Genomic DNA, 227,107 nt, shown 5'->3' on the forward strand with positions numbered 1-227,107 from the left:
TATTCGGTGATCGCTGCGGCGTGCCTTGCACGACAACTGTCGCACACACTACGGTGGATCAAGATAGCCACTGAGCTGCACAAACTCCTATCTGGAGTCGGCCTCAGGCATCGCGAGCCCCAGAGAAACTCCCGCGCCTACCTCACGGCGTGGCTCGAGATCGTGCGCGCCCGCCAGCGTACCCGCTTCTACGCCTACACCAAAGAAGTCGCCGCGTTCCGAGATCTGGTCGAGCCGAACCCGCCACGGAACTTCTGGTGGGTCTACTCCTACGGCGGAACCCAAGACTCCGCGCTGGACCCGGCCGTCGATCGAGTCGCCGACGTCTTTCCCGACGAACAATCCATCACCGCCGCCGGCTGGTACTCGCAAGAAGAGTCCGACCTGCTGGCCGTGCTCGGGCCGACGCCGGTCGGGATCCCGGCAAACAACATCGCGCACTTCAAGGCCCGCCAAGCCGGGCGCCGGTGGAGCCGCTGGCAGGCCGGTGTCGAGGCCGCACGCGCCGCTCGCCGCACCGGCACCCAGCCAACCACAGCAGCCGGCGACCGGTCGGGCGCGTCCGGCGACCCACGGTAGCGCCGACCGGGGCCACGGCGGCCGCTCGCTGCTCGGCAGTGCGGCCCAGGTGCAACGCCGCCGTGGCCCCGGTCCGCGCTGTCACCGGCTCCACGACGTGCCCATCCGGGACGCCCGCCCGCCGCGACCACGGCACCGGCACCGGCACCGGCACCGGCAACCGGATCGGCACACCCTGCGATCGGAAGGAACCCCAGGAGATGTCGGACGACTTGATGTCGTATCTGCGTGCGGTCGCGGAGGTTCTCGGCGAGCCGTGGCGCGCCGTCACCTCCCGCCGTGTCGGTGAGGACGCCGCGCTCATCGGCCCCGACGGCGGGTGGATCAGCGTGACCGTCTCCTACCGCGCGGAACGGACCCGCCTGGTGCTGGAAGCATGGCTGGACTCCGAGCTCAGTCCCCATCAGCCCACCGGAATGGTCCGGCCGTCGGTGACCGTGGCGCGGGCCCGGCCCGCCGCCGCGGTCGGCAAGGACCTGGCCCGGCGGCTGATCCCGGACGTGGTCGAGCTGATCGCGGCGGCCCGGGACCTGGCGCACCGGCGCGCGAGCGACGCCGCCGACCTCTCCAGCGTTCTCGCCGCGGTCGGGGCGGGATTCGGCACCACCCCGGCGGCCGGAGCGAACACCGTGTCGGTCGGTGCCTACGGTCAGCCGTTGTTCGCGACGGCGCAGGTGCTGCAGCCGTTCTGGCGTGACCGTCAGCGGCGGGTGCGGTTCAGCATCGACGCCACCGTCGAGAACGCGCTCGCCTTGGCCGCGCTCGTCGGTGAACGCGCCGCCGCCGGCCACACCGCGCCCGCCGCGCCCGGCAGCTGCCGCTGACCTTCGGCGCTGCAGCCGCCGCACACACCCCGACTCCGGCGCCCTACCCGGCGCCGGAGTCCTCTTCTTCTCTCTGGAAGGACGATGCCATGGACGCTCTTACCCGTGTGGTCACCCTCGACGACTCCCAGGCCCGGATCGTCGACATCCGCGCCGACGTCAGCGTCGGTGACGCCACGCTGTGCGTGCACGGCCTCTGCCCGGCGGTCTCGCGCGAGACCCGCGACCGGGTGCGCGCGGCCATCCGCAACAGCGGCCTGACGTGGCCCGACGGTGTCGTGCACCTGACCGCCTCCGCCGCGCACCCGCGTTCCGACGTCGATCTCGCCGCCGCGGCCGCGGCGCTGGTGGTCACCGAGGCCGTGCCAGCCCGGCGGCTGACCGCGACGGCACTGATCGGCGAACTCGGTCTCGACGGCACCGCCCGGCCGGTCCCCGACGTGCGGACGCGGGCTATCGCGGCCGCCGCGGCCGGGTTCACCCACCTGGTCGTGCCCGCCGCCAACGCTGCCGAAGCCCGCGACGTCCCCGGCCTCACCATCGTTCCCCTCGCCTGTGTGAACGACCTGGTCAGCTGGCTGCGCGGCGAACCCAACCAGACTCAGCGGCCCGAGTCGCGCGACGGAGCATCGCCTACCGCACCGTGGACGCCTGAAGCGTGGGCCCGGCTGTCGCCCACGGCGGTCCGGGCCGCCGCAGTCGCCGCCGCCGGCGGTCACCACACCCTGCACGTCGCGGCCCCCAGCACCCCGGTCCTCCTGCTGCCACGGTTGATCCGGGCGCTGATGGCCGACCTCACCGACACCGAGGCACTCGAGGTCAGCATGTGGCACGTCCTGGCCGAGCACCCCTGGCCCGGCAACGAAGCGCCCACCCGGCCACCTGCCGCTGCCCTGCGCCCAGACGACACCATCGCCGCAGTAGCCGGGTCCCTGAGCCGGCCGGGACTGCTGACGCTGGCCCATCGCGGTGTCCTGACCGTCGAGGATCTGCCCGAGTTCTCCGCCCGCATCGTCGAGGTGCTGCGTCCGGCGCTGGAGAACGGCACGATCGGCATCACCGCCGCGGCAGGTGCCGAAACGCACCCGGCCGGGGCCCGCATGGTGTTCACCGCCCGCGACTGCGCCTCCGGCTGCGTCCGGATCGAAGAGTGCCGCTGCACCCCGGCGCAGCGTGCGCGCTACCTCGCCCGGATCCCGCTGTGGTTGCTCGATCGCGTCGACCTGTTCCTGCGGGAGGTCACCGTCGCCGAGCCCGATCCGTCGCTGCCGTCACTGGAGTCGCTGCGGGATAGCGTCGCCCGAGCGCGGGAACGCGCATGCGACCGGTGGGGTGCTGCGCCGGAACCCGGCGCCGAGATCGACTACACGAAAGCCGTCGCCGGCCTTCCCGCCAACGCGGTACGGGAGCTGGACGACACAATCCGGCAGGGCCGGATTACTTTCCGGACCGCTGCGCGGTGCCTGCGGCTGGCCTGGACGCGTGCCGATCTGGACGGCCGGGCGCACCCGGACATCGCCGATATCTGGCTGACGCTCTCGCACCGCAGCGGGATGCTGGGCCTGCTGCGGAATCCGGCTCCGAGGTGAGCTGCAACGGGAGGTGAGTTGTGGGGAAAGAGCCCGTTGGCGGCAAGCCGGTGCAATGGTTTAGGCAGAAGATGAGGAAAGTGTTGCTGCGGTGTGGAAAGCGGGTGCGGGTGTTCCGGTCGGGCCGACGCACTCTAGCGGAGCCTGGCGTCGGCGGAAGCCCGCCCGATCACGATCTGTGCTTTCGGTCGTGCGGTCGGGGCGGGCTTGCCGCCGACGCGGGCGGCCCCGCTTGGGCGAGTGCGTCCCGACCGGGACGCCCGCACTCCCCTTCTTCTCCACCGCGACGCGGTGATGGAGAAGGAGGTGGTGCGGGGTTCGTGGCCGGTCACCGGATTAATTTCCGGTGACCGGCCGGCCCGTGTGAAGGAGCGCCTTCGTGACCAGCACGATGGATCTGCCGACCCAGCGCGACCCCGACCTCCCCACGACCGACCTCCCCACCAACGACCTGGGCGGTGTCGTCACCGTCGACACCGCCCCCGACGGCGACACGTCCTCGACCGGCGTCGAGGAGACCCCGCTCGACGAGCTGTCCGACACGGAACGCGTTGCGCTGCACGCGCAGTGGGACGCCGAGATCGACACCATCGTCCGGGCCGACCCGGACAAGGTGCTGCTCGCCGAGAACGTCCGCACTGACAACGCCGAGGCTGACGAGGACACCACGGCGAACTTCAAGACCCACGGCGTCAAGACCGCGGTCAACGGCTACCGCGACTACGACACCGGCGCCATCGTGGTCACCGAAGGGCAGCGCCGCGTCCTCAACGCCCGCGAAGCCGGCTGCACGGTGCCGGTGTGGATGAAGACCCCGCCGCCGGCCGACGAGCGCAAGGCCACCATCGAGCGGATCGTCAACCAGTTCATCGAGAACGACCCCGCCTTCCGCAGGTCCCTGACGCTGGCGGACACCGCACGGGCTCTGGAGCAGCTCGCCGCGTTCAACCTCAAGCCCGCCGGGATCGCCCGCAAGCTGGCGCTGGGCAGGAAGGGCAAGTCCTACGTCGAGAACGTCCTGCAGGCCGGGCAGAGCGAGCTGGCGCTCAAGGCCAGCGAACGCTACGACCTGGATCTGCTGCAGGCCGCGGTCATCGCCGAATTCGACGAAGCCGGCGACACCGACACGGCCAAGGAACTCATTCTCACCGCGCGGACGGCGCCGAACAACTTCGCCCAGCTCGCCGAGCGCAAGCGCGCCGAACGCGCGGACAAGCAGCGGCTCGCGGCCCTGACCGAGGACCTCACCGAGGAACTGACGGCTGCCGGCGTCACGATCTTCGACGAGAGCCTGCCCGGGGACGAGAGCCTGCCCGGGCACGACGGGGACGCGCGCTCGCTGGACCGGCTGCGCCCCACCCCCGAGGATGAGCCCCACACGGAGCTGACCGCGGAGGACCACGCGTCCTGCCCGGGACACGGCGCCTGGATCGAGACCGACCACCACGACGAGCAGGGCAGCCAGATCCCGGTGGCCGTCTACGGCTGCGCCGACTTCCTCGCCCACGGTCACGCCCTCAGCTACGCCCCGGCCGGCCGCGCGGACTTCAACCCCGTGCCCACCAGCGTCGGCACATCCGTCGACCACGAATCCTCCGACGACGAGGACGCAGCCGAGCAGGCCGATGAGGTCGATGCCGCGCGCGCCGCCCAGGCCGCCGCCGAACTCGAGCGCCGGAAGGCGGCGATCATCCGCAAGTGGGTGATCCAGAACAACAAGGACTGGGACGCCTCCGCAGCACCGCGCCGGGAATGGCTGGCCGGGCTGGTGCAGCGCAAGACCGCGCCGCAGGGCGCGCAGCTGTTCCTCGCCCTGCAGAAGGCCCACGGCGGCTACGAGCTGCGGCGCGCGTTCGAGCGCAACCACCCGCTGGCCATGACGCTGTTCGGTCTGCGGGACGGGGCCACGCTCGCCGACCTGACCGCCAAGGTCGCCAAGGCCCCCACGGCGGGGAAAGCCACCCTCTACGACCTGTTCCTCACCCTCTGCGCGATCGAGGCGGACCTCTCCCGCAACACCTGGCGCAGCCCATGGAGCTCCGCCCAGGCGTACATGGCCGCGATCATCGGCTGGGGCTACCCCGCCTCCGACGTCGAGCGGAAGGTGATCGACCCGGAAACCGAGCAGGAGGTCATCGCCGCGCAGCTCGGCGACCTCACGACCGGCCCCACCAGCGACCGCGGCACGACCACCGAGGGTGACGAGGCCGACGGTGCCGAGGCCACGGGCGACGACGGTTTCGACCACACGGCGGTCGAGGACCCCGTCCACGACTCCACCGCCGGGGGCGACGACGTCGACGCCCCGGGCACGGACGACCACAGCGACACGGCGACCGACCACACCGACGCCAGCACCGATCAGGAGCCGGTCGAGCAGAACACCGAGGCCGAGGCGGAGCTGATCGGCGCCGCGAGCTAGCCGCTCGGATCGTCGCCGCACCCGGTTCCTCTCCAGGGGCGGGCCCGCGCACTACAGCCGGGCCCGCCCCGGCTTCCTGCCCCGTCCCGTCGTCCTTGCCTCCCGCCGGGCTCGCCGCCAGCCCCGCGCGTGAACGGAGTTCCTTCGATGCATCCGCACCTTCCTCCGGTCTTCGACAACGTCCACCGCACCAGCACCTACGCCGCCGGGCACCACCCCGTCTGGCCCTACGCCCCGCTGCCGCCCGGCCCGTGCTGGACCCACGCGACCTGCCGCTGCGGCTGGACGGAGATCGCCGAATCCCACAGCGACGCCCGCGCTCTGGCCCGCCACCACCGCCGCTACGCCGCCGAGCATCCCACCTACCTGCCCGGCACGGCTCTACGCATCGGTGGCCGCAGCCACCAAGCCGACGCCACCGGCACCCACATGTCCATCACCGGCGCCCGCCACGGCTGGGCCCTGGCCGACGGCATCGGCGACACCACCTCAGCCGCCTACGCCGCCGGCAGCACGGCGGCGCTCGCCAGCTGCGTCGCCTCCGACCGCGGCGCGGTCGGAGGTCTGCTCGCCGCTACCGGCATCCTCGCCGGCGGCCTCACCGGCGACACCGTCATGGTCGTCGCCACCCCACTCCCGCCCGCGCACGGCGATGGCTGGGACATCGCGTGGGTCGGGGACTGCCGCGCCTACGAATACGATCCCGACACCGACATCCTCACCCAGCTGACGGTCGACCACACCTACGGCCAGCAGCTGCGCGACACCCTCGCCGAGCGCTACCGCGACCGGCCACAGGTCCTCGAGGACCTGGCCGCCGGGCAGGACCACGTCGTCACCAGCTCCGTCGCCACCGCCACCCTCGCCGACATCGGCCACGTCACCACCACCGGCCCGCGCCGCCGGTTGCTGCTGACCAGCGACGGCGTCCACCAGTACGTTCCCCACGCCTCTCTCGCCCGCGCGGTCCGGACGTTCAGCGACCCAGCTGCGTGCGCGAACCGGCTGACACTCGCCGCGCGGTACTTCGGCGGTACCGACAACGCCGCAGCCATGGTCATCCATCCCGTTCCGGCCCCGATCGCGGCCGAGCTGGTGCCATGACCACCACGACTGCGCCGGCGTCGGCGCTCGTCCCCGCCACCAACGGACTGCTGGCAGCCGCGTTGGGCGCCGCCGGGCGCGGGTGGCCGGTGTTCCCGCTCGCCCCGGGCAGCAAGCGGCCCGCCATTCCCAACTGGCAGCAGCGCGCCACCTGCGATCCCGACCGCATCCGCCGCTGGTGGCGCCGCCACCCGAGGCACAACCTGTTGACCGGACTAAGGAGCGACACTCCGAAGTGGACGCTGAGTTGGATGCCATCGACATGTAGGACTTCGGCAACGTCCAGTTTGGGAGGTTGCGTGGGAGTCCTCAGCGGAGCTGACAGCAGGGATATCAGCTCGATCATCATTCCCCGATGGGGTCGTGTCACAGCCGCGAAGGGCGTGGTGCCGTGGCTGGTGGTCGACCCGGCCGATGTCCCGGTCGAGCCGATTCGGAGATTCCTCTCTGACTTCCTCGCCCGAGACAACAGCCCAGGATCAGTGCGCAGCTACGCCTACGGCCTGTTGCGATGGTGGCGATGGCTGCAGGCGGTGGAAGTGGAGTGGGACCAGGCCACGTCGGCGGAGACCCGAGACTTGGTGTTGTGGTTGGGGCAGGCCTCCAAGATCCGCCGATCCGTGCGGACGAAGTCGGCGGAGACCGCGGGCACGGTCAACCCGATCACCCGCAAGCAGTACCTCGACGACCACTACAAGCCACGGACGGTGCGGCACTCCAACGCGGTCGTGCGTTCCTTCTACGAATTCTGGATCGACATCGGTGAGGGACCATTGGTCAATCCGGTGCCGCGAGGCCGCGGCAGAGACCGCCGTCCGAACCAGCACCACAATCCGCTGGAGCCGTTCCGGTCCGAGGGACGTATCCGCTACAACCCGAAAGTTCCCAAACGCAGGCCCCGGGAGATGCCCGAGGACCGGTGGAGGGACTTGTTCGCGGCGCTGCGGTCCAATCGCGACCGTGCCATCCTGTCCGCTGCTGTCAGCAGTGGCGCGCGGGCCTCGGAGCTGCTGGGTGTCCGTTCGGCAGACCTGGGCTGGGGTGACCAGCTGATTCGGGTCGTCCGCAAGGGAACCCACGCTGAACAGTGGCTGCCGGCCAGCCCGGAGGCATTCGTCTGGCTGCGTCTCTACTTGGCTGACCTGGGCCGTCCCTTGGAGCCGGGCGAGTCCGTCTGGCAGACGCTGCGACGCCGTGATCGCGGGAACGGCCTCGCGCGGCAGCCCATGAACTATGAAGCGTTGCGGGCGGTGTTCCGGCGGATCAACGCGCTCCTGGGCACCAACTGGTCGATGCACGACCTTCGCCACACCGCGGCGATCAGGATGAGCCGGGACGAGCGACTGTCGATGCGCGACGTGCAGGCAATCCTCGGCCACGCCCACCTGTCCACCACCGCCGACGTCTACTTGGTCGAGGACGACGCCGAAGTCATCCGCCGGGTCCACCAGCACCTTGCGGACAGAGAGTCCCAGCCGCCTGCCCCAGCTCCTGCCGCGGTCGGCTACGACGACCAGGACCTCGCCGTCTTGTTCGGAGGGAGCCTGCGATGACAACCACCGCAACGGATCGCAAGCAAGCAGCTCTCCTCGCTGCCCGACCGGGGCAGGTGTGCTCCGGGCACGGCGTCAGCACGGCCGACGGGCTCCCGGCCGATGACGTTCTCCGGTTGCTTGAGGACCTGCCCTCGTGGTCGGACTGGGAGGGGACCTCTCCCGGACGGCGGCTCAGGGGCGCGGCGCGGGTGCTGGCCTGGCTGCAGACCTCGCCCGGCACCGGCTGGCAGGAGCGATGGGTCACAGCGGGCGGTGACCAGGGAATGGGCTGGATCGACCAGCTCGCCGCCGAGGACTCACGGACCCGTGACATCAACCTCGTGGAGCTGCGGGCAGGGCTGAACTGGTTGTTCCTGGCGCGTGTGCTGCGCCCGGGCTATGGCTATTTCGCCCACACCAAAGCGGCTTTCCTGTTCGAGCACGCCCCCGGCGTCATCAGCCCTGAGCTGTTCGAGCGCATCCGCCGGGACGCCGCGGCGTCGGTGACCACCACAGCCAGGGAGCACACTCAGGCCCGCCGGGCGCTGGTCAAGCTCGCGCTGCACACCGGCAAGAGCCTCGAGGACCTCGACCCGGCTGATTTCTTCGAGTTCCGGGACTGGATGACTCCACGCCGCAAGGCCAATAAGGGTCTGGGCACCGCCTGGGAACTGCTGCGCCGGGCCGGGATCCTGACCGTGTGCGAGTCCCTGCGCTCCACCACGATGCGGCGCGGACAACAGTCGCCCAGCGAGCTCGTCGACTTCTATCGCATCCAGAGCTCGACCGCCCGGCAGGCACTGATCCGCTACCTCGAGGAACGCAGCCCCAGCCTGGACTACAACTCACTGCGGTCGCTTGCCAGCCATCTCGCCGGCAGGTTCTGGGCCGACATCGAGGCCCATCACCCAGGGATCGACAGCCTCGAAGTGCCCGAGGACGTCGCGCACGCGTGGAAGCAGCGTCTTCGCTTGGTGCACATGGGGAATGGACGAACCCGACCCCGCACAACATGGCTGGACACGCTGACCAAAGTCCGCGCCTTCTACCTCGATATCCAGGAATGGGCGCACACCGACCCGTCTTGGGTCGCCTTCGCGGTCTCCAGCCCGGTGCGCCGGGGCGACACTGACGGGATCGTCAAAGCCCGACAGCAAGCCACCGCCCGGATGCACCAACGCGTCCGCGAACGCCTGCCCCAGCTGGCAATCCTCGTCGACACAGCCGAGCGGCACCGCGACCGCCAACGCGCGTTGCTGGACGCGGCAACCGCGACTCCCGACGACGGCTTGTTCGCCCACGACGGCCAGCGCTATCGCCGGATCGTCGCCAACGGCAAGGACCAGCCCGGCGGCGAACGATACCGAGGCTCGGACGCCGTGGTCGCCGAGAACGTCGACACCGGCACCAGGATCGACCTCACCCGCGCCGAAGACGAGGCGTTCTGGGCTTGGGCGGTGATCGAGACCCTCCGGCACACCGGTGTCCGCATCGAGGAACTGCTGGAGATCACGCATCTCGCGCTGACCTCCTACACACTGCCCAAGACAGGCGAACTGGTCCCGCTGCTGCAAATCGTGCCGTCCAAGAGCAACGAGGAACGGCTGCTGCTCATCAGTCCGGAACTCGCCAGCGTCCTGGCCACCATCATCAGCAGGCTTCGCCGCGCCAACGCCGGCGCCGTCCCTCTGGCCGAACGCTACGACATGCACGAGAAACTCACCGGCCCGCCCCTCCCGCACCTGTTCCAGCGCCGCAACACCCACCGCTGGGACGTGATCAGCTACACGGTCGTCCGCAAACTCCTCAACGACACAGTCGCCCGGACCGGGCTGCGCGACGCGTCAGGCGACACCTTGACCTATACCGCCCACGACTTCCGGAGAATCTTCGCCACCGATGCGGTCACCGGAGGCCTCCCGGTCCACATCGCAGCACGATTACTCGGACACCACTCCCTGACTACCACGCAGTCCTACCTGGCCGTGTTCCAAGAAGACCTCGTCCGCGCCTACCGGTCCTTCCTCGACGGACGGCGCGCGGTCCGACCAGAGGTCGAGTACCGCGAGCCGACCGAGCAGGAATGGCAGGAGTTCCAACAACATTTCCAGACACGCAAACTCGAACTGGGCGACTGCGGCCGCCCCTACGGCACACCCTGCCAGCACGAACACAGTTGCCTACGTTGCCCCATGTTGAGGGTTTCGCCCACCCAACGACCCCGCCTGGTCGAGATCATCCGCAACCTCCACGACCGCATCACCGAAGCCAAGATGAACGGCTGGCTCGGCGAAGTCCAAGGACTCGAATACAGCCTCACCAAAGGAAAAGAGAAGCTCGCCAATCTCGACAAGACCATACGCAACTCCGCTGGCACCTTGACCGACCTTGGACTGCCAACGCTGCGCACAGCAAGCCAACAGTCCATCGAACCGGCAACTCCGAACGGAGGCTGACGATGAACCCTACCCACTTCCAGGACGCGGCGCTGGCAGCCGCGCGCCGAGGATGGCCCGTCTTCCCCCTCCACCCCAACTCAAAAATGCCAGCGATCAAACAGTGGCAAAAGCGCGCCACCACCGACGAAACCCAGATTCGCCAGTGGTGGCCCCGCTACTCCAGGAAAAACGCGGGCGTCGCCTGCGGCCCCGCCGGGCTGGTCGTGCTCGACCTGGACACCGCGCACGACGCCCCGCCCGAGGACTGGGCGGCGCTGGCCCCGCGGCACGGCCGGGACGTGCTGCGAATTCTCGCCGAGCGCGCCGGCGAACCCGACCCGATCGACACCTACACCGTGGCCACACCCGGAGACGAAGACGACGCCGGCGAGCACCGGTACTTCCAAGCACCGCCCGGCATCGAGCTGCGCAACACGATCGGCGCGAACGGCCGTGGCCTGGGCCCCTACCTGGACGTTCGCGCCCACGGCGGCAATATCATCGTCGCCGGGTCGGTCCGCCGCGTCAGCGGTAAGTACCGCCTCTACCGGGTGACCCGTGACGTCCCGGTCGCGCCGCTGCCGCCCTTCCTGGTTACCGCGCTGACCCCGCCGCCGCCACCGGTGCGGGTACCCGTCCAGCTCTCCACCAGCGCCGGATACGGCGCATACCTCAAGACGCCGTTGACCGCGGAGCCCGACCGTGTCCGCCACGCCCCGCAGGGCGAGCGCGCCGACATCACGTTCAAGGCCGCCGCCAAGCTCGGCGAGCTGGTCGGCGGCGGCTACCTCGACGAAGCTGTCGCCCTGGACGTGCTGCTCGACGCGGCCAGCGCGCACAACGGCGTCGGCGGCTGGAACGAAGCCGAGGCGCTGCACCACATCCGCAACGGCATCGCCCGCGGCCGCCAGAACCCTCGGAGGATCGAGCTGGCCGACTGATCTCCGCCCCAGGCCTCACGGCCCGGGCTTCCCGGGCGGCACCCGTCAAGCCTCGCGGCGGCTGTCGCCCCACCGCCGGGTGTGCCGCAGAGCGCGGCACACCCGGCGACGTGTTTCCCGGGGCCTGTTCCGCGCCGGCATCACCGCGATGTCGCCGCGCGCCGATGCCCCGCTCAGGTGCCGCGGTCGCCGCCGCCGAGCCGCTCGTCACCTCCGGGCCCGGGCGCCCACCGGCACCACCAGGCCGGAGCGCCCGTGGATCGCCCGGAGGTCAGCACACCGGGCGGGGGCGAGCGTCCAAGTCCTCCGGCCCGGCCGGTCGAGATGAACCGCGCCGTCCTGTCGCGGTGTTCGCCGGCGGCCGGGTGCAGCGCGGTCCACGTCGACCGGCCGAGCCTGCGGACTTGGCCGTCCGCGCGAGCGCGGACCCCCACCCGGCGCGCTGAGGCAGAGCCGCGCCCCACAGACACCCCAGCCCCAGGAGGCACCGATGGACACCCAGCCCCTCACCGGCACCGGCAACTGGCGCGAGTTCACCGACCGCGACGCCCACCAGGACCGCATCGCCGCCGACCTGGCCGCTGACAACGGCGAATGGTGAGGAGCCTGCGATGCCACTGCGCTACCAATTCCTCGTCTACGCCGGCCTCACCATCCTGATCAAGCTGACCGCGTTCCTGTGCGGCGGCACCATGCCGTGGTGGCTTGCCGCGATCATCGCCCTGGTCGTCGGTGCAGCCATCGCGCTGATCACCGAAGACTTCTGGCTTGCCCGCGACGCGGCACACGAACACGGCGACGACGACGCCTGACGGTTCCCACCCTTCCCCGGCCCGACGCGAACGCGCCGGGCCGTTCTTCTACCTCGGAGGTTTCCGTGACCCTGATCGACCTCGTGATCTGGGCAGTCGTCGGCACCGTCGTGCTGAAGGAACTGGTCGAGGTCCGCTCCTGGTGGCTCTCCGCGCTGCTCTCCACCGCGTTCGTCGGCGCGGTGTGGGTCTCCGCGCTGATCGGCGTCCTGCCCGGTCTGGAGTGACCGCCCAACCGCCTACACCGAAACACCCACTCTCCGGGTCCGCCGATCGGCGGACCCGGTTTTCGTTCCGGCCCTCGCGCCCGAAGGAGCCCGAAATGCCCCTGCGCTACCAGTTCCTGCTCTCCGGCCTGCTGACCCTCCTGCTCAAGCTTGGCGCCTTCCTGGCCGAACGAACCCTCGCTTGGTGGCTAGCCGCCGTCATCTCCCTGGTCCTCGTTTTCGGCGGCGACCTGCTCTGGGAGCTGGCACTCGACGGCGACAACGGCTCGGGGGACTGATGACCAAGACCGAGAAGCAGCGAATCGCCCGCCGCGCCCGCCGATACGGCTACTCCCGCAGCGACACCGACCTGTCCGTGAACTGCCCCGAGTGCCACGAAAAGGTCTCCACCCGGTTCTCCCGTGACGCCGGGACCATCATCCGCCAGCTCGACGCGGCGATGTTCGTCCACTTGGACCTCACCTGCGTCGTGCACAACCCCGACGCCTCCCAGGAGATCGGCGGCAGCTGAACCTCACCGGTCCGGCCGGGCCTGCTAGCCCGGCCGGACCGGTCCGTCACCACGCCCACACGATGGAAGGACCGCGATGTCCCGCACGACACCCGACCTGCTCGACAACTTCCTCAACGAGGCCGACACCCGGCGCCGTCGCGTCGATCGCCAGCTGTACCCGGTGCGGCTGCTGGACATCACCAGGCAGGTGCGCGCCGCGGTGCCTGACGCGAACGCACTGCTGCTGGACCTCAGCACCCGCTGGGAGAGGCCGCTCGGCCCGACGCTCACCTCCATTCGCTCGACCGCCACGTTCTCGGCGATGTCCCCGCCGCAGTGGCTGCGGGACTGGCGCAGTCCGCAAGGGCTCGAATGGACGTCGGTGGTCGCCAGGGTCGAGCAGCCCCTTGCCCTCGCCCTGGGCCTCGGTGAGCCGGATGACCTCGGCTGGCACCACCTCGACAACGACGACGAGGAAGACGAGTGGCGGTTGGACCTGCTCGACCCGCTCGCCGTGAACGCTCTGGACACGTTCCAGCAGTCGCTGTTCGCCGACCTCGGCACCGAAAGCCAGTGGATCTACCTGGACTTCTTCAGCGCCGAGGACGGCGCGCGCCACTTCGCCCGCCGCGCTGCCCAGCGTGCGAAGGCGGCGGCCTGGTCGAGATCACCCCGACGCTGCCTCACGGCGGTGACACAGACACCTGCCGTTGCGTGCGCCGCCTGAACGCCTGACCTCGGCGCGGTGCGGAGCCGGACCGCGCGCCGGCTCCGCACCCCGGTGACCCGTGCAAAAACAAGCGCCAGGCGGAATTTAGGATCGCGATTTCTGATAGGTGTCAGTTTCGGTTTATCTACGGAATGAAGGCTGTTCCTTATTGATCGGACGGCTTGGTAATACCATTGCGTATTGTGTCCGGTCTCTGTTGTGGTGGTGGCAACCGGGGCGCTCGCCGCCCCCGGACCCCCGGCAGGCCTCTGGAATGGATCGGGAAGGGAGGAAGCTGCGGTTCCGTGGTGGACCAAGGCGATTCATTCCGTCAACCAGGCCAAAGAGCTATCGCGGGCCGTCAAGGGGGTCAACACCAGGAAAAAGCGCCCTGGTGTTGACCCCCTTGACGCCCCGCGATGGCCGCTCAGCCAGGTTGACGGAATGAATCGCCAAGGCCCCCCACTTTGTGGGTGAGATTTTCGACGACCTAACGGTCATCGAAATAAAAAAGTGACCCGGAATTTGCGGAAAACTCTTCCGTAAGGTTAGTAAGGTTGGTAAGGTAGACATTATCAAGGGGAACACGGAAAGCCCCGCCGGGGCCGCCAAACTCCGGTCACCACAAAAACCGAAGGAAGCGAAATGACCACCAGCACCATCACCCACAAGGTCCGTTCCCGCCGCACCCCGTTCGCCGCCAACCCGAACCGGTTCTGCAACGTGTGCCTCGTCGAACGTTCCGTGATGGAGCAGAACAACCCCGCCCTCAAAGGCCGGTGCACCGACCACGCCGAGAGCGACGCCGCCCCGCTGATCGAATTCCCCGACCCGGTCTTCGAAGCCGAAGCCGCCGCGCTTCGCTCGCTGGACCCGCGCCTAAAGCTGATCTCGCTCGGCGACCCCGACGCAGCCAACGACACCCCCGAACAGGACGCCGCGCGGCGAACTGACCTGCTGACCAAGATGGGTTACCACAAGCCCGCCGCCGAAGTCGTCGAGGAGACCGCCGCGCGGCTGACTTCGCTCGGCCTGGACCCCGAGACCGGCGACATCCGCCGGTGCAGGACCTGCGACGCGAACGTGTCCCACGTCCCGGGCGCGGAATACTGCTCCCGCCCGTGCCAGGCCGACGCCGCCGCCGAGGAGCAGGCCAAGAAGGCCGCCCCGGTTGCCAAGACCGCCGAGCCGAAGCCGCTTCCCAGCGACGTCCGCCTGGCCGTCCGTTTCCTGATCAGCGACACGCTCACCGACCACGAAATCCGCGTCGGACTCAACAGCGCGTGGAGGCTGCGCCAGGGTCACCGCTTCCCCCCGGCCGCCGTCGCCGCCGCCGCCCGCGTGTGGTTCGAGGACTACAACCGCGAGACCTACAGGCGCGGCACGCGCAACACCAACGTTCTTCGCGCCCTGAACGCGGTCCGCGACGTGATGTAGAAGCAACGGCCACCGGCCGCCGGGTGCGACAGCGCGCCCGGCGGCCGGTCCCGCCAACCGATGCGACCGCACAGCCTGAAGGAGTTCCGCGATGAGCGCCCGCCCAAGCATCAGCCGACGACCCCACCAGCCCGCCCGCCCTGACTGCGCCGTGTGCAGCGAGGCGCTCACCCCCGAGGACCACGACCCCGCGCGCCACGACGGCATGTGTGCGCCGTGCCGCGCCCACGCACACACGATATGGGCCGCCGACGGTGCCGCCGAATTCGCAGACTGCCGCTGCGCCGCGTGTCTCGCCCACAGCGCGGGGTTCGCCATCGCCGTGGACCTGAACGCCTCACGTGATGTCGACCCGTGGGCAGCGTCGGTCAACTCCTGCCCCTGAACCCCGAGGCCGCCGGGTGCGACACCGTGCCCGGCCGCCGGTTCGCGAAGCATCGGCCTGACCGGCATCGAGCCGGCCACGCCGATACGAGGGGGCTCGCGCCCCCTCGTGCTCCCCAGCGCCCACCCGCCCACCCGGCCCGCCTGCCGGCGGGCACTGAATCGGGCTCCGGCGCCAGGGCGCCTCCGCCCTGATGCTGCGCATCTGGCGGGGCCGGCGCCTGGCGGCACCGTCCCCGCGTGCTCCGCGCCTGGCGGCGCTCCACAAACACCACCCGCCACGGAATCCGGGTGGAGGCGCCCTGGCGCCGGAGCCCGGATTCCCCGCCTTTTTTGTCGTGGTGCCCGGTGCCGTCAGGCGCCGGGCACCACGACGGCGTTCCGCGCCTGGCGGCGCTCCACACGCTATCCCGATGCCCGGCAACGACGCCCCGGACCGCCCACTCCAAACTTCACCGTGCTCCCGTCCCGAACGCCACGCCGTCACCGGCGAGGACCGGCAGCGCCGCGCCCACCGCGCCGACGGCCGCCCGCAGTACTCAACACCAGCCCCCGCGGTCCGGGGCGCTCATGGAACGCCCGAGGGCAGCACCGCCCGGGAGGGGCACGCGCCGATGAACCTGCCCACCCGGGCAGGCGACGGTCCTCGCTGCGCTGCGGGCCACCCGCCCGGGCGAGCAGAACCCCCGCCGTCCTGCGGACCCCTCCCGCGCCGCGCTGGGCACCGCCGCGTTCCACCAGCACCCAGCCCAGGAGGCGCAACCGTGTCCGAGTACCCCGACCTGAACGCCACGCCGACGACGAAGCACCTGCGCGACTACACCGCCCGGCTCGCCGAGTCCGGCACCGCGGTGCTCGCCCAGCTCGACCACATCGGCGCGCAACTCGGATGCAAGCGCGTGAGCTGGTCGTGGAGTGCCGACTACGACTACCGCAACCCGGCGCCGCGGCTGCCGGTCCTCAACGGACTCGTCGACGGCCGCCCCATTGCCGCCCGGCAAGCCGCGCGGCAATGGGCGAACGTGCTGGGCCTGACCGAGGCCCGCAAACCGAGCCCGGGGACCATCACCTACGAAGGCGAGATCGACGGCATCAAGGTCCAGATATGGGCCGTCGTCGACAACGTCGCGTTCGGCGGGAAGTTCGCCAACTTCAAGACCTACGCGCCCGACGCGATCCTGACCGCGATGCTCGCGTTCTCCACCATCGCCGCCGGCGTGCTGCTCGCCCGGCACAACAAGCTGGCCAAAGCCCTCGCCCGGTAGCCGCGGAGCCGGCCCCGGCCAGACGGCCGGGGCCGTGGCGGCGAAGCCACCGCCGAAGCACCACCCGGGCACCCTGGTCGCTCGGCGCTCTCCTCCGAATGCACCGACCACCACGGCCAGCAGGCCGCGCTGCGGCCTGTCCCCTGCAGCGTTCGCCTCCGGCTCACGCCGACGTCGTCGCGCTGTCAGCCCACTCCTCCCAGCGAACCGCGCCGCCCACGCGCCGAACCGGTGGAGGACACCGGCCGCCGCCGTGCACCTCGCCGCGCGTCCCGCGCACTCCGCCGCGGGCACCGGTGCAGCCCGCACGCTCGGACCGGGAGCGGCCCGGAGCCTCACGGGCGTCCCCTCGCGCCAGCGGACCGCGAGCTGACACCACAGGTCAGCACACCACGCAGGGGCTTCGCGGCAAGCCGTCCACGCCCGTCCGGGCGGGTGAGACCAGCCTCGCTGCGCTCGGTCGCTGCGCGATCCCACCCGCCCGGACGAGCGCTTCCCGCTTGCCGTCCTGCGGACCCCTGCCCGGCGCGCTGAAGCCACGGCCCGTCAGCTCACCGACCCGCAGCACGGGAGGCACCAACCGATGACCAGGCACCACCTCACCCCGAAAAACCCGGCGACCGCCGACACCATCGTGATCGGCTACGACCGGCCGCTGCGGACCTTCTTCGCCCAGGTCTACAAGGACCGCGACGACGCCGAGCCCACCTTCCTGCTGCTCGCCGGATACCAGACCGGCGAGCACCCGTACGCGCACACGATCATCGACCTGGTCAGTGAGTACGCGCACACCCCGGACGCCCTCTACGACGCGCTCGACGACGACCGGGCCTGCGCCCCGTTCCGGACGATCCAGGAAGTCAACGCGGTCAGCCACTGGTCCGAGCACGGCCTCGCCGAACCCGTCCCCGCGACCTGACCGAACCCGGCGGCGCGGCCACCAACGGCCGCGCCGCCGGACGCCCCTCGACACCGTGGAGGCACCCTGACGATCCGCGTCAGCGGGTCCCTGCTCTACGGCTTCGAGCTGGGAGACCTGGCCTGCGTTCGTGCTCGCGGCGAACAGCACGATCGCGTACTACGACTCGCCCGAAGAAAGTCGACCTGCTCGACCTGGAACGCAGGAGGCTGGCCGGACGCTGGAACGAACGGCTCACCGCCGCGCTGCGACACCTCGGCATCACCCCGCACGCACCACAGCCGAGGTGGCTGCTGACCGCCGCCGAGTAACCAGCGGAAAGTCCGTGTCGTGATCGAGCCCGCCACCCTGGGGGGAGGGGCGACGGGCTCGATACCGGACAAGTCGCGGTCTCCACCGGCACCGTTACGACCCGATTCCCGGCACCGCCGTCGCCCGACAAGCGCGCTGCCGCGGCCGCCCGCCCGGTCACCACGACCTGCGGCCGCACTACAGCAGCGGGTCTCGCCGCGCGGCCCGCCGTCCGGTCGCCGGGCCGTGCGCCGAGCACCCGCGCCCGGGCGCCCGAAGTGGTGCCGGATGCCGAGCACACCATCCCTGCGAGCCCTACCGACCGCCGTTCCGCCACCTCGACGCCGCACGCTTCAAGCCGCTCACCAAATTCCGGTCCGACACCACCGCGCTGGTCATGCCGCACTTCTCCCTTGACGCGCCTGCTTGCGGAAAAGCCTCGCCCCCGGTCGCAACCGGGTCGAGATCGCCGACCACCCGCGCACCGCCCCCGATCACGGCTGATCCCTCGCGCCCGGAGCCAGTGAAACGCCCGAAGGTCAGCAGACCGCGGAAGGGCACGGCGCCGATGAACCGGCCCGCACCGACCGGGTGAGACAAGCCCCTTCGGGGTCGCGCACGCGCGATCCCACACCGCTCGGCGGAGCCGAACCCCCGCCGCTCCTCGCTACCGCTCGGACCCCTCCGCCGCCCGCTGAGGCAAGCCGCGTTCCACCGACACCGAGCACCAAGGGGAGCCAGACCATGAACGAGATCAGCTTCACCGGCAACGTCAGCAAGATCCACGAGACCCGCCACAAGGGCAACGGTGAGACGATCTTCAGCTTCGACCTGGCCGTCGAGAACGGCTACTGGGACAAGACCCGCGAAAAGTGGATCTCGCGGACCCGCTTCCAGCCCGTCGTGACCTTCCGCGAGCTGGCCGTCAACGTGGCGCAGACCCTCAAGGTCGGCATGGCGGTCACCGTGACCGGCCTGCTGCTCGACGACTCCTTCACCCCGAACGGCGCCCAGTACGCGGTCCGCCGGGACAAGCTGGAAGCCACCGACGTCGCGATCAGCCTGCGCCGCGCGACCGCCGTCGTCACCAAGACCGGCAAGTCCCGCGAAGAGGAAGGCCGGGAGCACAACCGCCAGCAGCTGACCACCGCCGCCTGACCCTCGCAGCGCCGGCACCGGGACCCCGGTGCCGGCGCTTTTCCTCGTCCAGTTTCAGCAGCCAGTCCGGAGACACTCGTGAACCGCACCTACGTCGTCCGCTACGCCTACCCAGACCAGTACCCGCCCGGCACCGACCTCCGCGACGCCGCCTGGGACTCGCTCCTGCGCTACGCCCGCCACTTCGAGCTCACGTTCGACCGGCGCGAGGTCTGGACGATGTCCGGCTACCGCTGGCGGTCCCACGCGCCCGGCGAGCCCTTCTACATGACCGATGTGCCCGGCGTCCGCGTCGACGTCCACATGCAGGAGAAGCCGTGACCGAACCGCACGGCCTCGTCATCACCGAGCACGCCAAGTTGATGAGCGGCGGCTCGATGAACGTCTTCCCCGACGACCCGGAAACCGAAGCCGACTACCCGATGGACAAGCGGATCCGCGCGCACCAGCGCTTCGGCGGCAAGGTCTACTGGCGACGCATCATCGTCGTGGACGACTGGGAAGAGGTGCCGCGGGCGTAACACCACCGGACCTCGCGGCGTTCGCCCGTCCCGGCGCGGGCGAACGTCGCGAAAATATCGGTGCGGCGACCTACGCTCGATCAGGTGACGACCGCGCCACCCGCACAGCCGGCCGGGCGCAAACGCCGCCCGCCGCTGCTCGAACTCGTCGTCGATCCCGACCGGGACGGCGAAGAAATCGCGCGGTTCCAAGCCAAGGTCGTCACCCCGCCCACGGCCGCGAACAACACCCCGAGCCCGATGTGCTCCCTGTGGCGCGGCGCCGTCGCCGATGACGGCTACGGCCGCTTCGCCATCGTCCGCGGCGGCGTGCCCTACACGGTCAAGCCACACCGCTACGCGGTCGCGTGGAAACTCGGCCTGGCCGTCGCCTACGGCCAAGTCATCGAGCATGTCGACTGCGACAACCCGCTGTGCTGCTACGCCGACCCCGACCCAACGCGCGGCCACATCTGGCCCAGCACCCAAGCCGACAACCTGCGCCGCATGGCCCACAAGGGCCGCGGCGGAGGCAGCGGCTGGTGGCGCCGCAAATGGTCCGGCCTCAACCGGCTCGAACGCGCCGAACGCTCCCGCCAGCTGCGCGACGCAGTCAAGGACGGCTGGAACGAACCGCAGGTACGCGCCGTCCTGATGCGCATCGACCCCGCCCAGACAGTCCTGTTCTAGCCGGCAGTCGCCTCGACCTCGTCGTCAGAACCGCCGCGGCTCTCAGCAGGCTCCGGCGCGACCACCGCGTAGCCCGACGCCGGACGCGGCGCCCGCTCGGGCTCGACCGCCCTCCCAGCCGCAGTCGGTGTCTCCACTTCCGGTTCGCCGCCGGACTGCCTGGCCACCTGCGCCCAACGGCGCAGGTCCTCCACCTTCTGCTCGGTGAACTCGGCCAGCTCCGCCTGCGTCCACTTCAGCGCGATGGCAACGTTCACCGCCCGCCCGGCCGCAGCTTCCGCCTCGGCCACCTGCGCGCTCTCGCCCAGCGCCGCCTCGAACGCCTCTCGCAGCTTGCGGGACCGCTCCGCGTCCCCGTCGCGGGTCTTCAACGCGGCCTCGAACGCCTCGCGTAACGCGGCCTCGTGCTCAGCGCGCGCCTTGACCGCACCGCCGGCGGCGTCTGCGACCGCCAGCACAGCGGCCTCACGGCGCTTGCGCTTGTCGTCATCCTGCTTCCGTACCTTGGCTCGGATCTCGCGTGCGGATGGCACCGTGACGTCCCCCGATGTCGAGTTTCTCCCCTGACAAACCTCACGCTAGATCACCGGTATACCGCCGTGCATCCGATTGCCGCAGCACACGGCGGGTGCAGGAGCGACGCGCCACCCCGGGGCAGTCACCGCGAGGCCGCCCCTGACGGTTTCCACCGATCCGCTGATCACCGACCATCCACGTCGTGACGAACGCTCGACGCGATCTGGACGGGCGAAGACCGCAGCCCGGCCGACCTTCGTCGACGAGACACCACCTGACGGTTACCGCCTTGAACGGACGGCCTGACGGCCGGCTGATTCCTCGTCGGCGCGACGCGCCGACGACGCGCTCGCAGGGCGAGCGCGGACGGCCGCCGGAGCGGCCGCACCTCGCCGTTGGCGAGGTGAAAGACAACGGACGGCCTGACGGCCGACCGTGTTCTGCCCGCTTCGCGGGCCTTGTGGGCGTGAGAAACCGCCCACAAGATCAACAACTTTGAGCTAAGGTATCGCTACGCGATACGAGGGAAAATGATCTTAGGGGGATTGTTTTCCCAGCTCACCTTGGGGGAGGTGACTGGATGGCGTGGGTTACGCCAATCGGGTCCGACCCGGCTCAGGTCGACTACCGCCTCGGCCTCGGACACGGCTGCGTAGCCGAGGGAATCAACGACGCGCAGCTGGACTACCACACCGACATGCGCGAGCGCCCGCTCGTGTGGGCCGGCAAGGGGCTGGACGACCTCGGAATCGAGGCCGGAACCGAGCTCACACCCGAGGATTTCGACAAGGCCCGCGCCCTGGTCAACGGCTACCACCCGACCACCGGTGAGCAGCTGGTCGCGCACAAGAAGGGCGTCCCGCGCGAGGCGAAACTCGCGCTCGCCCCGCTCGTGCGCAAGATCGAGGGCATCGCCCGCGAAGCCGACGTCCCCGTCGAGCAGGTCCTCACCAGCAACCGGATGCGCGCGATGTACGGCCGCGCTCAGCGCGCCGTCGAGCGCCAAGGCGAGGCCGCGGTGCTGCGTGCCGACTACGCCGGCCAGCTCGCCGACGCCGCGGGCCTCACGGTCGAGGAGGTGTGGGGCGAGGACGTTTTCACCGCCGCTGTCTCCCGGCTTACCAAGACCATCACCCATCCCGACGGCACCCAGGAACAGGTCGACAACCGCGTCACCGTCGGCAACCTCGCCTACGACGTCACCCTAACCCTCGATGGCGACTTCCGGGCCGCCTACGGCCTCGTCGACGACGAGACCCGCGCCGAGCTCGATGGCATCTTCACCGACCAGGCGATGGAGACGTTCAACTGGCTGGAGAATGTCGCCGCGTACGGGATGCGCGGCCACCACGGCGACGGCAAGACAGCCGAGGTCACCGCCGGAAACGGGTTCGCCGGCTGGGCGATGTTCCACCGCACCGCCCGCCCGGTCGACGGCGCAGCCATCGGCGACCCGCACTGGCACGTCCACTACACGCTGGCCAACATGACCAAGGGCGAAGACGGGAAGTGGTCCACGATCGCCGCCGGCGGTCGCGACCTGATGCGCCACGCCCCGGTCGTCGACCGGCTGCTGCAGGCCGCCGTCCGCGACGTGCTCACCCGCCGCTACGGCGTGCAGTACCGTCGCAACGACAGCACCGGCCGGTGGGAGATCGCCACCATCCCCGACGAGGCCATCCGCTTGTTCTCCAAACGAGGCCAGGGCATCGAAGCGGCGCTGGTCGAGATGGGTCTCAGCCCCGAGGAAGCCACCAGCGCGGTCCGCCGCGTCGCCGCGTCGATGACCCGCGAACGCAAGAGCGAAAACACCACCGCCTCCGATGAAACCCTGGCCGGCCATTGGCGGCAGGAAGCCATTGACGCCGGGCTCGACCCCGACCAGATCACCCACGACACCTTCCGCCGCGACCTCGCCCACAGCGCCGTCGCGCAACCGCGGCCGAGCCTGGACGAACTCGCCACCCTGCTCCAGGACGTCGAATCCGGGCTCACCGCACATACCCGCCGCTTCTCCCGCATCGACGCGATGGCCGCGGTCGCCGACGCGCTCCCGGTCGGCGGCAAGCACGCCGAGATCGAGCAGCTGACCGACCAGGTCCTCGAGCACGCCGGGTTCGTCAAACTCGCCAAGACCGCCGGGCCCGCCAACGCGCCAGAGCCGACCAACGGCGAACGCCGCCAGCTCGGCGCCGAGCACATGGCCAACGCCACCCTCTACACCACCCGCGACGTCGTCGACGCCGAAAAGGTCATCGTCGCCAAAGCCGAGGCCAGCACCCCGGACAAGACCCGCATCTGCGTCAGCCGCGCCACCGCCGAGATGGCAGCCAGCGCCATCGAAGCCGCCGGCGGCTTCGAGCTCTCAGCCGAACAGCGCCGCGAACTGCTGCGGATCACCACCTCCGGCGCCGGACTGGACTCGCTCGTCGGGCCGCCCGGCAGCGGCAAGACCACGCTGATGGACGCCGTGCGCGCGGCGTATCAAGCCGAAGGACTCGTCATCGCCGGCACGGCCACCCAGGGCGTGACCGCGCAGACCCTGCAGGCCGAATCCGGCATCCCCAGCCGCACCATCGCGCAGTGGCTCTGGCGCATCGACAACGGGCCGGGCCTGCGCGGCGTCGACGTCCTCGTGCTCGACGAAGCGGGCATGATCGACGACCGCGCCCGCGCCCGCCTCTACACCGCCGCCGACGCCGCCGGCGTCAAGATCCTCGAGATCGGTGACCCCAAGCAGCTACGCGGCGTCGGCGTCGGCAGCTCCTTCGGCGTGGTGCACGCGCTCGTGCACGGCGGCGAACTGGAACAGAACCGACGGCAGTCCGAAGCCGACGAACGCGCCGCCATCGCCGCATGGCGACGCGGGAACTACAGCGAAGCGCTCACCTCATGGGCCGACCGCGACCGGCTGGTAGTCACCGAAACCGGGCAGGAAGCCACCGCCGCGATGCTCGCCTCCTGGATCGACCAGCGCCAGGGCGCGCCGGACGCGTTCACCGAGCAGCGCGGCCTGCTCATGGTCGCGGCCACCAACGAGATGGTCGACCGGCTCAACGACGGCGCCCAGGCGCTGCGGGCCGTCGCCGGGGAACTCGGCCAGGACCGCACCTACGACCTTTCCGGCGGCCGGACCGTCACCTTCTACGAGGGCGACTACGTCATGGTCCGAGTCAACGAACGGCAGAAAGGCGAGCCGGACGTCCTCAACGGCTACCGCGGCGTCATCGACGCCATCCACGACGACGGCAGCCTCACCGTCCGGTGGGAACGCGCCACCCGAGCAGGCCGCATCGTCGAATCCCGGGTGCTCGGCCCGGAGTTCGTCGCCAAGGGCGGCTTAAGCAAGGGCTACGCCCTCACCATCCACAAGTCCCAAGGCCTGACCATCGGGGCTGACGGTGCCACCTGGACCGGGGACGACGGCCAACGCCGTGGCGGCGCCGTGCTGTTCAGCGTTGCCGGAGCCGACAACCCCGGCAGCTTCGTCGCCGCCAGCCGGCACAAGCTGGCGATGTGGATGTTCCTCGCCCGCCAGGACGTCGAAGGCTCCCAGGACGAATATCTGCTCGGCCTGCCGCGCACCGCGGGAGAGCGCACCCGACGCGTGATCACCAAGCTGGTCGACCGCGCGAAAGCGACCGAGATTAACCGCAACGACACCCCGGTGCTGGTCGACCTCGGCCTCCTCGAGGACCCCAACGCGCCAGCCCGCAACACTGCTCCGCCACAACAACCGGGGCGGCGGGGCCTGTCCCCGGAGGAGATCGAGCAACGCCGCGCGTTCCGCGCCCAGCGGCACGCTTCCGACGTGGTGCGCCGAGCCAAGGCCGAAGCGATGCTGCGCGAGGAATGGGGCGAGCACCCCGCCGTCGACCGCGTCACCCACGGCGCCGCGTTCCGGTCCCTCGCCACCGTGCTCGACCGCGTCGACAAGGCCGGCGGCGACCCCCGCGACCTGCTGCGCGCCCTCGACCCGGACGACATGATCGCCCCGAACGTACGCGACGCCAGCCGCTTGACCACCGCACTGGTCAAGGAGGCCGCGCTCGCCGACCCGGCGACTGCCCGCCCGCGGCACCGACCGCTGACCAAGGCCCAGCGCGAGGCCCGCGCCGAAGCCGCCGAGCAAGCCCAGCGCACGGCGACCGCCAGCCTGTTGCGCGAGGAATGGGGCGAGCACCCGGCAGTCGAGCGCGTCATCTCCGGACCGGCGTTCGGCGCTGTCGGCCAGAACCTTGCTGCCGCGGCGGCGGCCGGCCATGACCCACGCGTCGTCCTACGCGCAATCGACCCGGATCTGCTGGTGCGGGCCCGGATAGAGAACCCCAGCGCGTTCGCCGCCGCCCGGATCCGCGCCGCCGCGTCCCGGCCCGAGCCCGTCGGTTCGCCCGCCCGCGGGCCTCAACAGACGCAGGAGTCGCAGCCGCCTCCGCCCGAGGCTCCCGCCCGGCTCGACGTCCTGGTGCCCTCCTACGAACGTTCCCTCGCCCAGCTGGCCACCCGCCCGACGCCGGCTCCCGCCACCGTCCCGGCCACCCCCGCGCCCGCGCAGCCAGCACCGGCCGCTGCGCGCCGCCGCGACGCGATGTGGCCCAGCTGGCTGCCGACCCCGCCCGCACCGGAAGCGCTGGCCGGACGCGACCGCGCGGTGGCCGCCGCCACCGCCGCCGACGCGCGGCGAATCCGCGCCCGCGTCGTCGAGCTCGGCCGGTACGCCACCCGCGACCGACCCGACTGGGTCGAACAGCTCGGTCCCGCCCCCGACGGCGCCGCGCCGCGCGCCCGCTATCTCGCCGCGGTGACCACGATCGCCGCCTACCGGGAACAACACGGCGTCACCGGACCGGACCCGCTCGGGCCGCCGCCCTCCGACGGGCAGCTCCAGCACGCCTACCAGGCCGCAGCCCAGGCCCGCGCCCACCTGGAACGCGAGGCCGCTCACATTGCCCCGCAGCCCGCGTCCACCCCGAACGCCCAGCAGAACCCCAGCCAATCGAAGGCCGTCCCGACACCACCGGCCGACACAAGCAGGAAGCCAAGTGCAGCCACCGACGCCCGGCAGCGCGCTGAACGGATCGTCGAACAGCAGCGCCGCGCACAGCAGCAGCCCCGCCCCGACCACGATCCGCGCCGCCCCGGGCCCGGTCAGGGGCCGCGCCCCGGCTACTGACTCTGCCCCGACCTGCTGAACGCCTGGCACAGCAACGCCCTCAACCAAAGCAGCTGGGACTGCGACATCGAGGAGCCCCGCCGCGGGACCGCCGAGGCACTCACGCTCGGGCGGGCAGTGCCGGTGCACGAAGCCGCGATGGCGATGCTGGAGACACAGCTGTCCGCCGCCCACTAGCGAAGTCCGCGTCGCCGACGGTGCACCTGGTCGCCGGCCGCAGACCTCATCGACGCCGAGCTGCACAAGGTCGCGGCGATAGCCGCCTGGCAAGAGTCCTGGACCTTCGTCGACCAGACCCGGCTCCGCACGACATTGCGTGAGCAGATCCGCCTCGCCGACGACACTGCCGCCACGACCGGCTGACGGTCTCGTGCTCAGCGGCTGCCCCCGGTGCCTTCGCGCGACACCCGGGGGGCAGTCGGGTCAATTCTCGTCGTGGTCAGCTGATGGCGGCCAGCAGCGCCTCGCGCTGCTTCTGCCCGAGACCACCGAGACGTCGGTTCTCGGCGACCTCGGCCTGCTCGAGCAGCTGCCGCGCCCGCACCTCGCCGATGCCGGGCAGCGCCTTCACCGTGGCGAGCACCCTGGTCTTGCGCACGATCTCCTCGCCGTCGTCGACTCGCTGCAGCACGGCGCTGAGAGTGATCCGGCCGTTCTTGAGCTGCGCGAGCATCATGGACCGGGATTTGCGGGCTTCCGCGGCCTTCGCCAGCGCGGCCTGGCGCTGTTCGGCGGTCAGGGTGGGCAGTGCCATCCGGGGTGTCCTCTCGGTTGATGGTGATATTCCCGCTGACGTCCCCGGTCAGCGGGGATGACGGCAGTTCACGTTCGCCGGCGGCCGCGTCGCGCCAACGTGGTGCAAACGTCGCCAACTGGCAGGTAGCCTCATCGGCACGTGGTCGTTTCCCACGTTAGTGGGGATCGCGATCTTCGCTGCGGCGGACTGCATTGCAGGACAACACAACCACGTTCGGGGGAGGCCGCAGGTCTCACCCGAGGGAACCCAGTTCGTCACCCCCGGTTCCCCCCCCCCGCCGGAGGTGACGAGCAACCAGCCGGACCGCGCCCTCAGCGCGCGGCGAGGGCCGGCACCGCCGGGTGCGGCCAGCCTTGCAGGCCGAACGGCTCACCACGACGGAACAGTTCCACCCCGGCATGGGTGTAGGGCACGGTGTCGGCCGGGAGCTGGTCCTTCGGGAACCACGCGATCTGCGAGCACTTGTGCGGCTCGGCGTTGCGCGGCTCTCCTCGCCAGCGACGGGCTCGGAAGAAGAAGCCGACGCGGGCCTGGCCTTCAGGGTTGAGGTAGTGGACGGTGGTGACCATCTCCAGGTCGTCGCGTTCAACCACGACGCCGAGCTCCTCGTGGGCTTCGCGGATGATGGCTGCGATCATGTCCTCGCCGGCTTCGAGCTTGCCGGAGGGCAGGTTCCACTGGCCGTCGGCGTAGCCGGTGCCTGCGCGCTGGGCGAGCAGGACCTGCTCCCCACGCTCCAGGATGATCAGGACGTCAACGAAACTGGTGTAGGGCACGTCGGATCTTCCTGGGCTGTTCGGCGGCGTGGAAGGCCACAGGCTATCCGGCGACAACCAGATCGGCCTCGGCGACGCGCTGGACGATCCACTCGACTCGCTGCTCGGTCTCGAGACCCGCAGGGACGTCGAGCACGGCGACACCGAGCCGGTCGTAGAGTTCGCGCAGCGTGGCGGCAGCAGTGTCCTGCAGGTCGGCAACCTTGGCGCGGAATCCGTCACTGGGCTGGCTGTAGCGGTCATGGGTGAAGAACACGACGTCGTAGGTGGGCGCCCAGGACCGGCAGAAGTGTTCCATCGCGTCGAGCACCGCGGCGTCGAGGCTGCCGGGGACGACGTCGAGCAGCATCCGGGCATAGGCGAGCACGTTGACGATCGTCTTGTCGGCGATGAGGAGCTGGTGGTTGCGCGCGGTCCGCAGTTGGTCCTGCAGGTGTGCGGCAAACACATCGACTTCCGCGGCGAGATCGAAGGTGCCCCGGCCGTGGATGACGATTTCCTCCATGAACGGGCTGGACCGGGCGGGCTCGCCCATCGCGGCGACGTTGACGCCTTGGCGCCGGAAGTGGGCGGTCAGGGCGTGGAGCAGGGTTGTCTTGCCCGAGGCGTGCGTGCCGTCGATGGCGACGACCCGGCACTCGCGAATCGGCATGGTTCCTCTCACAACAGGTCAGTGAAGATGGGGTGGCGGAGCCAGGAGAAGGCGCCGTCGAGCCCGACGGCGAGCAGCCGGTTGACGTTGAGGGTGTCGCTCCACTGAGCCTGGCCGGTGGCACGCAGCGCCACGAGCGCGGTGGAGAGGCTGTGCCGGAGGTTGAGCACGCTGACGCGCTCGCGCGCCTCGTCGGAGCCCTTGCCGAGGTAGTCGCGGTGCAGGGCGGTCATCGAGGTGCCGCGCAGTTCGGGCTGGGTGACGTCGAGGTCCAGTTCGGCACAGACGTCGACCAGGCGGCGGGACTTGCAGGCCAGGACGTGGTCGGTGTCGTAGCGGGTGTCGACGACGCGGCGTTCGGCCAGTTCGTCGGCGCGGCGGCCCCGCCAGCTTTCCCGTGCCGCGGCGACGGCGGGAAGCGGCTCGGCGCTGGCGTTGGCGAGGACGCTGAGGTCGCTGGTGAACTGGTGGCCAGTGACGCGGTCGGCGGAGGCGAACGCCGTGCGCACCGCGGCGTTGGCCGAAGCCAGCAGCTCGGTGGTCTCGCCGGGGTCTTCGATGTACACGCTGGTGTAGGTGAAGGGCAGCTCGGCCAGGTCGGTGGCCGCCCCCGAACTGGGAACTGCGGTGTAGACCACGGAGTAGCAGAACGGCTTATTTCCGTTCTTGATCCGGTAGTTCTTCGTCCACTCGACGTCGATGGACGCCCACAACGTCGTCCCGGTGGGGCGGCGCGGGGCCCGGCCTCGCTTGCCGGAGATGTTGGTGCTGACGATCATGTCCGCTCCTTCGGAAGGTCAGGATGGTGGCCCGGTCATCTTGCTGCCGGGCCACCATCGGTGGCCGGTCAGGGGCGGTCAGGTGGCGGTGACCTCGGGAAGTTCTCCGGCGAGCTGCTCAAGGCGGTCCCAGGCCGCGTTGGAGACGAGCTCGTCGAGGTCCACGGGAACGGTCCAGTCGTACCTGCCGGAGGCACGGGCGGCGACCAGCGCGATCGCCAGGGTCCGGGTCAGTGCTTGCCGGACCGTTGCGGCTGCGGTGGCGCTGCCGTCCGGGTCGGCGACCGTGGCTGCCTTGAGCGCGACGCGCTCGCACACGCCGGCCAGGTCGGTCTCCTGAGGTTGGCCGAGGTCATGAGCGGTGTCGAGCATGCGCGCCATGCCGCGGCCCTTGGTCGTCCGGTCCACCCACTGCTGACGAACCGTGTTGACGCCGGGAAGGCGTCGTCCTTCGGTCGCGAAGCTGGCGAGCCTCGCCAGGTCGGGGTCCAGGTTGTGCCCGGCGAGGATCTTGGCCTGGCGCCGGCAGGCCACCAGGATGTTGTCCAGCCGCTGCACCATCACGGTCGGTGACTCCGGTTCCAGCCCGCTCAGCACCTCGAATCCGAAGTTGAGCTGCAGGCCGTCCAAGACCAGAGTGCGGGTGCTGACCGTGGTCAGGTAGACCGCGCAGGCCCAGGTCGGCCGATGGACGTAGCCGGCCCAGCCCACGGCGACGGTCGCGAGGATCGGCCGGTCCTTGCCGAACGGCCGTTGCCCGGCACCGAACGGCGTCGTCGGCCACAACAGGTTGCTGGTACTACGCATGGCTGCCGCCACCGCGCGGAGTGGTGTGGATGCTGGCGCCGAGGTATTTCGCGACGTGGTTGCGCTTGAACCGGTAGCGGCTCCAGATCTCGCTGACCGGCTCTTCCAGCACGTTGCCCAGGGGCTCGAACAGGTCGGGCGCGTCGTATACCGGCCAGGCGTTGGCCCTACCGGTCGGCTCGATGCAGATCATGTGGCCTTCGGTTTCCGGCGTCCACGCGGTCAGACGCAGCGCCGGTCGCCAGGCGAAGGTCGAAGCGAGGCTGACCAGCTCGTTGAACTTCGCCTGGGCCTCGGTGTTGCTGATGAATTCGTGTTCAGCGAGGTCGAGGGCGTTGCCCTTGCGCAGCGGCATGATCAGTTTGAGCTTGCCCGCGTCGAGGGTGTCGGCGATCTGGTAGGTGAAGGGCAGGCCGTGCAGATCCGAGCGCAGCACCACACACGAGAGCGACAGCGGCAGGCCGTGCTCCTGGAAAACACGGATACCGGCCATGACCTTGTCGTAGTCGCCGCGGAGTCGTTGGGTGAGTGCCCGTGGGCCTTCCAGGCCGACGTTGACGTAGGCGACCTTGCCGACCAGTCGCTCAGCGTGCTGCAGCGCCCTGGTCGCGTTCGTCGGGATGCCGAGGATGAAGTTCTCGGAGTACATGTCGACGATGTCGCCGAAGTCCCGGCGCATCAACGGTTCCCCGCCGGAGAGGAACACGCGCTTCACCCCGGCCAGGTTGGTACGCATGGTGTCGAGCTGGTCGAGCGTGGGATCGGGGAGTTGCAAGGTCTCTGAGCACATGACGCAGTCGAAGTCGCAGCGCTTGGTGACCTGGAGAATGGTCGAGAGCGGGGCGGTGAGCTGGCCGGCCAGCTCGTCGACGGACGTCTCGCCGTTCAGTCGGAAGTGGTGTCCTTCGGTGAAGACGACCGGTCCGGACTGCGACGTGGCCGGGGTCCGAGCGGAGGGCAAGGTGGGCATACCGAGGTCGGTCACGGAAACCTCTTTCTCGTACCAGAGACGGAACGAGCGGGGGTTGTCCGCCACGGTTCGGGTTCCGGCGAACTTCCCACGCAGAACAAGTAAACGTTACTAAGTAACGTTTACTTGTTCAATACGGCGTTTGGGGCCTGTTCCTGCCGAGTCGGATGAACCATCCGACGTGACCCGGCTCTTGCGTGCCCGGAGGTGTGCCAGGTCAGGCATTCTCGGCCCAGTCCACCAGCCGGCGTACCGCGTCCCCGTACGGGAGCTGGAGAGCCTGCCCGGTCACCGCAGCCAGCTCATCCCAGCTCGCCGGTGATGGGAACGTCAGCGGAGGAGCGGAGCGGGGGAACACCTGAGTCGCCGCGTTCTGCTGTTCGTATTCGCGGACGGCCGAAGCCAGGTCGCCTTCGGTCGGCCATTGCCGGGCACGCTCTGACTTCAGCGGGTGAGTCGCGACGGTCGGCGCGACCGGAGTGACGGGTTCGAACCAGCTCATTGGCGGCAGCTCAGGCGGACGTGCCGCCGTTGGAGGAGGCTGGCTGCCACGGGTTTCGATGCCGCGCCCGGCGGCGCCGGGTTCTGGCCGGTACGCTTGGCGAGGAAGGTGCGTCCCATGTTGTCGCCGTGGCAGCGGCTGGTTCATCGAGCTACGCCGGTATTCCGGCGTTGAGGTCGCCCAGCTGCACGAGGTGCTTCCGGCAACGTGCGCAATCGTCGAGGTGCTTGGCGATCTTTGCTCGCGCACGCATACCGAGACCGTCGCGGAGGAATGCAGCGAGTGACTGGGCGGTCGAACGGCAGCGATCGCTGACGAAAGAGCTGAGTTGTGCCTGGACGTAGGCGGTCCGCAAGCCAGCGCGCGCCCGGTAGGCCAGTGCGGAGGTCGCGCTGGCCGACAGCCCAATCCTCAGCGCGACCTCAGAGACGGGGAGTTCTTCAACTTCGGTCATCCACAGCACGACCTGCCATCGGGCGGGCAGCAGTGCGATGGCCTTGGCCGCCGCCGATCGCTCGAGTTCAGCGATCGCGGTGTCGATGGCTGGCGCCGAGACCAGGTCCGGAGGAACGGCAGCCGGATCGGCGAAGTTCTCGACAAGCTCGAGCTTTCGGGTCCGGCGGATGCGGTTGTAGGCGACGTGCCGCAGCGTTGTAAGCAGATAGGCGCGGAACGCGGTGGCCGGTCCTTTGCCGTCGAGTAGTGCCCACAGCACTTTCGTAAACGCATCGGACATCAGGTCGTCGGCGTCGGCCTGGCAGCGGGACAGGTGGCGAGCGAGGGTCGCGGCGGCCGCCCGGTGTCGCGCGAACAGCGTGCCGAACGCAGATTGCCTGCCGCTTCGGATTGCCTCGATCAGCTCAGCGTCCGTGCGGACGTCATCTAGCGCGCGCACGCGCTCATCGGTTCCATCGGGTTCTGCGCCTGCAGTGGACTCTCCCACGACCTGGCCCCCGTCCGTCGGTGCAACGAGATGATCAGTAACGGTTACAATGTAACGTTACTACATCCTGTTTCCGAAGGTCAGGAGTGCTCATTCGCTCGATCGGACCAACGACCTGGCCGCCGCGGGACTAGCGGTCCCTGCAGCTTGTAGGCCAAAGATGGAACCTCCCCGTTGCTCACCGCCGGGGTGATCGACAAACATGGGACGCGATGCAGCGTCGCTTCCGCTGAAACTCCGAGCGGAATAGCTGTCGGCGAAGGGGGACACATGTTCGGCCCAGACGAGGACTACCTCACCACGCAGTCGCGAGCTCTGCTGCGGGCAATTCAGGACGAGGTCGCCGCGGCAGACGCCGGCCACGTTGATGAAAACGGGCTGAGTTTGCGTTTGGCTGAACACTTGGCGGCTGAGGGTGGTGTTCGACGGCACGACATCCTGGCAGCGCGTGAGCTGCTCTTGGCGACCAGCGCATGGTTCCGCGGCAACGAGGATGTAGCAGACCTCTTTGCCGCCAGAATGCACCGATTCGATCCGAGTTCGCGGGAGCTGCTGTGTCACCTGATGCTGCTCGAAACCGGATGTGACCTCGGGTGGCTCCCGCTCCAAGAGCACCAGAAACTGCTGGGGTACGCACGAGCTGTGGGCCGGACCGACATTGAGCTCCGTGCCGGGAAGATCACTCCGCTGGTTGTGCATCCGCCCTGGCCGAGGCGGTGCCACCCCTAGCCGATCCCTTCTTTCCTGCTGGCTTCCTCGTCGGCCACGGCATGACCTGAGCGCGTGCCCCGGGGCGGTTCGCGATGTCGGCCTGGACGAACCTGTCGAACTCGTCGTCGGTCAGGTCCTGCCGCGCACTGGGTTCGACGTGCCTTCGGGTCTCCTTGCACTCCCGCCAGTTCGCGTACGTCGCGAGCCGGTTGAGCGCTGGCCACAGCCAGCGGTCGCGCCACGCGGTCATCGCCGTGGACGGCCGACTGCTGGAGCAGTAGGCCTCACGCCAGGCCGCGTAGAGGTCAGAGAGTTCATCGACGGCGACGGTGTGCCGGTACCAGCAGGGCGGAATGCTGACCTCGCTGACCAGCGGATAACGGCGGGTCAGGTAGTCGACGAACCACCGGGTCTCCCGCCAGAGCTGCGCAGTCTCGTCTTGAGTGAGGAACTCCCACGCCCATCGGGAAGGCCGCGCCAGGTTGACACGCTCGATCAGGCTTTCCTCGAGCGCCTGGAGCGCTTCGTCCAATGACTCGACCCGGGTGGCCAGGACGCCCAGCTGGACGCCCTGCTTGTCGCTGGTGGCGACCAGGTCGGTGACGACCTCGGGCAACATCGACTCGTCGAGCAGCGGGACGTCCTCCGGGTCGTCCAGCGGCCCTCCCAGAACCTCGGCCACGGCCTGGGCGGCCGCCTCCTCGATCGCGCCGTCATCGACTGCGCCGTGCTCGTCCGGCGTCCGCTGCTTAGGCACGGGGCACACCGCCCGATCCGGCCCAGCCGCTATCGCCATCGTCGGGTTCGGACTCCGGCGGCTCGATCGGCATCACCCCACCGGTCGCTGCGACCAGCTGTCGGGTCTGTGCGCGAGAACGCTGGACCCGATCGGCCAGGCCTGGGGTTTGCCACCAGCCGGGCAGGTCGACGAGGGTTGCCGGCATATTGCGGTAGAACAGCAGGCCTTGGCCGTCGACCAGTTCTCTGATCTGGTTGATCGGCAGTGCGCTGCGGTACCGCTGCGAGACCTGTACCTGCGACCGTCCCGGACCGGTCGACACGCTGGTCTGATCAATCGCCCGCTCCTGCAGCAGCCGCGACATCGCCTCGAGGTCACGGTAGTTGGACAAGCCACCCAGGATCAGCTTCACCGACGCGTTGTCCCAGATTTCGATCGCCTGTTCCGGTCCCCAACGCTGCCTCAGCTGGCTGAAACTCTGCACGAAGACGTACAACTCAATGCCGCGACCTCCCGAGTCGGCGAGCCGCATGCTCAAGTCTTCCTGGGGGCTCACGTTCGCGGCCTCGTCCATGACAACCCTCAGTGGAGGGTCGAGTCGAAGATCCCCTTCGGCAAAGGCCGGAGACGTCAACTGCTCGTCGGTCTGGAACTGGGACAGAATTTCCGCGCGGTGCAGTACCTCCGACATCAAGGCGTTGACGATTGGTGCTGCGCTGTTCTTGCGGCCCCGGCTGACCAAGTACAGCGTGTCCCGGCCGGACCGGACGAGGGCATCGATGTCCAGCTGCGGCTCGCCGGCGCGAGGTGTGCAGGCGTCGCGGGTTTTGGGCGAGGCCAGGGGTCGCAGGAGCAGCGCGAGCGTCGAGTAGATCGCCCCACCGCCGCTGGAGTCGTTGTTGCTGGCGGCGCTGTCGAGGATGCCGCGCAGCTCCGCGGCCACGCCGAACGCCGCGGCGGGGTGGGTGTCGAGGATCTGTTCCGGGCGCCGCGACTTCGTGGTGGTCCACAGCCGCAGCTCGTCGACACCGGCGCCCGAGAGCGCGGCCGCATGCAGCAGCGCGGCCAGGACACCTTCTGCGCTGCCGCCGAAGTAGCCGCCGCCCTTGGTGTCGCCCAGCGGCCGAGCCGAGCAGATCGCGATTGCTCGCCGCAGCGCGGTGTCGTAGTCCTCGCACCCGGCGATCGGTGACCAGCGAAGTTTCGACGGCCACGGAGTGCGGCTTTCCGGATCGAACACCATGACGGCGCCCATCCGCTGGCGTTCCATGATCGTGAGCTCGAGCAAGTCGAAGCGTGTGCTCGTGGCCACGATGGAGCCGGGCGCAAGCATGATGTCCTGGACCGCCTGGCGGCCGGTCTTGCCCATCCGGACCGGCGCGACCACGAGCTTGCTGTCCTCGTGGGTGGCGAACAGCGGGTGCCCGGTCTCGCGTTGCACCGCGAACCGCGCTCCGGCCTGGTCAGGGTCCGGGTGCTCCTGCGCTGCCAGCGACGGCCGCAGCCGTCGCGCGGAACGGATCACGGCCTCGGCGCCCAGCCGCTCGTCCAGCACATCAGGCTTTGCCAGGCCGTCCTTGGACGGCTGGCGCTGCTCACGTCGCTGTCGGCGGCGACGTAACCACCGCAGCGCCGCAACCACCGCCACGACCTCTCCGCCGAGCGCGACTGCCATCAGCAGGTAGGTCGGCACCGACGGCGGCCACGCCGGCACGCCGAACAGCGCGTGCGCGAGCAGCGTGCTGTACAGGACGTCGCAGACGAGCAGGAACAGCCCGGTCAGCAGACTGCCGGTGAACACCCCGACCATCGGTTGCGCAGTGGGCAGCTCGCCCGGCTCGTAGGGATCAGGCTGCATCGCGAAGGACTCCGGTCAGCGACCCGTCGGTGTCGGTCAGCGCGACCTCGCGTGGGGACCGCTCATGCCGCAGCAAGATCGGGTCGTACACGCCGACTTTCATCAAGCATGTGCCCTGCTCCAGCGACATGATCGTCTCGGCTGTTCCTACGGGAAGGTTGTACAGCTCGACGCACGCTTCCGCGTCGTCGAGTGACCCCTGCCCGTAGATGAACACCGTCTCGGCCTCCTGCAGCAGACTGCGGGCGGGGGAGTCCACAGGCATGTCGGAGAGATGGTGAAAGCCGCCGATGTTGGCCAGGCCGAGACCCCGGCTGAGCTTGGTGTTGCGTCGGTAGATCGTGCCCACGTTGCCTTCGGTGACGTGCCAGCCCTCTTCGATCACGTTCACCGTCTGCAGCTGCCGTTCCGATCGACGGGCCAGCATGTTGGTCTGCCAGGTGTTGATCAGGGTCATCACCACGCGCAGCGCGGGGCCGTCGAGTGGGAGCCCGGAGATGTCGAAGTGGGTGAAGCCGCTGGGGTGATCGAGGTGCACCTCCGGGCTGGTCTCGGCATCGACCAGCCCGGCCAGGTCTTCCTCGATCATGCGCTCGAGCGCGAACGCCGGATCGAGACCCCAGTCCTGCAGCTCGTCGACGGTGCGGTTGAGCGCCTCGGCGTCGCCGGCGGCGGGGTGCAGCAGATGGTGGACGATGTCGCCGATCACCGGCACGCGGGCGCGCTCGCGGGCGCCGCGCGTCGCGGCGACCAGCGCCTGCCGCAGAGCCTTGCCTTCCCGCTCGGCTACAGGCCGGCCGAGCGCTTCGCCCAGTACCGCGCGCAGCAGCATCATCTGCCCGGTCGGGCGGGACAACGCCGACCCGGACTCGGCGTCATCAAGCTGGTCGTCGCCGAGCGCGATGACCGGATCGAGCAGGTTCAGCCGCGACCCGCGACCGTCGACGGTGAACCTGATGGAGGGCGCGCCGAGGAACCGGGCGAGCCTGGTGTACTCACCAACGCCGGATTGCAGCTTCTTGTCCACGACGACGACGCGGCGATCGTCGAGGAGCAGCTGCCGGATGCAGCCCCAGGTCTTGAGCAGCGACGACTTGCCCTTGCCGACGTCGCCGATGACGGCGGCGTTCACGCTGGAGATCCGCTTGTCCTCGTAGGCGACGAACAGATCGTGCGTGACCAGCTGTCCGGTGAGCAGGTCGGTGCCGACGATGAGCCCGCGATACGACGTCGGCGGCGAGCTCAGCGCGAGATTGAGTGCCTCGGCCTGGCGGGTGGTCGAGTGCATCGGCTCGACGCGCGGCTCGTACCAGCCCCACCGATCCAGCCATCGCCGCCGACGCGGTGGCGGCAAGATACGCGGAACGTGGTGTTCGGGCGCCGACCGCGGCGGTTGCCATCCGACAGGTGCCGCAGTTTTTCCCTTTGGCGCAGCTTGAGCGCGAGGCGCCGTCACGCTGCATCCCGTTCCGCTGCCAGCTGCTCGCGCCGAAGCCGCCGGATGATCTGATAGTCCGGCTGGGCGATCCCGCCCCAGGAGCCGTAGACCTCGTCGCGCATCAGAGCCGCGGCCAAGCACTCGCGGCGCACGGGGCAGCCGCGGCAGAGCCCGTCGACGCGAGCACGTTCGGCGTCCAGCTCTTCGCGCCGCAGGAATCGGGTGCCGTCAGGCAGGAAGAACTGCTCGGGATCACCGCCGCGGCATCGGCGGCCGTCGGCGTTCTCCACACCGAGTTGCAGCTCACGAGGATCGGCGGTGAGGAGATCCTCCACCGAGGCCAGGCGCTGGTGGTGAAACGCTGTGGGGCCGCGCATCACGCCACCGCCATTCCCCGTGCGAGCGGATAGGTGGACAGGACTGCGAGGTCGTGTGCCGCGTCTTGCCACACCAGGTCGGTAATCGCGGAGCCTGCGGCCTCGTTGGCGACCCGCATGCACGCGCGGCGCAGCTCGGCCGGGTCGGCGGCGGTCACGGAGATCGCCATCGACCAGTCGACCCCCTGGTGCCCGGAACCCGGCGCCAGATCGCGGAGGCGTCGCTGCGACGCGGAGAGCAGGACCGAGTCGGTGCCGTCGTCGATGCTGCCGGACTTCGCATCACCCAACATCGACGCCGAGTCCTGCGTGACGTCCTTGACCGCGCGAGCCCGCGCGGTCTTGTCGGGCACGAACTCCATCCGTACCGACAAGGTGCGGATCACCGACGGGCTGACACTGGTCAGCAGCGGTGCGAGCCATCGCGGACCGAGCGGGGCCGGCGCGATGCCATCGCGTGGCAACACCGCGGTGCGGGTGTACCAGCGGCCGTTGACCAACAGCTGCTCGGCCTCGGTGACGTAGGACTGCCAGCAGTTGTCCCACCGGGCGCCTTCATGCCGGTCGATGGGCCAGGACGGGTCCTGCAGGGACCGCAGCACTGCGCAGGTGCGCTGCTCGCCGAGCACCAGCGGCCGGCTCAGCTCCGCGCGGGACGCCAGGTCCGCCAGCCGGGCGAGCTCTTCGCGCACCAACCCGGCCCAGCCGACGACACCAGTCCCGAACGGCCGTGCTTCCTCGAAGAACTCGAGGGTGAGCGGGAACCGGGCGACCAGGTAGTTGCGGTGCTGCTCGGCGACCAGCGCGGTGCCTTCAACAAGGTCCTCGTAGGACTCGACCAGCGCTGACAGCCCCGGCCGGGTCGAGACCCGGCTCGCGACGAAGGCACGGTGCAGGGCCGGGTCATGCGGCAAGATCCGGTTGATCTGCTGCAGCCCGCGGATGAACGACCCCTGTTTCCCCAGCTGCGCCAGCAACACGCCATAGCGGATGCTCGTCGTGTCGTAGGAGTGCTCCGATCGCAGACCTGCGGCTTGTCCCTGCACCTCCAGAACGACCGACAGGTACGGGCGTTCACCGGGGTTGTGGTGGTGCAGCACGAACAAGTCGTCGTATCCGGTGTCCTTCAGCGGCAGTGGTTCCACCCGTCCGAGCGGGACCGGTAGTTCCCACAGTGGTCCCGTCGCGTCTCCGTCGGGCATCGCGCGGGCGCCGGTGGCGACGTACGTTGTATGCCCCGCTCGAAGGCGAAGCGTCCACCGAAGCGTCCACAGCCAGTTCTCGACGAGGGATCGACGGCCTGACCACGGATGCACGAGAGCCCAGGTGCCACCGAACAACACGACCCCGGCGACTCCGCCACCGACGCCGCGTACGCCGATCCAGAACACGAACGCGCCCGCAGCAGCGACACCGAGCGCGACGTAGGCCGGTTTGCTCAATGAACCGAGGAAGCTACGGCGGCGAACCTCACCGCCCAGTACCGCGATACGCATCATTCATCAACTCCTCTGTGCGGGATCGACGTCGAGGTCGGCGCCGTGCCGGCTATGCGCCGCGGTCCGCAGACGGTTGAACGCCGCGACGCCCGCGTTCGCAGCGACCCCCCACGGGCCGCTGGCCATCCCCGTGAGTGCGCCGAGCGCGCCCGCGTTCGCGGGCGTGCGGGCGAGGCCGGAAGCGGACCGCGCGGCGGCGGCGAGAAAGCCGCTGGGCTGCTCGCCGCCAGAGCTCTGGCTGAACGGGCCGTCGCCGGTTGACGTCGCTGCCGACGTGGCAGCTGCGGCGGTGCGGTTCCACAGCGCCTGAACGGCCGCGGGACCCCCGCGCATGACCTGCGCGCCGGCAGCGCGCGGTGTCGGTCCCGCGCCGTGTAGCCGTGCAGCTGCCGATCCCGCGGGGGCGCCCGGCGCAGCGGACACCCGCGAGGCTTCGGCCCCGCCGCGAGCCATCCCGGCGGTCTTGCCAGCCTCGCGGCCGAAGCCCAGCAGCCGGCTGGCGGCGTTGCCCACCGTCGCGGTCGAGGCGGCCTGCGCGGCGCCGCGTGAGGTCGGAGAGGACGTCGGCGCCTTGGGACGCGGTGCGTTCAGCCGCGCTCCGGCAGTTCCGGGCGGCGGTTGAGGAGCGGACGGCTTCGATGGGGTCTTCGACCCCGACTCGTAGGTCTGGGCGATGGATCGGGGGCCACTGTCCGGCGACGAGGCGTTGTTGGTGCGGTGCCGGTCTGCGAGCGCGCCGACTGTGGCACCCACCGTCGAGGCCGTTCCGAAGCCGGAAGACGGCTGCGAATCCATGCTGTCGGCGGCTGTCGGCAGCAGCGGGAAGTACTTCAGCAACGAGAACGGCGCAAGTCCCATGATCAGCAAGATCACGATGATGAAGACCAGCTGCGTCAGCAGCGGGATGCCGCCAGATTTCAACGCCGGGATGGAGGCGTTCCCGTCGATCGCTTTGAAGCCGAACCCGATCAGCAGGAACGTCGCGGGCTTCGCCAGCAACACCCCGCAGTAGGTCATGGGGACCCGCAGCGCCTTCTTGCGCTGTTTCGGGTGTACCCACATCCCCCAAGCGATGCCAGCGACGAAACCGGAGAACGGGAGCGCCACCGACTGCATGGCCAGGCCGACGAACATGCTGAACGATCCGATGACCATCAGCAGGAAGATGACGATTCCGATGATGACGCCGCCGGGGACAGCGGCGGCCGTGACCGTGCCGATCAACGCGAGCTTAGCGACTGCGGAGTTGAGTGACCCGGCTTGCCAGGTGGCGATGCCGTCGGTCAACGCGTCGGTGAACTGCCCGAGCAAGGTCGCGATGCCCGGCGCGAACACCGCGAGGAACAGGCCCAGCGGCAAGTTTTTGAACAGCGATTCCTGCAGTTCCTCGCGGCCGCCGCTGCCGCGGGCGGCGCGGATGATCATCAGAACTGCGCACAACGCCATCACGACGATGCCGATCCCGGCCGACGCTGCGTACGCCTGGAGGAACCATGCGGCCGAGGGATCGAACTTACTCGAGGCGGCCAGTCCCTGCAGCACCTTCGCTGTCAGGTCGGTCGCCGAGTTGTGCAGCGCGTTGGCGAGGTCGTCGACCGCGCCGGCGGGGTTGACCACGAATTTCGCGATCTCCACAGCGATGCTGAGGATGCCCATGAAGGCGTCTACGAGGACCTTGCCGCCGATGATCTCTGCGGTGCCCACCGCTCCGAAGAATTGGCCGATCTTGTCGAGCCAGCTGGTGTGTTGGTCGATGTAGTGGGCGATGCCGGCGAAGAGGTTCGCCACGTCGGTGTTCCAGGCGACGCAGCGTTTCAGGACGTCCTGATTGGACAACGTCTTGCCGCAGTCGACGAAGAACGCTTTCTGGCAGAACGGTGATCCGGCGCTCTCGCACGGTTTCGCCATCCGACGGATCAGGGCGTCTGGGTCGTCGGCGTTGGCGGCGTAGGGCTTCATCGCCTCGAGCGAGTCTGGGTCCGGGCCGGGCGCCCAGATGAATCCCCATGCGTTGTCAGCTGGGGTAGTCCAGCTGCGCAGGTCGTCGGCGCAGTAGTTCTCGCTGAGGTGGTAGGCGTCGCGGTCCGCGGAGCTGGCGGGGAATGTCCGGGGCAGGTCGGCTGGTTCCTTGTTCGGATCACCGGCCGCCATCAGCAGGCGGGCCTCAGGTGGCGCGGACCAGTACAGCAGACGCGGCTCGTCCTTCATCACCGCGTTGATGTACATGCCGACGTTGCCGCCTTTGTTCACGCAGTCCGGGTCGTGAAACCAGGGCCCGTCCTTGAACTCCGGTGTTCCGCCGACGAACTTCTTCAGGTCAGCGGGGAAGCCCTGAGGGACTTCACCGGCCGGACTTGGCTGCGCTGGCTGCGCGAGGGCAGTGGGCGCGCTGAACGTCAGCAGCGCGGCCACGGCGATCAGCAGCGCGGTCAGGCGCTGGATCATGCTCCCCCCAAACGTTCATGTCAGTTGATGAAGACGGTGTAGAGGCCGTTGGTCAGCGGCGGGACCGACGCGCCGGTGCTGGACTGCCCGTCGCCCGGCTGCGGGCCGTTCTTCGTGCGGAAAGAGACGACCTTCCAGTCGCCTTTCTCCCAGGTCAGCGCGTAGGTCTGGGTGGACCAGTCTTGCGACGTCGTGACGCCGCCGCCGATGCCTGCCGACGAGCCGACCGCGACGATCCACACCTCGACCGTGGCGGCCGAGCCGGTGAAGCTTGTGACCCGGGTCGTCACGGGCGTCTTGGAGGTCTGGTCGTCGCCCGGTGCGCCGGTGGCGGCCGACAACGCGGCGCGGGCGTGCGCGTCGGCGGCCGCGGCGATCCAGGTTGATGCGGTCTCGGCACCGTCGGCGTTGCCGTGGGCGACAGCCGTCTGCACCTGCACGGCGTTCACCGCCGCGTTCGCCGCGCCGGCCTGGTCCTGGGTGTAGCCCGACGGCACCCCGTTGCGGATCACCTTCGGACCGTGCGGCGCCCCGAGGCCACCGGCCGACGACGTCGGCGCGCCCCCGCCAGGCCCGCTGTCCGAGTTGCTCCCCGCTGGGCTGATCAGCCAGCCGGCGACGCCGCCGATCAACAGGGCAACGACGATGGCGGCGGTGATGACCGGCCAAAGCCGGCGGGGTCGGGCACCCGTGGGACGGGCGGGCTGAGGTGCGTACGTCGTCATCTGCGTGCTCCAAGGTCAGAAGAGGGCGATCACTGCACCGAAGATGATGCCGATTCCGGCCAGGGCAGCGAGCGCAATTCCGGAGCGTTTCGCGGATTCGCTGTGTTCCAGCACTGATCCGGGATGCCCACCGCGGCGGGCCGACTGCAGTTCGACGACGGCACGGATCGCGCCGAAGGCGATGATCACGAACCCGATGCCCCAGGCCCCGGCCAGCAGTTTCTTCCACGCAGAGTTGAACTTCATCCCGAAGAACGAGAAGTCCGGCGTGACACCGTTGAACGGATTTGGCGGCCCGCCGCCGGTCGGATCCGCGGGTACGGACGGTGCCTGGGTGAGGAACTGCACACCCAAGTCCAGGTAGTGGTGGATCATGCTTGCGCCCTTCTGAACGGCAGCGCCGTGACCGACGCGCCGAGTCCGTGTGAGTCCTGAGACGCCGGCCGGGGTGCGCCCCGCGCCGGCGGGTGCGCGCGGGTGACGTCGCCGCGCTGGTCGGGACGCTCGCGCCGGACGGCGGCGAGCTGATCGGCGACTGCGGCAGCGACCATCACCCAGGCGCGGCGCGTCGCAGGCCCGAGCCGGGTGAACACCAACGGCACGCCAGCCGCCAACTGCGGATCGTGCGGAACCTCGAGGACCACCCCGCAGCGCGCGTGGAAGTGCTCAAGGATCCGCAGGCGGGTGGCGTCCGGGGGAGTCGTCATGCCCGGGCGCACCAGCACGACTGCACCCGCGACCAGGCTTGATCGTCCGCTGGCGAGCAGCGTGTCGAGCATCCAGGAGGCCGCCTGCGCGACGTCGATGTCGAGCGTGATGGGAACGACCAGGCAGTCTGCCGCGGCCGCCGCCCACCTCCACCTGGCGGAGTGGACGTCGTTGCCACTGTCGATCACGGTCAGCCGGACGTGTCGTTCCAGCAGTGCGGCGATCCGTCCGCACTCGGCGGGCCCGACCGGATGCGGCGACGTCGGGTCGGTGTCGGCGGCCAGGACTTCGGCTCCGGAGGGCTGGCTGCGCAGGTAGTAGGTCATGTCCCCGGCGGTGGTCGCGGAGGTCACGAGATGTTCGGCGGCGGCGAGCAGATGTGACACCGACGTGGCCGGGGTTCGCACCTCGGCGCGGTCGCCGAGGTTGCCGCGGGCGTCGGTGTTGTCCCACGCGACGACGCTGCCTCTGCGGACGACGGCCAGTGTGTGGGCGAGCAGCAGCGTCGCGGTCGTGGTGCCTGCGCCGCCCTTCGGGCTGGCGACCATCAGCACCCGCGACCCTCCGAGGTGCTGGCGAGCAGCGGCTTCGGCGAGCCGGTACCGCTCTTCGGCCTTGCCGGGCTTCGGTGTGATCAGCCCTCCGCTGAATCGGCGGAGACGACCGCGCCATCCCCACTGGGGGGGTGCGCTGGTCGCCGACGGTGAGGGCGCTTCCAGGGGCTGCTCAGCGGCGCCCGGCGGCTTCTCCCCCTGACTGTCGTTCGCACGCTCTGCGGCCGGGCCAGCCGACCGGCTGAGGTCCACCGGCGGTTCGGCGCCGTATCCTCGAGTGTCTTCGCTGCGCATTTCTATTCACCTCCTGGAATGGGGCGGGCGGCGACGTTGCGGAAATCTCCGCCGAGTCGCACGTTCGAGACCTTGACCACGTCGCCACTTTGCGGGGCCTCCAACATCACGTGCCTGCCTGCGGCGACGCCGAGGTACATGGCGACGTGGTGCTGCCCCCAGAACAGCAAGTCGCCCGGCTGCGCTTGGGAAAACGGGACGACGACCTTCGCGTTGGTGAGCTGTGTCCGGGACGGTTTTGTCAACGTCACGCCGGCTTGCGCATACGAGTAGAACGTCAACCCGGCGCAGTCGAAACCGACCTTGTTGTAGTCCCCGTGCTCGTCGGCGACCCCGCCGTCGTGGATCCCGCGGGTCGGCCCGTTCGCGTCGCCGCCGCCCCAGGCGTACGGGGTTCCGAGCCACGACAGCCCGGCCGCGATCGCCTTCGCGATCTGCGGAGACGCCGCGGTGACGTCGCCTTCGACGCCGGCCTCCGGCGGCAGCGTCACGACGTTCCCGCCTCGGATGTGGACCTGAATTTTTCCCTTCAGCGATTGGTCTTCGCACTTGAGCGGGCCGCCGGCGGCGCCGTCGAACAGCGCGGAGACCAGCGCCTTGGCCAGCGGTTCCCACTTGGCGTACCGCTCGCCGTGCCCGCTGGCCTCGACCAGCTCGGCGAGTTCGGCGTTCGTGCGGGGGTCGGCGTTGTAGCCGGGGGCTCGTTTTGTGAGCACCGTGAAGAACCCGCGAGTCGCCGGTCCGGGGGAGCCTTTCGGGTTGTAGCCGACGTAGGCGTTGTACGGTCCCGGCTGGATTTGCTGGAACAGCCCGAGGGCGTTGCCGTTCTGGGCGTCGGGGTTCAGCGTCGATTCCTGCATCGCCGCCTGGAGCGCGATCGTGGTGCCCCGTGCGGTGATGTTCAGGCCCTTGGCCGTGCTGACGATCGTCTGCGCTGCGGAGATCTGCGGCGGGGACAGCGTGATCCCGCCGAAGATGCTTCCGCCGGTCGGTGGCTGCGGCGGGTCTCCCGGTGCCGCGATCGGTGCGGGCGCGCTGCAGGTCGGGGGTGGCCCGACGGCTTCGGCGCGGTCGTCGTTGCCGAGGACGAGCACCGTCGCCAAGGCGGCGACCACCGCGAGCGCTGGGACTGCGAGCAGAGCCTTCATCAGCCGGCGTCCACAGCGACGTCGACCAGCCAGCGCCCGTTGCTCTGCCGGACCACGGCCCGGGTGCTGGATTCGGGCGCGGTCTGGAACGGGCGGCCGTCGGCCAGCCGGGTGCGGTTCGCCGTGACGATCACGAAGACGCGGTTCTGCCCCGCTGGCGCCTCCGGGTCCACCTCGGCGGCGACGTGGTCGCAGGCGCTGCTGACCTTCATGTCCTGCATCTGCCGGTAGGCCGCCTCGGAGTCGCCGGCTGCGAGGTCGGCGGCTGCAGCGAACGAGGTTTGCAGCGCGGCGGCCCGCTGAACGTTCGCGTTGCGCGGCTGCTGCCAGTCGGTGCTGCACCACTGGGTCATCCAGGCCGTGGCCACCGAGACCGGGGAGGCGTAGACGTCGGCGGTGAACGGCGGCGACGGTGCCGGTGCCGGCACTCCGGTCGGAGGGTTTGCCGTGGTCGTCGCGGGGAGGCTTGCTGTGACGGGCGGCAACGCGACCGACGGGCTGGTCGCCGGTGCCGGTGCGCTGGCTGTGGCATCCGCTGGCGGAGCAGGCGAGCTGGTCGAGCATCCCGCGGCGAGAGCGGCGGCTGCGGCCAGGAATGCTGCGGCGGCGGTCCGCGTGCGGGTGCTCATGAGGCACCGCGTGTGTCGCCGGCTCGCAGCACAGTGGTGAGCCACTGGCTGGCGAAGTCGGTGAACTCGCCGCCGTCCGCGGCCAGGGCGAGGCAATGTCCCGATCGGGGCTGCACGTAGGTCGTCAGCGGCGTCGAGAAGTACGGCTGCTCCGCCGCGCGCAGAGCCTGCGGACTGGTGCAGTCGACCGCGGTGCACGCCCACGAGTCCCGGCCGCCGTTCGCTAACAGCACCGGGACCGTGATCGAGCGGGACGTGGCTCGGGCCATGCCGACGAGGACCGCGTCGGGCAGCTCCGTCGCGCTGGAGGCGTCTTTGGTCGCCTCGTCGGCGGCGACCACGGCGGGGTCAACGTCGTCGGAGGCGTGGAAGAGTCCGGCCCGGACGCCGGGACGGGTGGTGAGGTAGCCCGGATCCAGCGGCCGGCCTTCCAGGGCCGCCGGATACATCGACGTCAGCGAGGTGAGCAGCTGGTCGCCGGAGATGAGGTGGCTGTAGCCGGTGAGGATCAGGGCGCCGAGGTCGCCGGGATAGCGCGCTGCTGCGATGACGGCTGCCATGCTGCCCAGCGAGTGGCCGACCAGCGCCACAAGGCTGTGGCGGTGCCCGTCCAGGGTGCCGGTTCGGGCGCGCGTGATCAGCTGGTGCACGGCGTCGGCCTGAACTCCGGCCGTGACCAGCGCGCTGAGTGGATGACTGCTGTCACCGGTGCCGATCCGGTCCACCGCGAGTGTGTCGAATCCGGCGGCATTCGCCCGGCGGGTGTAGGAGTAGGCGTCGAGACCCAGCCCGGCCCAGTACGTCCGGTTGTAGGTGCCGCCCGAGACGAGGACCTGCAGAGGAGCGTCGCCTTGCCCGGCGGCGGTCGAGCAGAGCGTCGCGTGCATGGTGGCGGCGAGCAGTCCGGAGTGGACCGGTTCATCCAGTTCTGCGCACGTCGTTTGGCTCGCGGCCGACGCCGGCAGGGCCATCCCGGCGGCGATCGTTGCGACGAGCAGAACCAACGTCGGCAACACCGTCCCCCAACTGCCACCACGCACCCGGTGCCGACCTCGGTAGGCGCGGCTACCGCGCAGCCGCAGATCCGACGGACCGGTCCGGCGAGTGTGTCGTCCTTTCATTTCTTCCCCCTGATCAGGCGTTGAGGTCGCGGTCGGCGACCGTGCGGGATGAGCGGTTCGTCCGCTCGTGGTCAGCGGACCTATCGGCTCGCCGAGGCGGTCCAGGCGTGTGCGAGGTTCGCCGCGAGCGCGGCGTTCGCCGCGGCGGCGGCGTTCGTGCGGCGCCCGTGTCCGCAGCCGGCGCCGACCCCGTCGACGGGGCCTGCGAGTGCGTCGACGACCAGGCCGAGCGCCGTGCGGGTCTGGTCCGGATACGACTCGGCCACCACTCCCGCGATCACGGCGATGCCCCGCCGCAGGTGCCGGAGCGCCGCGTAGAACGCCGGGTCCGTAGAGGGCGCGGCATCGCCGTGCGCAGCGGGAAGGTGCACCGTCGGCATCGCGATGCCGAGGTCGGCCAGCAGCTCGGCCAGCGCGTTGAGGAACTGCACGGCCGCGGAGAAGTCGGTCGGCACGATCAAGGGCTGGTGCCCTACGTCGCCGTAGCACAAGTGCAGCAACCACTCGGCGTCCGGCGCGGCGGCCAGGATGCCGGCGACTTGCGTAGCCAGCTCCCGGGTCAGCAGCGACCAGTCCTCCCACGGTGTCCTGGCGTATGCCAGCAGGATCGTCGGAGACTCGAGCTGGAACACGACGCGATCGCCCCTGCGGTCGGCGATTTCGCTGACTTCGCCGGCGACCATCGTCTGCATCTCCGGCATCCACTCCACCGACGCCTCCGCCGAGCCGGACACGAAGTACGCGAGATCAAGGGCGTTCGGGATGCTCACCTGAAGCCGCGATGGGATGTCATCGCCGACGAGGCGGTCCTTCGCGTGAAACGCCTCCTCGGCCAGCTGCGGGCGTCCCAGCGCCAGGTCTGCCGTGGTCAGCCGATGCCCCTCGGCCACGCTGTAGTACGGCATGTCGTCGTAGCCGCGGCTTTCGCCGTCGCGCACCTGCACGAGGCCGGGAACCTCCACTCGCGCGTTGAGCCAGTCGATGATCCAGTGGGGATCGGTGTCGAAGGGCAGGGCCGTCATCCGCGCGCCGTGGCGATGGTCGAGGTGCCATTGCATGGTCGAGAGCGGGTCGCCGCCGGTGGCGGCCGGTGCAGTGCCGACCGCGTGAACGTGGACCGGCTTCGGCGCCCAGTGCGTCGTGACGGGCGGAGTGGTGTTCAAAACGGACATCGAGATCTCCGAAGTCGGATGTTGGCCGGGAGAGAGTCCGCGCGGGCAGCGGGCTGGGTGGTGAGTCGGTCGCGCGGTAGGCGTCGAGTTGTTGACGGGCGGACCGTGCGCCCGCCCGTCAACAACCTGCCGGCGATCGTGTGCGGTCAGGCGGGAAGTCGTCGTCCTAACAGGACGGCAGGGTGTAGGGACGGACCATGCGGACGAGGTCACCGCGGGTCCAGCCGGACACCCAGTGATCGCCTCGGTCGTTGTAGGCGACCCAGGCCCACCAGTAACCGTCGGATGCCAGGCGCCTGCACGATGTCCACAGTCCGGCGCCGCGCGGCATCCCGGCGATGATGCGCCCGTTGACCGGACTGCTGCGTACACGCGCGACGTCGACGATCGAGTGGGCCTCGATCCACTGCAGTGCCTGCGCCGGTGCGGCGCCAGACCGCGACGGCACCGTGGCGGGCGGGGCTTCCGCCGGGGCGGGGCTACCGCGGGTGAGGATCGGCTGCGACGGAACGGCAACGTTCGCCGCAGCCGAGATCGCCGGCGACGCCGGCACAGGGCCGGGAACCTCCGCGGCCGCCGCACCGGCGAAGGTCAAGACGCCGCCGGTGATTGCCGCCGCGAGAATCCCGGTCGTGCTGATGCGGGAGACCGACATGGACAACTCCTTCTGTTTGATATCCGGGGATGAGCGCTGCGCGGCGGGAGCCGAGGAGCTAGAAGTTGATGCGGACGCCGGCCGGGTTGACCCCGTGCGAGTAGCTGCCCGGCGCCTCGGTGGAGCCGTAGATGCGCGTGCCGTTCGGTGACACGACGCCTTCCCGGGTGTCCGGCGAGACGGTGTTGATCCGGGTGCCGTCCGGGCCGACGCTGCCCTCCCGGGTGCTCGGCGTGGTGAAGGTGATGCGTACGCCGTCCACGGAGACCCCGAGCTCGCGGTTGTCCGGCGCGCCGAAGTCGATCCGAGTGCCGGCGGGGGACACCGTGAGTTCGCGGTTGTCCGGACGCTCCGCGGCCGCCGCCGTGGCCGTGGTCAGCAGCGCCGAGCCGCCGGCGATCGCGGCGGTCAGCAGCAGCGTTCCGGCGGCGACCTTCGTGGTGTTCAACATGATGGCTTCCTTTCGGTGTTTGTGTTGCCTTTCAGGGAAAATTGGTGGTCGCGCATGGAGTGGCGGCGGGGCGCGAGAACCCGCACAAGGCCGATCAACGAAGCGGCGGACCAGATGACCTCGAGAACGAACCCGATTTGCATGGCAAGGGCGAGCCCGCCCGCAAGGAGCCCAGACCCGATCCAGTTCAAGATCAGGTAGCTGAGCGACGCGGTCGCGATCGAGGAGCTCTGGGCGAGCAGGAACGCGACCAGTAAGAGGATCGAGCCGGCCAGCTGCAGAATCTGCGCGCCGGTCATCGCTGTTCACCGCTCGTCGTGGTGGCGGGGAACTCGGTGAGGGGAACGTGCAATCGGACAGCCTGGACAGCCGGGTGGTTGCGGTTATAGGCCGCGATCAGCTCGGCGTAGCGGGCCGCGACGGGATCGGTTCCCGGCTGGGCTGCGGCCAGGGAGTCGAGGCGGTGGCAGATGCGGTGATAGATCTGGTCGGTCACGCGCGCGCGGCCTTGACGGTGGCGCAGCAGTGCGGTGTGGCAGTGGGTGAGAAGACGGCTTTCGTGGACGTCTCCGCCGTCTGTCCGGGGGCGTTGCCGGAAGCGATCGCTCGTGCCCTGGAAGGCAAGCTCGACCTCGATGAGGACCGGTACCAGGTGCAGGTCGATGACCTGGGCGGCGCTCAGCTGCGATCCCGGCGTGCTCCGGTAGGTCGCGAAGGCCTCGGCCAATGCCGTCATTTCGCCATCGGAGAAGCTGGTCATGTCCGCGTGCCCCCCGAGGTTGGCCGCGCGCTCGTCGAGGGTCGCGCGGTCGGGCAGCAGGCCCGGGTTGGCGTGGTAGACAGCGGCCGCGATGTCCCAAGTGTTGTGGGCCCAGAACATGAACTGTGCCCGGACCAGTTGGTCATCCCCGACGTCGAGGTGGCCTGGTGGCGGCCGCAGGCGCGCGGCACGGGCCGCGAGTTCCTCCCGTGTCTGCGGCACTTGCGGAACGTTGTTCTCGGCGAGGATGCGGATGTAGGCCTGGACGAAATGAACCTGCAGAGCCTGCGATCCCTGCGCGTGCTGAAACCCTATGTAGGCCAGCCGCTGCATGTGGCGAGCGAGCGTCATCGGCGGCCGGTGCCGCCGCGGCGAACCGGGGCCGCCAACTCCGCGGATCCGGGTGACGTACCGCAACGACAGGGCGATCAGCGGGCCGCTGGCCACGGCCAGCACGGCTGTGCCGGCGGAGGCGATGCCAGTTCGCGCCGCGTCGGCCGGTCCGAGGATGAGTGTGGCGGTCCCGACGAAAACGACGTCGATGCCGATGCGGGCCAACGCGAGCCGGCGACCGTTGCGGCCAGTCGCGGACCGGTCGCCCGCCAGCGCCAGCATGAGCCCGTCGCGCGGCAGCGGGCCGAGGGCCGCGGCCAGGTACGTCGCAACACCGGCGCAGAACAAGCCGGCGCCTCCAGCGAAGACGATGAGGCGAACGATGATGTTGGTCAGGGGCGGCAGTGCGGCCAAGACCGCGTCCGCAGTGACCGCAGGCACCACGAGACCGAAGACGGTGCCCAGACCCGGTCGCAGCCGCAATGGAACGAACGTGGCCAGCAGGATCGTCTGGCAGAGGAGGATGCCGCTGCCGAGTGTCCAGCCGAGCGTGTGCGCGACGGCCAGGTGCAGGGAGTCCATCGGCACCATGCCCAGCCGGCTGGAGACCAGTAGTGCGATGCCCACGCCCATCGACAAGGTGCCGGCGCCCAGCAGAGCGACACGTGCCCAGGGCAGCCGCCACGCGTGGCCGACCACGATCCTGCCGTGACCGGCACGACCGATAGCCGTGGGGCGTCGAGCATGGTGGCCGCCGGATCGATGCGCAGCCCGCAGGACAGACTTGCGCCCCGAGTGAGTGTCCTTTGTGTGGGAAGTTGGTTCGCTCTGCCTGACGCGCAGATCGGCTTGGCCTGAATCGCTTCGTTGTCCGGCCTCCGGGGCGAAGGCTGGCTCATCAGGAATGACGTCCATCGCTCTTACTGGTCCACGATGTGCACGCTCGGCGTAGCCAGCTGGTCGTCGAGTTCGCCGCGGGCGTAGCGACGTTGCAGGTCGGCGGCGCGCTCGGCGACGAGTTCGTCGAGATCCGGCCGTCGCACTACGTCCTCGTTGAAGGCGGGGTCCGTGCGAGCTTCGAGGAGCGAGGCGGTGGCGACGGGGTCGAGGTTGACGCCGAGATGCGGGATTCCGGGTGCGATCCAGAGGACCGAGCCGGGCGCGTGCAGGTACGTCTCCAGCTCTTCGCCGACCAGCGAAGCGATCAGTCCGGTGTGGACGAAAACGAGGATCGGCGTGTGCTCGTGGATGTGCGCGACCGCGTGGTGTCCGCCATTCATTCTCACCATGCCGCACGTGAGTCCCCTGGGATTCACGACGCCGGAGTGCACCAGCGGTGCCAGCTGCTGGTTTTGCGCGCCGAGAGCGTACGGGGGGAAGCCCGGAGTCTGAACGCGCAGATTGAGGTCGGTCGACATGGTTTTCCTTTCGGAGGTATGGAAATGCGTCTGGCAAGGGGTTGCGGTCTTGCCACGGGGAGGAGGCTCCGGTCAGTACCGCAGCGCGTACGCGACCCGGCGGGCGAGCGATTTGTGGCGGCGGGCGTGGTGAAGCCGGGCGTCGGACTCGAGGACGTCGGTGGCGGCGCGGACCCGGTCCTGGGCCTGGTCGATCGCGTCGGGGATCGAGACGGCCAGGGGGAGGTCGAACAACTCCACGATCTGCGCAACCCGGTCGGCGATGCTTCCGCGGACCACGTGGTACGGCAGACCCAGTTCGGCCAGCGTGCGCAGCAGCAGCTCGTCGGACAGCAGCCGAAACTCCTCCGACACCGGGCGGTGGCCGTCGACGTGCATCGGGAACTCAACCGGCAGGTGGACGTAGGCGTCGTAGAGGCGCCGTGCGCGTGCCTTCGTCAGATCCCCATAGATGTCCATGTACTGCTGGTAGAAACGGCGGACCCGGAATCCGGAAGCCTTCTTGAGGGTCCGCAGCCCCCAGCTGGCACCGGGGTTGATCCCGACCCGCATCCGCGCTTCGCCATACACCCACTCGTGCACCACTGAGCCGTCGCTGATGAACGACCCGGGCAGCGATTCGTTGGCGACGCGTTCCTCGAACCGTCGGAGGCCGAGCTTGATCAGCTCCATGGCCGACAGTTCCTGGACCAGCTTGCCGGGCACGATGTCCATGAGGATTTCCCGCGAGGTCTTTGCGTGCGTGCGCGGGATTCCGGTCGCGATCGACAAGGCTTCGGTCGTGGTGCTCTTGCCGGTGGAGTAGGTGCCGGAGATTGCCAGGCGTACCTTCTCGCCGTTGGGGTTGGTGGTCATGAGCATCCTCCGGTGAAGACGCGGTCGGCGGCGGGAATGAGGTCGTCGATGGGGGGATGGCCCGAGCGCAGCCAGCGCGCGAACCGGACATGGCCGAGTCCGTGAGCAGGCGGGTCCTCCAGCAGCAGCGGTGGCCGCAGCTCACGCGGCAAGGCCTTCATGCCGGACCTGGTCTGCTCGAAGAAGTGCTGACCGCGGGAGCGCAGCTGCGGTGGCAGCCAGCCGAGGAACGGGATGTTCAGCTCGCTGAGGTAGCCGGTGAACGTGGCCAGCTGCACCAGTTCGTCCGGCGCGTCGAGCAGCTCTTCCGGGAAGAGGGGGACGATCGTGGGCATCTCGGCGAGCACCACCAGCAATGGCGCCCCGGCATCGACGTGCGCGGCGATCTCCGCCTGCTCGTCGCGGGTTGGCCACAGGCTGATCGGACGCCATCTCGCGGCGCCGACGCGCGCCCAGGTCAGCCGTGCGGCGCCTTCGGCCACGATCAGGACGTCTCCGTGCCGGACGGTCGGCCGGGCGCTCATCGGGCGTCCCGCGGTGCGGGGATGTCATGGGCGAGGCGATAGCTGAACGTCAGGCCGCTGAACTGCGCGCGCCAGTCCGAGGTCCGCCAGCGGCCACCCGCGAAATCGACAAGGGCGGTACGGGAGACGGAGGTGGAGGACCGGAACGGTGCCCCGAGGCGCTGATGCGGGGGCGGACCGGAGATCTCCACGCGACGCATCCACAAGGTGTTGCTCGCCGTGCGGTCGATGTCGTCCAGTGCGTAGAGCAGGCTCTGCGCCAGCTGGGCGAGCACGATCAGGCCGTCGACGAAGGTGATCGCCGGCTGGAACTTTCCGCTCAGGCCGTCGGGGTGGATCACGTCGCCCGATACCCGGGTGGTGGCGGAGACGGCGGAGTGGTCGTCGGCGATGACGACGTCGCGCAGGTCGTAGTTGCGCTGCTGGAATCCTTGGCCGAAGTAGCGCCTGGCCGGGTCACCAAGAATCTCGTCGGTGTCGATGGCGTCGCTGGTCTGCCGGGCAATGCGCAGGTCACGATCATGGACGACCTCGCACACGGTGGCGAGGGCGCCGACACGTCCCTCCATACGGGACACGCCGGTGGCGGCGTTGCGCTCGGTGGAGGTTCGCCGAACCGAGAGCGCGACGTCGTCGAGCTGTTCCTGTGGTGTGGCGCCGGCCTTGATGCTCAGCCGCCGGATCCACAGTGCTCGCCGCTGCTGGTCGCCGAGTTCAAACGCCGTGTTTAGGTGCAGTTCGGCGAGCTGCACTGCCACAACGGCGGCGTCGAGGGTGCTCAGGTGCGGCGTCAGCTGCTTGCCGGCGGTCTTCGCCGACCAGTCGGTGGGGTAGTTCAGGTGCGCCCGGGCGCGGAGAAGGTCGGTGCTCGGGTCGAGGTGTGCCCCGGTGATGCGGTGCGTGACGCGCTTGAAGCCGCTGCCGAAGTAACGCTGGCTGTGTGGGCCGAGCTGGTCATCGATCGAAGCGAACCGACGCGGCGAACGCGGAACCGGGCTGGTGGTGCTCGATCGTGCGACGTGCATGGGTACTCCTTTTCGAAGACTCGGCGGCTGATCGGCTCGTAGAGGGATGTGCGGGGCCGGGACGGGGGGAGCCGATCCCGGCCCCGCACAGGGTCAGCCGGTGACCGCGAGGTGGCCCGGCTTCGGCGCGACCGGAGTCGCGTCCTTGTCCGGGGTCTTCGTGGTCTTCGGCTTCGTGGTCGCAGTCGGGTGTGTGCCGGGCTTGCTGATCGGTGCGCCGGTCGGTGGTGTGGGCTGGCCGGTGGGCGGCTCGCTTGTCGGCGGCTCGGTGTCGGCCTTGCTGCACGAGACCCCGGCCGCGCGGACGGTCTCGGAGACCTTGCCGTTCTTGTCGGTGATCGTGACCGTGACGCCGGTGGCGCTGGGGCCGCCGGACTTTCCGAAGTGAACGTGGAAGAACTTCGTGTCCTGGTCACTTCCGCTGTGGGTGACGGTGGTGACTCCCTGCTTGCAGGTGGCCGACACCGATCCGATCGACACACCGCCGACAGTGAGACTGGCGACCGACGCCTTGGCGTAGCCGGCCGAGGTCTCGGTGGAGATCCCGGTGGCGGAGACCGTGGGGTTGGACAGCGAGCCAGAGTCGGCGCTGAGGTTGACCGTGTTCGTGGCGCGGACGCCGAACGCGGTCGACCCCGAGGCGGCCGCGGCCGGTGACACCGGCGTGCTGAGGGTGAAGCCGACGATTCCGGCGGCGAGGATGCCGCCCAGGCCGGCGGCGGTCAGCGCCCGCTGGGTGGCGCGTCGTTCGATAGTGCGGACCACGTGGTCCCCCCTAAGGTGAGTTGGTTGTCGTGTTCACGCGATCTCGACGACGGTGCCCGGCGGCACGGTCTTGGAGATCACGTCGAGTGCGTCGCGGGGAACGCGGACGCAGCCGTCTGAGGAGGCCCGGCCATACACGTTGTCTTTGGGCCAGGTGTGGATGCCGACGGTGCCGGGCCCGGCACCGAAGGTCAGGTGAGTCGCGGAGTGGGTGCCCAGGGGCAGCACGATCGGACTGAACGGCTTCGGTCTGTTGTCCAAAATGGACGCGAGAATGAAGGTTCGCCCCGCCGGCGTGATCGCTCCGGCCTTGCCGATGCCGATGGTCCAGCGGCCGATCGGTGCGTCGTTGCTGTAGAGGGTCAAGGTGAACGCTTGGCGGTCGATGTCGATGCGGAACCTGCTGTGCTCGGTGGTGACGGCGGGGTCGTCGAGGTAGATCCAGCCGGTGGCGTTGTTGGGACGGCTGGGAAGCAGGATTTGGGCCCAGCCGGGTCGCTCTGCGATGACCGGGATTTTGGTGTCGGTGGTCAGCTCGGCGAATCGCTGTTGGGCGGGTAGCGCTGCGATCGGTTGGCCACCGGGGGAGTCGTAGACGGGGATCGTTCTCGACGGGTGCGCGATTCGGCCTGCCGTGCGGGCGGTTGGTGCTGGGTCCGCGGGTGCTCCTGCGATGTTCGCGAAGGTGTCGGCCATTGGCAGTCTCGCCAACCGATCGGCGGAGACCGGTTGCGGTTCAACGACGAGCTCGTCATTGCCGGGATCGCCCACGGGCGCTGCCAGTGCGGTGCCGGTCTCAGCTGTGCTGGCGTTGCTGGTCGGCGTGCCGCCTGTCAGCGCGGCCGCCAGGCCGCCCAGAGCGAGAACGACGGCCATCCCATAGGCGGCGAGGATCAGACCGCGTCGGCGGTTCCCTGCACCCGAAGGCGGCTCCGTCGAGCCGCTGGCACCCGGAGGGGTCGCCGGGCCCGGTGAGGCATCCGGCTCGGTCGCGACCGGATCCGGCTGCGTGGTCCGGCCGTCGTCCGCGCTGTCCATTTGCCCTCCTTTCTGGTTGTAGGGGGGTTTACGGTGTGGTGGCGACGCCGTGCGCCCCCGAGCGGCGGTGCCGCCACCACACGGGCTGGTGCTACTTCGCGAGCGCGGCCACGAATCCGGCATTCGGCGTGCCGAGGCCGGTCACCGGGTCCCAACCGGGACCGCTCTGCAGCGTCTGAGGCTTGGCGTCGAAGTCGACGAAGTACGAGCCCTGTCCGGGCGGGACCGTTACGCCGCCGTACCCGAAGACCACTGGCGTCCAGACGCCTCGCTTGTGCGGGGTGACGTCGGCGATGGCCGAGGAACCGAGGTCGTAGATCGCCGGGTTCAGGAAGCCGAGGCGATCGGTTTCCGCGGCCTGGGCAGCGTTGGCTGTCAGGCCCGCGATCAGCGGCGCGGCGAGGCTCGTGCCGCCCGAGCCGTACTCCACGTAGCCCTGTCCGGGAACGGTCTGCCCGACCGCGAAACCGGTGTAGGCGTCGGCGAGCGCCGACACGTCGGGGACCATGCGCTTCGTCCCCGCCGGGACCTTGCCGGCCTGGTAGTCGGGCCGGTCGAAGATCGAGGACACGCCGCCACCGGCACCGCCGGCGAAGGGCCCGTCCTTGTCCTGGGTCGGAACGAACGTGTTGCCGGACTGCACCAGCGCGGTTGAGGTCCAGCCGGTGTCGAACAGCTTGCGGCCGGACCCGTCGACCGCGACCGACGTCCCGCCCACCGCAGTCACCCAGGGGTTGGACGCGGGGAAGGCCGGGCTGGGCCTGCCCGCGACGCCGGAGTTGTCGCCGGCGTCGCCGGAGGACACGACGATGCTCTGGCCCTGGATCGCGGCCTGCACACCGATCGCGTCGACCTGCTGGCGGGTGGCGGGGGGCACGGTGCTTTCGCCGCCGTTGTAGCCCCAGCTGTTGGAGATGACGCCGACCTTGTTCTCGGCGACTGCGGTGTTCAGCGCGCTGTAGAGGCTGAAGCAGTCCTTGGCCGCGTAGTACCGGATCTCCGCGGCCGGCGCGATCGTGTGCGACGCCTGCACGTCCAGGGCTTGCTCGCCGGCCCAAGAGTCCGGCTCGCACGACGGGTCGTTGTTGAATCCGCCGCTGGGCAGTGCCACGGAGTACATGGCCGCGGCCAGTGCCGGGGAGCCGAAGTGACCAGCGGCTCGGTTCGCGTCGGCCAGTGTCGTGGCGCCGTTGTAGGCTCCGACGATCCCGATGGTCGTACCCGAACCGGTGTTGGCGGCGGTCAAGCCGTAGATTCCGCGGGTCTGCGGGGTGTTGTAGCCGCAGATCAAGTTGCTCTGTGCACCGTCGCCGTAGACCTGCGGTACGGCGGTGTTGTTGGTCTGCCCCCACGAGCTCGCGCAGCCGGTGCCGGTCGCAGCCGCCGCGGAGGGCGTCGGCTGGGAGATGCGCTGCGGGGTGATGGTCTTCTCGGAATCGTCAAGGCCGAGCACGCTGGTCACTGCCGCGCGCAGCGAGCTCGGCAGGGTGATCGGCCGCTCCGGCGCGACCAGGGCAGCCGTCTTGCCACCCTTGAGCGTGTGCTTGAACTTCGCGAGGGTGGTCCCGAAGGCTCGCTCGAGGGTCTTCGTGTCGGCGCTCGCCTCGATGAAGTGCCGGTTGCTGGTGACGCCGGTGACGGCCAGCCCCTGCTGACGCAGCCACGTGGTGACCTGGTCGACGGTGTTCTGGGTCGCGGCGAAGCGGTTGGTGAACTCGGAGGCGGACAACGTGTGGCGGAACTGCTGTCCGGGCGTGCTGATCGCCTTCGCCAGGGCTTCGGCGTCGGCCTGGTCCCGCAGCGCCAAGGCCACCTGGACGTGGCGTGTGGCGTGGGTGTCGACGCCGCCGAGCTTGGCGGCTGGGGTCGCCCAGGCTGGGGTGCTACCGGTGACCGCTACGCGATCGCCGGGCCCGGCCTGGTTGTTCGCGGCGGTGGCCGGGGTCGCAGCCGCGATCCCGGCCAGTGCCGCACATCCGGCGATCACACTTGCCGCGCGAGATGGTCGTATTGCCATGTGTCGTAGCCCCTACTCGGTTTCTTCCGGAAATTCACCAGGTGTGTTCGTTGCGCTAATGCGGCGGTTGCTGTGCCGCATGGAACGCATTCACGGAGCCCGCGCTAACGCGATGATTCGATCGGGTTTAGCGGGAGCGCTTCGGGTCCTGATGATCGCCAGCGTTCCCCTGCTGGCTTTGTGAGCTGCAACTTCTCAGCTTCGACTTCACTGTGCACAAGGTTTGACCGTTGTGTCAACCGATCTTGTTGTAGAATTTCGAGAAACAAACGTACGCGATATTTCGGGCGCGACAAAGTTCCTGGTGTCCCTCGGGTGCACCGGGTCTAGGAATGTGCGGGAACGGCTTTGGGGCGTCAGTTCCGTTCTATCGTCTCCAAAACAAATGGAATTCCGGAACCGCACACGGTGTCACCGACCTTGTTGCGTTGCGGGACGAAGCCTGCGACGCGTAGGCGTTCGCTGCGAGGTCCCGCGCCGAGCGCCGCTCGTTCGCGGTCGGTAGCCAATTGGCCGACAAGTCGCAGGTGCTGCCCGTTCGCCGTGACCATCTCCGCGCATCCGATGTGCGCGGTCCGCCATGTCACCAGGCCCTCCACCTGTACCCGCGGTCCCGCCCGATCCGGTTGTGGCTGTGGCAGGGCGGTGGCTGTTGTCGGTGGTGAATCACTCGACGGGGGCGCCGGACTCGACGCGCCCGAGCAGCCGGCCAGAGTCGTGATGGCGACGGTTGTCGCGAAGGCCGCAGTCAGCGGAGGACCGTGCGTTCGCCTCCTCATCGCCGACTCCGGCGATCGAGGTCGCGTGAGCGATGTGCGGCGACGGTCGCCTCCGCGGCCAAGACCAGCGAGTTCGGTTCCTGCATGCGCGTCATCAGCGGCTGGAGCAGCTGACGAGCATGGGACGAGGTGAATCCGCGGCCGAGCAGCCAGACCTCATGCTGCTTGCCGTGGCTGCGCCGGACGGCATAGATCTCCTGCGTACGGTCGATGTGACCGACGGTCCAGCATCCGCGCCTGGCGAGCGGCTGGTCCACCGGGTCATCGTCGTCGCGCCGCCAACCTGTTCCGAACGTCTTTCCCGCAATGGCGTTCCGCCCGTAGCCCGAGCCTGCCGAACGTCGGGAGTCGGCGAGGAAGTAGTCCTCGTCGCGAAACACCGATACCTCAGCCGGTGCGGCGGAACTGCGCGACCATCCTGCTGCAGCCTCCGCCAGCATGCCGTCGTGCGGTGCGAGCGCGATGACGAACGACCGGAGGAGCTCCTGGTAGGTGACCACTTCGGCCTTCATGGCAGTGGTCCGCGTGTGGACGTCCGTCGCCGTCTGGAGGGCTGCGCGCGCAGCCCGGCCGCGGGAAAACCGTGCTGAACGAAGTGTCTTCAAGTGCTCGCGCTGAGTCACGATTACATCGGCCGACTGGTCAACCTTGGCCGTGAGACGCCTTTCGAGATCGCGTAGCTCCGCCTCCACTCGCAACACTTCGGCAGCGATGTCGGGCGTGGGATGTTGCCAACGGGGATCCGTCAGCATCCGTGTGATGGCCGCCAGTGGGCTCAGCTCGCCGGCGCAGCCGTCAGCGCTCAACGCCAGCAGAGGTTTCCGACCACGAGGACGTTCGACGGCACCAGGGATCATGGTGCGGACCGTCATTCCGCCTCCTCGCCGTCGGGCTGGATGCGCGGGACAGCTGATGTGTCAGGTGCCGAGGTCGCCAGCGGCGCGGTCCGCAAGGCGACGCACTGGCGGGTAGGGCGTGCTCCCTTGGCGGCTTGGACGACGCCGGCCGCCAGAATCAGCGAGTTCGGCTCCCTCATGTGGGCAGCGACCCTGCCGAGCAGAGCGAACGCGCGGCGCTTCGCGAAGCCGGAGCCGAGCAGCCACACCTCGCGAGGCTGGGGCCCAGCCCGGCGCGCTGCGTATATCTCGGTCGTCCGCTCGATGTACCCCAGTGACCACGGGCCGGCTTGGTCCCAGTTCTCGGCGTCAGGGTCGTCGTCGCCGTCGCGGCGCCAGAAGTGGCCGAACTCCTCGACTCCGCCGATGACGGTTCCGCCCCAGGAGGACGTGGAGCCGCGGCGGCTGTCGGCTGCGAGGAACGTGTCCTCGTCGGTGAACGCGACGATGCTGGCCGGAGCAGCGGGAGAGCGGCTCCAGCCTTCGGCTGCCCCACGCAGTTCCCCGTCGTCGGGGCCGAGAGCGATCACGAACCCGCGCAACATGTCCACGAGAGCCTGCGCGTCCTGCTGGCTTGCGATCTTGTCGGAGTGGCTGATGATGGCCTGCCTCAGCTGAACGGTGGCCACGTGCCCGTCTCTACGGTTCTTGCACCGGCCCGCCTGCGCTGTTCTCCTGACCGCGTCCCGGGCTGCGGCGACCGCCTCCTCGGCGTTCTGGCTGCTGGCCTGCAGCGCTGCGGTGGTGGCCCGCAGGCGGGCCTCCAGCCGGAGCACGTCTCGTGCGGCGTCGGTGGTGAGTCCCAGGCCCCCGGGTCCGATCAGCCACTCGCCGATCGGCCCGGGCACCGGGCTTGCCCGATGCCCTGCTCGCAACACGAGACCGGCTGTGGTGTGTTTCCACGCCGGCTGACGGTGCGCTGACATTCCTTCCCCTCCCCGTTTTTCGAGGGACGTCGGCCGGCGTGCCGTCGTGCTCCTGGTGTCCGAGCACGGGCGACACGACGCGCCGGCCGTCGTCTCCCTCCAGGCCAGCAGTGGTGTGCTGGCCGGCGCGCGGGCGGCGATCGTTCCTCCTCGCCGCCCGCGCGCGCCCCGTCTCCGGTCTAGCTCCGGCCGGCGGGGCCATGCGCACGAGAGATGCAGTGAATGCGGTGTGGTGGTGCCGCGCAGCGCGGGCGACCAGCTCCCCGTAATGGGTCCGGTCTCGCCGTACGCGCGCCCATGCCACTGCCCCCTCGTGCTCGATCGCCTAGTGCTTCCCGTTCGTGTAGTTCGCCGGACCTCTGCGTCGGCGAACTACACGAAGCGGTGGAGCCTGGTTCCGGTGATGAACCGAAATTCGGACCAGGTCCGGTCGATGTAGCAACAATAGGACAGAAGGGGGACGTGTCAACGCGGACGGTGAACTTTTCTGTCCAGTTTCTGTCATTCCCACGAATAGCTTAGGTGAGATCGCGTGTTTGAGCACGCAGGGTATACCTAGCGCGTCGCGCTTCGTAGTCCTTCCTGATCAGACTGTCGACGCCAGGCGCTCTCATGCGGGGAAACGAGCTGGCCGAGGCAACTTGAATGTTCGGAAATAATTGTGCCTTGACGTTCGATAGTCGTCGTTCATGTTACTTATTTTGCGATTAATCGCGAAGGCGACGCGGTAGCTCTTGCGTCGAATGCAAACCTTGGTTAGGTAAGGGCTTCGTGTCGCTTAGGTAACTTGGTGCCGCTCGTTAGGTAATGATTTCCGCAAGTTGCGTGATTTCGCCGATAGTGAAGACGTGCATGTTCACGGATTCTGGTTCCTGAACCGTCTTACCGCACGTCAGAGTGCACCTTGTCGCCCGAAGGGAAGCCCCGAAACCGTGGGTACACACATCATCAACGCGTTGAAGTCGCTCCAATCGCATCGTCTTGCTGCTCTCTTCCAGGCGCGCGTGTCGACGACGGAGACGTTGTTCAGTGACGACTTCTGGGACAGGTCGCTCGTCATCGGGGACGCCCTGCGCGACAAGGCCGCCGTGCACCGAGCAGTTCTGGCCAACGGGCTGCAGGTCTGGGTCATCTGCCGTTACGACGAGGCCCGCTCTGCGCTGGCCGACTCGCGCCTGAGCAAGTCGATCGACGGACTGAAGGCCGTGATCGAGAAGCAGCTCATCCGCGCCGGCCTCGACCCATCGCTGTCGAACATGTTCTCCGGCCACATGCTCTTCCAGAATGACCCCGAACACGCCCGGCTTCGGCGGCTTCTGGCTGCGGGGTTCACCCGCGGACGCGTGGAGGGGCTTCGCCCGCGGGTCGAGCAGCTGACCGCGGAGGTACTGGCGGAGCTGCCGCTGGACCGGCCGGTCGACCTGATCGACCGGATTGCGTTCCAGCTCCCGCTGACCGTCATCTGCGAACTGCTCGGAGTACCACTGCACGAGCGCGACTCGCTACGCGAGTGGACCGAAGCGATGATGGAGGATCATCCCGACCGGACCATTCCCGCCTCGAAGGCGCTCGAGGCCTTCTTCACCGAGCTGATCGCGGCGAAGCGCCAAACCCCGGAGGACGATCTGCTGTCGGCTCTCATCCAGGTCGCCGACCGCGAGGACAGGCTCGACGAGGCCGAGCTGCTGGCCACCCTGTTCCTCATTTTCGTCGCCGGTCACGAGACGACGACCAACGCCATCGGCAATGCCGCACGATGGCTACTGCAAGACCCGCGGCGGTGGCGCCAGCTGGCCCAGCGACCAGAGCTGATCTCCAACGCAGTTGAAGAGTCAATGCGCTTCGACTCCGCGGTGCGCAACGCCACTTTCCGGTACACCGACGAGGCCGTTGAAGTCGGCGGCGTGCGGATCCCTGCGGGTGAGGTCGTGCTGGTGTCCTTGCAGGCCGCCAACCGCGACCCCCGCCGGTTCGCCGACGCTGACCTGTTTGACCTGCACCGGGCCGAAGCTCGGGCGCACCTGAGCTTCGGCCACGGGATTCACCACTGTCTTGGCGCCTCGCTCGGCCGCATGGAGCTGGAGATCGTTCTGGACGCCCTGACGAGCACGTTCCCGAGCGCGCGGCTCGCTGTCGGCGAGCGTCGGCTGCGCCGCAAGCACAGTGCGATCATGAACGGCTACCTCAACCTGCCGGTCCATCTCGCTCCTCGGCGCTGGGAGAGGTTCGTTGACGACGTCCGCGTCGTGATTCTCCGGGCCAAGGAGACGCTCGCCCGTTGGGCCCATACACCGCGGTCGCACGGCACACGGGACCGCGGCCACTGCTAGCTGCGCCGGTCGAGGTTCGCCTGCGCGACGAACCACCTGGTGATCTCGACTCGCGAGCTCAGATCGAGCCTTCTGAGAATCCGCTGCATGTGACTGTCGATGGTCCGGCGGCTGAGCTTCAGCTCCTCGCCGATCTCGCGGTTCGTCCGACCGGTAGCGACCAGCTCAACGACCTCTAACTCCCGTTCGCTCAGGCCGCCGGGGCGATCCTCCGGCGCCGCCGGAGGTGCAGCCGGGAACTTGTCCGTCACCAGCTCGAACAGCGCTGTCCTCTCCGCCTTCAACGCCCGACCCCTCGGCTTCCCGATCTCGAGCTGCGACTCCCACCGCGCGTCGCCCAGCTCCCGGCGCGCTATAGCCGTGATGGACGTCTGCAGCTGAAGCCAGGGAAGCAGCCCCGGCAAGGACACCTCCGTGTCCTGCTGGGCCGTCATCGTGGCGCCGAGGACCTCCCCGCCGAGCTCGTGAAAGCCGAGCCGGATCGCGGTCATAGCGATCAACCACACGGTCCACACCCAGCCCCACTTGTCGCCGATGTCGTCCTGGATCCGGAGTGCATCCTGCGCCAGCGCGAGAGCCTCCCAGGGGTCACCGAACCTCAGTTCCACCAGTCCGCAGGTAAACAGCGCCCACGAGATGCACCAGCGCGCTCCTGCAGCGCGAGCCTCGGCAAGCAGAGCTTCGCTCTCCGCGAGCGCAATGTCACGTTCGCCGGCGAAGCCGGCATCCATCACGCGGAACAGCCATGCCATCCAACGGAAGCCCCGATTGCCTTCGGCCTGGAACGCGTCCATCGCCCTCTGGAACAACGCCAGCGAGTCACCCGTTCGCGCAGTGTCCGGCGCAGTGAGCCACACGCTGGTAGCCCGCGCGTAGAGGATGGCCCCGTACGAGTCGAAGCAGCCCAGCTGGCGCGCCGCGGCTTCCGCCGCCGCGAGCAGTGGCGCCGCCCGCTCCTGGTCGCCCTGGCACAGCGCAGTGTGCACGGCCAACGACAAGGCCGCGACCTGCAACAGGGACGGTTCCTTGGGATGCGCCTTCAACCCGAGGTCCAACATCTTACGGCCGGTATTGAGGTTGCCGGCCAAGAAGAAGAACCGAGTTCCGACGACGCTGACCGGCAGCACGAGCCCCCGGAGTGCGGTGTCCGGCGAGGACAACAGATGTTCCTGCGCCGCCCATGAGTTGGGCTGTTCCGCGCCGAGGTCGTCGAGCAGCTCGTCCTCGTCCGGCCCGAACCATGTTTCGGCGACCCGGCCCGTCCATGCCTCGAAATAGTCGGCGTGCGCATCGCGCAACTCGTTTGCTTCCGCGTCGGTCAGCAGGTCCTGGCCGAAGCTGCGAATCGTTCCCAGCATGCTGAACCTGGTCCGGTCCCGGTGTGGCTCTCGCACCAGGATCGACTTCCGGACTAGCGCGCCCAGCAGCGGGCGAACGTCGATCTCGTCGATGCCGCGGTCACGACAGATCGCCGCCGCAGCAGTCGCGTCGAAGCTGCCTTCGAAAACGGTGCACAACGCCCACATCCGCTGTTCTGGCTTTTCCAGAAGACCGTGCGACCAGGCGATGGTGGAGTGCAGCTTGCGGTGGTGCCGCTGCTCGGCTGATCCATCGACCAGCATGTTCAGCAGCTCCGGCGGTGGGGAGTCGACCATCTCGCGCACCGACATCGCGCCCAGCGCGCCGGCCGCAAGCTCGATCGCCAACGGCAGCCCGTCGAGAACCCCGCACAGCCGCGCAGCGATCTGGTAGTCAGCCGGGTCGATCGGGTAGCCGCGGGCGTCCGCGCGGTCGAGAAGCAGCGCGAGAGCTTCGTGCACGTTTCGGTCGACCACGCCTGTCTGAGCGGGCACGTCCGCGACGTGCAGCGGAGGCACGTGCACGACCTGCTCGCCTTCGACGCCGAGTAGATCCCGGCTCGTCGTGACGACCTGAAGCCCCTTGGCGTTTGGCAGCAGGGTCCGTAGCAGTCGGGGAATCTGGTCCTCCCCGAGAAGGTGTTCGCAGTTGTCCAGCAGCAACAGCATCTCTCGGTCTCGCAGATGCTCGAGCAGACGTGCCAGAGGATGCTTTCTGGTGGAGTTGTTCAGAATGCCGAGCGCGGTTGCCAACGCCGACTCCAGGTGGTCGTCAACGGCTTTGACCTTCTCGAGCCAGACCACGACCACGCCATCCCGGTAGGTGCCGGCGGCGGCAAGTTCCTTCTCCAAGCGCAGCAGAAGCCTCGTTTTGCCGACTCCGCCGGCCCCGGTCAGTGTCAGAAGCCGCGCTGAGGACAGCCGCTGCTTGATCTCGTCGAGCAGGCCGGTGCGGCCCACGAAGCTCTTCATCTCCGCAGGCGGGACCAGCGGCTGGACGACGACATCGCTGGTGGTGTCTGTGCCGCGGCTGCCGACCTCGACTTGTGGATCGGCCGTGGCACGAGCCATGTGAATCTCCCCCTGATCGCGAACGTTCTCCCCGCTGCCGGGACAGCCCGGTGCCTTTTCCGCGCCGATGACCGCGTCGTACGCATCCGCAGTGGATGCAAGAGCTGGACTTCGCGTCAACGAGGTCGCCGGCTCACCCCTTCCCTGGCCGGCGCCTGCTCCCTCAGGGTCCTGACCAGCGCCGACGCCCTGCCGCCCAAGTCGCTCGCCAGGCTGTCGGGCGAGACCATCGACGCACTTGACCTCGGCCTGCCGAGCATAGGTGAGACGGACGATAAGCGGATGGATCTGCTGTTTCGTCCTTCTGTGAAACTTGCCGAGGCAATGTTGCGGGCGGCCGGTCACGTCGGGAGGCCGAGAACTCGCAGTTCAGGCGAGGTGTGTCAGGTGCGGCGGTCGGCGAAAGCGTGAAGCGGTCTTCTCCGCGACGGGGGATTCAGTTAAGGTTCACCTCGGACGCGGTAGCCGGGTGTGCCCACTGCGGTACAGCTTGTTACTGGGGTAGGGGACGCGGCGCGTCTGGGGGGACTACACGCGCGATGGCGGGAGTTGAGCCTGGTGGGGCCGGTGGACAGGGGCGATCCCAATGGCACGTTCTTCGAAAAGCTGCGCTATCTGCGATTCACTCATCGCGGGCTGAATAATCAGATGCATACGTACGCGCAGATCGCCGAGCATGTCACGAGGGTGACTGGTCGACGCTGCGGAGAGAAAACGATCGAACGCCTGTTCACTCCCGGCGTGACGACCAAGTATCCGTCTGAGGAACGTTTGGCAGCAATCCTCTCATTGTTCGGCAAAACCCCCGGCGATCTCGAAGCCCGAGGTGATCCGTCCGGCACGTTCGGTCAGCGCGTCGCCCACCAACGCTACTTGTTCGCGCAGCAAAAGCGTAACGGAAAACCTCCCAGCTTAGAGGAGATCGCCAGTTTTATTCGTGACAGGACCGGTCGGAGCTGCTCGGCCTCGTACGTGAGCCAACTGTTGTGCGACAGGGTGCCACATGGGCCTGCCAGGGACAAAATCGAAGCGCTGGCGTCATTTTTCGGTGTCAGCCCGGCGTTCTTCTTCACCGACGAGCAGTCGCAGGCAGTGATGGACAACGAGATACTGCTGCGCGTCATCCAAGACTTCATCGACGCGCTTTACGACCTAGTGACAATTCGAGTCGAATCGGTCGTCGACGTCGTCGATCGCGGCAAGCCGACGCAGGTCGGCGAATTCTCGCAGCTGACCGAGATGATGCGTGCCGCGATCGCTGAAGCTCGCGCCGAGCAGCTGCTGTCAGCATCGCGCGAGCAGGTGATGCCCGGATAGCGGGCGAACGTCGCACTCAAGCTGGGGGCTGCTTGTCGCCGAATGCGCGGCATCCGAGCCGAGCTATGTCGAATAGAGGCCGTCGATGGCACAGTGTGCCGCGACTGAAGGTGGGGAGAAGCGAATGCGAAGCAAACTGGTGACCGCCATGACGGCGGCGATTCTCGCCGTAGCGGCGGCGGGGTGTACGTCGGCGACGGACTCGGCAACCAGTCCAGCCGTCACGCGGGTGGCCATAATTTTGGGCGGCTTGGCCAACGACGGCGGGTTCAACCAGGCTGGTGCCTCCGCCGTGCGCGCACTGCAGGACGAAGGGCAGGTCACCGGCCAGATTCGCGAATCGGTGGCCACCGCGCGCGACGCCGAACCGATCGTTCGCCAGCTCGCGGCCGAAGGCTACAACCTCGTGATCGGCTGGTCGGCCACATTCGCAGACTCTCTGTACCAGGTCGCCGGGGAGTTCCCGAAGACGAAGTTCATGGTGACCGGCGACGCGACCGACAAGCAGAAGACGACGCCGAACCTCGAGACCTGGAACTACTCGGCCGAGGAGTTCGGCTACCTGCTGGGCTGGATCGCCGGGCAGACCCGGCTCACGCCCATCGGCGTCGTGGACGGCCAGGCATTGCCCTCGCAGCGGCGGAAATGGCACGGATTCGAGCTCGGGGTGCACGCCGTGAACCCCGGCGCCGAGGTCCGTGCGCCCGTCTATACCGGCAGCTGGGAAGATGCGCAGGCAGCAAACCAAGCCACCGTGGCCCAGCTTGGCTCCGGCGCCCACCTGATCGCCACCAACAGCGAGGGCTACTCGCCCGGCGTCGCTGCTGCGGCGGCCGCGCGCAACGTTGCGACCGTCGGAATGAGCTCGGCCACCAGCGACGCCGCGAAGAAGGTCAATGTCGGCCGCGCCAGGCTGGACATGCTGCCGATCTTGCGTGCGGTCCTGGACCGCCTCAAGTCGGGGAAGTTCGGCGGCCAGACGTCCGTCTCGACCATCGCGAACAGGTCGTTGGTGCTGGACACGATCACCAAGGTCGAGGCCACGCCGGCCCTTCCCGATGACCTTCAGGCTCGCGCAGCGGATCTGGCGCAGCAGATCGCCGACGGCAAGATCAAGATCGGGTCGTGACCGCCACGCTCTCGCTCAGCCGAGTCTCCCGCATGTTCGGAACCGTCCAGGCGCTTCACGAGGTCGACCTGCAATTCGAACCAGGACAGGTCCACGCCGTATTGGGGGAAAACGGCGCGGGCAAGTCGACCGCGATCCGGATCCTCGCCGGTCTCGACCAACCCGACAGCGGCACCGTCGAGCTCGACGGTGCCCCGGTCGACTTCCGTTCCCGGGAAGCGTCGATCCGGCGCGGAATCGGGCTGATTCCCCAGACTGGCAGCCTCACCTCCGAGCTCACACTGGTGCAGAACCTGGCTCTGACCCGCCCCGAGGTCGTCCTCCGGCACCGTCGGCTGCGCGCGGTGCTCGAGGCGGCGGCGGCCTCCGTAGGAGTCACGGTCGACGTCAACACTCCGGTACGCCAGCTGGGCCGGGCGCAGCAGCAGCTCGCCGAGCTGGTCCTGGCCGCTGCCCAAGGGGCGCGGATTCTCTTGCTGGATGAGCCGACCTCCGTACTGGACGCCACCGAGATCCATGGGCTGTACGGTCGGCTGAGGAGGTTCGCCGAGGCGGGGATGACCGTCGTGCTGATCACCCACCGGCTCAGCGAGGTCCGCGCCGTGGCCGACGTCGCCTCCGTCCTGTCCCACGGCGAAGTAGCGTGGACAGGACCGGTCGCGGACGTCGGCGATGCCGAACTGGCACGCTCGATGGTCGGCGATCTGCCGGCGGGCACCCCCGCACGGCCCATGCGGGACGCTCTCGGCGCCGCCACCGTGCTGAGCTTGCGGGACATGGCCGCGACGACCGACGACCTCGCACCGATCCGCGACGTGAACGTGCACATCCGCGCCGGCGAGATCGTCGCGATCATCGGCACCGCAGGCAGCGGCCAGCGTGCGCTGGCGGAGGCCGCCGCCGGCGTCATCGTCCCCGCGCGCGGAACCCGCACGACGACCGAGCAGGTCGCCTACGTCCCTGAGAACCGTGACCGCGCACTCCTGCCGGCCCTGCCGGTACGGTGGTCAGCAGTGCTGGCGCGGCTCAAGGAGCCGCGCTTCACCCGCTTCGGGATGCTCCGCACCGACGAGGTAACCGCCTTCGCACGCGCGCTGCTCATCCGGTACGACGTTCGCCCGCCCGATCCTGAGCTACCTGCGGGTGCGCTGTCGGGCGGCAACGCACAGAAGCTGGTCCTGGGGCGTGAGCTGGACTCCGCACCTGCGGTGGCGGTGCTGCACGCCCCGACCCAAGGCCTCGATCTCCGCGCGGCCCACGCCGTCCGGACGATCATTCTCGCCGCGGCCGCCGCGGGGACGGGGATCCTGCTGGTCTCGGCCGACCACGAAGAAGCGCGGGCGCTCGCGCATCGGATCCTCGTGTTGCGTGAGGGCCGGATCACCGGTGAATACACTGCTGAGGCTTACGATCATGCTGTTCACCAGCTCGTGGAGGCTCCAACGAGCGGCGGGCGGCCGACATGTTGAGGATCCGTCTGCTGGTCGGCAGCATGCTGCGCACCTACGCGGTCACTGCAGCCTGTGTGATCGGCGGGTTCGCGGTCGTCGCCCTGGTGGTCACGGCCACCGGTGGCAGCCTGCAAGCTGCGATTTCCGGCTGGGCCCGCGGTGCCTTCGGCACGCCGTACGCGGCCGTCCAAACCGTCGCCTATGCGGTTCCGCTGGTGCTGATCGCGCTCGGCGTGTCGCCGGCGCTGCGAGCGGGAGTGATCGCCGTCGGCGCAGAAGGCCAGATGGTCGCCGGCGGCATCGCCGCCACCGCGACGGTGCTTGCCCTCCCGGGCAATGCCTCGCCCATCCTGGCTGTGCCTGCCGGAATGCTCGCCGGCATGGTGGCCGGCGCAGCATGGTCGATGATCGCTGCCATCCCGCTGCTGCGGTGGCGCGTGAACGAGATTCTCAGCGCCTTGATGGCGAACTACCTGGCCGTGCAGCTGCTCACCTACCTTCTGCGGACTTCGCTGGCGGATCCGGAGGGATACTCCACCCCGCGCAGCGCCGACCTCCCGACAGCGGCACGGATCCCGTTCCTGCCCCTCCCCGGCCGGCTGACGGCCGGAGCCTTTGTCGTCGTCGCGTTGCTGGCGGCCGGGATCTGGTGGCATCGCACACGGGCGGCTCGGATCCTGGATATCTTCGCCGAGGACCGCTGGCTGGCCGCGCGGCTCGGGCTCACCCCCACGAACGCGATCCTGGGCAGCGTCGCCGTATCCGGAGCCGCCGCCGGGCTCGCCGGGTGGATGCAGGTCGCCGGACCGGACGGCCGGCTCACCCCGGGTATCGCCGGCGGGATCGCGTTCACCGGCCTGGTGGTCGCAGTGCTGGGACGCAATCGTCCGGTCCCCATCCTGGTCGCCGGCCTGATCATCGCCTCGCTGACCACCGGCGCCAACGGAATCCAGCTGCTGTCGTCAACGACACCGGCAGCGATCGGAGTTGTCACGCAAGGGGTCCTGCTGGTCACCGTCGCCCTTGCGATCGCGCTGTCCCAGCGGTCCCGCATTCGACGAGGTGCGGCGCATGGCTGAGCTGGTGGTCCTGCTGCTGGGCAGCGCACTCACCGCGGCTGCGCCGCTCATCCTGGCCGGGCTGGGAGAACTGGCGCTGGAACGGTCCGGGGCGGGGTTCAACCTGGGTATCGAGGGCATCCTGCTGTGCGGCGCGCTGGCCGGCGTGCTTGTGGGAGCTGCTGCCGGGCCGTGGGCAGGGGTTGCCGCAGGCCTCGGAGTCGGGCTGCTTTTCGGACTCGGCTACGCGGCCTGTGCAGCGCTGGGCGTCGACGTCGTCCTGATCGGCATCACCATCTCGATCGTCGGGGCCGGCGTGTCCACCTATCTCTTCCAAGTGATCGCACCGGCAGGGCGAACCAACATCAGCTCGCCACTGCTGCCGACGGTTCGCATCCCAGGCTTGTCCGAGCTGCCCGTCCTCGGGCCGCCGTTTCACGCGGTCAGCACCGGGTTCGTCCTCGCGGCCGGAATGGCGGCGCTGACCGCATGGGCTTTGCGCTCGACCCGGTACGGCCTGCGGCTGCGCTCAGCCGCCAACGCGCGAACGGCCGCTGCACAAGGCATTTCGGTCGCACGGCATCGCCTGCTCGCCGCGCTGATCGCCGGCGGACTTGCCGGGGTCGCCGGAGCGGTGCTGGCGATCGCGACGATCGGCACCTTCACCCCGCTGATGAGCGGCGGCCGCGGCTTTCTTGTGCTGGCGGTGGTGATCATCGGACGCCGGACCGCCGGCGGGGTGGTCGCCGGCGCTCTGCTCTTCGCCGGCATGGACGGCCTCGCGGTGCTGGCGGAGACCCGCGACCTGGGGCTGCCGTCGGAGGCATACCACGCGTTGCCGTACTTCGCGGCGCTGGTGGTGCTGTGCGCACACGCCCGGTGGGAGGCGAGACGAGCCGCCAAGATCGAGAAGGCGGTGACCTTGAAAGAATCCGTCCGATGATCGGGCACTCCCCGATGTTCCTGCTACCTGATCCCCACGTGAAAGGCGGTTCCATGACGGGCCCCGGCGACCTCTCCTCTGCCGCGCAGCTGTATGACTCCCTCGGGCAGGACTACGAGGACGCGTTCGGTGAGCAACCGGGAGTGGGGACCGCGCTGGCTGACTTGCTGTCACGGCTGGCGGGCGGAGCGCAGGTTCTCGACCTCGGCGCTGGAACCGGGCGCCCGGTCGCCGCGGCGGTCGCTGCGGCCGGGCATGATGTCACCGGTTACGACGTGTCCGAGACGATGGTGAACCTCGCACGCAGGCATGTTCCGCAGGCTCGCTTCGAAGTGGCCGACATGCGCGCGCTGACCTTCGCAGACGGGAGCTGGGACGTCGTGCTGACGATGTTCTCCATGCTGCAGCTGTCCCAGGCCGACCAGCGCGACATGCTTGGGCGAATCGCGCGGTGGCTGCAGCCGGGTGGGTTCCTCGTCTTCGCGACCGTGCCACACCCGCCCGGCTGCAACGGCCGAATCGGCGAATGGATGGGGCACACGGTGGAGACGTTCAGCTTCCCCGCACCGACGCTGCGGCAGCTCGTCGGCGATGTGGGGCTGCAGGTCGTCCGTGAGGACGTCGTCGAGTTCACTCCAGCCAGCGACCAAGCCGACGTCGAACCGCAGGTGTACTTGACCGCTTGCAAACCTGCGGTCGAGTAAATGAAGACCAGACGGCGTCACTGTCCGGCCTGGGCGGTAATCCTCGCCCAGTCGGCTTCGTAGAATTCGGCCACTCGCCGATCGATCTGCGAGAGCCGATCGATCGCGTCGTCGAACGTCGCGCGCGCGTTCTCGTACTGTTCGAGTTCGGCGAGGACCAGCGCCCGCTCAGCCAGAGCCTCGGCATGACCTTGGAAGTCTTCCCGTCGTCGGAACGCGGTGACCGCCTCGTCGCAGAACCGCAGGGCCGCGTCCAGATCGCCGGCCGTCCGGTACGTACGTGCCAAGGGGACTGCTGCGACGCCCATACCATGGTAGTCATCCTGGGCGCGAAGGATCTCGAACGCGGCTAGCCCGTGCTGGATAGCGAGCTCCAGCCGGCCCAGCTCGCGATAGGCGCTGCCCAGGTGAGTGCGAGCCAGGGTCTCGCCGACCCGGGCCGCGACCGCTTGTGCGACGTGCAGGGCTTGTTCGCACAGCTGCGCACTGCGCTCGTAGTTGCCGCGCTTGAATTCGATATTGCCCTGCTCGATGTAAGCGAACGCCACGAAGCGAGTCAGCGTGCCCCGACACACCTCGATCGCGCGACTGGTCAGCGCGTGAGCGCGGTCGAGGTCCTCCGGGTTCCCACGCCGCAGATAACCTTCGGCCAGTTCCTCAGCCGCCTGGGCGATCCGCAGAGACTCCCCGGATTTCTCCGCCGCGTCGACGGCTACCTCGAAGGACTGGATCCACACCGCCACCGGACGGTGGTGGATGTAGAAGTCGAAGCACTCCACTGGAATCCGCCACGCGGCGAACAGCATGCCGTGCTCCCGGGCGAGCTCGGCGACACCGGTGATGGTCGGCAGTTCCCGCAACGACCAGGCGTATGCCGCCTCGAAGTCCCGGAAGGTCGGCGGAACGACCCCGTCCGGTGGCGGGTCGAGCCGGATGTGGTGTTCAGGTCGTTCAGGGGTGATCGCCCAGGCTGCATGATTCACGGCGTGCAGGTACCAGTGGACCACGCGGTGGATTGCTCCTGCGCGCTCCTCGTTCCATTCCGGCCGCCCGGCCTCTTCGGCGGCGTAGTCGCGCAGCAGATCGTGCAGCCGAAACTGGCGCGCGGGCAGGGCCTGCAGGAGCGATAGCTGAGCCAGTTGGTCCAGCACACGGAACGCGTCGTCGGTGGCGATGCCTGCCAGCGCCGCCACGGATTCGGCGCTGAACTGCACGCCCGGGTGCAGGCCGCACATCCGGAACACCTGTGCCTGGGTGGGACTGAGCTGGTCGTAGGAGTAGCTGTAGGCAGCGCGCACCCCGATCGTCTCGTCGTCGTCGACCTGCAGCTCCAGGGCGCGGTGAGCGAGCATCTCGGTGTGCTGCCCGATCGTCAGGGTGTCGTTGCCGGCGATGCGTTCGGCGGCGATGGTCAGTGCCAACGGCAGGAACGCGCACAGGCTGGCCAGCCGTGCCACAGCCTGAGGCTCGGCCTCCGCGCGTTGGTCTCCGACGAAGTTGCGAATCAGGCTGGCTGCGTCGTTCTTGCTCATCGCTTGCAGCGCGATCGCCTCCGCACCGGAGTTGATCACAAGGCCAGACAGACGGACTCGGCTGGTAACCAGGACCGAGGTTCCGCGGGATCCGGGGAGGACCTCCGCGACCTGGCGGGAGTCGCGGGCGTTGTCGAGCACGATGAGCACCCGGTGGTCGACGTTCGCGCGATGCTCCAGCTGACCGCGCAGCAGTGCCAGCTGCATGTCCGGATGAGCGGGAATGCGGTCGTCGTGGACGCCGAGCCCGCGCAGAAGGCGCTCGAGAGTCTCAGGTGCTTCTGCCGGCTGGCGCCGATCGAATCCGCGCAGGTCGGCGTACAACACGTGATTGAAATCGTCCTGGTGGCTGTTGGCCCACCACCGGGCCAGTGCTGTCTTGCCCACGCCGGGAGGCCCGAACACGAATGCCACGGTGGACCGGTCAGGGTATGCCTCGTCGATCAGCGTGCTGGTCAGGGTCTGCAGCGCCTGCTCACGACCTACGAATTGGGGCGGCTTGGGCGGCAACCCCGCGTACGGCTCCGACCGGGCGAACTCGGCAAGCGTCACCAGCGCACCGCGGGCGCCGAGCACCTCGTCGATCGCCTTGGCTGCTTCGATGGTGGGCGGCAGCTGTCCGAGCTCCATGCGGCTGAGGACGCTGTAGGAGTAGTTGACCAGCTGGCCGAGCGCCCGCAGAGTCATCTTGGGCTTCTGCAGCCTACGGCGCCGTCGCATCGCGGCGCCGAATTGTTCCACGGCGCTGAGCGGTCGCTCGCGCGCCGGCTCCGGGTCGCTCCGATCAGACGAACGCGGCATCACACCCCCTCAAACAGTCCGCACCCGATCGTGCCACAACGGTGATCAACACAGTGCCACCCAGGAAAAACTACCCTGTGTAGCAGCGGGCTACACCTTTCGCGGCGGAGCTGTGCGAGGACAAGCTGTCGTCGGTGTGCCGAGCGGGCGAGGACGGCGAACATCGTCACGGACATGTGCAGCGCGTACTGCTCGGCTCCCACGTGAAGATCATCGAGAAAGGCGTCTCGCTGTTCTGCGGTGATCCGCTCGGCCCGGACCGCAGTGTCGGCCAGCATTCGCACGAAAGACCAGTTGAAGCTCGTCCCATCCTGGTGGAGTGCCTGCGAGCCGACGTCCTCGATCTCCAGCCCGGCCTGAGCCAGGTGACCGCTGATCTTGCGCCCTGCGTACGGGTCCACGGCCGCGTCCAGCGTCGAGCATGCCACCGCTTCGCCAACCACCCGGTCGCCCGGGTACAGGATCGTCGTCCCCGAGTCGGTGTCCAGTACCGCAGCTCGGCCTCCGGGGCGGAGCACCCGGGCTACTTCCCGCGCCACCTTGCTCGAGTCGGCGAGATGCTGGAAGACCCGCTCGCACCACACAACATCGACGCTGCCGTCGTCGAACGGCAATGACAGCGTGTCTCCGTCGATGAACCTGGCGGAGCGCGACCGCTGGACGGCCACGGAACGTAGACCGGGGTTCGGCTCAACTCCGATGGCTTCTCCGGTCGCTTCCGCCAGCCTGTGCGTCTCCGACCCGGTGCCGGCACCGATATCGATGGCCCGTTCACCTGGCCGGACAGCGAGCGCCCGGTGGGCCCACTCGCGTAGGCGCCGGACGCCGTGGTTGCCGGCGTGCCAGTCGAGCATCGCAACGACGTCGTCGACCTTTCCGGCCTCGCGCGAACGCGGCGCGCTCGTTCGGCTACGGATGGCCACCCCACCGTTGTGTTAGTAACCATCACGTCGTAACGTTCACGCATCCGTGCTGGGCTCTGCCGCCGAGCCGGGTCAAGGTTCGCGCTTCCCGAAAGGCCTCCCGTGAGCAGCAAGACCACCCGGTCTGCCCCTGGCTCGACCGACCCCTTCGCCCACGTGCCGGAATTCGCCCTGCGGCTGTTTCGCACCGAACCGGTCGCAAGCACCGTGCGTCGATGGCACGAGCTTCGCATTCCCGGTCCATTCCAGAGCCCGGAACTCATCGTTGCCGCTCACCGCGCACGCGACGCCATGGCGCCGCTTCCCTTCACGGAGGAAGAGGCGCTGGCTCAGCGGGACGAGCGCCGGGAAGCGCTGCTTTCGCCTCACCTTTCAAGCTGCCACGTCGTGCTCTACGAGGAGGCATTGCATCGGGTGGCTGCGTGTCTGGGGCCCGACGTCGCATCGGCCCAGGCTCGCTTTCTCACCGAAGTTGTCGACAGGCGCGCCACCTGGTGCGATGCCAGAACGAGCGTTGCGATCCTGCCCCGCGCCTCGCGACTGCTCTTCGCGCCAGGCGATCTCACGATGCTGACATTCGCGCCCGACGCCAGCGAGCAGGACTTCATCTACAGCGAGTACGAATTCGGCATCGCAGGCGGGGTCGACGCGAACTACGTCACCGACCCTGCGCTGCTGGCCAGCGCCAACGAGACGTGGAAACGGCTGACCGGCTACAGCCTCGATCCGGATAGCACGCGGGAACTGCTGACCAGACTGCCCGGATCGACGGGCTAAGCGGCTTTCATGAGCTCACAGAGCTCCACTGGGACCGGGGCATCCAGGGCGTTTCCCCTGGATGCTGCACCCGAGCGGAGGCGGGCCAAAACGCGGGGCCCCGGGCGTGCCGGCGAGGGAAGGCCCGCGCGCAACGGCGCGTATCTAGGCCACGCCGCGAGCGACCGGCTCGCCCGCGGCTGGGTCCGCCGCGACTGCCTCGACGGCGACCACCGCGGCCACAGCGCGCCGACCGGTTCGAGTTGGCCGAGCAGCACGCGACCGCAACCGTGACCGCGCAGGTTCGCCAACCGGTCTGAGTTCTGGCCGACAACCACTTGCGCGCAGCACAATCTCGGCTATCGGCATTTTCATGGGTTCAGGGAGCTACTTTTAGCTTCGTCACCGTATGAGCTAGTCTGCATGGCGTCGAGCGGTGCCGGAACGGGAGAATCACCCATGAGAGTCGCTGAGATCACGCCTCGTCAGCGCGCGGCAGCACAGCGGCGGGGTTCGTACGTTTTTTACTGTGGAGCGGTAATCGGTGGCCAGGTAGTGATGGCGCTTGCCGGGAACCGTTGGACACACTGGATACTGGCGGCTGCGGCTCTGGTTGGGCTGCTGGCGTTGCTGACAGTCCGACCATTCCCGGCGTTTGCGAACTGCCGGATCTGCCTGGTCGTAGTCCCGGGCGTCATCGTTGGCGCAACGTTCCCACCCACGCTCCATTCTCAGTCCACGCCTTGGCTATGGGTAGTATTCGGCTCTGCAATCCTCGCAGCCATCCTGATCTCTGGAAATCATTTGTCCGCCTGGGACAAGCGTTTGAGCCCGGCCGATTTGGCGCAGTCCCTTCCCCGGTCGATCGATCGCCACGCAGTTGACAATTTGGGCTGCACTGGCCTCCAGCACAACACAACAACGGCGAATCAACCACCTGGGACATGACCTGCAGCGTCGGCGCCCCGGATGCTGGCGGACGGTCCTGCGGGAGTCGCCGCGTCCACGCAGGCCTCCGTCACTCTCTCGGCGATGTCCGTCATGTGCGAGCAGGAGAAGGGGCGGCCGAGCCGCATTCCGGCGGGCAGCTGCTGGGCAGCCCAGAACGCGCGAGCGATCGCCGATCTCCCGATGTCGCAGGTAGACCAGCGGTAACCCGGGCGGTGGTTCAGCGCGGCGAGGACCAGCACCGTCCCGAATCGGCGAAGCCGGTAAGGCGGCTCCACCTCGATCCGGGTGATGACGCCGCGCTGGTCGATGCCGCACAACTGCATGCTCAGGACGGCGACCCGCTGGCCTCGCAGCTCGAGCACGAGGTCCCCGACCGCCGTCGGACGGTGTGGCGGGCGCGCTCGGACGACGAGCTCGGCTCGGTTGCCGGGGTCCTCGCCGAGGAACCGCACGTTGACCTCGAGCCACGTCGCGCGGTCGAGGTGGGCTTCCAGGCACGAGTTGCAGCTGGTGGTGTGCAGGCTGACCGAGTGGTCGAAGCCGGTCGTCTGTCCGCTGATCGCAAGGTTGTGCTTGCGGTTCAAGCAAGTGATGTGCGGACCTGAGGGCCGGACCGGCAAGCCGCTGTCGATGGCGGGACTGTGCCCGCCTCCCTTGAGCGTGATCACGGGTCACGCCGGCGGGTCAGCGGAAATCACGGCTACGGCCGGCGAGTGCGCGCAGGTCCAAGGAGGTGACCTGGTCGGCGATCAGGGACGCGGCGCCCTGCGCGACCTGGGCTCGGCCGCGCACCACCACAGCCGAGCTGGAGCGCAGGACTTGCTGGAACCGGGCCCACGTGGTCGTGTGCACGATGACGTTGGTCATTCCGGTCTCGTCTTCGAGGTTCAGGAACGTAATGCCGCCAGCAGTTGCCGGGCGCTGCCGGTGGGTGATCGCGCCGCCGACCAGCACCCGGGTGCCGTCGACGACGTCGAGCAGCTGTCCCGCTGCCACCAGCGGGACACCCGCCGCGGAGGCGAGGTTCTGCAGGTGATCGCGGACGAACCGCATCGGGTGCAGATCGGGAGTGATGCCGGTGGCCCACAGGTCCGCGGCCGCGACCTCGACGGCCGACATCCCCGGCAGCGCCGGGGCGTCGGTGCCGGTCACCAGGCCGGGCAGGTGCCCGGAGCGGGTCCGGGCCGCGGCTCCGGCGGTCCACAACGCGCTCCGGCGGTCCAGCCCATCATCGAGGCGGGTGAAGCAGCCCGCTGTCGCGAGGGCCTCGGCGACCGGGTGGGCCAGCTGCACCCGCTCGGTCAGCTCGGCGATCCCGGCGTAGGCGCCGTGGGCCTCGCGCTCCGCGACGATCGTCGCCGCCAGGTCGGCGCCGACCTTCCGGATACCGGCCAGCCCGAGCCGCACGGCGACACCGCCCGTCGAGTCCGGCGCCGGTTCGAGCGTGGCGTACGCGAGCGAGAGGTTCAGGTCCGGCTCGCGGGTGATGACGCCATGCCGGCGGGCGTCGGCGACCAGGGACTGCGGGGAGTAGAAGCCCATCGGCTGCGCGCGTAGCAGCCCGGCGCAGAACGCGGCCGGGTAGTAGCGCTTGAACCAGGCGGACGCGTAGACCAGCAGCGCGAAGGACATCGAGTGCGCTTCGGGGAAGCCATAGCCGGCGAAGGCGTGGATCTGCTCGAAGACCCGCATGGCCACGTCCTTCGGTACTTCGTTGGCGGACGCTCCGTCGAAGAACCGCTTGCCGAGTGCGCGCATCTTCGCGTCCGAGCGCTTGGCGCCCATCGCGCGGCGCAGTTGGTCGGCCTCGGCCGCGGTAAATCCCGCGACGTCCCGCGCAAGCTGCATCACCTGCTCCTGGAACAGCGGGACACCGAGCGTGCGGTCCAGCGCCGGCGCGAGGCTCGGGTGGGCGTGCGACCAGGTCTCCTCGTCGTTGCGGCGCCGGATGTAGGGATGCACCGAGCCGCCCTGGATCGGTCCCGGCCGGATCAGCGCCACCTCCACGACCAGGTCGTAGAACTTCCTCGGTTTCAGCCGGGGCAGCGTGCCCAGCTGCGCCCGGGACTCGACCTGGAACAGTCCGATCGCGTCGGCTTCGCAGAGCATGTCGTAGACGGCCGGGTCGGCCAGGTCCAGCTCGCCGAGGTCGACTTTCCGGTCGTGGAACTGGTCGACGAGGTCCAGGCAGTACCGCAGCGCCGAGAGCATTCCCAGCCCGAGCAGGTCGAACTTGGTCAGACCGATTTCGGCGCAGTCGTCCTTGTCCCACTGCAGCACGGTGCGGCCCGGGGCGGTCGCCCACTCGACCGGGACGATCGCCGAGACCGGCCGGTCGGCGATGACCATGCCGCCGGAGTGCACACCGAGGTGGCGCGGGGTGTCTTCCAGTCGGGCGGCCAGCGCGAGGACGTCCTCTGGGATGCCATGCTCGGCATCGCCGGCGGCGTCGGTGACGTGGCGCCACCGGTCTGTCCGCTTGGCGAAGGCGTCCTGTTGACCTGGGCTGTGTCCGAGCGCCTTGGCGGCGTCGCGGATCGCCGAGCGGGCCCGGTAGGTGATGACGTTGGCGACCTGCGCGGCGTGCAGGCGCCCATGCTTCTCGTAGACGTACTGGATGGCCTCCTCACGCCGGGCGGATTCGATATCGACGTCGATGTCCGGTGGCCCATCTCGCTCCGGAGCGAGGAATCGTTCGAACAGCAGCTTCCAGCGCACCGGGTCTGCGTTGCAGATCCCGAGGGCGAAGCAGACCGCGGAGTTGGCGGCCGAGCCGCGGCCTTGGGCGAGGATTCCCCGGCGCCGGCAGAACTCGACGATGTCCCACACCACCAGGAAGTAGCCAGGGAATCCGAGCTGCTCGATGATGCGCAACTCGTGTTCCAGCTGCGCGTACGCCGCCGGTGCCTCCGCCTCGGTCCCGTAGCGGCGGGCAGCGCCCTCGAACGTCAAGTGCCGCAGGTACTGGGCTTCGTTCGCGAACCGCTCCGGCACCGGGAACGGCGGCAATTTCGGTGCGATCAACTCCAGGTCGAACGCGCATTCCACGCCCAGCTGCGTGGCCCGGCCGACCGCGCCTGGCCAGCGGCGGAACCGATGCCTCTGTTCCTCGCCCGAGCGCAGGAACGCCGCGTTCGCGGCCGGCAGCCAGCCCTCCAGCTCCTCGATCGAGCGCCGTGCGCGAATCGCCGCCACTGCGCCGGCGCGGCGGCCGTCGGTCGGCGCGGCGTAGTGGACGTTGTTGCTGGCGACGGTCGGCAAGCCGAGCTCGCGCGCCATCGCGGCCAGGGTGTCGTTGTAGGTCGAGTCCATCGGGTCGCCGTGATCGATCAGCTCGACGGCGACGTCGTTGCCGAACCGGTCGACCAGGCGGGCGAGCTCGTCGGCGGCAGCGGCCGGGCCGCGCTCGGCGAGTGCGCGCCGGACGGCGCCCTTGCGGCACCCGGTCAGGACCTGCACGTGCCCGCGCAGCCCGTCGACGACTTCGTCCAGGTTGTAGATCGGCCGACCCTTCTTCCCGGCCAGCTGGGCGTGGGAGATCGCCTCGCAGAGCCGGCCGTAGCCCTCGATGCTGCGGGCCAGCACCAGCAGGTGCGTCCCGACCGGGTCTGGCACCCCGTTCTGGGCGTCGGGTAGGTCCAGCGACAGTTCCGCGCCGTAGCCCACGCGGACTCCGAGTGCGCGTGCGGCCGTGGCGAAGCGGACCGCGCCGTACATGCCGTCGTGGTCGGTCAGCATGAGCGCGTCCAGCTCCAGCCGCGCGGCCTCTTCGACCAGTTCTTCGGGGGAGGAGACGCCGTCGAGCCAGCTGAAGTAGGAGTGGCAGTGCAGCTCGGCATACGGCGCCCGGATCCGCTCGCCGCCGTCATCGCGGCCGCGGCCGCGGGCGGCGCTGAGGTCGGCCGGTGGCAGGTAGCCGTCGCGTTTGCGTGACCACGCCGGCGAGTCCCCGCCGTCACCCGCTGCCGCTGCGGCGCGGCCGGAGGCGATCCTCTCCAGCTCCGGCCATGGCGTTCCGGCCCCACCGTTGAATACAGACACACGTCACCCCGCGCTACCTGGGCACCGCGGGGAAGACGGGCCGAACGATCCACGCTACTCGAACATCCGTGCGAGCGCGTTGCTATCATGGCCGCGACCAGCAACAAATGCAAATTCAGGTTCGCTCGACGCGGCCAAACGAGTTACACAGGGAGGTCACGCGATGCCGGACACCACCGACCTGGTCAACCAAGCAGTCGAGCGGATCTGCGCCGCCGCCGACGCCGACGGGTTCACCGCCAGTGCGGCCATCGACGTCGTGCGGGCGTTGCACGCCGTCCGGACGGGCAAAGGCACCGGTGACGTGAACCTCACCGGGGACCGCCGGCGGCTGGCTCATGTCGTCGGTTCGGCAATGCACGACCATCGCTTCGATCCCGACCAGCTGCGCCAGGAGGTTATCGCCAAGCTCGCGCCGAATCAGGCTGCCATCCGCTGAGCGAAGCCGAGATCATGCGGTGAGACCGAGCCAGTCCGCATAGGAAACGAGATCCGGGTTGGAGCGGCGGTGCAGGCTGACCAAGACCGCCGTGGTCTCCCGGACCATCGGGTGGTGCCGGGTCTGCTGCGGCGCGATTCGCTTGGCCTGTTTCAGCTCGGCCAGGGCGCCGGATCGGTCGCCGTGGATCAGGCGGGCGCGGGCGAGGTCGATGTGGTGGTGACCGCGTCGGGTACGCGGCATGTGCCGGGACGGGCGCCAGTGCTGCGCGGCGGCGATCGCTGCGGCTCCGTCGCCCAGTTCCACGTGGGCGGCGACTTCGTGGGTGGCGGTGTTGGCGTGGCCGAAGGTCAGGCCGTAGCGCACCTGGTCGGCGCCGGGAAGCCGTCCTGCCAGCTCGCGGGCGGCAGCCAGGTGTTCCCGAGCGAGGTCGGCGTCGCCGGCGCGTGAGGCCAACGTGACCGACCGCAGATGCAGTGAGCCGCACACCACCAACGCGCCCATTGCGGGCTTGCGGCCCTGGAGTTCGTCGTCGAGTTCGGCCCGTGCGGTGGCCATCAGCCGCAGGCCGTGGGCGTAGTCTCCGGCTGACTGGAAGGACTGTGCTCGTGCCCATTGCGCCAGTCCGCCAGCAAGGGGGTCGCTGGTGCGTTCGGCGGCGTAGGCGAGTTTGTGCTCGATGCTCTCGGCCAGGTCTGGGTAGCCCAGCCGGTAGGTGAGTGTGTGAGCGGCGTGGTAGGCCGCGAGCAGCAAGGTGTTTGCCTGCTCGATGTCGCCGGGTCGGCCGTGGTGCCCGGCGGCGATCAGCTCGGGCAGCAGGGCCGGCAGCCGGGCGGCGAGCCGGCCGTAGCTCGCGGCCGACCGCAGCCGCACGAGGGTCTGCACGTCGGCGGCCAGGGCCTCCAGTGGGCGCGGTGGGACGTCATCGGGCAGGTCGTAGCAGCGCAGTACGGTCCGCAGTGCCTCGACGTCGCGGTGGATACGCTCGTCGTGGTGGGTCTCGGAGTAGGGCTGGCCGTGCAGGCGCTCGACCGGGACCCGCAGGATGCGGGCGGCCGCAGCCAGGAGGGCGTGGCTGGCTGCGCGGTCGCCGACCTCGACTTTGGACAGCAGGCTCAGCGATACGTGAGCGCGCGCGGCCAGCTGGCGTTGGGTCAGGCCGCTGCCCTTACGCAGTACGGCGATGGCTTGGCCGGCGGACAACGGCAGGTGTTCGCACACGGTCGCTCCTTTCATCCGAGCCTCCAGAGTAGGGCCGAGGGGGCATGCCGCGGCAGTTCTTTCACCGGGCGGCGCACGTTGCGGTGTGCAAGCCGTGTGCAACTTCGCCGATGTCAGCCGTGGTGCTCTTTCGGGGTACGGATTCGTTGCATACCAAGGGAAGGACACGTCTGATGGCAACATCGACGACGATGCCGGATGCCGCGGCGGTGGGCGACCGGGCCGCGGAAATTCTGCGGGCGATGCAGAACCACGCCGGCTACGAGCGGCTGACCAGCAGCTCGATGAAGTACAGCTCCTGCTGGGCCACGTTCACCGGCTACCCGCTGGTGAGCGAGTGGGACCTCGACCGCGACGCCGCGCCGCTGCTCGAGGAGGCCCTGCGGGTGCTCGCATTGAAAGCCGCTGTGTTCGAGCTGACAGACGGCGACGAGGCTGCGGCCGAACTGCTGGTGCCGGCGCCGGTCGACGAGATGATCCACGCCGTGCTCGCGCAGTTCACCGTGATGACCGGGATGCAACGGGACCTGGGGCTGGCCTTCCCGCACGCCACAGAGCTGGAGCGCTTCGACTACAGCCGCGGCTGCGTCACCGACACCTACTACGCCGCCGCCCGGTGGGGCGAGCAGCCGCTGCGGTACTGGCTGGACTCGGCCGAGGTCGACCGCCGCCTGGCGATCCTCAACGAGCACTACCAGGGCGCGGGGTTCGACCCGAACGGCCGCAGCCACGGCCACACCTTCGACGCGACGGCGCCCACCGCGGCCTGAGGGATTCAATCGCGGTGGGCGAGCTCGTAGCTCAGCACCCGGCGCAGGGCCGTTGTGACTGCGTCGGGTGCGAACCGCTGCCCTGCCGCGTGCTCGGCCGCGCCGACCGCGTCGAACAGCTCGTCGGACGGGGCGACCCGCAGCACCGCGACCAGCCAGCCTTCCAGGTCGGTCTCGTCCTCGGGCATCACCAGGGCTGCCGCGCTCGGCGCTGGCCGCTCCTCGTCGTCGGTGAGCACCGGCTGGTCGCCGGAGAGGTACTGGCCGGGCGCCATGCCGATACGAAACGGGTGCACGCACACCCCGGCTTTGGTGCGGACGTCCACCCGCCAACCGATCGACCGGTCGAGCCGGTAATCGGGGCCGGGGCCGTCAACGACGTTGAACTGCCCAGGGCCGAGCCCGCACCGTGCAGGGCACACCACGCAGGCGTCCTCGCCCCACCCGTCCGGCTGGTCATCCACCCGCTCAAGGATACCGGGAGGAATCCGACATGACAGTGCTGACGCCACCACGTCCCCCGATCGTCGACCTTGCCCTGGCCGACGCCCGCCGTTGGTGCGCGGGTCAGGTCATCGACGATCGCCCGGCGCTCGCCCACGCAGCCCGGGTCGCCGTGATCCTCGGCGAGCACGTCGCCGCACCAGCCCCGGAACTGATCGTGGCGGTACTGCTGCACGACAGCCCGGAGTTCGCGCCCCGCGACCTCGACCTCGACTCGGTGCTCGTCGGCCGCTATGGATCCGAGGTGACGCGCATCGTGCGGGCCCTGGAGACCGAACATCAGGCCCTCGACACCGACCACCCGGTCATCTCGGTGGACGACCTGCCGGTGCTGCTGGCCAGCACTGCCGACAAGATCGTCGCGTTGACGTCGCTGACGCGCCGGGCCGAGAAGTCCGGCGACTCCTCGGCCTTCTTCGCCGCTCGGCCTGCGTTGGTCAGCCTGCTTGCGCACTTCGCGGCATTCGCGGATGCGGGCGCCGGTCGCGTGCCGGCGAGCATGACTCGGCAGCTCAGGCACGTTCTGGACATCCTGGTCGAGGCCGCGCGCGGGGAATGCTGATGGACGGCTTCGTGCGCGGTCGCCAGCGTCTGGCCGTGCTGGGCGCTCTCGGTGAGACGGACGTGGTCGCCAGCGACCCCGTCCGGATCTGGCGGCTTTCCGGTGTGGAACGGCTGCACCGCAGCAATGGGTCGACCGTGGTGTTCAAGTACGCGACGGAGCCGTTCCTCAACGAACACGTCGTGCTCGCCGATCTCGCTCGCCAGGGTGTTCCGGTGCCCGCGCTGCGGGCGGCCGTCGTTGTCGACGGAATGCTCGGCATGCTTCTGGAAGACTTGGGTGACCCGGTCCGCGAGGCAACCGAGCACGACGCCGCGGTGGCGGCGGTCAGCTTGCACGACGCCGCGGTGCCCGCAGGGTTGGACCGGCTCGGCGAGCGGGAACTGGCCGCGCTGCCGGGTCGAACCCTCGATCTCCTGGACCAGTTGCGGGCCGCGGGCCGGTACGGAAGCGCCGACGACCTACGCCACCAGCTCGTCGCGCTTGACCCGGTCGCGGCCGACCGCGCCCGCGGTGCCGAATGCCCTCCGTTCGGGATGTGCCACGGCGAGCTGCACTCCAGCGCCTTGCACATCGGCACCGGCGGCTGGCGGCTTCTCGACTTCGCCATGGCCGTGCACGGACCTGGGCTACTCGACCTCGCCGCTTGGGCCGGTCTGCGGCCACCTGCCGACCCGATCCACACCCGGACGTACATCGAGCGGTACGTGCTCGCCGGCGGACACCCCGACGCGATGGCCGACCGAGGCGGCCTGCCCGCAGAGCAGTGGGTGCTGGGCTGGCATCGGGTCCAGGCCGCACACTGGCTGCTCGAATGCGCGGCGATCGGGATCGACGCGGCCGACACCGACGACGGGCACCTCACCGCTCTTCGTCGTCAACTCACCGGCGCCTGCGAGCTGCTCGGTGCCCTGGGCGGCAGCCGATAGCCGGTCAAGACCGCGGACACGCCGCACCGATCCGGTCAGCCGGCAGGCCGTCGACGGCGATGCGCTCAACCATGGTGACCGCGGCGTCGCCCTGCTCGGCCACGACCCACTCCGCCTGGGGGCCCGCCAACGGGCTGCGCTTGATCACAGCACCGGCGAGCCGGACCCGGCACGTCCCTCGAAACGGCTCCTCCGGAGGCAGACGGCTTCCTGTCGCACCAGCTCACTGCGCCGCATCCGCGATTCCGAGACGACGCCGATCAGGCATGCGCGCTCCGTGGCACGGGCCGCTGCGTGTCCAGATGCATGCCGGAGAAGCCCCTGCGGTTCAACCGCCTTCGATTGACGGTCACACGCGTCGCGGTGGTCTACTAGGACTGCGCCGCGGCAAACTGAGATGTCTGTGCGTGCAGTGTCCAGGTAGGATCGCGGGTTCCTCCGTCCATCCCGCGAAAGGTGGGGCATGGCGCAAAAAATCGTCGTGGAGCTCGTCGATGACCTCGACGGTAGCCAGGCCAACCAGACCGTGAAATTCGGTCTGGATGGCGTGATTTTCGAGATTGACCTGAACGACGAGCACGCCGAGGACCTTCGCACCGCGCTAGCTCGCTACGTTGCAGCTGGTCGCCGCACCCGCGGCGCCGGAGCTTCACGCCCTGCAAGATCCTCCTCTGGCGGCGGGTCAGCGGCGCCTGTGAGCACCGACCGGGAACGCAACCGCGAAATCCGAGCCTGGGCACGAACGAACGGCTTCGAGGTCGCGCCACGTGGCCGGATTCCGAAGACGGTGCTCGAGGCGTACGACGCCAAGGACCAGCCGGCGGCGGCTGTGACGCCGACGCCCGCTTCGCCTGTACGGAAGCCCCCCGCCCCAACCCGTGCTCGTGCACCACGGAAAACGACGACAGCGGCCACGCGTCGCCGCCAGCCAGGGAGGAAGCCCGCTGCAGCCCGCCGTTCCGGTTGAGCAGCAGACGACCTCGTGATTCACGAGCCGACTGAACTTCCCGTGGAACGACCGGCGCCCAGGGCTGGCCAGCAGGTCGGGCGGCAGATGTGGTGGAGGCGTCGCAGTGGGTTCACTGACCTGCTGCGAGTCGTCGCCGTCCCGCTGCGTTTCTCGCTTCGCGGTTTCGTTCTTATCCATGCCGTTGATGAAGCCGTCGCTAATTCGTCCGATCGCCACCTCTCCGGTTTCTGTTAGCCGCCTCCAAGGCTGAGGCGGTGTCAAGCGAAAGTCTCGTACAAGTTACGGATTTCTTCATCTCGGACCAGGCGCTCACGCGATCGCGCCTCGCAGGTCCCGTGCGAGAGTCCGCACGATAAAAACCAGAACTGCGAAGATCGCAGCGAGCACCAGTAGAGTCCTACCACGACAACGTGTCACTTTCTCCCTTTCTTGTTTATCTGCAACGAGCCACACTGGCATGTGGTGTACTCCTCCGCCAACGCAACTACTGGACCGCCGTTGGTTCGCCTGAAGGTGGCCGGGCCGAGGTCATCCGAGACTTAACAACGACGACTGAGGAAGCTCGATATGAGCGCGCGGCTGTCATCGGGGTTGAGACAGAAGTGCCACTGCAGGTGTGCGAATTGCTCGACGTAGACCGGGGTATCCTTCGGGTCGTGGTGGCGTACGAGGGTGTCGCCAATGTTGGGCATGAACAAGGACCACTCGTCGTCGTAACTGACGAGCGCGAAGCTACACGACGGGATACAGGCAGCGGCCGGGTGTTCGAGGGGCAACACTGGAGTTTCCGGATTGTCCTGCCGACATATTCTTAGGGGCAAGACGTGAACGGAGATGTTGGACTGCTGGCTTATGTTGATCAAATGGGTCAGCTGGTCAGCGAATGCGGCGTATGGGATGGGCGCGTGAATCGCTCGCTCCAGCGCGCCTTGGTCGATGACGATGGTCAGCAGGGGGCCGTCCGGCCGTAGGAGTGTTTGTCGCGTGGCCAGAGTGTCCAAGTGTGCTTGTTGCTGGTTGTCCGTCGCGTGCTGAAAGCGCGCTAGCGTCGCGATGGCATAGGCAGGACGCACGAGGAGGTCGGGGATCGTCGCGAACTGTAGGTAGCAGATCTGGTCGGCGGCCTGCTCGTGTTCGTAGAATTCACGGGTATTCGCAGTCATCGTGTCGTGATACTTGCCGTCGAACGGGCCGGTACGGCGGCGGCCGGCGCGGGCTGAGGCCACAACTTGCGCGATGATGTCCGGGTCGCAGATGCCGCATGCTCGCAGAAAAGCTTCGGCGTCGGTGCTGGAGATCCCGACGTGGCCGACCTCGATTCGAAGTACCTTGGACTCCGACCAGTCGAGTCGGGCGCCGAGTTCTTCCCGAGTGAGGCGTGCGGCGTCGCGGCAGCGGCGCAAGGTCTTGCGTACGCGCAGGCGGTGCGCGAACGGGGTTGTGGGCGCAGTGCCGGCGAGGAGACCGTGGTGCGGGCTGGCTTGATTGAGGTAGTGCAGCGCGCTCACCCAAGACGCTCCTGTATGGCTTGTACCTCGGCGCGGCAGGCGTCGGCACGGGATCCGGACTCTCCTGCCAAGAGTTCCAGCAGATCGGTGCACGCTGCATCAGCGGCTTCGGCGTTGCCGGCCTGCTGCAGGGCGCGTGCCACGACCAGCTTGGCGTCGACCAGATGGCGGGTCGATCCGGCAGCTTCGAAGTAGCCATCGGTGCGCTGGATGGTGTCGAGGGCGCGACCCGGGTACCCGGCGGCGAGGTATGCCGTGGCGAGGTAGGTCAGCGAGCGTGCGCGCCCGGCAGGGTCGTCCGCGGCTTCCATGTCGGTGACCGACCGCTGCAAAAGTTGTACGGCCAGGACGGGGTGATCCAGGGCGAGGTGAGCCTGACCGAGTCTGCGGAGCCGAAGTGCGATGCTGCGCTGATCGCCGCACTGCCGGTCCAGCGCGAGCGCCGCTTCGAGGTCGGGGATCGCGTCTTCGGTGTGCCCGGCCTCGGTGAGGGCGCGGGCCCTGGTGGACAGCGTCATAGCCTGCGCCCAGGAGTCGTCAGTGTCTTGCGCGAGATCGACCGCTTTGTTGGCGGCGGTGATCGCGTCGTCGTGTTCTTCGAGCGAAGTCAGGGCGAACGCGGTGCGCGCGGTCATGACCGCGTCAAGGGCATCGCTGACGTCCAAGCTGGTAGTGCCGAGACCTTGGCTGACGACGATGTCCTCGAGGTGATAGCCGGTCCGTAAGGGATCCCAGACCGCCTCGGCGATTTCGACGAGGAGGTCGTCCATGCGGAGCTCGGCGGCGGCGTTGAGCGCCGCCATGATGTTTCGGCGTTCGCAGCTGAACCACTCCTGTGCGTGGGCCGCCGAGGTGTGCAGGTGGCGGGCGGCCCGCCGCTCGGTGAAGACGCGGGTGTAGCGGCGGGCCGAAGGCTTGATCGTGTCGGCGGCGCCGGCGGTCCGGTCGACGTACCAGGTGATCAGCTTGCGTCGCTGTTCGTCCCGGAGCGCCGAGCCGTCGACCTCGCCCCGCAGCCGCCTGGCGTGCTGGCGGACACTGATGTCCAGCGCATAGCGGCCCGGGCCGGTCTCTGTGACCAGATGCGCGTGAAATAGGCGGTGCATCGCGTCTTCGACCACGTTGAACGGCTGGTCGAGCACGACGGCAACCGCATCGACGGTAAAGTCGTGACCGGGGTGGTCAGACAGCAGCCGGTAGAGCTGCTGGGCCCGCTGGGGCAAGTTGTCGTAGGCCAGGTTCAACAAATCTCCAAGGCACGGGCCGCCAACGGTGAGAGTTTCGGCGGGACGGCGGGCGAGGATGGCCTCGAGGTCAACCGGAGTGGTGTGCTGGTGCATCGCGAGGAACGCTGCGGCCACGCACAGCGTCTGAGGATGTCCTGCGCAGTACTCCGCGATCCGGCGGAGCACGGACTTGGAGGCAGGCGGCCGAGTGCGCGGCTGGTAGGCGGACAGCAAGGTCGCGCTGTCGTCAAGGGGCAGTTCGGCCACAGCGTAGAGGCCGAAACCGTCGATGACGAGTTCGCCGAGCCGCAGGGTGCTGGTGGCCACGACGGTGCTGAAGTCCCCGCTCGGTGTCAGGGCGCGGACGTCTTCGGCGCTGGTGGCGTTGTCGATCAGCACCACGGCCGGCACATTCTGGATGGACCGCCGGAACGCGGCGCTGCGTTGGGCCAGGCCGGGCGGGATGTGCTCGGGAGCGACGCCGAGCACCCGGAGCCACTCCGCGAGGACCTCATGAACAGTGACCGGATGAGCACCTCCCGGCTGGAGTGCGGCGACCAAGCGCACGCGGCCCCGGGGTGCGTCGGGGCCGGCGAACCACGTCGCGGCGAGAGCGGTCTTGCCGCTGCCGGGCAGACCGTGCAGGAGGACGCGCGTCGGCCCCGGCGCACGGGCTTGTGCTCCCAACGCAACGAGGATGTCGGTGCGGTTCACCCAGATGGCGGGCGCAATCAGCGAGAAGCCGGCCGACGGGGTGGTCGATTCATGAGCCAACTGATTGGCCTCCCTGCGCGGCTCGCTGGCTGGCGAATGCGTTGATCCGCTCACTCGGGCAGCCTCATCAGAGGGTGGCTCAGAAGGTCAGTCGCGCGCGCCGAATAGATGGCGAACCGCGTGATCAGAACGTCCCGGCGGGCATCATCGACCTGTACGAGCTCTTTTTCTGTGTCCTCGAATGCTACGACTTCGCCGGCGACGGAAAACACCGAGAAGGTGGTCCCCTCGCCGTAGTAGAATCCGTCTAGGACAGCGATTGGCAATCGCCCGGAAGAGTGAAGCTTCCGTGCCCGCTCGCGCTGCTTCGCCATGATCGCGTCCGAGCCGGCCGGTCGCCGCAGGACCGACGCATCCACGATGATGGAGGTTTTCGGACCGCCGTCGATGTAGGCAGCGCGACGCATCGCGCGGGCCGCAATGGCGCCTTGGATTTCTTCAGCGGTGAAGCTGTCGTCGTACGAGCGCAAGACAGCCTCCGCATAGTCGGGATGCTGCACGGGGACGGGAAACGCCGAGGCGCTGAAAAACTGCGCGCTCTCTGCTCGGGCCTCGGCTTCGAACAACGCGACGAGTGCCGCCGGAAAGATTTTCCGGTAAGCGTTCCACCAGTCACCGGAGGCCTCGGACGTGGCGTGGTCGTTCGTCATGGCGATCCTTTCGTCAGATTTCGCTACAAGGTAGGTTTGCTAGGGCTTTCAAGCTCGGCGGGAAGCGGCTGGTTTCGGACAGGTCAGCACGCTGTCGGCGGATCCTGGGGCCGGAGGGCAATGACAGACCCGGCGGCCTGCGTGGGTAGTGGTCCTTCGGGGGCATCGAGATCTGGAGCGCCGTCACCGAAGTACTCGCCGTAGCGCTGGCCGCCACGGGACAGGCTGATCAAGCAGTGGTCGCTCGGGTGCAGTAGCGCCAAAGCCGTGCGGTGGCCGATCCAGCTGGTCTTGACGATGTCGTCTTGCTTGATCGTGATGGACAGCTCGCCGGCGCGGTAGACGCCGCAGTCGAACAGGAAGTTGAGGCAACCCTGCTCATCCGCCCCCGGCGGCACCGTCCACGTGGTGATCATCAGTTCGTTCAACGTCAGATTCAGATCCAGTTGCGCCCATAGCTCGCGACGGCAGATGTCTGCTGGGCCGTGGCTGGAGAGACTCCTACCTCCCGGGAAGCGCCAGTCGTCGCCGTCGCGAGGTTTGACCAGCAACCACTGTCCCTCGGTGTCGGAGACGAGACAGCGAGCGTCGAACGGTACATTTTGCGGCGCTGGGTTGTCGAGCGGAATCATGGTTGCTCCTTGATAGGCCAGTCGTGGTCACCGGCCGGGGTTGATCGGAAAGGGCTGATCGGTCTTGCCGGCGGGCCCTTCGGCCACAGGCCGACGAAGGTTTTGGCGTCATCGATCCACCGCGGAACGTCCTTGACAGAGACACCGATTCGGGTGGCGATTTCAGAGGGTGACATCCCTTGGCGATCGCCATTCCAGGAAGTCAGAATCTGGGCGTTCCATCGGATAGCGTGAGCCCCTTTCAGGGCGATGTCGCTGAGTAGGCTGAGCTCGGACTCCTCTCCTGGACCGCAGAGTTCATGTGCGTAGTGGTCTGTTTGCGAGAAGACGCGGTCCGAGACTCGAAGCATCAACGAGATCAACAGTTGGAAGAGTGTCACGCCCTCGGTTTCCCCGCTTGTGATGAAGCTTGTCAACGGGGACACGAGTGCACGGGTGGGACTCGGACAACACGAGATCGCGCGCCCGAAGTGAAGCAGCGCTCCGGCGAACCGCCACAGACAGTCGACGAACTCCGGCGACTCGATGGTGTAGCCGGTAACCGCGGCAGCATCCAAGATCGCCATGCTGCGCTCCAGAAGCATCTCCAGCGCGCCGAGGACATCCCACGCAGTGGGGAGTTGAGGCGGTGCAGCGAACGCGGTGGCGAGACACTGCGAGGTAGGTCTATTGCGGGTGGACACGTACTTCTCTTCCTTGCGAGTCAGGGGAGGACGGTGGGCTCGGCCCTGTTCTGCGGCGGGGCTACATCGCCGTTTCACGCCAGCGGCTGGTCCGGGCGCCGGCCGGACGGCGGCCGGACCACTGAGCGGGTGCGCCGGTGCTCACAGTTTCGCCTTCGCGGCCCGCGGACCGCAGCGTGTCGGTCGGGGAAGCCGTGACGTCGTCACCAGCCGAGCAGTAGAGCTGCGAAGGCAGCGAGCCCGGCCAGCACGTCGGCGGGAATCAGCTGTCCGGTGCGAACGTTGCGACGATGCTTGGCGTGGGCGACCGAGGCGACAAACTGGGCTTCGGCGGCCATGACCGCGAGCCGTCTGCGCGCGCGATCGAGGAAATACTGAGTGAGTTTCTCGGGCTCAACCGCCAGGATCGCCACCCAGCCAGTGTTGGCCTCGGTGATTTCGTGCCGCGGCGGCATGGTTGGGCGGATCGTGCCGACGCCCGACACGAACGTCGCCACGGTGAGCAGAATGAATAGCCCTCCGAGGATCCAGGCCAAGACGTGAGGTGTGCGTATCAGTGCGATGGTCAACGCCACGGCGCCACCGCCGAGGAGTCCGAGCGCAGCGACGAGCCCGTTCGCCACCTTGCTGGCGTGGAAAGTCTGCTCGTAGGCGAGGTTGGCGTCCCGCTCGGCGAGCTGCACCGCGATGTCGTACAGCACATCGTCGGTGAACTGCACGTTGGGGACCACGTTCGTAAGGCTGTCGACGGCCGTTTCGGCGATTCGATCGCCTGCGTCTGGCATCGTGTCGTCCTTCGAGGGGTCGTGTAGCTGCCGAACGGGCTACTGAAGGCGGCGCACTGTGTGGAAGCCGACGCGGACAGGTCGGCAATGCTCAGCCGAGCAGCACGGCCACGAACACGCCGGTGCTGAGAATCAGCCAGTCCAGAGTGACGACGGGGGCGACGTTACGACTTGTTCGCACCCGCCTAGCTCCGACGGTGCCCCCGATCAGCAGAGCGGCTCCAGTGGCGTAGGCGGGTAGGAACTGTGCGAGGTGCAAGCTGGCGGGGGAGCACCAACCGGTGCTGGCTTGGAACTGGCAGCGCACGTCGGCGAAAGCCCGGCTGAATCTGCAGAGGTAGAGACCGACCAACCCGGCGAGAAGCAACCCGATGCAATGCCGAATGAACGCTGCCACTGACAGAGGCCGCGCGGATGTCCCTGTGTGGCCGGGATATTGGGGCTCGCTCTCGCTTCCCACAAGTGATCCGGGTGCCCGATTGCCCCAGTGATGGCTGGCCAGCAGCGCGGTCGTCAACCCTGAAGTCATCTCGTCGCAGTTCCGGGTCGGCTGATCTTCGGTGTCGGCGGATCCGACGCCGAGGCGCATTCGTTGGCACAGCATCTCCTCGACCACGCAGTGGCGTTCGACCGAGATCGGAATGCCGGCCTGCTCGAAGTACATGGCAAGCCAAGCCCGCTCCGGTGAGTCATCGTGGTCGTTGGTGGTGATCTGGGTGAGGGCCAGGAGGCTGGCGGGCGGCGCCGCGTCAAGCAAAGCCAGGATCGCCGCGAGGTCATGGTCGCGTGGCCGCAGCACCGCAGTCGCCAGAATCCCGACCGGTTCGCCGCTGGCGAGCAGTTGAGCCACCATCGGGTGGCCGCCGAAGTCGCGAATGCCGTGGGTGTCCTGGTCGTGTTCGATCACCACGACCTGGGCACCCGCTGCGGACAAGATGCTCAGGGCGGACAGGCCAGCGGTGGTGAGCAGCTCGCCGTTGTCGATGCCGAGAGCCAGGAAGGCGCGGATCCCGCGGTCGAGCATCTCCTGGGCGGCGTCGCGACTCCAGCCGGCCGCCGTGATCGCCAGCTGCGGAAGTCGCGGGAATTCAGTCACGAGGCCGGTCATGAAGGTCCGGTCGCGCCCGGCGTCGAGGCTGCCGCCGCCGCGCAGCGCAACCGCGACGGCATCGAGACGCAGGCGGTCGACGTCGGCCTCCGCCCCTTCGGGAGTTCCCGATGCAGTGGCTCGAGTGGAGTATTTGCCCATCAACGCGGCGATGCGGGAGCGGTCGACATGCGGGCCCGGCACGTCGGGAACGCAGTGTGCCGCGGTCGGTATGAAAGGTTCGTTGAGGCGGCGGACTTCGCGACTGCCACGATCGTTGGTCATCGACTTGTGAGCCCCTCGGTGTCGGGTTCGTCGGCGTGGTCGAGGGCGTGAAGCGCGGCCTGCGCCCGGTCCAGCGCAGCCCCGCCAAGTTCCTGGAGCAGGTTGATTGCTTCGGTCAGGTGGCTGCGAGCCCTGTCAAGGTCGCCGGCTTCTTCGGCCACGGCGGCCGAGGCGATCAGCACCTCCGACTCGTAGGTGCGTGATCCGGTTCTGCTCAGCACTCGGCGCGCCTGGGTCAGCCGCTGCTCGGCCAGGGTGTGCCGCCCGGCTCGTGCGTCGATCTGGGCCAACCTGACTGCGGCGCGCGCTTGTCCCTTGTCATCCTCGATCGCGGTGAGCATCCGCAGCGCGATAAGGAGGTGGTGTCTGGCCTCGGCGTCGCGGCGGGCGCGCTGGAGCGCGTCGCCGATGAGCAGGTGCCGCGAGGCTACGCCGCGGTCGATACCCAGTTCCGCCTCGATGTCGAGGCTTGTAGTGATGAGGGCGATCGCCGGGTCGGTTTCACCGCGGGCCAGCGCGATCACGCCGAGTTGTTGCAGGGCAGCGGATTCGTTACGGCGGTCGCTCGCCGCACAGGCCAGCTCGACCGCGGCCTGCGTCTCCTGCTCGGCAAGGTCCCACTGTCCGAGGTCCAGGCGTGCCCGTCCCAGTTGATAGCGCAGCCGGGATTCGGCTACCTGGTTGCTGCAGCGTCGCGCGGCCGTGATCCCAAGGGCGTGCGAGCGTAGCCATTCTGGGTAGTGCTTGCGATACAGCAGCAGTTCCCACAGCGCCTCGCACAGCTGCCACGAGACCTCGTCGTGCCGGTCGGCGACCGCCTCCTCCAGTATGGCCAGCACGCTCGGCAGCTCCCGGGCCAGCCAGTTCAGGGCTGCGCCGTCGGAGGCGAAATGCGCCGGCTCGTCCCGCAGGTGGTCAGCGACGGGACTGACCCGCCAGCGCTGCGGGATGATAACCAGGTTGGCCCGGGTCATCTGCCGCAGGTACCACGCGGCAGCCCGAGCAACAACCTCGTCGCGTTGTGGGTCGTGCTGGGCGCGTGCGTGCAGTCGGACCAGGTCGTGGAAGCGGTACCGGTCGTTGTCGACCTCCTCCAGCAGGCTCGCGTCGACCAGGACTTGCAGCGCTACGTCCATCTCCTGATCGGCCAGCTGCACCACCGCGGCCGCCAACTCGATCCCGAACTCGGGCCCGGGAATCTCGGCCAACAGCCGGTACACCGCGGCCACGTCTGGCGGCAATGCGTGGTAAGACCAGTCGAACGTGACCGTGACCGGATCTGCCTCGCCCGAGAGCCGTCCGAGGGCTGCGAGCCGTGACTGTTCGCGGCGCAGCTGGGCGACCAGGCGCCAGACCGTCCACCGGCGGCGGGTGGCCAGGCACGCCGCGGCCACCCGCAGCGTGACCGGGAATCGGCCGCACAGTTCGGCCAGCTGCTCCAGAGAGGCTCGCTCGCTATCGGCTCGGCCATCACCGACCAACCGGGCCAGCAACGCGACCGCGTCAGGCTGCGTCAGCGGCGGCACCGCTACGTACTGTGCGCCGTCGGCGACCAGACCGTCCAGCCGCAGCCGGCTGGTCACCACCACCACACACCCCGCCGAGGTTGGAATAAGCGGCCGGACCTGGTCGGCCGAGACCGCGTTGTCCAGCACCACCACGAGCAGCAGCCGGCGCCCGGCCGTCAGCGTCCGGTACAGCCCGACCTGTTCGTCCAGCGTGGCCGGTACCTGTTCCGGGGCGACGCCCAGCGCGCGCAGGAACCGGCCCAGTACCTCCTGCGGGGGGAGGGCAGAGTCGGAGGAGAAGCCGCGCAGGTCGGCGTAGAGCTGCCCATCGGGGAACCGGTGGGCGTGCTTGCTGGCCCACGTCACGGCCAGCGCGGTCTTGCCGATCCCGCCGGGGCCGACCACGACCGCCACGCTTGCCCGCTCTTGCGGTTCACCATCCTGGCCAGTGACCAGCGTGTCCAGGCGCGCGAGCTCGTCGGTCCCGCGGATGAAATGCACCGGCACCGGTGGAAGCTGGCGAGGGCTGTGCAGCTCACCGGAGGTGTGATCGTTGAGGGTCATGGCCGCACGCATCCAATGCCGGCCAGGCACAGTGACGCTGCGGCCGTGCGCGGGTCGCCGAGGTCCGGCCAGGACGCGGTGTCGCTGATGCCGCTACCAAGTAGGTCGAGGCCAGCGGTGAGCGTCTCGAATTCGTCGCGGGTCCGGAGCACCATTGGAGTGGCGGTTGCGTCGTAGCAGGCAGCAGCTCGGCGGGCGTCGGCGGCCAGGTGCGCGTGCCGCGGATTCTCGAGATCGAGGCCGTCAACGGATGGGTGCGTCAGGACGATGAGGCTGCCGGGCGTCAGCCGGGTCCGGTAGTACTCGATGACGGCGGCGAGGTCGCTGCCGGCGGGGCAGTACTCGAGCAGGCCGGTGAGCAGCAGACATACCGGCTCCCGCAAATCGATCCACTCCACAACCGCCGGGCCGTCCAGAATCGTTGCGGGATAGAAGAAGTCGCCGATCTGGATGCCGACGTGGGCTGGTGGGTTGCCGCCGGTGACGTCATCGAGGATCACTCGTGCCATGAGCACGGCGAGAGGGTCGTTGTCGACGTAGACCACCTGGGCATTGCCGTGATCGGCGATCAGTTCATGAACTGGCTGGTGGGTCGGCATTCCTGCGCCGATGTCGAGGAACTGGCGGAGCCCGTCTTCTAGTGCGGTCTCGATCGCACGGGTCCGGAACTGCCGGTGGGTAGCGGTCATCGCGGGGGCTCGGCGCAGTGCCGCGGTGATCCGCTCGGCGACTATGCGGTCCAGCGCCCAGGTATGGGCGTCGTCGCCGAGCAAGGCTTGTTGCACGCGGAAGCTCGCAGGCCGGTCGAGGTCTTGGCCGGCCGGGCGCCAGAGGGCAGCAGGCTGCGGCCCGAACGCCGGCGGGCGGCTGGCAGTCATCATCGTGGTCCTTGGGGCTGTCATCAGTGGGCTCCCGCGCGCGGAATGCTGACGACCGGCATCGCTGCCGGGGCGGTGAGCGATGCCGATCGCCGGTAGCCCGTCCGCAGCTGTAGCACTTCGACGGGAGAGTGGTGGGCTCACGCCAGCTGGCGATCCCGTTGCCCATGGACTCCTGGGCGGGACATCCCGTGCACGGAGCGTGGTAGGCGACTTCTCGCTGCCGCCGCGGTCCGCGCTCCGTGCACCGGATGCTAGTCACCTGTTCGTGCTACTTCTTGATCGGAGTGGTGGGGTTGTCGTCGCCGAGGAACGTGTCGTCGTCACCGGGAAGCACCGTGCACCTCCTTCCTTGAATGGTTGACTGGTGGCTGACCGCGGAGCCGTCGAATCGGCCGTGGACCTTCGTGGGTTAGCGTCCTTCGATGGTGGAATCGGTGGGGACAAAGCCGGGCCGGTGGACCACCACGGCGGTCGCGTTGTCGGCTGCTCCGGCCGCTTCGGCCGCATCGACCAGTGCCTGGACGCAGACATCGGGATCGGCGAAGTGGCTGGCAACGATCTCGCCGATTCGTTGCGCCGACAGGCGGCCGTAGACTCCGTCGCTGAGGAGCAACACGACGGGTTCGACGATCTCGAGGATCGCGATGGTAATGGGCGTGGCGCGGGCGACGGTTGTGATGGGGACATGGTCATAGCCGCTGGCTACGTCCTCGGGCACTTCCTGCGCGCGCAACCGGTTTCCCTTGGTCGCGTCGACCGTGTGGCAGGTAAGCGTCCCCTCGGCGAACCCGTAGGCCCGGCAGTCACCGACGGAGGCGACGACGGCGGGCTGATCGGGGCGGATCGTCACCACGAGACCGACCGCGTCGTGGTGCGGGATTTCGACTGTACGGTCGGCGATCAGTTCAGTCGCGGTGAGCATTCCGTGCAGCGCATCGCGGCGTGCCGCTACCCGGACAGCGGCCGCTGCCAGGATTGCGGCGTCCAGGGCGATGTCGGCGTTGTCGCCGATGCCGTCGAACAACGCGATTCCCAAGGTGCCGACGGCGCTGCTGCGGGGGAATCGGTAAATGGCGTAGGCGTCGGCGTTGAATCGGCGACGGCCTTGGCCGGTGGCGCCGGCGGCCACCGCCGGTTCAGGGGCGAACTGGAGCACTGTTCTTGTGATCCTTCGGCTATTGGGACGTGTGGGGGAGGAGCAGTTCGATCAGCGGGGCGCGGCGGCCGGGCTGCCGGCCGGACGGTCGCAGCCGAGTTGGAGAACAGCGATGGCACCGGTGGCAGGTCGGCCGAGTGCTGACGACCGGCTTCGCCGTCGGGGCCGTGAGCGATGCCCGATCGCCCGCTGCTGTCACACATCGACGGGACGGAGCCGGGGTCATGTCGGCAGGAACTTGCGCAACCATGTGGAGTGGAGAAGTACCGGATTGGCAATGCCAGTGGTCTGCTCAACGTTTCCCGACGATGAGATCACTCCGACAAGACTGATCGCCGCCGGGTTATCAACACGAAACAGTCCACTGCCGCCGCTGCCGAAACCCCCTGCTCCTGCGGCCGCGTCGAAGCAATAGACGTAATCGGTTTGGATGAGAAACGGGCATCGGCCGTTGTCGAGGATCTCCGCTGGGGCGTAGCGGGCCACTGCAGCACGAGGCGGGTGTGTGCCGTCTGCGAGTGTGGTTGTCGTCCACACCAGAGCGCGAGTGGAGGTACCGGGCAGGACGGCCCCGAGGACGGCGACCGAGGTGGCGGCTACGGGCTGATCGAGGCGCAGCGCAGCGAAGTCGTGAGCGTAGTCCGGATACGTGAACTCCGGGTCGATGTCGATCTGGGTGATGGCGCGGACAGTGCCGCCGGAGGTCCGGTCGGCGGACCCGATCCTCACGCGGACCTGAGCCGGCGCAACCAGCCGCGGAACGTCGGTGTGGGCCAGCGGCGGCAAGGGTGTGAGGACGCAGTGAGCGGCCGTGAGCAGCCAGTTGACGGTGATGACCGTGGCGCCGCAGCCGCCCACACGGGTGTTTTCCAGCCCGTCGATGTCCAGCACAGCGGAAGCTGCAGTCACGAAGGGCTGCGCGGCCATGACGGCCTTTGCCGGGTCCGTGCGGGCGACGAGGGGATCGCCGTAGTCGCCGGTGCTGACGGCTGCCACGCAGGCCAAGACGCTGCCCACAGCAACGCGGACCCGGAAGCCGCGCCACGGCCCTTTTGCTGGGGCCTCTGTACTAAAGGCTTTTGGAGGGGAAGTCATCTAAAGGGAACGCTTTCGGGTAGTCGTCGGTATCGATTGGCGCCGGTCGCAAGCGTTCGTGTCTAGCAGACAGTGCGGGTTGCGTTGATCAGCAGCTCGGCCGGACCGCGGGTCCAGGGCGAGGGACGCAGCCGAATCTCGGCGGCGGGCACGGCCAGGCGGGCGTCGGGCAGGCGATGCAGGGCGGTTTCGACGGCTGTTCGGGCGATGAGGCGGGCGACGCGCTGAGCGGGGCAGGCATGCGGGCCGACACCGAACGCCAGGTGCGCGCGATTGCCACTGTCGACGCGCTTGTCTGCACCAGCCCAGGAGTCGCGGTTAGCTGCTGCCAGCCCGAGGATCAGCGCGTCGCCGCGGGCGATGCGCTGATCGCCGACGACAGTGTCAGTCAGAGTCCAGCGGGTGGGCTGGTTGGCCATCGGCGGGTCCCGCCACAGCACGTCGTCGAGTGCGTCGTCGATGCCGAGGTGCCCGCCGCGCACCTTGCCGTCGAAGCGGGGATCAGTGAGCATGATCCGCAGCGTTTGCGCGATCCATACCTGCAAGGTCTCCCAGCCCGCTCCCAGCATCAGCAACATCGACGCCAGGACTTCACCGTCGTCACGATGGCCGGGATGGTTCAGGAAGGCGGTAGTGAGGTCCTCCGCCGGCGCCGTGCGGTGTTCGTTGATGACGCCAGTGAGGATGGTTTCCATCTCGCGGAAGCGTTCCGCGGAGTCCTCGCCGGAGCCGAACAGGGCGATCACGCAAGCCTGGAGCCGGTCCCCGAGGTCGGGGGCGATGCCGAACAGTCCGGCGACGGTGAGCATCGGAACCTGCGCGGCGTACTGCGCGACCAGGTCGATCGGCCCGTCGGCGGGCAGCCGGTCGATCAGCAGGTCGCAGGTCTCGCCGACGTCGCGGGCCATACGATGCTCGCTGAGCCCGGCCAGCCCGTCGACGAGCGGGCCACGCAATCTGCGGTGCGTGGCGCCGTCGGAGAAGTAGGCGTTGTCGCGTGGGGACATGATCGGTGCCAGCCCCGAACCCGCTCCGATGTGGCCCTCGGCGAGCAGCCGCCAGTTCTTCGAGTTGCGGGAATAGTGCTGTTCGTTGCGCACGACGGCACGGAGCTCGCGGTAGCCCATCACCAGCCATGCCGGAACCCCGGGCTCCAGTTCGACCGCCGCGACCGGTCCTCCCCAGTCCGTCCGCAGCCGCTGGTAGGCGGCCGCCGGGTCGGCGCAGGTCGTGGTCGCCGACAGCGGGGTCAGGTCGGTGAGCTTCTCGAGGGGGCAGCCGGTCTTGGGCGTGGTCATCAGAGTCGGACCTCCGCGGAGTCGTGACAGGTCAGGGCATGGGTAACCAGGGCGATCAGCGCGTCGACGGAGGAGCGGTGATCGCGGGCGTCGCAGCGCACCACCACTGCGTCGGGCAGGGCGAGCGCCTGGCGTACCTCGTCGTCGGCGTAGTCCCGCGTGCCGGGGAAGTGGTTGACGGCGATGATGTAGGGAAGCTGGCTGGTATCGAGCTGGTCGAGGACGGCGAAGCTGTCCTCGATGCGGCGCAGGTCGATCAGGACCAGAGCGCCGATGGCACCTTCGGCCAGGTCGTCCCACACGGACCAGAACCGCTGTTGCCCCGGTGCGCCGAACAGGAACAGCACGGTGGTGTCGAGGGTGATCCGGCCGAAGTCCAGGGCGACGGTTGTGGTCATCTTGTCGGGGACACCGTCGAGCGAGTCGACTCCCGCACTGGCGTCGGTGATCGGCTCTTCGGTGTGCAGCGGCCGGCTTTCGCTGACTGTCCCGATCAGGGTGGTCTTGCCGACGCCGTAGGCCCCGACGATCATCAGCTTCGCCGATTGAGTCACCGTGTCGGGCACGTACGCGATGTCGGTGCGGTCACAGCTTGCGGAGTCCGGCAAGGACCTGCTCCATCAGTTCGAGTTCCGGTCGGGTGTTCCGGCTGGGGACCCGGACGCCGAGCAAGCCTGCGTCGATCAAGTCCGAGGCTAGGATCCGCACGACGCTCATCGGCAGCTTGAGGTGGGCGGCGACCTCGGCGAGGCCCAGCTGTCCGCGGCACAGCCTCAGCAGATCCCGCTGCTGCCTGCTCGTTCGCGCAGGCATAGGTTTGTCTCCGAGCGCGATGATGAGGGTTTCCGCCGGCAGGGTGGCCTTCGGACGGGTGCGTCCGCCGGTGAGCACGTAGGCCTTGACCGGGCCCGGCCGATACCCGTCGTCGGTCGGGGACATCAGGCGCCGGCGGGGGTGCGGCCGGGGGTGCTCAAGGCCGGCTCGCCGATCCGCTGGATCCGCTCCGCCATCGCGTGGGCGATGAGGCTGGGGTCGGCGGTCCCGGACGTCACCACGGCCAGGGACGTCTTGTCGGCGGCGCGGCGTACGAACACGTAGCCGTCGGACCATCGGGAGAAGTTCTGCAAGAACGGGCCTTGGAAGCCAACTTCCTTGTTCACGGCGATCGCGAGCGAAAGCTGACCCGAGCAGGCCGCGGCGATCCGCTGAGCGCTGTCCGTGTCGATGCCGGCGGTTTTGGACATGAGGATGCCGTCGACGGCAAACACCAGGCAAAAGCGCACGCCGGGGATTCGCATCAGCTCCGCCAGCATCCAACGGTCCTCATCGGACGTCATCGCTCTTCCTCCCCGTCGGTCGTGGTAAGGGCATCGCTGGTCGTGGTGGTTGCGGGGTCAGTGAGCGAGCCCCGCACGACCGCCTTCATCAAGTCGCCTTCGGCTACCGGGTCGGGTGGCGACGCAGGCAGCGGCGCCGACGGCGTGTTCGGCGGATTGCCCTGCGTAGGCCCTTGTGGGACTCGGATCGGTAGCCCGCCGGGGGTTGTTCCGCCGGTGGGAATCACCCCGGGGAGGGGGTCGCGGTGCTTACCTGGGCTGGCTGGCTCCGGCGGCCCCGTCGTGGGTGGCGGCTCTCGAGGCGCCAGTGGTACTGGGACTTCCGGATTGGGGGCGACCGGAACGAGCAGGTGATGGGGAACCGTGATGACTGCGCGGACGCCGCCGTTCGCCGTGCTGTCGAGATGCACGCGGAACTTGTGCTTTTGGCAGTACACCCCAACCACGGCAAGGCCGGTCTCGGGAATTGCGCCCAGCTCGTGCAACCCGACCCGTTGTTGTCCGGACACGCGGTCCTGCGCCCACTGCAGCCGATCGCCCAGGCCAGGCCCATCGTCATGGACGGTGATCGCCCATCCGACGTCGACCTTGTCGAAGGTAACGGTGACCAGCGTGCTGGGCGGTGATTCCCGTGTAGCGTTGGCCAGAAGCTCGGCGACCAGGTGAATTAGCTGCTCGGCCAGGACGCTGATCACCGCAACGCCCGGATTGCCCTCCACCTGGACACGCTCGTAGTCGACGATGTACGCGGAGGCGTGCTGGACGACCTTGTCCAGCGGCTGCGGCTCCGGAAACTGCCGAGCTGTGCGTTTGTCGGCCAGCACGACCAGAGATTGCGCGGCCCGTGCTTGCGTGGCGGCGGCGTGGCTGATGCTGAAGTAGTCCTCAAGGGCATCCGCGTCGTCTTCATGCCGTTTCAGGATCTTGAGGGCCAGGTCCTCGATCTTCTGTGCTTCGGTTTGCCAGCGTTGCGCGAGCGACACGAAGGCGCTAACGATGCCCGCCTCACGATCCTGCAGCTGGGCAACGAGCCGCGACACAGCCGCGGCAGCAGTGTCGACGACTTCGTCGCCGGTCGCCTCGAGCCATGGGGCGGGCTGCTCGCCGCGGGTGAGTGCGCCGAGCTGGTCGGTGACTGTCTGCAACGCCACGTTGCGGTTGTGGACGAGCTGCTGAAGTTTGCGTAGCAGCTCGTCTCGTTCCTGGTCGTGCGCTTGGTGTCGATCCCTGCTGGTACTGGCGCGCCTGGCAGCGGCGGCCAGCGCATCGGCCGCGCTGGCCACGGCAGTGAGACCGACTGCCCGGAGCCCGACGGGTGTCTTGTGAGTCATGATTGATCTAGTCCCGAGAGTTCGTGATGAAGCGAACCTGTTGGTACGCATACCTATGTCGGTGTCCGGGCGGCGCGGGGGGCGACTCGTTAGGGGCGGAGGCGGCGCCGGTCGCGCGCGACGTAACTGGTCGTACTGAGAACCGGGCTGCGTTCAGGTTTGATGCGCCGTGCTGCGGGCGGTGGTATCGCAGATCGACGCGAGACCGGCGGCGTGCAGCGTCGCTGCGAGCCTGCACGGGCAAGCGCGCCGGAGGCTGAGTGCGGCTGCGGCGCCCGGACTGGGCTACACCGATCCGATCGCACCGCACGGGGAGTGTCGGTTCGGACGCCGGGCAGGTGACGCCGCGGCCTTGACCGCGGCGTCCAGCCGGGACGTCGTCGCGGTCGGCGCGGACGTCCAGCGTCGAACGAAGCGCACGTATGAGCTCCTGGGGGAGCGGTGAGACCGACGGGCCGGCAGAAGGTGGCCGTGAGAATCGGGCCCGATTGCCGGTCGGCCTCGCTGCGTGGGCAGATTCCGGCGCGGCGCCGACACCGGCCAGTACCGAGGCGGCAGCGGGAAGGGAGGTGGGGTGGCGCAGCCGAGCGGCGGCCGGGCCCGGGCTGCCGAGGGAGTACCACCCCACCTCCTGTCCGGTCGGGGGCGTGACCGGACAGCGAGGAGCCCTGATCCGGCGGAGGGGGACCACGTCCGCCGGACGCGCGGGTGCGGGCCACGCGACGGGCATCCCGAGAACGTCCGCATCGGCGCCGGCGGACGTCATTCCGACCGTCGATCGGTCCCGCTGCGGTGACCGCCTGCCGGAACTCGCATCCTGTCGCGACCGCGCGGTGCCGGTAGCGGCGGCGGTCGCAGGGAGGCCGGGTTCGTGGGCGGATGTCATGACGTCCTTCGTCGAAAGAGAAGATCGTGAAGTCAAGTGGATCACGGGGCAGGTTGCGGCGCGCTGGGCCGAGGACAGGTCGAGCTCGGTATGCGCGATCCCCGGACTCGCGGTGTTTCCCAGCCGCGATGGATTCGGGCTGAGCGCCGGGGAAGTTCTGCTTCAGACTTGAACGTGCAGTCGTCGACGAACTGAAGGTTCGCTTCGGGCTTGTCGACCCAGAAGACAATAGACCAGGGGACTCCCGTGTCAACACGGTCAACGCAATTTATGCGCGCCTTCTTTCGGCTCCCGCGAATGGGCTACGCGGTATGACGTAGTACGGAACCTGCCTACGACGTAGTCGCGGGCTTGGCCGCTACATCGTCAACGTGTTTGCAGGTCACGGCGCCAGCGTCGCCTGTCCAGCACGTCCCTGCAGCAGCCACGTCCGTCGCGGCGGCCGAAGTGCAGGTGCAACGTCTGCGGTGTGAACGTGAGTACGACTACGCGGCACCGGAAAGCAGTACGCGGTCTGGGCGGCTTCCGATACGCGGTTCTCCCAATGGCGCTCGATGCGAATATCACTAATTCTGAGTGGGTGCGCAACCCCTGCGCACTGGCGACGCAGCATGCGCCGCTCAAACCCACCGTGGATGGCGGCGCGACCGCCAGACATCCCGCTGCCGCTATCAACCGGGGAGGAGAACCGTGAGAGCCTCTACCCGGCCGCGACGACGGGCAGCGCACGTGTCGCCGGCGGCCCGGGCTCTCTCCCTCGCCCCGACACACTCATGCGACGCGTGCAATTCGCGCGAGCGCACACGTCTCGTAGAAGAAAGGCACCGATGACGATGGAGATCGCGTTTTTCGGACGCGACTGGTGGAACCACGCGCACGCCGTGGCGGCCGCCCTACGGGAGCGAGGCGCTGTACATCACGCGATCGTTCCGTGGGGAGAGCAGGAAATCCCGGTCTGGGTCATCGCGCGCTACAGCGAGGCGCGCGACGCACTCAGCGACCCACGGTTGTCCAAGGACGGCGCCGGGCTGATCAAGATCCTGAACAAGCACCTCACCGTGGACGGCAAAGAACCCGAGCTCAGCGCCATGTTCACCGCCCGCCACATGGTCTTCTTGGATCCCCCGGACCACACCCGTCTGCGTCGCGTGCTCGCGAAACACTTCACCCGAGGGCGCATCGACCGTCTGAAGCCGCGGATCGAAAAAATGACCGCCAAACTGGTTGACGACCTTGCCCTTGGGCGCCCGGAGGACTTGATCTCCGGCATGGCCTTCCCGCTGCCGCTGTACGTGATCTGCGAGCTGATCGGTGTGCCGGAAGAGAAACGAGGGGCGCTGCGGGCGTGGACATACGCCCTGATGGAGGATCTGCCCGACCGCGCCAAGGCCGCCTCCCTCAACATGCAGACGTACCTCATCGAGCTGATCAACACAGCCCACGCCAACCCGGGTGACGACCTTCTCTCGGCACTTGTGCAGGAGACCGCGGACGAAGATCGCCTCAGCATGGAGGAGCTGCTGGGCACGCTGTTCCTGCTGTTCGTCGCTGGACACGAGACAACGACCGCGCTCATCGGCAACAGCCTCGCCGGTCTGCTGACCGACAACGGGTACCTGTGGCGCGAGGTGGGGCAGCGGCCGGAACTGTTGCCCGGCGTGATCAAGGAGTTCAGCCGGTACGACAGTGCCGTGGCTACCGCGACGCACCGGTACACGACAGAGCCCGTCACCATCGGCGGGACGACGATCCCCGCAGGCGAGATCGTGCTGGTATCCCTGCTGAGCGCCAACCGCGACGAGCGTCAATTCGGCCATGCCGACCAGATCGACATCTTCCGGAAGGAGCCGAATCTCGCGTTCGGCCACGGCATCCACCACTGCCTAGGTGTCCATCTGGCCTTCCAGGAAACCGAGATCGCTCTTGGCACGTTGACCCGACGGTTCCCAGCTGCTCGCATGGCCGTCGACAAGGCAGAGCTGGTCCGCCGACAACCCGCGATCATCCCGAACAGCCTCGCAGACCTGCTCGTGATTCTGGGCTCAGCAGCAGTCGTGGACGACGCGGACGAGCTCACGGCGAGTCCTGGGCGCCCGTAGCATCAGCATCCAGGGTGAGGTACCACGCGGCGATCCCGGCCCGGCTTGTGGTGTCCAGCTTGCGATTGAGGTTCTCGATATGCTTGCTCACGGTCCGGGGCGTGATCGACAGATGTCTGCCTATTGCCGCGTTCTCCCATCCTTGAGCGACGAAGCGGGCGATTTGGAATTCGCGGTCGGTGACACCGCAGGGAAGCGACTCCGGCGCTGGTGCGACCAGCGGCTCCAGCGCCAGGGCGTGCATCTTCTTCTTGGAGAGCTTCTGCCCGGCCGCTACGTAACGGTCCCACGCCTCCTCGCCGAGTTCGTGGCGTCCGACAGCCTCGGTTTGGCGCTGCCGGCGCAGGAACGGCAGGAGCCCAGACACGCTGGCCTGGGTCGATTCTTGGCGGGCTCCGGCACCGCCGAGTACCTGCGCGGCCGTCTTGTACTCGCCGAGTTGCGCGGCGATCAACGCGATCAGCCACAGGCTCCACGCCGGTCCCCATGCGTCGCCGATCGCACGCTGCAGCCGTAGAGCCTTCTGGGCCAACGTGGCGGCCCGCCGGGGGTTGTCGTCGAGCAGTTCGATGAGCGCGCACGACCACAGAGCCCAGGAGATGCACCACTTGGCTCCGGCTGCCTCGGCGTCGGCCAACAGGGCCTTGCTTTCGGCCCGGGCAACGTCGAGGCGGCGCAGGAACGCCGCGGACATGACAAGGAACAGGCGAACCATCCACTCAGGGCCCCGCGCGCCCGCGGCCCGAAAGGACTCAGCTGCTCTCCGAAACAGCACCAACGACTCGCGCGCTCGGTCACGGTCCGGCTCGACGAGCCACAGCCAAGTTCCCCGCGCGACGTCGAGCGGGGCGAACGCGTCGGCGATTCCGAGCGCACTGGCCGCGACCTCAGCTTGCTCGAGCAGCGGCTGGGCGAGGTCATGCTTGCCCTGGATCACCGTGACCCACACCGCCTGGGACAGAGCTCCTACCTGGTTGGCGGACGGAGCGGCAGGGTGCCGGTTCAGGCCGGCAACGAGCATACGTCGAAACTCGTTAAGCCGGCCGCCGAAGACGAGCGCGCGGGATTGGCCCTCATGGATCGCCAGTTCGAGTCCGCGCGCCGCGGTTTGGGGGTCGGAGAGGAGCCGTTCCTGGCTGGCGGTCAGGTCGAGCTGATGGTCGTTGAGTCGCCGCATCCATTCGATCTCGTGCGGCCCAAACCATTCCTGGCTCGCGCGGGTCGCCAGGTGCTCGAAGTAGGAGGCGTGGCCCTGGCGCAGCCGGTCATCGTCGCCGGCCGCCGCAGCGCGTTGGCGCCCGTACTCGCGGATCGTCTCCAGCATCCGGTACCGCGTGCGGCCGTTTTGGCTCTCGGCCACGAGCAGCGATCTCCGGACCAGGCGGACGATCGCGGTGTCCACGGCTGCCGGGTCCACGTGGAAACGCGACAGGACGTCGACGGCAGCGTCGAGGTCGAAGGCGGCCCGGAAGACCGACAGCAGGGCGAACACGAGCTGTTCGGTGTCGTTGAGCAGTTCGTAGGAGCGGTCGATGTTGCCGACCATCGTGCGATGCTGCTGCTGTTCGGAGGTTCCATCCACCAGCACTGGCAGAATGTCCTCGGCCTCGGCGCGGTCGAGCAGTTCCTGCAGCGTCTGCACGTCCAGCCGGCCAGCCGCGAGTTCGATGGCCAGGGGTATGCCGTCGAGCCGTCGGCACAGCTGCGCCGCCACGGGGTAGTCGCGACCGCTGATCGTGACCCCCAGCTCGGCTGCACGGTCGATCAGTAGCCGGAAGGCGTCGTGTACTCGATCGTGGCCGGTGATCGTGACCGACCAGTGGCCACGGTCGCCGACGTACTCGAGCGCGACGTCGGTGACGCCGAGGACCTCGGCCACCCACCCGGCAACCTCTTCGGCGGGCTCGGCACCCGCGGCTGTGCCGTGGGTGGGTCGGAGGTGGTGCTCGCCGACGAAGCCGGTGCCCTCCTGCTCCGTACCCAGCTCCCACTGCGCGTGCGGTGTGTCGCCGCCGCTGAAGTGCAGCAGGTACGCGGTCGGTTCGGGGACGCAGTTGCAGGGGTCCTCACCGCCGACGCACAGCGGAGGAACCGGCAGTAGTCGCTCGCCCTGCACCCCGAGCCGCACCCGGCTGGTCGCCATGACCTGCAGTCCGGGGGCGCGTCGCAGTAGCGAGTTCAGCAGGTCCGGCACCGGACCGTTGCCGGGCGTGTCGCCGACGAGGTGTTCGCAGTTATCCAGCAGCAGCAGCAACTGGCGGTCGCGGAGGAAGTCGCACAATCGGTCCAGAGTCGGTGTTGAGGTGGTTCGCTGGATGTCGAGCGCGTCAGCGATGGCGGTGTACAGCTGGTCTGTGCCTTCGTGCACGTCGATGAGGCTGGCTACGACGACGCCGTTCCGGTACCCGCGTTCCTCTTCCAGTTTGCTGGCTATCCGCAGCAGCATTCTGGTCTTGCCGACGCCGCCGAAGCCGGTCAACGTCACCAGCCGGGTGCCGGGGTTGCGCAACAACGTCCGGCCGCGCTCCAGCAGCCCGCCGCGGCCGACGAACGAGTTCAGCTCTGCGGGTATCGACGACGCAGGAAGGCCTTGCGCGCTGTGGTCGCCTCGCTGTGGATCGCTGTTGCCGGTGGTCATGGATGGCCCCTCCGGGGCGCACGTCGCCGCCCGCGGCCGCCGAGGGCATCGAAGAGCGGTTGAAGGTCGGACGACAGGGGCGTGGCGTCCAGCTGCCGCAGCACGTCGGGTTCCTGCATCTCCAGCGCTCGAGCGTCGAGACCGAGGGCGCGTACGCCGTTCCAGAGCGCGACCGCGGGCATCGAAGCGCCGGTGGCCGTGACGTTATGACTCAGGTACTCACGTGCCCACGCGCTGGCCAGCACCTGGCGCAGCGCCCGATGGGGTCGCCGCCGCAGTCGCCCTCTTTCTTCGGGCGCGGCAACGCCGGCGTTGACCAGTCGCTGCCACACGACGGTGATGGAGCGGTGGTGTGGGGCGAGGTAGCCGAGCCACGCCGCCGCTGGGCGAGGGCACCGCGCGAAGTTTGTGATGTCGATGTCGTTGTTCAGGTCGTCGGCGCTGAAACGGCCGCGTGCACGGATCGTTCCGTCCTTGCCGATATCGATGCGCCGATCGAAGTACCAGTCAACGAGCATCATGCACGAGATGACGTAGGCGATCCGGTCGTTGTCGCGCACGGCCGGGCGGAAGCTGTCCTGGCTGAACAGGGCCGTCATCAGGAGATCCGCTAGCTTGCTTGAGCGCTCGTGTCGCGGCACGGTGTAGTGCCACGCCGCCGTGCCAGGACGGTCTGCGCCCCACGTATTCAGGCCAGATGTGTCGTCAGTTCCGAACGCCGCCGTTGTGGACGAACTGCCGGGTATCACCAACCGGCCTGGTCGTGTCATTGCCACGGCGGCACGGCGATGCGCACCCGCAGTCCGCGGAGTTCGCTGGCTGGGAACCGATCGCTGCCGGTTTCGTACGGTGCCCGCCACGAAGGGTTGGGTCGGTGCGTCGGCGAAGGTCTGTGCTACCTGGGGAAGCGGTGGATCGTCGGCAGGGTGGACGCCAAGTCGACCTGCTGACCTGGCGCGCAGCTCGTCGCATCCGTCCGGACGGTTGACCCGAGATCGAGACGAGCCGGCAGCGGGGACGTTCGGCGTCATTGAGAGCCTCCGGCGCCGAATCTCGTCGAGGTGTGGTGCGGAGGCGCAGTGCCGGCAACTTGTCCACGGCTGGGCATCGGCGGCGTCAACCGCATCGCAGCGAATGCGCGTCGCCCGCTGCGCGCATGCCAGGTAAACCGCCGAATGGTCACTCGGCATGGCCACCAACGCCGGCGCTCGCTCAGCGGTCGACTAACCGCACCGCGTGATCTGCGCGCGGCGATCGCAGCGCCGGCGACTAACAAGCCAATGAAGATGGGAGCATGGCCGAGCCGCTGGCACACCGAACGGCGAGAGAGGCCACTGGGCCAGCGACGTGTCTTCGCAACGTCGTCCAACTCGCCGAATGCCATCAACGGTGTGCGCTCCTCGCGATCGGATGACGTCATGCAATGCCGGGTGACGGGTTCAATTGTCGTGAGCCTCGGCACGCGTGGGAATGTCCGGCTGCCCCCGCGGCGCCCCCGCCGTGCCCCGCCGCGTCGTTACCGTTCAGTGATCTGAGCGGTCGTGGTTACCGGCGAGTTCGTCGCAGGTCGAGGTCGAAGACTCGGACGTCTCCACTCCTACGGAACCCTCCCGGTCAGCCTCTTGACGGGACTGCCTGACCGGGAGCGCTGAGGCCCCGTTTCGCTTTGGCAGTCTCCAGTGCGCCTCATCGAACGTCCGAAGCAGTTAGCAAAGGGGCCGCCTGGGAATCCCTGAAGCAGGCGGCCCCTTCATATTCTCACGCTGCCGCAGGCGACATCCTCTCGAAAAGTTCACAAAAAAGAGGAGTTGCTGCACACCTTAGATTCCGCGCCGGGCGAACGTCCCGAAGCAGCGACTTTAACGACCCCATGAGAGAGCAGCTACCGCTGGTACTAAATTTCTGCTCTAGACCGCGTTGCGGTCCAGCTATCGGATCGGCGTGCCGTGGACCCGGCCGGCCGGGTTGCCACGCATGGCGTCGTTCAGTTCCCGCTCGAACTCCGCCGCGGATGTGTTGACGTCGGGGGTCGCACCGCAGATCGCGGAGCCGCCGCGGCTGGTCGGCCCGGCGTTGTAGAGGACCCCGTCTTGCTCGACGACCGCCGGCCCGCCGGAGTCGCCGTTGCAGTAGCCGTTGCGGCCCCCGGGGTTGTCGAGGCAGATGTCACGGGTGGTGATGCCCGCGTCGACGCAGTTCTTGGCGGGGGCGACCTTGCGCTTGAGTTCCATGATCTGCGTCGGCAGCTGGCCGTTGAAGATCGGCTCGGTGCCACCCCAGCCGATGCTGTAGACGGTCTCGCCGGGCCGAGGCTTCCGGGGCGCGATCGGCAGCGGGTAGCTGTTGAGGTACTCGTCGGTCTCGAGCAGCGCGATGTCGTCGCTCTCCGGGCCCTGACCCCAGCTCCAGCCGGGGTGCACGTAGAAGACCGACGCCCGGACCACGGTTCCGCCGGCGGTCCGGTCGGGCGAACCGACCCTGACCGAGAACTCCTTGTCGGCGGTCGGGATCGCCGCGCTCGTGGCGTCTACCCCGTAGAACCGCATCAGCCGGGCCTTGGCCTCGATGCTGAGGCTGGCCGGAGGGTCGGTCACGCAGTGCGCGGCGATCTCGAGGAAGCGGCCGTTGCGCTGTGCCGCGCCACAGGTGAAGTGGTTCTTGATCCCGTGTGTGGGGGCGTCGTAGATGAGCGCGGCGAACGCACCGGCCGGGTACTGCAGGGAGGGCGCGTGTCCTCCGACGATGTTCGGCTGTACCGGGCCTCCGGTGGGGGGCGGCGGCGCGGCCGCTGCCGAGGCGGAGACTCCGGTGAGGGCGAGACCGATCGCGGCAGCTGACGCCGCCGCGACCGTCCCGGCCCTTCTGCTGAAACGGTGCAAGAAACTCGTTCCTTCGATCGAATTGGATTTCTTGTGTGCTCACTGCCCGGTTGGCTACAGGCAGCGCCTTACCCTGCATCTCCGGAAAATTCGAGATCTATGACAGAGATGAGGGAAGTTCATAAATGGAACCTCCGGCCCGCGCGGGCAACGTGTCGGAATGCGCGCGGGCCGGAGGCGTCACGCTGCCAACGGAGCAACAGTCGGAACAGCCGCGTCTACCGGCGTCCGACAGTCAGCTTCTGTTCGCGGTGGCAGCATGTCGTGGATACGCACGATGTCGCCGCTGACGAGGATTTCGTGCGGGTGGCCGCCGAGCCAGAAGGCGCAGACGATGCACCGACTGAACCCGTTGCCAAGTTCGCGGAATTGTTCGGAGTCGACCATGTCGGAGGGATGCGTGGGTTTGCGGAGAAGCGGCTCGAAGCACACTGGGCGCAACAAGCCCCATGAGGTTCCTGCTAAGTCGTTGGCGAAATAGACGTGCCGCAGGCGGTCGCCGCGGTAGTAACGGATGGCAATCCGTGCTCGCCTCGTCCCTTCGCTCATGGCGGGTGAGGTTAGCAACTAACGATCGGCAAAAGGTGACTAACTGTCACCCTGCCGGAATTCGGTTCTTGAGGCTCTTCAGACGCCACTCGCGATGCTGCGCGCGGCGATCGAGCGCATTGAGGACTTCTCGTGCGACGGGGTCGTGGCGTATGCGCTGGGGCGCGGTCTGGTCTGCTCTGTCCAGGTGCCAGAGGGCTTTGTCGTCGCGTTTCCCGCCTGCCTGGGAGAACGCGCGGGCCAAGTCGAAGTGCAGTGCAGCGAGCCGGTCGGCCGAGACAAGACCAGCTTCGTAATGGGAACGGCGGGTGATGCGTTCGGCCATTTCGGGCCCTCGGCCGAGTTCGACGGCAAGGGACAGTTTCCAGGCCTGCGTGTTGGCCGGCCCGAAGTCGTAGTGCAGTGTTCGCCGTTCCCCGGTGCGGGCGGCGAGGGCGGATGCTTCGGCAATGTGAGTCATCGCCGCGTCGGCGTCTGGATTCTGCTGCTTGGCGGCGAGCTGCGCACGGGCGAGGTGCAGCATCCCGGCGGCCTCGGCAGGTGCGGTGTCCTCGGCGTCAGGGTCGACGGCGCCGAGGTCGGCCAAGGCCGTGTGGGTGACGCGTTCAGCTCGGTGGTGGGCACCGATCCGGCCGAGAACGATGGCATGCGACATAGTCGAGAATCCGCCGAGCACCGGGCTTTCCAGCCTGGCCGCGGCCTCGCGCGCTCGCTCGCCGACGGTGATCGCGAGATCGAGGTGGCCGAAGTTCCTTGCGGTGCCCAGCGCCACGACGCAGGCCTCGGTGAGGGCCGCCAACGCCCGGCGGGGGGTGGCACCGGTACCGGTGACGGCGTGGACGTGCAACTCGACCAGCAACTGCGCGAGCTCATGGCCGGCGACCGTGTAGTCCGAGTTCGCCGATGCCGCGTTCGCGACGCGAGTCAGTTTCACGAGCTGGTCGATCGGGCGGGCGGAGAAGTCGGGGACGTCGTCGAGCGTCGCTTCGGCGAGCGCGCGCGAGATCGGGGGGATGGCAGCGCGCGCTTCGGCTGTGTCTTTGGTACCTGCTGGGTACGGCTGTCCCGTGAGATCGGTGACGCTGCAGCTGAGCGCCTGGGCAAGACGTTCGAGCAAGCCGCGCTTCTCGAAACTCCGCCGTCCGCTCTCGAGGTGACTGACGTAGGTTCGCGATATTCCTGCGGCGCTGCCGACCTGGTCCTGGCTGAGACCCCGTCGATGGCGGAAGGCGAGGAGGTTCTTCCCGATGTCCTCAGATGTCGGCTCGACCACCATGGCTACCTCGAGTCGCCGTTCGTGAGTGTTCAGCCGGGCAGCGCCCGCGGCCTTACGACAGCGTAGCGACCTGCCTGCGACTGTGGGCGATAGTGGCGCGGTGACGCACCGCTGCCGGTACCTCAATCGATTGGCGGGTGGCAACGGAGTGTGCTCCTTTCGGCGAGTCGTGACGGCCAGATGACCTCGATCGAGTGGCGGGGGTTAGTTTCGTGGACGAGGACGCGCATGGGAACGACTTGCTGCCCCTGCGGTACCCTCACCGTGCCACCGCGCGTCGTTACCAATCAGTGATCTAACGGGGACGAACATGGCTCAGATGCGTTGGACAGGCTCCGAGTCGGAAATCCTGCGGGCTGCCATGCGTTTGACGCAGCGGGATTTCGCCGCCAAATTGGGGGTCGCACCCAGCACAGTGGAGAGATGGGCGGCGAGCCGCGAAACCGCCAGACTGGCCCCCGATTCGCGGGCGCTGCTCGACACGCTCTTGCAGCAGGTTGGCGACGATGTGCGGGACCGCTTCGCTCATGAGCTGCGCGAGTATCAGCACGCACGCGAACGTCAGCAAACAACTACTCAGCAGGCACCGGACGTCGTCGTTGACAGCCTGCCGTCGCCCGACGTAAACCTGGAAGCACCGGCTGGCGAGTTCCACTTCGACGGCTCGCCCGCCGACACGGTGCGCACGATCGAGGCGTTCGCGGCGAGGGACATGACGACCAGGCGGTCGGTTCTGGTAGGGCTGTCGCTGCTCGCGGGCGAGCAGCTCGTCCAGCATGTTCGCCGGTGGACAGCGTCGTTGCCGCTCGTGCAGGTGCACACCGACCGGCTGGGCGACCATGAAATGGCCGGTCTGGAGGAGACGGTGGTCTTCTTTCGCCGGTGGGATTCCTCCGGACACGGCGGCCTGCATCGCAAAGCGGTGGTAGGCCAGTTGATCGCCGTCGCCGAGGCGGCGAGCCAGGACGGGTCGCCCACGTCGCAACGACGGCTGCTGCAGGTGGTGGCCGAGCTGGCGCAGCTGGCCGGCTGGATGACCTATGACACCGGCGCCTACGGACTCGCCCAGCGGTACTACCTGCTCGCCCTCGATGCGTGCCGGCATGCGGACGCCGCCGACCTCGGAGCCAAGATCATCGGCGACATGACGCAGATGTCCACCGCACTGGGGTGGTACGACGAGAGCCTGTCGCTCGTGCGGACCGCGGCCGCGACCATGCCGCGCAACGGGAACGCGCTCGTGCGCGCAGAGCTGTTCGGCCTCGAGGCGCGGGCGTGCGCGCAGCTCGGACCGGCGGAAGCGTCATCAGCACGGCGTGCAGTGGACGCCTGCATCGAAACGTTCGACGCGGCCCCGCCGGACCGGCCGGACTGGGTGCACTACCTCACGCGGGCGGAGGTGGAATGTCTGGCAGCCAACGCCTTCACCGAACTCGCCCTCGCCGAACCACGGCGAGCACTGTCAGCCGCCTACGCCGATCGCGCCGAGCAGCACGTCGCCAACACGATCCAGGCCCGCAGCAAGAGTTACCTGCGCAGCCGCATTCTGGACGACCTTCGCCTCGGTCGAACCCGACTCGCTCAGGACGAGCCAGCCGAAGCAGCCAGGATCGGGCTCCTCGCGCTGGCGCAAGCCGGGGAAGTGCGGTCCAGCGTCGTGACGAAGTGGCTGACCGGCCTGGCCCGACCGCTGAACAAGGACTACAGCTCCGTTGCGGAGGTCTCCGAGTTCGTCGATGCTCTGACTGCCTACGTGCAGCCAGCCGCTTCGAGAGGGATGCCGTGACAGCTTCATCCAGCGACACACCCGTCCAGATCTACCGAGCCGGCGACCGTGCGCCGCAACTGACGCCGACGCTTACCGCCATCTACTCGAGCGTGTACGCCGAACCGCCGTACTTCTGGGGCAAGGAGCACGCCGAGTTGTTCGCCGAACGCTTCGCCGCGCAGCGCCGAGCCCCAGGCTTCGATCTCGTGATCGCCAGCGTCGACGGCGACGTTGTCGGATACGCCTTCGGGGTGACGCTGCAGCCGGATACCCCGTGGTGGAGGACCGTGACAACGCCGGTCGACACCGATCTGGTGACCGAGCGGCCCGGCCGTACCTTCGCTCTCGTCGAACTGCTGGTGTCCCGATCGTGGCGTCGGCGCGGCATCGCCACACGGCTGCATGATCGCCTTCTCGACGGGCGGCCGGAAGAACGAGCCACGCTGACCGTGCTGCCCGAGGCCGAAGCGGCGCAGCACGCCTACCGCGCGTGGGGATGGCGCCGCGTGGCCCAGAAGTCCAATCCGCTCCCGGGCGCGCCGATATTCGACGTGATGATCAAGCCGCTGCGCGACGCGGCTTGACTCAAACGCGGCAGCGCGGGAACAAGCCCCCAAGATCATCCCCGCAATTGCGGATCTCTGAGCGCTGGGGGCTCAGACCGCGAACGCGGTCGCGCCGCCACGGGAGGACGTCGTCGGCGACCGCTGGGTCGATCCGGTGCTGGTCGGGGAAGCGCGCCACCGGTGGTTACCCAGAGTGGCGGACGCATGCGTCATCAGTCCATCCGGGAGCACGGCGTCCTTGGTGTCAGCAGATTCGGTCGAATTCCGCAGTGAGGCCGTTTGGCGACGCCGGGGGTTACGTCCCCAGTTCGGCGCCGGCTTGGACGACCGGCGCCGAACTGGTAGCGGAGCCAGAGCGCCGCAATGCGGAGTACTGGCGAACGAGGAAGTCGAGCGCGACCTCAGCGCCCGTCTTGCCGTAGTTGCTCAGTCTGATCTCTCTCAGCAAGCCCTGGACATCGACGATCGGCACCGTGCTACTTCTTCGCGGCGGCGACCTTCTTGCGCGGTGCCCGCTTGCGAGCCGTGACCGGTGCGGCGACCTGCTGCGCTTCGTCGTAGGCACTCACAATCTGAGAGGACAAGCGTCCCCGCTCGGACACCTCGTAGCCGTTTTCGCCGGCCCAGGCGCGGATCGCCCGCGACCGCTCGCGGTCCGTCGAGCTGGCAGTGGTCGACTGGCCGGTCGCCACACGCACCTTGCGGCCACCAACCCTGCGCGCTGCGGCGATGAACTGCGCGAGTTCCTCGCGCAGAGCGGCGGCGTTGTCGTCGGACAGGTCGATCTCGTAGCTGACGCCATCGAGTGCGAACGGAACCGTGTGGCTGGCCGGGCTACCGTCGATGTCGTCCAGCGTTTCGACAGAAACCTTCTGTGCCATATAAAATCTCCAGTACTTGAGTGCGCTGAGCGTAGGCGCGTGATGTGCGATGTGGATCTGGATCTGCTGTCGAGCATAGCTTCGGCCCAGTATTGTGGCAATTATCCATGCGGCGTGCCATTGAATGCCCGCGCATGGGTGCTTCTGTGATGGTACCGCCCGACGGATTTCGGTGTGAGCGAGCTACCTCAACCGGGAAGATCCGTTGGTGCGGCGAGGTTCCTGGGCGCGACGTGATGTGGGAACCGGGTCGCGGCGTTGTGTCGTGGCGTTCTGTGCGCTGGCTCGCCCTGCTGGGTCGTCGTGAGCATCCCAGTTCTTGCATCGGCGCAGGATTCGCTGTGGCGTGTCGGGGGAGGCGGGGTGCCCGGTCTGTCGGTTGGCTCGTTGCCGGTCTCGCGTGGGCATGTGGGCACCGTCGGTGGTCAGGCCGGGGCCGGGAACCGGGGCCGGGAACCGGGGCCGGGAACCGGAAGTGCTGGGCGAGGGAGTGTCGCGCTGCGGCGGTCTGCTTCCGCGTGGATTGCAGGCTGAATCGGAGCGGAGTCGAAGGCTGAGCTGCGTTGAGCATGAACACGCTAGCGGCGGTGGGATTTTGGGGTCACTGAGATGGAGCGAGGGTAGCTGGGCGCGACTGTGTCCATGCGATTACTAACCGATGGATCCGGCGACCAATTTGCTGACCGTGATGTGTCGACTCTCGATGACGCAGTTTCAGTGATGCTTCTCTGCGTCGCGGGCCGTGGGCGTGGACTGCTGTGATCAGCTTGGCGGTAGCGCGGCGATCTCGACGGCGAGTTCGGCGAACAAGTCACCACATTCGTCGACTCGGTCGAGGACGTCCTCGGCGCGGAAGACTAGTTGCTCGACCTTCCGGCATGACCGGACTTCGGCCCACGTGACGGGGGTGGACACGGTGGGAATCGGGAGGCCACGTAGGGAGTACGGTGCGATCGTGGTCTTGTTCGGGTGGTTCTGGCTCCAGTCGATGAACACCTTGCCGGTCCGCCGGTCCTTCGCCATCAGGGCGGTGACGCGGTCGGGGGTTTCGCGAGCGAGGCGCTGAGCGAGCTTCTTGGCGTAGGCGGATGGTGCTGCGGCGTCGTCGGTGCTGATGCCGCAGTAGACCTGCAGCCCCTTCGAACCCGAGGTCTTGGCGTGAGGGGCCAGGCCGTCGTCGACGAGGATGTCCTGCAGTCGCTCGGCGACGCGGCAGCACTCCACGACCGACGTGCCGGGGCCAGGGTCGAGGTCGAACACCAGCCGGTCCGGCGCGGCCCGCGCCACCGGCGGCCCCGGCTGGATGCGCCACTGCGGTACGTGGAGTTCAAGTGCGGCGATGTTCGCCGCCCACACGAGCGCGGCCAGCTCCTCGATCAGGACGTAGGTGATCGTGCCGGTCCCGCGGTCTGAGCGAGCGCCGGTACGGGGTAGCGCGACGGTCGGCAACCAGGCGGGCGCGCCGGCGGGGACGTCCTTCTGGAAGAACTTCTCGTGCTCGACGCCGTCGGGGTAACGGACGAACGTCACCGGCCGCCCGGTCAGGTGGGGCAGCAGCACGGGCGCGATCCGCGAGTAGTAGTTGATCACTTCGCCCTTGGTGAACCGGTTCCCCGGGTACAGTGGCTTGTCCAGGCTGGACAGCGTGAGCTGGCGCTCGCCGGCTTGCACCGTGATCGTCGGCCCGAGCTCGTCCTCGGAAGCCGTGGGCGGGTCGTCGGCAAGCGTCGCAGTGCGGGGCGCCGAGGCGTCACCCGCTCCGCCGGCGGTCGCGGCCTCGAGCGAAGCGGACGGGACGGTGATTTCCTCCGGATCGCGGTCGGGGCGTAGCCCTCGCCACGCCGTGTGGCGCAGCCGTCCGCCGCTGGTGAACTGGCGGTAGACGACGTCGCCGACCAGGATTGGGTCCACCCAGATCACGTCCTTGACGTCCGCGCGCGGTGGCGCGACGGTGAACGGCTGCCGATCGCGGGTCAGCTGGTCCAACCGTGCCTGCAGCTGGTCTCGCTGGGCTTCACTGAAGCCGGTTCCCACGTCTCCGACGTACACCAGGTCGCCGTCCGGGGTGTGCGCGCCGAGCACCAGGCCGCCCATCACGCCGCTGAGCCGGCTTTTGCCCGGCCGGTACCCGCACACGATCACCTCCGTGGTGTGCACGATGGGGTGCTTGAGGAACGCATCGGTCCGCTTCCCCGGCGTGTACGGGGCGTCGCGGCGCTTCGCGACGAGCCCTTCGTAACCGGCGGCCTCGGCCAGCTGCAGCAGCTGCACCGGGCTGGTGTGGTCGGCGTCCAGCTCCACCCATGTGAACGCGCGGGCCACCCCGACCCGGTACGGGTCGGGCATCTGCAGCTCCAGCAGCTGCGCCCGGCGCTGATCGTAGGACAGGTGCAGCAGCGACTTGGCCTCCAGCTGCAGCAGATCGAAGGCAACGAACCGGACATCGGCCTCGGCGACCGGATCGCCGCGGCGGCGCGCAGCACTGCGGCGGCCGCGGGCGTCGCGGCCGCGGCTGCGCTGCAGCAGGCCGAAGTCGATCCGCCCGTTGGCGTCGTAGGCGACGATCTCCCCGTCCAGGACCGCGGCTCGGCCCTCGAGCGCCGGGCCGAGCACGCCGGTCAGCTCGGCGAACTCCTCGGTGAAGGTGTCGCGGTTGTTACGACTGGTCAGCACCGTCGTGCCGTCGGGCGCAATTCGCATGCAGGCGCGATAGCCGTCGTACTTCCATTCGAAGGCCCACTCGGGACCCGTTCGCAGCCGGCCGCCGTCGCTCAGCGCCAGCATCGGCTCGACCCATGCCGGGACCTCGGACCGTGCGCGACCGCTCCCGCTCGCCAACGCCACCCGCGATCACCACCCGAAGCCGGCCGCCCCGGCACGGTACCGGGCCGGTTTCATCCTCACCCGCGCAGCGCCCTTCCGCCTTCTGACTGTCCACACCTGACATGCGGTGACCTGGGCTAACGCGGTGTAAACCATCAAACTGGGCACCAACCCGACGTGTCTGACGCACCGGAACTTGCTGGAGCGGCTGGGCGGGTCCGGTTCGTCGAGTAGTTCCGGACCGCCGTCGGCCCGGGCTACCATCAGAAGCATGACTTCGGCGCTCACGAACCGCTCGCCCGCTGACCAGTACCTGGTGCAGCGGATCTCGGCGCGCGACCATGTTGACGTGGCGTTGCTGGCCGCACTGCCGGGCCACGAACTCGACCGGCTTCTGCCCGGCGGCCGCGCGGCCTTCGAGCAACGCGCGCAGGTCGCTCAGGCGCTGCTGGGCCGCCGGGGCATCGACCCGGACTCGGCTGAGTACCAGGCGGCCGATGCGCAGGCGCGCGACATCTTGGCGCGCGTGGACCAGCTCGGGTCGGACCACGCCGCGTGACCTTGCCGCGTGCCCTGCTGCTCGACTCGACTTTCCTGATCGCCTACGAACGTGAGCTGAGCCCCCGGCTGGCGCAGGCCGTGGTGGTGCAGGCAATCACGAGCGGACGGCTGCTGGTCGTGCCCGCCGTGTCGCTGGTGGTCGCCGGAACCGAGCTGGGCGGGCGTCACCCGGATCTGTCCTGGATGCTCAACGACCCCGCCGGCCCGGTGGAAGTACTGGCGCTGTCGGCGACCAACGCGCTGGAGACCGGCGAGCAAGCCGCCCGCGCCGATGGGGCCGACCTCGATGGACTCGAAGTCGCGCAGATCGTGGTGGAGGCATCCGGAAGCCCGATGGCCGTGATGACCTACGAACCCAAGCGGTACGCGGGATTGTCGATCCACGTCATGGACATGCGCCCGCGGTAGCACGACCGTGGCCGCCTGCGAACACGGCGAGGCGACGTCAAGTTGCCGGTCATCCGCTGGGACGAGGCGGCCGCCGACGCTCCGGCGGCTGTGCGGATGCGGCGACCTTCATGACCGTCGTATCCTCCGACCTCAGGCCGACCTGGGGGAAGGTGCCGAAATGTCACACCCGTCGCACGCACAGCCATCACCTCGCCAGCCTCCGGGCGCCGCAGAGGTTCCGCCTGGCCTGCCGTACAGGGCTGGGGGGCCGGGCCCGGCGTACGGTCACCCGCCGTATCCGGGTGGGGGCCTAGTGCCGCCCCGAAAACCACGCACCGGGATGTGGGTGTCGGTCGCTGCCCTCGGGGTGTTCGTTGCCGTCGTGCTGGTGACCGGGTTCGGCACGCCTGGGTTCTTACTGCGCCACGACGATCCCAAGCCTCCGTCGGCCGGACAGACGACGCCGACGTCGACGTCGAGATTCGCGCGCAACAGCGATAGCCAGTTGCAGGCCGCGAAGACCGTGGCCGAGGAGTTCCTGCAACGGCTCAACGCCAACAAGCTCGACGGCCCGGACGGTGCGAAAGCGATGGCCTGCCCCGGCTCAAACTCCCTGCTCGGCGGCACGTTGCTCGCCGTGGAGCCGCCAACCCAGCTTGCCATTCCGACGCAAGGCGAGGTCCGTTTCCACGACCCGGTGATCGAAGTCGACGTCGCCGGCGTGACCGATCAACGCGCCGTGACGGGATACGTTCGACTTCAGCCGTGGAAGGACCACCAACCGTGCGTCCGGATCCTCGCCATCCACTAGCCACCTCACGTCAACTGGCGACTGTCCGAGCTCACTCCGCCGTCGTTCCCGCTTCCGAGACGGGGTGCCGGCGAATCCGCTGATCCGTCGGCAACGGTCTGTTTTTGCTGTTGGACCTGCCGGTGCCCCGACGCCCGCAGTGACCGTGACGCGGTGGTGCCGGGGTCAGCGGCACACGCTGGCGGCAGTCGCCGATCCGGCGCCGCGACCTGGCGGCCTGACCCGGTGGTGGGGTGACAGACTGGTCGACCAGCCACCAGTACCGGAGGGAAGGCCGTGGAGCTTCCGGGTCCCGATCGCGAGACGATGCGCCTTGGCACGCAGCTGGAGGCGGCCTTGATCGTCGCTGCCGCGCCGGGCGGTGATGTGTCTCCCGCCCTCAGGATCGCTGATGAATTGGTCGACCGTGGGTTGCTGGGCGGCCCTCGCGGTCACGTGCTGGCGATGTACCTCGTCGAGCTGACCGTTCAGCATCTGGCGGCGCAGTCCGGGACGCCTGATCCGTACGCGCCGTTCGCGAATCATCTCGTGCGCACCGGCGTGTGTACCCAGTTCGACCTTGAAAACGCTCGCCTCGGGCGGGTGCTCAACACCGGCTTGGAGCAGGGCTGGTTGCCCGCCGAGATGTACGACAGCCTCTCCGACGCGGGCGGCGGCGATCCAGAGTTCCGGAAGATCCTCTTACGCATCCAACGCCGCACTACATGATCATCCTTGGTCAGGCTGTCGCAGGTCGCTCATCGACGGCCGGAACGAGCCTCGCTTCATGCACGCCGCCGTCGACCCCGTAGCCGCGATCCGGCACCTGAAGGCCCTGGTCACCGACGTGCCCGGCGCCGGGACGTACTGGGAGCAGGTCCCGGGCCGGCCGGAGCAACGGTGAAGCCGGAGCCGAGCGTCCCTGCGAAGACGTCGAGGCTGCAGCGCGCGGCGGCCGCCTGGCCGGGCGAACCCGCCGGGCCCGGCACGAGCGTGTCGGTGATTCGCCCGGAACCAGCGCCAGGCCGCCGTCGGCTACCGCCGCGACGTCGACGAGCACACGTTCGCCGCGAAGCCGCCGGGCGGGCCCCGATCACGCAGCTGTGGCAGGCCGACACGCTGCTGAACCTCCCCGCGAACCTTCCCGTACCGCTGGAGTCGCTGACCGAACGCGAGCGCCGCGCGCTGCACAGGCTTCCGCCCGGCGCGGTCGAGCACGACGGCATGAACTTGATCAGGCGAGCGAGGCCGACGCTGACGGTGACCTTCGCACTGGTCTCGGTGCAGCACTGGCGGACGGGGCTCGCCGCCGCGGGGGAGTACGCGCCGTACTGCCGCCGGGCCATGCTGCTGGCCGCCGCGCCCGCCGAGGAGGAAGCGCTCCTCGATGCGTCGCTCTACGACATCGGCGTCGGCCTGGCCGACTGGACCGGGGTGCGCGAGCTCATGGCGCCTGGCCCGCACAAGCGGCTGCTGGTCAACGCCGCGCATTGGACGTTCACCGAGCAGGTTCTACGCCCAGCTCCCGGCAGGAAGGGCGGCATGAACGAACAGCAGGACCCCGCCGAGTCGACGCTGACCAGTATCGCGACCGAGGCGATCGACAACGCCAGCGCGGCAGACGACCGGCTGGCCGACTGGATCGGCCGCACACCCAGCCCCGCCAGCGAAGCCAGGATGCGGCAGCTGGCCCACCAAGCACCCCGGCTGGTGGCCGACGCCCTGCGACGCTCCGGACGGGCCCAGGCCTACGGCGACAAAGACGTCCGCGCGGCGCTGACCGACTTGCCCGCCGCCGCGCTGGCCGCGATCCGCGCGATCACCCGGCACATCGCCGGCGAGGCCGACGCGGCAGACGGCACCATCGACGCGTTCGTGGCTCCGCGCGGCGTGCAAGGGCTGTGGGATGTCGGAGCGGCAGGCCTGCGCCTGCTCACCGAAGAGCTGCGGGACCAGCGTAAAGACCCGCGCCAAGACGAAGGCAGCGAAGACGTCATCTGGTTCGAGGCCACGAAACGACGGATCGACACCTTGTTCCTGGTGCTCGACGACTGCGTGGCCCGGTCGCCGTCGCTTCCCTCACCGGACCGGTGGCTGTTCATCGCCGCCGATCCGGGGTCGTGGCGGCAAGTCGCGATCGAGCACCTCGACGAGTTTCACCAGGCGGGCTTGCTCAACCCCACCGACCAGCCGTACCAGTCCCCGTTCGGAAGACCCCCGCCGACGACTTCGTCGTGGTCGAGCTCAGCGACGCGGGGCAGAGGCTGAAGGAGCACTGGCGGTCGCGGTGACCGAGCTGCCCCGCGTGTCCGGCGAGATCGGCAGGCGGGGATCCTGCTCGCTCTTTCGAGTAGACGACGAGAGTTGATGGCAGCATGCTCGTCGACTTTGCGCTGGTCAGCACTGCTTCCCGGCAACCTGTAAGCGTCATGGCGGTTGCCCCGGTCGACGCGACTGTGTATGAAGCGGAGCGGGCCCCGAAGGTCGTGCCCTCACCTGATCTTTCAGGGTGAGGAAGGTGCGATGCCGGAGTGGCTGATCGCAGTGGTGGCCGGTTACGTGCTGCTGCTGATCTCGTTCGTCGTCGTGGTCGCGGTGCTCGACCGCAACCACCGTCGCGCCGAGCGCGCCGTGCGCGTCCTGCGGATGCTGCTGATCGGTGCTGCTCCCGGCGTCGCCGGCGCGCTGCTCAAGCTGCACCATGCCGGTCTGCTGTGAGCTCCCGGCCCCCGCTTGCCGAACTCGAGACTGCCGGCGTGCGGATGAGCTGGGCCGCACCGCCCGTGCCTCGCCCCGGAGACCGGACGACATTCCGCTGGTCGTCCCGGAACCCGGAATTCCCGGTTCCGGGGCGGCCAGGTTGTCTCCATGGTCAGGCGAGGGGCCACGTGCCATTCCTTGAGCTGTTCGGCGAGTGCCCGGTCGACCCCATGCCGGGCGAGGTGACCTTCGGGCGGGCGCCGGTCGCTCCGCCCCAGCTGTTCCGAGGTACGGGCTGCTCGGGTTCCACCAGGCCGCTCGGGCCTTGCGGCCGCGCAGCGGGGTGGACGGTGATCAGCCGTCAGGTTCAGCGGCCGTTTCAGCTTGTGACCTGCACCTTCGAGATTTCTCAAGATTTTTCACGGGCAGCGATTCGCCGGCGGGGGTCCGGGCCGGTGTGGGGGTAAGTAGGAAGGAGGGCCCCATGGAGTGGGACCCCGACACGGACTTCGTCCGGATTCCGCGCCCTCGTAGTGTGCTGAGGGTGTTGGCCGACCTCGCCCTGCTGCGTTTTCGCCGCTCGGTCGCCCGTGACCGCGGTGCGACGATCGTCGACGCGGCGCAGGTGCTCAGTGCGTCCGGCCGGGCCGGGCAGGTGTGCAGCCGTGACGAGACCGGCGGCGAGTGGTCGATCACGCTCGGCCCGCCCGCCGAGCGCCTCGAGCCGCCGGAGGCGGCATGACTCACGACGCGACGTCCGGCTCGACGTGTCCGTCCGGCGCCGATGAGGATGAGGACGCAGATCAGCCGGGGGACCGGTACGCCCACCAGGCCGAGGTCCCGTTCAGCCGGCACGCGCTCCAGGCGGTGATCGCAGATCACCGCCTGGAGGCGGTGCGGTCGGCGACCACGGTCGTCGGCGACCATGCCAGCGGGGAGGACGTCGCGCAGGTGGCGTTCATCGAGCTGGCGCGGAAGTGGAAGAGGAAGGGCGTTCTGCGCGAGCCGCGGCGGTTGCTCTTCCAGCTCGTCAAGCTGCGCGCGTTCGACGAGCGGGCCAAGCGGACTCCGGTCCCCCTCACCGATGACGCGTTGATCAGCAAGATGACGGCCGACCGCGTGATGTCGATGCCGGACTTCGCGCCCGGGATCGACGGGTTGTTCAGCAGCATGGCGGTGGTCACGGCGCTCAAGCAGCTGCCGATCCGCCAGCGGCAGGTGCTGGTCCTTCGCATCGGCCTGCAGTGGGAGTTGGCGGCCGTCTCGTCGGTCATGGCCTGCTCCGCGGAAGCCGTGAAGAGCCTGCAGGAACGCGGACTGCAGACCCTGCGGAAATCGCCCTTGCTGATCGGCCGCCGCACGACCCTGCCGGAGGTGCACCAGTGACCACCACCATCGACACCAGCGACGTCAGCGAGGACCGCTTCGACGTCGACCTGATCATGGAGCGCGCGCTCGCCGCCGACGAGGCTGACCTCGCCGCGCACGGACGGCTCCAGCCCACGTTGGCGGACGTGGCCGAGGCCGCCTACCGCGCCTTCGAGATCGGTGTCTGGGAGATGTCGCGCGACCGGCACGCCGAGGCGCTGCAGTGGCTGTCCACCGCGGTCGACAGCGGGATCGAGGAGGCCCGCCCGCTGCTCGCGATCTGCCGGCAGGTCACCGACCCGATTCCGGAACGTCGCGCCGCCGCGGCCGACGAGCATGACGAGCGGCTCGCCGAAGAGCTGATCAGCTTGGAGGAACAGCCCAGCGAGGCCTGCGTGATGACCTCGACGCCGATCTACGAGGCGGTCCTGGCCCACGCCCACGCGGTGGCGCGGACGGCGACGGCCCGGTGGTGGGGCGGGGCGGGGCTGGTGTTGCCTGCGCACGAGGACGCGTCCGGTCGCCAAGTGGGCGCGCAGCTGGTGCACCGCCGCATCGACGCGGTCTACCCCGCCATGGCCTGGTGCCCTGACCTCGTGCTTTATCACGACCGGCCGTGCGCGTCGGCCAGCGCCGACGGGGACGGGCCCGGCCCGGGGAGCCTCTGTCCGGAGTGGACCATGCTGCAGATCAAGTGGCGCTCGCCGGTGGACACCGCCTTCGGCTTCCGGATGCGGTCGCTTGAGGTACTGCCGCAGGGTTCCCTCAGCCGAGTCACCCGGGTGCCCCCGGCTGCGGACACCGCTGCGCGCACAACGGACATCAACCTGCTGGCCTCCGGCGCGGCCGACGGAGACCCCGCGGCAGTCGGGGCAGTGCTGGAGCTGATGCGGCCGGTGGTCGTGCGGTACTGCCGCGCCCGGATCGGTGGACGCGACCTGGCGTACCTGACCGCCGACGACGTCGCGCAGGAGGTGTGCCTGTCGGTGCTCAAGATCCTGCCGGACTACCGCAGGCGAGGAGGCTCGTTCCTTCGGCTGGTGTACGCGATCGCGGCCAACAAGGTCACCGACGCCGTCCGCGCGACCGCCCGCGACCGCGCCGAGCCGATCGCCGACGTCCCCGGCCTCAGGCGGCTTGAGCGGCCCGGTGCGGATGCTGGTGTCCGGCTGGATCTCGGTTCTCGCCTCGGCCGGATGCTCGCGGTGCTCCCCCGGGCTCACCAGGAGGTGCTGACGCTGCGCATCGCGGTCGGGCTGTCGGCTACCGAGACCGCCGAAGCGCTCGGCGTCTCCGCGGGCAACGTCCGCGTCACCCAGCACCGCGCCCTGACGCGGCTGCGCGGAATGCTGCAGGAGGAGAAGTACTGATTCTGGGCAGACGCCGACGGGGCCTAGTTCCGACGTGGGCCGTACCGCCGCGAACGGGCGCGACGAACTCACCGCGTCGCGCGCTGTCCGGGGTCAGCGGGTGGTAAGTGCTTGCAACGCGGCACGCAGGCCGGCGCCGTGTTGTACCTGGTGGGCTACAGCAACGGCTGCTGCCCGGGTGCGAGCGGCGGCGTCGGCGCGGACGCGGGACGCCGTGGTGACGGCCGCGATCTCCTCGTCGGGGCTCAAGGCCGCGTCGGTGCAATCCGGTGGGGTGAGGGTCGCTGCATGATCCCAGGTGATCTCGACGTCGTTGAGCACGCCGGCGGCCGTGACGGTGGCCGACGCGACCAGTGCACCGCTGACGGTGTCGGGCAGCTCGTCCGCGTCCGCCCAGCTGAACGTGGAGGGCTGTCTGTCGAGTTCGGACGCGGACTGGGGATCCATGGCGGGCTCAGCTTTCTGCCGGGCGATTGCGTCATTGACCTGCGGTTCTACATCCACAGGTCGGCTTCCCCCGGCAGCATAGCGAGCGGTGACATGGCGGCCGGCCATCAGCTGGTCGGCTGCGACTTCGATGACGCGGACGCCAGCCTCTCCTGGCGATCACCGAGCGCTGGATGTCAGCACGCCCATGGCCACGCCAGCACTGGTCACCCGGCGCGTTCACTTCGTCGGCGGTGATCAGAACCGGCTGCGGGTCTTCCCCGGGCCTGCACCACGTCGCCACGTCGATGCTCGGCCGCTGCGAAACGTCTCCCCGGAGCGGATCCTTTCCGTTTCGGAAAGGATCTCGGCGCAGCCCTGGTGTCCCCAGCCCTCGCCGACCCGGCCCAGGGAAGCGCCCTTGGTGTACGGACGGTTGCACGCGCCGCACGTCCCGGGGAATCGGGCCGCGATCACCTTCCCCGGCGTCGTCGGCTTCTGCCGTTCGGTCGATTGCGGGGGAGCGGGATTCCCGGAGCTGGTCTGCACCGCGTTGGCGGGAGAGCGGCCGCGGCGCGACCGTCGGCGCCGCGACGGCGTTTCGCCCGCCCCGACGTGAGTTGCTCCTGCCGCGGCCGGCAGGGGCTGATCCGGCGTGACTCCGAGCTGGTTTCGGTACGCCAGGTCACGTTCGGTCAGTCCGCGCACGCGGCTGCCTGGCTCACCGTCATGCCGTGTGGGCCGGTGCGGCGGCTTGTGCCCAGCCGCACGACCGCATGGCACCCCGGCGGCCTGCATCCAGTGCCCGCATTCCGCTTTCATGGCCAGACCCTACGACGTGTGAATCGCAGCAGCCGCACGACATTCCGTCGCACTGCCGGAGGGATCCGGCAGCGCGTCGGATTCACCGGTGCAGGTGACGTCCGGTCATCGAGGAATTCGGGTGAGCGGGGTGTCCGCGTCGGCTCGGCGGACGAGGCCGATGTCGGACAGGGCCATGCCGAATATCGTGACGCCGTCCGACACCCGCACCCAGGGGGTGTTGTCGGGGCCGGTGCTGTGCGCGTTGACCTCGACGACCGCGACGCTCACCCACGCTGGCTCGGGCCAGCTGCCCGCAGGCCCGGCCCACAGCACGTCGACCCGCAGATTGTCGGTCAGGAACTCGCGGGCCTGACGCACGGCGTGGGATGCGTCGTCGGCCGGGATCCACCAGCCGTTTCGCGCCCACACGTCGTCAGCACTCATCGTGTCCGGCCCGCCGTCGTCGAACGCGGCACCGGCAGCACCCAGCCGTGCCAGTTCGCGGGTCGCGGCGATCATGTCGTTGACCGGCTGGGCGCTGCCGAGCCGCGCGGGATCCAGGGTGGGGTCGGCCGATCCGTCCCACGGAACCCCGCCGGCGGTCGTGCCCGGCCAGTGCCTGCCGAGCACGGCCTCGACCTGTGCCGCGCGGTCGAGGTGGTGGCGCAGGTGTGCGTCCCGCGACGTGCGGGCCGGACGGGTGTCGTCCTCGGCGGCGCCGTGGGAGCGGCGTGGGTCCCGGGGTTGGTCGTAGAGGCCGTGCCCGAGCAGCAGCGGGAACAGCAGGTGTTCCAGCAGCGCTTGCAGGCCGTTCTCGACGTTGGCCGCCTCGCCGGTGACCGCGAACGGCTTCCGGATCTGTGCGAGCCCGTCGCCGGTGGAATCCACGACGTGCACGGGCGTGCGGTGCTGGTCCCGCTCGGCGGCTTGCGTCGAGAACGCCACGGCGTAGGCGATCGACGCCGGCAGCAGGCTCGGCCGCCACGCGACGTCGGCGTCGCGGACCACCGTCTTCGCCTGGGCCGCGAGCGTCGGGACGTGCCGGATCAGCGCTGCGGTCAGGGCGCTGATGGTGGCGCCTGCCCCGAGGTCGACGAACGCGGCATGCCGGTCCGCGGGCGGAGGAAGCCAGATCCAGCTGCGTCCCAGCGGGTCGTGCCACGTCTCCAGCACAACCGGGAACGCGTTGCGGGCGTGCAGCTCGCGTTCCAACTTCCGTCCGAGGCGGGATCCGCAGACCAGCCCGAGGAGCGTGGCGACGCCAGACCAGCCCGCCGGCGCGGCGAAGTCGTTGCCGAGCAGGTGATCGAGGCCGATTGCCAGGTAGGGCAGATCGGTGCGGTAGCGCTGGTCCTGGTCGAAGATACAGGCCGGGCACACCGGCTCCGCCTCGCTGCAGTTGGCCAGCAGGTGCTCGGCCGGGTAGCGGTCCCCGCACAGCGGACACGGCGTCGTCGAGGTCTCGTCCACACCGCGGACGCGGTGTAGCCGTGCCTGGCCGAGCTCTGCGTCGATCCGCGCCGCCACGACGTGCGGCGGCTCGCTCCCGGCGTGGGCGCCGAACTCGAAATCGCCGACGTAGCGGCCGCCGGCCGGGGAGCCCGCGAAGAGGTAGACGGGCGCAGTGAGGTCTGCGGCGCCCGGATCGTCGGGATCGCTGTCTTCATCGCCGTCCTCGACATCGCGGCTGGCGTGCAGCACGGCGGGCCCGGCGAAGATTTCGTACCGGCCGAACTCGAGGACGGACGCCTCGTCGGCGCCCCACCCGAACTCCGTGAGGTGCCTGACGATCGCGTCCAGGTACGGCTTCGCCAGGCGCACGGTCGGCGGGATGTCGGGCGAGAGAGGCGAAACCTCACGCAGCGCCCGGGTGTAGCGGGTGCCGCTCGCGGCCTGCCGGCGGCGGGCCTTTTTCCCCGCGGTGCTCTGGTTCTTCGGCACGATCGACTCCTGAATCGCCAGCGGGCTCCCATGCAGGCCACCGGATTTCAGCGTCGGGTCCGGACAGCAGAGATCTCACGCGGGCCCCGGGAGACCTTGGCCATTCGAGTGCCAGCGGAGGCATGGGTTCCATCGGCAGCGGCGGCGGGCGGTACGCGACTAGCCCTGTCGGTCATCGTAGAGCCCAGCTCCGGACTGAACCGCGGGTGGCACGGGTGTCCGACTGGAAATGCCCGCGTGGCGACCGCACAGGCTGCTCCCGGTCCCCCGCTACTCGACACCGCCGGCCTGCACCCGGGCGCCCAGCGAGTCCTTCGCCGCCGCACACACCGCCTCGGGTAGATCACTCCAGCGCAGCCTCGGCGGCGCCGCCGACGACCTCACCCAAGGCCCTCCTGCCTACATCACGTGAGGCCCAACGTCCCCCATCGCCTCCTGGACCGCACCAGCACACCCCGGTCACCGTTGCGATTGTGCGATCCGCGCGGGCAAGCCGACGGAGGACGTTACCGAAGTCGCCGGGTGTTGAGGTCGTCGACCGGCGGCGCCGCGACCAGGACTCTCAGCGCTGAATCGCTGCGACCCGCTCTCGCAACTGGGCCGTCAGGCGTTTCGCCGTGTCGTTGAGGATGCCTTCCGCGCCGGTCGGGTCGTCGGCTGGCCGAGCGGCCAGCAACTCCAGCAGGTTGGCCAGGGCGACGGTTTCGGTGCGGCTGAGTTCGACCTGCATGAGACCGTCTGGCGCGTAGCTTTCGCTGGCCAGGTGCGCGGCGAAGTCCCGGCGACGTTCCGGAGTCAGCTCGGCAAGGTTCATGATCCGGAGCGTAGTCAACGGCGGACTGTTCGGCGCTGCTCGTCGCGTTCGGGCGATGATTTCCTCGTCGGCGTCACCGGAAGATGTTGCCGAAGGCGCCGGTATTGACCGTGGTGGCAAGGTCGAGCATGGCGTCGATCCCGGTTTCGTCGCAGCGGCCGACCAGCTCGAGGACCGGGGAGCCAGCCGGCTGGTCGATGACCAGTTCCCAGCCGATGTCGATGTGGACGGTGATCGCGAGCGGGCGTGGCTCATACGCGCCCCAGGCCGGGGTGGTGTCGGTGCGGGGCAGCGGCACGTAGAGCACGTCCCGGGCGGTGGTGATGCCGCGCTCGCCCAGCCGCGTGGCCACGACGTCCAGCAGCGCGGTCGCCTCCTCCGGGGTTGACGGGCGTGGTTCGCGGACTCCGCGGGTGGCCATCTCCAGGGCGACGACGGCGAGCCGCTCGGCCCACTCCCCGCCTGGGTAGTTGCCGCCCATGTCGGTGCCGCGTTCGGCCGCTGTGACGCACCAGGCGTGAAGCAGGTCGCCGGCGTCGTCGAGCACCGGCCTGGTGGCCAGCGAGGTCCGGTAGCGTCGGTCGACTCGTTCCACCACGTTGCGGGCGATGGGCATGGCGTTGGGCGAGGTGGTCATGAATGCTCACGCTCCTGCGGCGTCGACGTCCGGCTCGGGCTGGAAGGCCAGCCTGTCGAACTGCTGCCCGGTGCGGTGCGCGGCCCGCCGTGCCTGGTCGAGTGCCTGCTGCAGTTCGCGGCCGTGATCGAGCGCCTCGGCGAGCACCTCATCCCCGAACGCGTCGGACATCCGCTTGCGCACGAGCGCGAGCCCGGTCTCGCCCAGGAGCTCGGTCAGCTCCGGCGACGCGGTGAAGTTCGTGAGCATGGTTGAAGTCCTCGTCGATGTTCCTGGGGCAGAGGGCGACATGGTCGAGCATGGCATGCGACCGGTCGGCGGTGTTTCTCATCCGGCTGGTCGCCATGACCTGTCTACTCGGCGTGCGGGGCGACGGCGCCGCTGATGACGGGCAGGTCGTAGTGCTCGTGGTGGTTGACCGAGCAGTTTCCGGCCTGGACGTCGCGGACGACGCCGCCGGAGCCGCTGACCCTCCGGGTGTAGGTGTGCGAGGGCGGCCGACCGCTTCCCGTGCAGGCCTGCGGTTTCTGGGGCATGGCTCAGTTGCCCCGCTTGCGGTCGACGCTCCGCTTGGTGGCACCGCGCAAAGCCGCGGCGCGGAAGCTGGTGTCGTCGGGGTCCAGCTGCTCGGTGGCGTTGTTGACGATCCGCTCGGCGTTGGCCGCGGCGCCGGGGGGCGCCGCGTCGAGGGCCGCGGCGAGCGCGTTGGCGAAGTCGTCGGCGCTGATGCTGACCATGGGAACCTCCTGGTGTCGATTTCATCGGAATGCTGCGGGTGTTCGGCATGCGGGGTGCGGTCTCACAGATCCCGCAAGACTTGTCGGAGCCGGTGGGGGCCGGTGGAGCTGTTCCACCAGGCGTCACGCCGCTGCGGGCGGGCACGGCTGTCCGGTGGACGCCATTTCCGGAGCAGCCCGCGTAGTCGCGTCCGCCGGTCGGGTCAGCGGGATGCGTGCCGAAGCGCAGGTTGTCGACGGCGGACGCGGCAGTGCGGCTCATTCGCCGTCGTCGCTGAAGAGCCGGATACGACCGGAGGGGCACGGGGTGCCGTCCCGTAGGTGTCGTCGTAGGCGTGTTCGGCGGGGATCACGACGTCGCGCCACCGCTCGCGCTCCGCGCGGTCGAGCGTGAGGTCGCTGGCCGGCACGCAGTTGACGAAGTGCTCGCCGGCGCCGCCGGGCAGGTTCTGACCTCGGGGGCCGCTGTAGGACGGGCCCTCTTCGATGACCCACGGTCCGCTTGGGTTGGGCGTCGCCATGGTCGTCGGCTGGTCCGCGCCGAGCAGGACAGCCATGGCGACGACGGCGGGCACGACCTTCATTCGGCGTGATCTCCTCGGTCGGGATGCGGATGCGTGCTTGTCGGCGGGCGCGAGGCCCGGCCAGACGGTGGGGGATTTCCGTTCCGGCCGGGCCTCGCTCGCAGGGCTGGCGGCGTGGGGAGGTGCCGCAGCCGGAGCCATGGCGGGGTCGAGCCGCCGGGGAGGCGGAGACGGCTCGACCCCGGGAGAGGCCAGGTGCGCTCGCGCAGCGGGATGCGCGCTCGGGGTTGCGCTCGACTGGCCTGCGCTGAAGGCGGGGCCGGGCAGGCGGGGAAGTCCCTGCCCGACCCCGCAGGATCGGCAGAGGCGCCCGGTTGGCGCTCGACTGCGGCCGATCCGGCTGGGTGCCCGGCCGGTTCGTCGTCCTCCGCCGCGTCGGCGAGACTGGCGAACCGGCCGGAAGTCCGGAGCTAGCCCGCAGGCTGCCGTTGCTGGCGTTCGGCGGCCGTCGGTCCCTCGCCCTGGTTCCACCACGGGGTCTCGTGCTCATGCCCGTCGTTGAACCGCTGTCCGACGACGTATCGGCCGCTGGTGACGGCTTCGACGAACCGGTCGATGTTGCCCTGCTGGCTGGCCATCCGGTGGTCCCTGCCTCTCGCCTGGGCGCTCCTGCCTTACCAACCATACAAACCGTACCAACCTTACGCAAGAGTTTCGTTGGGTTAGTAAGGTTGGTAAGATCCCGCGCATGATCACGAAGACCGTCGAGGAAGTCCGCACCGGCTGGGGACCCCTGGTCGAAGCGGTTCTCGCCTCCGATAGCCCCGAAGGTGCGGGCGACCATGAAGTCGTCGCCATCACCCGCACCCGCGGCCGCCCGGCTGACCGGGTCCAGGCCGGCGAGATCGTGGGGGTCCTCGTGCCGTTCGGGTGGTACACGTCCATCCCGGCTGACCAGCGGCCCGCCGAGAACGACGTCCGCTTGATGAAGAGCAGCGATGTCCGCAACGGCCTGCGCGAGGTGCTACTGGCCACCGCTCGCGGCGCGCACACTGCGATCTCGCTCTACGGCAAGTCAGGCGCCGTCCTCGTCCCCGACGACTGGTACCAGCAGTACGCGAGCTGACGCCCGGCCAGCACGAAACGCCGCCGAGTGGCCCCTGAACCTTCGCGTTCGGGGGCCACTCGACTGTCTGGGCAACCTTTCCTCAGCCCCATCCCGACGGTTGCACGGTTGGTATGGTTTGCGCGGTTGGTAAGGTAAGGGTGGAAGGGAGCGGCGTGAACGACTGGGGAGCAGGCGCAGCGAGAGCCGGGCCGAGGACGCCGGCCGGGAGGCCCTGCCGCTCGCGGCCGCCGAGGCCGTGCTCGGCTACGAAGCATTCGGCGCCGTCGCAGGCAAGCTGTTCCGCGCCGAGCGGGCCGGCACCGACCGCGCCAAGGTCCTCGCCGCTCGTGCAGAACCAGCTCGACGACAGCGTCTTCGTCGCGAACGCCGACCACCCGGCCGGGTTCCTCGCCTCCCACATCCGCCACTGACCGGGAGCGCGGGGGGACTCAGGTCATGCGCGCTCGCACGCTGCTCCTGCTCGCCGCGAGCGTCGTCGCAGCCGGCATCACGGCGACCACCCGGCCAGACCTGCGTCGGTCGCCGACGCGCCACCACCGCGAAGCCGACGCAGGCGAGCTGACACTCCGCCACCACGACCTCGAGCCTGTCGATCTCCTTCCGGCCGCCGGTGCAAAACGCCCCGGACGTCGAGGTGAAGGCGATGTGTGACAAGAGCGGCTACGCCTATCGGACCGAGCCGAATACTGCACCGGCCCGCGCCGAGGAGATGTGCTCGAACCTGCCGCGCAGCCTCAAGGACGTCGGCTGGGTAGCCCGCACCACCGCACCGATCCGCACGAGCTCGAGAGGGAACTACCCGTGACGACCAGTCCGACCGCCGGACCGAACACCAACGGCGCCACCCCGGCCGCGGCGGACGCCGCGCCGGACACGCAGGACGTCGACCTGGCGGCGACCGCAGCGAAGCTCGCCGAGACCGACGCCGCCGCATTCCGCTCCGAAGGCCCGCGCACCGACACCAAAGTCACCGCGCTGCTGTCCCTGCTGGCCGCCCTGATCGGCACCACCGGTGTCCTCGGCACGATCGGCACCACCTACTCACGCCAGTCCGGCGCGATCGTGGCCGCCGTCCTGCTCAGCGTCGCGGCAGCGGTGCTGGGCGTCGGCTTCGTCCTGATCGTGCTGGTCATCCTGCCCAAGCTTCGCCGCCGTGACGGCGCGCTCGGCACGCTCGTCGAGGTCGCCGAGCTGACCGACCCGGCCGCGGCCCGCGCTTACTACCTGACCAAGGCCACCGATCCGTTGGAGCACCACGCCGCCGGCGCGTGGCTGCACGCCGGGCTGGTTGTCGGTCGCTACTCGCGGATCCGCCTCGCCGGCCTGGTCCTGCTCGCCGGGATCGTGCTCGGCCTTCTCGGCGGCCTGGCCTACAGAAGGGGGTGGTGACCGCGATCAGCCTGCTGAAGCGACTTCCTGTACCAGGCACGGACGTACCGCTGACCACCGTTCCGTCGGGTCCTCGGCGGCCCCGGCTTACCCCTCCCGCCGCCCCCGGTGGCGGGGCACAGACCCAGACCACGCCATTATCGGGAGGACGATGCTCGAAGCACGGCGCGCGACGTGGGCCGGGACCACCGGCACCACCCGAATGAGCAATCAGCCCGGAAAGCAGATGTTCCTTGACCACATCACCAAGTCACCGACATGGCGGTCCGCCGCTGCCGAACTTCTCCAACGCCCCGTTTGGGCAATCGGGTACGACCCGTGCCAAGACGTTGTCATCGCTGTTCGGGGCGGTCGAGGCGGAGTGCGAGCAGTGCACGGAACAGCTGGTGGCGGAGGTCGCCGCCGATCCGCTGATGACCTGCCACCTGCTGGCAACGTCGTACTTGGCGTTGAAGAAGACCGGTCAGCGATTCGATGGGGCGGGCCTGTCGGAACTGGTGAAGCAGTACCACTCCACCGCGGTGGCGGCGTGGGCGACGTTGGACCACGACCTGTTCGGGGACGTCTACCGCCTGGTCACGACGATTGAGGACGCGGATGCCCGGCGGGTGAAGGTAGTGCGCGACACCTCGGGCATGTGGGTGCGCCTCACGGCCCTGGGCGTGCTGGACGGAGCCGCTGGCGATGCCGGCTCGGAGGGCGACATCCCGCGAAGGTGATAGCCGGAGTTGACGGTGGGACTCGGGAGTCGAACGAACGCCCTTGCGGCTGTCGTGCTCACGCGCGATCGGGGGGTGCCCGCTCGCCCAGGGCCACATGTTGACGGCGTCGATCAGGATCTGCGGATCCAGGCTCGCCTCCCCTTGCCCGGTGCGAGAGGATCGAAGCCCGACGGCGAGCGAAAGGACCATGCCGGCAGATGAATGACCTCGAGCAGCTTCGCCGCCGTCGCGCCGAACTCGACGCGGAGATCGGCCGCTGCGAACGCGCGCAGGTCGACGCCCAGAACGAACGGCTCGAAGCCCTGAGCGACGCGGTGTTCCGGTTCGGCGAGCAACTGCGCGAGCAGCAGAAACGAACGGCGACCGCCGAGCTCGTGTCCGCCACCGTGCCCGTCGACATCACCGACGACGGCATCACGATCAACGGCACGGTGACCGTGAAGGTCGAGGAGAGCAGCACCGACCGCACCGGCTTCCTCGTCGTGTCCGACACGACGGGCATGAACTGCAGGTTCGAAGCCGACGCCCTGCCGACCGAGGCGGGCCTGCTCGGACTCATCACCGGCCAGCTCCAGGCCGAGGTCGAGGCCGACGCAACGCGTTGACGGCCGCCGCGGCGCGCCACGGCGATCGAGGAGTCCGCAACCGCCGTGCTTGCCACGCACCGAACAAAAGGTCGGATACGGTCGCTCCGTTGACGCGGGCGAGGGTGGTGATGAAGTACGTGTCGCTGACCATGCGTCTGGCCCGTGGTGAACTGGCCCGCTGGTGCGCCGAGCACTGGGCCGGTGCTCCGGAGCTGACCGGTGACCTGCACCGCCGGTACTGCGCCCTTGGACAGCCGCGGCCGGTGCGCCCGGTCGCCGGTGCTGGCACGGGGATCGCCGCGGCGTTCACCCTGCGACTCGGCTTGTTGGCCGAGGGCGCCGCTCCGGCCTCCGCGCTGCTCGGCCCGGTGCGCGTCGGCCTAGCCAAGCCACGCTGGGCCGAGCAGGCGGCCGGGTTGTTCGGCCCGTCGCGGCTGCCCGCCACGGTTGCAGACCGGTTCTCCCCGTACCGGCGGCGAGTACGAAATCCGCCCGCCCCGCTCGGTGACCTTGCCGAGCACGAGACGGTGCTGACCGAGTTCGTCACGCGGACTGGGAGGTTCTTGGCCGAGCACGCCCCGCCCGGCGCGCTGGGCAACCCGGGCGCGGAGACGGTGCTGGCCCGCGTCTGCTGGGTGCTCGCCGGCTGGGAGACCGGCTTCCGCACCGGCCGGATGCCCGAGCGGCTTGCTGCGGTGCATGCCCATCCCGGCTACACCGTCGACGACCTGCGCGCCGCCGCTCCCGAGCCCGTCGTGGCCGAGCTCGTGGAACTCGCGCGAGCGTTGCATGTCAGCGGCACACTCGCCGGCTGGCGAGGCGACGCCCCGGGCCGCCCGATCGCGGCCGAGCCGCTCGGCGTCGCCGGCCCGGTCATCCTGCCCCGCTGGGCCGAAGCCGACCTCCTGGTCGGCTCGACCCTGTGGGACGTCGTGACGGCCGCTTGGCCGGACAACCCCGACGTCGTCACCCGGGCGTTGTGGCGGTTGCTGGCGTGCGCCTGGCTGGATACCCGCGACGTGTATGGGATTCGCTCGGTGGGGATCTACCTTGCCCGCCATGGTGTCGCCGCGTCCTGGGGCTGACGGCCTTCTGCTCCACGATGTTCGGAGGCACCGGCCGCGGAGGCACCGCCTGGGAGGCGTTCCTCGACATCGCCGGGCGCCTGTCCAGCGCCGATGGCGCCGAACCGATTCCGCCCTGGGGGCCGCGCGAGCGGGTCCTCTACGCCAGGTGATCGCCCTGGGGCAGCCGAGCTGCACCGGCACCGGCCTGGGCACCCCGCCGCCCATCTTCGTACCCAGTGCCGCGCCAACGCCACCTGTTCACGCTGATCAGCAACACCTGCAGGAGGGCATCGGCAACCTGGTGATACTGGTCATCGCACCACGGTGCCACCGGACGGGCCCGAGCCCCGAAAACTTTCTGGTCGGTGGACGGCTCTGTCGGAGCTATCAGGTAGACAGAGTTTCGTTCCTTCACCACGGAGTACGACGAGCATGATCACGATGACCGACCGGCGCGGGCTGACATACGCGACGGACCACATCCTCGGGGCGATCGAGACGACGCTGGAACCGGTGCGCGCGATCGCGGCGGCCGCGCAGCTGCAGCTGGCACCCATGGTGGCGGCCGCGGAGGCGGTCGAGGCCGCGCTGTACCCGCAGCGGCTCATGGTGGAGACGATCGCCGCCACCGCGACGCAGGTCCTGCCGACGCGGTACCTGCAGGCCGTCGTGCCGGTGCTGCCCGCGTTCCAGGTGTGGACGCCCGTGGCGCCGGTCCTGGCCGCCACGCCGCTGATCGAGGTCGCCGATCACTGGCGCGCGCTGATAGCCGACCTCCTCCGCCCGGCAGTGCGGTTCGCCGGCGAGGTCGCGCAGTGGATGTACGCGGCGTTGATCGAGGGGGCCGAGCGCGCGCACGCCGTGCTGTGCACCGACCCCGACGTCCGCCGCCGCCAGGCCGCGGTCGAGGAGTTCGCGGTGCATTGGATCGGGGTGGGCAAGCAGACCTCGCTGCGGCGCGCGGCGATCCTCGAGGCCGCCGAAGACGTGCTGCTCTCGGCGTGCTGGCGCGCACCGGCGGCGAATGGGGTGGACCTCACCCTCGGGTCCCGCTTGCGGTCGCAGGTGCACCGCGAGGCGCGGCGGCACCGGCCGATCTGGGAGAACCAGGTTCAGGGTCACGCGATCGATCAGCTCGATCGCGTCGCCGGCCGCGGTGACCAGGACGAGTCGATCACCCTTGCCGAGCGGCTGGCCGACCCGCGCAACCAGTACGTGATGCTGGAGGGCGGCTTGGACGCGCAGCGGCGGCTGCGGCCCGTGCTGCAGCTGCTCAAACCCGAGCACCGGCTGGTCGTCCTGCAGCACGCGCACGACGACGGCCTCACCTGGCAGGAAGCGGCCGTGCGCGCCGGACTGCCGCCCGAGGCGGGGGAGCGGGCTCGACGCCGGGTGCGCCGGCTCACCCGCGAGCTGCAACGCCGCCGGCTCCCGTAGCCGACCCAATCTGCGGCCGGTCAGGCCGAAGGCCGCGGCGGAAGCCGGCGTCGGATTGTCCGGACGGCCGGACTGGGCTGATTGCTGTGCGGGCTGGTGCGATCCGCTGTCACCGCGCCCGGGTGGGCTGCCAGGGTCGAATCGGACCGACGACCGCGCTGGGCGTTCCCAGATGGATACGCGCCACCAGGGCCTGACCAGGGCGTCGTCGGTCCCCGAGCTCTTACCGAGCTGGGAGGCGAAGAAGCGCTGACGAGGTGACACCCGAAGATGCACGTCCCATCAGGTCCTCCGTCCCGATACGACCAGGTCCTGCGGCTAACAGGTCCCGATGAGTTCGGCTGCACGCTCCAGACCAGTGAAGAAGTGCGCCTTGTGCTCGTTCTTCAGTCGACAACCGATTTCCCGAGCGATGTTCAGCTTTCCGCGCCGCGAGCTTTAAAGGACCTCCGCTGCACTTGGCTGTACAAAAGCTGGACGATCTCGGACACCCCGGCGCTGACCTGGGCGATCTCGGGCGTTGTCGTGATTGTCGCGCGAACAATGGACAAAACGCGGCCGCCTCGGACACCGCCGGACCGGCCTGACAACCCGATCACGGACAACGCAGGGCCCGATCATGGGCGAAACCGGGCAGGATGTTCGGCACGTGCGTGCACACCCGCTGGCTACGGGACGCACAAGATCAAAACCGCTCCAGACCAGAGAACTGCAGAAGAAGTGAGGCACGATGCCTGACGTCCCCGTCCCCGCCTCGCCGGATACGCCGGCCGAGATCCAGACCGTGGTCCCGGCCCCGCTGGCCGAGATCCTCCCGCCGACCGCCAACCTGCTGCCGGCCATCCCGGAAGAACGGCCCCCGACCGACGTGCCCCCGGTGCCCGGGGTGCCGTGGTGGTTCTGGCCGCTGGGGTTCCTGGTCGTGTTCGGGGTCGACGCGGCCCTGGTGCTCGCCCTGGTCGCCCAGCAGCAGAACCTCGCGGTCGCCGCCGGTGTCCCCGGCGCGCTGACCCTCGTCTCGCTCGGCGTGCTGCGCGCGCTCGCCGGCCACATGGGCCGTCGAGGCTGAGGGGGCAGAGCCATGGGACGCAAGAGCAAGCCGATCAAGGACACCGGCCCGATCGGTCAGTTCGCGCAGCGGCTGCGAGACCGCCAGGACGCCGTCCGGCCCCGGCCGGCCCTGCGCGTGATGGCCCAGGACGTCTTCTGCTCGCACTCGGTGCTCGCCGACGCCTGCGCCGGGAAGAAGCTGCCCACCGAGGACGTGGTCGTGGCGTTCGTGACGGCCTTGGGCGCCGACCCCGAGGAGATCGAGCAGTGGAAGGCCGACCGGCTGCAGGTGGCCAAGGTCGTCGGGCGGCTGCGACGCAAGCTCGGCGACGCCGACGTCGTCGTCCCGACACACTCGCCGACCGGCAAGCCGATCCGGCCGGGCCGGCTGCGACCGGTGCAGGTTGAGCTGGCCGCGCCGGATGCGTGTGTGCCCGACCCGGACGCGGCGCAGACCTTCGAGGACCTCAAGTACGGGCTGCGGGTCCTGCGGATCGCGGTCGGCAACCCGAGCCTGCGGGTGCTGGCCGCGCACATGGACAAGATGGACTTCGTCGACAGGATGGGCGTGAGCACGCTGGGCGACCTGTTCAACGGCAAGCGCACGCCCACCTACGACACCTTCGACGCCACGGTGCGCGGCCTGATCGACTTCGGTCTCGTCAACCACCGGTTCCGTGGCAAGACGCAGGCCGATCGGCCGGCATGGGCGCGGACGGCGCCGTGGATGGAGGCGTGGCGGCGGGCGGAGTACAACCGCGTCCGCCCGGATCGCATGCGCCGCACCGGCAACAACAACCTCTACCTGATGTCCGGGGACCAGGACATCAGCCCGACCACGAGTGTCTTCGCGGCGATGAACCCGCCGGTGGCCGCCGCGCTGCTGATCGGCATGGCGCCGGAGGAGACGGCGAGGGTGCTGGAGGACCTGCCGACCGACAAGAGCCGGGCGCTCATCCGCGAGATGGAGAAGCTGGCCGGCAAGGCCGCCGTGGACGCCGAAGGCGCCATCACCAAGGCCGACGTCGACCGCCTGGCGGACGCTGTAGGCGACGGGACCGTGGTGGCGATGAACGCGGATCGACGCCGGCAGCCGGGGGGTCCCGGCCCGGGGCGCTGAGCCGGGGCAGCGTGCTCTGTTCGACCGGGTCGGCGGGGTGTGGCGTTCGTCGACCCGCCCGCGGGTGGGTCGTCCGGGGGAGAGGGGTCCGGCGTCGCACCCGACCCGTACAGTCCGGTCGCTGCGCGCGGTCATCAGGGACCCGAGTCGTCGTCGGCGCTGGGCACGACCGACAGGCGGAATGCCTTCCCTCCATCCAGGGGGTCGAGTGCCAACCGGTACAGCCTGTTCGTGGAGTCGCCGTAGGCGTCCTGCTCCAGATCCTCCGGCGTCAGCTCGATGGCCCCGTCGAGCTTGACCAGGACGGCCAGCAGGACCGCTTGGCTGAACTCCGGGTTGTAGTCCAGGACATGGACCGGCCAGTCGCTAGTCATCGTCTCCCGTGCCTGGACTCACCCCGGGAGCCAACTCGGTACCCGGGTCCGCAGCGGGCGCATCGCCACAGGCAGGGGGTATGCCGGAGCCGACGACCGCGGGCTCCCGGGCGAGGTAGTCGAGGAATTCGGCGACATCCGTGTCCGAGATCAGCTTCTCTTGCCGGCCAAGGCGGAGACCGTCCTCCAGCGCGGCGCGTTCGTGCGCGCCGAGCTGGGGTGGCGCGCCGGACGCCTTGTTGGCCAACAGCGTGGCGAGGTATTGCGGGACATGGACGATCCCGGCCTCCTCACGGAACCGCGCTATCGCCTTCCCGATCCAGTCGCGCAGGCCGAGGCCGTCTTTCTGCGGGTCGAGCACCCGCTCGTCGCGGCCGAGCTTGGCGATGATGTTCTGCACGGTCGTTTGCGAGCGCTGGATCCGCTCGCCGACGTCGCGGTGGGTGTCACCCCACTTGGCCTGACGCCGTACTGCCTCGTCGCTCTGGCCGGTCAGCTGCGCGATCCACGTGGTCAGCGTGACGAGCGCCGTGCGTTCCTCGTCCCGCAGCTGCTCGCGGCGCGCCCGGAAGTACTCCTCGGTGTCGTGCAGCACGATGTGCCGGTTGACGTAGCCGTCGGTCGGCTCGCCGACGTAGCGCTGGTACAGGCCTGCTGCGACGTCCCGCTCGAGCTGCCCGGCCAGCTCGACCAGCTGTGCGTCGGTGGTGTCGGCGGTCAGCCCGCTCGGCTGACTGTCCTCGCCGAACCACGCCCCGGCGTCCATGCCGGTCACCACGTCCTGCGCGGGAACCTCGCCGGCGAGGTGCTCGGCGATCGCCTCCGAGGCAGTCCGGGCGTCCTCGTCGAGCACGCCGGCGTCGTGGTCGCCGTCCGGGGCGACGCTGGCGCCGTCGAGCACCCGCTGCGCCAGCGGCGCGATCGCCTCCAGCATCCGGTTCGCCGCGGCCGCGGTCAGGCATGGCATCGGCCACCACCGCCGCACGCCACGCTGGACCTCCAGCGGTTCGACGCCGTCGATCACCAAGGCGTTGCGGGCAGTAAGCCGGCCATCGGTGAGGTCGAGCTCGGCCACGCACCCCCGCGGCCGGGCGTGATCCGGGTCGTAGCGGAGCAGCACGACCGGATCGGCCTCGTCCAGCCCCGCGATCCCTACCTCAGGCATGGCAACTATCTTGCCAGCCCCTCCGGGTCTGGCCCGCTGGCAAATAAATTTGCCAGGCTTCATCCGAAGGGTGTGTCGGGCTTCCTGCCGGTCACTTCGGCCGACGCACCGCCACGGAGTAGGCGCCGATGATCCGGTCGCCGGTCAGCCGGTGAAACGCCAGCTGCTGCGCGACGGCCTGCTCCTCCCGCCACAGGTGCTGGCCCTGTGTCAGGGCGGTCGCGAACGCGACGATCGCGGTCTTGAACTCCGCGAGCTTGGCCGGGGTGATGACCCGCATCTCCGGAACGGCGATGGCTCTCGCGTCGTACACGTCGACCGGGTGAACCATGACCGGCACCGCGGCGACGCCCCCGTTCGCCTCAGTGTTCCATTGCACTCCGCCGCGCAGCTGGTCGGCGTCCTTCTTCGCGATGCCGGTGCAGGTCAGTTCGACGCCGGTCTTCAGCTCGATCACCGCGTTCCGGGCCGGAGTGAGCGTCCACAGGTTGTCCGGGCCGGTGCCGTAGAGCCGTTCCGGCCGGGTGCTGCCGAATCCCAGGTGCAGCCCCAGCTTCGCCCAGGCGGCTTCGGCTTGCTCGGTGCGTTCCTCGTCCCAGACGATCTCGTCGAGCACCGCGCGGACCCCGAGCAGCAGCGCCGTGCTGTCGCCGTAGGTCGCGCCCAGGTGCTCCGCGGCCGCGCGGGCCTGCACGGCCGCGGGGCGGGACGGGCGGACGTCGACGCCGACGGCCGGGCGCAGCACCATCGCGTTGTCCCGGATCGCGGCGCCGAGCTGCTGCTGGGCCAGGGCAGGGTCGGTGAAATGCAGGTAGCCGGCCTTCTGCTCGCGGACCCAGCCGCGCAGCGCGGGATCGGTGATGCCGTTGATCGCGGTCTGCAGCCGGTCCGCGGCCTGGGGGGTCTGCCCGGCGACGGCGAGGTCGAAGGCGTCGCGGGCGGCGACCGCCTCGGGCCGGACGGCGCCGACGTTGCGATAGCGCACCGAGGCCAGCGCGAACCGGCTGCGTTGCACCCACTGCGGGTCGCGGTCCAGGCAGACCGACAGGGCGCTGCGGATCCCGCCGGAGCCCTGGCCGTAGAGCTGCAGAGCGACATCGCGGCTGAGCACCAGCTGCGCGCGGGTGGCCGGGGAGAACAACTCCAGCCAGGCACTGTCGTGCACCGCCATGGCCAAGCCAGCGCCGAGCAGCAGTACCGCGCAGTGGTCCCCGACGTCGCGGACACCGCGGCCCATGCCCTGTTCGATGCGCTGGGCGTCGCGGGCGCGGCGGGTGGGGCTGTCGATCAGCGCGGCGGCCTCGCGGCGGTCGGCGGCCGACATCGGCCGGGGGATGCCGTCGATGACCAGCATCTCGCACGCGGGGCCCGGCAGGTCGATGCCGTCGTACTTGTTGACCAGGACCACCAGGCCGACGTGCCCGGCGCGCAGCTCGGCGACGCCGGCTTCGAGGTCCTTGATGTAGTGGATGCGGTCGGCCAGCCCCCGCCACAGCGCGGCTTGCGCGCCGCTGGGCACGAGCACCACGACGTTGACCGGCCGGGTTTCCGGGATGCCGTCGCCGTCGCGGTCGCCGAGGGAGAACTGCTTGGCCAGCGTCCGGACGGCGTCGTCGCTGAGGTTCGGGTTGAGCTGGACCGGCGCGAGCACCAGGCGGTCGCCGAGGTCGGCTGCGCTGCCGGGGGTGACGACGTGCTCGAGGTTCTTCGGGTCGGCCTTGAGGTTGGTGACCAGCACGCTGTCGTCGGACAGGGTCGCGGTGAGGTAGACCCGCCGCCGGGCGCCGACGAACGAGGGGATCTTGTCGATCGGCGGGCACGGTGGCTGGATCTCGATGCCGCGCCTGCTGACCATCACCGTGCACAGCTGCAGGCAGTCGGCGATCAGCGGCCACGCGAACTTGAACTCCTCGTCCCGCGCGGCCCCGAAGGGGTAGAGGATCTTCCAGACCTCGTCGAGCTTGTTCGCCCACGCCCAGAAGGGCACCCGCACCGCCGCGGTGACGTCGCCTTCGGTGATGTCGAAGGTCGCCTTGCGGTTCTGCTCCTTCAAGTCGTCGGCGAACAGGTCGAACAGCGGATAGAACGCCTCGTGCCCGATCGGGATGGTGAGCCGGAACTGCCCCTCGGTCGTGGCGAGCGCGGCGTGCGCGTCGTCGACGACCACGACGCCGAGGTCGACCGGGGTACGCCAGCCGCCGGCGACGCCGAAGACCGACTGGCCGTTGATCAGCTTCTGGAACGTGGTGACCAGGATGGCGCGGCCGGCCAGGAAGCTCGGATCATCGTGCCGCTCGGACGTCGGCAGCCCCAGCCGGACCGCTTCCTCCCGCACCCGCGCCGCGAGGTAGGTGTCGGGGGCGAGGTAGACCGCCTTCCCGACGCCCTCGTTGAGGGTGCTCTGCGCGATCAGCAGGCCCACCACCGTCTTGCCACCGCCGGTGTTCTGCTTGATCACCACGTCGCGGTCGTCCTTGCGGGCGAACCAGCCCTCCAGCACCTCGCCCTGTTCCTGGCGCAGGTAGGAGAACGGCTTGTTCGGCAGCGCCGCGAAGATGTCGCGCGGCTGCACGAGCAGCTGCGGGCTGGACGAGCCGATCCGGTTCCAGTCCAACGGCACGAGAGCGTCCTTTCGCCAGGGCAAGATGTCGAGATTACCGGGAGCGGTGCGGTCACCGGCCGGCTGCACCTGCTGTTGCCGCCTCGGCAAAGATGGTCTGAACAGCGAAAACGATCACGGCCCGTCTGGGCTGTTCACGATCGAGCGCCAGGGCCAGCCGAAACGAGCGGGGTCGGGCGAGATCAGCCGGCGACGTCCAGCTCGTCGGCACCTCGGATCAGCTCGATCAACGAGCGCAGATCCGTCTCGCTTGCGAACCCCTGCCCCGTGCGGAACGCGAACCGCACCGTGTCCGCCGCCCGGGGCGCGGCGGTGGTGGTGTCCGCTTCCGCAGGCGTCGGGATCAGCTCGCCGGCCTCGTCGATGAAGGCGCCCTGGTGGGCCTTCCAGACCACGTTGGTGAACGGGAACAGGACGAACATGTCGCCGGAGAGGTAGCCAGGCTGGTCGATCGCGGGCAGCTCGACGCCCGTGGCCAGGCTTGCCCGGAAGAACCCGCGATAGCGTTTTCTCTTGTAGCACCGGAGAAAACGCTCGTCTCCGTCGAGCGTCGTGACGAGCCGCTGCCCGCCACAGTGGGCATCGACCAGCGCGGCGAAGTGCAGGTACAGCCGAGTGAGCTCGCGGCCTGGAGGGGTACGGATCCGCCAGCCGCACCACACCGCGACCGCCATGACGACGACCGCCGCGATCCCGATGATCGCCTGGCCGGCCGCGACGGCGCCCACCGCACCCAGGACGGTCAGCAGCAGCAGTCCGGCTAGCACCGCCCGCCGGCATTGCCAGAAGTACGCGGCCAGGCACCGGCCGACGGTTCGCATCGTCACCCGCTGATTGTCCGCTCGGCGCGCCCTACCGCCGCCATCCGAGCGTGGCTCCGGCGCCGCCGCGGATGCGAATCACCGGCTCCAGCGCCGGCGGAGCGCGCGCTGCACCCAGGGGAGGGCGAGGTCGAGATCCGTCATCCACGGGCCCTGCTGGAGCGCCCTGACCAGAGCGGCGGCGATGACGAGGGTGAGGGCCGGGCCCAGCAGCAGGACGCCGACCGGCGTCGAGGGCCAGTTCAGCGACACGAGAAACTGCCACAGCAGCGGCTGCGGGAGCGTGCCGATCGTCCTCTGCCATTCGGGGTCACGGCGGCGAGATGCCCCGAGGGTGAACGCGAAGCGGTCGGCCAGCACGAAGGCCGCGGCGAGCGAGCCGAAGTAGGCGAGGTTCACCCAGGTAAGGATCGGCGCCGGGGCGGCGGGGATGAACTGGCCGGGGGACCACACCGCCGATGCCGCGATCTGCAGCGCGAGCGAGGGTGCCAAGCACAGGATCCGCACGACGCGGCGCCGGCGGCGGGCGATCCGCAGCAGGTCGTCGAACGCCCACACGTACAGATTGCCCTTGATCGTTTCGCTGGTCATCCGCCGACAGCCCCCTTCCTGTCCACGATGGCCGAGATCCAGCCGTCCTGTCCAGCGGATCACCGCGTGAACAGGGAGAACGGCCCTCCGTCGCGGTGGCGAGCACACCACCCGGGTGCCCCCGGCTGCCCGCTGCGCGGACAGGCCCACCGGGGGCACCCGCGCGGACCGGTGCGGGCCGCGTTCCGTTTCGTCACCGCGCCCAGGAGGTACGGCCGATGCCCGGCTCGTCCATCTCGATGTTCCCGTCCGGCCCGCTTGCCGCAGACAGGCGTGCTGCCACCGACCCGCATGAACGGCACTGGCTTGCGCTCGCGTTCGCCACCCGCCTGGTGCGGGCGCCGTTCCCGACCGCGCATGCCATCGAACTCGACGTCAACCTGTTCGCCGTCGGCGAAGCGGCGCCGGACCTGGTGCGCGTCGTCGACCGGCGCGGGCGCAGGCTGTGGGATCTGCTGCAGTGGTTCGACGACGATGTCGCCTGGACCACGGCAGAGGGCCGGGACTGGGACGAGGTGCGCGGCGAGATCGCCGGCGAGCTCGACGAGGTCTTCTACCACCTCGGATTTCCAGGCGCCGGTGTCCCGCGCGGCGGGTGCCGCGGCCGCTGCTGACCTACCGGCGGGTGCTCACCGAGCCGGACGTGCTCACCGGCCAGTGGCGCTACGTTCCGCGGTTGTCTGCCGATGCCGACCACCTCGCGCTGCGGGGCTGCAAACCTGCTCCGGTTCCGGGCTGCTTCCCACCACTGCGGCGCGGGCGTGCGGCTGTGTCTGCCGGTACGACCCCGCCACGGGTGCAATAGCGCTGTGAACAAGGCGGACACAGACCACGGCCCCGGCAACCAAAGGGGGAAATGGCTGCCGGGGCCGTGATTGTGGTGCCGCCAGATGGTCAAGGCAGGGCCGGTCCGGCCGCGTCGTTGTCGGTGCGCGGCGGGCGGGTCATGTCGAAGGCGGTGAACAGGCCCACCAGGTCGTCCCAGATGTGGCGGCGCAGCAAGCCGCCGTACTCGGTGACGGTGCAGCCGTCCGGGCCCTGGGCGTAGCGGGCGAAGGCGCCGGTGCCCGAGCAGGTCCAGGTGTGCACGACGGTGCCGAGGCCGTGCTCGCCGCGCCGGCCTTCGACCTCGTAGACCAGCTCGGGGAACTGCTCGGCGACCAGCATTCGGGCGGCGGGGTCGCCGACCGAGAGCAGGTAGACCGCGCGACGGGCGGGCAGCACGCCGGTGAAGTCGCGCAGCAGCGCGATCACGGCGTCGAGGTGGTCGGAGTGCACGTCCTCGGTCAGGTTGCGCAGGACGGCCCGCGCGTGCAGTTCCTCGTGCCGCTCCGCCCCAGCGTGTCGCTGCTCGGCCGCGTCGTCGAGGACGGGGGCGGTTTCCAAGGTCTGGGGCATCGCGGTTGTTCCTCCAGCTGTCGGACGGGTGTTCTCTCGGTCGGTCAGCGCTGCTTCGCTGTCCGGCCGGGGTGCGTGGGCCGGTGTCGGCCCGCGGCGTCGGGGGTGTTCACGAGACGAGTTCCTGCTGCTGGGGTCGGCTGAGCCGGTAGATGCAGGCCAGTACGTCGAGATCTCGGCTCCGGCCGAGCTGTACGTCGCCGGGGGAGGTGATCCACCGTGCAGGGCCTTCCGCGGTGGTCGATGGCGGCAGCGGAATGCCGACAGGAACGCGGTGCACGCCCGGCGGCATCGTTACCGGCACGCTGGTCCGCGCGACGACGAACAGCGCTTCGGCGGGCAGCCCCGGCAGCTGCAGCAGCGGCGCCTGCATGTCGGTGCGCGCCAGGCACGTCTGGACCTGCTCGGCGAGGTCGGCCGGGACGCTCAGGACGGTGACGTCGTCGTCGTTGTCTGAGTCGGCGACGAGCATCAGCCGGCCGTCGAACTCCTCGACCGGCCAGCCCAGCACCTGGTAGTAGCGGTCCCAGCCGTTCCAGGTGTCGATGTCGGTGTCCGCGCCTGAGGGCGGAAGCGCTTTCTGCGTTTCCGCCTGGGCGGGCAGCACGGTCAGCTGGCAGGCGACGCAGGGCGCGCCGAGCGGGGTGTCGAGCTCGTCGCCGAACTCCAACGCCCACCAGGAGAACTCGGCGCCGCACTGGGAGAGCAGCCGAGGGCCGACCTGGTCGCCGGGCTCGAAGGTGAACAGGTGCGTCACCCGCAAGCTTTCGCCCAGTCCTCGGGCCGGGCGGAGCCGTGCGGCCAGCAGGATCCAGTCTTGCCAGGCCTGGTTGACCACCCACGAGATCCGGGCGGCGGAGTCCTGGCGGATCCAGCGGCTGAGCTGCTCGGCCGCGGCGGCGGGAGATCCGGAAGGAACGAGCTGGTCTGCGCCGTCCACGCGACCGCTGAGGACGAACACGTGCGGGTCGTCCGCGTGTCGGTGCTGGCCCATCACGACCCCCGGGTCTGGTGGATGGCGGCTCCGGCCCGTCGGGGGCAAGGTCGGAGCCGCCATCGGCTTGGTGCCAGGACCGGAGATCCGAGGGGGGAGGAGACCTCTGGCCCTGGCAGACTACGGTTCTCACCGGGCTTGACCTGCGGGTCTTGTGCCCATCGGGAACTTCAGTAACGTTACTTCGTGAACTTTACTGCGGGAACCGCGCGTTCGGGTGAACCTTGAGTTGGACTCTTGCCCACCCGGATGTCGACATGAGCCACGTGTGCGCGTTAGGAGAGGCTGGCGATATGCCCCTGGAACAGTCACCGGCGATCATGCGCCGCTGGGTTAGGTCGCAGCTGCGGTCCCGCCGCGAAGCCGTCGACTTGGATCAGAAGGACGCCGCCACTGCACTGGGCTCCGCGCCATCGCGGGTCAGCCACCTCGAATCCGGCCGGAACCTGCCGGACCTGCCCAGCCTGAAAGTGCTGTTCAGCCTGTACAAGTGCCCTGGCGACGTCGACTCGTTCTGGGACACGATCAAGAAGATCAAGGCCGCCGAGAAAGCCTCGGGCAAAGACCGGGTCCAGCTCGCCAGCGACAAGGACCCGAGCGACTTCGACGTGTTCGTCACCCTGGAGGACGGCGCCGCAGAGAAGCATTCGGCCGACCTGATCGTGCTCAACGGCCTGGCGCAGGTCGCGGGATACATCGAGCCGCTCCTGCGGTTCTACGACCCAACCGCAACCGAAGACGAGATCCGGCAGCGGTGCGAGCTGCGGTTGCAGCGGCAGAACTCGGTCACTCGCACCCATCAGCCGCTGGCGTTGCTGATGTTCGCTCCTGAACATCTGCTGATCGAGCGGATCGGTGGCGTGGGTGGCCCTGAGGTCATGCGCCGACAGCTGGAACATCTGCTTGAGCTCATGACCCTGCCGCACGTCGACTTTCGGGTGCTCAGCCATGAGGCGCGAGCGCGGCAAGCAACGGCTTCCGCCGAGCAGCCGGCCGCCAAGCAGGACGGTGGGCACCGGGCCGTGCACGGCCCGTTCGAGATTTTGAAGTTCGGGATCTCCGAAGACCCTGGCTGCGTCTACATCGACACAGCTCCCAAGGGCATCTTCTACGAGAAGGTGGCCGAGATCACCCAGTACGAGGGCATCATCGGGCGGCTCGATGCCGTGGCCTCGCCAAAGGCAGAATCAAGGGTCCTGATCGAGCGACATCGGAAGGATCTTATGTGAACGATGCTGACGAGCTGGCCGGCGCGAAATGGAGGAAGGCCAGCTTCAGCGGCTCCTCTGGAGGCTGCGTCGAACTCGCCAAGCTGTCCACGGGCGGCGCAGCGCGCGACTCGAAGAACCCTGAAGGCGGCGCTCTCCGCACAGGCATTGAGGGCATGCGGGGCCTGATCCTCAGCGCGAAGAGCGGAGTTCTCCGCCCTTAAGTACCGGCAATCGAAGCACGACAGCGAGTGCCCCGGACCACGAACTGGGCGGTCCGGGGCACTCGCATACCCGGCGCCGGCCGATCTCGTTGGCAGGCCAGCCGACGCCAACGCCGTCGCTCAGGCCGCGACCGCCGCGACGTCCTGCGGGTGCAGCGGACGCGGAAACGCGCCACGCCAGGCACGGGTGAGCAGGTCGCAGGCATCGGTCCCAGCCCTCGACTGTGCCGAGCAGGTCCTGCGCGGCCAGCGCGAGGAGACGAGCCGCCAGTGCAGCAGGCCCGGTGAACACGGACCGAATCCGACCGACCAATGCCACGGCCATCAAGATGCCCCGACGTACATGCCGGGGACCTGCTGGAAGTTCGGCTCCGGCACTCCCGTGCGCGGCGCGGGCACCGGGTCATCGTTGTTGTGTGGCGGCTCCGGCCCCACCGCCCCCGCTGTGTCGGGCCAAGGGCAACCGTCAGCGGGGCGTGGACTGGGCAAATTAGCAGGCCAGGCCGTCGCGGACCAGGCGACCGCTACGCGGTCGGCGCAAGCGCCGCTCCTGGCCCGCGACGGCCTTGGGCCTGCTGCCCGCTCCGGGTCCACGCTCACGCTGACCAGGAGCTTCCGCATGTCTGAGACCGGTCCCACCCCTGCTCGTTCGCACAATACCGTCGACGACGTCCCCACTGACAGCGCTGGCGAGGAGACCGCCAGCCCGAGCACCGAGTTGACCACCAGCACCGCCAGGGCTGTCGGCAGCGGTGGCGACGAGACCGCCTTGGAAGGCGAGCTGCTCACCGAGGAGGAGTATCGGCGCAGCCGGGCACGGCGGGTGGTGGCGGTAGCGGTCGCTAGGTTGCCGCCGCAGTGGCAGAGCGCCGCAACCGCCCGCCACGCCGGCGTCCGGCTGGCGGGCGCGGTCGCCAGGGCGCCGATCCGCTACTTGCTTGCTGTTGCCCGTGGTGTGGCGGTGTCGGCGCGAGCGTGGTGGGCGTGGCTGCGGGTGGAGGAGTCCTTCGCCGCGGCGAAGGACGCGGACAAGCTCGCCGACCGGTTCGCCGAGATCCACTCCCACCGGGTCCGCCGCCGCTGGTGGACCCTCGGCATCGTCACAATGAGCGCCGGCGGGCTGATCGCGGTGGAGCTGATCTACGGGCCGCTGGTGTGGTGGCTGGCCGCCGCCGGGGCGTCGGTGGCGTTCACGGTCGCTGGGCGGCGCAAGGACGGCTCCCCGGGGCGCAAGAACGTCTTCCCTAGCAACCGCACCCTCGCCTGGACCATCAACGGAGACGTGCTGGTGGAGGCGTTCCAGGCGGCGAAGGTGATCGGCCCGAAGGACGGCTTGGCGTTCTTCACCCGCCCTGCCCGCGAAGGCGAAGGATGGGCGGTGATCGTCGACCTCCCCGCCGGGCGCAAGGCGTCCTCGGCGATCGCGGCGCGCGAGTCGCTGGCTAGTGCCCTCGGCGTCGACGAGACCCAGCTGATCCTGGAACGGGTCCGGGGCGCCGGCGGGCACGCCGGGCGGCTGGCCTGCTGGGTCGCCGACCGAGACCCGCTGGCCGAGCCGCCGCTGCGCTCCGCGCTGGAGAATTTGCCCGAGCTGTCCATCTGGGACGGGGTGACGATCGGGAAGACCGCGCGCGGCCGGGCGGTGACGGTGGCGTTCTGCTGGACGGCGTGGCTGATCGCTGGGCTCCCGCGCTACGGCAAGTCGAACCTGCTCCGGCTGTTCCTGGTCGCGGCGTGCCTGGACCCGCACACCCGGATCTACGCGGTGGATCTCAAGGACGGCGCGGACTTCAACCCGCTCCGGCCGGTGGCGCACCGGATGCTGATCGCTTCCGCCGAAGGCGCGGAGACCGAGCAGACGCTGTTGCGGCTGCTGGCGTTGCTGATCGAGCTGGAGACCGAGGTCCTGGACCGCTACAAGCGGTTCAAGACCATGCCCGAGGCCGACGTCCCGGAAGGCAAGATCACCCGCGCGCTGTGCGAGACGGGAATGCCGTGGCTGGTGCTGGCCATCGACGAGTGCCAGCTCGGGTTCGAGGAGCTGGGCAGCGACACCAAGTCGGTGAAGGATCTGCGGCGGGTGATCGTGGACAAGGTGTCCTGGCTGGTCCGCAAGGGACCGGCGGCGGGGGCGACGGTGTTCCTGGCGACGCAGAAGCCGGACCGGGGTTCGATTCCGACCCGGTTGCGGGACAACATCTCCAGCCGCGCGGCGCTGCGGCTGCCGACTCAGCAGTCCAACGACATGGCCCTGGGCACCGGCAAAACCGCCGCCGGGATCGACGCGACGAAGTTTTCCGAACGCCACCGCGGCGCGGCCTGGCTCCTCGCGGACGATCTCTCCGGCGTCGGCGCGTCCGAGGGCGTGATCATCCGGGCGGCGAAGCTGGACCTCGGCCCTGCCCGCGCCGCCGCCGAAACCGGACGCGAACGGCGCGACACGCTCGGGCTGGTGACCGGTGACGCGGCCGGGCAGCGCCCACCAGCCCCGGTCGAGGCGGCGACGCTGACCGAGCTGGTCGCGGCCAGCACCGCCGGCGCCGAACCGGTGGACGCTGAGATCGGCGGCATCGCGGCCGGTCCGATGCCGGAGGTCCTGGATCTGCTGGCCGAGGTCATCGGCGACGACGAGACTGGGATCGTGGCCACCGCCGACCTCGCCGCCCGGATCGGATGGGACCCGAAGACGCTCGGAGAAGCGTTGCGGCGCTTGGAGATCCCCGCACCCCGGCCGTCGCGGCAGCGTGTCGGCGGAAGCAAGCATCCAGTGTCGGTGCAGCACGTGGACGCGATCGTCTCGGCGATCGTTGAGCACGGTGGCGCGAGCAGCTAACGCCGCTGGGTGCCGGGGGCAGCGTGCCGCAGCAAGGGCCGGTTGACCGGACATGACGGTTCGGGCGGGTCGGCACAGCTGTGCGGCCCGGGCCCGTGGCAACGCAGTCTGCGCGTAAAGCGATGACCAGCTGCGATAGCTCGATGTGCGGGTGTGCGTGCCAGTCCTGGAGGTCCGCACGCACCCGGCACAAAATGCTCGGGCAGGCGCCACCTGGATGATCACAGGAACCCGTCGGTGTCGCTCCACAGAACGTTGAGGAGGTCAAGTACCTCATCAACGCCGATCCGCACCACGACGGCCCCGACGAACCTCAAGATGACCCAGCGCTCGCTGGTCACCTCCGGCCGTGAGGTCAGTGGCGGGAAGATGTTGCCGAGGTTGCCGGCGTTGACCGAGGCGGCGAGGTCAAGCATGGCGTCGATCCTGGCCTCCTCGCAGCGCCCACGAGCTCGAGGACTGGCGACGCGGCGGCTGGTCAATGACCGGTTCACAGCCGGTCGCTGGCGATCATGATCGCCAGCGGGCGTGGCACGAACGCGCCCAGGCTGGAGACGTGTCAATGCGGGGAAGCGGCACGTAGAGCACTTTCCTGCTGGCTGGTGGTGATGCCACGCTCGGCCGGCCGCGGCCCGCACGGACCGGCATCCGCCAGCTCGACGGCATGGTGGCTGCGGCGGCGCAGAATCCCGGATCGAGATTTGCGATGTGCCCAGACGACGACCTCGGCCCTCTCCGGAGTCGAAACTCGAACAGCCGCGTCGCCGAGGTGCACTCGATCGCCGCGTTCGTCGACGACCATCTTCGGGTTGCTCGGTGGGCGTCTGAACAGGGCTTCCCGTGTGTAGCTTGCGCGAGCCGCGTTGTCGAGAAGCTAACGGCAGCCACCGACCTCGGCCCCAGAAACCTGACAACATCCGAGGAGTCCACGCGCACTGCCGTGCAACTCTCGTATGGGCGGAACGCGCGCGAGCCGGCCACCCCACCTATGACATGACTGACCCCCTCCCGATCGGCCAACAGCCCCGGAGGCCTGGTGAAACCCACCTCAGCGCCCGCCTGAAACGTTCAGGCTACGACTTCCCCCGTGTCCGCGCTGAAGGTTCGACACACCTCAGACAGGTCATGCATCCCGACGAAAAATGTTGTAAGTTTTCGGGTCATGGACGTCAGCAGCGTTCCGGCCCAGAGCTTCCGCGCGAATCAGGCCTATTACTTCGCAGAGGTAAAGACCGGCGCTCATATCGCGCTAACTCGCTACGGACCGACCGTCGCCGTAGTTCTGCCACCCCGGGACTACCGCCGGGCCATGTCCGCGCTCCGGGCGGTGGCGGGATTCGGCGAGCACGCTGAACAGCAATGGCGCCTGGGAAACCGAGACGTTCAGAAGGTCTCGGCCGCCGTGTTCCGTCGTGACCAGGCGGACTACCTCGATGTGCTGGAGAACGGCGCAACCCATGTCGCAGTCACCCGCTACCAGGACACGCTCGGCGTCGTCCTGCCGTACGCCGACTACGAGTATGCGATGTTCGCCGTGCGAGTGATGGACGGCCTGGCCAAGCTCGCGGAATCGAACGGCCCCCATGACCTGCAAGCCTTCGCTGCCCTGGTCGACCAGGAAATGTCACACCGCGAAGCTCGAGTCGGGCAGCAGCAGCTCCTCCTCTTCAAGGAGGTGGCGCAAGCCTCTTAACGCTTCGGGGCGGCCCCCCGAAGGGGACCGCCCCGCTAAGTCCGACGGCGCGTCTCACGCCCGGGTTCTGACTGAGTCACCAAATTCATCAACTCGGGCACCCTAACTGGCCTCACCAGCCAGAACGCCCTACTCGGACCACAACTGAACAACCTCAGCAAGACAGTCAGGGCACCACCCCTGACTCACCGCCGAGGGCGAATACCGGTGCTTGCCACACCGGCCTTCGCCATTCCCCCGAACGTCGCCCGTTCGGAGAAAGAAGCCCCACGTCGTGTCCACAACACGGCGCTCCTGGTGTTGCATCATACCTACCACCAGGAGCGCGGTCTACTCATGCGCGCCGCGACACACCCGCCGCGCCTTCACCCGCCCGCCCTTCAATGCCCGGACATCGCTCGGTGATTTCCTCACCACCGAGCGTTCTCGCAGGTCAATCGGTTGGTCGTCCGCGGCGGTTGTTCGATGACCGCCGCCGCACTCCAAAAGACATCCATTTCCGCTGTTCAGCGGCCTGACTGTCTCGCCTGCTGCCGACCATTCGGTCGTCTTCGCGCACCCCTAGTACCAGGCGACGGACTTCTCGACTGCGTCGAGCTGATCGTCTGCGACCAGTGCTGGCACCTGGCTGGCGGCACCGCGGCCATCCACACCAGAGCGGCGGCCAACGCGGACGGTCAGCTCAAGCCGATCCTGGTCTTCGACCCGGCCATCGAGGCCGTGCTGGCGGCCGCCGACGAGTACGACCAGCTGCACCCCATCGACAGGCTGCTGGTCGAGTCTGGGGTCCGGTGGGCGACGCTTCGGCACATCGCCGTTCCGGCGCGGATGCGCCTGGCGGCCGAGATCCTTCGCCGCGCTGCGCCCGAGTACACCCGCGTGGCCGACTCGGCCGATGTGTGGCTGGGCGCCGTTGAAGACCGCATCCGGCAACAGAGCGGGTCGGGCCAGGAGTTCCGGTACAACGCGAAGCGGCGACGCTGGTGGCGGATCTGCAATGTGCTCCGCTGCTGTTCAGACCAGGGGCGCCGACCACTGACCTGGGTGACCCAGTCGGAGATCGCGGCCACCGTTGGCTGCTCGGACCGGACAGTCCGGCGCTGCGTGGCGTGGCTTCAGCGCGAGGCATTGCTGTGGGAGATCCTGCCCGGCTGCCAGCTGCCCCGGAAGGAGGCCCCCGACGGCGAGAGCGCCGCGGAACGGGCAGAGCGGGAACGCCGGGAGGCGGAGGCGATCGCGGCGGAGGACGCGGCGATCGCGCGCGCGCGAGCCGAGCTCGACGCCGTCCGCGCCGGCCTCCGCGGCCGCCGTGCCGTTGCAGCCGCCCGGCAGACCCTCGAACTCGAGCTGAGCGTCGACGTCGAGTGTGAAGTGCAGGTCGATGAGCCGGCCCTCGTCCAGCTCGCGCCCGTCTACGAGCTACGCGTTCCGCTCGCTGCCCAGGAGTTGGAGGAGGCCGATGCCCTCGTCGACGCGTGCGTCAGCGCGGGCGACCAGCTGTTGCACGAGCACGCCGACGAGCGCATCCATCCGGCCAATCTGTTCATCTACGGCGCGGTCACGGCGGTCTACGCCAGCGGAGCTCACACCGTCCACGCCCCGATGGACCTCGTGGAGTGGGCGCCCACCACAAAGTCGATCTGCTCAGACTGCGGACCGGTCGCCGGGTACCTGCGGTACAACCCCCTAGGCGCTGACCTGCACAAACATCAAAATGTCCACCCCCCGCAGGTGTGTAACCAAGATCAAGTGAAGTCCAGTTCCGTACAACCTGTGGATAACCGACCGGCTTCGCCGGGCAGAGACAAGAAGGGGTCTTCTTCGATCAAAAAGGGGCCTGAGTCGGCCGCTGGTGGACGAACTCGGCATTCCGGGGGTGATCGGAAGCGCGCGAACCAGTCCGAGGCCGTCCGGGCCGCTGACTGGCTTCTCCGCTCGCGTCTGCACCCGGATCTCTGTGTCGCGGTCTCTTGCCGCTGGTTAACAAACGTTATACAGGCCAGTGGCCTGCTCTCCGCCTGGAACACGACGTTCGGCGATGCCCAAGCCGACCTGCTCGACGCCGAGTGGAGCCACGAGGTGCCGACGGCCTGGAACGAGATCGCCGACCTGATCCACGGTGTCCCCGACTACCCCCACCTGCCGCGGTTCATCCGCAACGCGCCTGGCTGGATTAAGGCTCGGTTCGCCCGCGCTGACCCCCACATACCACCAAGCAAGGCAAAGATCATCCGTCGAATTGAGTCGACCAGTCCGACCCTTCAGCAGCGCCGACAGGCCACGATCGAAGCGTCGCGGCAAGCCGAAATCTCGGCGCGCCGCGCCGCCATCGAAGACTGCCAGCTGTGCGACGAGTACGGGTTCTTCGCCGTCGACCCGGCCGATCCGAACGCGCCTCTCGCTAAGTGCAACCACGACCCCGGAACCAGCGGGTGGTGAGTGAAGTGCGCAGAATTGCGTCCGATGGAAGCCGTTCGCGGGGCACGGCCAGGTGACCTGCGGCAACGTAGCAGCTGCCAACGTGGCTTCGACGACTTCCTGAACAGCGGATTTGCTGCCTGCCTTGCGGCTGATGGAAGTTCACTCCGTCTGACGTAGGGCGCGGGTGGAGGTCGAGCCGCCGGGCTCGCCCGGCTGGAGCTGGTCACCGGCGTCGCGCTGTTGCGTCCCAAGGACGCGGTGCCGGAGGCGATGCTGGCGGGCTGGGCGAACCAACGAGTACCGGTGGACCTGGACCGCCGAGCACGTCGACGAGTGGATGTCATACCTGATCTTCGAGCGTCGGCCGGTCATCTCCCACGCTCTGTTCGCGGGGGAGGGCCGCCCGGTCTACGACCTGGACGAGGTCGTAGACGAGCTGTCCGGGCAGGTGCAGTTCGGGCCTGCGCCCGCTGGGCGAAGGACGTCCAGGTGCTGATTGCGATGCCAGCGGCGCTGGAGATCACGCGCGGTCGGGTGTCCCGACGTGGGTGCCGCAGATGCTGGCCACCCTCCGACGGGTGCCGCCGGCGACTTGGCGAATGGCCCCCGTATTTCATGCATAATAGGAATTATGCATGAAACACCTTGATTCGACGGGCCCGCCAAAGTCAAAAGACACAACAGCGTCAACGCATCGCATGATTCCGCAGAAGTGACTCAACTTCACCTAACTTGGCCACTAGCAATGATCCGTCTTTCGACGAAACAAGAAATGGTGCTTTCGACAGAAAAAAGCTTCGCTTGAAGGGATCCTCTGCTTGGACCGCAAATGTGCGAGCACCTACCTGGCGCGCCATCTGTACAGCATTCATAATGGCGCTGCGTAGCATAGCGCCACCTGCCTCATCTAGGTGCAGTTGCTGATCCAGAGCAAAGCGAGCAAGCAACAAGGCTGGCAAACTTGAGCTAGATGTCGCGGATCCGACCGCCGAAGCACTGAGCGCCACAGGTGCCAGAGAATAGTAGCCAAGCACCCTGCCGCTTGAGTCATCGAACACGTAGATCGATGACTGCGTGGATCGCTGACCAACCACTGCATTCTGTGCCAACCATGAATCGTCGGCTTCGTTACCGCTGGAAAACGATGCTACATCATCTTCCGGGGCAAGCAGCCGAAATGTCGGATTGCCAGAAAATTCAAAGCTGCGTGACGTTCCCTCGCGACCCGCCTGGGAGAGTACGTCTGCCGCTTCCGCTCCGGAATCCTGCGATATAATCGCAGCTATCGATGTACCGGCATCGGCTAGCGCGATCCACCGCACATATTCGGGGGTGTTGCGGCCCAACTTATCGTCGATCACGAGCCGCAAATGCGCGGCAGCGATGTGCTCCTCCGTCAAAACGATTGAGTCATCCACCTGCAGCAGCCTTCCTGTCTGTTTCCGGCAGGTCGACCAGCAACTTGTCTAACACCTGCCCCTGGAAGACATCTAGTAACAGGTATTCATCTTGTCGAGCCAGGTTTGAGCGGGCCAGTTTGGTCAACAGCTTGAGCCCGGCCACTCGTTTGGCCACCGATTCACTTAAGGCAAGGTCTGCGGCCCAGGTGAATCGACGCCACCACTCTTCGCGTCGCCCTGCGAGTTCACGTTGCTCAGTAGCGCGATCGTTGCCTCGAGCCGCATGCCGGACACCAACTAGGGCGCAGCCCGCAGTGATGACCCCCGCAGCCAACGACAGGCCTACCTGAAGCCAAGGGTTCATGATCACCTGCAATCGTCGACCCGTCATGCGTCATACTGGCACAGTCACCTCGCACGCTCGCGGCGCAACACGACAAAATCGCCAACGCGCGTGTGGCTCCCGGCGGGCGCCGATAACATACCTTATGTCAAGTAGTGCTGATCCTAGGCTGCTCTCGACGACGAGCCTCCTCCACCCGGACGGCCAGATGCTCCAGTACGGAGGCGAGGCCGGCGGCCACGACGAGGTGGTCCTGCGGTGCCGCCGCCGCGGTCTGCAGCGCGGCTTCCTCCGGATGGACCAGGTCCGGCCTGCCTAGAAGCCCACGGCCTTACACGTCCTGGGGTTGATGCACATCGCGAACTCGTCGCCGGTCACCGGGTCCTTGAGCACCTGCAAAAACGCGCGGAACTTCACCCAGTCGGCGGCGGGATAGACCACCCCGCACAGCCCGCACTCCGCGGCGTCGAGCGGGTGCGAGTCCATCAGGGCGCGCAGTGCCCGGTCTTCGGTCGCTCGCGGGGACGTCCCGTAGCCGCAACGACACCAGGCACGAGACTGCTTCCCGCTGGGGCTGAACCCGGCCATCCAATGCACGACCGCGGGTGCGATCGCCGCGGTTGGCCGGGGCACCGGATCGAGCTGGTCCAGCCCGTAGCGGCTCGTCAGGTCCGCTGCCATCGCGCGGGCGACGGCAGCTTCGGCCGGCGGTGTGCCAGGGTGCGCTGCCCGGACCGTGAGGGCGCGCACCCGCCGTCGGATCTTGTCGAGGGGCACGGTCACCGCAGGCTCTTCTCTCGGTCGCGGATGATCTCGTGGACCTTCTGGTCGTCGACGGAGATCGAGTTCAGCTGCGTCAGGATCGCGTCGAACATGATCGGGTCCCAGCCCTAGTAGTCCGGGTGCCGGTTGATCCGCTGGAGGTCGAGGATGAGCAGCATCGCGACGTACGGGCCGGTCGCCTGCTTCATCCGCTCCCCTGCGTTCTCGCGCCGCCGCAGCTCGGGCATCTCCGCGTCGGAGAGCACGTGCGGCTCGGGGCCACTGTTCGTGGCGTGCCAGACGACACCCTTCAGCAACTCCACGCTGAAGGGGCCAGATTCGAGGACGGTGCGCTCCCCCGCCGCCTCGCGGTCGCGGAGCTCGGAGAGGTAGGCCGTCTGCTCCTCGGGCGTCATCTGGAGCTCCCGAGCGGCTGACCGGGGCCAAGCTGGATCTTCCGGAACTGGTCGACGGCGCTGTGCTCGAGCTGCGGGTAGCCGAGGACGTCGGCGAGGCCGACAAAGTCGTTGCGCGCGATGAAGCCGTGGCACCCGTCGCAGGTTACCCATCCGGTTTCGGTCAGCCCTCCGGGGCGAGCTCCACCTGGACGCCGCCGATCTCGACCGGCAACGTCCCCTTCCTCGGGTAGTACCAGGCCGGTGGGTGCTGCTCCGTCGACGATGCGGTACGCGTACTCGGTCTGCCGGAGGTCTTCGGGGCCTCGGCGGCCGCATGCGGCCGGTCGGCAGCGACACGCGCGACGGTGTCGCGGTGCCGCTTGGTGGCCAGCTCCGAGCCGAGCAGCTATTCCCGGGCCAGGGCCGCGGACATCCACTCTCGCAACTGGCCAGCGGCCGCGTCGCGGCTGGCGTGCGCGGCGGCGATCAGCCGGGGCATCCCGCCAGTGAGCTCACTGTACTGGCGCCGCTCGAACGCGTGCTGCGCCTGTTCCAGCGCCAGCTGAAGCGTCACCAGCGGCACGGGCGCCGCCGGGACCTGCGTTGCCCGACCCGGCATCCGGCCGAGTTGCATTACGGTGCCGCCGTCGACGGGGCTGCGGCCCGTCGATGCGCCGGCCGCCACGCTGTGGTTGCCGGCCGAACCCAGCGTGGACATCACCCGCCTGCTCCGCACGCTCGCCGCGGCCGTGACCGGGCACAGCAATGCTCGGTGGACCGACGCGCCGGGTGACCGGCGAGTCGGGCGTCACCCACTACCGCCAGTGCGCCGGGGACCCGAAAGCGCGCGCCGCGCACACGGCCGACACACCACGTCGTGGCGCAGACCCGGTCGGCGAGGCCGACTTCGGCCCGGATGAGCCAAGCGCAGCTGTTCGCCACCCTGCGCGCCGGGCTCCGGCTCACCGCTGCCCCGTCGTCGAGCTGAGCATGACCACGTGACGGCCGCCCCGCGGACGACCTGCCAAAGCACACCGACCAGTCGCTCAACGCCTCGCTCCCCGTACCGCACCACAGCGTCCATCTACGATTCCCCTGTTGAGGAGCGTGAGAGCCCTGGTCAGCTGCAGCTAGGCCACGACCACGCTCGCCGAGCGGTTGCGGTGCGGGCTGCGCCGCGGCAGCTTCGCCTCGAAGCTGGACTTGATGCGGCATCGATTGGGGGCTCGTACGGGACCAGCGGTAGCCCTTACCCCAGTGCGCTAACGCTGCGCCTTGAGGACGAAGCACGGCCTCTGTTCCTGCTGGCCCAGGGCCAGCTACCTCGTCCACGTCGCTCTGGGCCTCGAAACGCGGCGGCGCAGTGGCGCCTGTTCGGCGGTGGTGTGTAAAGTCCCAGGTCAGGAGGCTGTCGTGCCGTGCGCGCCCGATAGATGGCTAGGTTGTTCGACGCTCGCCGAAGCGGCGGGCTAGGTGGCAGTGAAATAGTGGCCCGGTGCTACCCCCGGTCAGAATCACCCAGAGCGAGCTAATCGCCTGTATCGGACGTTTCGCCGAAAGGCACCGAATCGCTCAGTGTTGCAGCGCGGGCGACGTGCCGTCTCCGGCGCGGCTCAATCCGCGGGAAACGTTGGCTTACCTGCGCAAACACGCTCTCCAGCCGACGTCGACTTGGGTCACTCGGGCCGATGCACTAGACGCGCCGCTGCTCGTTGTCGCCAGCGGCTGGGACCGCTGGCGCAAGGAGCGCCGCCATCTTCGTGGGGGTCTGAGCTGTGGTCTGACCTACGACCAACTCGGTGACGCTCTGGGGATCGGACGAGACAGCCACCGGCGCGACCCGGGCGATCCCCGCCCCGGACGTCGCCGACGCACCGGCCGTGGCGACCCACACCAGCCAGCTCGTCACCGCCTGACCACACTCGACGCTCTACTGCGCTACGACGAACCGGACCAGGAGCTCTCCCGCGCCGGACGTCGACACCAGCCCCACCTCCGTGATGACCCGAGATGGGACTGGCTCGCCGAGCACCGCGGCCAACTGGCTGAGATCGTGCACGGCCTGGCCGACGCCGCGATCCAGCATCGCGTCAGCATCCGGGGGTGGCTGAATGAGCTGCTCGCCGACGTTGTCGACGAGGCACTCACGCCGTCGACGATGGCCCTGCTTGGGCTGGTGATCGCCGAGACGCGCACGGCCCGTCCGGTGGTCGAGCTGACGACTACCCACACCGTGCACCGCCTTCTGCTGGCTGGAGATGATCTGCGGTGTCGGTTCTCCGGGATCGGCTGCCATGCCCACTGGCAGTCCGCTCCCCCGCCCGTCGATGTGGCCCCACTGGTCCGGGAAATCGCTCGTCGCCGGGAGCGCCATGATGACCCACGCGTGGGGCAACTACCTGCTCCTGACGCTGCGGCGGCAACGGACGTCTTGCTGTTCCTCGAGCGTTCGCCGGCGACGAACCGTGGCGTGCGCGCGTTCGACCATCTGGCTGGCCTCGCTCTGGGCAACGCGCTGTGGTGGCAGGACCGCGCTGACGAGCTGACAGCGTTGAAGCTCGGGTTGGGAGCCGGACAGGCCAAAGACGTGCTCCGCCGGCAGATCGGTTCGTGTTTGGCGATTGCGCGTGGTCAAGGGGTTCAAGATCGCGTAGATCGGCTGGACAGCCTGATGAGCCGGGGTTACCCCGATGAGAAAGTCCAACGGGCACGCCGCTCGCCGCAAGAAGCGCCAATCGCCCGTGAACAGCACTGGGTGAATGCCCACCAGGATGTGCTCCATCGTGCTGCGGCGGGACTGCTGGCTGCTCGCCGGGTGCTTGGGGGACGTGAGGACGAGGCGCAGGAGTGGCTGACGCTGCTGGCCGGCGAGTACGCCGACGGCAGCTACTCCCCCGCATCCCTTGTGACCTTCGCGTTCGCCGCTGATGAGGTCGAAGACCTGATGGCCGAGGAGGCGATCCGGCCGGCCCGAATCCTGCGCCGGCTGCTGCCCGGGGAGTGGTGGGTGGCGGGCGTGCTGGCGCTGATGCTCGCCGGCACGTTGAAGTCGTCTGCGATCCGACAGCTGCTGGCGGAGGTTGACCAGTTCCCGACCGTGGCCCGGATTCGGAGTACGACTCGACCTTCCCCAGCCGAGCACAGCTGATCAGCAATCCAGGTAGACAGCGTGCCGGACTCTCCCATCCGCCGTAGAGCGATACAGGAGAGCCCGGCGAGCCGGTTGCCCGGCCGCCGGACCCGATTAGGCCTTAGCATCCTTCTTCGCCCCGGGCTTGGTGTCCTTCTTCCCCGGGAGGAAGTCATTGAGGATCGGCGCGATCCACGTGGATCGTTTGTCCATCCCCAGTTCGTCTTCCAGTTGCCGCAGAACCGCCTCGTGCTGAGGCTTGGGTTTGAACTGCACCTGCCCCTCGCTGCCCCCCCCGACGTAACGAGCCTTCGACTCATCCGGCGCGAACAGTTCGTTGACCTCGCCGAGGTAGTACTTCGACTCGTCGATGATCCGCCGCAGGTCTTCTCGTCGCGCCGCGAGCGCGCGGAAAACCACGTCGCGGCTCTGCAGCCGCTCCTTGTGCTTGTATTCGTCGAAGCGCTTCCTCACGGACAAGCTCACGTAAACCGTGACCTGAGCCGGCTCGTTCGAGGTTCGCTGAGCGCGAGGACGACGGCGCGGCGGAGGGGCTATCTCCTCGCCCGTGGTGTCCTCCACCGATCGGTCACGACGCCGCGGAGTGCGTTTCTCCGTGGCCACTGGGACCGTCGAAGGCTCCTCGTCACCAGTCGGATCAGGGTCGTCAGCGTCCAGAAGGCTGCCGAGGCCGGCGCCTCGGCCGCCTCCGAAGGCGGCGCCGAGTCCTCCGGACAGCTTCTTGTCTTCCAAGGTCACGGCCATACTCCTTCGGTCTTCATCTGCCGCTGCCGCGCGGCGGCCTCTTTGAATGCCTCAGCTGCGAGGTTCGCGTAGTCCTGTGCCAGGCCGATGGATGTGGCACTGACCTCCCTCGGGTTGTTCTTCACCTCGTCCTCCAGCTCAAACGCCAGCTTCCCGTACTTCCGGCTCTGTACCGCCACCGTTTCAGCGGAGCGAATGACCGTGGTGAAGACCTGGGCGGCGTCACCCAACAGGTCCTTGACGTCGTTGCGGAACTGCTTGTGGATGAGGGTGCTGCGGGATCCGCTGTCGAACAGGAAAACACCGAGCAGCTGGATGTAGGGATTGAACTGTGTCTCCGGGGAGTCGGGATCGCCTTTCACCGCTGTGAACTCCACTGCCAGCTCCCGCAGCCCGGTCTGGGACGCACGGTCGCTGTTCATCGGCGCAAGGACCCATCGCGACGCCACCAGCGCCAGCCTCATGAGGAACGGGTTCTCGGGAGGACTGTCGATCACTATGAGTTTGTAGTCATCGGCAACCTCTTCCAGGCTCCGCGCAAGCGAGAAGAGCACGTTGTCTGGGCTCGGGCTGCGACCAGCTTCTGGTTCAAGGGTGCGAGTGATTCTGCGAACCATTGGCCCCCCCGGCACCACGTCGAGGTTGGGTCGGACATCCCTGATCGGCTCTAGGGGATCCCCCGTACACACCGCGCGGTACAGGCCGCGGCCTCGGTCGTCCATGCCTTCTTCATCCTGGAAGCCGAGATTCAGTCCGACGTTGCCCTGGCCGTTGAGGTCGACGAGCAACGTCCTCGCGCCGTCTGAGGCGGCGAGGCCAGCGATGTTGGCGGCGGTGGTGGTCTTGCCCACGCCCCCCTTGCCGTTGGCGAACACGTACACGTGACCGAGGCGCGCGAAATCAACCGGGACCACGTCTCGCACGTCCTGGTGGTCAGCGTCTAGGATAGATGCCACGGATCAAGCTCCTCACCAGCCTAAACAACGAAAGGACACTCGCAGTGTTCGACCTCGAGGCAAGCGTCGTGCGAGACGCTTGCTTTGGTCAGCGCCCATGTTGCCATGCGCAGACTCGGATGGGTACAGCGGCACGCCGGTCGGTGTGTAACACGAGCCGCTCTTCACTCTGCGTTGCGTCACCTCCATTACCCCACTTGCTGACGCCTGGTACGAGTTCCACGCTCGCTGGCTGCATGAGCTGCTTAGTGCGACGCAGCGGATGTGGCTGGACGAAAGACATGCTGTGCAGCCTTGACATACGCGCAGCTCAACTGCCGATTACACGTGCGGGTGCACACGTGACATCACGTACACTGCGGCAAGTGTCACGGGACGTGATGTCGCAAGTGATGCCGCAAGTGATCGGTCAAGTCGTACGGCATGTAGAGCGATGCGTGCGATACTGGTATCGATCGCAAGTACACCCAAGCACCTCGTCAAACTCAGGAGTTGTCAAGGTCACGAGTATCGGAGCGCACGTTGTAACGCATCGACGACGCGACTCGCGATCAAGTCAATCATGTAACGCCTCATCACAGACCATGAGCGATGTAGTAGCAGGTGCCGCCCATAGCATTTTTGGAAGCGTGCCCATAGACTCTGGATGGTGCCAGAAGTCGAGTCGGCCTGTATGTAACAGCAAATACTCGTCAAGTAATGTAGCGATGAGTATTATCACTGACAGTGGGAAGTGTCAATTAGGACGTCCAGCTCCTGGTACGTCAATACGCTTCAAAGTAAGCTCATCTATCCGCTAGCGCACAGGCATAATCACCGACTGTACTCTAAGCAAAAAGTTATACTTGTTCGCCAACGCCATACCGCACCTATTGAGAGGTTAAATATTTCGCAGCGTCCCAAGCTTAGCTGCAAACCCTCTCAAAAACGGTGCAATTGATGTGGTACTACGCAGTTGCGTAAGTCCGTCGCTGCACGGTTCCGCTAATGAGGGATGACGTACCACATGAGGATTAGCATTTAGCTCGAGAGGGGACTACATAAGTAGCGTCATAGGTAGCTCGCTATGACGCTAAGCCGAAGGCTTGCACATAAGCGATATGACGAGCGTAAGAGACTTCAAGTGACCGTACAGTGCGTAACGCGTATTCGCTCAGGTGATCAACTGCCTGTTGACAAGTTTGTAGGGGCGCCAGATAGGATGCCTGATTGCAAGCTTGTTTAGTAGTGCTGCGCCGTACGAATGAGATGGCCTTCGGAGACGTCCGCTACAGGGCGTAGAGTGCGACCTCCCACCACACCATATATAACGTCAAAACCAGAGTTCGCCACATAGTCAACTCGTACACGTAGCGGTATGTGGAGCATTAGACGTAATGCCGCGCTGTTACGTGAGTTGATGAAATGGCCGGGCATAGGACTAAAGAACAGGTAACGCATCTAGCTTTTCTCACTTGGGCACTTGACCTCGCGAGCAGCTGACGTGCAGTTATTTTCGTAACGTGACGTAAATGCCTCGGTGTGTCGGGATGGCCGCCGCTCCTATGGTCCCCAATGGAACACACGGGGCCAAACGCGATGCTCAGGGCCCCGCCGAACCGCGATTGTCAAGCCCCCGCGCCCCCGCCGCCGGTGGCGATGCGCCGAACCTGGGCCGGCGAAGCGACCCGCCTCGGGGCAACCCGGGGCGCCCCGCCAGATGCCCCGGAGTTGGCCGAAGTTCGAGGCGTCACCGACCTCGAAAAGGGGGGAGGGATGCGGGCTGCGATCCTGGCGCCGGATGCCGGGCATTTAGGTCGGGACCCCCGCTGCGACGTCCTCTACGCAATGCTGCGCAACGGCACCAAACTACCGACACCCCGAACCAGCACCGGGGGGGTTCCCCGCTGCGGACTTGACAACCACACAGGCCAGCCCCGGAAGCGGGTTTAAGATAGCCGATCATGGCTACAGGCCACGCGCACTCCCGTTCACCGCATCCCGTGCTGAAGGTATCCCTCGAAGTTCGGGTGATGCCGGCACCAGTAATCGGGTTGCCCGCACCGGCACTAGCGGGGAGTGTTGCCAGCGCCAAGTGGGGGGAGGCCGCTCGGGTTGCTTGCCGGCTAGTTCGGGGAGACCTTCCCCCCTGTCCAGCGTATTTGGGCGGTTATGCGCCGCGCAACACACGCGTTTCTTTCGTGGGCACCGATGTCAAGCTCGGCCGCAGCAAGAGGCCAGCCGGGGTGACTTCGACGTTGACGGGATAGACATCGATCACCTTCTTCAGGGCGGCAATGATGTTCTCCTTGAGCTTGTACCGGCCCTTCGGTGTTTTGGAAAATTGATAGCCGAACTGCTCGCCGATGTCTTCCCAGCTGTGAGTAAAGGACTTCCCGGTCCTCTGCAGGAGGAACATTTTGTAGGTCAGCCACGCATAGAGGTCGATCTCCGCGGCGGAACCGAGCAGCTTGACAATCTCCAGGTTCAGCGGCACGGGGCTCCTCACGATCTCTTCGTAGAAGTCGGCGCTGAGTTGCACGTAGGACGGAAACAGCGACTGCTGACCCAACGTGCCGTCGCCGAGGCCCAGGGCCCACGTCTTCGCGATCTTCAAGCTGACACCAGCCTGACGCTGCTCGTTGTTGCCCCTCCACTGATAGGTAATCTCGGCGTTAAACAGCCGCGTCGCCTGTTCCTTGACCCGAGTGCGTGTCCCATTGCGGCCCCCCGTCGCCCGCTGCCCCAGCAGCTTGACCACGAAGTCCGAAAGAGACGTACCAAGCTCGATCTGTCGGCTTTTCGTACGCAGAGCCTCGGCGGTAACCCACATCAGCAGCGCCCGCGGGATGAGGCCGAACGGGTAGCCGTAGGCGCCGTGCTCGCCGTTGGGGCCGAGTTGAACGCCTGGCCGAACGGTGAGCCAGAAGGCCCCGTTGCGGCGGACCCAGACTTCAGTCCCGGGCTTGGGCTCGCGGTAGGGCAGGAACGCCATGGTCAGCGGGGCGGGGTTGAAGGCGAGGGATTCGGGATTGTCGTCGTCGCGCTGGCGCAGGTCGGCTATCCGCTTCGCGCGTTCAAGCGAGTTGCTCTTGGGACGACCTTTGGGCGCCGGCATCGGGCCAGGCTAGTGCTCCGGCGCGCTGACGTTGCGACGGCACGCCGAAGAACGGCGCAGGTCAGAGCGCTCGAACGCCGATTTCTGGTCACCTTCCGTTACGCATAAGAGGGGGATCGGGCCGGTGTTCGGCCCGTGAGCTGCGGAGATCACGACACGGCGGAGTGACGTCCCCGGCGGCCCCGGGGAGGCGCTGCGTGTTGTCCACGCATAAGAGGGGGACCGCCAGACTCGCATCGGTCAGATAGGCATTAGAGGGGGACGGTCTGAGCGCGCAAAATTCGCTGAACGTACTAGCGGGAACACTTAACGTGACTACCTGCTTGTGCTCAAGGCAGCGGACGGGAACGAATCGGAGTTGTCCACGCATAAGAGGGGGAACGATGCCCTTCGGTACGCGCACGGCGATCGTTGTCTGCCGTCCACGCCAACTTGTCCAGACATAAGAGGGGGATCTGAGGCTTCCGAGTGTGGATAACCGCGGCAGATCGGGCGTGTCCACGCATAAGAGGGGGAACGCCGGTGCCTCGTTCGCCGGGGTGGAGGGGCATAAGAGGGGGAACGAGGGGCATAAGAGGGGGAACGACCTCGACGTCGTCGCAGGTCAGACCCCGTGTCCGCGGCTCCCTAGTAGTTGTTCCTAGTAGGGATCTCTTTTCTTGTAGTAGGGGACGTTGTCAGTGGTTGTCTCGTCCGGCTGAAGTTGTCGGTGTCCGGAGCTAGTTGTCGGTGGTGGTGTCGGTGTCCAGAGGTACTTGTCGGGGCGGGCGAGGCGGCGCCGGCGCCTCCCGAGAGAATGCCGCCATGCCGACGCTTGATCATCTCCCTGGCGGGACGCCGCAGGCGCTGGCCGAGCGGTTCGAGCTCGCGTACGCCGACGAGCGCGGGGAGCAGCGCGTTCCGCTGACCGAGGGCTGGTCAGTGCCGTTTGAGGCCTGCTCGCCGGTCCGCGGGTCCCGTCGTACAAGGAGCAGCGCCCACTTCAACGGCCGCTGGTGGACGGCCACGCCCGGCACGTTGGTGGCTACGAGTCCTGGCTCGAGCGCGACCGGCTGGTGCTCCTGCACTTCGATCCGGACGTCGTCGGCATCGCCTCGCAGCCGTTTGGCTGTTCTGGACCACTGCGGAGGACAAGGCCCGCTCCCACGCGCCGGACTACTTCGCACGCCTCGCTGACGGGTCCGCTCTGGTGCTCGACGTCCGCGCGGCGCACCGGATCAAGCCCCCAGACCAGGTCGCGTTCGACGCCACGGCCGCGGCCTGCGCGGCGCTTGGCTGGCGCTACAAGGTGGTCGGGGCGCCACCGGAGTTGTTGCTGGCAAACGTGCGCTAGCTGGCCGGCTACCGACATCCACGCCATCACCTGCACAACGTTGCCGCCGCGCTGCGCGCGGCGTTCGCCCCTCCGGCCGCGCTGCTGGACGGCCCCGAGGCGGTGGGCGACCGATCGCGGTGCTGCCGGTGCTGTTCCACCTGCTCTGGCGCCAGGAACGGCACGTCGAGCTGTCCAGGCCGCTGCACCCGGAGGTCGTGGTCACGGCCGTGGCGGTGGGCTGATGACCTCGGCGGGCGCGGTGCTGCGGGTCGGTGACCGGGTCACCTTCGACGGCGACGAGCACCTGGTCGTCGCCAGGCACCCGGCCACGACTTGCACACGAGCACCGCGGATACAACCGCGCCCTCACCAGCCCCCTTCGGCCAGCCCGCGCAGCGGACGCCCACAACGAGGCCCAGGTCCAAGCCGACCGTTGATCCTTGCCAAACCTTCCAGATCGGTCAACCCGGCCTCCAACCCGGGTAGTGCGCTATCGTGATCCTGGCTGAACACACCGGCCTGACTCAGAGCCAGCGGCCCACCCACGCGGGGCCACGGCGACGACGACAAGGGGCCGAGCGAAAGCTCTGGACTCGTGTGCGTGTAACGCTTCCGCTGTCGACATTCCCCGGCGGGATGCGTGGGGTCCCCTGAGCCGCAAGGGAAAGACGATGACCGCGAACGAACGTTTCAAGCGCCGCGCCCGCAAGTACGCCAACGACAACGGCATCAGCCCAGCCGCCGCCACCCGAATCCTGCGCGAGCAGTACGCCGCGCGCCAGGACATCGCCGACCAGTCGCCCACTCCACCTGACAGCACCAGCTTGGACCAGCTCCTCTCTGCGGCGGACCAGAACGAAGGGACCGCGCGGCCTGCCGGCCACCAACGCGGTGGTGAGGACAAGACCTCGACCACCATCGACTTCACCGCTCTGGCTCATGTCATCGACACCACCAAGGGGACTGCTCCCAAAACCGATCCAAAGGTCCTGCTCGGCGCCGCCCTCGCCGCCCGCACGCGGCGCGACAACCAGATCGAGGTCGACGTCAACGCCGCTATCGAACGCGGGGAGCGGCTTCTCGCTCAGCGGTCGATCATGGCTTACTGGGTCACGTGGCTGGTCCAGGCCGCAGACACTGACATCCCGCAGGACGTTGCCAGCTGGCTGTACGAGCACCACGGCCGATCGCTGAGCAAAGCCCAGCAGTCGGCCCTGACCACGCTGCTGGCCGATCCTCATCTCCGCAACGAGGACGTTGTCACGGTGGTCAACGACGACGAGATCACCGAGCTGTTCGTGAGCGGCCTCGTCAGCCTGCTCGACGATATGGTCGGCTCCGCGCCCACTGAACACTCGGCGAACAGGGGAAGCCCCTCTGCAGCGGGGAACAGCGACTCGCCCTCAGCACTGCAACACAGCAACGAGGACACCTGGCCGCTCTTCCAGGTTGCCCCGTCACTTTCCTCCGGCACGACCACCTGGGAAGCCTTGCAGGCCAAGATGGGACCAACCACCCATCAGGCCCAGTTCAAGAACGCCCTGAAACGCTCGTTGCACGACCTGACAGACCTGTTCGACGCCCACCGTCGTCGCGAGATGGCACCCCCGCCTGAGTGGCTGTCCCGAGGTTCCACGTTGCCGATCCCGCCCGAGGAATCCGCCAACTAAGTCCGGACAGGACGAGCGACCCTCGTCCGCACCTAGTTGGCGACCGCACTCCGGGTCCGACAGGTTCGGCCGGACAGGACATCTGCCGTTGTCCGGTCCGCGCGAACCCTTCGGTGTCCGGAGATAGTTTTCGGGAGCGGGTTCGGGGTGCGGGGCTAGTTCGCGGGGCGGTGGCGGCCCTACCGGTGGTCGTCGGGAGAATGCCGCGGTGCCGGGTCTGGATCTCGTGCCTGGTGGCGAGCCGCCGATGAGCCCGAGCCGCGCGTTCGTGCCGTTCCGCGGCCTGCGCGCTCTCCACCGCCGTGGGGCGTAGGCCGCGTGGCGCATATCTGGAAGCCCCCCAGCTCAGGCGCAGTGCCCGGCTGCCGGCCGTTCGTCTTCGCGGACCCGGCGCCGAGACTGAAGGCCGGATCAGGTTCCGGCCGACTGCGTCGGGATCAGGTCCGGAGCCGCACTGAGGCAGGTGCGGTCCCGGCCGCCCCTCTTGGCCTCGTACAGTGCAGCGTCGGCCAGCCGCAGTAGGTCGTCGAGGTCCTCAACGCCGGGAACGGGGAACAACGCCGCGCCGATCGACACGGTCAGGCCGGCCACCTCGAAGCTTTCGCGATCGGCATCGCCGCCGGGAACCTCCACGACCAGCGAGTGAACGCGGCGGCGGATACGCTCGGCCACCGCGAGCAGGTTGGGCGGCGTCCCGACATCGGGGATCAGGATCGCGAGTTCGTCTCCGCCGAAACGACCGCAGATGTCCTGTTCACGGGTCTCCGCTCGCAGCGCGTCGCCGACCGCGGCGAGGACTTGGTCGCCGACGAGGTGTCCGCCGCGCTTGTCGTTGATGTTCTTGAAGTGGTCCAAGTCGAGCATAAGCATGCCCAGCGTCCCGTTGCGGTCCTGCGCGCGGGCCAGCGCCTGCTCGGCGAGTTCGTGCCACCAGCCCGCGGTGGCCAGCCCCGTCTTGGTATCGGTGCGCGCCTTGTGCTGGAACTGGTGCAGCAGCAGGCTGCGGTGCATCGCGACCAGCGCGACAACGACGCCTGCGAGCACGACCGGGTGGCCGACGACCAGGGTGGCGGCCACCAACCCGAGGCCCATGGTGCCGGCCTCGGACAGGTGCTCGCTGAAGTTGCGCAGGAGATCGGCGACGGTGGCCTTCGTGTTGCTGATGAGGATCGCGGCGAACACCAGGCCGGCGTTGACCAGCCACCGCATGACCCCGGCGAGAGCGATCACCGTGAGGTCGACCAGCCCCGCCGGCAGCGCAGTCTGCGGAACGCCGGGGTAGTGGTGCATCCCGAGCGCGAGCACAGCGACCGCGGCCTGGGTACCGCACAGCACCGTCGCGCCGGAAAACACCCAGCGGTACAGCGGGACCGGCCGCTCGTGCGGCCAGATCCGCCACCACGCGACGACGTAGGTGAGGATGACCATCGCCGAGGCCAGCACCGGCGGCAGCACCAGCACCGCGGCGAAGGACCAGACCGACTTCGTGTCCAAGTACGGGGATGCCGACCCGCGCCAATACTCCCGCTGCCGCTCGATCCGGCGGGTGACCTCGATGTACACGACGGCGCACAACGCCAGCACGCCGAAGCGGGTCAGGTCGGTGCGGGTGACCGGCAACAGGAAGGCGGTCGCGACCGCGACCGCCGCGGCGAAGGCGTAGACGACAAGCACGTAGGACCGGACCTGCGACGGGGCCTGCCACAGACCCCAGCCCGTGACCCATCGGTATGGTCTGCCTACCTGCCCCTGCACCAGCCCTCACCTGCATAAAGAGCGCAGCTTGCCCGCACCCGAGCTTCACCGTAACCGAATCTGTACGCCGCGTCGCCGCTGTGAGCAGGGACGATGATGGACGCGGCCGGAATGCACCCTGTTAGCCGAACGGACAAGCTTCTCCCGGAGGGAGGAGGTGTGCCCGCCATGCGCGACGTGAACTGGTGACCCGTTCGCCGACCCGGCCCTCCCGGCCGCGACGTCGGCAATTCTCCCCTGAAAGCCCTGTTCATGGCCCTGTCGTGGCCGGATGAACCCGTCGAGGAGGTGACTGTCGTGCGCGACGTCAACTGGATCCGATAACCCACCGTCGGAGCGAAACTCCGAACGGCCCTCGATCACGCTGCTCAACCCGGGACGTCTTCGTCGGCCTCGTCCCGCCGTCGTGGTGCCGGCGCGGACGAGGCCGCACGAGTCCACGCCACGGCCGCCCCGGCGGCCGCGAACACCCCGGCGCCGGCCGCGACGGCGATCACCACGGAGGTAGGCAGCAGCTGGGCCACCAGCCCAGCCGCCACGATGGCCAGGCCCTGCGCCACGCGCAGGGCCGCCATCGCCAGCCCGACCGCCTGCCCACGTAGCTCCGGCGGCGCACTCGCGACGTACTCCGACTGGATGATCATGTTGTGTGCCGAGAACACGCCGGAGCACGCCCACAGCACGACTGTGACCACCAGCCCCGGCGCCCAGCCGGTCGGCAGCAGCACCAGGCTCGTGGCGACCGCCAGCGGGCCGAGCAACTGCAGCCTCGGCTCCGGCGGCACCCGCTTGAACAGCAGCATCCCGGCGACCATGCCCACCGGGTTCGCCGCCAGGAGCCAACCCACGGCGGCGTGGCCGCCGTGCAGCCGCGCGGCGTAGGGCACCGCCAGGCCCTCCGGCACGACGTAGAAGCCCGAGCAGCACGCCAGCGCCAGCAGCGACCGCAGCCGGGCGTCGGTGGCCACCACCCGCCACCCGGCCCGGATCTTCGTCCACTGGCCTTCCCCGGCTGACCGGCCGGGCGGCGGCGCGTGCGCGGCGAGACCGAATCGGATCACTGCGGCCGAGACCGCGAACGTCGCCGCGTCCAGCAGCAACGCGCCGTCCGTGCCGGGCCCGGCCACCACCGCTGCGCCGCCGCCGAAACCGATGACCAACCCGGCCTGATAGGTCATCGCGAACACGCCCACCCCGACCGCGAGCTTGTCGCCGGCGAGCACATCCGGCAGCACCGCCTGCCGCGCCGCGGAGAACGGGACCGCCAGGACCTGCACCAGCGCCAGCAGGACGACCTGGACCGCCAGCGGCAGCGCGGGCAGCGCCATCAGCGCCACCAGCACGCAGCGGCCGGCGTCGGCGACCACCATCACCATCCGGCGCGGGAAGTGGTCGGCCAGCCCGCTCAGCGCGGCCCCGCCGATGAGGTCCGGCAGGTAGGTCAGGGCGTAGGTCAGCGCGGACAACCCGGCGGAGCGAGTGCGGTCGAACACCAGCACGGTCAGGGCGACGCGGGCGAGCTGGTCCCCGGCGACCGAGAGCACGTGCGCGATCCACAGCCGGCGGAACTCGGCCACCGCAAACACGCTGCGGTAACTCGCCGGCTGCGTCGTCATACCGATCAGCGTGTCGTCACTCCGGCACACACAGCAAGCACTTCCGGACACTCACCGACCGGCACACGGTGTATAACGACCTATTCGGCGGGGCAGTGCGACGCACCGGGAGAGTGAGGAAGGGCAAATCAGGGAGTGAACGGAGAGTGTTCCGACCTGCTGGCTCTGCCTAAAGCACACGTGTGGTTTAGGCTGTAGCGGTGCGTGGGACAGCACCGTTCGACGGAACGGCGATGAAGCGGATCCGGACCACGGTGCACCGCCCGGATCGCGAGCGTCCCGGCCTGTCGCTCGACGAGCTCGCCGCCCGCGTCGGCACGACCCGTCACCAGCTCATCGGCTACGAGAACGGCACCGTCACTCCCGAACCGCCGAGGATCGCGAAGCTCGCCGCCGCGCTGGACTGCGACGTCACCGACCTCATCGGGACGGCCGTCGCCGACCTGGCCGGGGTCCGCCGGGCCGCGGGGCTGACCTTGCGTGACGCCGCGGCACGAGCCCGGCCGTTGCTGGCCCGGCACCGGATGCCCTGTTCACGGTGGCTGCTCGGCGAGTTGGAAGCCGGCCGCGTGCCGCCGTCCTTGGCCGGGCCTGAGGACCGCGCGCGGATCCGGGAGGCTCTCGCGTCCGTGTACGCACGGCCCGAGGCTGCGATCGACGCCGCACTACCTGCCCTGCAGCAGCCGCAGCAGCAGCCGCAGCTGCAGCCGGTTGCGACGTATCCGTTGGTCGGCCGGTCCCCGTACACCTGGTACGCGCCGTGCCCGACCTGTTCGCTGGCCGCGTCGCCGTCGTCGGTCGACCGCCGCGTCGATGACGAGGGCAACCCCGACTGGAGCGTCCCGGCCACGCTGCGCTGTACCCTATGCGGCACTCTTCACGAGGTCACGCCGTTCCAGTTGCTGCCGCACGACGACGTCCACATCTGCCCCCGGCTCGGCTGCGGCGGGACCACCCCGGTCCCGGCGGGGGCCGTGGAGGTGATGTGCGAGCACTGCGGGCTCGAAGCCCCGGGCCCCGCGGCCCGGCGCGACCCCGCGCTGTCCGAGTACACCCGGCAGGTCCGCGGCCGCCACACCCGGCAGATGCAGTCGATTGTCGCCGCGGCGAAGCGGCGGTACCTCGCCCAGGGTGGTCGCGGGCTGTTCCTGCTTGAGTCCGCAGACTGACGCGCCGCCCCGGCCACGACGTTTCGTTCGGCGAAGGCGGTGCCGTGAGCCGCCGGCGTTGGCCGCGATCGCCAAGCCCGCCGCGACGACCCTATTTCGCTGGCACGACAACAACGTCGCGGTAATCGATGAACGAGCCGACGGCGGTCTGCCACACCTTGCCGCCCTGGCGCACGACAACGTCGGATCCTTCGCGGCGAAGCACCTCGACGACGTTCGAGGTGGGCAGGACTTTGGTCGACTCGTACCGGCACACCGCGATCGCCGGTTCTGCCGGAGACCCGCCGCACCACCGGCATCGCTCGGGGGCGTGGTCCCGCCGATGCTGCAGGAGCATCGAAGCCACCCGCTCGCGCAGGTACTGCGCCCGCAGATCTTTCTCCTGCTGGACCGACGGGTCGGTGTCCGGGCGTCGCCGATGGCCGTTGGAAAGGGAAAACAGCGCCCGCGCGTAGGCGTCGGCGATGGCATGCTGGTGTGGATCTTGGGCAAGGTGGTGGGCCCATTCCTTTTCGGACAACCACGCGATGGTCTGGCCGACACCGTAGACGTCGGTCCACAGTGTCTGGTCATCGTCGTCGAACGGGATGGTGTTGCGGATGTGGCTGGGGTAGGTCACTGGGGTCCTTCCTGGACAGCAGAGGCGCTGGCGGTGAGCGCGACCTTTGACCAGCGGGGACCGTCGTCGGTGTACTCGGCTGGGCCGGGAATCGTGCCGGCCCGCTGCCCGGCGAACCAGGCCTCGATACCCATCGGGCGGCCGCACCGCCGCAGGTGCGCGATCGCGTCATCGCGGCGCAGGAGCTCGTCCGGCGCACGCAGCGCCGCTTCGGCGGACGGGGCGCGCCACGTGCTGTCACGTGAGTGGGCCGGGCGGACCGGGATGTAGCCGCCGAGCTTGCTGGCCTCGTACTCCAGCCATCGGTGGATGTCGTGCTGGTCGCGCCGCCACGGCGAGAACCCCCGGTACACCCGGATATCGGGCTGGTCGGGTGCATCGGCGAGGAGCGGGCGCTGCCGCTCCGGCACCAGCTCGCGCAGGGGCAGCCGTGACTGCAGCACCACGTCACACCGGGCCATCTCCGACAGGGGCTGAGCGGCCATCACCTCGGCCAGGGCCCGCGCGACCGGGGTCAGGCGCTGCAGGTCCACCTCGACCGGGCCGTCCTCGAACGACAGCGTCAGCGTCTCGCCGACGGGCGCGGCGGCGGGCCGGCCACGGCGGGGCCGATCGGCCACCGCGGCGCGTACCGCGGCCTCGGCGTAGAGGTTTTCCCCGCCGCGGCCGGGTTGGCGGCCGACGGCGTCCACACCCCAGCGGCGCAGGGTGCGGTTGGCTGAGTCGGCGGTGGCAACGCCGAGCAGCGCGGCTGCGACGCTGGCGGTGATGTGCCCGCTCATGCGTACCGCACCGGGCTCGCCTGCGCAGCCGCGGCGCACCCTTCACCGCAGGACACGCTGTCGGCGGATGGGTCAGTGCTCAGCTCGGTGATGTGTTGAGTTCCGCTCGCGATCGATGAGAAGGGACTCGTCAACGCTTCTGCGTCCAGCATCTAAAAAGTGTCTGACGGTCGGACAGTTTTGTCAACGTAGTGTGCGGCGCCCGTGATGCAGCCGAACAGAAATCTCGCCGGACGGCGGCCTTGGGCGGAGTTCTTCACGCACAACCGCATTGACCATCCAGACGACGGCCCTCGCCCACACCCTCGACGCATCGTCGCCCGCTCGGCCGGGACATGATCGAGGTCAGTGCCGCCAGGCTGCGCCGGCACCCGCGAGTGGGCGATGGGCCAGCAGTACCTGTCCCCGGCGTGCACCACTCGCCGCGATCAGCTCGCCGTCGCCCGCGGAGCCGCGGGCCGTTGCACGTGCGAGGGAATCCGCCTGGCAGGAGACCGGCGAGCCGCGCGGTCCCACGAACTGGCGGAGACGGCCCTCGGCACGGCGGTCAGCGTGGCCGCGGCGCCGACGGCAAGATCACGACAGCTTCTTCGTCGCACCGCATGTCGCGCCACAGGCTGATCGGGAGTTCTCTTCGGGCTTCGTCTGCGAGCCGACCCAACGGGGTGTTCACGTCGGATCGTTGTCCTCGTCGTTGATCATGGCGTCGATGGTCGGGGCCTGCCCGGCCAGCGATTCGGCGACCGCGCGCAGCCGGCCGGCGTCGATCGCCAGCTCCGGGGCATCCTGGTCGCGGGGAAGCCACTCGGCGATCGTGGTGTCCAGGTGCGTCGCAACCTGCTGCAGCTGACGGGCGACAAGCGTGAGGTATGCGCCGATCTCTCCGGCCTCCAAGGCTTCCTCGGCCAGGCCGTGCAGCCCGAACACCCGCGTGTCGGCCTGCGCGGGTGCCTGCGGCGAGGTCAGGACCCGGGTGCCCAGCTGCAGCGCGGGTTCCAGCACGTCGTACTCCTGGCCGTCCAGATCGCGGACCGGGGTCTTCGGCTCCATCGTCATCGTGGCCATCTCGGCGACCACCGCGAACACCAGCTCGCCGCCAGCGTCCGGGGTGGCGTCCTGGGCGATGCGCACCTGATCGTCGACCACGACCGCGATCTCCGGCGGCAGCGTGGCCACCAGCGCGGCGAGATCGCCGACGCTGTCCAGGATCGGCCGTCCGGCCAGCACAGGCCGGACGGCGGCGAACGCGGCCTGGGTCCGCTCGACCTCGGCGTCGTAGGACGGCCCGCGCGAGTCCTCGGTGGGCATGACCACGGGACGCCGGCCCGGTTCCCACGGCTGCTTCTGGTCGGTCACGGCGGAAGTCCTTGTCCTCGAGATCGGCGGTTCGGCCGGTGTTACCGCTGTTCGTCGCGGCGGACCCGGGCGGTCGAGAGGTCGACGACGTTGTCGCCGGCACGGCCTTCGGCGACCGCGGCCAGGTCGTCGAGCCACTGCTCGGCGTGGCTCCAACCGCGGGCGCAGTGCTGGGCGAGCTGTTGCATTGTCGCCGCCGAGAGCCAGCCCTTGGGCTGCAGCAGCGCTCGCGCGCGCCGGGTCACCACCGGATCGTCGAGCCGCTCCGGGAACTCGGCGGCGTCGAATGCGGCGTCCACCACGAAGGTGTTGAAGTGCTCCAGGTATTCCGGGTGCTGCGGGAGCCACGCCAGCAGCGCCGCGGCCCGGGCGAAGTCGGTGCTGCCGCGGAACTGGCCGAGCTTGCCGACCTCGACGGCCGGGTAGCGCGCGGCCCGGCGGGTGATCTCCGCGGTCATCGCAGCCGGGGTCGGCCCGTCGGTCCAGGACACCCGCCACGCGCCGACTCCTCGGCGGTCGGCCTCGCCGGTGTAGTCCAGTTCAACGGTCACCCCGAAGTGCTCGGACAGCGCCGCTGCCAGTTGGTGGGATTGCCGCGCCCGCGCGCTCACGACGCGACCGTCCCGGCTGCGGCGGCGACGGGCTCGGGAGCCGCGGGCTGCGCCGCGTGCTGTTTGCGGTGCTCGGCGGCGAGCGTCGCGGCGATCGTGAAGACCGGGCTGGTCTCCAGCCGGTGCCGGGCGTCGTCGTAGCGGCGGGTAGTTCGCGGGTCAGCGTGCCCGAGCAGATCCTGCACCTGAGCCAGGGTCGCGCCGTTGGCCAGGGCGAGCGTCCCGGCGGTGCGGCGGGTGGAGTGCGGGGTGATCGTCTTCCAGGATTTCAGCCCGGCCTGGCGGGCCAGCTCCCGCAGCGTGCGCTGCACGTGCTTCTGGTTCATCGGCCGGCCACCGGTCCGCTCCGGCTGGTGCGGGTGCGGAGTGGACACGAACAGGGGTCCGGTCAGGTCATCGACGGTGACCGTCCGGCCCTGTTCGCGGCTGAGCCGCTCGGCCACGAACGCCCAGTACCGGTGCAACACCTCCAGCAGGCCCGCCTCCAGGGGCACCCAGTCCCACTCGATGCCCTCGCCGCGCGACTTCTTGACGTAGCGCAGCACGCAGATGCCGGACTCGAAACCGATATGCGCGAACTCCGCGGTGCACGCCGGGCTGACGCGCAACCCGGTGCGGAACATCAGGTGCAGATGCGCGCAGTCACGCCAGGCGGCTTCGGAGTTCAGCCGCTCGGCCCGCGCGATCAGCCAGTCCAGGAACATCGACGTCTCGTCGGCGGCGAGCGCGGGCAGCGTAGACCGCTTCGGCGGTGTCGGGCGGGTGGTGGCTCCGGCGGGGTTGCCGGTGACGATCTCGTTGGACTGCAAGTACTTGTACCAGCTGGACACGATCGCCAGTCGCTTGTAGACGGTCGACTTGGCCGCCGGGACGCGAGTCATGACGTTGCCCTTGCCGCGTTTCTGCGCGGTCATCTGCGCCTTCCACGCGTCGGTGTCGGCTCGGCGCGCGGTAAGCGGGCTCGCCGGGCCGCCGGGCCGCCACCCCAGGCCGTGCCGGTCGCACCAGCTCAGCCAGTCGCCCAAGGTCTCGTAGTAGCTGCTGCGGCTGGTCTCCGACAGCCCGACCAGCCACAACGCGGTCAGGTTGCGCAGGTGGTAGCGGTCGGACGGGTCCGGCGGCGGCAGCGCCGGGTACAGCTCGACCGCCTCGGCGATCTCGCGCAGCAGTTGGTACGCCGCCACCTCGGCGTCCGCGGACACCTCGATCACCGTGCCCGGGACCGCCACCAGCTCGGAACTCACGATCACCTCCAGCAAAACCCTCGGCAGGTCACCGCGGGCGCGGTGTCCATGCTGTTCAGCGACGATATCCGGGCCCCGCGTTGGGCGCGGCGGCCGCGCGGGCGCAGTGGCTCCGGCTCCGGCTCGGACCGGTTGAACAGCGGGTTTGCGACGGTAGGCATGGCGTCAGCCGATGATCGTGACCGACCAGTGGCCCTGGTCGTCGACGAGCTCGAGCTCGACGTCGGTGACGCCGAGGACGTCGGCCACCCACCCGGCAACCTCTTCGGTGGGCTCGGTGCCCGCGGCCGTACCGGGGCAGGGGCAGAAGTGCTCGCCGAAGAAGCCGATGCCCTCCTCCTCGGTGCCCAGCACCCACTGCGCCTGCGGGGTGTCGCCGTCGCCGAGCTGCAGCAGATACGACGTCGGTTCGGCGCTGGGCGAGGTCATCATCGTCATCATCGTTCCTGTTCGTCAGAGGTTCGAGGTGGCGGCCGGGGCGACTCGGCTCGCCAGGTGCGTTCGCGTGCAGCCCGCCCACCGGGGGAGGAGGCCAGCCGCCGGTCTCGAGCACCCGCGCCGCGGCGCGGGCAGGGAAGCGGTCGACTACGCGCGCTCGGCGACTTTGCCAGCCAGCCACTCGGCCGGCGTGGACAGGTGCTCGACCAGCCATCGAACTCGGCGACGTCGCGCGCCAGGTCGTCCTCCTCCACGACCGCGTGCAGCGCAGCCGCCGGGTCGCCGGTCGCGCACAGGTGCTCGATCAGCGCGGCGACCCGGTCGCCCAGCACCTTCCGCACCCGCCTCGCGCGGCGGGTCGAGCAGCCTCTGGGTGCGCATCTCCAAGTCCTTCCTTCGGGTGTTCATGGTGTGTTCGCCCTGTTCAGCCGTGCTTGGCGGCACGGCCCTACAGGGGTTTCGGATCGAGCAACAGGCGGGTTTCGGCGGTCAGTGCGCCTCGGTGCCGCGGTCGACGTCGTCGCGGCTGCGGCGCAGCCGCGTGCCCAGCCCGGCCAGCGCGGCGACCGTGTCGGGCGGCTGGTTGAGCAGCCACGCGTGGACCGCCGCGACCGCGGCTTCCTTGCCGTGTTCGTCGATCAGCACACGGATTCGTGTGGAATGCCGGGTGACGCTCGTGTCGACGGCGGCCACCGCTCTGGTCCAGGTCGGCCAGTAGCGCGGGATCCGGGCTGGGCATCACTTCTCGCCTTCGATGTCCGGGTCGCGTGCCGCAGCGCCGGTCTCGAGCAGCCGGTGGTCGACGCGTTCGGAGTCCTCGTGGCTGTGCCTCGGCTCGGCGCTCTGGCCGTCGACGCGGTCGAACTCGGAGGTGGCGGGCGCAGTCCGGCGGGGCTGGAACGCCGGGGTACGTCGTGACACCACGGCGACGAACTGGGCCAGCAGCGAGTTCCCCTTCACGGCATCTCCTCTCGTGCCACGTGAACGTGGCGATCGACGGTGGTCGGGGCGGCCTCAAGCTCGGCGGTGGGCGCCGGCGTCCACGGTCCAGTGACCACGACCCGCGACATCACGGCCGGCCGCAGTCTCTCGTCGAATGCGCCGGCCTCCTCCTGCGCGGAGTTCGGGTCAAGGGCGTTGCAGACGCTCGTGACACCGCCGGTGGTGATGCGAACGCCCCAGGCGGTGCGGACTTTGGCGCCAGGCAGCGGTGCCCGCGCGGCGATCGCGCGGATCCGGGCCAGCACGGTCGTCTCGGCGTCGCTTCCGGCTGAGCCAGAAGGGTCGTCGGCGGCTTCCAAGACGCTGGCGATCTCGCCGAGACGTGTTACGGCGTCGAGCTGTGGCGCGGACATTGCCAGCCCGCGCTCGCCGAGCTCGGCCACCGCGTGCCGGGCCAGGGCCGCCGGGGAACATCCCGTCAGCTCCGCCCCACGCTCACGCAATCCCCGTTCGAGACCAGCGGCGATGGCGCTCACGATCTGCGGATCGGACATGCTTCTTGCTCCCCTTCAACGAGATCGTTGTGATCGCCGGTGCTGCTGTGCCTGAGCATTGAGCTGCGTTCAACCATAGTTACCTTACCAACCTTACCGACCGTTCGAAGGGTTTGCGGTGTGATGTCCTGCCGTCCGTCGGCGGCGGCCCGCGAACCCGTTCGTCATCGGCCCGAGCTGTGGACCAGGCTGACGACGTCCACGGTGATCCTGGCGCCGGCGACCTGCTCGACATGGCCCAGGGCGTTGGCGACGGCGGCGCGGACCTGCTCGGACAAGAGGGTCGACGATCCGGTCCGGCTTGGCCAGCCGGACTCGATCACGGTGAGGTCACGCGGAAGGTCACCGCGGCGTCGGCGAAGGGCGGCAGTTCCGTGGCACGCCCGACCAGGTGCACCACGACCGCGGCTCCGGCGGAGCGCACCGCGTCCGACCGGACGATCGCGTTCTCGACGAGGTCGGTCAGCTCACCGGCGACTTCGCGGCCGGACCGGTTGTGCGGCTGCGCCTGGCGGTGCGGGTAGGTCGCGACCGCGATCCGGAGCCCGATGGTGGCCGGTTGGCCCGGCGCGAGCTGGTGCGCGCCGAGCGCTTCCAGACTCGCGCACAGCTGATCCCGGATCTCGGTGTCGCCCCACGTCCGCTCCCGGGCCAGCGCAACCAGATGCGGGTCGTGCCGCCATACCTGACGTAATTGGTCGTCGGTGACGTCGAAGCCGACGTTGCCCACGGTCTCGTCATTCAAGAGCGCCAGGTCCTTGGCGCTGGGCTCATCCATCGCGGTGCCCTCCATTGCGTCCGGCCCGCGTGAATCTAGCGGGGGTGCTGCCCTCGATGCTGCTCAAATGAGCTCGGCGCGTTTGTCGTACTCGCCGCGCCGGGCCGTCCAGCTCGCCAGCGCAGCGGTGAGCTGCCGCTGCCGACGGGTGCTGCCGTAGTGGCGTTCGCGCTGCGGCCAGGTGCAGATCGCCACAGTCGCGTGGTGCGCGCGCATGAAGTCCCCGCGCTCGAGGAGCCGGTCGACCTGGGAGGCCACATCCCGGACGTCGCGCTCGCCGCCGATGGCCGGCAGCCGGCAGATGTTCCTCAACGGAGCTCGCCAGCGGTCGATCAGCACGACGGTGCCGATAACGAGACCGACTGCGCAGGGACCGGCAACGCCCTGGACCACCAGCCGGGTGCCCCAGACCACGACCGCGACGACCGGCAGCGCCACCGAGAGCACGGGTCACGGGGAGGAACACCCGCGTCGTCGGGTCGGTGAGCCAGCGCCGACCGTTGCCGGAATTCGCGGTGACGGCGAGGACAGCACCGATCGCGCTGCCACCGAGGGTGACCCAGAAGGTCAGGCCAGGTTCTTGGAACAGCAGCACGAGGACCGGGACCGCCAGGCGTGCGCGTGCCGGCGGCCACCGCGTCGCAGGGTTGACGCTGGAGCCGGGCGCTGAAGGTGATCACGGCGGCTTCCTCGCCGCGGGCGGCGATCAGCATGGCGACCGGCCGGGCGCATCGGTCGGCGTCTTCGTCGACGCGGGCGACACCCGGTTCGCCGGTGCGGCGGTTGAAAGGCAGGTCATCCCGGTTCACTCGGGCCGGTCAGGAAGCCGGGGAAGGCCACTTCGACGCGCAGTGCGGTCAGCCACCGCGTGAACTCCGCCGGGTCAGTGGGCGCCCAGCCCTCGCCGATCAGCCGCTGTGCCGCCTGTTGCGACGTGTAGTCCAGCTCGTCGAGCGTCTGGGTGTCCTTGAGGACCAGGGCCACGAACAGCTGCTCGCCCGTCGACCAGGCGCCGCTGGGGTGGCCGTCGAACTGCTCGATCGCCATGCGGCAACGGGCCACGAGGTCCAGGGAGTGTGGGCCGAGCCGCGGTGAGTGCGGACGCTCAGTCCAGCCCAATCCGCCGAGCTGCTCGCGGGTCTGCGGACCGAGAGCGTCCGGAGCGGAGCCGGGGGAGAGCACGTACCACTGGTCACGGGTGCCCCAACGGACCGCGACCCGGCCGCCGTCACCGACCAACACGTACGTGTCGCGCGGCCCGGCGCTTGCGGCGGGTTGCCCGATCTCGGCGCGGAGACCATCGCCGTCGGACCGAGCGTCGTGCGTGCCCGGCTGGCCCGGATCGGCAGGCGCCGGGGTTTCATCCACGGTGCCACCGCCTCGTCGCCGGGCCGTACCACCACCGCGCCAGCCCGAAAGAAGCCGCCAGGCCAGCGGCGCTCAGGGCGAATCCGACGACAGCGTTGCCTCGGTAGATGAGCACCAGGCCCACGAGGAAGCCGAGCACCGGCAGCGCGGCCGCGGCGAGCCCGGCGGCGAACCGTGCGCCCCGCGCCAGACGCGCACGCGGCCGGTAGTACTGCTTGGCCAGGACCTCGGCCGGGCTCGGCTCGCTGGATGAATCCAGCTGCTGGTCGTTACCCACGGCGTCGCCACCTCCAGGTGGTGTCGTCTCCCGTCAGGACCTCGCGCGGCAGCGCGTAGGCCAGCTCGAGCGCCGCGTCCCGGTCGAGCAGGTACTCGGCGCGGTCTTCAGCGTGCCGGAAGGCCCAGTCGGTGTCGAAGGCACCGCTGGCGACGTTGCAGACGTCCCCGCCGGAACCGATCTGCTGGATGAACCAGCGGCCGCCACGTTCGCGCGCGACGTGCGGCACGAGGTCCGGGCGGTGCGCCCGGTCGCCGGGCGCGGCGTCGTTGCGGTCGACGGTGAACCGGCTGGCCAGTGCCAGCAGGTCCTCGGCGGTGTGCGCGGTCGTCATGCCTGGTCCCTCGATTCCCGGTCCGGCGGTCGGGCCCAGCTCTGGCAGCGCGGTGAACCGCGCTCCGGCCTGCCGGATCACCGGGTCGCCGGCGAGCTGGCCAGTGAGGTACCGCGCGACGTCGTGGGTCAGTTCGACGTCGTGGGGGATGCCTGCCCGGCGGCCGGCGGTCTCCCGCCACGCGTCTTCCCGGACCGACAGCAGCAGCTGGACCCGGACGTCGCACCAGCGGTCGTCGCGCGGGCGCGGATCGTGTCGCCGTTCGGGCAGCGCCGGCATCGGCGCCGGGCCTCGACGGAGGTGAGGTAGTCCTGGGCGGCGTCGAGCTGCGCGACCAGGTCGTCGTCGGCGCCCCGCGAGCGCAGCAGTGTCCCAACCTCGCCGAGTACCCGGACCGCGACGACGTAGGGCGCGTCAGCCGGGTGCGCCATACGTGCCGCGCGCTCGATTTACTCGATCAGTGTGGTCGTCCATCGGTCCTGCGCGTCGTCGGCGCCCATCCTGATCTTCCCTCCCGGTCATTCGGTCCGGGTAGCCCCGCACTCGCTGCCCTCATCCCCACAAGTCCACCCTTCCGGGCGTTCCATCGCCACCGGCCTACGGGCCCGCCCAGCACCGACCAGGAGGAACCAGATGTCGTTCTACGCAACGATCACCCGTGGCGGTGCGCCGCTGATCGCTGTCTGCAATTCGAAATGACCGTCGTTGCGGACCCGGCGTGCCGCGTGCCGCAGCAGTTCGGACAGGGCGTGCTCGGTCGCGGTCATGATGCTCCGTCCTGAGTGGATGTGCGCTGGATGTGGAGGGCGTCCCAGCGGCGGCCCAGCTCGGCAGCGGCTGGCTCGGTCAGCCAGGCGTGGTGCAGGCTCCAATAGTTTGCGCGGCCGGCTGGAAGCTCGGAGAGTCGGAACTGCTCGACGAAGGCGCGGCCGGTGCCGGTGAGCACGATCTCCGGTGCGTCGTCGGCGACCGGCTCGGGTGCGGCCTGCACCAGGCCGAGGCGCTCGGCGACGGCGGAGTGGGCGTTGAACCCGAGCAGGGAACCGAAGTGCGCGTAGACGTCGCCGTCGGGCCGGGCGGCGCCGACCACGACGGCGAGTACGTGAGTCCAGGAGTTCACCGTCGTCGACCTCTCTTGGGGCCGCGCCGATCTGCTCGGCGGTGGCATCAGCTGCCGTCCTCGTCGCCGCGGTGATTCGAACCCACGCACTTGCTCGGGTTGTCGTGCAGGCAGACCTTGCCGCCGGCAACACGCAGCCCGGCATCGTCGAACGCAGTGACCCAGTTCCTGGCGATCGCGCGCTGGGCGGTGGTGAGGGGGACCAGCTCGGAGCAGACCACGGCGTGGAGCTTGTTTTCGACCGTGTCCTTCGGGTTCGGGATCTTGCCGGGCTCGACCCACAGGTTGGCCGGGTCGGACGGAGCCCCGCCGAGTTCCAGGGAGATGAGGTGATCGAGTTCGCCCTTGGTGTCGGCGGGTAGGCCGTAGGCGACGTCGATCTGCTGCTTGATCTTGTTCGTGACCGACGTGGGCGGCCGGACGGTCTTGGTCCAGCCGGGCTGGCAGATGGTGGTGTCGATGGTGGCCTGGGTGACCTGGCTGTTGACGGTGCCGGGGGTGCAGTGGGTGTCGGGCAGGTCCTGGCCGTCGCGGTGGCCGAGCGTGCAGCTGCCCGGCGTGGGCACCAGCGCGTCGGCCGACGATGTCGGCGGCGTGCCCAGATCGGGCGTGGACGGTCCGGTGGCGGCGTGGCCCGACTGGCAGGCGGCCAGGCTTGCGGCGGCCAGGATCACGGCGCCGATGTGGCGGATGCGGGCAGTGGGGGTGGTCATCGACGTCCCTCGGTCGGCCAGGTGGTTTATCAAACGCGATTCGGGCGGGTGAGCGAGTTCACTCAGGGCGGTGGCGAGCTCGCGAATCCGGTAGCGCGCGTGGCGCCGAGGGTCAGCGATCAGTTGCGGAGCTGGGCGAGCAGGGCGTTCCCGGCCACGGATGCCCTGCCGTCGAGCGAATGGCAACCACTTTGGTGAGCCGCTCGGGGTCGATGCTGGCGTACATCTTCAAGGCGTTCCACCAGGCCTGTGCGGCCCCGGGGTACGGGTCGCAGCTGGACGCGTGGATCAGACGGGCTCTGCGACCGTCTCCCACGTGCAGGTAGTCGTAACGTCCCAGGAAGTCGTCCATATCTTCGTATGCGACGCCCAGCGCCGATACCGCGCTCTCGAACGTATCGGATGCTGTGTCTACCAGCAGCATGGCAGCCTGATGCAGGGTTCGCTCGGACATCGCGGGCGTGATTCCGCTCGGTGTCGCGTCGATCGCGTCGAGCAGCGTTCCCGTGCTCTTGAGCGCCGAGCTGATCTTGTGAAGCCACGGCCGAATCTCGCTTCCCGCCCAGCGCTCGGGTGTCTCGGCGAAATCGTCGGACTCCATGCGGCCTACCCCGACGAATTCCGGCAGCTCCCACATGTCGATACCTTCAGCCAGGTCCAGCGCCGCGGCAACGAGAAAGTGCCGCGCGCCCCGCTCGATGGCCCCCGACATCTGCCCGGCCCCGGACCAGTCGGCCTGCGCACGCTGTAGCCGGCGGGGAGGCGTGTCTTCGTCGATCACTTCGGTTCCTCTGCGATCAGTTCCGGACGGCGCGGACAGGGCGAGATCGACGCGGACGGCGTCGAGCCAAGCCACCAAGTTCAGCCGACGCCTTCAGCATGCCGTCACGGCCGGTCCGAGCGCGCTTCCTGGCAGGATGGTGAATCCGGTTGGGCGCCGTTTGCATGAGTCGAATGCATCGTGCTTTCTCACCGTTGCTCGCTGAAATGCGGCCTGCTCAGTGCTGCGGGTCACTGGTCCGGCGACGAACTGCGCCTTCTGCTGGCCGGTCGGGATGATCGGCTGGCAGCCAACGCAGCCGCTCGTTGTGTCGGGCCAGGATCGGGTCCGGCGGGAGGAACCCGGCGGGGAACCGCACGCCGGGGTGGCCATCGGTGATGACGGCCCGGTAGACCCGGCGGCCCGGGAACTCCGTGGAGGGCTCAGTGAATCCGAGGACGCTCGCGCCCTGGCGGACAGTGACCTCGTCGACGGCCTGCGGGTCGATGGGAGTGCCCCGAGCGACAGTCAGTCCCAGTCTCGGCCAGTTCGCTGTGGAGGGCCCGAGGAGATTGGTCAGCTCGTCGATGCTGAGGGAGGTTTCGGTCATGGCGAGCAGTTTGCCAGGTGGTACCGACATCTCCGGCCTGCGTCGCCACTCGATGCGGTGATCCCGGGCGATTGGGCGGCGTGCCTTGTGCTACCTGGTCGAGGCCCGTGCAGCTCGAGGTTAGGCACCGCGGCGGCGAGTAGGTCTGTGATCGGGGGCCGACGTCGACGGGGCACGCAGCGGACGGACGAGACGGTGATTCTTAGCCCTTGTCATGTAACGCCGTGCGGGCGGCCTTGGCGATCACCTTCTCCATGGCAGCGATCTGTTTGTGTGCCTCGGGGTCCGTGCCGTGCTGCTGCTTGAGGTCGACGAGCAAGTCTCCAGGTGCGACGCCCAAGACGTCGGACACCGCGTAGAGGCGACGACCCTCCCCCAGAATGGGTCCTTCCTGTGCCACGGCGAGCCGGTAGGGCAGGAGGTTGTTGGGGTCGGTGAGGCGGTCCTGCAGCTTCTCCATCCAGTCCATGGACGTGGATCCTCTCGTGTGGTAGTCGGGGAGGTGCGGACGGGGTAGCTGTGTCAGCGCCGTGGAATGGCGGATAACGCACCAGGTCCGAGGCGAACCCGGAAGCATGTCGATCGGCCATCGACGCTTGCCAGCGGTGTCGCAGTCCTGCTGCTCCGGGTCCGCTGCAAGTGGATCGCGACCGCCAGCACCCCGCCGATCGCCGGGGCCCGACCTGCTCGTTGCCGGCCTGCAGTGGGCGAGGCTCCCTGAACACCGCGCGCAATTCCCCGCCCAGTGTCCCGTCGCGTGTGCGCGGACGCGGATTGGGTCGGTAGCCCGGCGGCCAGCCGATGTTGGTTGTTCTCGCCGGAGGCCACGAACTTGGGCCGCCCATCCGAGCGTGTCAAACCACCCGCTACTGCATTCATGACGCCTCTCAGAACAACCGGTGTCCTGTCTCAGCGAAAGCGGCGTTGCTGGCCATTCCTCACCTGCGTGGTGCCAGTTCCTGCGAGACCGGGGGCCGGCGCACTGGGCTCACTGGATGTGGTCGCTGCGGTTTCGGGTGCACGGTCTGCGCGCGGGCGGCCGATGATCCGCCACCACCTCTGCATCACACCCGACTTCGACATGCCCACCTCGTCGCCGGCTTCCGCGTAGGACAGGCCGAAGTCCTCAATCAGTTCCCTGATGAGCTCGTCCGGGACATCCGTGCGGCCTCGAGGGCCTCGGCGACGACGTGCCACGTCCATTCCGGCAAGCCACCGCCACACCGTCTTGGGATCGACGCGCAGCGTGTCGCCGATCTCTCGGGTCGTCATGTTCTTCTGGTAGAGCGCGATCGCGCGACGCCGGCGATTTGCCACAGCTCGATCTCCTCCTGGCACACGAATTTTGTGCCTGGAAGACGGCCGTCGGCTGCGTCTGAAGTCGAGCGTGGAATGTCGCCCGCAATGGAGTCCAGGTCCGCCGAGAACTTTACTCCCGCGATGGGGGCCAAGGCGAGGCGCGCCCACCTGACGCGTTCATCGCCCTCTCCGCAGATCATAGAGCCCGCTCACGAGCAGGTCGCTCAGCACCTGGTCCGCTCGGTGCCGGCCCCGGCTTGGAAGTATCGCCGCCTCGCCACGCAGTCCGATCGGTTTCCGGCCGCCCGCGGGAGCCATTGGCTGCGGCGCGTGTCCGCTCAGTATCGGGTCTGCACTCACCGCCGTTCCTGTCACGGGTGACACGTGACCCAAGACAATCGAGGCGTGATAGCCAACATGCCCGTGCTGATCAGGCACAACGGCGAAACCAAGCTGTACGTGTTCACCGACTTCGCCACTGGTGGGGAGTGCACCGCTCAAACCAGGTCCGGCCGCCGCTGCCGCAACGCGGTCTGGGAGCACGGGCAGGAAGCCGGGTACACGATTGCCTATGCCGGTGACCTCGTAGTCCAGAGCTACGGCCCTCTGCCCGACGAAGATGGCCATCGGTACCTCGAACAGCGTTGCCGCGTCCACAACAACCTGAAAGCCGAGGCGTTCTGCGATCCCGAATGGGAGCTGTTCGATCCTCACCGCCACCAGAGCATGGGCGTCGCGCCGTGCTACGGCTCGCTGTTCGGCGCCGACCGGCAAGTCCCGCCCGTACACATCGTGGTGTTGGCGCTGCGCGAACACTGCACGCCTGCCGAGCGTCGCATCCTTGCTGACATGCTCGCTGCCGAAGACCCCTTGCCGGCGACCTGAGCATGGGTGCCCGCGACGACCACATCGGAGCGCGCCCGGATCCCGTCGCGCCGCGGTCGCCGTGGCGCAGGGTCGCCAGAGCCAGACAGGACCGCGGCATCGAGCACCTCGGTCCATGCAGGAAACGGCACCTCGCAACCGACGAAGGCCCGCCTGCGGGGCGTGCTTAGACCTGCCGCCGGCCAATATTCAGGAGGACATCGCGCGGTCAGCTGCCAGCCACAGCTGGGGTGCCTGCTCCGTGTCGGGGGTGGGGGGCCAGGTGCGGGCGTCGCCGCGGCCGAGCACCACGCGGGCATCGGTGAACAGCGCCGAGTCGGACGCAGCGAAATCGGCGATCGCGACGAACACCCCGAGGTGCGACGCCTGCCGGTCAACGGTGTCACCGAACGCCGTTCCGGGTCCGGTAACGGGGACCGCATCGCTGCCGGCGAGGACATTCGCGCGCATCGCCGTGGCCGCCCAGGTGGCTGCGAGTGCGTCCCGGACCGTCTGCCCGGTCAGGTGCACCGGTTGCACCTGGAGCGAGTCGAGCCCGCCGACAGGGTCGTGGTCGAGCAGGAATCGCAGTTCGCTGCGCCGCTCCACGGCGTCCCACTCGAGGTGGACGAAGAGCCCAGCCGCGCCGCCTGGCGTCTCGGAGGTCAGGTAGATGCACGGCACCACCCAGCGACTCGGCAAATCACCGGGCAGCGTGTCGGCTGCCGCTTCGAAACGCGGGACGAGCTGGTCGTGGATGTTGACCAGAGGCCGACCGCTGGCGCGCCACGACCCGACCGCGGCGAGCACTGCGGCAAGGCGTTGCTGCTCGAGCAGATCGATCATCGATCCTGTTGGCGGGAAGCGCTCGGCCAGGAGCTCGATGATCCGGGTGATCGGCATCCAGCACCAGGACGGCCAGTCACCTCGGGCAGCGGCAGACTGCAGGAGGTGCTCCACCATCCCGGGAACCCGGTTCTCGAGTTGCTGTTCGAGCGTGTGCAGCCGTCGTGCGGTGGCGCGGTACAGCTCGGGGATCCAGCGGTACTGCCTGTCCAGTTCACCATCGCGGATCCGCGCAAAGGCCTCGTCCTGGGCTTCCGTCTCGCTGCCGAGATGCATGTCGACACCGGCGGGGGCCGGGGCGCCGACGCAGTGCACGGGCGGGATGGTGAGGTCCATTCGGGCGGCTTGCTTGCGCAGCGGTTTCGGGGCGACGAGCTCAGCGGTCACAGATACGCTGCCGCTCGCCATTGCCGCCCAGGTGCTGATCACGGCCCGGTAGAAGTCGTGAAGGGGGTGGGCGGGGTCGTCGGCTTGGGTCGGCCAGCTGCGCGGGACGATGTGCGTCTCGCGGTCGTAGCCGAGGTGGCCGTTGACCTGGATCAGGGTGTCGACGTCGTCTCCGAGCTGGATCGCCGCGGCTGCGTTGTCTGACCACCACGTGATCCAGAGGCCGCCGTCTTCGGCTTCGCCCCAGCTCGCGGCGACGATCGGCGTTCCGGTGCTGGTGGTGCAGGGCGGGGTCGCCCACATCACCATCCCGGCCGGGGCGGGCACGATCCCCGCGAGGTCGCATGGCACCAGGTCGGTCGCCAATGCGGCTGCCGTGGCTTCCTCGTTGAGGTGGTAAAGCGCGGCGCCGCCGAGCCGCCGTCGCTCGGCGGCGGCGAGATGCCGGGCACGTGCCTCGTTGGAGGTGAGCGCGGCTGCCGCAGCCGGCAGCGTGAAGCCGACGCCGCTGTCCATCAGGTGCGTCCATATTCGGGTCGCGTTGAGGCGCAGGAAGTCCAGGGCTGACAACCAGGCGAGATGCAGGTTGGCGGGGGCTGTGAAGTCCACTGGAACGTCCTCGGTGCGTTGAGCTGCGGCCAGTTTCGGCGTCGCGGTCACGACGGACAAACAGGGTATCGGGCCGTACTGACAGTTCCCGCGGTCGCGGGATGCTTCCCCCGCCCGAGGCTCTCGCACATTGCCGCGGTATCGAATGGTCGGCGCCAGCACCGAGTGTTCACGGTCTATCAGTTGGCTCGGCGCAGTCACCGTCTAGCCGGCGGCAGTCCCAGAGCGTGAAGGTGAGTGCCGACCTACCAGGCCGTGGTCCTGACCTGCCCTGACTGGGCAATCTGCCGGTTTCCAGCAGAGAAGGTGCGCGCGTAGTCCGCCGCTGCGCCAGGCCGAAGGTTGCGCTCGGCTAGGATATCTCGGTTGCCCGGAGCGGATCGAACCCGTTCTCCAGGTACAGGAACCGGCCGGTGTCCACGATATCGAGGCATGCGTTGACGCGTCGTGCCATGTGCGGCCGGAGCATGGCCGTGCACTCGGCGCGGGTGGCGAACTTCGAGCGCTTCAGCTCGCGCTTGTCGAGGCGTAGCGAGGCGATCCGCGCGTTGTCGAGGATGCCGCCGTCGAATACGTGGTTTTCCAGGGCAGGGCGGCCATCCGGTTGCGGCGGAACCCAGTCGACAACCAGCAGCCGGCCGGGCAGCACATCGAGCCCGAGCTCTTCCTTGATCTCGCGGCGTGCGCCAGCCCACGGAGGCTCGCCCTCGTTGAGGCCCCCGCCGGGGAGTTCCCACTCTTCGTCGCCGTAGGTGGTCGCGAGGAGCAGGACGCGGCCCTCGGTGTCGCGGAAGAGCGCGCCACCGCTCGCCATCTGCTTGGGCCGCGTGGCGTAGTACTCGGCGGGCGGCAGCCATCCGTCGGTCATGAGCGGCGAGGCTACCCACCGCGGCGAGCCGACCGGCGCCCCGGTGCCTCGTTACGGTCCGGGCTGGATCTCGATCAGGCGGTCAGCTGCCAGTTCGTAGACCCGGGCGCATCGCGGGCACCGCAGCTGGTCATCGAGGGTTTCCGCGCAGCGGCAGACCCAGCCGATCGCGCGGGCCGATTGCCGAAGACCTTGGCGTGCGCGGGAACGTCGCGCACTACCACGGCCCCGAATGCAGACCAGGGCGCAGGCCCCGATCTCGACGCCGCCGGCGATGCGGGCGCCGCCGCCGATGGTCGCACCGCGGCGCACGATGACCGGGGTCGAGGTCCAGTCGCCGGGGCCTTGCCTCTGCCCGTCCGGTCGTGTTGCCCGGGGCGTGCGGTCTTCGGTGAGCAGCGCGTGCGGGCTGATCATGACGTCGTCGTCGATCCGCGCACCGAAGATGTCGGCGTGGTTGCCGACCTTGACGTCGTTGCCGATCCGGGAGACGGAGCCGAAGTAGCAGCTTTTGCCCAGCGTGCAGCAGGTGCCGATCTCGACGTCGTCGGCGACCTGGGCCTGATGCCACACGCGGGTTCCGGCGCCGATCCGCGCGCCGGAGGCGACGTGCGCGCTCGGCTCGACGGCCGGGCGGTCGGGCGTGGTCATGGGGTGCCTTCCGGGGAGGTGGCGAGGTGGTCGATCAGGTCGCCGAGCGTCCCGGCGCTGGCCAGCACCAGGTCCGGGACGCTCCGGCCGGTGGCGCGCTCGAGTGCGACGGCGAGCGCGATGCGGTCGAGGGAGTCGACACCGAGCGCGCCGAGGCGGTGTTCGCGGGTCAGGTCGCCGGGGCGGAGGCCGCGGACACTGGCCGCGGCGTTGAAGACCGTGGAGTCGGGATCGACGACGGGCTCAGGCATGGGCGGGCCTCCAGGCGTTCGGCGAGGGTGAGCAGGGACGGCAACACCTCGGCGACCGGGGCGCGCGCGAACAGCCGGGCCATCGCGGCCCCGACCGGGTCGTGCCCGGCCAGCACCGCAGGGAGCGCGGCGGCCAGCACCGCCGCCAGCTCGCGCCGGCCGTTGCCACCCGGACCGCCGGGCCCGGCGAGGTGGTCGGCGAGCCAGCGCAGCGTCGCCGGGGTCAGCAGGTCGTTCAGCTGGGGCGCGGGCATCGGGCGGTCGGCGCGGTAGGGGTGGCAGGCCAGAGAGACGGGTTCGGTGATCTCGTCGGCGACGAGGTCGGCCAGCAGCGGGGCGAGCAGGACGCCGCAGCGGTAGGTCGCGGTGGCCAGCAGGACACGCGGGTCGGCGGTCGCCCCGACGAGCGGCAGGTGGTCGAGGGTGTAGGGCCGGTATCCGACCTGCGGGCGCAGCAGCTCGGCCCCGCCGAGCCGGTGATCGATGATGCAGGCGGCATCACCGATCAGCACGGCGACCTCGTCCAGCGTCGCCGCGCCGTCGAACGTCGGGTCGAGGGTGAGCCGGTTGGTCGCGCCGAGATAGACCCTGCCGTCCGGGCGGGGCACGAGGTGGGTGCCGCACGCGAACGAGCCGTTCGGGGTGCGGACGGTGTACTCGACCGTTAGCGGGGTCCGGAGGAGCAGGCTGACGCCGCGCCCGGCCAGTACCGGCGGCACCCCAAGGTCGCGGCCGTGCTCGCCGAGCAGCGCCGGGATCCCGGCGCCCGCGGCCAGCACCACCCGGCCGCAGGTCACGACGGCGCCGTCGGCGCCGTGCAGCCGGATCGCCGTGTGGTTCGGCGTCACGCTGGTCACCGGCGCGTCGGTCCACCGGGCGTTGCGGTGCCCGGTCACGGCCGCGGCGAGGGTGCCGAGCAGGCGGCTGACGTCGAGGCTCGGCTCGGTCGGCAGCCACAGCGCGGCGGCCGGCGCGGCCGCGGGCTGCAGCCCGTCGACGTCGGCACCGTGGTGCAGCTCGGCCGGGTGGCACGTGGAGTGGGCGGCCCGTGCGATCGCGGCCAGGTCGGCGCGTTCGGCGTCGGTGGCCACGACCCACGTGCCGGGCGCCAGCGGGACCGGCGGTTGCCCGGATGCGGCGGCGAGCGCGTCCAGCCACGTCGGGTACGGGGCGCTCGCCTTGAGCCGCTGGCTGACCTCCCAGCTCGATCCGCGCGGCGGATTGGGTGGCGTCGACCTCGGAGAAGGTCGACAGCATCGCGCCGGCCGCCGCGCTGGCCTGCCCCGGGGACACTGCGGGGTGTGGGCCGAGCACGGCGACGGTCAGGCCGCGGGCGAGCAGTTCGTGCGCGGCCGCCAGTCCGACCACACCGGTTCCGACGACGACGACGTCGGCCGTCCGGCCGGTCACGCCGCGCTCCGCAAAACCGCCGCCTGGTGCACCGGGGCGTCGGCGTCGAACCGGGCCTTGGCCTGGCACAGCAGCCGCCGCGCGGCCGGCGACGCCGTCCTGGCGGCCGAGAGCGGTCCGCCTGTGGGCGACGCGGCGCTGGTCAGCGATCAGCAGGTCCCCGCGCCGCAGCCGGACCCGCTGCGCGGTGGTGTCCAGCAGCCGCGGCGAAACGCGCCAGCACCGGGCGTAACCCGGTGTTGCGGTCGTCGGTCAGCAGCTTCCCGGCCCACCGGATCCACGTGGCGCCCACCGGACCGTCCTCGAGGACCGGGAACGGCAGCAGCGGAGCGCCGACTCCGCGCAGCCGCGTCGCGCGGCCCTCGAAGAACACCGGCCGGTACAGGAGCTCCCGGTCGTCGTCGGCGAGCAGCACCGCGGCTGTGCGCAGATCGGCGAGGACCGAGTGCCCACCGCCGGCCGGATCCGGGCGCAGCATGAGCAGGCTCGTGTAGTCCGGCGGGCGGGTGACGTTGGGCGCGTCGATGTGCAGGGCCTGTGCGGCGAAGCCGCCGAAGCTGTGCGGTTTCCGGTCGGGGCCGGACAGCCCGTCCAGTCACAGCCCGCGGCCGCCGTCGATAGAGAAGAACGGCCCCCCGACCCCGGCCAGCACTCCGGCGGCCGCGCGGCGCAGCCGCTCGTCCGACAGGTCGGCCGGGAGCGCCGCGATCGCCCAGCCGTCGAGGTCGAGCCGGTGGGCGAGGGCATGGACCAGCCCGGCACCCGCCGTGCGCAGCCGGGCGCGGGTGGCCGCCACGCAGGGCGCGGCCCACGCGTGGGCGTCCATGGTCAGCTCGACCTCGGCCAGGGCCGTGGTCAGGCTCGCAGCGGCGGGAACGCGGGTGTCGATCGTGACCACGGCGACCCGGAGGCGCCGCTGCTGGCGACCTACGGATCGCTGCTGTGCACCGCGAGCTACTCCGCGGCCCAGAACGGCAACACCGCCCAGGCCCTGGGGGCCCCGCCCGGGCGTTCGCCTCGCCCGGTGGGGCAGGGGGGTGATAACAGTCATTCTCACCCCTGGTTACGTATGACATATAGTGTAGTAATTTTCTAGTTAATACGGACAACTTTAAATTTAATGATGTGTTAGGCTGGCGTGGTGACCGAGGAGACGCCGCCGACTGGCGATGAGCACCTGCGCGCGCCGCGCGACCAGGGAAATCCGGCTGCGACCGGCCGTCCGGACGGGGTATCCCGGGACCCCCGGCCAGATCGGGCCGACGAAACCCGTGACGAAACCGCCGGGGCCCGGCCGGCCCCGGGCACGGCGCCCCGGGTGCGGCACTGCGCCTGCTGCGGGAACCCGCTGCCCCCGCCCACCGCGACCCAGAAGAAGCCGCGCAAGTACTGCCCGGACGGCGCCGGCGGCTACGAGGAGAGCAAGGGCATCACCTGCGGCGAGCTCGGCCCGGCCAAGGAGAAGTACGAGCGGGTCTTCGGCCGCGAAGCCGTCCCCGGCGCCGACCTCGAGATCCTCGGCGAGCAGATCGCCACCGCCGGGCGCCTGCTCGGCCCGGACAGCCCCCTGGCCACCCTGCTCGGCGGACTGGCCGACACCCTGACCGGCGTCGGTGACCGGCTCGACGGCACCGTCGCCACCGCCCTGGCCGAAGCCGCGCGCGCCACCGCCGCCGAAACCGAAGCCCTCGGCCGCGAGCGTGCCGCGCTGCGCGAGCGCGACGCCGCGAACGAGCAGGCTCAGCAGGCCGTGCTCGACCGGCAGGCCGCCGTGCGCGACCGCGACACCAAGGTCCGTGCCGCCGAGAAATCCGCCGAGGAGGCCGAGAAGGCCCAGCGCGCCGCCGAGCTTGCCCGGGGCAAGGCCGAGACCGCCGCCGAACAGCAGAAGAGCCGCGCCGAGCGGGCCGACTTGGCCGCTCGCATCGCGCGCCGGCAGACCACCGTGCTCACCCGGGCGAACACCACCCTGACCACCCTGGTCGAGCAGCTCACCGCGCAGCTGCGCGAAGCCCAGGAACAGGCCGGGCGCGAACGGGAGCGGGCGGAACTGGCGGTCGCCGAGACCCACCGGATCCGCACCGCCGCCGAAGCCAAGCTCGACGAGGTCCGCGCGGACGCCGCCGGACAGGTGCAGGCAGCGCGCGAGGAAACCACCCGCCAGGCCGCCGAGCATTCGGCAGCCCTGCAGCGGCTGGGCCAGGAGCACGCCGCCGCGCTCGTCGAGAACGCCCGCACCCTCGCCACCGCCGAAGGCGAACACACCCGGCTGCAGGAACGCGTCCGCGACGGCCTCGCCCGGCTACAGCGCCTGGCCGCCGAGACCCCCGGATCCCCACCGGACCCCGACGACGATCCCGCCCGCCAACTGCAGGTGGCCGTCACCGCCCACACCGACCTGCGGCACGGAGTCGAGGACCTTGCCCGCGAGTTCGACCTCGACTGATCGAGCCCACCCAACGGCACCTGCCACACGCCGGGCACCACACCACCGGAGACGAAGGAGCCACCATGACCGAGCCGAGCGAGACCATCACCCACTTCACCGACCAGGACGACGTCTACGAGCTGGATCACCTCGGCCTCGCCGTGCCCGACCAGTGGGGCGTCTTCGCCCTCTACACCGGCGACACGGTGGCGACAGAGTTCCGGGTGGAGTTCCCCGACGCCGCGCTCGCCGTCGAGACCGGCGGCCCGGACCGGATGACCCTGCGCCTGGACAACCGCGACGTCCTCGCCGCCTGGTGCGGCGGGCACACCCCGCCCGACCTGGGCAGTGACGTGCTCCACGTCGACCGGCCCGCCGGGCGCGCGGTCATCGTCCTCGGCCAGACCGTCGAACGCACCGCCACCGGATTCCGCATCCTCGACCGCGCCGCCGGGGCCGCGTGATGGCCGCCGAACCCGAGCTCGGCGAAGCCGTCTTCGACCTCGCCGGCGCCGAGCGGCAAATCGCAGCGCACGCGCGGGCCGCGCTGATCGGCGAGGCCGAGCTGACCGCCGCCGGACACCGGTTCCTGACCGTGGACCACGGCGACCCGGAGGACGACGACCAGGCCCGCCGCGTCGATGCGCTGTCCCGCGCGGCCTGGGCCACCCGGCGAGTGCACAGCAGCCGCGGCGGCAACGACTCCCGCACCTTCCAGATCACCCCGGCCACCGCGCCCGACCAGCCGGGCGCCGACGACGTCGTCGACCAGATCGAGCAGCAGGCCCGCACACTGAACCCCGGCTGGTGGCGGATCCGCCGCAGCGCCCGCTGACCGGATCGACCTTGAGAGGGGAGAAAGCATCGTGCCCAGCGCCACCCGCGCCAACAGCGCGCGGATCCAGTTCCAGCGCAACCTCGAGGTAGCCGGCCGCCGCTACCAGGTCACCGTGGCCAGCCTGGAGGACCGCATCGACACCGTCGTCATCGACGTCCTGGCCGCCGGCCCCGGGGGCGAGGCCACCGAAGGCACCCTGACCGTGTCGGCCACCGCCTTGCCTCACCTCGGACCGCTGCTGGCCGAGGTTCTCGGCGGCATCGCCCAGTCCTACGGCGTCACCATCGACGACTCACTCGGCGCGGCGAAACCGGAACGCCCGAAACCAGTCAACGCCGGGCAGCCTTGGACCGACGAGCTCAAGGCCGATCTGCACCAGCGATGGCTGGCCGCTGACCCGACCCAGGCCGCGAACACCGCGCTACGTGCGATCGCCAAGGATATGGGCCGGACCGTCGACAGCATCCGCTCGGCCCTGCAGCGGCTGCAGCTGGATCCGGACCGCCCAGGCTCGCGGCTATCGTGACCAGATCCGCGACTGAGATCGGAGGCGTGTGGTGAGGAGACCGTGGCTGCGGAATGGGCGCTCGCGTCAACACGGCCGATCCTCTCGTACAAAGGGGCCAGCGGAACTACGTACGGACTCAGTGAAGGTGCGAAGTCCCAAACGAGAGAGAAAGCATTGCCCAGCAACATCCACACCCTGCTGCGTTCGATCATTGACGGCGGTGAGCGGTGGATCAATCTCGACGACCTCATCCTCTGCCTGCGTTCCCTCAGTGAATCCCCTGGTGATGGCGATGCTGCGGCTGCGGCTGCGGCGGCTTACGCAGCCGCCACCCTCGCTACGGCTCTGGAGGCGTACGGAGCCGACATGGACGCGCAGCTTCGGGCTGGACAAGTCGGACGAAACCGGCTCCAGATGGTCACCGACGACGCGGACCAACCCAGCGAATGACGCACTGCAGATCACCGCGGGTGGTGTGACGACGCCTCGCAGCGGCTACGGCCGCTGGCTTGACCGGTCCCGGACCCGTGCCGCCGGCGTGAGCACCCCCCTGGGGTGCGCGGGCTTGGCACCGATCCCGGTTACCGTGTCCACGTGACAGAGATCGACATCGCTGGCCTCGCGAAGGAGCAGGTCCTGGCGGCGTTGTACAACCACGCGGCCGCCGTTGGCCGGGGTTCGCTGCATCCACGCAACGAGGAGACGGCCAACTCGGACGTGGCGCGAACGCTGTGGCGCACGCACGGAGAACTGGACGGTCAGTCCTGGCGAAGATGGCGTCGAATCAAGCACATTCGGTTCGACTACGTGCACGGCCGCTTGCTGAAAGTCGTTTTTCGCGGGTCATCGGTGGACGTGACCGGCTTCGACCGACGGTACGGACCCGGTGCAGCGGGGCGAGTGATCGCCCGTCTCCGCAGTGGTGGATCCAGCGACGAGTCCGCAAGGTAATCCGGACAGCAGGAATTACGCGGGACCGCTCGACGGGCGCTGCGCCGACAGTCCGGGAGTTGCTGGTGTCCGGACGCGCACCGGTCGACAGTTCGGACACTGCGCCGAACGATTGCTCAACGCCGTTTCCCGCCAACGGAAGCCGGGGCGGCCGCCGTCGAGCTTGCGTCGTCGAGAGGCTTAGTCGCCGTCCCAGCCGCCCGGCTCCCACGGGAACGGCATGTGAGCGCCAACGCGGCTGAGCAGGTGGTCGACCGCCTTGTTCCACTCTGGGCTGCCTGCGGTGCGGTAGAGCAGTGGGCCCGGCCCGGCGGTGAGCGTTCCGTAGAGCACAATCCGCGCCTGAACGTCGTCCGGCTCCGTCTCCGGGAAGAACTTCATCGCGCTCGTCCCGACCCGCTCGTCCAACGTACGGCCCCACCGCGTGAACCAACCGGCCACCTGGGCGTAGGTCGCCGAGGCGAATTGGTCGCATCGAGTCAGGACGTGCAGCCCCACCTGCTTCTGCACGGGTTTCTGCGGATGATCGACGAAGGTGTCGCCCAGCCGCGGGTTCGACCGCCGGTCCAGCGGATAGCTCGCCTTCCTGGTGGCATAGCGCCGTTCGAGCACGCGGGCGGCGATTGTCAGTTCGTCGACGTGCGAGGTGCGGTGGACCTGCACCCGCTTGGCCAGGCCGGCGACGTAGAAGACCAACTGGTCGGGTTCCAACGAGGCGGCGAACTCATAGAACGGCAGCCACCACTCGACGGTGGCACCAGCCTCGGCGCGGACGGCCGCGCGCCGAGGTTCAACGGACGCTATGAAGGCGTCGATCGAGGACCCGGCCTGTTCCGTATCCGACATGACGCAGAGCGTAGCTGCCGCTGACCGTGTCGGGTCTTACTGGCACTTCGGCAGTTGCTCCAGGTACTAGCGCCGGGCTCCCGTCTCGTCCGTACTGATCCAGTGGCGCTCGCCGACATCGGCATCCTCGCCGTGGTACCACCAGCCGCTGACCACGTCTCTCAAGACGCGGACCGTGCCGTCGGCCAGGGCGAGGTCGTGGCGGACCAACGCGGCGGGATTCGCCGCTGCTGAATCTCGCCTCTTCCGCCTCCTCGACCGTCGTCGCCAGGTACTCGGTCGCGGTAAGCAGCTGCTGCCAGGTCGCCCGGTCGCGGCCTCCGGGTTGTCGGCTACGACCACCAGGCCGATCGCCTTCTCGACTGCCGCGGACAGCGACATCGGCCGGGCGCTGCCCCGATCAGATGGCACGCACCAGTACCCGACCGACGGGGCGCCGTCCGACCACAACTGCCAGCCCACCCCGCTGTTCGGCTCGTCGACGTACAGCTCGTCGGCGTGCAGCGGCCGGTCGTCGTGCGGGCGCAGCGGTCTCGCACCGGCAGCACCATAGTCACCACGGCCGGCAGGTCCGCGTTCCCGGACGGTGCCGGGGGAGAACTCCTACAATTCCAGGTATGGCCCCAGAACGGGCTCGGCCGAACGCGGAGCAGATCGTCGCCGACGTGGTGAGCAGCCACGCCCTGGCGGGCATCACCTTCGACGACGAGCAGCGTCAGCGCCTGCTCGCCGTCGCTGACGGATCCCTGCCGGCCGACGATGCCGTCGCCGACGTCATCCGGCGCGTCAGGTCTCGGCCCGCGTGAAACAACCCGCCCCTTCCCCATCCACTGGCGCGTGACCGTCCGGATCGGGGCGACGCAGCGTCTCGACCGCGCCGTCGGCGACTGACGCACCGCGCTTCCGGATGTTCGGCTGGTCTCAGTCGTGGCCGCCCCAGCCGAGCAGCCCGGGCCGGAGGCGGGAAAGGCCGCGCCGCTGCGCGGTCGGCTCCGCCGAGCCTCGCCCGCCCCCAGGCCCGTCCCGCTGGTCAGCACGACGTCCACCACTGTGCTGACCAGGAGAACCACATGCCCAACCCGCCCGGATACGCTGGCGTCTTCCGCTACTCCGATAAGTACCCCACCGCCGTCACACCCTGGTGGGAACCCGGCAACGACATCAGGGACGTCGCCGCAGAGATACGCGAGATGCTCGACGACGCACTCACCCCGACCGCCGCCGAGTTCGAGGCATTCCAGAACATCCGCTGCCCCGACTACGAGGTCCGCGCCGCCGTGTTCATGCTGTCCAGCCCGCCCTGGACGGCCGCCGGAGACCAGCGCTGGGCCTGGATCCTGTACTGGGAAGACGATGCCGAGATCAACGTCGTCGAGCATCCCGATCAGGAAACCGCGGTCGCGGCGTTCTTCGCGCACGTCGCGTTCTGCGAGGCCGAGGGCAAGCGCTACGACTACGTGGTCGACCCCCGCCAGCCCAGGACCGCGATGCCGCCGGGCTGGAAACCCCGCCTCCCGTGACCCACAGGGTGCCGATCCGGAACCATCCGGGTCGGCAACCCCGGGGCGCGCTCCCCAGGATCTGGCGCGTCATTGCCGCGCCCGGCTAGCGTCTTTCCAGCAGCACGTTCCGCCGCAGCACCTCGAGCCGACCGGAGACACGATGCCGAACGCGACGCTGAACGCCGCGATCACGCGGCTCTGCCATCCACAGACCGGTGTTACCACCGTGGACGTCTTCCGCCGCGCCGAAGCCGCGCAGGACCGCCGCGCCAGCGACACCATGCACGGCCACGTGCCCCGCTGGGACGAGCTGAGCACCACGGACCAGGAGAACCTCGCGCTGCAGGAAGCCGAGCAGTGGCTGCGCGACTTCGAGACCGCGACGCCGAGCGACCCGCGGCCGGTCGACCACTACTCCGCATCCAGCCCGCCGTGGCCGTCCGGAGCGGCCGAGCTGCGCCACTGGGACACCTGGTGCCGCAACCGGGTCGACGAGCTGACCTGGATGGCCGACGCGCAGGGCCCCGAGGCCTTCGTGCGCGGCCGGCTCAACGAGGGCCGCCGGTGGGCCCGACACCTGCGCGCCCGCGGCAACGGCACCCCGGCCGTCGAGCGCACCGGCGTCGACGAGCTGGCCTACTGGATCGTCTGGCTGGAGACCCGCGCCCTCGACCTGGACACCGGTGGCCTCGACACCGAACTGGCCAAGGGCGAGCAGGCCGAGGCCAAGGAGTTCGTCTGGCGCATCCGCAGCCGCCAGGCACATCGTGGCTCGCCGATGTTCTGGCGCCACGGCGGACGTGGCCTGCTGGCCGCGCTCGGGCTCTTGGTCGACGACCACGCCGCCCTCACCGACGATGTCGTGGTTGTGGCCGCGCACGACGTCGACGATCAGCCGCAGTCGCTCGGCGGACAGCAGCGCGACGTCGTCAGCGTGCTGCGCGCCTGGACCGCGCAGGACCCGCCCGCATGCGAGCAGGCGATCCGCAACGCCCACGCCAGGGAGCTGGTGGACGGCCGAACACCGCGCGAGGTCACCACCACCCTGCGCGGCGAGCGCGCCTACCGCGGGCTCCTCGACTCGATCCGCTGAACGTCGATCACCCGGCTCGGAGCCGCCGGCAGTCGGGGAGTTCAGTTCGGTGAACGCGTTCCGCAGCCGTGTCCCGCGCTCGATCTCCTCGCGCACGACCGGGTCCGCCGGGCGGGCAGCGGGACCGTTGTCCCGCAACAAGAACATGGCGTAGGAGACGGCGCCGGCGAAAGCCTGCCGTGGCCGTGGGCCCAGGTTCTCCCCCGGCGTGGTCGATCGCTTCGGCCAGCTGCTGACGTTGCTCGGGATCCGCCAGCAGAGTCAGCAGGTACTCCCGGTGGTCGACCAGCGTCTCCCCGACGCCCAGCAGGTCATCGCGGTGCGCGGTCAGCCACCGGTCCAGCCGGGTTCTCCTGGTCCTTCTCGGCGGGTGCGCGGCGCCCGGCCGCCCAGCTTGAGCTCCACGGTCAGCCGCTTCCACCGGTTGTGCACCGCGGACCGCGACGGCAGCCCCATCTTCGGGCCGTAAGTCATCGACGGCGCGTGCACCAAGCGGGCGGCGTCCAGCAGCGCCAGCGTCCGGCGCTTGTTCCGCATGGTGTCGCGCTGGTCCTGGTAGGCGACCAGCATCGCCCGGTAGGGCAGCTCGGCGGCGCGCACGTCTGCCGGGCCGGCTCGATGCGCGCCGACGAAGTCGACGACGTCGTCGATGTCGGTGTCGGTGTCGTCCCGCACGGTCGTCAGGAAGGAAGTCCAGGTCCGGATCCTTCGCCTCGCCGCGCTGCGCCCGGATCGCCCGCGCGGCCGAGATGGCCTGCTCGAGCGTGTATTGCGGCGTCGGGATCCTCGGCGGGCGAGCCATCAGCCGGTGTGCTCCTCGCCGCCGGTCAGGGCGTTGCGGGCCTGGGTGAGCGCGGCCATCGCGACGTCGATGGCCCCCAGGGCAGACGCGACGGGATCCACGCCGGGTGGCATGGGCAGTCCCACCACGAAGGTGCCCCGGCCCTGCCGGGGCAGGAGAAGACCTTCGCGCTCCTATCCCAGCAGGCGCGCGGCCCAGGAAGAGCAGCAGAACCGAGGCCGGGACGGCAAGGCCACGCCGCTGCGCGGTCGGCTCCGCCGAGCCCTGCCCACCCGGCCTCCGCCCCGCTGCCAGCCACCGGTCCGCGCACCACCGACCGGCCAGGGAGCCCACCCGATGTCCATCACCTTCACCGCCGAACTGGGCCCGGTCATCGGCTTCTCGATCGCCTGCTGCCGCGAAGCGGCCCTCGTCGCCCCGCGCTACGGCACCTACGACGACGCCCTGGCTGACCTGGTCAAGCGCAAGGACCGTGAAAACACCGCCGGGACGCGGCGCGAACCCCTGCCTGGCTGCGCCTGGCCGGACTTCTGCCCCGACGGCTTCCTGTCGATCTGGGCCCTCGAAGAGCAGGAATCCCCGAGCGTCAACGTCAGCGGACTCAACGCCGCGCTGCTGCTGCAGGCCCTCGGCTACCGCGAACCGTTCGACAACGGCCCGCTCGCCGGCTCCGCCACGGCCGAGGAGTTCCGCGGCCGCGTGCTGACCGCACTGGCCCTCGCCCCGGCCGACGACGGCGCGCCGTGGCACGAGACCACCCCGCGGTTCACCGACTGCGGCCGCTGGCCCAACTACCTCCAGGACCTCCTGGAGCATCTGCACGAACTCGCCGACTGGTGCACCCAGCACCACCGCGAGATCCAGTGGGCCTGACCCGGCCGGCCGCTGCGCCCTTCCCGGACGGCGTGGTGAGCGGGCGAGCCAAGCAGGCCGCCCGGCGGCGCCGGCCAAGGCCGAGCCGCTGCGCGGTCGGCTCCGCCGAGCCCTGACCGGCCACCGGCGGCCCGCCCGCACCGCTCGTCCACGCCGCCGACAAGGGAGCAGCAGATGAGCGAGAACACCGAATCCGACTCCACCGCCACCAGGAAGCGCCGCAGCTGGGACGAGCTGAGCTTCGGCGACCGCCGCACCGCCGAAATCCTGCTCGAACACGCCGACTTCGGCCGGGAGGTCGCCGAGAACAGTCGCACCGACCGCGACTTCACCCTCTGGCTGCTCGACGCCAGCCTGGCCTTCGCCGACATCACCCGGGAGTTCCCGCAGGACCTCGCCGACGGCATCTGGCGAGGCTGGTACGCCGACGACGTCAGTCCCTGGGTTGCGGCGCGGGTTGCCCTGCACCACAAACCGATGGCCCAAATCAACGGCGAGCAGCTCGTGTGCCCGGTCTGCCAGACCGCCGACGAGATCTTCGCGCGCGACGTCGCCATCCGCTACAACCCCCTGCACGTGCAAGACGGCTACGTCTACGGCACCGCCGAGACGCCCGACTTCGTGCACGACCAGTACGCCTGCGGCCACTGCGACAGCAGCCTCCGGCTGCCCCGCGGAGTCGAGGACTTCTCCTGACCTTCTCCGCCCCCTATGTCCACAAAGGAGCAAAGATGAGTGAGAATACCCTGGGGTACAGACGACTTCGGCACGCCCTCCTGTACCAGGTCGCCACGACCGCGGATACCGAACGTCGGTGGACCCGCCGACGCAACCCGCGCAAGACCGATCCCGCCAGCGGACTGCCGGACCACCTCTACACCGTCGAAGCACCCGGCCACGAGCCCAGCCCGATCCACCAGCGCACCGTGCGCCAGCTGGACCTGCACGGCCTGCTCTCCGCGGTGCCCACCGCAGACGAACGGGAGATCCTGAGCCTGTCGCCGGAAGGCGAACGCCTGCTCGGCGCGTGGACGCGCGAATTCGGCGAGCCGGACACTCCATGACGGGACGCCAGCGGCACCCGGCCTCGCCGCCGCGTGCCGCTGGCCCCACGGACAGTGAAACCATATGATTTGACAATGCAGTTCGGCGTCTACATCGACCCAGATCAGCGTAAGAAGCTGGCCGCGCTGATGGACGCCGAGCGGGCCCGGATCAGACGCTGGTGGAAGCCGCGGAAACAGCGGCTTGCCGAAATCGAGAAGCCCACCGAACGCGCTATCGCACGCGGCCGGTACAAGGAGAAGTTCGCCGCCGCGGTCGAGGCGGGCAAGCTCGTGACCAGCCGCGACACCTTCATCACCCCCGCCGTGATCGCCGAGCTCGACCAGCGAGGCTGGCACGGACCCTACGACCCGGTCCCGGTGGCCGCACGCGGACCCGGGCGACGCTGGGGCTCGACCGACATCCAAGGCAGGAGCCGGCCAGGCTCGGGAGAAGGCCGCAGCTCCACCCGGCGCATCGGAGTCGTGCTGCCCGACGACGTCGGCACCCGACTGGAGCGTGCCTGCTACTGGGAAAACCTCGACCTGGTCAGCCAGCTCGAACGCTTCTACGACACCTTCGGGGACTCACCCGAACTGCCCGACCCACGGCCGGGGGAGACGCCGGACGAACTGGCCAAACAGTACCGCGACACCCTGCGCAGCGACATCACCACCACCGGCGACATCCTCCGCGCCGCCATCGCCCGCGTCCTCGCCGAACGCGGTTGACGCCCGGCCCCCGCGGCCAAGTCAATCCATATGATTTGAATCATCCTCAAAGACCAGGTCAGGGACCTGAACTGATCTGGCGTCCCGAAGCTACGAGACTGCGATGCCGGGAGCCAGCGCCGTCCGCAGCGTGAGGAACACGGCCACCTTCTGCTCCGGCGGCAGCTGAGCGATCTCGCTGCGTGCCCCCGCCCACTCGGACGGCACGACGTCCGGCCGGCCCGCCAGTACGTCCCAGGGCTGCTGGTCGTCCGCGCGAGCCCAGCCGACGACGGTCACCGCGCCTTCTCCGAGGATCGCGGCGGCGAGCAAGTAGTGGGCCAGACAGCGCTGAGCAATGCCGGTGAAGTACACCGTTCCGCCCTGCCGAGACACTCCGGAGGCGTCGATCACGGCCGCGGCCCGCTCCGTCGCGATCGAGGCGTTGATGCAGTCGATCATGCAGTCCGGCCCGAACAACACCTCGATCTGATTTCGCCGCTCCATGATGTTCCTCCCCGGTTCCATGTCGCCGCCCTCGCACATCCAGCGGCGGACGCCACACCGAGTATCCCGGGCGCAGCTGGTGGCCCGAGGCGTGGCCACGGCATCGGAGCAGACCGGGAATGCGGGCCAAGGCCGAGCCGCTGCGCGGTCGGCTCCGCCGAGCCTTGACCCCGCGCCATTCCCGGCCCGCTCGACCTTGCGTGGTCCACGCACCCTGACCACCGAGGAGAGCGCTCATGCGTCCACCGAACACCGTGACACCGTTCGCCGAACGAAGCGAATTCGACCAGGCCGTCGACCACGTCCGCACCGCCGGCGCCGCCTACCACGACGGCACGGGCCTGGTGCTGGCCGACGGAGAGTACGACCAGCTGGTCGCGCGGATCGCCGCGACCGAGCAGCTGCACCCGGACTGGAACGGCCGGGGCGTCACCACCGACATCGCACCCGGCGCCGCTGCAGGCGCGGTGCGGCACACGACGCCGATGCTCAGCCTGGACAAGATCACCACGAAGGCCGAGGTCGCCCAGTTCGTGGAGTCGCTGAACGGATCGACCGTGGTGGTCGAGGCCAAGTTCGACGGCATGGCCTGCCACCTGGACTACGCCGAAGGCCGCCTGGTCCGCGCGGTCACCCGCGGCGACGGCACCGCGGGCGAAGACATCACCCACCAAGTCACCCGCGAACCGGGCATCGCCGGCCTGCCGAGGACCTTGCCCCACCCGTGGACCGGCTCGGTCCGCGGCGAGATCTACATGACTGCCGTCGACTTCGAGCAGGCCAACACCGCGCGCACCGCCAGCGGCAAGCCGGCGTTCGCGAACCCCCGCGGCGCGGTCGCCGGATCGATCCGCAAAGTCGGCCGGCGCTACACCGTCCCGATGAGCTTCGCCGCTTACGCCATCACCGGCGACGAACTCCAGCCGATCGACAGCCACCTCGAGCGCATGGGCTACGCCCGACTGCTCGGGATCACCACCGCGACGATGCTGACCATGGGAGCACTGCCGGCCGGCACGCTGATCCACGGCACGCGGATCGAGGATGTGCAGCTGGCCATCGACGCCGTCGGCGAGCTGCGGCCACAGCTCGGCTACCCCGTCGACGGGGCGGTGATCAAGGTGGACTCCCGACGCGTCCGAACCGGCATGGGCAGCCACAGCAGCGCACCGAGATGGGCGAAGGCCTTCAAATTCCCGCCGGACACCGCGTTCTCGACCCTGCACGACATAGAGGTCTCGGTCGGCCGCACCGGCCGGGCCGGGTTCACCGCCATCATCGAACCGGTGCCCGTCAACGGAACGACGATCCGCCGCGCCAGCCTGCACAACGTCGCCTGGATCGAACAGCAGGGTCTCGGCGTCGGCTCCCGGGTCGCGGTCATGCGCGCCGGAGACGTGATCCCGCGCATCACCGCCGTGGTCGGCGAGCGCCCCGACGGCGTCGCACCGTGGCAACCGCCCATGACCTGCCCGCAGTGCGACCAGCCCTGGGACCGCGGCGGCCAGCTGTGGCGGTGCGTCACGCCGGCCTGCTCGCTGGTGTCCCTTCTGACCTACGCGGCAAGTCGGGACGTGTGGGACATCGACGGACTCGGGGAAGAGATCGCCGCCGCGCTCGTCGCCGCCGAGCTGGTCGGGGACCTCGCGGACCTGTTCGTGCTGACCGCGCAGCAGATCGCCGTGGTGCCGTACTTCCGGGCAGCACGCACTTCCGAGGCAGGCGCCGTCCGCCGCATCGGCATGGCCACCGCGCAGAAACTCGTCGCGGGCATCGACGCTGCGAAGGAGAAGCCGCTGGCCCGGCACATCACCGCGCTGGGCATCCGCATGACCGGCCGGCGGATGGGCCGGACGCTGGCCAGTCATTTCCGGACCCTCGAGGCTCTGCGTGCCGCAACCGTCGATGATCTCGCCGGCGTCGACGGCATCGGGCCGGAGAAGGCCCGGACGATCTTCGAGGGGCTGGCCGAGCAGTCCAAGGTCATCGGTTGCCTGGTCGCCGCGGGAATCACCACCACGGCCGAGAACCTCGACGCCCCGGCTGACGCGTCCCGGCCCCTGGCGGGTAAGACGGTGGTGGTCACCGGCGCCGTCCCGGGAATGAACCGCACCGAGGCGCAGGAGGCCGCCGAACGACTGGGTGCCACCGTATCCGGGTCGGTCAGTGCGAAGACGGACATCCTGATCGTCGGCACCGGCACCTCGGCCCGCAGCAAGCTCGCCAAGGCCGAGCAGCTGAACGTGACGACCATGGCCGCAGAGACGTTCGTCGGGATGTCCCGCGACTTCTCCGGGGGAACGCCGAGCTGACCGGAGCCGTCCATCAGCGATGAGGCTGGGTTTCCCGCGAATGTAGGAGGCCCAGCCTCGGACGGGCCAAGGACTTCAGCAGAACCGCCAGCGCGCGGCATCACCCGCGCCGGCGACCACCGTCCGGTGGGCGTTCCAAATCGCCTCCAGCTGCTTGGTGTCCAGCGATCCGGTCAGCCCGGTCTCTGGATCCTCCTCGCGCACGATCGCCACGGTGCCCAGCAGGGTCTTCTCCAACCGCGCACCCAGAAGGGTCAGAACCGCGCTCGCGTACGGATTCGGAGGGAACAGCGCCGGATTCTCCCGCGCGACGTCGCTGTCGATGACCTTGGCGCGCAGGTCTTGCTCCGCAACCGGGATCCCGCCGACGCGAACCGAGTCTGGGGCGATGAGGGCGTGCACCGCGGTCCAGAGCGAGGATTGATACGGCACCTCCAGATCGGGATCGTCCCCGTCAGGACGGCCGTCCGTGGTCTCCTCACGCAGCTCGCCCGTCGGGGCGATCACCACGAACACCACCTCGGCGGTGTCGTCACCCGACTGGGGCGCGGCACGGCCGGTCACGGCCCGACCACCAGCGCAAGTGCAGTCAAGTTCACGAGGTAAACGTTACGCCTAGTCCGATTGGTTCAGTGGGGCCGGCATCGCCAGCTACTGCCAGCCACAAACAAGACATAATGGAATTGAAATCATATGATTTGACTAGAACTGGTTTGCGCTGCTCCAAGCAGCATTGCGCCTTGTGATATTGGTTCGTTTACGCCATGCTTGACGCACATTCGTGCCGACGGTTCCGGTACGGAGTGTGACTGAAACGAGCTGTACCACCAGAGGCTCGCAGCGGGGCCGTACGGGTCAAGCTGTTCGGCCACGGGCGTCCGACAGTCCGTTGTTGTCGGACCTGCTCACGACGATGCTGGGCACCCCGGTGCCGTAGAAACCGAACCGTCCAAAACGAAAGGTGTGCTCGTGCCCCCGAAGACGCAGAAGCCCAAGGTCGACTACGGCCCGATTCAGATGCGTAACCACCTCGGCATCAGCGAGTGGCAGTTCAACGCCCTGGTCCGGCACGGTCACCTCGCCCCGTCGTCGACCGGACGATGGCTGGCGGCAGTCGTCGACGAGCTGCAAGCGCGGCTGCCCGAAGCGCTGGAGGCGATCGGCACGCAGGGGCCGATGGGTACTACACGATGCGCGCAAGTGGCCGCGGAACTGCTGGACCTCGACGTCGAAGGCCCGGACATCGACGAGCTGGTTGAGCGCGGCTTGCTGTCGCCAGCGGTCGACTACCTCGGCAAGACGATCTACTTCAAGGACTGGGCGCTCTACGACGTGCTGCACGTGCGGGAGCTAGTGCTGCGCGAGCGGGCCCTGGTCGAAGACCTGGTCGCCGAACGCAAGACCTGGATGGAGTCGTCGCGCAGTTGGCACGACGTGCGCAATGAACTGGGTTGGTCGTACGAGGAGATGCGCCGGGTCACGCAGGAGCGCGGCATCACTTCCGGACGGTTCGGCCGACTCGCTGACGCCGACACGCAGGCACTGCTGGGCGACGAGGAACTGGACGAAGAGGTACGCGGCGCCCGCCTCGTCACCGGCGACGAAGCTGCACGGCACGCGGAACTGCGGCCGATCGAATTCCGGTACTGCCGTGCCGCCGGATGGATCGCGCCCGTGTCGTGGACCCAGGCCAAAGTCGCGCGCGGCAAGTGGGTCGATGTGCCGCTGTACCGGATCGCCGACGTCGAAGCACTCGTCGTGACATTGGCCGAGATACCCGGCGTAAACCTGGAGCAGCTGCGGGGGCTGGAGAAAGGCGAGCCCTCGCCGTTACGGGAGCTCGTCGCGTTGCCGACCTCACGCGGAGTGTTCGTTCGCGGGTTCGCCGCGGACCTCGGCGCAAAGCACGGGATCGAGGTCGAGGCGGTGTACTCGGACCGCCTGGACCGGTGGACGTTGTCCTGGACGCCGGACAACACCGGTGCGCCGGCCGAGGACGCGGTCCGGAAAGCGATCGTGGACGACAAGGATCTGCGGCCACACTCTCGGCAAATCGAGCTGAAGATCGTGACCGAGAACGACGAGCCGGCGCGGCACTGAGCGCGCTCGTTCACGTCGAGACGGGCGCCGGCCAGACATACCTGACCGACCTGCAGTCCTGACCATGAACGCCACGGCGCCCCGACCCTGATGTGGTCGGGGCGCCGTTCGTGTACCCGTTCGCCCGAGGGCGAGCCACTACCTCTCTTCCGAGTCCTCCAAGAAGTCGTCGAACTCGCCATCCTCAACGCCATCAAGGAACGCCCTCCACTCCGCCGGCGTGTATACCAGGACCTTCCCCTCGGGCTCACGCGCCTTGCGCAGCACGGTGTAGGTCACGCCGTCGGTGTGCTCGACGAACGCCACCTCGTAGAAGTCACCGGCCGGGTCAGCACCGTCCGGAGCGGCGAGCCGCCACTGCGCCCGGGACAAGTCCAGATGCCCCCGCACCTGACTCTTGTCGTCGTAGATCGCCGCGCTCTGCTCGCTCATCGGCCGCTCCGTCTCACCCTGGATCCGCATGGCCCAGGTATACCCGCGTCCCGCGCCGGACCTTCCGCGCGACCCCGGTCAACGACGCCCACCGCCGTGCAGCACGCCTGCCCGGTGGGTGGTGGCCGCGAACCCTGGACCGCCGGCGCGGCTGCGCCCGATGCCCGTCCGCCCGCGCCGGGCGGGGGAGACAGGCCTCGCTGCGCTCGGTCGCTGCGCGATCCCACCCCGCCCGGGCGAGCGGACGGCGCCCCGGCCGTCCGCGCCGGCGGTCCTTCGGAGCCGCGCCCCACCCACAGCAGGGCAGGGCGCGCACGACGTGGCGGCCATAGCTGCCCGGCCGCCACGTCGTTCGCCGCTCGGGTTCGCCAAAGCCCGAGCTCACCGCGAAAACCGAAGGAGTTCCAGCGCGATGACCACCACCGAGTTGGCGCCGTTCACCCGACGCCCCCGCCTGTCGATCGATCAGCTGCTCGCCCACCTCAACGAGCAGAAGACACGTCAGCAGGACCTGGTCGTGCCCGCGCACAAAATGCGCGTGACTTCGGAGGGTCTGCTGGAGGTCGACGAGCCGCGGATCACCTCCAGCGGAGTCAGCGACGTCAGCCACTTCCGGCTGACCAACACCTTCGACTCCGGCATCGCTGCCAAGCTGAAGGTGCCCGCCACCTACCTCGCCCGGATGCGCGAGTACGACCAGCTGCCGCTGCTGGCGCAGAACGTCAACGCCTGGTTGGCGCTGGAGCCGAACCGGCCGTTCCTCGTGCGGCTGTTCCGAAGCACCGACGACGAGCCCGGCGTCGGCCGCGCGCTGCTGAGCGACTCCTACGGCATCCGGGACAACCTGCCGCTGCTGCTGGCCGTGCTGGACGGGATCAGCGACCGCGGCGCCGACGTCGACATCACCGGCGAGCTCACCGACCGGATGATGGTCGTCAAGATCGTCGCCCCGCGCGTGGTCACCGACGCCACCGACCTGCTGTGGCACTACCGCTCGCCCTTCACCGGCCGGTTCGGCCGCGAGAACCCCATCGTCGCGGCCGGCGTAGTGCTGACCAACAGCGAGCTCGGGTTCGGCGCGTCCACGATCACACCGCAGTTCACCGTCCAGATCTGCTCCAACGGGCTCACCGTCACCAAGGACGCTATGCGCACGATCCACAACGGCTCCAAGCTGGAGCACGGCGTCATCCGGTACTCCGAGGAGACGATCCGCAAGGAGCTGGCGACCGCCACCTCCCGCGCCCGCGACGCGGTGAAGACGTTCCTCAACGTCGACTACATGGTCCGCAAGCTCAACGAGATCCAGGGCCGCGCCCAGGTCGACGTCATCGACCCGGAAGCGACCATCGAGCACGTCGGCCAGGTCGTGAGGTACACCGCCGACGAGCAGAAGCGCATCCTCTCTCACTTCATCCGCGGCGGGGACACCACCGCCGGTGGCGTCCTGCACGCGGTCACCAGCGCGGCACAGACCCTGCCCGACGCCGACTCCGGCTACGAGCTGGAGAAGACCGGGCTGCGCGCCCTCGAGGTCGCGGCCGCCTTCCAGCGGTGAACCACCCGGGCGCCGGCCGGGACGGACATCCCGGCCGGCGCCCGCAGTCCACCTGTCCACGCGGCGCAGCAGCGCCCCCGGCACGCCCAGGAGGAGCATCTGCCATGTCCGCATCCGCATTCCTCGTCGATGCCGACCACATCGACGCCCTGCTCACCGCCGGGCTCGCCTACGCACGCGACCTCGGCGCCCTGACTTGGTACTACCCGACTCCCGACGGTCCAGCGCCCGACGACCTGTCCGACCTGGCCCGGCAGCTGACCCCGTCCACCGCGGGCCGGGTCGGCGCGATGCTGCTGGCCGAGAACATGCGCAGCGTCAACCACACGCGGGGCAGCGAAGGCTGGGAACCGCCGTACCTCTACCGCGAGCTGCCCGGCGACCCGGACCCGGTCGTCGTGCTCAAGGCCATCTCCTGCCTGCAGGCCCAGTCGTGCGAACACCCCGGCTGGCCCGACAGCGAGGCCTACGCCTTCTGCGACGCCCTGCACCGCATGGCCGTCTGCCGGCTGCCCGGGTGGCGGCAGCTCACCGACACCGCCTGGCCCATCAAGAACCGCCGGATTTTCGAACAACCCGAACCGGCCTGAACCCCTGCTCGCTTGCCAGCCGCCGCCAAACGACTGGCCCGCAACGCACCACCACAATCCACAATGGAGGGACCACCGATGGTTCTCTGGCTGCACACCATCAGGAAAGACCGGACACCGCCAATCTGGCTGCTGGCCGTGACCGACCCCAGCGGCCGCACCTGGATCCGCCGCCGCGACGACGCGAAGCTGTTCACCGACGAGCAGCACGAGGACTACTGGGAGCACGAGACCCCAGGTGGGGAGAAGCTGACCTCGAGCTGGCGCGAGCTCATCGCCACGCACAAGGTGCTCTCCACCGCCGGCGACGACAACCGCTTGACCGCCGAGTACGACGGCAACGGTCAGATCGTCCTGTCGGTGGCCAGCGCGCCGGGCGACCATCCGGCCGTCGCAGTGAAGCTGTCGGCCAGTGCGGCCGCGGCCGCAGTGCGCGAGCTCGACACTGCGATCGTCGACTCGGAGAAGCACCTGTTCCAGCGACCGCCCGAACCGGCCGCTGCAGTGCACGCCGAGCACGGCGACGTCCGCATCGACGACGCCAGCGGAGTCGTCGTGGTGTGCTGCAAGGTCGGCTGGCAAACCCGGTGGAAGGTCCTCGGCGAGGACCCGCGGCCGATCACCGGCAGCGGCTGGCGCGACACCGCCGAAGTCGGGCACTACCGCTACGTCGGCAACCTGCTTCAGCACTGGCAGCTGCCCGCCTCCGGCCGGCCCTCCGATCCGCACCGCCGCGTCGACCGGGCCTACGTCGAAGCCATCGCCGACGCCGCGATCACCCATGCCGCACCGATCGACCTGACCAGCGAGCCGGACCACGCTCGGATCTGGCCTGCGCTGACCGTCTGGCAAGCCGCCTCCTGGGCCCGCAAAGCCGCACTCGACGCGGCCGAGGCAGTGCTGCGCACCCACGGCATCCACGTCGCCGAACCTGACGGCACCGCAAAGTAGTGCCCTGCTCGCCAGCCGCGACTTCCGGTGCTCGCCGGCAGCGGCGGACCAGGAACGCCAGCAGAACGAGCCGAGGCGGAGCAAGGCCACGCCGCTACGCGGTCGGCTACGCCGAGCCCTGCTCCGCCTCGGCTCGCCCCTGCTGCAGCGCCTCCCGTCCGCCCAGCCGTACGGAACAGGAGCCACGATGGGACTGCCCGAAGTACACGAAGACCAGATCTTGCCGACGCCCGCGATCACGCGCGACGTCATGCTTCTATGGAACCTGCACATCTCAGGCAAGGTTCGCCTGAAGAACCGAGCCGACACTGATCGAACCTGGGAATATCTCGGGCATCACTACCCGAACGGCACCCGCACCGAAGCGTGGCTTCCCGTAAACAAGATGGCGGCCGAGGCCTACACCCGGCTCTTGCAGGCGGGAAAGATCGTCGTCGAGGCCGATGGCAACGCCCGTCTCGCGGCCGGCGGCTTGGACGGGCCGCTGGATGAGCGCTGGGCGAGCGTCCGCGGGTTCGAGGGACTGTACGACGTGTCGACGATGGGACGAGTGCGCAGCTACCACGCTGACCCGCGAGGACGACTGGTGAAGGCACAAGTTGGTGGCGACGGGTACCACGTCCTCCGGCTCATTCGGCCCGGAGACACGCGCCCCGGTGTACAGGCCCGCGTTCACCACCTGGTACTCGAAGCGTTCAGCACCAGCCAGGCGTACCCGACCAAACGACGCGACGTCCTCCACCTCAACGACAATCGGCGTGACGACCGCCTGGTGAACTTGGAATGGGCAGAACGTAAACGCACACGGCACCAAACTGCCGCTGAAGGCGGCACGTGCCCCGACGGCCACGAACTGACCGAGGACAACGTGTACCGGGATCGCCCCGGCGGCGGCCCGAAGTGCCGTAAGTGCCGACGCGAACGACAGCGCGCCAAGCGGCAAGCGGTGCGCGACGGCCTCATATAAGGCCAACAAGCGCAATTCCCCCGCTCGCCGAACTCGCAGATCGGATGGCCTACGCTCTCCCGGCCGGCGCAGTGGCGTGGACCGGCGATGCCAGCGGCCCCGGCCGGGGGCGGTCCAGGCCATGCCGCTGCGCGGTCGGCTGCGCCGAGCCCGGACCGCCCCGGTCGCCGGGCCTGCTCACGACCTCCCGGTCCACGCACAACGCGCCGACCAGGAGGAATCAATGCCCTCGCCCGAACAGCCTCGAACGCCCGCGCCGGTCCGGCATTTCCTCGAGACGACCGACGACGTCTCCGCCCGCCATCGCTACTCGGTGACCCGGTTCTACCGACGCGGTGACCGCACCTTCCGGGTCACCGTCGAACGGGACAGTTACGAGCAGCAGTCCACCGCAATGGCCGAAGTGCTCACCGCCACCGGCGAATGGACGCGTGTCCTCAGCAACGCGCCGTCGAACTGGCACGACTCCACCTCCCTGTACGCGACGAAGGGCACCGGAGTGCAGCCGGAGCCCGGGTTCACCACGCTGCGCCGCCTCGCCGACGCACTGGCCGCCGACGCGATGACGATCGTGCCCGCCTGACCAGCCGGCTGACGCGCCGTCCAAGCAGAACGACCTGGACGGCGCGTCAGCCGCCCCGCGCCCCGATCGCCTGGCTCACGTGGACCGCAGGGAGCGCAGCAGACCCGCCGCGCGGAGGCAAGGCGAACCGCTTCGCGGCCGGCGGCGCCGGACCTTGCCTCCGCGCCGCAGGTCCGCTGGACGTGCGCCCGTCCACGCACACCAGCGACCTCCAGGAGCCCGAATGTGCCATTGCGCAGATCAAGCAGACAATCCCGCCTCGACCGACGTCAACGCGGTCCGCGCCGCACTCAACCAGATTCTCAACGGCGAGCAGCGCCACCTCGCGTCCCCTCGCGTCATGAGCGAGGTCGAACGCACCTACGAATCCCTGACGCGAGCCGGCCTCTCCCTCAACGACCCGGCGTTCCTCCTGCCCGTCTACAGCGACCTTGGCGAACTCGCGACCGCAGTCGAGGTTCGGCGGCCGCAGGACGTGCACTTCCGCGCCCTCACACTCGCTGCCCGGTTCCTGCGCATCGCCGAAACGGCCCTTGAGGACCAGCAGCATGAAGACCGCAACGTGGGCTGCTCCGACGAACCGCCGTTCTGACCTGACCCCGGCGGCCTGCCCTTCGACGGGCGGGCCGCCGCGGCGTCGGAAGCGCCGCGGGTCCTCCACGCAGCGCGGTGTGCGTGGACCGGTGATGCCAGCAGACCCTGCCGTGCCGGGTCCAGGCCACGCCGCTACGCGGTCGGCTCCGCCGAGCCCGGACCGCCCCGACCACCGCGCCTGCTCCGCCTTTTCGGTCCACGCACACCGCGCTGACCAGGAGGAACCGATGCGCGTCACCCAGCCCGTGTCCGACCGCACCCGTGAGGTGCTCGCCGCCGCGAAAGTCGACGGCCACCATCTGCGCCTGACCGCGCAGCTCTCCTCGAAGGAGTACAAGGCGGTCGACGTCGTCCTGCGCAGGCTCGGCGGCACCTGGAACCGCAAGCACCAAGCCCACATCTTCGACGGCGACCCGGCCGCCGCCATCGCCGAGGTTCTCGACGGCGCGGACATCCCCAGCCCCAACCACGTGCTGGAAGGCTACTTCGCCACGCCGCCCGAGCTGGCCCAGTGGGTGCTGCACCACCACACCGACCTCGACGTCCTTCCCTCCGGTGCCCGGGTCCTGGAGCCATCCGCCGGAGACGGCTCCTTCGTCCGCGCCGTCCGGCAGATCAACCCTGACGTCCAGATCACCGCCGTCGAACCGAACGCAGAACGCGCCGCGAAGCTCGGTCCGCACCCGCGGATCGATCCCGTCGTGAGCACGTTCGAGGCGTTCACCGCGGCACAGGCGCGCCGGACCTACGACCTGGTCGTGATGAATCCGCCGTTCGCGGTGCCGCACGACCGCACCGCCTGGATCACCCACCTGATGCTCGCGTGGAACCTGGTCGCCCCCGGCGGCCGGCTCGTCGCCATCGTGCCCGGCGGATACGACTTCCGCACCGACCGCAAACACACCGCCGTGCGCGAGCTGATCCAGGCACACGGCGGGGACATACAGCTGCCCGACAAGTCCTTCCCCGGTCTCGGTATCCACACCTTCCTCGTGTGGGCCGACCGGGAGGACGCCGAGGGCTGACCGGGCGCGGGTGGCGGCGAAGCAGCCGCCACCCGCGAGCCGGAACGACATCCGACCAGAAATGTTGCTGCAACTGCACAACGGCTCGTTCCCAGGCCAGGAACCACGGCCGGACCGGCGCGCCGATCGAGTCGCCCCGACAGCTCCGGTCGCATGCACGCTGGCCGACCGCGCCCGCAACGGCAAGGGACGCTCCGCCAGCGCGGACCGCGACAGCCCTCGCTGCACCGCGGAATTCCCAGGTCCGCGCTGCCCTTGCCCGCCGGGGGCGCCGCCGGCGCGGCCGCGCGCGCCCGGAGCTGCTCCGGGCGCGCGGACCACCGCGCCGGAATCCAGCTCGAGGAGCGCAATGGACGAACGAGCCCGCCGAGTCCTGCACGACGTCCGCACACGGATGCTCAACGGCCGCGGCGAAGCCGAGCACGACGGCGGTCACCTGCTGAAGGTCAGCATCCGGTTGACCAGCACGACCGTCGGAGACGAACCGACCTGGACACCATCGGCCGACCACACCGAACTCGTGCCCGGAGAGCTGTGGGCACGTCCCACCGAGACACCCGGGCTCTACCACGCTGCGGCCGCGGCCCATGCCCGTCAGCACGGCGGACTGCTCGCCCTGACCACCGGCACGGTCACGCTGGCCGACCTGATGGGATTCAACGGCGTCTACGACCGGCCCCACCTGCTGGACCTCTACGCGACCGAGGGCACCGTCACCCGAACCGTCCTGCCGGAGGACCACCCGCTCCGCCTGCGACACCGATTCATCGAGCAAATCTGGGACCAGCTGGTGTGGCAGTGCCAGTACAACTGGCAGGAATCGCTCAAGTACAGCTGCCCGCCGATGCCGTCGCTGAACCAGCTCGCCGACGGCACCTGGCGAATCGGTCTCCTGCTGCGCATCTGCGCGCGCGGTACATGGGACGACAACGACGATCTCCACTCCCGGTTACTGGCCGGGCTGTTCGACGCCTACCCCCGCGGCGCCACGGAGATCACCGCGTACGTCCCGGACCCGAGCTGCCCCTCCACCGACGCGTGGCAACGCCTCGGCCTCGCCCCGCAGGCACTGAACCCCCGCCAGCTGGACAACGACCCGGACAACAACAGGCTCCCCTTCTGACCCCGGGTGCCGGGGCGCAGCGGCGGTTCCGCGCCCCGGCACCCGGACCGACGGCCGTCGGCGGCGGTGCCCGGTGCGGGCGCGGCCGCACCGTAGCCGACCGCGCCCAGCTCCTCTCGCCCACCGGACAGATCCCGCGCGCGGCCGGCTCGCCGAAGCGGCCCGCCCGGCACACCCGGGCAACCGCCGGTCGAGCACGGCTCGGCCCCGTCGTCGAGGAGCTCGCCGTGACCGTCTACCTCGGTGCTCCCGATCCACAATGGATCGGCGTCAGCGACCGCCCGCTTATGGTGTCGCACAGCAGATTGCGCCGGATCAAGCACGCCTTCAACCTCCCCGTCGCGGACTCGGCACCGTGGATTCTCGACTCCGGCGCCTACGACGTCGTCACTCGCCACGGCGGCTACCCCGACGACCCGCAGACCTACGTTCGCGCCGTGCGGACCTACGACATCCAGATCCGCAACCTCCGGTGGGCCTCCAGCCAGGACTACCCCTGCGAGCCGGAAGCGCTGGCGAAGACCGGGCTGACCGTGCTCGGCCACCAGGTGCTGTCCGTCCAGTCGTACGAGGATCTCTGCCTCTGGTGGCAGCGGCTGGCGCCGCACCGGCCCTGCCCGTTCCGGCTGGTGGTGCAAGGGGACACCGTCGAGTCGTACGTGCGCTGCTGGGAAATGTTCGGCGAGCGCGGCGTCGACCGCGCCGCGGCCGACATCGTCGGCGTCGGCTCGATCTGCCGCCGCGAAAAGGCCGACCTGCCCGAAATCATCGACATCGTCGCCGCACTGCGCGAGCGCACCACGGCTCGACTGCATGGCTTCGGCGTGCACGCCGAAGCGATCGGGCTCTTCGATGACGTCGACTCGATGAGCTGGTCCAAGGCCGCCCGCGCCCGACGGGCGAAGCACCCGCGGTGCACCGCGTTCCACCGCGTCTGCTCCAGCTGCTTGGTCTACGCCGAGGACTGGCACGACCGTGTGGCCGCACGCCACGCCGCAGCTCGCGCCATTGCCTGACCGGGGGTGGCCGGCGTCCCCGCCCGAAGCATCGCCACCAGCCCCGCGGGCCCGCAACCCTCGCTCCGCTCGAAACGGGTGTGCCGGGCCTGCGGGACTGGTGGCGGTCGGCAGCGCACCCTCCGGAGGCAGCCCGGCCCGTCGCACGCGTCGCGGCCGCCGAAGGCGAGTCCCTGCCCATCTAAGCCAAGGACGCCGCCATGACCATCAGCTGCACGACCCTCGATGACCTCGCGCACGTACTCCTCGGCTACACCAGCGGCATCCGTGAGAACGGCCGCCGTCGGCTCAACCGGAAACTGCACTGCAGCATCGGCGACCACTTCGCCAACCGTGCCCACCTGCTGCAGCGCGGCACGAGCCTCACCAAGATCATCGACTTCGCCGCTGCTCGAGATTCTCGCCGCGCTGTGGCGGAACTGGCAGACGCACGCGGCTCAAACCCGCGCGACCGCGTCGGCGGGCATGCAGGTTCGACTCCTGCCGGGGGCACATTTTGGAGGGCTGGCCGAGCCAGGCAAGGCACCGGGCTGCTACCCCGTGGTCCGGGACTCCAGGTCCCGGCGCGCGTTCGAATCGCGCGCCCTCCGCGCACCAGGAACGAGGTGGAGCACGGCGGTCTGTGCAGCGCGCTGATGACGCGAAGAACCAGGTTCAACTCCTGACACCTCGACCACCACGACAACGAAAGACCGTTGCCGTGCAAGGAGGATTGGCCGAGCCCGGAAAGGCAGCCGTCTCGAAAACGGTGGTCGGCGTGACGAGCGCCGCGCAGATTCAAATCCTGCATCCTCCGCCACACCGCCGCACTGCGGCGGCGACCTGGGTCGTTAGCTCAATTGGTCAGAGCCGCCGACTCTTACTCGGCAGGTTCGGGGTTCGAGTCCCCGGCGACCTACTCCACCGGCGCGGCCACGGCCGCGACCTGGGTCGTTAGCTCAACTGCGCAGAGCAGCCGGCTTTTACCCGGCGGGTTCGGGGTTCGAATCCCTGGCGGCCCACCACGCCCCTGCGGTCCAACGGAAACGACACCGCCTTCCGAAGGCGGAGGCTGCAGGTTCGACTCCTGCTGGGGGCACCACCACGTTTATTCCCCCGAGGCGCAACAGGCTGCGCATCCGACTGTTCCGCCGATGTCCCGCTCCGCTGTGCAGATCCCTACGTGCCACCGCTCGACGGCGGCCGCGCGCAGCGTCGCTGACCGCGCGCCCGGCCGGCAACCCCGCTTCGCGGAACGGGTTGCCGGCCACGACGCCGGCCAGCGCGAGTACGCGCATCCGCCGAGCTGGGCGGCACACGGCTACGCCTCCGCGCGGGCCCTGAACACCTGATCAGCGAAGGACGTGACGATGCACACGAGGACGATCATCACCAGGACGTTGCGCGTCCCGCGCAGCCCGGCGCCCGCCGGCGACGGTGCAGCCGTGGCCCGGCAGATGGACGCGGTCCTGGCCGGCGCCGGATTCAAGGCCACCCGCGACCTGCTGGAGCACATCTCCGAGCTGGAGCCGGGCGCGGCGATGGACCTGGCCGTCCACATCGTCGCCGCGGTCCGCGAACTGGTCGGCGACCACGTCGCCCACAACCCGTACTTCCGTGACTTCCCCCACGGGGTCCCCGACACCGTCGAGTTCTGGGTGCGCTGCCTGCGCGACGCCCTCGTCGCGCCGCGCGCCCGCAGTGCCGGCCCGGCGCCGACCGACGGCGAATTGCTCGCGGTGCTCGACCGCGGCCTCGTCGGGCTGCTGGATCTGCCCCGCTACGGGCGTTACCAGCACACCTACGCCGAACTGCTGGCCGCGCACGACGAGCTGATCCCCTCGGTCAAGGACCGCGTCACGCTCGTGCGGCTCGGCGGCACCCTGGAGGAGGAGACGGCCGCGCTCTACCGGGCACTGGCCGAGTCGACCACGCCATTGGGCGAGGCCGACCTGCAGCTGCTCGCCGACCTCGCCGAGACCTGCGGCGAGGTCGAGCTGGCCGCGGTGCCGGTGCGGGAGAACCGCGCCGTGCTCAACGCCGCCCGCCTCGCCGCGGGCAGGCCACTGCTGGCCGTGGACACCGTGCTCGACGTCCTGCGCACCGCGTGCCAGGCCAGCGGCGGCGACGTCACGCTGGCCGAACCGTCCAAGTTTCGCAGCTTCGCCCGCCGCGAGCGCCGCGTGCTGATGGCCGCGCTGGACGCGGTCGTGGCCGGCGGCGAGAGCAAGCTCGGCGACGTCGCCCGGTTCGCGAACCGGTTCAAGCGGCTCGGCGAGGGGCTGCACCCGCACGAGTTCCAGGAGTTCCCGCGCGCGGCCGAGGTGTTCGAGGTCGCGCGCGGCCGGGCGGTCATGTCGCTGGCCGGGCGGGCGGAGCTGGCGTTCGCGCGCGGCGACCTCGCCGGCGCGGCCGACATCCTCACCGGCGCACCGGGCATGCTGATGCGGTCGCTGGACCGGCTGCTGCGCCACGCCGACGCGCCCGCGCGGGACGCGGTCTTCGCCGCGATGACGCAGGTCCTCGGCAAGGTGTCCGCGCGGGTGCTGTGCTCGGTGCGCGAGCACCTGGCCAACCGCGCCACGCCGGACGCCGCACGGCTGTTCACCACCCGGACCCGCCGGGCCTGGGTCACCGACGACATCCGGCCGCCGCTGCCGGCCGAGGTCATCAGCCGGGCCTGCGCGCTGATCGACGCCGAGCTGACCGCCCGGCTGCCCCGGCGCGCGCGCCTGGTGGTCGACCCGGCCGTGCTGTCGGTGGCGCTGCCGCTGTCGGGCAAGGCCGGCGAGGCCGGGTTCGCCGTGCTGCCCCGCGGCTCGCGCAGCCAGGTCGAGGGCGATGTGCTGCGGTTCTTCACCTACTGGTGCCAGGCCCGCCAGACCACGGACTTCGACCTGTCCGCGCTGCTGCTGGACGCCGAGTTCCGCTACATCGGGCACGTGTCGTGGACGAACTACCACGACGGCGGCGCGGTGTACTCGGGCGACCTGACCCAGGCACCGGCGCCGGACGGGGCGACCGAGTTCATCGACTTCCCGCTGGACTCGGCCGACGCGACCTCCGCCGCGTACGTGGTGCCGCAGGTCAACGTCTACTCCGGCGAGGGCTTCGACGAGGTCGCGGAGTCGATGTTCGGCTGGATGACCCGTGACCACGACCAGGCCGGGGCGCCCTTCGAGGCCCGCACCGTGCGGACCCGCTCGGACATGCGCGGCACCGGCCGCGTGGCCCTGCCGGCCGTGTTCGCCCGCGGCGAAGACGGCAGCTGGACCGCGACGTGGCTGCACCTGTACCTGTCCGGAAACCCGAACTTCAACCAGGTCGAGGCCAACCGGGCCAGCACCGCCGTGCTCGCGCGGGGGCTGCTGCAGCGCGAGTACCTCACCGTCGGCTACGTGGTCGAGCTGATGCGCGCCGCGGGCGCCGAGGTCACCACCTGGGAGCCCGGCGCCGAGCTGGACGGCCCGGTGACGTTCCTCGGCCTGCACGCGCCGGAGACCGTGCCGGACGGCACGGAGGTGATCACGCTGGACCGGCTTAACCAGTTGATCCCGGCCTGACCGGGCCGGTATTCTGATCATGCGAGGCAATGAGGGGACTTCCTTCTACTCCCACTGCTAATGGTTCCTAGTACCCTCCCTCTCCTCGCGTCGACCTTCACGATGGCCCGCCGGTCAACTCGGCGGGCCATCGTCGTTTTCGTGACGTACCGCAGCCCGGCCCCTGAGCCGCCCGCTCGGGACAGGCTCCATCCCCGGCATGTGACGACCCACTTGAAACGAGGACCTCCCGATGACGCTGCAGTTCGCACTGGGCGACGCCACCGCGCCCGCCGGCGCGGGCACCAAGGTCATCGCGCACGTCTGCAACGACCGCGGTGGCTGGGGCAAAGGCTTCGTGCTCGCGGTGTCCGGCCGCTGGCGTGAGCCGGAACAGGACTACCGCGGCTGGAGCCGCACCGCGGACTTCCGGCTCGGCGCCACGCGCCTGGTGCAGGTCGAATCCGACGTCTGGGTGGCGAACATGGTGGCCCAGCACGGCTACCACACCACCGCCAACCCGATTCCGCTGCGCTACGACGCGCTCGAGGAATGCCTGGCCACCCTTGCCGTGGAATCGGCCCGGCTGGCCGCGAGCGTCCACATGCCGCGCATCGGCTTCGGCCTCGCAGGCGGTCGCTGGGAGCGCATCGCCCCGATGATCGAGCACGCGCTCGTTGGCGCTGGGATCAGCACCACCGTCTACGACCTGCCCCGCCTCCGGTAGCCGGACACCGCGGGCCACCTGGCCGCGGCGGGTCGCGGACCTCCGATGGCAGCAAACACCGTCGGCGCCGTCCAGGCCTGGGCCGCTGCGCGGTCGGCTCCGCCGAGCCCGGACCGCGCCGACGACGACCCGCTTCCTTGCTCCGGTCCACGCACAGCGCCGACCAGGAGACACGTCATGTCCGATACCGACACTGCGCCCGGCATTCCCGCGAACGCATCGGTAGATGCCGTCATCAAGTCCATCGGCGAGATAGCCGAGTTTCCCCCCGGCCAGGTGATCTTTCACGAAGGTGAAGCAGGAGACCGGCTCTACATCGTCGAATCCGGCAAGGTCAAGATCGGCCGCGGCGGAGTAGACGGCCGAGAAGTACTACACAGGATCGTCGGCCCAGGCGACATGTTCGGTGACCTGTCGCTGTTCGATCCCGGCCCGCGTGCCTCGACGGCGACGACGGTCACCGAGGTGCGGGCGACCAGCCTCGACCGGTACGCGCTGCGGCTGATGATCCGCCACCGCCCCGAGCTTGCCGAGGAGCTGCTGCGCGTTCTGGCGCGGCGCGTGCGCAGGGCCGGCACCGCGGCGGCCGATCTGGTCTTCAGCGACGTCGCCGGGCGGCTCGCCAGGACCCTGCTGCAGCTCGCGGCGCGCTTCGGGATCCAGGAATCAGGCGGGTTGCGCGTCGTCCACGACCTCACGCAGGTCGAACTCGCGCAGCTGGTGGGCTCCAGCCGCGAAACGGTGAGCAAGACCCTGTCCGACTTCGGCCGTCGCGGCTGGCTGCGGCTCGAGGGCAAGTCCGTGTTGATCACCGATCCCGAGCACCTGGCGCGGCGAGCCCGCTGACCCGAACGCCCACCGACGAAACCCGCCGCGGTCCAGTACTGGCTTCCTCACCCAGTACTGGACGCCGGCGCCAGCCCAATACCACGAACAGACCGGAGCGACCTCATGGCCCACAAAGGACTGCTTCTCCTCGACGTCGACGGACCGCTCAACCCCTACGCCGCGAAGCCCAACCTACGGCCACCGGGCTACGAGACCTTCCGGCGTACGCGCGGCGGCGGCTGGTTCGGTGGGCGTGACGCCCGACGCCACAAAGGACTCCGGGTCTGGCTGCGCCCAGACCACGGCGCACTGCTGCGCGCGCTGGCCGAGGACGCGGAGCTGCAGCTGGTCTGGGCCACGACCTGGCTGGAGGAGGCCAACACCCTGATCGGCCCGGCGATCGGGCTCCCGGAGCTGCCGGTGATCCACTATCCACCCGCCGACCTCGAGCGCGATGGCGACGGCCACCGGTGGCGGACCGGCGGAGCGTGGAAGTGGTCCGGGGTCGCTGCCTACGCGGAAGGCCGGCCGTTGGCGTGGCTCGACGACGACCACGCCGACCCGCGATTCGCGCGTGCCCGCGCGGCATTCGAGCACGAACGCCGCAGCAGCCCGACCCTGCTGTGTCACGTCGACCCGGCCACGGGCCTGCAGGACGGACACCTCGACCAGATCCGCACGTGGGCCGCAACCCTCCCGGCTGGTCGGTAGCACTCGGCTCGTCAGCCGGGTTCCGCCCTTGTACGCCCGGTCACCTGCACACCCGCGGGAGACGGCGTTCCGTCGACCGGTCTGACCACCCGGCGCAACTTCACCGCGGCGCACCGGTGGAGGCGTCGACCGCGCGGGCCCAACGGTGCCCCGCCCACCGGGAAGAGGACAAGCCGGAAGGACGTCGGCTTGTCCTCTTCCCGGTGGCCGGGGCCGTGTCGGCCGCGCGCGGCCGGCGCCAGCCGGCGCGGCCCAGAACCGGAGACCGAGGGAGACGATGACCATGAGCGACACCGTCACGTACCTGACCATCCACGCCTGCCCGCCACACCGCGTACGCGCCGTCGCCACCGCGCTTGAAGACCACTGGCTGGTCGACGTCGACGGCTCCGCCCGCAAGACCCTGCAGATCGGCGAGCCTTACACGATCGACACGTCCGAGGTGGACGAGCTGGCCGACGACCTGATCGAGACCGCCCCGGAGATGTCCTTCACCGCCCAGACCGACCCGACCGACGAGTGGCTCGGCTCGCTCCGCCGCTACGTTCCGGCCCTGCACCGGTTCGAGGCGTCCTGCGACCACGACGGTTCTGCCGTGTTCACCACCGCCCAGGTTCGTGAGCTGGACCTGCTGGCTCCCGAGGCGCGACTCGCCCGGCTCGGTGTCCCGTGGTCCACAGCGATCGAGGCGATGCCGACCGGCGATGTAATCGAGCCGGAGCCGTACGCGACCTGCTGGATCCCGTCCACCGGTGAGATCACCGTGCTCGCTGCCGGACCGGATGGAGCCGACGTGGGCGTTACCCCGGCCTGCGTCACCGCCGTCGACGACGACGGCAACCTCGCCTCCAGCGCCGCCGCAGACGCTGCGCTGGCCGGCTGCGGATTCCTCCGCGTCAACGCGTGGGAAGCGCTCAACGCCACCTGCCGAGCGTGGGGCACCGACGTGTACTGGACAACCGACAACACGGACGCCAGCACGGCACCGGCGCCCGCCTGAACCACGCCGCGGAACCGA

At 69.2% G+C, this 227,107-nt stretch carries 224 protein-coding genes, 6 tRNA genes and 2 pseudogenes; 104 read left to right on the top strand and 128 right to left on the bottom strand.

Annotation, left to right across the window (positions count from 1 at the left end; genetic code table 11):
- The 20 genes from ACLJOU_RS24670 to ACLJOU_RS24765 form a co-directional block, all read left to right on the top strand.
- A partial coding sequence (locus tag ACLJOU_RS24670) for a GP88 family protein (RefSeq protein ID WP_410570303.1) occupies positions 1 to 579 on the top strand: 579 nt, incomplete at its 5' end.
- A gap of 200 nt (positions 580 to 779) precedes the next feature.
- Positions 780 to 1,403 (top strand): hypothetical protein, encoded by a 624-nt coding sequence (locus tag ACLJOU_RS24675; protein WP_410570305.1) that lies wholly within the window; start codon positions 780 to 782, stop codon positions 1,401 to 1,403.
- A gap of 89 nt (positions 1,404 to 1,492) precedes the next feature.
- Positions 1,493 to 2,992: an ATP-binding protein gene (locus ACLJOU_RS24680; protein WP_410570306.1), complete on the top strand. Its 1,500-nt coding sequence runs from the start codon at positions 1,493 to 1,495 to the stop codon at positions 2,990 to 2,992.
- 379 nt (positions 2,993 to 3,371) lie between these two features.
- On the top strand, positions 3,372 to 5,414 hold the full coding sequence (locus ACLJOU_RS24685; RefSeq protein ID WP_410570308.1) for a hypothetical protein: 2,043 nt from the start codon (positions 3,372 to 3,374) through the stop codon (positions 5,412 to 5,414).
- 147 nt (positions 5,415 to 5,561) lie between these two features.
- Positions 5,562 to 6,518, top strand: a complete 957-nt coding sequence (locus tag ACLJOU_RS24690; RefSeq protein ID WP_410570310.1) for a PP2C family protein-serine/threonine phosphatase — start codon at positions 5,562 to 5,564, stop codon at positions 6,516 to 6,518.
- Positions 6,515 to 8,071, top strand: a complete 1,557-nt coding sequence (locus ACLJOU_RS24695) for a tyrosine-type recombinase/integrase (RefSeq protein ID WP_410570311.1) — start codon at positions 6,515 to 6,517, stop codon at positions 8,069 to 8,071. Before ACLJOU_RS24690 ends, ACLJOU_RS24695 begins: the two co-directional genes overlap by 4 nt.
- Positions 8,068 to 10,509 (top strand): tyrosine-type recombinase/integrase, encoded by a 2,442-nt coding sequence (locus ACLJOU_RS24700; protein ID WP_410570313.1) that lies wholly within the window; start codon positions 8,068 to 8,070, stop codon positions 10,507 to 10,509. The genes ACLJOU_RS24695 and ACLJOU_RS24700 overlap by 4 nt, the downstream gene beginning before the upstream one ends.
- Before the next feature lie 2 nt (positions 10,510 to 10,511).
- Positions 10,512 to 11,432 (top strand): bifunctional DNA primase/polymerase, encoded by a 921-nt coding sequence (locus ACLJOU_RS24705; protein WP_410570315.1) that lies wholly within the window; start codon positions 10,512 to 10,514, stop codon positions 11,430 to 11,432.
- 611 nt (positions 11,433 to 12,043) lie between these two features.
- Complete coding sequence (locus tag ACLJOU_RS24710) at positions 12,044 to 12,244, top strand: hypothetical protein (protein ID WP_410570317.1); 201 nt, start codon at positions 12,044 to 12,046, stop codon at positions 12,242 to 12,244.
- A 65-nt stretch (positions 12,245 to 12,309) separates the two neighbouring features.
- A complete protein-coding gene (locus tag ACLJOU_RS24715; protein WP_410570319.1) occupies positions 12,310 to 12,471 on the top strand; it encodes a hypothetical protein in 162 nt (53 codons plus the stop codon).
- Positions 12,472 to 12,566: 95 nt separating this feature from the next.
- Positions 12,567 to 12,749 (top strand): hypothetical protein, encoded by a 183-nt coding sequence (locus tag ACLJOU_RS24720; RefSeq protein WP_410570321.1) that lies wholly within the window; start codon positions 12,567 to 12,569, stop codon positions 12,747 to 12,749.
- Positions 12,749 to 12,982: a hypothetical protein gene (locus ACLJOU_RS24725; protein ID WP_410570323.1), complete on the top strand. Its 234-nt coding sequence runs from the start codon at positions 12,749 to 12,751 to the stop codon at positions 12,980 to 12,982. The genes ACLJOU_RS24720 and ACLJOU_RS24725 overlap by 1 nt, the downstream gene beginning before the upstream one ends.
- A 76-nt stretch (positions 12,983 to 13,058) precedes the next feature.
- A complete protein-coding gene (locus tag ACLJOU_RS24730) occupies positions 13,059 to 13,691 on the top strand; it encodes a hypothetical protein (RefSeq protein ID WP_410570324.1) in 633 nt (210 codons plus the stop codon).
- Positions 13,692 to 14,318: 627 nt separating this feature from the next.
- On the top strand, positions 14,319 to 15,110 hold the full coding sequence (locus ACLJOU_RS24735) for a hypothetical protein (protein WP_410570326.1): 792 nt from the start codon (positions 14,319 to 14,321) through the stop codon (positions 15,108 to 15,110).
- Positions 15,111 to 16,258: 1,148 nt separating this feature from the next.
- Entirely contained in the window at positions 16,259 to 16,759 is a 501-nt protein-coding gene (locus ACLJOU_RS24740; protein WP_410570328.1) for a hypothetical protein, read from the top strand.
- A gap of 583 nt (positions 16,760 to 17,342) precedes the next feature.
- Positions 17,343 to 17,678: a hypothetical protein gene (locus tag ACLJOU_RS24745; protein ID WP_410570329.1), complete on the top strand. Its 336-nt coding sequence runs from the start codon at positions 17,343 to 17,345 to the stop codon at positions 17,676 to 17,678.
- A gap of 1,035 nt (positions 17,679 to 18,713) precedes the next feature.
- Entirely contained in the window at positions 18,714 to 19,127 is a 414-nt protein-coding gene (locus tag ACLJOU_RS24750) for a single-stranded DNA-binding protein (protein WP_410570331.1), read from the top strand.
- A gap of 78 nt (positions 19,128 to 19,205) precedes the next feature.
- A complete protein-coding gene (locus ACLJOU_RS24755; protein WP_410570333.1) occupies positions 19,206 to 19,448 on the top strand; it encodes a hypothetical protein in 243 nt (80 codons plus the stop codon).
- Positions 19,445 to 19,648, top strand: coding sequence for a hypothetical protein (locus tag ACLJOU_RS24760; RefSeq protein ID WP_410570335.1), 204 nt, complete (start codon positions 19,445 to 19,447; stop codon positions 19,646 to 19,648). The genes ACLJOU_RS24755 and ACLJOU_RS24760 overlap by 4 nt, the downstream gene beginning before the upstream one ends.
- 84 nt (positions 19,649 to 19,732) lie before the next feature.
- The gene (locus tag ACLJOU_RS24765) at positions 19,733 to 20,317 is read left to right on the top strand and encodes a hypothetical protein (protein WP_410570336.1); all 585 of its coding nucleotides are present in this window, start codon (positions 19,733 to 19,735) and stop codon (positions 20,315 to 20,317) included.
- Here the strand turns inward: ACLJOU_RS24765 and ACLJOU_RS24770 are convergent.
- Complete coding sequence (locus ACLJOU_RS24770) at positions 20,314 to 20,850, bottom strand: hypothetical protein (RefSeq protein ID WP_410570338.1); 537 nt, start codon at positions 20,848 to 20,850, stop codon at positions 20,314 to 20,316. The two genes, ACLJOU_RS24765 and ACLJOU_RS24770, sit on opposite strands and share 4 nt — an antisense overlap.
- Positions 20,851 to 21,413: 563 nt before the next feature.
- Here ACLJOU_RS24770 and mobF point away from each other — a divergent pair.
- The gene (gene mobF, locus ACLJOU_RS24775) at positions 21,414 to 26,006 is read left to right on the top strand and encodes a MobF family relaxase (protein WP_410570340.1); all 4,593 of its coding nucleotides are present in this window, start codon (positions 21,414 to 21,416) and stop codon (positions 26,004 to 26,006) included.
- Positions 26,007 to 26,445: 439 nt separating this feature from the next.
- Here mobF and mihF read toward each other — a convergent pair whose 3' ends face one another.
- From mihF to ACLJOU_RS24815, 8 genes are all read right to left on the bottom strand, one after another.
- Complete coding sequence (mihF, locus tag ACLJOU_RS24780; protein WP_410570342.1) at positions 26,446 to 26,760, bottom strand: integration host factor, actinobacterial type; 315 nt, start codon at positions 26,758 to 26,760, stop codon at positions 26,446 to 26,448.
- A gap of 314 nt (positions 26,761 to 27,074) precedes the next feature.
- Positions 27,075 to 27,539 carry an NUDIX hydrolase gene (locus tag ACLJOU_RS24785; protein WP_410570344.1) on the bottom strand — a complete coding sequence of 155 codons (465 nt, stop codon included), beginning with the start codon at positions 27,537 to 27,539 and terminating at the stop codon, positions 27,075 to 27,077.
- A 43-nt stretch (positions 27,540 to 27,582) separates the two neighbouring features.
- Positions 27,583 to 28,191, bottom strand: coding sequence for an AAA family ATPase (locus ACLJOU_RS24790; RefSeq protein ID WP_410570346.1), 609 nt, complete (start codon positions 28,189 to 28,191; stop codon positions 27,583 to 27,585).
- Positions 28,192 to 28,199: 8 nt separating this feature from the next.
- On the bottom strand, positions 28,200 to 28,970 hold the full coding sequence (locus ACLJOU_RS24795; RefSeq protein ID WP_410570347.1) for a hypothetical protein: 771 nt from the start codon (positions 28,968 to 28,970) through the stop codon (positions 28,200 to 28,202).
- A 78-nt stretch (positions 28,971 to 29,048) separates the two neighbouring features.
- Positions 29,049 to 29,777, bottom strand: a complete 729-nt coding sequence (locus ACLJOU_RS24800; protein ID WP_410570349.1) for a hypothetical protein — start codon at positions 29,775 to 29,777, stop codon at positions 29,049 to 29,051.
- On the bottom strand, positions 29,770 to 30,762 hold the full coding sequence (locus ACLJOU_RS24805; protein ID WP_410570350.1) for a radical SAM protein: 993 nt from the start codon (positions 30,760 to 30,762) through the stop codon (positions 29,770 to 29,772). Before ACLJOU_RS24805 ends, ACLJOU_RS24800 begins: the two co-directional genes overlap by 8 nt.
- Before the next feature lie 202 nt (positions 30,763 to 30,964).
- Positions 30,965 to 31,249, bottom strand: coding sequence for a hypothetical protein (locus tag ACLJOU_RS24810; RefSeq protein ID WP_410570352.1), 285 nt, complete (start codon positions 31,247 to 31,249; stop codon positions 30,965 to 30,967).
- 151 nt (positions 31,250 to 31,400) lie between these two features.
- Positions 31,401 to 32,144: a sigma-70 family RNA polymerase sigma factor gene (locus ACLJOU_RS24815; RefSeq protein WP_410570353.1), complete on the bottom strand. Its 744-nt coding sequence runs from the start codon at positions 32,142 to 32,144 to the stop codon at positions 31,401 to 31,403.
- Positions 32,145 to 32,462: 318 nt separating this feature from the next.
- Here ACLJOU_RS24815 and ACLJOU_RS24820 point away from each other — a divergent pair, with 318 nt between their 5' ends.
- Entirely contained in the window at positions 32,463 to 32,921 is a 459-nt protein-coding gene (locus ACLJOU_RS24820; RefSeq protein ID WP_410570355.1) for a hypothetical protein, read from the top strand.
- Here ACLJOU_RS24820 and ACLJOU_RS24825 read toward each other — a convergent pair.
- From ACLJOU_RS24825 to ACLJOU_RS24950, 26 genes are all read right to left on the bottom strand, one after another.
- The gene (locus ACLJOU_RS24825; RefSeq protein WP_410570356.1) at positions 32,872 to 33,660 is read right to left on the bottom strand and encodes a hypothetical protein; all 789 of its coding nucleotides are present in this window, start codon (positions 33,658 to 33,660) and stop codon (positions 32,872 to 32,874) included. The genes ACLJOU_RS24820 and ACLJOU_RS24825 overlap by 50 nt on opposite strands.
- Positions 33,653 to 35,500 (bottom strand): type IV secretory system conjugative DNA transfer family protein, encoded by a 1,848-nt coding sequence (locus ACLJOU_RS24830; protein WP_410570357.1) that lies wholly within the window; start codon positions 35,498 to 35,500, stop codon positions 33,653 to 33,655. Before ACLJOU_RS24830 ends, ACLJOU_RS24825 begins: the two co-directional genes overlap by 8 nt.
- Positions 35,490 to 36,788: an ATP/GTP-binding protein gene (locus ACLJOU_RS24835; RefSeq protein ID WP_410570359.1), complete on the bottom strand. Its 1,299-nt coding sequence runs from the start codon at positions 36,786 to 36,788 to the stop codon at positions 35,490 to 35,492. Before ACLJOU_RS24835 ends, ACLJOU_RS24830 begins: the two co-directional genes overlap by 11 nt.
- Before the next feature lie 164 nt (positions 36,789 to 36,952).
- On the bottom strand, positions 36,953 to 37,315 hold the full coding sequence (locus ACLJOU_RS24840; protein WP_410570360.1) for a WhiB family transcriptional regulator: 363 nt from the start codon (positions 37,313 to 37,315) through the stop codon (positions 36,953 to 36,955).
- Complete coding sequence (locus ACLJOU_RS24845) at positions 37,315 to 38,814, bottom strand: SCO6880 family protein (RefSeq protein ID WP_410570361.1); 1,500 nt, start codon at positions 38,812 to 38,814, stop codon at positions 37,315 to 37,317. The genes ACLJOU_RS24840 and ACLJOU_RS24845 overlap by 1 nt, the downstream gene beginning before the upstream one ends.
- A gap of 3 nt (positions 38,815 to 38,817) precedes the next feature.
- Positions 38,818 to 41,259 carry a hypothetical protein gene (locus tag ACLJOU_RS24850; protein ID WP_410570363.1) on the bottom strand — a complete coding sequence of 814 codons (2,442 nt, stop codon included), beginning with the start codon at positions 41,257 to 41,259 and terminating at the stop codon, positions 38,818 to 38,820.
- 20 nt (positions 41,260 to 41,279) lie between these two features.
- Positions 41,280 to 41,984: a hypothetical protein gene (locus ACLJOU_RS24855; protein ID WP_410570364.1), complete on the bottom strand. Its 705-nt coding sequence runs from the start codon at positions 41,982 to 41,984 to the stop codon at positions 41,280 to 41,282.
- 15 nt (positions 41,985 to 41,999) lie between these two features.
- Positions 42,000 to 42,359 (bottom strand): hypothetical protein, encoded by a 360-nt coding sequence (locus ACLJOU_RS24860; protein ID WP_410570366.1) that lies wholly within the window; start codon positions 42,357 to 42,359, stop codon positions 42,000 to 42,002.
- The gene (locus tag ACLJOU_RS24865; protein WP_410570368.1) at positions 42,356 to 43,540 is read right to left on the bottom strand and encodes a MinD/ParA family protein; all 1,185 of its coding nucleotides are present in this window, start codon (positions 43,538 to 43,540) and stop codon (positions 42,356 to 42,358) included. The genes ACLJOU_RS24860 and ACLJOU_RS24865 overlap by 4 nt, the downstream gene beginning before the upstream one ends.
- A gap of 2 nt (positions 43,541 to 43,542) precedes the next feature.
- Positions 43,543 to 44,688, bottom strand: a complete 1,146-nt coding sequence (locus ACLJOU_RS24870) for a C40 family peptidase (RefSeq protein WP_410570370.1) — start codon at positions 44,686 to 44,688, stop codon at positions 43,543 to 43,545.
- A complete protein-coding gene (locus ACLJOU_RS24875) occupies positions 44,688 to 45,116 on the bottom strand; it encodes a hypothetical protein (protein ID WP_410570371.1) in 429 nt (142 codons plus the stop codon). The genes ACLJOU_RS24870 and ACLJOU_RS24875 overlap by 1 nt, the downstream gene beginning before the upstream one ends.
- 197 nt (positions 45,117 to 45,313) lie before the next feature.
- On the bottom strand, positions 45,314 to 46,330 hold the full coding sequence (locus tag ACLJOU_RS24880; RefSeq protein ID WP_410570372.1) for an alpha/beta hydrolase: 1,017 nt from the start codon (positions 46,328 to 46,330) through the stop codon (positions 45,314 to 45,316).
- Between the two features lie 188 nt (positions 46,331 to 46,518).
- Positions 46,519 to 47,610, bottom strand: a complete 1,092-nt coding sequence (locus ACLJOU_RS24885; protein WP_410570374.1) for a hypothetical protein — start codon at positions 47,608 to 47,610, stop codon at positions 46,519 to 46,521.
- 166 nt (positions 47,611 to 47,776) lie between these two features.
- Positions 47,777 to 48,265 carry a hypothetical protein gene (locus ACLJOU_RS24890; protein ID WP_410570375.1) on the bottom strand — a complete coding sequence of 163 codons (489 nt, stop codon included), beginning with the start codon at positions 48,263 to 48,265 and terminating at the stop codon, positions 47,777 to 47,779.
- 58 nt (positions 48,266 to 48,323) lie between these two features.
- The gene (locus ACLJOU_RS24895; RefSeq protein ID WP_410570377.1) at positions 48,324 to 48,716 is read right to left on the bottom strand and encodes a hypothetical protein; all 393 of its coding nucleotides are present in this window, start codon (positions 48,714 to 48,716) and stop codon (positions 48,324 to 48,326) included.
- Positions 48,710 to 49,015 carry a CBU_0592 family membrane protein gene (locus ACLJOU_RS24900; protein WP_410570379.1) on the bottom strand — a complete coding sequence of 102 codons (306 nt, stop codon included), beginning with the start codon at positions 49,013 to 49,015 and terminating at the stop codon, positions 48,710 to 48,712. The genes ACLJOU_RS24895 and ACLJOU_RS24900 overlap by 7 nt, the downstream gene beginning before the upstream one ends.
- Positions 49,012 to 50,508, bottom strand: coding sequence for a YczE/YyaS/YitT family protein (locus ACLJOU_RS24905; protein ID WP_410570381.1), 1,497 nt, complete (start codon positions 50,506 to 50,508; stop codon positions 49,012 to 49,014). Before ACLJOU_RS24905 ends, ACLJOU_RS24900 begins: the two co-directional genes overlap by 4 nt.
- A gap of 221 nt (positions 50,509 to 50,729) precedes the next feature.
- Positions 50,730 to 51,227, bottom strand: coding sequence for a hypothetical protein (locus tag ACLJOU_RS24910; RefSeq protein WP_410570382.1), 498 nt, complete (start codon positions 51,225 to 51,227; stop codon positions 50,730 to 50,732).
- A gap of 72 nt (positions 51,228 to 51,299) precedes the next feature.
- Positions 51,300 to 52,082 (bottom strand): ATP-binding protein, encoded by a 783-nt coding sequence (locus ACLJOU_RS24915; RefSeq protein WP_410570384.1) that lies wholly within the window; start codon positions 52,080 to 52,082, stop codon positions 51,300 to 51,302.
- Positions 52,079 to 52,606, bottom strand: a complete 528-nt coding sequence (locus ACLJOU_RS24920) for a hypothetical protein (protein ID WP_410570385.1) — start codon at positions 52,604 to 52,606, stop codon at positions 52,079 to 52,081. Before ACLJOU_RS24920 ends, ACLJOU_RS24915 begins: the two co-directional genes overlap by 4 nt.
- Positions 52,603 to 53,631 (bottom strand): AvrD family protein, encoded by a 1,029-nt coding sequence (locus tag ACLJOU_RS24925; protein WP_410570387.1) that lies wholly within the window; start codon positions 53,629 to 53,631, stop codon positions 52,603 to 52,605. The genes ACLJOU_RS24920 and ACLJOU_RS24925 overlap by 4 nt, the downstream gene beginning before the upstream one ends.
- A 93-nt stretch (positions 53,632 to 53,724) precedes the next feature.
- Positions 53,725 to 54,396 (bottom strand): hypothetical protein, encoded by a 672-nt coding sequence (locus ACLJOU_RS24930; RefSeq protein WP_410570389.1) that lies wholly within the window; start codon positions 54,394 to 54,396, stop codon positions 53,725 to 53,727.
- Positions 54,397 to 54,429: 33 nt separating this feature from the next.
- Positions 54,430 to 55,434, bottom strand: coding sequence for a L,D-transpeptidase (locus ACLJOU_RS24935; protein ID WP_410570390.1), 1,005 nt, complete (start codon positions 55,432 to 55,434; stop codon positions 54,430 to 54,432).
- 91 nt (positions 55,435 to 55,525) lie between these two features.
- Positions 55,526 to 57,421, bottom strand: coding sequence for a protease pro-enzyme activation domain-containing protein (locus ACLJOU_RS24940; protein WP_410570391.1), 1,896 nt, complete (start codon positions 57,419 to 57,421; stop codon positions 55,526 to 55,528).
- Between the two features lie 805 nt (positions 57,422 to 58,226).
- Positions 58,227 to 59,102, bottom strand: coding sequence for a hypothetical protein (locus tag ACLJOU_RS24945; protein ID WP_410570392.1), 876 nt, complete (start codon positions 59,100 to 59,102; stop codon positions 58,227 to 58,229).
- Positions 59,099 to 59,974 (bottom strand): hypothetical protein, encoded by an 876-nt coding sequence (locus tag ACLJOU_RS24950; protein WP_410570393.1) that lies wholly within the window; start codon positions 59,972 to 59,974, stop codon positions 59,099 to 59,101. The genes ACLJOU_RS24945 and ACLJOU_RS24950 overlap by 4 nt, the downstream gene beginning before the upstream one ends.
- A gap of 1,010 nt (positions 59,975 to 60,984) precedes the next feature.
- Between ACLJOU_RS24950 and ACLJOU_RS24955 the strand changes: the two genes are divergently transcribed.
- The gene (locus ACLJOU_RS24955) at positions 60,985 to 62,382 is read left to right on the top strand and encodes a cytochrome P450 family protein (RefSeq protein WP_410570394.1); all 1,398 of its coding nucleotides are present in this window, start codon (positions 60,985 to 60,987) and stop codon (positions 62,380 to 62,382) included.
- Here ACLJOU_RS24955 and ACLJOU_RS24960 read toward each other — a convergent pair.
- A complete protein-coding gene (locus ACLJOU_RS24960) occupies positions 62,379 to 64,811 on the bottom strand; it encodes an ATP-binding protein (RefSeq protein WP_410570395.1) in 2,433 nt (810 codons plus the stop codon). The genes ACLJOU_RS24955 and ACLJOU_RS24960 overlap by 4 nt on opposite strands.
- 567 nt (positions 64,812 to 65,378) lie before the next feature.
- Here ACLJOU_RS24960 and ACLJOU_RS24965 point away from each other — a divergent pair.
- The 6 genes from ACLJOU_RS24965 to ACLJOU_RS24990 all read left to right on the top strand — a co-directional run bounded on the left by ACLJOU_RS24965 (position 65,379) and on the right by ACLJOU_RS24990 (position 71,413).
- On the top strand, positions 65,379 to 66,128 hold the full coding sequence (locus tag ACLJOU_RS24965; protein WP_410570396.1) for a helix-turn-helix domain-containing protein: 750 nt from the start codon (positions 65,379 to 65,381) through the stop codon (positions 66,126 to 66,128).
- Between the two features lie 124 nt (positions 66,129 to 66,252).
- Positions 66,253 to 67,257: a BMP family ABC transporter substrate-binding protein gene (locus ACLJOU_RS24970; RefSeq protein WP_410570398.1), complete on the top strand. Its 1,005-nt coding sequence runs from the start codon at positions 66,253 to 66,255 to the stop codon at positions 67,255 to 67,257.
- Complete coding sequence (locus ACLJOU_RS24975) at positions 67,254 to 68,726, top strand: ATP-binding cassette domain-containing protein (protein WP_410570400.1); 1,473 nt, start codon at positions 67,254 to 67,256, stop codon at positions 68,724 to 68,726. The genes ACLJOU_RS24970 and ACLJOU_RS24975 overlap by 4 nt, the downstream gene beginning before the upstream one ends.
- Positions 68,727 to 68,749: 23 nt before the next feature.
- Positions 68,750 to 69,787: an ABC transporter permease gene (locus ACLJOU_RS24980; protein WP_410570402.1), complete on the top strand. Its 1,038-nt coding sequence runs from the start codon at positions 68,750 to 68,752 to the stop codon at positions 69,785 to 69,787.
- Entirely contained in the window at positions 69,780 to 70,709 is a 930-nt protein-coding gene (locus tag ACLJOU_RS24985; RefSeq protein WP_410570403.1) for an ABC transporter permease, read from the top strand. Before ACLJOU_RS24980 ends, ACLJOU_RS24985 begins: the two co-directional genes overlap by 8 nt.
- A complete protein-coding gene (locus tag ACLJOU_RS24990) occupies positions 70,706 to 71,413 on the top strand; it encodes a class I SAM-dependent methyltransferase (protein WP_410570405.1) in 708 nt (235 codons plus the stop codon). The genes ACLJOU_RS24985 and ACLJOU_RS24990 overlap by 4 nt, the downstream gene beginning before the upstream one ends.
- 17 nt (positions 71,414 to 71,430) lie before the next feature.
- Here the strand turns inward: ACLJOU_RS24990 and ACLJOU_RS24995 are convergent, their stop codons facing one another.
- Positions 71,431 to 73,746, bottom strand: a complete 2,316-nt coding sequence (locus ACLJOU_RS24995; RefSeq protein ID WP_410570406.1) for an NB-ARC domain-containing protein — start codon at positions 73,744 to 73,746, stop codon at positions 71,431 to 71,433.
- Positions 73,746 to 74,669 (bottom strand): methyltransferase domain-containing protein, encoded by a 924-nt coding sequence (locus ACLJOU_RS25000; protein WP_410570407.1) that lies wholly within the window; start codon positions 74,667 to 74,669, stop codon positions 73,746 to 73,748. The genes ACLJOU_RS24995 and ACLJOU_RS25000 overlap by 1 nt, the downstream gene beginning before the upstream one ends.
- A 102-nt stretch (positions 74,670 to 74,771) precedes the next feature.
- On the opposite strand from ACLJOU_RS25000, the gene ACLJOU_RS25005 reads away from it, so the two are divergent.
- Complete coding sequence (locus ACLJOU_RS25005; RefSeq protein WP_410570409.1) at positions 74,772 to 75,446, top strand: Scr1 family TA system antitoxin-like transcriptional regulator; 675 nt, start codon at positions 74,772 to 74,774, stop codon at positions 75,444 to 75,446.
- 908 nt (positions 75,447 to 76,354) lie between these two features.
- Here the strand turns inward: ACLJOU_RS25005 and ACLJOU_RS25010 are convergent.
- The gene (locus ACLJOU_RS25010; protein WP_410570410.1) at positions 76,355 to 76,960 is read right to left on the bottom strand and encodes a hypothetical protein; all 606 of its coding nucleotides are present in this window, start codon (positions 76,958 to 76,960) and stop codon (positions 76,355 to 76,357) included.
- Positions 76,961 to 77,060: 100 nt separating this feature from the next.
- Positions 77,061 to 80,417, bottom strand: coding sequence for an error-prone DNA polymerase (locus ACLJOU_RS25015; RefSeq protein WP_410570412.1), 3,357 nt, complete (start codon positions 80,415 to 80,417; stop codon positions 77,061 to 77,063).
- 163 nt (positions 80,418 to 80,580) lie between these two features.
- Between ACLJOU_RS25015 and ACLJOU_RS25020 the strand changes: the two genes are divergently transcribed.
- Entirely contained in the window at positions 80,581 to 80,856 is a 276-nt protein-coding gene (locus ACLJOU_RS25020) for a hypothetical protein (protein WP_410570413.1), read from the top strand.
- 12 nt (positions 80,857 to 80,868) lie between these two features.
- Here ACLJOU_RS25020 and ACLJOU_RS25025 read toward each other — a convergent pair whose 3' ends face one another.
- Entirely contained in the window at positions 80,869 to 82,077 is a 1,209-nt protein-coding gene (locus ACLJOU_RS25025) for a helix-turn-helix domain-containing protein (protein WP_410570414.1), read from the bottom strand.
- Between the two features lie 173 nt (positions 82,078 to 82,250).
- On the opposite strand from ACLJOU_RS25025, the gene ACLJOU_RS25030 reads away from it, so the two are divergent.
- Positions 82,251 to 82,847: a hypothetical protein gene (locus tag ACLJOU_RS25030; RefSeq protein ID WP_410570416.1), complete on the top strand. Its 597-nt coding sequence runs from the start codon at positions 82,251 to 82,253 to the stop codon at positions 82,845 to 82,847.
- Between the two features lie 5 nt (positions 82,848 to 82,852).
- On the opposite strand, the gene ACLJOU_RS25035 is transcribed toward ACLJOU_RS25030, so the two are convergent.
- Positions 82,853 to 83,311 carry a hypothetical protein gene (locus tag ACLJOU_RS25035; RefSeq protein WP_410570418.1) on the bottom strand — a complete coding sequence of 153 codons (459 nt, stop codon included), beginning with the start codon at positions 83,309 to 83,311 and terminating at the stop codon, positions 82,853 to 82,855.
- Positions 83,312 to 83,340: 29 nt separating this feature from the next.
- Between ACLJOU_RS25035 and ACLJOU_RS25040 the strand changes: the two genes are divergently transcribed.
- From ACLJOU_RS25040 to ACLJOU_RS25050, 3 genes are all read left to right on the top strand, one after another.
- A complete protein-coding gene (locus ACLJOU_RS25040; protein WP_410570419.1) occupies positions 83,341 to 83,913 on the top strand; it encodes a hypothetical protein in 573 nt (190 codons plus the stop codon).
- On the top strand, positions 83,913 to 84,842 hold the full coding sequence (locus ACLJOU_RS25045) for a hypothetical protein (RefSeq protein WP_410570421.1): 930 nt from the start codon (positions 83,913 to 83,915) through the stop codon (positions 84,840 to 84,842). Before ACLJOU_RS25040 ends, ACLJOU_RS25045 begins: the two co-directional genes overlap by 1 nt.
- Positions 84,843 to 85,305: 463 nt before the next feature.
- Complete coding sequence (locus ACLJOU_RS25050; protein ID WP_410570422.1) at positions 85,306 to 85,809, top strand: histone-like nucleoid-structuring protein Lsr2; 504 nt, start codon at positions 85,306 to 85,308, stop codon at positions 85,807 to 85,809.
- A 542-nt stretch (positions 85,810 to 86,351) separates the two neighbouring features.
- Here the strand turns inward: ACLJOU_RS25050 and ACLJOU_RS25055 are convergent.
- The 16 genes from ACLJOU_RS25055 to ACLJOU_RS25130 all read right to left on the bottom strand — a co-directional run bounded on the left by ACLJOU_RS25055 (position 86,352) and on the right by ACLJOU_RS25130 (position 102,564).
- Positions 86,352 to 87,320 (bottom strand): Scr1 family TA system antitoxin-like transcriptional regulator, encoded by a 969-nt coding sequence (locus ACLJOU_RS25055; protein ID WP_410570423.1) that lies wholly within the window; start codon positions 87,318 to 87,320, stop codon positions 86,352 to 86,354.
- Positions 87,317 to 89,374 carry a hypothetical protein gene (locus tag ACLJOU_RS25060; protein WP_410570425.1) on the bottom strand — a complete coding sequence of 686 codons (2,058 nt, stop codon included), beginning with the start codon at positions 89,372 to 89,374 and terminating at the stop codon, positions 87,317 to 87,319. The genes ACLJOU_RS25055 and ACLJOU_RS25060 overlap by 4 nt, the downstream gene beginning before the upstream one ends.
- On the bottom strand, positions 89,371 to 89,970 hold the full coding sequence (locus tag ACLJOU_RS25065) for a Scr1 family TA system antitoxin-like transcriptional regulator (RefSeq protein ID WP_410570427.1): 600 nt from the start codon (positions 89,968 to 89,970) through the stop codon (positions 89,371 to 89,373). The genes ACLJOU_RS25060 and ACLJOU_RS25065 overlap by 4 nt, the downstream gene beginning before the upstream one ends.
- A gap of 83 nt (positions 89,971 to 90,053) precedes the next feature.
- Complete coding sequence (locus ACLJOU_RS25070) at positions 90,054 to 90,602, bottom strand: hypothetical protein (RefSeq protein ID WP_410570428.1); 549 nt, start codon at positions 90,600 to 90,602, stop codon at positions 90,054 to 90,056.
- Positions 90,599 to 91,285, bottom strand: a complete 687-nt coding sequence (locus ACLJOU_RS25075; protein WP_410570430.1) for a hypothetical protein — start codon at positions 91,283 to 91,285, stop codon at positions 90,599 to 90,601. Before ACLJOU_RS25075 ends, ACLJOU_RS25070 begins: the two co-directional genes overlap by 4 nt.
- A gap of 203 nt (positions 91,286 to 91,488) precedes the next feature.
- Entirely contained in the window at positions 91,489 to 92,070 is a 582-nt protein-coding gene (locus tag ACLJOU_RS25080; RefSeq protein ID WP_410570431.1) for a hypothetical protein, read from the bottom strand.
- A 91-nt stretch (positions 92,071 to 92,161) separates the two neighbouring features.
- A complete protein-coding gene (locus ACLJOU_RS25085) occupies positions 92,162 to 93,442 on the bottom strand; it encodes a hypothetical protein (RefSeq protein WP_410570432.1) in 1,281 nt (426 codons plus the stop codon).
- Complete coding sequence (locus ACLJOU_RS25090; protein WP_410570433.1) at positions 93,439 to 95,514, bottom strand: ATP-binding protein; 2,076 nt, start codon at positions 95,512 to 95,514, stop codon at positions 93,439 to 93,441. Before ACLJOU_RS25090 ends, ACLJOU_RS25085 begins: the two co-directional genes overlap by 4 nt.
- Complete coding sequence (locus ACLJOU_RS25095) at positions 95,511 to 96,395, bottom strand: SAM-dependent methyltransferase (RefSeq protein WP_410570435.1); 885 nt, start codon at positions 96,393 to 96,395, stop codon at positions 95,511 to 95,513. Before ACLJOU_RS25095 ends, ACLJOU_RS25090 begins: the two co-directional genes overlap by 4 nt.
- Positions 96,396 to 96,804: 409 nt before the next feature.
- Positions 96,805 to 97,551 carry a hypothetical protein gene (locus ACLJOU_RS25100; RefSeq protein WP_410570436.1) on the bottom strand — a complete coding sequence of 249 codons (747 nt, stop codon included), beginning with the start codon at positions 97,549 to 97,551 and terminating at the stop codon, positions 96,805 to 96,807.
- A gap of 222 nt (positions 97,552 to 97,773) precedes the next feature.
- Complete coding sequence (locus ACLJOU_RS25105; RefSeq protein ID WP_410570437.1) at positions 97,774 to 98,547, bottom strand: trypsin-like serine protease; 774 nt, start codon at positions 98,545 to 98,547, stop codon at positions 97,774 to 97,776.
- 161 nt (positions 98,548 to 98,708) lie between these two features.
- Positions 98,709 to 99,944, bottom strand: coding sequence for a cytochrome P450 (locus tag ACLJOU_RS25110; protein ID WP_410570439.1), 1,236 nt, complete (start codon positions 99,942 to 99,944; stop codon positions 98,709 to 98,711).
- Positions 99,944 to 100,477 carry a GTP-binding protein gene (locus tag ACLJOU_RS25115; RefSeq protein ID WP_410570757.1) on the bottom strand — a complete coding sequence of 178 codons (534 nt, stop codon included), beginning with the start codon at positions 100,475 to 100,477 and terminating at the stop codon, positions 99,944 to 99,946. The genes ACLJOU_RS25110 and ACLJOU_RS25115 overlap by 1 nt, the downstream gene beginning before the upstream one ends.
- A 52-nt stretch (positions 100,478 to 100,529) precedes the next feature.
- On the bottom strand, positions 100,530 to 100,883 hold the full coding sequence (locus ACLJOU_RS25120; protein WP_410570440.1) for a DUF742 domain-containing protein: 354 nt from the start codon (positions 100,881 to 100,883) through the stop codon (positions 100,530 to 100,532).
- A complete protein-coding gene (locus ACLJOU_RS25125) occupies positions 100,883 to 101,281 on the bottom strand; it encodes a roadblock/LC7 domain-containing protein (RefSeq protein ID WP_410570442.1) in 399 nt (132 codons plus the stop codon). The genes ACLJOU_RS25120 and ACLJOU_RS25125 overlap by 1 nt, the downstream gene beginning before the upstream one ends.
- Positions 101,278 to 102,564: an ATP-binding protein gene (locus tag ACLJOU_RS25130; protein ID WP_410570443.1), complete on the bottom strand. Its 1,287-nt coding sequence runs from the start codon at positions 102,562 to 102,564 to the stop codon at positions 101,278 to 101,280. Before ACLJOU_RS25130 ends, ACLJOU_RS25125 begins: the two co-directional genes overlap by 4 nt.
- Positions 102,565 to 104,325: 1,761 nt before the next feature.
- Between ACLJOU_RS25130 and ACLJOU_RS25135 the strand changes: the two genes are divergently transcribed.
- On the top strand, positions 104,326 to 105,597 hold the full coding sequence (locus ACLJOU_RS25135; RefSeq protein ID WP_410570445.1) for a cytochrome P450 family protein: 1,272 nt from the start codon (positions 104,326 to 104,328) through the stop codon (positions 105,595 to 105,597).
- On the opposite strand, the gene ACLJOU_RS25140 is transcribed toward ACLJOU_RS25135, so the two are convergent.
- The 5 genes from ACLJOU_RS25140 to ACLJOU_RS25160 form a co-directional block, all read right to left on the bottom strand.
- Positions 105,572 to 108,235 (bottom strand): helix-turn-helix transcriptional regulator, encoded by a 2,664-nt coding sequence (locus tag ACLJOU_RS25140; protein WP_410570446.1) that lies wholly within the window; start codon positions 108,233 to 108,235, stop codon positions 105,572 to 105,574. The genes ACLJOU_RS25135 and ACLJOU_RS25140 overlap by 26 nt on opposite strands.
- Positions 108,232 to 108,834 carry a hypothetical protein gene (locus tag ACLJOU_RS25145; protein ID WP_410570448.1) on the bottom strand — a complete coding sequence of 201 codons (603 nt, stop codon included), beginning with the start codon at positions 108,832 to 108,834 and terminating at the stop codon, positions 108,232 to 108,234. The genes ACLJOU_RS25140 and ACLJOU_RS25145 overlap by 4 nt, the downstream gene beginning before the upstream one ends.
- Before the next feature lie 1,329 nt (positions 108,835 to 110,163).
- Complete coding sequence (locus ACLJOU_RS25150) at positions 110,164 to 111,114, bottom strand: S1 family peptidase (RefSeq protein ID WP_410570450.1); 951 nt, start codon at positions 111,112 to 111,114, stop codon at positions 110,164 to 110,166.
- A 180-nt stretch (positions 111,115 to 111,294) separates the two neighbouring features.
- Complete coding sequence (locus ACLJOU_RS25155; protein ID WP_410570452.1) at positions 111,295 to 111,663, bottom strand: hypothetical protein; 369 nt, start codon at positions 111,661 to 111,663, stop codon at positions 111,295 to 111,297.
- A gap of 46 nt (positions 111,664 to 111,709) precedes the next feature.
- Positions 111,710 to 112,939 (bottom strand): helix-turn-helix domain-containing protein, encoded by a 1,230-nt coding sequence (locus tag ACLJOU_RS25160; protein ID WP_410570454.1) that lies wholly within the window; start codon positions 112,937 to 112,939, stop codon positions 111,710 to 111,712.
- A 310-nt stretch (positions 112,940 to 113,249) separates the two neighbouring features.
- Here ACLJOU_RS25160 and ACLJOU_RS25165 point away from each other — a divergent pair, with 310 nt between their 5' ends.
- Positions 113,250 to 114,725 (top strand): helix-turn-helix domain-containing protein, encoded by a 1,476-nt coding sequence (locus tag ACLJOU_RS25165; RefSeq protein ID WP_410570456.1) that lies wholly within the window; start codon positions 113,250 to 113,252, stop codon positions 114,723 to 114,725.
- A complete protein-coding gene (locus tag ACLJOU_RS25170; protein ID WP_410570458.1) occupies positions 114,722 to 115,291 on the top strand; it encodes a GNAT family N-acetyltransferase in 570 nt (189 codons plus the stop codon). Before ACLJOU_RS25165 ends, ACLJOU_RS25170 begins: the two co-directional genes overlap by 4 nt.
- A gap of 277 nt (positions 115,292 to 115,568) precedes the next feature.
- Here ACLJOU_RS25170 and ACLJOU_RS25175 read toward each other — a convergent pair whose 3' ends face one another.
- The 3 genes from ACLJOU_RS25175 to ligD all read right to left on the bottom strand — a co-directional run bounded on the left by ACLJOU_RS25175 (position 115,569) and on the right by ligD (position 118,938).
- Entirely contained in the window at positions 115,569 to 115,745 is a 177-nt protein-coding gene (locus ACLJOU_RS25175) for a hypothetical protein (RefSeq protein WP_410570459.1), read from the bottom strand.
- Positions 115,746 to 115,749: 4 nt separating this feature from the next.
- Complete coding sequence (locus tag ACLJOU_RS25180) at positions 115,750 to 116,154, bottom strand: histone-like nucleoid-structuring protein Lsr2 (RefSeq protein ID WP_410570461.1); 405 nt, start codon at positions 116,152 to 116,154, stop codon at positions 115,750 to 115,752.
- Positions 116,155 to 116,916: 762 nt separating this feature from the next.
- Entirely contained in the window at positions 116,917 to 118,938 is a 2,022-nt protein-coding gene (ligD, locus tag ACLJOU_RS25185) for a DNA ligase D (RefSeq protein ID WP_410570463.1), read from the bottom strand.
- A gap of 310 nt (positions 118,939 to 119,248) precedes the next feature.
- Here ligD and ACLJOU_RS25190 point away from each other — a divergent pair, with 310 nt between their 5' ends.
- The 9 genes from ACLJOU_RS25190 to ACLJOU_RS25230 all read left to right on the top strand — a co-directional run bounded on the left by ACLJOU_RS25190 (position 119,249) and on the right by ACLJOU_RS25230 (position 126,156).
- Positions 119,249 to 119,536, top strand: coding sequence for a hypothetical protein (locus ACLJOU_RS25190; RefSeq protein WP_410570464.1), 288 nt, complete (start codon positions 119,249 to 119,251; stop codon positions 119,534 to 119,536).
- Positions 119,533 to 119,946, top strand: a complete 414-nt coding sequence (locus ACLJOU_RS25195) for a hypothetical protein (RefSeq protein ID WP_410570466.1) — start codon at positions 119,533 to 119,535, stop codon at positions 119,944 to 119,946. The genes ACLJOU_RS25190 and ACLJOU_RS25195 overlap by 4 nt, the downstream gene beginning before the upstream one ends.
- A 328-nt stretch (positions 119,947 to 120,274) precedes the next feature.
- A complete protein-coding gene (locus ACLJOU_RS25200; protein ID WP_410570468.1) occupies positions 120,275 to 120,739 on the top strand; it encodes a hypothetical protein in 465 nt (154 codons plus the stop codon).
- A gap of 276 nt (positions 120,740 to 121,015) precedes the next feature.
- Complete coding sequence (locus ACLJOU_RS25205) at positions 121,016 to 121,447, top strand: hypothetical protein (protein ID WP_410570470.1); 432 nt, start codon at positions 121,016 to 121,018, stop codon at positions 121,445 to 121,447.
- A gap of 171 nt (positions 121,448 to 121,618) precedes the next feature.
- Entirely contained in the window at positions 121,619 to 122,986 is a 1,368-nt protein-coding gene (locus tag ACLJOU_RS25210) for a hypothetical protein (protein WP_410570472.1), read from the top strand.
- Between the two features lie 255 nt (positions 122,987 to 123,241).
- Entirely contained in the window at positions 123,242 to 123,436 is a 195-nt protein-coding gene (locus ACLJOU_RS25215; protein ID WP_410570474.1) for a hypothetical protein, read from the top strand.
- Between the two features lie 466 nt (positions 123,437 to 123,902).
- On the top strand, positions 123,903 to 124,160 hold the full coding sequence (locus tag ACLJOU_RS25220; RefSeq protein WP_410570475.1) for a hypothetical protein: 258 nt from the start codon (positions 123,903 to 123,905) through the stop codon (positions 124,158 to 124,160).
- Complete coding sequence (locus ACLJOU_RS25225; RefSeq protein ID WP_410570477.1) at positions 124,157 to 124,804, top strand: RNA polymerase sigma factor; 648 nt, start codon at positions 124,157 to 124,159, stop codon at positions 124,802 to 124,804. The genes ACLJOU_RS25220 and ACLJOU_RS25225 overlap by 4 nt, the downstream gene beginning before the upstream one ends.
- Positions 124,805 to 125,517: 713 nt before the next feature.
- Positions 125,518 to 126,156: a sigma-70 family RNA polymerase sigma factor gene (locus ACLJOU_RS25230; protein WP_410570758.1), complete on the top strand. Its 639-nt coding sequence runs from the start codon at positions 125,518 to 125,520 to the stop codon at positions 126,154 to 126,156.
- A gap of 93 nt (positions 126,157 to 126,249) precedes the next feature.
- On the opposite strand, the gene ACLJOU_RS25235 is transcribed toward ACLJOU_RS25230, so the two are convergent.
- The 9 genes from ACLJOU_RS25235 to ACLJOU_RS25275 all read right to left on the bottom strand — a co-directional run bounded on the left by ACLJOU_RS25235 (position 126,250) and on the right by ACLJOU_RS25275 (position 132,677).
- Complete coding sequence (locus tag ACLJOU_RS25235; RefSeq protein ID WP_410570479.1) at positions 126,250 to 126,660, bottom strand: hypothetical protein; 411 nt, start codon at positions 126,658 to 126,660, stop codon at positions 126,250 to 126,252.
- Between the two features lie 849 nt (positions 126,661 to 127,509).
- Positions 127,510 to 129,327, bottom strand: coding sequence for a hypothetical protein (locus tag ACLJOU_RS25240; RefSeq protein WP_410570481.1), 1,818 nt, complete (start codon positions 129,325 to 129,327; stop codon positions 127,510 to 127,512).
- Positions 129,328 to 129,889: 562 nt separating this feature from the next.
- Complete coding sequence (locus ACLJOU_RS25245) at positions 129,890 to 130,141, bottom strand: hypothetical protein (protein ID WP_410570483.1); 252 nt, start codon at positions 130,139 to 130,141, stop codon at positions 129,890 to 129,892.
- Between the two features lie 73 nt (positions 130,142 to 130,214).
- A complete protein-coding gene (locus tag ACLJOU_RS25250; protein ID WP_410570484.1) occupies positions 130,215 to 130,778 on the bottom strand; it encodes a hypothetical protein in 564 nt (187 codons plus the stop codon).
- 6 nt (positions 130,779 to 130,784) lie between these two features.
- Positions 130,785 to 131,027 carry a hypothetical protein gene (locus tag ACLJOU_RS25255; protein WP_410570486.1) on the bottom strand — a complete coding sequence of 81 codons (243 nt, stop codon included), beginning with the start codon at positions 131,025 to 131,027 and terminating at the stop codon, positions 130,785 to 130,787.
- Between the two features lie 104 nt (positions 131,028 to 131,131).
- Positions 131,132 to 131,314, bottom strand: a complete 183-nt coding sequence (locus tag ACLJOU_RS25260) for a hypothetical protein (protein WP_410570488.1) — start codon at positions 131,312 to 131,314, stop codon at positions 131,132 to 131,134.
- A 3-nt stretch (positions 131,315 to 131,317) separates the two neighbouring features.
- Positions 131,318 to 131,515 (bottom strand): hypothetical protein, encoded by a 198-nt coding sequence (locus tag ACLJOU_RS25265; protein WP_410570490.1) that lies wholly within the window; start codon positions 131,513 to 131,515, stop codon positions 131,318 to 131,320.
- Between the two features lie 203 nt (positions 131,516 to 131,718).
- A complete protein-coding gene (locus ACLJOU_RS25270) occupies positions 131,719 to 132,099 on the bottom strand; it encodes a hypothetical protein (protein WP_410570491.1) in 381 nt (126 codons plus the stop codon).
- Between the two features lie 410 nt (positions 132,100 to 132,509).
- On the bottom strand, positions 132,510 to 132,677 hold the full coding sequence (locus tag ACLJOU_RS25275) for a hypothetical protein (RefSeq protein ID WP_410570493.1): 168 nt from the start codon (positions 132,675 to 132,677) through the stop codon (positions 132,510 to 132,512).
- A gap of 110 nt (positions 132,678 to 132,787) precedes the next feature.
- Here ACLJOU_RS25275 and ACLJOU_RS25280 point away from each other — a divergent pair, with 110 nt between their 5' ends.
- The 9 genes from ACLJOU_RS25280 (at position 132,788) to ACLJOU_RS25320 (ending at position 140,540) form a co-directional block, all read left to right on the top strand.
- Positions 132,788 to 133,165 carry a hypothetical protein gene (locus ACLJOU_RS25280; RefSeq protein ID WP_410570494.1) on the top strand — a complete coding sequence of 126 codons (378 nt, stop codon included), beginning with the start codon at positions 132,788 to 132,790 and terminating at the stop codon, positions 133,163 to 133,165.
- Between the two features lie 646 nt (positions 133,166 to 133,811).
- Complete coding sequence (locus ACLJOU_RS25285) at positions 133,812 to 133,973, top strand: hypothetical protein (RefSeq protein ID WP_410570496.1); 162 nt, start codon at positions 133,812 to 133,814, stop codon at positions 133,971 to 133,973.
- On the top strand, positions 133,970 to 134,557 hold the full coding sequence (locus ACLJOU_RS25290) for a hypothetical protein (RefSeq protein WP_410570497.1): 588 nt from the start codon (positions 133,970 to 133,972) through the stop codon (positions 134,555 to 134,557). Before ACLJOU_RS25285 ends, ACLJOU_RS25290 begins: the two co-directional genes overlap by 4 nt.
- Before the next feature lie 233 nt (positions 134,558 to 134,790).
- Complete coding sequence (locus ACLJOU_RS25295) at positions 134,791 to 135,276, top strand: hypothetical protein (protein ID WP_410570499.1); 486 nt, start codon at positions 134,791 to 134,793, stop codon at positions 135,274 to 135,276.
- Between the two features lie 200 nt (positions 135,277 to 135,476).
- Positions 135,477 to 135,884 carry a hypothetical protein gene (locus tag ACLJOU_RS25300; protein ID WP_410570500.1) on the top strand — a complete coding sequence of 136 codons (408 nt, stop codon included), beginning with the start codon at positions 135,477 to 135,479 and terminating at the stop codon, positions 135,882 to 135,884.
- 89 nt (positions 135,885 to 135,973) lie between these two features.
- The gene (locus tag ACLJOU_RS25305) at positions 135,974 to 136,951 is read left to right on the top strand and encodes a hypothetical protein (RefSeq protein ID WP_410570501.1); all 978 of its coding nucleotides are present in this window, start codon (positions 135,974 to 135,976) and stop codon (positions 136,949 to 136,951) included.
- Between the two features lie 414 nt (positions 136,952 to 137,365).
- Positions 137,366 to 138,370 carry a hypothetical protein gene (locus ACLJOU_RS25310; RefSeq protein WP_410570503.1) on the top strand — a complete coding sequence of 335 codons (1,005 nt, stop codon included), beginning with the start codon at positions 137,366 to 137,368 and terminating at the stop codon, positions 138,368 to 138,370.
- Between the two features lie 730 nt (positions 138,371 to 139,100).
- Positions 139,101 to 139,439, top strand: a complete 339-nt coding sequence (locus ACLJOU_RS25315; protein ID WP_410570504.1) for a hypothetical protein — start codon at positions 139,101 to 139,103, stop codon at positions 139,437 to 139,439.
- A 12-nt stretch (positions 139,440 to 139,451) separates the two neighbouring features.
- Positions 139,452 to 140,540, top strand: coding sequence for a helix-turn-helix domain-containing protein (locus ACLJOU_RS25320; protein WP_410570505.1), 1,089 nt, complete (start codon positions 139,452 to 139,454; stop codon positions 140,538 to 140,540).
- Positions 140,541 to 140,674: 134 nt separating this feature from the next.
- Here ACLJOU_RS25320 and ACLJOU_RS25325 read toward each other — a convergent pair whose 3' ends face one another.
- The 5 genes from ACLJOU_RS25325 to ACLJOU_RS25345 all read right to left on the bottom strand — a co-directional run bounded on the left by ACLJOU_RS25325 (position 140,675) and on the right by ACLJOU_RS25345 (position 146,111).
- Positions 140,675 to 140,914 (bottom strand): hypothetical protein, encoded by a 240-nt coding sequence (locus ACLJOU_RS25325; protein ID WP_410570507.1) that lies wholly within the window; start codon positions 140,912 to 140,914, stop codon positions 140,675 to 140,677.
- Complete coding sequence (locus ACLJOU_RS25330; protein WP_410570508.1) at positions 140,907 to 142,079, bottom strand: hypothetical protein; 1,173 nt, start codon at positions 142,077 to 142,079, stop codon at positions 140,907 to 140,909. Before ACLJOU_RS25330 ends, ACLJOU_RS25325 begins: the two co-directional genes overlap by 8 nt.
- Positions 142,080 to 142,170: 91 nt before the next feature.
- Positions 142,171 to 144,699 carry a DEAD/DEAH box helicase gene (locus ACLJOU_RS25335; RefSeq protein WP_410570510.1) on the bottom strand — a complete coding sequence of 843 codons (2,529 nt, stop codon included), beginning with the start codon at positions 144,697 to 144,699 and terminating at the stop codon, positions 142,171 to 142,173.
- Positions 144,700 to 144,881: 182 nt separating this feature from the next.
- Positions 144,882 to 145,526, bottom strand: a complete 645-nt coding sequence (locus tag ACLJOU_RS25340) for a hypothetical protein (protein ID WP_410570511.1) — start codon at positions 145,524 to 145,526, stop codon at positions 144,882 to 144,884.
- A gap of 72 nt (positions 145,527 to 145,598) precedes the next feature.
- Positions 145,599 to 146,111 carry a hypothetical protein gene (locus ACLJOU_RS25345; protein WP_410570513.1) on the bottom strand — a complete coding sequence of 171 codons (513 nt, stop codon included), beginning with the start codon at positions 146,109 to 146,111 and terminating at the stop codon, positions 145,599 to 145,601.
- A 218-nt stretch (positions 146,112 to 146,329) separates the two neighbouring features.
- On the opposite strand from ACLJOU_RS25345, the gene ACLJOU_RS25350 reads away from it, so the two are divergent.
- Entirely contained in the window at positions 146,330 to 146,725 is a 396-nt protein-coding gene (locus ACLJOU_RS25350; protein ID WP_410570515.1) for a hypothetical protein, read from the top strand.
- Between the two features lie 280 nt (positions 146,726 to 147,005).
- Here the strand turns inward: ACLJOU_RS25350 and ACLJOU_RS25355 are convergent, their stop codons facing one another.
- The gene (locus ACLJOU_RS25355) at positions 147,006 to 147,509 is read right to left on the bottom strand and encodes a hypothetical protein (RefSeq protein ID WP_410570517.1); all 504 of its coding nucleotides are present in this window, start codon (positions 147,507 to 147,509) and stop codon (positions 147,006 to 147,008) included.
- Positions 147,510 to 147,618: 109 nt separating this feature from the next.
- Complete coding sequence (locus tag ACLJOU_RS25360) at positions 147,619 to 148,503, bottom strand: hypothetical protein (RefSeq protein WP_410570519.1); 885 nt, start codon at positions 148,501 to 148,503, stop codon at positions 147,619 to 147,621.
- Positions 148,504 to 148,796: 293 nt separating this feature from the next.
- On the opposite strand from ACLJOU_RS25360, the gene ACLJOU_RS25365 reads away from it, so the two are divergent.
- The 3 genes from ACLJOU_RS25365 (at position 148,797) to ACLJOU_RS25375 (ending at position 152,768) form a co-directional block, all read left to right on the top strand.
- Positions 148,797 to 149,732, top strand: a complete 936-nt coding sequence (locus tag ACLJOU_RS25365; protein WP_410570521.1) for a Scr1 family TA system antitoxin-like transcriptional regulator — start codon at positions 148,797 to 148,799, stop codon at positions 149,730 to 149,732.
- A complete protein-coding gene (locus ACLJOU_RS25370; protein ID WP_410570523.1) occupies positions 149,729 to 149,935 on the top strand; it encodes a DUF397 domain-containing protein in 207 nt (68 codons plus the stop codon). The genes ACLJOU_RS25365 and ACLJOU_RS25370 overlap by 4 nt, the downstream gene beginning before the upstream one ends.
- 619 nt (positions 149,936 to 150,554) lie before the next feature.
- Positions 150,555 to 152,768 (top strand): FtsK/SpoIIIE domain-containing protein, encoded by a 2,214-nt coding sequence (locus ACLJOU_RS25375; RefSeq protein WP_410570524.1) that lies wholly within the window; start codon positions 150,555 to 150,557, stop codon positions 152,766 to 152,768.
- A gap of 221 nt (positions 152,769 to 152,989) precedes the next feature.
- Here ACLJOU_RS25375 and ACLJOU_RS25380 read toward each other — a convergent pair whose 3' ends face one another.
- On the bottom strand, positions 152,990 to 153,184 hold the full coding sequence (locus ACLJOU_RS25380; protein ID WP_410570526.1) for a hypothetical protein: 195 nt from the start codon (positions 153,182 to 153,184) through the stop codon (positions 152,990 to 152,992).
- Positions 153,185 to 153,327: 143 nt separating this feature from the next.
- A complete protein-coding gene (locus ACLJOU_RS25385) occupies positions 153,328 to 153,570 on the bottom strand; it encodes a hypothetical protein (RefSeq protein ID WP_410570527.1) in 243 nt (80 codons plus the stop codon).
- A gap of 360 nt (positions 153,571 to 153,930) precedes the next feature.
- Between ACLJOU_RS25385 and ACLJOU_RS25390 the strand changes: the two genes are divergently transcribed.
- Positions 153,931 to 154,461, top strand: a complete 531-nt coding sequence (locus ACLJOU_RS25390) for a hypothetical protein (RefSeq protein WP_410570528.1) — start codon at positions 153,931 to 153,933, stop codon at positions 154,459 to 154,461.
- A 465-nt stretch (positions 154,462 to 154,926) separates the two neighbouring features.
- Entirely contained in the window at positions 154,927 to 156,900 is a 1,974-nt protein-coding gene (locus tag ACLJOU_RS25395; RefSeq protein ID WP_410570530.1) for a hypothetical protein, read from the top strand.
- 668 nt (positions 156,901 to 157,568) lie between these two features.
- On the opposite strand, the gene ACLJOU_RS25400 is transcribed toward ACLJOU_RS25395, so the two are convergent.
- The 5 genes from ACLJOU_RS25400 to ACLJOU_RS25420 all read right to left on the bottom strand — a co-directional run bounded on the left by ACLJOU_RS25400 (position 157,569) and on the right by ACLJOU_RS25420 (position 160,503).
- Positions 157,569 to 158,300, bottom strand: coding sequence for a hypothetical protein (locus ACLJOU_RS25400; protein WP_410570532.1), 732 nt, complete (start codon positions 158,298 to 158,300; stop codon positions 157,569 to 157,571).
- Positions 158,293 to 158,673 (bottom strand): hypothetical protein, encoded by a 381-nt coding sequence (locus tag ACLJOU_RS25405; protein ID WP_410570533.1) that lies wholly within the window; start codon positions 158,671 to 158,673, stop codon positions 158,293 to 158,295. The genes ACLJOU_RS25400 and ACLJOU_RS25405 overlap by 8 nt, the downstream gene beginning before the upstream one ends.
- Before the next feature lie 267 nt (positions 158,674 to 158,940).
- A complete protein-coding gene (locus ACLJOU_RS25410) occupies positions 158,941 to 159,408 on the bottom strand; it encodes a DUF2786 domain-containing protein (protein WP_410570535.1) in 468 nt (155 codons plus the stop codon).
- Positions 159,409 to 159,515: 107 nt separating this feature from the next.
- Positions 159,516 to 159,803: a hypothetical protein gene (locus tag ACLJOU_RS25415; RefSeq protein WP_410570537.1), complete on the bottom strand. Its 288-nt coding sequence runs from the start codon at positions 159,801 to 159,803 to the stop codon at positions 159,516 to 159,518.
- 388 nt (positions 159,804 to 160,191) lie between these two features.
- Positions 160,192 to 160,503, bottom strand: coding sequence for a hypothetical protein (locus ACLJOU_RS25420; protein ID WP_410570538.1), 312 nt, complete (start codon positions 160,501 to 160,503; stop codon positions 160,192 to 160,194).
- A 1,335-nt stretch (positions 160,504 to 161,838) separates the two neighbouring features.
- Between ACLJOU_RS25420 and ACLJOU_RS25425 the strand changes: the two genes are divergently transcribed.
- Positions 161,839 to 162,933, top strand: a complete 1,095-nt coding sequence (locus ACLJOU_RS25425; protein ID WP_410570539.1) for a hypothetical protein — start codon at positions 161,839 to 161,841, stop codon at positions 162,931 to 162,933.
- 96 nt (positions 162,934 to 163,029) lie between these two features.
- On the opposite strand, the gene ACLJOU_RS25430 is transcribed toward ACLJOU_RS25425, so the two are convergent.
- The 3 genes from ACLJOU_RS25430 to ACLJOU_RS25440 form a co-directional block, all read right to left on the bottom strand.
- Entirely contained in the window at positions 163,030 to 163,674 is a 645-nt protein-coding gene (locus ACLJOU_RS25430; protein ID WP_410570541.1) for a hypothetical protein, read from the bottom strand.
- Positions 163,671 to 164,603 (bottom strand): ParA family protein, encoded by a 933-nt coding sequence (locus tag ACLJOU_RS25435; protein ID WP_410570543.1) that lies wholly within the window; start codon positions 164,601 to 164,603, stop codon positions 163,671 to 163,673. Before ACLJOU_RS25435 ends, ACLJOU_RS25430 begins: the two co-directional genes overlap by 4 nt.
- A 2,182-nt stretch (positions 164,604 to 166,785) precedes the next feature.
- Positions 166,786 to 167,733 (bottom strand): replication protein RepA, encoded by a 948-nt coding sequence (locus tag ACLJOU_RS25440; protein ID WP_410570545.1) that lies wholly within the window; start codon positions 167,731 to 167,733, stop codon positions 166,786 to 166,788.
- Between the two features lie 1,189 nt (positions 167,734 to 168,922).
- On the opposite strand from ACLJOU_RS25440, the gene ACLJOU_RS25445 reads away from it, so the two are divergent.
- Entirely contained in the window at positions 168,923 to 169,066 is a 144-nt protein-coding gene (locus ACLJOU_RS25445; RefSeq protein WP_410570546.1) for a hypothetical protein, read from the top strand.
- Between the two features lie 653 nt (positions 169,067 to 169,719).
- Positions 169,720 to 170,718 carry a hypothetical protein gene (locus ACLJOU_RS25450; protein ID WP_410570548.1) on the top strand — a complete coding sequence of 333 codons (999 nt, stop codon included), beginning with the start codon at positions 169,720 to 169,722 and terminating at the stop codon, positions 170,716 to 170,718.
- Between the two features lie 411 nt (positions 170,719 to 171,129).
- On the opposite strand, the gene ACLJOU_RS25455 is transcribed toward ACLJOU_RS25450, so the two are convergent.
- Both ACLJOU_RS25455 and ACLJOU_RS25460 read right to left on the bottom strand, forming a co-directional pair.
- Positions 171,130 to 172,473, bottom strand: a complete 1,344-nt coding sequence (locus tag ACLJOU_RS25455; RefSeq protein ID WP_410570549.1) for a GGDEF domain-containing protein — start codon at positions 172,471 to 172,473, stop codon at positions 171,130 to 171,132.
- Positions 172,474 to 172,841: 368 nt separating this feature from the next.
- Positions 172,842 to 174,089: an MFS transporter gene (locus ACLJOU_RS25460; protein ID WP_410570550.1), complete on the bottom strand. Its 1,248-nt coding sequence runs from the start codon at positions 174,087 to 174,089 to the stop codon at positions 172,842 to 172,844.
- Positions 174,090 to 174,289: 200 nt separating this feature from the next.
- On the opposite strand from ACLJOU_RS25460, the gene ACLJOU_RS25465 reads away from it, so the two are divergent.
- The gene (locus ACLJOU_RS25465; protein WP_410570551.1) at positions 174,290 to 175,258 is read left to right on the top strand and encodes a helix-turn-helix domain-containing protein; all 969 of its coding nucleotides are present in this window, start codon (positions 174,290 to 174,292) and stop codon (positions 175,256 to 175,258) included.
- 91 nt (positions 175,259 to 175,349) lie between these two features.
- On the opposite strand, the gene ACLJOU_RS25470 is transcribed toward ACLJOU_RS25465, so the two are convergent.
- Positions 175,350 to 175,877: a hypothetical protein gene (locus ACLJOU_RS25470; RefSeq protein WP_410570552.1), complete on the bottom strand. Its 528-nt coding sequence runs from the start codon at positions 175,875 to 175,877 to the stop codon at positions 175,350 to 175,352.
- Positions 175,874 to 176,659: a hypothetical protein gene (locus tag ACLJOU_RS25475; RefSeq protein WP_410570553.1), complete on the bottom strand. Its 786-nt coding sequence runs from the start codon at positions 176,657 to 176,659 to the stop codon at positions 175,874 to 175,876. The genes ACLJOU_RS25470 and ACLJOU_RS25475 overlap by 4 nt, the downstream gene beginning before the upstream one ends.
- A 348-nt stretch (positions 176,660 to 177,007) precedes the next feature.
- Between ACLJOU_RS25475 and ACLJOU_RS25480 the strand changes: the two genes are divergently transcribed.
- Positions 177,008 to 177,280 carry a DUF4113 domain-containing protein gene (locus ACLJOU_RS25480; RefSeq protein WP_410570554.1) on the top strand — a complete coding sequence of 91 codons (273 nt, stop codon included), beginning with the start codon at positions 177,008 to 177,010 and terminating at the stop codon, positions 177,278 to 177,280.
- A 48-nt stretch (positions 177,281 to 177,328) separates the two neighbouring features.
- Here the strand turns inward: ACLJOU_RS25480 and ACLJOU_RS25485 are convergent, their stop codons facing one another.
- From ACLJOU_RS25485 to ACLJOU_RS25575, 19 genes are all read right to left on the bottom strand, one after another.
- Positions 177,329 to 178,015 (bottom strand): hypothetical protein, encoded by a 687-nt coding sequence (locus tag ACLJOU_RS25485; protein WP_410570555.1) that lies wholly within the window; start codon positions 178,013 to 178,015, stop codon positions 177,329 to 177,331.
- A gap of 41 nt (positions 178,016 to 178,056) precedes the next feature.
- Complete coding sequence (locus ACLJOU_RS25490) at positions 178,057 to 178,566, bottom strand: hypothetical protein (protein WP_410570556.1); 510 nt, start codon at positions 178,564 to 178,566, stop codon at positions 178,057 to 178,059.
- A 56-nt stretch (positions 178,567 to 178,622) separates the two neighbouring features.
- Positions 178,623 to 179,870, bottom strand: coding sequence for a tyrosine-type recombinase/integrase (locus ACLJOU_RS25495; protein ID WP_410570557.1), 1,248 nt, complete (start codon positions 179,868 to 179,870; stop codon positions 178,623 to 178,625).
- Positions 179,871 to 180,035: 165 nt separating this feature from the next.
- Positions 180,036 to 180,308, bottom strand: a complete 273-nt coding sequence (locus ACLJOU_RS25500; RefSeq protein ID WP_410570558.1) for a hypothetical protein — start codon at positions 180,306 to 180,308, stop codon at positions 180,036 to 180,038.
- Positions 180,309 to 180,797: 489 nt separating this feature from the next.
- Entirely contained in the window at positions 180,798 to 181,001 is a 204-nt protein-coding gene (locus ACLJOU_RS25505; RefSeq protein ID WP_410570560.1) for a hypothetical protein, read from the bottom strand.
- 45 nt (positions 181,002 to 181,046) lie between these two features.
- Positions 181,047 to 181,268 carry a hypothetical protein gene (locus ACLJOU_RS25510; protein ID WP_410570562.1) on the bottom strand — a complete coding sequence of 74 codons (222 nt, stop codon included), beginning with the start codon at positions 181,266 to 181,268 and terminating at the stop codon, positions 181,047 to 181,049.
- Positions 181,265 to 181,804: a hypothetical protein gene (locus ACLJOU_RS25515; RefSeq protein ID WP_410570563.1), complete on the bottom strand. Its 540-nt coding sequence runs from the start codon at positions 181,802 to 181,804 to the stop codon at positions 181,265 to 181,267. Before ACLJOU_RS25515 ends, ACLJOU_RS25510 begins: the two co-directional genes overlap by 4 nt.
- A 319-nt stretch (positions 181,805 to 182,123) precedes the next feature.
- A complete protein-coding gene (locus ACLJOU_RS25520; RefSeq protein WP_410570565.1) occupies positions 182,124 to 182,597 on the bottom strand; it encodes a hypothetical protein in 474 nt (157 codons plus the stop codon).
- Positions 182,598 to 182,645: 48 nt separating this feature from the next.
- Entirely contained in the window at positions 182,646 to 183,020 is a 375-nt protein-coding gene (locus ACLJOU_RS25525; protein WP_410570567.1) for a hypothetical protein, read from the bottom strand.
- 357 nt (positions 183,021 to 183,377) lie between these two features.
- Positions 183,378 to 183,950 carry a hypothetical protein gene (locus ACLJOU_RS25530; protein WP_410570569.1) on the bottom strand — a complete coding sequence of 191 codons (573 nt, stop codon included), beginning with the start codon at positions 183,948 to 183,950 and terminating at the stop codon, positions 183,378 to 183,380.
- Positions 183,943 to 184,227 (bottom strand): hypothetical protein, encoded by a 285-nt coding sequence (locus ACLJOU_RS25535; protein WP_410570571.1) that lies wholly within the window; start codon positions 184,225 to 184,227, stop codon positions 183,943 to 183,945. Before ACLJOU_RS25535 ends, ACLJOU_RS25530 begins: the two co-directional genes overlap by 8 nt.
- Positions 184,220 to 184,840 (bottom strand): hypothetical protein, encoded by a 621-nt coding sequence (locus tag ACLJOU_RS25540; RefSeq protein WP_410570572.1) that lies wholly within the window; start codon positions 184,838 to 184,840, stop codon positions 184,220 to 184,222. The genes ACLJOU_RS25535 and ACLJOU_RS25540 overlap by 8 nt, the downstream gene beginning before the upstream one ends.
- A 362-nt stretch (positions 184,841 to 185,202) precedes the next feature.
- Positions 185,203 to 185,328: a hypothetical protein gene (locus tag ACLJOU_RS25545; RefSeq protein WP_410570574.1), complete on the bottom strand. Its 126-nt coding sequence runs from the start codon at positions 185,326 to 185,328 to the stop codon at positions 185,203 to 185,205.
- Positions 185,325 to 185,681 carry a hypothetical protein gene (locus ACLJOU_RS25550; RefSeq protein WP_410570576.1) on the bottom strand — a complete coding sequence of 119 codons (357 nt, stop codon included), beginning with the start codon at positions 185,679 to 185,681 and terminating at the stop codon, positions 185,325 to 185,327. The genes ACLJOU_RS25545 and ACLJOU_RS25550 overlap by 4 nt, the downstream gene beginning before the upstream one ends.
- Positions 185,682 to 185,728: 47 nt before the next feature.
- Positions 185,729 to 186,394 (bottom strand): hypothetical protein, encoded by a 666-nt coding sequence (locus tag ACLJOU_RS25555; protein WP_410570577.1) that lies wholly within the window; start codon positions 186,392 to 186,394, stop codon positions 185,729 to 185,731.
- 112 nt (positions 186,395 to 186,506) lie between these two features.
- Entirely contained in the window at positions 186,507 to 187,175 is a 669-nt protein-coding gene (locus ACLJOU_RS25560; protein WP_410570579.1) for a hypothetical protein, read from the bottom strand.
- Between the two features lie 217 nt (positions 187,176 to 187,392).
- Positions 187,393 to 187,764, bottom strand: coding sequence for a hypothetical protein (locus ACLJOU_RS25565; RefSeq protein WP_410570580.1), 372 nt, complete (start codon positions 187,762 to 187,764; stop codon positions 187,393 to 187,395).
- 202 nt (positions 187,765 to 187,966) lie between these two features.
- A complete protein-coding gene (locus ACLJOU_RS25570) occupies positions 187,967 to 188,233 on the bottom strand; it encodes a hypothetical protein (protein ID WP_410570581.1) in 267 nt (88 codons plus the stop codon).
- Between the two features lie 440 nt (positions 188,234 to 188,673).
- Positions 188,674 to 189,081: a helix-turn-helix domain-containing protein gene (locus tag ACLJOU_RS25575; protein ID WP_410570583.1), complete on the bottom strand. Its 408-nt coding sequence runs from the start codon at positions 189,079 to 189,081 to the stop codon at positions 188,674 to 188,676.
- Between the two features lie 387 nt (positions 189,082 to 189,468).
- On the opposite strand from ACLJOU_RS25575, the gene ACLJOU_RS25580 reads away from it, so the two are divergent.
- Positions 189,469 to 189,948, top strand: a complete 480-nt coding sequence (locus tag ACLJOU_RS25580; protein ID WP_410570584.1) for a hypothetical protein — start codon at positions 189,469 to 189,471, stop codon at positions 189,946 to 189,948.
- A gap of 189 nt (positions 189,949 to 190,137) precedes the next feature.
- Here ACLJOU_RS25580 and ACLJOU_RS25585 read toward each other — a convergent pair whose 3' ends face one another.
- From ACLJOU_RS25585 to ACLJOU_RS25620, 8 genes and pseudogenes are all read right to left on the bottom strand, one after another.
- The gene (locus tag ACLJOU_RS25585) at positions 190,138 to 191,820 is read right to left on the bottom strand and encodes a hypothetical protein (RefSeq protein ID WP_410570585.1); all 1,683 of its coding nucleotides are present in this window, start codon (positions 191,818 to 191,820) and stop codon (positions 190,138 to 190,140) included.
- Positions 191,821 to 192,121: 301 nt separating this feature from the next.
- Positions 192,122 to 192,637: an NUDIX domain-containing protein gene (locus tag ACLJOU_RS25590; RefSeq protein WP_410570586.1), complete on the bottom strand. Its 516-nt coding sequence runs from the start codon at positions 192,635 to 192,637 to the stop codon at positions 192,122 to 192,124.
- Positions 192,638 to 192,688: 51 nt separating this feature from the next.
- Positions 192,689 to 193,288: a hypothetical protein gene (locus tag ACLJOU_RS25595; protein WP_410570588.1), complete on the bottom strand. Its 600-nt coding sequence runs from the start codon at positions 193,286 to 193,288 to the stop codon at positions 192,689 to 192,691.
- The gene (locus tag ACLJOU_RS25600; RefSeq protein WP_410570590.1) at positions 193,285 to 193,539 is read right to left on the bottom strand and encodes an acyl carrier protein; all 255 of its coding nucleotides are present in this window, start codon (positions 193,537 to 193,539) and stop codon (positions 193,285 to 193,287) included. The genes ACLJOU_RS25595 and ACLJOU_RS25600 overlap by 4 nt, the downstream gene beginning before the upstream one ends.
- Positions 193,458 to 194,717 (bottom strand): annotated as a pseudogene (locus ACLJOU_RS25605) (NAD(P)/FAD-dependent oxidoreductase); the annotation flags it as partial. The gene ACLJOU_RS25600 and the pseudogene ACLJOU_RS25605, both read right to left, overlap by 82 nt.
- A gap of 121 nt (positions 194,718 to 194,838) precedes the next feature.
- Positions 194,839 to 195,018, bottom strand: a pseudogene (locus ACLJOU_RS25610) (FAD-dependent oxidoreductase); the annotation flags it as partial.
- 73 nt (positions 195,019 to 195,091) lie between these two features.
- Positions 195,092 to 195,544 (bottom strand): TauD/TfdA family dioxygenase, encoded by a 453-nt coding sequence (locus ACLJOU_RS25615; RefSeq protein WP_410570761.1) that lies wholly within the window; start codon positions 195,542 to 195,544, stop codon positions 195,092 to 195,094.
- Complete coding sequence (locus ACLJOU_RS25620) at positions 195,545 to 195,847, bottom strand: hypothetical protein (RefSeq protein WP_410570591.1); 303 nt, start codon at positions 195,845 to 195,847, stop codon at positions 195,545 to 195,547.
- 243 nt (positions 195,848 to 196,090) lie between these two features.
- Here ACLJOU_RS25620 and ACLJOU_RS25625 point away from each other — a divergent pair, with 243 nt between their 5' ends.
- The 6 genes from ACLJOU_RS25625 to ACLJOU_RS25650 all read left to right on the top strand — a co-directional run bounded on the left by ACLJOU_RS25625 (position 196,091) and on the right by ACLJOU_RS25650 (position 199,674).
- Positions 196,091 to 197,395, top strand: coding sequence for a hypothetical protein (locus tag ACLJOU_RS25625; protein WP_410570593.1), 1,305 nt, complete (start codon positions 196,091 to 196,093; stop codon positions 197,393 to 197,395).
- A gap of 65 nt (positions 197,396 to 197,460) precedes the next feature.
- Positions 197,461 to 197,841: a hypothetical protein gene (locus ACLJOU_RS25630; RefSeq protein ID WP_410570595.1), complete on the top strand. Its 381-nt coding sequence runs from the start codon at positions 197,461 to 197,463 to the stop codon at positions 197,839 to 197,841.
- Positions 197,841 to 198,212 carry a hypothetical protein gene (locus tag ACLJOU_RS25635; protein WP_410570597.1) on the top strand — a complete coding sequence of 124 codons (372 nt, stop codon included), beginning with the start codon at positions 197,841 to 197,843 and terminating at the stop codon, positions 198,210 to 198,212. The genes ACLJOU_RS25630 and ACLJOU_RS25635 overlap by 1 nt, the downstream gene beginning before the upstream one ends.
- Before the next feature lie 31 nt (positions 198,213 to 198,243).
- Positions 198,244 to 198,741 (top strand): hypothetical protein, encoded by a 498-nt coding sequence (locus ACLJOU_RS25640; protein ID WP_410570599.1) that lies wholly within the window; start codon positions 198,244 to 198,246, stop codon positions 198,739 to 198,741.
- Between the two features lie 156 nt (positions 198,742 to 198,897).
- Complete coding sequence (locus ACLJOU_RS25645) at positions 198,898 to 199,173, top strand: hypothetical protein (RefSeq protein ID WP_410570601.1); 276 nt, start codon at positions 198,898 to 198,900, stop codon at positions 199,171 to 199,173.
- A gap of 144 nt (positions 199,174 to 199,317) precedes the next feature.
- The gene (locus ACLJOU_RS25650) at positions 199,318 to 199,674 is read left to right on the top strand and encodes a hypothetical protein (RefSeq protein WP_410570602.1); all 357 of its coding nucleotides are present in this window, start codon (positions 199,318 to 199,320) and stop codon (positions 199,672 to 199,674) included.
- 180 nt (positions 199,675 to 199,854) lie between these two features.
- Here ACLJOU_RS25650 and ACLJOU_RS25655 read toward each other — a convergent pair whose 3' ends face one another.
- Entirely contained in the window at positions 199,855 to 200,520 is a 666-nt protein-coding gene (locus ACLJOU_RS25655; protein WP_410570604.1) for a hypothetical protein, read from the bottom strand.
- 617 nt (positions 200,521 to 201,137) lie between these two features.
- Between ACLJOU_RS25655 and ACLJOU_RS25660 the strand changes: the two genes are divergently transcribed.
- The 3 genes from ACLJOU_RS25660 (at position 201,138) to ACLJOU_RS25670 (ending at position 203,115) form a co-directional block, all read left to right on the top strand.
- Entirely contained in the window at positions 201,138 to 201,326 is a 189-nt protein-coding gene (locus tag ACLJOU_RS25660; RefSeq protein ID WP_410570605.1) for a hypothetical protein, read from the top strand.
- Between the two features lie 264 nt (positions 201,327 to 201,590).
- Positions 201,591 to 202,040, top strand: a complete 450-nt coding sequence (locus ACLJOU_RS25665; protein WP_410570606.1) for a hypothetical protein — start codon at positions 201,591 to 201,593, stop codon at positions 202,038 to 202,040.
- A gap of 142 nt (positions 202,041 to 202,182) precedes the next feature.
- Positions 202,183 to 203,115, top strand: a complete 933-nt coding sequence (locus ACLJOU_RS25670; protein WP_410570608.1) for a hypothetical protein — start codon at positions 202,183 to 202,185, stop codon at positions 203,113 to 203,115.
- Positions 203,116 to 203,442: 327 nt separating this feature from the next.
- On the opposite strand, the gene ACLJOU_RS25675 is transcribed toward ACLJOU_RS25670, so the two are convergent.
- Positions 203,443 to 203,790: a hypothetical protein gene (locus ACLJOU_RS25675; protein ID WP_410570609.1), complete on the bottom strand. Its 348-nt coding sequence runs from the start codon at positions 203,788 to 203,790 to the stop codon at positions 203,443 to 203,445.
- Between the two features lie 463 nt (positions 203,791 to 204,253).
- Here ACLJOU_RS25675 and ACLJOU_RS25680 point away from each other — a divergent pair, with 463 nt between their 5' ends.
- The 4 genes from ACLJOU_RS25680 to ACLJOU_RS25695 all read left to right on the top strand — a co-directional run bounded on the left by ACLJOU_RS25680 (position 204,254) and on the right by ACLJOU_RS25695 (position 206,565).
- Positions 204,254 to 204,790 carry a hypothetical protein gene (locus ACLJOU_RS25680; RefSeq protein ID WP_410570610.1) on the top strand — a complete coding sequence of 179 codons (537 nt, stop codon included), beginning with the start codon at positions 204,254 to 204,256 and terminating at the stop codon, positions 204,788 to 204,790.
- A gap of 174 nt (positions 204,791 to 204,964) precedes the next feature.
- The gene (locus tag ACLJOU_RS25685) at positions 204,965 to 205,486 is read left to right on the top strand and encodes a hypothetical protein (protein ID WP_410570611.1); all 522 of its coding nucleotides are present in this window, start codon (positions 204,965 to 204,967) and stop codon (positions 205,484 to 205,486) included.
- Positions 205,487 to 205,521: 35 nt separating this feature from the next.
- A complete protein-coding gene (locus tag ACLJOU_RS25690; protein ID WP_410570612.1) occupies positions 205,522 to 205,854 on the top strand; it encodes a hypothetical protein in 333 nt (110 codons plus the stop codon).
- A 75-nt stretch (positions 205,855 to 205,929) separates the two neighbouring features.
- Positions 205,930 to 206,565, top strand: coding sequence for a hypothetical protein (locus ACLJOU_RS25695; RefSeq protein WP_410570613.1), 636 nt, complete (start codon positions 205,930 to 205,932; stop codon positions 206,563 to 206,565).
- A 90-nt stretch (positions 206,566 to 206,655) separates the two neighbouring features.
- Here the strand turns inward: ACLJOU_RS25695 and ACLJOU_RS25700 are convergent, their stop codons facing one another.
- Complete coding sequence (locus tag ACLJOU_RS25700) at positions 206,656 to 207,051, bottom strand: hypothetical protein (RefSeq protein ID WP_410570615.1); 396 nt, start codon at positions 207,049 to 207,051, stop codon at positions 206,656 to 206,658.
- 236 nt (positions 207,052 to 207,287) lie between these two features.
- On the opposite strand from ACLJOU_RS25700, the gene ligA reads away from it, so the two are divergent.
- Positions 207,288 to 209,363, top strand: a complete 2,076-nt coding sequence (ligA, locus tag ACLJOU_RS25705; RefSeq protein WP_410570617.1) for an NAD-dependent DNA ligase LigA — start codon at positions 207,288 to 207,290, stop codon at positions 209,361 to 209,363.
- 75 nt (positions 209,364 to 209,438) lie between these two features.
- Here the strand turns inward: ligA and ACLJOU_RS25710 are convergent, their stop codons facing one another.
- Positions 209,439 to 209,927: a hypothetical protein gene (locus ACLJOU_RS25710; RefSeq protein ID WP_410570618.1), complete on the bottom strand. Its 489-nt coding sequence runs from the start codon at positions 209,925 to 209,927 to the stop codon at positions 209,439 to 209,441.
- Between the two features lie 405 nt (positions 209,928 to 210,332).
- Between ACLJOU_RS25710 and ACLJOU_RS25715 the strand changes: the two genes are divergently transcribed.
- Complete coding sequence (locus ACLJOU_RS25715) at positions 210,333 to 211,463, top strand: hypothetical protein (protein WP_410570619.1); 1,131 nt, start codon at positions 210,333 to 210,335, stop codon at positions 211,461 to 211,463.
- 138 nt (positions 211,464 to 211,601) lie between these two features.
- On the opposite strand, the gene ACLJOU_RS25720 is transcribed toward ACLJOU_RS25715, so the two are convergent.
- Complete coding sequence (locus ACLJOU_RS25720) at positions 211,602 to 211,895, bottom strand: DUF397 domain-containing protein (protein WP_410570620.1); 294 nt, start codon at positions 211,893 to 211,895, stop codon at positions 211,602 to 211,604.
- Positions 211,896 to 212,307: 412 nt separating this feature from the next.
- Here ACLJOU_RS25720 and ACLJOU_RS25725 point away from each other — a divergent pair, with 412 nt between their 5' ends.
- The 21 genes from ACLJOU_RS25725 (at position 212,308) to ACLJOU_RS25825 (ending at position 227,089) form a co-directional block, all read left to right on the top strand.
- Complete coding sequence (locus ACLJOU_RS25725; protein WP_410570621.1) at positions 212,308 to 213,453, top strand: DUF932 domain-containing protein; 1,146 nt, start codon at positions 212,308 to 212,310, stop codon at positions 213,451 to 213,453.
- Positions 213,454 to 213,557: 104 nt separating this feature from the next.
- On the top strand, positions 213,558 to 214,043 hold the full coding sequence (locus ACLJOU_RS25730; protein ID WP_410570623.1) for a hypothetical protein: 486 nt from the start codon (positions 213,558 to 213,560) through the stop codon (positions 214,041 to 214,043).
- A gap of 78 nt (positions 214,044 to 214,121) precedes the next feature.
- Positions 214,122 to 214,994: a hypothetical protein gene (locus ACLJOU_RS25735; protein ID WP_410570624.1), complete on the top strand. Its 873-nt coding sequence runs from the start codon at positions 214,122 to 214,124 to the stop codon at positions 214,992 to 214,994.
- Positions 214,995 to 215,181: 187 nt separating this feature from the next.
- Positions 215,182 to 215,961 (top strand): NUMOD4 domain-containing protein, encoded by a 780-nt coding sequence (locus tag ACLJOU_RS25740; RefSeq protein ID WP_410570625.1) that lies wholly within the window; start codon positions 215,182 to 215,184, stop codon positions 215,959 to 215,961.
- Between the two features lie 223 nt (positions 215,962 to 216,184).
- Positions 216,185 to 216,544, top strand: a complete 360-nt coding sequence (locus tag ACLJOU_RS25745; protein ID WP_410570627.1) for a hypothetical protein — start codon at positions 216,185 to 216,187, stop codon at positions 216,542 to 216,544.
- A gap of 340 nt (positions 216,545 to 216,884) precedes the next feature.
- The gene (locus ACLJOU_RS25750; protein ID WP_410570628.1) at positions 216,885 to 217,136 is read left to right on the top strand and encodes a hypothetical protein; all 252 of its coding nucleotides are present in this window, start codon (positions 216,885 to 216,887) and stop codon (positions 217,134 to 217,136) included.
- A 229-nt stretch (positions 217,137 to 217,365) separates the two neighbouring features.
- The gene (locus ACLJOU_RS25755; protein WP_410570630.1) at positions 217,366 to 218,163 is read left to right on the top strand and encodes a class I SAM-dependent methyltransferase; all 798 of its coding nucleotides are present in this window, start codon (positions 217,366 to 217,368) and stop codon (positions 218,161 to 218,163) included.
- 349 nt (positions 218,164 to 218,512) lie between these two features.
- Complete coding sequence (locus tag ACLJOU_RS25760) at positions 218,513 to 219,286, top strand: hypothetical protein (RefSeq protein WP_410570632.1); 774 nt, start codon at positions 218,513 to 218,515, stop codon at positions 219,284 to 219,286.
- A 227-nt stretch (positions 219,287 to 219,513) separates the two neighbouring features.
- Complete coding sequence (locus tag ACLJOU_RS25765) at positions 219,514 to 220,302, top strand: hypothetical protein (RefSeq protein ID WP_410570634.1); 789 nt, start codon at positions 219,514 to 219,516, stop codon at positions 220,300 to 220,302.
- Between the two features lie 498 nt (positions 220,303 to 220,800).
- Positions 220,801 to 220,892: transfer RNA gene (locus ACLJOU_RS25770), tRNA-Ser, on the top strand.
- An 11-nt stretch (positions 220,893 to 220,903) separates the two neighbouring features.
- A tRNA-Ile gene (locus ACLJOU_RS25775) sits at positions 220,904 to 220,978 on the top strand.
- 30 nt (positions 220,979 to 221,008) lie between these two features.
- Positions 221,009 to 221,101, top strand: a tRNA-Ser gene (locus ACLJOU_RS25780).
- Between the two features lie 25 nt (positions 221,102 to 221,126).
- Positions 221,127 to 221,200, top strand: a tRNA-Lys gene (locus tag ACLJOU_RS25785).
- Positions 221,201 to 221,229: 29 nt separating this feature from the next.
- Positions 221,230 to 221,306 (top strand) — tRNA-Lys (locus tag ACLJOU_RS25790).
- Position 221,307: 1 nt separating this feature from the next.
- Positions 221,308 to 221,383: transfer RNA gene (locus tag ACLJOU_RS25795), tRNA-Arg, on the top strand.
- Between the two features lie 52 nt (positions 221,384 to 221,435).
- Positions 221,436 to 221,633: a hypothetical protein gene (locus ACLJOU_RS25800; RefSeq protein ID WP_410570635.1), complete on the top strand. Its 198-nt coding sequence runs from the start codon at positions 221,436 to 221,438 to the stop codon at positions 221,631 to 221,633.
- 18 nt (positions 221,634 to 221,651) lie between these two features.
- Positions 221,652 to 223,844, top strand: coding sequence for a hypothetical protein (locus tag ACLJOU_RS25805; RefSeq protein ID WP_410570637.1), 2,193 nt, complete (start codon positions 221,652 to 221,654; stop codon positions 223,842 to 223,844).
- Between the two features lie 232 nt (positions 223,845 to 224,076).
- Positions 224,077 to 224,550 (top strand): hypothetical protein, encoded by a 474-nt coding sequence (locus ACLJOU_RS25810; RefSeq protein WP_410570639.1) that lies wholly within the window; start codon positions 224,077 to 224,079, stop codon positions 224,548 to 224,550.
- Between the two features lie 177 nt (positions 224,551 to 224,727).
- Positions 224,728 to 225,396, top strand: a complete 669-nt coding sequence (locus ACLJOU_RS25815) for a Crp/Fnr family transcriptional regulator (protein ID WP_410570640.1) — start codon at positions 224,728 to 224,730, stop codon at positions 225,394 to 225,396.
- A gap of 105 nt (positions 225,397 to 225,501) precedes the next feature.
- Complete coding sequence (locus ACLJOU_RS25820; protein WP_410570642.1) at positions 225,502 to 226,089, top strand: HAD domain-containing protein; 588 nt, start codon at positions 225,502 to 225,504, stop codon at positions 226,087 to 226,089.
- A gap of 283 nt (positions 226,090 to 226,372) precedes the next feature.
- Positions 226,373 to 227,089, top strand: a complete 717-nt coding sequence (locus ACLJOU_RS25825) for a hypothetical protein (protein WP_410570644.1) — start codon at positions 226,373 to 226,375, stop codon at positions 227,087 to 227,089.
- Positions 227,090 to 227,107 lie beyond the last annotated feature (18 nt).

This window comes from Amycolatopsis sp. cmx-4-61 (assembly GCF_046548775.1).
Taxonomy (GTDB): domain Bacteria; phylum Actinomycetota; class Actinomycetes; order Mycobacteriales; family Pseudonocardiaceae; genus Amycolatopsis.

Coding starts and splice junctions, on each gene's coding strand:
- ACLJOU_RS24675 (WP_410570305.1), top strand. CDS start 780: ATGTCGGACGACTTGATGTCGTATCTGCGTGCGGTCGCGGAGGTTCTC.
- ACLJOU_RS24680 (WP_410570306.1), top strand. CDS start 1,493: ATGGACGCTCTTACCCGTGTGGTCACCCTCGACGACTCCCAGGCCCGG.
- ACLJOU_RS24690 (WP_410570310.1), top strand. CDS start 5,562: ATGCATCCGCACCTTCCTCCGGTCTTCGACAACGTCCACCGCACCAGC.
- ACLJOU_RS24695 (WP_410570311.1), top strand. CDS start 6,515: ATGACCACCACGACTGCGCCGGCGTCGGCGCTCGTCCCCGCCACCAAC.
- ACLJOU_RS24700 (WP_410570313.1), top strand. CDS start 8,068: ATGACAACCACCGCAACGGATCGCAAGCAAGCAGCTCTCCTCGCTGCC.
- ACLJOU_RS24705 (WP_410570315.1), top strand. CDS start 10,512: ATGAACCCTACCCACTTCCAGGACGCGGCGCTGGCAGCCGCGCGCCGA.
- ACLJOU_RS24710 (WP_410570317.1), top strand. CDS start 12,044: ATGCCACTGCGCTACCAATTCCTCGTCTACGCCGGCCTCACCATCCTG.
- ACLJOU_RS24720 (WP_410570321.1), top strand. CDS start 12,567: ATGCCCCTGCGCTACCAGTTCCTGCTCTCCGGCCTGCTGACCCTCCTG.
- ACLJOU_RS24725 (WP_410570323.1), top strand. CDS start 12,749: ATGACCAAGACCGAGAAGCAGCGAATCGCCCGCCGCGCCCGCCGATAC.
- ACLJOU_RS24730 (WP_410570324.1), top strand. CDS start 13,059: ATGTCCCGCACGACACCCGACCTGCTCGACAACTTCCTCAACGAGGCC.
- ACLJOU_RS24735 (WP_410570326.1), top strand. CDS start 14,319: ATGACCACCAGCACCATCACCCACAAGGTCCGTTCCCGCCGCACCCCG.
- ACLJOU_RS24745 (WP_410570329.1), top strand. CDS start 17,343: ATGACCAGGCACCACCTCACCCCGAAAAACCCGGCGACCGCCGACACC.
- ACLJOU_RS24750 (WP_410570331.1), top strand. CDS start 18,714: ATGAACGAGATCAGCTTCACCGGCAACGTCAGCAAGATCCACGAGACC.
- mobF (WP_410570340.1), top strand. CDS start 21,414: ATGGCGTGGGTTACGCCAATCGGGTCCGACCCGGCTCAGGTCGACTAC.
- mihF (WP_410570342.1), bottom strand. CDS start 26,760: ATGGCACTGCCCACCCTGACCGCCGAACAGCGCCAGGCCGCGCTGGCG.
- ACLJOU_RS24790 (WP_410570346.1), bottom strand. CDS start 28,191: ATGCCGATTCGCGAGTGCCGGGTCGTCGCCATCGACGGCACGCACGCC.
- ACLJOU_RS24795 (WP_410570347.1), bottom strand. CDS start 28,970: ATGATCGTCAGCACCAACATCTCCGGCAAGCGAGGCCGGGCCCCGCGC.
- ACLJOU_RS24800 (WP_410570349.1), bottom strand. CDS start 29,777: ATGCGTAGTACCAGCAACCTGTTGTGGCCGACGACGCCGTTCGGTGCC.
- ACLJOU_RS24810 (WP_410570352.1), bottom strand. CDS start 31,249: ATGAGCTGGTTCGAACCCGTCACTCCGGTCGCGCCGACCGTCGCGACT.
- ACLJOU_RS24820 (WP_410570355.1), top strand. CDS start 32,463: ATGTTCGGCCCAGACGAGGACTACCTCACCACGCAGTCGCGAGCTCTG.
- ACLJOU_RS24830 (WP_410570357.1), bottom strand. CDS start 35,500: ATGCAGCCTGATCCCTACGAGCCGGGCGAGCTGCCCACTGCGCAACCG.
- ACLJOU_RS24835 (WP_410570359.1), bottom strand. CDS start 36,788: ATGCACTCGACCACCCGCCAGGCCGAGGCACTCAATCTCGCGCTGAGC.
- ACLJOU_RS24840 (WP_410570360.1), bottom strand. CDS start 37,315: ATGCGCGGCCCCACAGCGTTTCACCACCAGCGCCTGGCCTCGGTGGAG.
- ACLJOU_RS24845 (WP_410570361.1), bottom strand. CDS start 38,814: ATGATGCGTATCGCGGTACTGGGCGGTGAGGTTCGCCGCCGTAGCTTC.
- ACLJOU_RS24850 (WP_410570363.1), bottom strand. CDS start 41,259: ATGATCCAGCGCCTGACCGCGCTGCTGATCGCCGTGGCCGCGCTGCTG.
- ACLJOU_RS24855 (WP_410570364.1), bottom strand. CDS start 41,984: ATGACGACGTACGCACCTCAGCCCGCCCGTCCCACGGGTGCCCGACCC.
- ACLJOU_RS24860 (WP_410570366.1), bottom strand. CDS start 42,359: ATGATCCACCACTACCTGGACTTGGGTGTGCAGTTCCTCACCCAGGCA.
- ACLJOU_RS24865 (WP_410570368.1), bottom strand. CDS start 43,540: ATGCGCAGCGAAGACACTCGAGGATACGGCGCCGAACCGCCGGTGGAC.
- ACLJOU_RS24870 (WP_410570370.1), bottom strand. CDS start 44,688: ATGAAGGCTCTGCTCGCAGTCCCAGCGCTCGCGGTGGTCGCCGCCTTG.
- ACLJOU_RS24885 (WP_410570374.1), bottom strand. CDS start 47,610: ATGTCCGTTTTGAACACCACTCCGCCCGTCACGACGCACTGGGCGCCG.
- ACLJOU_RS24890 (WP_410570375.1), bottom strand. CDS start 48,265: ATGTCGGTCTCCCGCATCAGCACGACCGGGATTCTCGCGGCGGCAATC.
- ACLJOU_RS24895 (WP_410570377.1), bottom strand. CDS start 48,716: ATGTTGAACACCACGAAGGTCGCCGCCGGAACGCTGCTGCTGACCGCC.
- ACLJOU_RS24900 (WP_410570379.1), bottom strand. CDS start 49,015: ATGACCGGCGCGCAGATTCTGCAGCTGGCCGGCTCGATCCTCTTACTG.
- ACLJOU_RS24910 (WP_410570382.1), bottom strand. CDS start 51,227: ATGTCGACCGACCTCAATCTGCGCGTTCAGACTCCGGGCTTCCCCCCG.
- ACLJOU_RS24915 (WP_410570384.1), bottom strand. CDS start 52,082: ATGACCACCAACCCCAACGGCGAGAAGGTACGCCTGGCAATCTCCGGC.
- ACLJOU_RS24920 (WP_410570385.1), bottom strand. CDS start 52,606: ATGAGCGCCCGGCCGACCGTCCGGCACGGAGACGTCCTGATCGTGGCC.
- ACLJOU_RS24925 (WP_410570387.1), bottom strand. CDS start 53,631: ATGCACGTCGCACGATCGAGCACCACCAGCCCGGTTCCGCGTTCGCCG.
- ACLJOU_RS24935 (WP_410570390.1), bottom strand. CDS start 55,434: ATGGACAGCGCGGACGACGGCCGGACCACGCAGCCGGATCCGGTCGCG.
- ACLJOU_RS24945 (WP_410570392.1), bottom strand. CDS start 59,102: ATGACGGTCCGCACCATGATCCCTGGTGCCGTCGAACGTCCTCGTGGT.
- ACLJOU_RS24960 (WP_410570395.1), bottom strand. CDS start 64,811: ATGGCTCGTGCCACGGCCGATCCACAAGTCGAGGTCGGCAGCCGCGGC.
- ACLJOU_RS24970 (WP_410570398.1), top strand. CDS start 66,253: ATGCGAAGCAAACTGGTGACCGCCATGACGGCGGCGATTCTCGCCGTA.
- ACLJOU_RS24980 (WP_410570402.1), top strand. CDS start 68,750: ATGCTGCGCACCTACGCGGTCACTGCAGCCTGTGTGATCGGCGGGTTC.
- ACLJOU_RS24985 (WP_410570403.1), top strand. CDS start 69,780: ATGGCTGAGCTGGTGGTCCTGCTGCTGGGCAGCGCACTCACCGCGGCT.
- ACLJOU_RS24990 (WP_410570405.1), top strand. CDS start 70,706: ATGATCGGGCACTCCCCGATGTTCCTGCTACCTGATCCCCACGTGAAA.
- ACLJOU_RS24995 (WP_410570406.1), bottom strand. CDS start 73,746: ATGCCGCGTTCGTCTGATCGGAGCGACCCGGAGCCGGCGCGCGAGCGA.
- ACLJOU_RS25020 (WP_410570413.1), top strand. CDS start 80,581: ATGCCGGACACCACCGACCTGGTCAACCAAGCAGTCGAGCGGATCTGC.
- ACLJOU_RS25030 (WP_410570416.1), top strand. CDS start 82,251: ATGGCAACATCGACGACGATGCCGGATGCCGCGGCGGTGGGCGACCGG.
- ACLJOU_RS25040 (WP_410570419.1), top strand. CDS start 83,341: ATGACAGTGCTGACGCCACCACGTCCCCCGATCGTCGACCTTGCCCTG.
- ACLJOU_RS25045 (WP_410570421.1), top strand. CDS start 83,913: ATGGACGGCTTCGTGCGCGGTCGCCAGCGTCTGGCCGTGCTGGGCGCT.
- ACLJOU_RS25050 (WP_410570422.1), top strand. CDS start 85,306: ATGGCGCAAAAAATCGTCGTGGAGCTCGTCGATGACCTCGACGGTAGC.
- ACLJOU_RS25065 (WP_410570427.1), bottom strand. CDS start 89,970: ATGACGAACGACCACGCCACGTCCGAGGCCTCCGGTGACTGGTGGAAC.
- ACLJOU_RS25070 (WP_410570428.1), bottom strand. CDS start 90,602: ATGATTCCGCTCGACAACCCAGCGCCGCAAAATGTACCGTTCGACGCT.
- ACLJOU_RS25080 (WP_410570431.1), bottom strand. CDS start 92,070: ATGCCAGACGCAGGCGATCGAATCGCCGAAACGGCCGTCGACAGCCTT.
- ACLJOU_RS25085 (WP_410570432.1), bottom strand. CDS start 93,442: ATGACCAACGATCGTGGCAGTCGCGAAGTCCGCCGCCTCAACGAACCT.
- ACLJOU_RS25090 (WP_410570433.1), bottom strand. CDS start 95,514: ATGACCCTCAACGATCACACCTCCGGTGAGCTGCACAGCCCTCGCCAG.
- ACLJOU_RS25095 (WP_410570435.1), bottom strand. CDS start 96,395: ATGATGACTGCCAGCCGCCCGCCGGCGTTCGGGCCGCAGCCTGCTGCC.
- ACLJOU_RS25110 (WP_410570439.1), bottom strand. CDS start 99,944: ATGACCACGCCCAAGACCGGCTGCCCCCTCGAGAAGCTCACCGACCTG.
- ACLJOU_RS25115 (WP_410570757.1), bottom strand. CDS start 100,477: ATGATCGTCGGGGCCTACGGCGTCGGCAAGACCACCCTGATCGGGACA.
- ACLJOU_RS25120 (WP_410570440.1), bottom strand. CDS start 100,883: ATGTCCCCGACCGACGACGGGTATCGGCCGGGCCCGGTCAAGGCCTAC.
- ACLJOU_RS25125 (WP_410570442.1), bottom strand. CDS start 101,281: ATGACGTCCGATGAGGACCGTTGGATGCTGGCGGAGCTGATGCGAATC.
- ACLJOU_RS25135 (WP_410570445.1), top strand. CDS start 104,326: ATGACGATGGAGATCGCGTTTTTCGGACGCGACTGGTGGAACCACGCG.
- ACLJOU_RS25140 (WP_410570446.1), bottom strand. CDS start 108,235: ATGACCACCGGCAACAGCGATCCACAGCGAGGCGACCACAGCGCGCAA.
- ACLJOU_RS25145 (WP_410570448.1), bottom strand. CDS start 108,834: ATGACGGCCCTGTTCAGCCAGGACAGCTTCCGCCCGGCCGTGCGCGAC.
- ACLJOU_RS25155 (WP_410570452.1), bottom strand. CDS start 111,663: ATGAGCGAAGGGACGAGGCGAGCACGGATTGCCATCCGTTACTACCGC.
- ACLJOU_RS25160 (WP_410570454.1), bottom strand. CDS start 112,939: ATGGTGGTCGAGCCGACATCTGAGGACATCGGGAAGAACCTCCTCGCC.
- ACLJOU_RS25165 (WP_410570456.1), top strand. CDS start 113,250: ATGGCTCAGATGCGTTGGACAGGCTCCGAGTCGGAAATCCTGCGGGCT.
- ACLJOU_RS25180 (WP_410570461.1), bottom strand. CDS start 116,154: ATGGCACAGAAGGTTTCTGTCGAAACGCTGGACGACATCGACGGTAGC.
- ligD (WP_410570463.1), bottom strand. CDS start 118,938: ATGCTGGCGCTGAGCGACGGCGGCCGGCTGCGAACGGGTCCCGAGTGG.
- ACLJOU_RS25190 (WP_410570464.1), top strand. CDS start 119,249: ATGACTTCGGCGCTCACGAACCGCTCGCCCGCTGACCAGTACCTGGTG.
- ACLJOU_RS25215 (WP_410570474.1), top strand. CDS start 123,242: ATGCCGGAGTGGCTGATCGCAGTGGTGGCCGGTTACGTGCTGCTGCTG.
- ACLJOU_RS25220 (WP_410570475.1), top strand. CDS start 123,903: ATGGAGTGGGACCCCGACACGGACTTCGTCCGGATTCCGCGCCCTCGT.
- ACLJOU_RS25225 (WP_410570477.1), top strand. CDS start 124,157: ATGACTCACGACGCGACGTCCGGCTCGACGTGTCCGTCCGGCGCCGAT.
- ACLJOU_RS25230 (WP_410570758.1), top strand. CDS start 125,518: ATGCGGTCGCTTGAGGTACTGCCGCAGGGTTCCCTCAGCCGAGTCACC.
- ACLJOU_RS25245 (WP_410570483.1), bottom strand. CDS start 130,141: ATGAACCTTGCCGAGCTGACTCCGGAACGTCGCCGGGACTTCGCCGCG.
- ACLJOU_RS25250 (WP_410570484.1), bottom strand. CDS start 130,778: ATGACCACCTCGCCCAACGCCATGCCCATCGCCCGCAACGTGGTGGAA.
- ACLJOU_RS25255 (WP_410570486.1), bottom strand. CDS start 131,027: ATGCTCACGAACTTCACCGCGTCGCCGGAGCTGACCGAGCTCCTGGGC.
- ACLJOU_RS25260 (WP_410570488.1), bottom strand. CDS start 131,314: ATGCCCCAGAAACCGCAGGCCTGCACGGGAAGCGGTCGGCCGCCCTCG.
- ACLJOU_RS25265 (WP_410570490.1), bottom strand. CDS start 131,515: ATGGTCAGCATCAGCGCCGACGACTTCGCCAACGCGCTCGCCGCGGCC.
- ACLJOU_RS25270 (WP_410570491.1), bottom strand. CDS start 132,099: ATGAAGGTCGTGCCCGCCGTCGTCGCCATGGCTGTCCTGCTCGGCGCG.
- ACLJOU_RS25275 (WP_410570493.1), bottom strand. CDS start 132,677: ATGGCCAGCCAGCAGGGCAACATCGACCGGTTCGTCGAAGCCGTCACC.
- ACLJOU_RS25280 (WP_410570494.1), top strand. CDS start 132,788: ATGATCACGAAGACCGTCGAGGAAGTCCGCACCGGCTGGGGACCCCTG.
- ACLJOU_RS25285 (WP_410570496.1), top strand. CDS start 133,812: ATGTGTGACAAGAGCGGCTACGCCTATCGGACCGAGCCGAATACTGCA.
- ACLJOU_RS25300 (WP_410570500.1), top strand. CDS start 135,477: ATGAATGACCTCGAGCAGCTTCGCCGCCGTCGCGCCGAACTCGACGCG.
- ACLJOU_RS25310 (WP_410570503.1), top strand. CDS start 137,366: ATGATCACGATGACCGACCGGCGCGGGCTGACATACGCGACGGACCAC.
- ACLJOU_RS25315 (WP_410570504.1), top strand. CDS start 139,101: ATGCCTGACGTCCCCGTCCCCGCCTCGCCGGATACGCCGGCCGAGATC.
- ACLJOU_RS25320 (WP_410570505.1), top strand. CDS start 139,452: ATGGGACGCAAGAGCAAGCCGATCAAGGACACCGGCCCGATCGGTCAG.
- ACLJOU_RS25325 (WP_410570507.1), bottom strand. CDS start 140,914: ATGACTAGCGACTGGCCGGTCCATGTCCTGGACTACAACCCGGAGTTC.
- ACLJOU_RS25330 (WP_410570508.1), bottom strand. CDS start 142,079: ATGCCTGAGGTAGGGATCGCGGGGCTGGACGAGGCCGATCCGGTCGTG.
- ACLJOU_RS25345 (WP_410570513.1), bottom strand. CDS start 146,111: ATGACCAGCGAAACGATCAAGGGCAATCTGTACGTGTGGGCGTTCGAC.
- ACLJOU_RS25350 (WP_410570515.1), top strand. CDS start 146,330: ATGCCCGGCTCGTCCATCTCGATGTTCCCGTCCGGCCCGCTTGCCGCA.
- ACLJOU_RS25355 (WP_410570517.1), bottom strand. CDS start 147,509: ATGCCCCAGACCTTGGAAACCGCCCCCGTCCTCGACGACGCGGCCGAG.
- ACLJOU_RS25360 (WP_410570519.1), bottom strand. CDS start 148,503: ATGGGCCAGCACCGACACGCGGACGACCCGCACGTGTTCGTCCTCAGC.
- ACLJOU_RS25365 (WP_410570521.1), top strand. CDS start 148,797: ATGCCCCTGGAACAGTCACCGGCGATCATGCGCCGCTGGGTTAGGTCG.
- ACLJOU_RS25375 (WP_410570524.1), top strand. CDS start 150,555: ATGTCTGAGACCGGTCCCACCCCTGCTCGTTCGCACAATACCGTCGAC.
- ACLJOU_RS25380 (WP_410570526.1), bottom strand. CDS start 153,184: ATGCTTGACCTCGCCGCCTCGGTCAACGCCGGCAACCTCGGCAACATC.
- ACLJOU_RS25385 (WP_410570527.1), bottom strand. CDS start 153,570: ATGGTCGTCGACGAACGCGGCGATCGAGTGCACCTCGGCGACGCGGCT.
- ACLJOU_RS25390 (WP_410570528.1), top strand. CDS start 153,931: ATGGACGTCAGCAGCGTTCCGGCCCAGAGCTTCCGCGCGAATCAGGCC.
- ACLJOU_RS25395 (WP_410570530.1), top strand. CDS start 154,927: ATGACCGCCGCCGCACTCCAAAAGACATCCATTTCCGCTGTTCAGCGG.
- ACLJOU_RS25405 (WP_410570533.1), bottom strand. CDS start 158,673: ATGACGGGTCGACGATTGCAGGTGATCATGAACCCTTGGCTTCAGGTA.
- ACLJOU_RS25415 (WP_410570537.1), bottom strand. CDS start 159,803: ATGACGCCCGAGGAGCAGACGGCCTACCTCTCCGAGCTCCGCGACCGC.
- ACLJOU_RS25420 (WP_410570538.1), bottom strand. CDS start 160,503: ATGTCCACGCTGGGTTCGGCCGGCAACCACAGCGTGGCGGCCGGCGCA.
- ACLJOU_RS25440 (WP_410570545.1), bottom strand. CDS start 167,733: ATGCCGGCGCCCAAAGGTCGTCCCAAGAGCAACTCGCTTGAACGCGCG.
- ACLJOU_RS25450 (WP_410570548.1), top strand. CDS start 169,720: ATGACCGCGAACGAACGTTTCAAGCGCCGCGCCCGCAAGTACGCCAAC.
- ACLJOU_RS25460 (WP_410570550.1), bottom strand. CDS start 174,089: ATGACGACGCAGCCGGCGAGTTACCGCAGCGTGTTTGCGGTGGCCGAG.
- ACLJOU_RS25475 (WP_410570553.1), bottom strand. CDS start 176,659: ATGAGCGGGCACATCACCGCCAGCGTCGCAGCCGCGCTGCTCGGCGTT.
- ACLJOU_RS25500 (WP_410570558.1), bottom strand. CDS start 180,308: ATGACGATGATGACCTCGCCCAGCGCCGAACCGACGTCGTATCTGCTG.
- ACLJOU_RS25515 (WP_410570563.1), bottom strand. CDS start 181,804: ATGTCCGATCCGCAGATCGTGAGCGCCATCGCCGCTGGTCTCGAACGG.
- ACLJOU_RS25520 (WP_410570565.1), bottom strand. CDS start 182,597: ATGGAGGGCACCGCGATGGATGAGCCCAGCGCCAAGGACCTGGCGCTC.
- ACLJOU_RS25540 (WP_410570572.1), bottom strand. CDS start 184,840: ATGCCGGCGCTGCCCGAACGGCGACACGATCCGCGCCCGCGCGACGAC.
- ACLJOU_RS25545 (WP_410570574.1), bottom strand. CDS start 185,328: ATGACCGCGACCGAGCACGCCCTGTCCGAACTGCTGCGGCACGCGGCA.
- ACLJOU_RS25555 (WP_410570577.1), bottom strand. CDS start 186,394: ATGACCACCCCCACTGCCCGCATCCGCCACATCGGCGCCGTGATCCTG.
- ACLJOU_RS25565 (WP_410570580.1), bottom strand. CDS start 187,764: ATGACCGAAACCTCCCTCAGCATCGACGAGCTGACCAATCTCCTCGGG.
- ACLJOU_RS25570 (WP_410570581.1), bottom strand. CDS start 188,233: ATGGACTGGATGGAGAAGCTGCAGGACCGCCTCACCGACCCCAACAAC.
- ACLJOU_RS25590 (WP_410570586.1), bottom strand. CDS start 192,637: ATGACCGACGGATGGCTGCCGCCCGCCGAGTACTACGCCACGCGGCCC.
- ACLJOU_RS25595 (WP_410570588.1), bottom strand. CDS start 193,288: ATGACCACGCCCGACCGCCCGGCCGTCGAGCCGAGCGCGCACGTCGCC.
- ACLJOU_RS25600 (WP_410570590.1), bottom strand. CDS start 193,539: ATGCCTGAGCCCGTCGTCGATCCCGACTCCACGGTCTTCAACGCCGCG.
- ACLJOU_RS25630 (WP_410570595.1), top strand. CDS start 197,461: ATGACCGAGCCGAGCGAGACCATCACCCACTTCACCGACCAGGACGAC.
- ACLJOU_RS25635 (WP_410570597.1), top strand. CDS start 197,841: ATGGCCGCCGAACCCGAGCTCGGCGAAGCCGTCTTCGACCTCGCCGGC.
- ACLJOU_RS25655 (WP_410570604.1), bottom strand. CDS start 200,520: ATGTCGGATACGGAACAGGCCGGGTCCTCGATCGACGCCTTCATAGCG.
- ACLJOU_RS25660 (WP_410570605.1), top strand. CDS start 201,138: ATGGCCCCAGAACGGGCTCGGCCGAACGCGGAGCAGATCGTCGCCGAC.
- ACLJOU_RS25665 (WP_410570606.1), top strand. CDS start 201,591: ATGCCCAACCCGCCCGGATACGCTGGCGTCTTCCGCTACTCCGATAAG.
- ACLJOU_RS25670 (WP_410570608.1), top strand. CDS start 202,183: ATGCCGAACGCGACGCTGAACGCCGCGATCACGCGGCTCTGCCATCCA.
- ACLJOU_RS25680 (WP_410570610.1), top strand. CDS start 204,254: ATGTCCATCACCTTCACCGCCGAACTGGGCCCGGTCATCGGCTTCTCG.
- ACLJOU_RS25685 (WP_410570611.1), top strand. CDS start 204,965: ATGAGCGAGAACACCGAATCCGACTCCACCGCCACCAGGAAGCGCCGC.
- ACLJOU_RS25690 (WP_410570612.1), top strand. CDS start 205,522: ATGAGTGAGAATACCCTGGGGTACAGACGACTTCGGCACGCCCTCCTG.
- ACLJOU_RS25695 (WP_410570613.1), top strand. CDS start 205,930: ATGCAGTTCGGCGTCTACATCGACCCAGATCAGCGTAAGAAGCTGGCC.
- ACLJOU_RS25700 (WP_410570615.1), bottom strand. CDS start 207,051: ATGGAGCGGCGAAATCAGATCGAGGTGTTGTTCGGGCCGGACTGCATG.
- ligA (WP_410570617.1), top strand. CDS start 207,288: ATGCGTCCACCGAACACCGTGACACCGTTCGCCGAACGAAGCGAATTC.
- ACLJOU_RS25720 (WP_410570620.1), bottom strand. CDS start 211,895: ATGAGCGAGCAGAGCGCGGCGATCTACGACGACAAGAGTCAGGTGCGG.
- ACLJOU_RS25725 (WP_410570621.1), top strand. CDS start 212,308: ATGACCACCACCGAGTTGGCGCCGTTCACCCGACGCCCCCGCCTGTCG.
- ACLJOU_RS25730 (WP_410570623.1), top strand. CDS start 213,558: ATGTCCGCATCCGCATTCCTCGTCGATGCCGACCACATCGACGCCCTG.
- ACLJOU_RS25735 (WP_410570624.1), top strand. CDS start 214,122: ATGGTTCTCTGGCTGCACACCATCAGGAAAGACCGGACACCGCCAATC.
- ACLJOU_RS25740 (WP_410570625.1), top strand. CDS start 215,182: ATGGGACTGCCCGAAGTACACGAAGACCAGATCTTGCCGACGCCCGCG.
- ACLJOU_RS25745 (WP_410570627.1), top strand. CDS start 216,185: ATGCCCTCGCCCGAACAGCCTCGAACGCCCGCGCCGGTCCGGCATTTC.
- ACLJOU_RS25750 (WP_410570628.1), top strand. CDS start 216,885: ATGAGCGAGGTCGAACGCACCTACGAATCCCTGACGCGAGCCGGCCTC.
- ACLJOU_RS25755 (WP_410570630.1), top strand. CDS start 217,366: ATGCGCGTCACCCAGCCCGTGTCCGACCGCACCCGTGAGGTGCTCGCC.
- ACLJOU_RS25760 (WP_410570632.1), top strand. CDS start 218,513: ATGGACGAACGAGCCCGCCGAGTCCTGCACGACGTCCGCACACGGATG.
- ACLJOU_RS25800 (WP_410570635.1), top strand. CDS start 221,436: ATGTCCCGCTCCGCTGTGCAGATCCCTACGTGCCACCGCTCGACGGCG.
- ACLJOU_RS25805 (WP_410570637.1), top strand. CDS start 221,652: ATGCACACGAGGACGATCATCACCAGGACGTTGCGCGTCCCGCGCAGC.
- ACLJOU_RS25810 (WP_410570639.1), top strand. CDS start 224,077: ATGACGCTGCAGTTCGCACTGGGCGACGCCACCGCGCCCGCCGGCGCG.
- ACLJOU_RS25815 (WP_410570640.1), top strand. CDS start 224,728: ATGTCCGATACCGACACTGCGCCCGGCATTCCCGCGAACGCATCGGTA.
- ACLJOU_RS25820 (WP_410570642.1), top strand. CDS start 225,502: ATGGCCCACAAAGGACTGCTTCTCCTCGACGTCGACGGACCGCTCAAC.
- ACLJOU_RS25825 (WP_410570644.1), top strand. CDS start 226,373: ATGAGCGACACCGTCACGTACCTGACCATCCACGCCTGCCCGCCACAC.